This is a genomic window from Curtobacterium sp. MCBD17_026 (assembly GCF_003234895.2).
GTDB classification, from domain to species: domain Bacteria; phylum Actinomycetota; class Actinomycetes; order Actinomycetales; family Microbacteriaceae; genus Curtobacterium; species Curtobacterium flaccumfaciens.
In genome coordinates this window covers 113,121-339,209 of record NZ_CP126281.1, presented here as the reverse complement: position 1 = coordinate 339,209, position 226,089 = coordinate 113,121, and the positions used below count along the sequence as shown (strand labels likewise).

Sequence of the window (226,089 nt, the reverse complement as noted above, 5' to 3'; positions counted from 1 at the left end):
ACGCGTCCTGCACGATCTCCTCGACGTCGGACCGGTTGTCCACGAGTGCCCAGGCGTACCGGGTGAGCGTGGCGGCGTACCGATCGAACGCCCGTGCGAGCGCTCCGGTGTCCCCCTGTGCCATCGCACGGACGAGTCCTTCGTCCGTGTCGGTGCCGGTCGTCACGTCCACATCCCACCTCCTTCACCCAGAGGTGTCGGCAGGACGCGGGATCCTGACAGGACCGTTCCTGATCCGTGACCTCGGGCGTGTCAGGCGTCAGGACGCGATCGCCGCTGCGTCAGCCGTCAGTGGAAGTCGTCGCCGTCGCCCTCGCCCGGCGTCTTGTGCCCGCCGAGCATGTCGTTGTCGTCCTGCTCGCTCGACGAGGCGAGCTGCAGCATCGCGAGCACGACGACGACCACGATGAACGCGACGCCGAGGAAGATCACGGCCAGCTGCAGTTCCCGCGTCGAGAACAGCACGACGAGCCCGGTGAACACCGCGACGATCGCGGAGATCCCGAGGAGCTCGACCGGGCGCAGACGGTCACGACGGCTGGGGGTGGTCATGCGTGTGGTGCTCCGTCCGGGGCGACGGCCGGCGTGGCCGTGCCCCATTTGTGCGAGAGGCCGGCGATCACGTGGAAGACGGCCGTGATGGCGAGGTACGCGCCGAGCAGGCCGACGAGCACGATCGAGGCGTCGAGGGTGCCGGTGACCTGCTCCACGCCACCGAGCTGCTGGGAGTAGTCCGGCGGCGTGACGAGGAAGGCGACCGCGAGCAGCAGCGTCAGGCCGCCGATCGTGGTCCAGTCGCGAGCGAAGGGCGAGCGACGTCGGGCACGGAGCCCCTGCGACAGCTCGAGGGCCCCGGTCAGCACCGCGAACGCGACGATGACCGTGATGAAGGCCGGAAGCCCGAACCCGTTGCACGCGAACGCGGCGACCGCGGCGACCAGGGTGATGACGGACTGCAGCAGGGTCGTGCGACGCGAACGGCCGTCGAGGGGCAGTCGGGAGATCCCGGCGAACAGGAGCACGAGGCCCTCGACCAGGGCGAAGCCGCCGAACAGCACGAGACCGTAGCCCGCGGCGTGGTTGGTCGAGAAGGTGATGACCATCGCGACGACCGCTGCGGGGACCGCCCGGAGGATCGGGATCGGCCAGTACCGCGCGCGCTGGGTCGCGTCTTCCACGGTGGTGGCGTCGTCCACGGTGTCGGACACGAGACCTCTTTCGGGCATGCGGATCGTGGATCCGATCCTACCGCCGGTGGGGTGAACGCCCGACCGGCGGCGGCTCCACCCCCTGTGGACGTGCACACCCGTGCGCCGGGACGGCACCGCTGTCCGGTGCCGTCCCGGCGGTGTCAGGGCTGCTGCGGGTCGTCGGTCGGCGCGTCCCGGCGGGCACGACGTCGGGCGAGCCACCAGCACACGGATCCGACGGCGGCGGCCAGGGCGGCGAGCGCGGCGGCGAGGCCGACTCCTTCGGCACCGGTGTAGGCGAGGGCTCCGACGGGCGCGGTGGCCCCGTGGTCGGCCGCCGGAGCACCCGCACGCCCGTCGTCAGCACCCGCCGCGGGGCCGTTGCCGTCGCCGGAGCCGCCATCACCGGAGCCGTCCCCGTCGTCCGGTGCCGGACCGGTCGTCGGCGCAGGGCTCGGCGCCGGTCCCTCGTCGCCCGGGTCGACGACGATCGCCACACCGGTGGACGGGTCACCCCCGTCCGGGTCGGTCGGCGAGGTCGCGGTCGCCACGTTCACCACGTCGGATCCGTCCCCCCGGTACCCGGGGTCGAGCACGGCGCGGATCCGGAAGGCGCGGGTCTCCCCCACGTCGAGTGAGGTGTCGGATCGGCACGTCACGCGCTGCCCCTCGGCGGTGCACCCGTCGTCCGAACCGGCGAAGCCCATGGCCTCGGGCAGGTCGTCGACGGCCCCGACGTGCTCCGCGACCGCTGGGCCCCGGTTCCGTGCGGTCACCAGGTACTCGACCTCGTCAGCGGGTGCGACGGTCGACGGCGACACGGACTTGTCCGTCTCGACGTGCGCGACGGCCACCGGTGCCGTCGCGGTCGTGCTCGCCCGCGAGACGTTGTCCGTTTCGTTCGTGTCGGACAACGACGCAGGCGTGGCGATCGTCGCGACGCTCTCCAGGCTCCCCTCGGTGCCCGCGGCGACCCGCCCGTCGATCGTCACCACGGCCGAACCGTCGCGGGGCAGGGACAGGTCGGTCGCCACGTCACCGCTCCCCGTCGCGGTCGCGCAGGCGGAGCCCGCCGCCGCGGTGCACGTCCAGGTGACGTCCTCGATGCCGTCCGGCACGTCGACGCGCAACGGGCTCGGATCGGAGGCGTTCGGGCCGGGGTTCCGGGCCGTGACGTCGTAGCGGACGGGGTCGCCTGCCGCGACGGTCGCGGGCAGGTCGTGCTCGACCGACAGGTCCGCCGGCTTCCGGACCTGCAGCGCATCGACCTCGTGCTTGTCGACGTGGCTGCCGGTGGCCGCGGCGAACCCGAGGCGGAGCGTGCTCGGCAGCGGGGCCTGTCCGTCGCCGTGCAGCGGCACGGAGTCCAGCACCGTCCGCAGGGCTCCGCCGGCCTGGATCCGGACCGTCACGGCGAGGCCGCCGTCGGCCTCGGGCAGCAGGGTGACGCGGACCTTCCGCGGTGCGGCGCCGTCGGTCACCGTGCCGCCGGGGGCCGCGACGCCGGCGACGTACCGGTAGCCCTCGGTCCCGTCGCCCGAGCCGCGGACGACGACGTGGTCGGCCTGGGCACCGGGACCGGAGTCGTTGATGCGCGACGAGAAGTTGCCGTAGTGGTCGATCGCGACGGCGGCGAAGCCGCCGGGGACCCCCGGAAGGTCGCACGGGCGTCCACCGCCCTCGGTCACGGTGCTGCGGCAGGCGTACCCGAGGCCGGCGCCGTACGACCCGACACCCTGTGGTGCGGCCCCGTCGGCCAGGTACAGCAGCAGGCCGTCGGCCCCGGGGTCGTCCTTCGCGGTGTACATGGCGTAGGTGAACTCGATCTCGAGCCCGGTGTCGGAGGGGAACGTGTCGTTCGTCGACCAGGCCCCGGCCTGGTTCCGGACGTCGTCGGTGAGTCGCAGGCGGCCGTCGGACACCGCGGCGTCACCGTGCAGGGTGCCGCCTGACGCACTGGAGAACTCGTTGACGTAGGGGAAGTCGAGCGCAGCGGCGCTCGACCCGGACGGGAGCACGGCGGGCGCCGCGAGCACGCCGAGCGCGGTCAGCGCGGCGCCGACCGCAGCGAGGCGACGGACGACCCGCGACCGGAGTGGCCGTGGACCGGATGCTGGAGCAGTGGGATCTGTCATGCCCCGATGCTCGCGATCGGGAGGTCACCCCCGGGCGGCGGCGAAACGATCTGTGGAACGTCACCACGGGCCTCCGGGCTGTGGAGGAAGAACCTGTCCGCTCAGGCCAACCACACCGTCGTCTCGCCGGGCAGCACACCGGACGAGACCTCGTCGAGCGGGCAGGACGCGACGACGACGGTGCCGGCGGGCAACGGCAGCGGCTCCGTGCCGAAGTTCGTGAACGATCGCCAGCCGTCGTGCCGGGCGAACGCCACGACCTCGGAGCCGGACTCCAGCCACGTCAGCGCCTCCCCCTGCTGCAGCCGGCGTCGTGCGGCCAGCGCCCGGCGGTACAGCGACAGGGTCGACTCGGGATCGCCGTCCTCGGCCTCGACCGAGGACTCCCCGAAGTCCTGCGGCTGCGGCAGGTGCGGTGCGACGTCCCCGAAGCCGAACGACGGCCCGGAACGCGTCCACGGGATCGGCACCCGGCAACCGTCCCGGCCCTTCGCGGTGTGCCCGGTGCGGAGCCACTTCGGGTCCTGCAGCAGGTCGCGCGGGATCGCGGCGGCCTCGTGCAGGCCGAGTTCCTCGCCCTGGTAGACGTACGACGACCCCGGCAACGCCAGCATCAGCAGCGTCGCGGCACGTGCCCGGCGGAGCCCCCGTGCGCGGTCGAGCTCCGGCGTCGTGCCGTCCGTCATGAGCCAGGCATCGGTGTCGGTGCCGTCCGGCAGGCCGTACCGGGTGGGGTGCCGCACGACGTCGTGGTTCGACAGCACCCAGGTGCTCGAGGCGCCCGACTGCTCGGAGGCTGCCAGGTTCCGCTCGATGATCCGACGGAAGGCGTCCGGCTCGAAGGGGGACTCGAGCAGGTCGAAGTTGAAGGCCTGCCCGAGCTCCGTCGGCCGGGCGTACAGGACGCGGCGGGGCGCGGGGGCCCAGGCCTCGGCGACCGCGGCACGGGGCGGCTCGTACTCGTCGAGCACCCGGCGCCAGGTGGCGAAGATCTCGTGCACCTCGTCGCGGTCGTACAGCGGGTCGGAGCCGTCGAGCGGCAGGTCCTGCTCGTTCGAGGGCCGGTACGGGGTCGACAGGTCCTTCGCCAGACCGTGCGCGACGTCCACGCGGAACCCGTCGACACCGCGATCGGACCAGAAGCGCAGGGTGTCCTCGAAGTCGGCGCGGACCTCGGGGTTCGACCAGTCCAGGTCCGGCTGCTCGGGGGCGAACAGGTGCAGGTACCACTGCCCGTCCGGTACCCGGGTCCACGCGCTGCCGCCGAAGTTCGACACCCAGTCGCTCGGCGGCAGTTCCCCGGAGTCGCCGGACCCCTCGCGGAACACGTACCGCGCACGCTCGGCCGACCCGGGCGGGGACGCCAGTGCGGCCCGGAACCACTCGTGCTGGTCCGAGGTGTGGTTCGGCACGATGTCGACGATGACCTTCAGGTCGTGCTCGTGGGCGGCCCGGACCAGGGCGTCGAGGTCGTCGAGGGACCCGAGCTTCGGGTCGACGGCCCGGTAGTCGGCGACGTCGTAGCCCCCGTCGGCGAGCGGCGACGGGAAGAACGGGGAGAGCCACAGCGCGTCGACGCCGAGCGACGCCAGGTACGGCACCCGGCTCGTGATGCCCGCGACGTCACCGAGTCCGTCGCCGTCCGTGTCGGCGAAGCTGCGCGGGTAGACCTGGTAGACGACGGCGTCGCGCCACCAGGTCGGATCGGTGGTTCGAGGCGTGCTGGCCGGGGTCCGAAGCGAGGTCACGACGCCACCGTACCCAGCGTTGGGAATAGCGCGCCCGACGATCGCATTGGTTGTCGCTGACACCTTTCCGTCCAGCAACAGCATCCCGCAACAGAAGGAGCTCCATGACGAACGTCCTCGTCCTCGTCGGCAGCCTGCGCGCCGACTCCATCAACCGCAAGCTCGCCGAGGCCGCCGCGCACCACGCGCCGGAGGGCACCGAGCTGCACACCTTCGACGGCATCGTCGACCTGCCGTTCTACAACGAGGACATCGACGGCGACACCCCGCCCGCCGCTGCCGTCGCCTTCCGCGACGCCGTCGCCACCGCGGACGCCGTCCTGCTGATCACCCCCGAGTACAACGGCACCATCCCCGCCGTCCTGAAGAACGCGCTCGACTGGGGTTCGCGTCCGTTCGGCGCCTCGCCGCTGTCCGGCAAGCCCCTCGCCGTGATCGGCTCGGCGTTCGGCCAGTACGGCGGCGTCTGGGCGCACGACGACGCCCGCAAGGCCGCCGGCATCGCCGGCGCGAAGGTCCTGGAGGACGTCAAGGTCGCCATCCCGCAGTCGGTCGTCCGCTTCGCGGAGACCCACCCGCGTGAGGACGCCGAGGTCACGACGCTCGTGCAGGGCGCGCTCACCGCGCTCGCCGAGGCCGCAGCCGGCACGGACGAGCAGGCAGCCGCGTAACGCGACCGACCGTCGGACAGGAGGCCCGTGGCGACCCCGCCACGGGCCTCCTGTCCGTCCGGTGCGGACGGATCGGACGTTGCGGACGCACCGGTCGGGGCGGAACCCGGGAGTCCGCTAGACGACCGAGATACGAGACGGGTTACCCTGAACGCCATGTCGACGCAGGAGATCACCGAGGCGTCCGGGTACTGGTTCCCGGACGACGACGCGACCCAACGCGGGGTAGCGGTGCTCAACGCCCTGCGCCGGTACCGATCCGCCGAGACGGCCATGCGCCGCCGGACCCGTGACTCGATGGGCATGGGCGAGACCGACCTGCTCGCCGTGCGCTTCCTGCTGCAGGCGCAGCGCTCCGGCACCGCCGTGAGCCCGAAGGACCTCGCCGCGTACCTCAAGATCTCGTCGGCCTCGACGACCATCCTCATCGACCGCCTGGTCAAGTCGAACCACGTCCGCCGTGACCCGCACCCCACCGACCGCCGGGCCCTCGTCATCACGCCGACGACCGAGACAGACGACGAGGTCCGCGCCACGCTCGGCGTGATGCACCGCCGGATGATGTCGATCGCCGAGGGACTCCCCGCATCCGAGGCGCGGATCGTCGCCGGCTTCCTGGAGCAGATGCGCGAAGCCGTCGACCAGGTCGACCCCGCGCCGTCGCACTGAGCGGCGCCGCACCGGACGACGTCGGGGGACGCTGCCTCCGAGCGCACTGAGAGCGTGCACTGCGGCACCGCGTAGACCGGAAGGGTCACACCGACGCGAAAGGAGCCACAACCATGCACGCTTCGGACAAGATGGCCAAGAACCTCCAGGCGGTCCTCGTGGACCTCATCGACCTGCACCTGCAGGGCAAGCAGGCCCACTGGAACATCCTCGGCACCAACTTCCGCGACCTCCACCTGCAGCTCGACGAGATCGTCGACGCCGCTCGTGAGTTCGCCGACGACACCGCCGAGCGCATGCGCGCGCTGTACCTCGTGCCGGACGGCCGCTCGGCGACGGTCTCCGCGGGCAGCCACCTCGACGCGTTCCCCTCGGGCGAGATCACCACGCACGACGCCATCGACCAGGTCACGCTCCGGCTGTACCAGGCGACCGGCACCATGCGCGACGTCCACGACGAGGTCGACGAGGAAGACCCGACGACCGCGGACCTGCTCCACGGCTTCATCGAGCGCCTCGAGCAGCTCGCGTGGATGGTCTCCGCCGAGAACCGCGCGCCCAGCACCCCGCTGGCCTCCGCCACCACGCCCGCCGTCGCCGACGCGTCGGCGCACGCGTAGGGGCCCGGGTGGACCTCGGTATCCAGGGCAAGACCGCGCTCGTCTTCGGCGGCGACTCCGGCATCGGCTGGAACACGGCGCGCATCCTCCTGGCAGAGGGTGCGACCGTGGTCGTCACCGACATCGACCAGAGCCGTCTGGACACCAGTGCGGACCAGCTCGAGGCACCGCTCGGCAAGCTGCACGCCTTCGCCGCCGACGTCCGGAGCGCCGAGAGCCTCGCCGCCCTGCACGACCAGGTGCGCGAGGCCGTCGGCGAGATCGAGATCCTGGTGCAGTCCTCGGGCGTCACCGGTGCCCAGGGCATGTTCCACGAGATCGACGAGGCCGGCTGGGCGGAGACGATCGACATCGACCTGATGGGGCCGGTGCGGATCACCCGCGAGTTCATCGGCGACCTGCGCCAGGGCGGCTGGGGCCGCATCGTCTACCTGGTGTCCGAGGACGCCTCGCAGCCGTACGACGACGAACTCCCCTACTGCGCCGCCAAGGCCGGGGTGCTCTCGTTCGCGAAGGGCCTGTCGCGCTCCTACGCCTCCGAGGGCCTGCTGGTGAACACGGTCTCCCCCGCGTTCATCCACACGCCGATGACCGACGCGATGATGGACAAGCGGGCCAAGCAGCGCGGGACCTCGTTCGACGAGGCCATCGGCAGCTTCCTCGAAGAAGAGCGGCCGTACATGGAGCTCAAGCGCCGCGGCGAGCCGGAAGAGGTCGCGAACGTCGTGGCCTTCCTGTGCTCCGACCTGGCCAGCTTCGTGAACGGCGCCAACTACCGGGTCGACTCCGGCTCGGTCGCCACGATCTGATCGTGGCGCCACAGCACCGCCAGGAGGCGTCATGACCGACTTCCGCTACCTCATCGTCGGCGGCGGGATGGTCGCCGACGCCGCTGCCCGCGGCATCCGCGAGCTCGACACCGACGGGTCGATCGGGATCCTCAGCGAGGACGTCGACCGGCCCTACGCACGGCCCGCGCTGTCGAAGAAGCTCTGGACCGACCCGGACTTCAGCTGGGACGACAAGGTCGACCTGCACACCGAGGAGACCGGGGCGCAGTTCGTCCTGGGCACCACGGTGACCGCGATCGACCGTGCCGCGAAGACCGTCACGACGGCGGACGGCGCGACCCACGGCTACGAGCGGCTCCTGCTCGCGACCGGCGGGAAGCCCCGCGGGCTGCCGGGGCTGTCCCCGTCGGCACGCGTGCTCGACTACCGCAGCGCGTCGGACTACCGCCGGCTGCGCGAACTCGCGGACGCCGGGGCACACGTCGCCGTCGTCGGCGGCGGGTACATCGGCCAGGAGATCACGGCAGGCATCGTGCAGAACGGTGCCCGCGTCACACTGGTCGACCCGGACGAGGTCGTCGGCGGCCGGATGTTCCCCGAGGATCTGGCACGGGCGTTCCAGCAGCGCTTCGTCGACCACGGTGTGGAGCTCCGCACCGGCCGTCGGGTGTCCGAGGGCACCGAGACCGCGGACGGCGTTCGGCTGACGCTCGACGACGGCTCCGTGGTCGAGGCCGACGCGGTCGTCGCCGGACTCGGCATCGAACCCGCGACGCAGCTCGCCGCCGACGCCGGACTCACCGTCCGCGACGGCATCGTGGTGACCTCGACGCTGCTCACCGACGACGACTCCGTGTTCGCCGCCGGTGACGTCGCCGAGTACCCGGACCGGATCCTCGGCACCCGCCGGGTGGAGCACGTCGACAACGCGCAGCAGCAGGGTCGGCAGGCCGGCCGCAACCTGGCCGACGCCGACGAGACCTACGACCACACGCCGATGTTCTACTCCGACGTCTTCGACATGGGGTACGAGGCGGTGGGGCAGGTCAGCGCGGAGCTCCGCACGGTCGAGGACTGGCAGGACCCCACGGTGACCGGCGTCGTCTACTACCTTGACGACGACGACACGGTCCGGGGCGTGCTGCTCTGGAACGTCTGGGACAAGACCGACGAGGCCCGCAAGGTCCTCGCCGAGGCGAACGCGCTGACGCCCGACATGCTGCCGGGCCGCATCACGCCCTGACCGCTCGCCCGTCGCGGTGGTCGCGACGGCCTGGAGGCCCGGTGCCGGTCCGTCGGACCGGCACCGGGCCTCCAGGCGGTCACCCGCACGTCGCGACGCCCGCTGGTTCGATCGTGCTCGCTGCTTCGACGGTGCTCGCTACTTCGACGGTGCTCGCTACTTCGACTCGGGCGCGACCTCGTCGACGACCGCCCGGCGGTCCGCCGGGTCGACCGGCAGGTCGTCGCCGTCCGCCATCGCGACGGCGTGCGCGGACTTGGTCGCCTCGAGCGTCTCGTCGTCGTTCCGAGCCATCCCGAACAGCTCGATGAACCGCGACTTGACCAGCAACCAGGCGTCGCCCGGGCTGAGCCGGGCCAGGTCCGACGACGTCGAGTCGTCGTGCACCCGCTGCAGCGACGACACGCCCCGGTCGAGGATCCGGTGGTCGACGTGCGCCACCGCGAGCCGCGCGACCGCGTCGGCCTGTGCGTGCATGACCGAGTGTGCGCCGTCGACGACCTCGCGGAGGACCGCGTACGGGAACACCCGCGCCAGCCGACGGACCCAGTCCCGCGGCACCATCGCGTCGTGCTCACCGCGGACGATCAGGGTGCGGGCCTGCACGTGGGCGGCGCGCTCCTCGATCGGGAACGCGATCATCCGTGGCAGGACCTTCCGGAACCAGTGCCACCCGCACAGCGCGTACGCCGTGATGCCGTGCCAGCGGACCGCGGCGGGCTCGTGCAGCGTCGACCGCAGGAACCGGAAGGCCGACTGCCGCACCGTGCGTGCCGACGAGTCGACCACCGGGCTGATGAGCACGAGGTCGGAGATGCCCGGACGGCGGGCGGCGACCTCGGTGACGACCTGCGTGCCCATCGAGTGCCCGACCAGGACCGGGTCCTGGAGCCCGAGGTCGTCGATGACCCGTTCGACCGCGTCGGCGTAGCGCTCGATCGTGACCGTGCCCCGGAACCGCGGGACACCGGCGAAGCCCGGCAGGTCGAGCGCGTGCACCGGACCGTTCTCGTTGAGGTGCGGGGCGAGCCGCTCGTAGTAGGTCGACGCGATGCCCAGGCCCGCGACGAGCACGAAGGCCCGCGCGCCCGGCTCGCCGATCGAGCTCACCCGGACGTAGGTGCCGTCGACCGCGACCCGGTCGACCTGCACCGTGACGTCGGCGTCCTCGGCCTGGGCGAGCTCGCCGGCAGGGTCCGGCCGGGGTGCCTGGCGTTCGTCGTCCACGTGGGTCTCCTCCGGTCGGGCGGTCGCCCAGGATACCCGGCCGCCGTCCGCGCGGGCGGCGACGGCGTGCTCAGCCGCTGAAGGTGTTCGCGGGGAACCCGTGCACCGCCGTCGGCACCGCGAAGACCGCGCCGGAGGGCGGCGCCTGCTCCAGGTCCTGCTCGGTGAGGTTCTCGCGGGCCGTCCCGACGAAGAGCGTCGACATGTCCGGGCCGCCGAACGCCACCGACGTCGGGTTGGCGACGGGGAGCTCCACCGTCTCCAGGTGCGAGCCGTCGGACCCGTAGCGCTCGACGCGGGATCCGCCGTAGATCGCGCTCCAGAAGCAGCCCTCGTCGTCGCGGACCAGGCCGTCGTGCGCGTGACCGACGATGAACGGCTCGAGTTCGCCGAGCTCGCCGTCCGGGCCGTACGACCCGCGGAAGACCGTCGAGGCGCTGGTGTCGGTGACGTACATCGTGCGGCCGTCCTCCGACCACTCCATGCCGTTCGTCACGCCGAAGCCACCGCGGAGCACCCGGGTCGTGCCGTCCGCCTCGATCGAGTAGAGCGCCGCGTCGGGTTCGCCGGTCGTCACGTTCATGCTGCCGACCAGGAACCGGCCGAACGGGTCGCACTTGCCCTCGTTGAACCGGTTGCCCGAGGTGCTGTGGGTGACGCGGGCGATCTCGCGCTCGACGGCACCCTGCTCGTCCGTCACCACGACGGTGTCGCCGAGGGCCGCGACGAACCCGCCGGAGGCCCGGGGCTGGAAGCTCGCGAGCGGGGGCGGCAGCGGCACGCTCGACCGCATGGTGCCGTCGGCCTCAGCGGTGTTGAGGGTGCCGAGGGTGATGTCGGCCCACCGGAGCAACTGTGCGGACGGGTCCCAGACGATGCTCTCGGCGAGGACCGCTCGGGCGTCGGCGAAGACGGTCGCGGGGCCGGTCGTGACGTTGGTGCTCATCGACCCCGTCTACCGCGGGGGCGGTCCGTGCCCGCTCAGGCGTGGGGACGGCGGTGAGGCGGCGGCGGCGGCGGCGGCGGCGAGTTCACGGGCTCAGCGACACCTCACGCCCGCTTCGGCCCGTGAGGTGTCGCGGAGCGCGAAGGTCCGCGCAGGTCCGGTCGTCCGTACGTCCGCGGGTCAGAGGCGGGCGAACCGTGCGCGGAAGAAGCTGTAGACGCCGAAGGCCAGGAACCCGATGCCGATCGCGACGAGGACGAACACCCCGCCGGGCATGCTCTGCACGGCGTCGAACGCGGCGTCGAGCCCGGTGGCCTGGTCGGGGTCGCTCCGCAGCCCCGCGACGGCGATGAGCACGCCCACGATGACCACGGCGATCCCCTTGCCGACGTACCCGACGACGCCGAGCACGGTGACCACGCGGTCGAGCTGGCCCGACGGTCGTGTGATCTGCTTGCGGAACGACCGGCGGCAGCCGATCACCACGAGGCCGATGCCGACTGCGACCGCGATCGCCCCGGCGAGGAGCAGCACGAACACCCCGCCCGGCGTCGCCAGGGTCTTCGCCGCGGCACTCTGCGACGAGCTGCTCGAGCTCGACCCGGCACCGAGCGCGTACGAGGCGGCCGAGTAGGCGATCACGCCGTAGACCACGGCCTTCGCGACGTCCTTCAGCCGGGCGAGCCAGCCCCGGGTGGTGTCGGAACGGCCACCGACGATCGCCTCGACGATCAGGCGCACCGTGAGCGCGGCGGTGCCGACGGCGATCAGCCAGAGCAGGAACACGCCCCCGGGGACCGCGGCGATCTGCTGCAGCGCACCGGACTGGTCCGTCTCGCCGCCGGAGGACGCGTTGCCGATGCCGAGCAGGATCGCCAGGTACCCGATCAGCAGGTGGACGATGCCGCTGCCGACGAACCCGGCGCGTGCCGTGACCTCGAACCAGCGGCTGTCGGCCGCTCGCCGGACCTGTCGTCCGGTTTCCTTCGCTGCGTGCTCCGCCGTGTCGCTCATCACGCCCCAGCGTGCCCGACGCGTCCCGTCCTGTCCGGGGCGCGCCGGGCCCTGCGCTCCGCCATTTGGCGGACCGGGGCCCGTGGCGGCGCCGCCACGGGCCTCCGGTCCGTCGGTGGGTGCGTCTCAGTCGCCCTTCACGTTGACGACCTGCCGCAGGGTGTGCCGGATCGACACGAGGTCCTCGGCGTCCGCCATGACCTGGTCGATCGGCTTGTACGCCGCCGGGATCTCGTCGAGGAACGCGTCGGTGTCTCGGTACTCGATGCCGGCCATCGCCTCGCGCAGCTGCTCGTGGGTGAAGGTCCGCCGGGCCGCGCTCCGCGAGAACAGCCGGCCGGCACCGTGCGGGGACGACTCGAGCGAGGGCTTGTTGCCGCGTCCCTCGACCACGTACGACGCGGTGCCCATCGACCCGGGGATCAGGCCGGGCTGACCGGCCTTCGCCTGGATCGCACCCTTGCGCGAGACCCACACCGACTTGCCCCAGTGCGTCTCACGCTGCGTGAAGTTGTGGTGGCAGTTGATCCGCTCGCGCTCGTCGACGGGCGTGCCGACGGCCTCGGACAGCTGCCGGACGACGCGGTCCATCATCTCCTCGCGGTTGAGCAGCGCGAAGTGCTGTGCCCACCGGAGCTCGGCGATGTACCGGTCGAACTCCGGCGTGCCCTCGACCAGGTACGCCAGGTCGGGGTCCGCCAACTGGATCCACCACCGCTCCATGGCCTGCTTGGCGACCTTGATGTGCCGCTGCGCGATCTTGTTGCCGACGCCCCGCGACCCGGAGTGCAGGAAGAGCCAGACCCGGTCCTGCTCGTCGAGGGAGACCTCGATGAAGTGGTTGCCGGACCCGAGCGTGCCGAGCTGGTTCCGCCACCCGCCGTGCACGCCGTCGGGGTCGAACCCGGCGGTCTCGGCCATCGCCTCGAGCTCGGCGATCCGGGGTGCGGCGGTCGCCACGATCTTCCGGTTCGACGCACCGGCCGACAGCGGGATCGCGCGCTCGATCTGCTCGCGCAGCCCCTGCAGGTCGGCGGGCAGGTCGATGGCGGTGAACTGCGTGCGGACCGCGATCATGCCGCAGCCGATGTCCACGCCGACGGCCGCCGGCATGATCGCGCCGAGGGTCGGGATGACGGACCCGACGGTGGCCCCGAGGCCGAGGTGTGCGTCGGGCATGAGGGCCAGGTGCGGGAACACGAACGGCATGCGCGCGGTCGTGCGGGCCTGCTGCTCGGTGTTGTCCTCGAGCATCGAGGCCCAGCTGAGCAATCGGTCGTTGATCTTCTTCATGAGTCGTCTCGCTTTCGTGAGCGTCGAGGTGACGGTCCGAGACGGTCGTACGCCTGGCCTCCTGGTCGCCGCCGGACGTGGCGGACGGAAGGAAGCGGTGCTGACGAACGCCCCGGGCCGGGTGGGCACGCAGGCGTCGTGTGACGTCGCGTGCCTACGCGGGATAGCGGAGGGACCACTGCTGCTCGGGCAGCACGGCGGCCGCGGCGAGCTGGAGCTCGACGCGTTCCTCGTTGTGCTGCACGGCGCGCATGCGCGGTCCTTCCGGTGTGCCCGGGGCGGGCGGTCTGCCGATCGGCAGGAGCACGACGCTAGTTCGACACGCCCGGGATGCGCAAGTCGCGTGGGCGTGTCGGCCGTGCTCCGGGGGTGCTCCGGCGGTTCTCCGGCGGTTCTCCGGCGGTTCTCCGGCGGTTCTCCACAGGCTGGAGGCTCGGCGTGCGTTCTCCACGAGGGGTACGTCCGCCTGATGGTCGCCGCCGGGGCCGGGGCAGGCTGGTCGCATGACCGAGCGCACGCGAGACACCCCCGACGCGACGGAGAACGAGGAACGGACGAACGGGTACGTCCCGCTCCGTTCGTACGGCGCGATCGGCGACGGGCGGACGGTCGCCCTCATCGCGCTCGACGGGCGGATCGACTGGCTGCCGATCCCGTCGATGGACTCACCGCCGGTGTTCGCGAGCATCGTCGACGCGGAGCACGGCGGACACGTCGCCCTGCGGCCCGTGGACGACCAGGCGCAGGTGTCCCGCGCCTACCTGCCGGGGACGAACGTGCTCGTGACGACCTGGACGACCCCGTCCGGCACCGCCACCGTGACCGACGCCATGGTCACCGGGGTGGCCGGACGTCTGCCGTGGGCCGAGATCGCCCGCTGCGTGCAGGGGGTCGACGGTTCGGTCGAGATGGAGTGGGCGGTCGTGCCCGGCACGATCCTGAACACCGCGGAGCCGCGCCGACTCGACACCGTGAACGGCACGGTGATCGGCGTCGACGGCGTGACCATCGCGATCGTCGAGCAGGGCTTCGAACCGGTGCACGACGACGGCCCCCGGTTCTCGGGGCGGTTTTCGACGACCGAGGGCTCGAAGTCGATCCTGACCATCGTCGGCACGTACGACGAGCCGATCTTCCTGCCGGAGCCGGAGCGCACGCTCGAAGGGGTCGACCGCACGATCGAGAACTGGTCGACCTGGTCGAAGGAGTTCAGCTATGACGGACCGTGGTCGGACGCGGTCCAGCGCAGCGCCCTCGCCCTGAAGCTCCTGATCTTCGCCCCCACCGGCGCCATCGCTGCGGCCCCGACGACGAGCCTGCCCGAGGACCGCACCGGCGGGAAGAACTGGGACTACCGGTTCGCCTGGGTGCGCGACCTGGCGTACACGGTGCACGCGCTCACCCGCTTCGGCCTGCGCGAGGAGACGCACGCCGCCGTGTCGTGGGTGATGCGCACGATCGCCGAGCACGACGAGACGATGCCGATCTTCTACGGACTCGACGGGTCGAAGAGCGACACCGTCGAGGAGCGCGACGTCCCGGGCTGGAACGGCATCGGCCCGGTCACGATCGGCAACCGGGCCGGCGACCAGCTGCAGCTCGGTGTCTGGGGCGACGTGTTCGAGATCATGCGGCAGTACGTCCGAGCCGGCAACGTGCTCGACCGCAAGACGGCTTCGGTGCTGCAGGACCTCGCCGACGACGCGTGCCACCGCTGGGTGGAGCCCGACTCGGGCATGTGGGAGCTGCAGGAGGCGCAGCACTACACGACGAGCAAGATCGGCTGCTGGCAAGCGCTCGACGCGGCCGTCGAGCTGCACGACGCGGGGATGATCGACGGCCCGCGCGAGAAGTGGATCGAGAACCGCGAGCTCATCGAGGACTGGGTCGCCGAGAACGGGTGGAACGAGGAGCTCGGCCACTACGTCATGTACCCGGGCACCGACGCGCTCGACTGCTCGATCCTGCTGCACGCGATGTCGGCGTTCGACCGTGGACCGCGCATGGACTCCACGATCCGGGCCATCGAGGAGCAGCTGCAGCACGGGCCGCTGGTGTACCGGTACTCCGGCATCCAGGACGAGGAGTCCCCCTTCGTGGCGTGCTCGTTCTGGCTCGCCGCCGCGCTCGCGTGCGTCGGACGCATCGACGACGCGAAGCAGCTGATGGACGACATGGTCGCGCAGGCGAACGACGTCGGCCTGTTCAGCGAGATGCTCAGCGCCGTCGACGGGGACTTCATGGGCAACATCCCGCAGGGGCTGTCGCACTTGGCGCTCATCCAGGCCGCGATGACCATCGAAGAGCTCTCGGAGAAGTCCTGACCGGCCTGGACGGCCCGTCGGGAGCGCGGGGCATCATGGTCTGACGATGAACGACGTCGATGCACGGATGGACCGGCTCCGCAGGGCCGCCCGCTACCGCTACCAGCAGCTCGTCGACCAGGAGATCGAGCGGGGGTCGCTCGACCCCGACGAGGTGCGCTCGGAACGTGAGGAACGTCGGCTGCTGAAGGCCGCCGACGTCGCCGCGCACGCCCGGGCCCAGATCGAGGAGGCCGAGCGCCGCGGGGTCTTCGAGGGCAACCCGTACCACGGCAAGCCGCTGCCGGGCCTCGACGGGCAGCACGACCCGGACTGGTGGATCAAGTCGAAGATCGAGCGTGAGGACATCCGGGGCATCGCGCCGCCGGCCCTGGCGCTGCGGACCGAGGACGCCGAACTCGACGACGCCCTCGATACCCTGTCGCTCGAGACCGACGTGCGTGACGTCCTCGTGGACTTCAACGCGCGGGTGAAGGAGGCGCGGCGGCAGCTGCTCGGCGGGCCGCCGGTGGTGACGCCGATGCGCGACGTCGAGGCCGAGGTGCTCGCCTGGCGGGAACGCCGCGAGGTGCGCATGGCTTCGGCCGCGCGGGCTGCGGAGCAGGCGCGGCTCGAGGCGAAGCCGCGGCGGTGGTGGCGGCGCGGCTGAGCGGTGCCGAGCTGTGCCGAGGTGCGGTCCGGGGCGAGATTTCGCGCTGAGCGACAGTTCTCGCAAACGTGAGCGCGTGAGGTGTCGTCCAGCCCGTGAGGACGGCGGCTGCCGACCCGGTGTACGCGCACGACGGACGGGAGGCCCGGTGCCAGCTGGCACCGGGCCTCCCGTCCGTCCGTGCGCCCGTTCTTTCCCATCGCACGCGCGTTGGTTCGCAAGAACGGGCGTACCTGGTCGAAACAACCCACCAGGTACGCCCGGTTCCACCAGGTACGCCCGGTTCCACCAGGTACGCCCGGTTCCACCAGGTACGCCCGGTTACGCACGACGCACGACGCACGACACACGACGCACGACGGCCCGGACCGCGCTGCTGCGTGGTCCGGGCCGACTGTGGTGATGCGGGGTGTTACTTGATCTGGGCGGTGATGGTGGCGGTGCCGACGAGGAGGCCGCGCTTGACGGCGTCGGTGCCGAAGGTCTTGTTCAGCAGGCCGGCGGCGTCTTCGCTGACGTGGACGGTGGTGCCGGTCAGGATGGCGTTGTCGCCCTCGAGCTGGAGGGGCTTGAGCGAGCCGCCGTGCAGCTCGAACAGGAACGCGTCGGCCGCGGCGACCTTGCCGTTGACCAGGACGTCGCCGTAGAGCTTGGACGAGCCCGGGTTCACGACGAAGTTCTCCAGCGTGACGGTGGTGTCGCCGGCCTTCAGGGTCAGACCCGAGTCGTCGTGGTTCAGCAGGCCCTGCACGTAGGGGCGGTAGTTGCCGTCCGGGGACCAGTAGGTGACCGACCCGGCGGTGATCGGGAACGACACCGACCCGTCGGCGAGGGTCGCGTCGCCGGAGACGCCGGGGGTGAGCTTCAGGGCGGTGAGGGCGTCGGTGAAGCCGGAGTCGAGCTTCACGGCGGTGGAGCCGCCGAGGACCTCGGGGACCGAGGCGACGGGTGCGGGGATCTTCGACTCGGACGACGAGGACACCGTGTGCACGTTCGGGGTGGCGGCCTGTGCGGAGGAGATCCCGAACGCGGCACCGCCGAGGACGAGGGCACCGGTCGTGGCGAGGGTGATGGAGGTCTTGAGGCTCTTACGCATCGTGATCAGTCCTTTGCTCTGGAGGCGCTCCGGCCGGTGGCCGAACGTGCACGCTGTGCGCACGCTTGCTGTGAGCAAGCTGTAGACCGGTCAACTGTAACCGGAGAGCGCCCTGGGCTTTTGCCCTGTGCAAGTGATTCGGCACCCCCGCCCGAACGGTTTGGGACGAGTTTCCTGAGGTGCCGCAACCCGGTGTTTCGTACCGTGTACCCATGGCTCCAGCACACATCTCCACCACCGACCGGCTCCGGGCGGTCGACGCCTGGTGGCGCGCCGCCAACTACCTGACGGTCGGGCAGATCTACCTGCTGGACAACCCGATGCTCACCAGGCCGATCGAACCGGACGACGTCAAGCCGCGGCTGCTCGGCCACTGGGGCACCTCCCCCGCACTGAACCTCGTGTACGCGCACTGCAACGCGCTGATCACGGAGACCGGGCGCGAGTTCCTGTACATCTGCGGCCCGGGGCACGGCGGCCCGGCGATGAACGCGAACGCCTGGCTGGACGGCACGTGGAACGAGCTGTACCAGGACGTCGACCTGCAGCGGTTCTTCCGCCAGTTCTCGTTCCCCGGCGGCATCCCCTCGCACGCCGCCCCGGAGACCCCCGGCTCCATCAACGAGGGCGGTGAACTCGGCTATTCGCTGTCGCACGCCTACGGTGCGGCGCTCGACAACCCGGACCTCGTCGTCGCGTGCGTGGTCGGTGACGGTGAGGCCGAGACCGGTCCGCTCGCCGGGTCGTGGCAGGCGCACACGTTCCTCGATCCGGTCTCCGACGGCGCCGTGCTGCCGATCCTCAACCTCAACGGCTGGAAGATCGCGAACCCGACCGTCCTGGCCCGCATCCCCGACGAGGACCTCACCGCGTACTTCCGCGGGCTCGGCTACGACCCGATCGTGGTCGACTCCCGCCGCGTCGACGACGACCCGTACGCGGTGCACGCCCTGTTCGACGGTGCCCTGCGACGTGCCCTCGCCGGCATCGACGACATCCAGGCCGCCGCCCGCGCCCAGGCCGCCCGTGCCGCCGCGGGGCAGCCCGCCGGTGCCGCCGACCTGCGTCCGCGCTGGCCGATGATCGTCCTGCGCACCCCGAAGGGCTGGACCGGCCCGAAGGAGGTCGACGGCGAGCAGGTCGAGGGGACCTTCCGCGCGCACCAGGTGCCGCTGCCCGCGGTGCGCGAGGACGACGGCCACCGTGCCCAGCTCGAGGAGTGGATGCGCTCGTACCGCCCCGAGGAGCTCTTCGACGCGGACGGCCACCCGGTCGGCATCATGACCACGATCCGCCCGACCGGTGACGAGCGGATGAGCGCCACCCCGCACGGCAACGGCGGTCGGCTGCGGACCGCGCTCGACCGGCCGCCGCTCGAGCCGTACGCGGTCGAGGTCGGTTCCACGGCGTCCGCGACGGGCACGCTCGGCCCCTGGCTCGCCGCACTCATCGAGAAGAACGCCTCGACCTTCCGGCTCTTCGGCCCGGACGAGACGATCTCGAACAAGCTCGACGCCGTGTTCGACGTGACCTCGCGCGTCTGGCGGGCTCAGCGCGCCGCCGGCGACGAGCACCTCGCCGCACGCGGGCGGGTCACCGAGGTCCTGTCCGAGCACCTGCTCGAGGGAATGCTCGAGGGCTACGTGCTGTCCGGTCGGCACGGGATGCTCAACACCTACGAGGCGTTCGCCCACATCATCGACTCGATGGTCGGGCAGTACGCGAAGTGGCTGGAGTCCTCGACCGACATCGACTGGCGGGTGCCGGTGTCGAACCTGTCGCTCCTGCTCTCGTCGCACGTCTGGCGACAGGACCACAACGGGTTCTCCCACCAGGACCCCGGGTTCCTCGACGTCGTCGCGTCGAAGCAGCAGGACCTCGTCCGGATCAAGCTGCCGGCCGACGCCAACACGCTGCTCGCCGTCGCCGCGCACGCGATGGAGACCACGGACCGCATCGAGGTGATCGTCGCGGGCAAGCACCCGGAGCCGGTCTTCCTGTCCCTCGACGACGCGGTCGCGCACGCGAAGGCCGGACTCGGCGTGTGGGACTTCGCCGGCACCGAGCAGGCCGTCGGGAAGGTCGACGTCGTGCTCGCCTGCGCCGGTGACGTCCCCACGGTCGAGGCGATCGCCGCCACCGACATCATCCGGAAGCACGCTCCCGGCGTCGGGGTCCGCGTGCTCAACGTCGTCGACCTGCTGGCGCTCGGTGACCCGCGCAAGCACGAGCACCCGATCCCGGACGAGCAGTACGACGCGCTCTTCCTGCCCGGCACGCCCACGGTCTTCGCGTTCCACGGGTACCCGACCCTCGTGCACCAGCTGACGTACCGCCGGAACGGGCACGACGACCTGCACGTGCACGGGTTCCTCGAGCAGGGCACGACGACCTCGCCGTTCGACATGCTGATGCGCAACGAGATGGACCGCTTCGCCCTGGCCCACGACGCCCTGACGCGGGTGGATGCCGAGGCGCACGCCGACCTGCTCACGAAGCTGTCCGAAGCGCGTGACGCTGCGCGGACGTTCGCGTACACGAAGGGCGAGGACCACCCGTCGCTCGCGGGCTGGGAGTTCGCGGGCTGGCCCCAGGACGAGCCGGCCAGCGGCGGGACCGGCGGCGACCCGGGTGCGGGCGAGACCGAGGCGGCTGCGCCCGGCAACTGACGCGTTCCTCCACAGCTCAGGAGGCCCGGAGCACCCTCCACAGGACCGGTCACGCCCGCCACGTGGCCGGTTCCGTGCTGTCAGGGTTCCGGCATGGACATCGGCTGGACCAATGCGCTCGTGTCGGTCACGAGCGCATCCGTCGCGTTGGGTGCGCTCGTCGCCTCGGTGCTCGACGGGCGCGCAGGACGGCGAAATGCAGAGTTCTCGGTGCACCGCGATCTGTGGTGGCAGCGTTGGTCACGGGTCGCCGACCGGGCGACCTCGGACGACGAAGGAGAGCGCGCGGCTGCCGGTGTGATGTCCGCTGCGCTGGTGACCCGCAGTTGGACGACCGCCGACGACCGCTGGGTCGGCCAGGCACTCGACGACCTGACCGCAGCGACGAACGAAGGAGCGAACGATGATCTCGAAGCTGAGTGACAAGGACTTCAAGCGCTGGCTCGACGGACGCGAACTGACGACGCCCGCACTGCTGGCAGACCCGCACTACGGTCCCATGATGCGGGCGAAGGGCGCCGAGGAAGAACTCCGCCAGGCGCGGATCGAATGGCGCGAACGGCAGGAGCGCGCCCGGGCGCGGAAGCTCCGGTACGAGGCGTCCTTCCGCGAGAGCTGAACCGATGCCCTGCGAGCCTGCCACGCTGGGACCGTGACCGAACTCGTCATCCCGGCCCCGAGCCTCCCGACCGTGCCCACGACGACGGGCGCGCGTTTCCCCGTCCGCCGCGTGTTCTGCGTCGGCCGGAACTACGCGGCGCACGCTCGCGAGATGGGCCACGACCCGGACCGCGAGCCGCCGTTCTTCTTCACGAAGCCGGCCGACGCCGTCGTGGTCGACGGCGTCGACACCCCGTACCCGCCGCTGACGCAGCAACTGGAGCACGAGGTCGAGCTCGTCGTCGCGATCGGCACCGGCGGCACGGACATCGCCGTCACCGATGCCCTCGCACACGTCTGGGGCTACGCCGTCGGGATCGACCTCACCCGCCGCGACCTGCAGGCCGAGGCGAAGCGACTCGGGCGGCCGTGGGACACGGCGAAGGGCTTCGATGCCTCGGCCCCGATCGGAGCCATCACCCCGGCGGCGGAGGTCGACCCCACCACCGGCGCGATCGAGCTGACGGTGGACGGGGAACTCCGTCAGTCGGGCGACCTGGCCGACCAGATCTGGTCGGTCGCCGAGACGATCGCGGCCCTGTCACGGTCCGTGGCGCTCGCGCCCGGCGACCTCGTGATGACCGGCACTCCTGACGGTGTCGGCGTGCTCGAACGCGGCGCCGTGCTCGTCGGCACGATCGCCGGCGTCGGCGAGGTCCGGACCCGGATCGTCTGAAGCACGTGTCGGCGATGTGTCGACGGGCTGGGAGCGTTCGCAGGCAGCACGGGTAAGTCTTGGGCATCGTCGCGGGTGGGGCCCGCGGCGGACACGGGGCGGCGCATCGCGACGGGGCGACGCGGACACCCCGGGACTGCCGGAGGTACCACCGTGCTGGAACACGACCTGCTCGCCACGTCCTGGACGTGGGCGGGCGACGAGAGCGTTCGCGACCGGGTGCACGCCGTGGGCGCCGCCGGGTTCGCCGGCCTGTCGCTGTCCCTCGACGACCTGCACGAGGTCCGCGCGACGACGGGCTTCGCCGAACTGCGGCGCATGCTCGACGCCGCCGGCATCGTCTGGGTCCAGCTCGGACCGCTGGACCGTTGGTGGACGTGCACGAGCCGCACCCAGGACGAGGACGCCGACCGCGGTGTCGTGCTCGAGGCCGCGGCGACGCTGAGCGCCTGGCAGGTGGTGGCGCGCGCCGACACCTCGTTGCCCGGAGCCTCCCCCTCGACGATGGCCGACGACTGGTTCGCGCTCGCCGACCAGGCCGAGGCGGTCGGAGCGCAGCTCGTGCTCGAACCGGAACCGTGGTCGAACCTGCCCACGATCGAACGGGCCTCCCGTTTCGTCGCCGCTGCCGGACACCCGAACGGCGGCCTGCTCATCGACGCCATGCACGCGCTCCGCGGCGGTTCCACCCTCGCGTCGATCCGGCAGGGCGTGGCACCGGGGGTCCTCGCAGCCGTCGAGCTGAGCGACGGGCTGCTGCACACCCCGAGCGGGATGACCCTCGCCGAGGAGTCCCGGACGGCACGGTACCTGCCCGGTGCCGGAGCGTGGGATCTGCCCGGCTTCGTCCGGACCGTGCGCGAACTCGGGTTCGCCGAGCCGTGGGGCGTCGAGGTCCGGACGCCGGCGCACCGGGCGATGCCCGTCCGCGATGCGCTCCGGACGGCTGTCGCCGCCACCCGTGCGGTGCTCGACGCCGCCGATGCGTACGGCGCCCCGGCCGCTCCGGCGATGCCCTCGACGCCCGCGCCGACGTCCGCGGTGGACTTCGAGCCACCGCACACCGGCCGGCACGACCCGACGCACGGTGCCCGCCGTCGGGACGCCGACACAGGGACGCCCGCGTAGGTTGCTAGCATGACTGATCAGGCAGCACACGACGACGACCTGCTCCGCCGTTCCCAGGAGTCCATCGATGAGGCGAAGGCCGCCGCGGCCGAGGTGAGCGAACCGGAAGAGGACGAGCTCATCGAGGAGGACGCACCCGTCGCCGACCGCGCGGTGCCCGCCGACGGCCCTGCACCCGCGGCCTGACCCCGTACTGATCCGACAACAGGATCTCTCCGGACAGACGAGATCGCCGGGCGATTCTTCTTGCCGCTCGTGTGACGATCCGGCCACTCGGTCCGTCTCACCAGTGGACCCACCGGTGGCCTTGCGGCGAGCCCGGTGCGGGGCTTCGTGGCCGGTCTCCCTGAACCGGCTGGTCACGTGCCTCGGCGACGGTCCGTGCGCTTCCTGATCCAGCGTGCGGGCCGTCGGGTCTGTCGGACCCGTCGAGCGGTCGGGCGTTCAGGCCGCCCCGGTCAGTCGTCGTCCTCGTCGGCGAGGAAGTCCGCGTACCGGACCTCGGTCTCCGTGGTGCCGGTGCCCGGTTCGACGGACCGCTGCGACAGGTCGTCCCCCGTGATCGCGACGCGTTCTGCAGCCGTGTAGGGCGGCAGGTACTTGCTCGAGTTCATCCTCGGAGCCCCCTTCGTCCCGGCGAACGTAACAGCCGATGGCCGATCGTGGCCAGCGGTGCCGATACTGTCCCCCGCGCAGGCTCCGGACGGGGGACGGATGTTCGCCAGCGGCTGACCCCATGCGCACGCATGTGGCCTGAAGGCGAAGCGCGCGTCAGGTCTCCCGCACGACGTCGTCCGGGTCCTTGTCCACCCGCCACCCCCGCCAGGACGGCTGCCGGAGCCGTCCGTCGCCGGTCCACTCGGCGAACTCGACCTCGCCGACGCGCTTCGGCGTGACCCAGTGCGCATCCCGAGCGTCAGGTCGTGGGACGTCGACGAACGGCGGGGTCTTCCGTTCCAGCGGTGCGAGGACAGCGGCGATCTCGTCGAGGTCGCGGTCACGGAACCCGGTGCCGACCTTGCCGACGTACTCCAGCCCGTCGGGGCCGGGCACCCCGAGCAACAGCGACCCGATCCCGCCGGCGCGCCGCCCGCTGCCCGGCTTCCAGCCACCGACGACGACCTCCTGCGTGGCGTGGTGCTTGAGCTTCAGCCAGGCCTCGGACCGCCGGCCCTCGGCGTACTTCGACGACCGCTTCTTCGCGACGACGCCCTCGAGGCCCTGCTCGCGCGACGCAGCCAGCACCGCGTCGAGGTCGCCCTGCGCCGCCGGCGGCACGTCGATCGCACCGCCGGGTTCCACGACCGTCTCGAGTGCCTGCCGCCGGGCGTCGTAGCCGAGCCGCGTGAGCTCGTGCCCGTCCGCCTCGAGCACGTCGAACAGCAGGAACCGCACGGGCGTCGTCTCCTGCGCGCTCCGGACCTCGCGCGCCTTCGTCAGGCCCATGCGGTTCTGGAGCAGCTGGAACGAGGGTCGGCCACGATCGTCGACGGCCACGATCTCACCGTCGAACACGCCGTCCACGCCGGCCCGCTCGCCCAGTTCCTGCAGCTCGGGGTACTGGGCCGTCAGGTCGTTGTCGTTGCGGCTGCGCAGGGTCACCGACCCGTCGCGGACCGTCGCCAGCGCCCGCACCCCGTCCCACTTCATCTCGAAGGCCCAGTCCGTCGGGTCCAGCCGGGGCTCGCCCTTGGCCAGGGTCGCCTGCATCGTCCGACGTTCCGACGGCGGGGTCTCGGCGTCCGCGGCCCCGCTGATCCGTCGCTGCCCGGCGCGGTGTGCATCGCCGTGCCCGTCCGACGGCCGGTCCGCCCGTCGCGCCACCGCCGGCCCCGCAGAGCCGCCGGCGTCCGCCAGCCGTTCGGGTTGCTCCTTCGTGCGGTGGATGAGCCAGTTCTTCTCGTCCCCACCGCCACGGCCGCGGGTGTGCAACAGCGCGAGGCGGCGAGCGCCGCCCGCCCGGCCGTGCAGCGTGACGATGACCTCCTGCCCCTCGCGCCACTTCTCGAGCTCGTAGGTACCGTCGTCCCAGATGGTGACCGTGCCGCCGCCGTACTCGTCCTTCGGGATCGTGCCCTCGAACGACCCGTACTCGAGCGGGTGGTCCTCGGTCTGCACGGCCAGGTGGTTCTTGCCCGGGTCGGTGGGCTCGCCCTTCGGCAGGGCCCAGCTCACCAGCACCCCGTCGTGCTCGAGCCGGAAGTCGTAGTGGTCGCGGGTGGCGTGGTGCTCCTGGATGACGAAGGTCGGTGTGCCGTCCTTCCGCACGGTGGGTGCACCCTCGGGCACGGGCTCCGGAGTCTTCGAGGCGTCACGCTTCGCCCGGTAGGCGGCGAGGCGGTCCCGTGCGGGCTGCTCGGCGTCGTTCGCGCGCTCGGTCCGGTCGCTGTCCCAGTGACCGTGGTCGTCGCGCCCGACGGCCAGCGAGGCGGAGGCGACCGGGTGCAGGAAGTCCCCACGGGCCTCCAGGCGTTCGAGGACCTCGTCCAACGTGAGCTGCGCGAGCCCGCGTTCCTCGAGCTCCTTCCAGGTGCGGGGCGCTGCGACCGTCGGCCGCTCGCGGCCGCGCAGCGAGTACGGGGCGATGGTCGTCTTGTTGCCGTTGTTCTGCGACCAGTCGACGAAGACCTTGCCCTTCCGCTCGGCACGGCTCATCGACGACAGCACCAGGTCCGGCAGGTCCGTCTCGAGGGCCTTGGCCAGTTCGTGGGCGACGTCGGAGACCTGCGCCGTCGTCGCTTTACCGTCGAGGGCCGCGTACAGGTGGATGCCCTTGGAGCCGGAGGTCACCGGGTACGGGTCGAGTCCCATGCCGTGCAGGATCTCGCGCGCGGCCACGGCGACCTCGACGCACTCGGGCAGCCCCACACCCTCGCCCGGGTCGAGGTCGAGGACGAGCCGGTCCGGGTTCTGCTGCGCGCCGCGCGGGCCGAACCGCCACTGCGGGACGTGCAGTTCGAGCGCGGCCTGCTGCGCCATCCACACCAGAGTCGGCAGGTCGTCGACGATCGGGTACTCGTTGTCGTGCTCCGAGTGGTGGATGGTGTGGTGCCGCACCCAGTCGGGGGCCGAGTCGGGCAGGTTCTTCTCGAAGAAGACCTTGCCCTCGACACCGTTGGCCCAGCGCTTCCGGGTCACGGGGCGGTCCTTGACGTGCGGGATCATCCACGGCGCGACCCGCTCGTAGTACTCGATCACCCGACCCTTCGTGGTGCCGGTCTCGGGGTAGAGCACCTTGTCGGTGTTGGTGAGCGCGAGCCGCCGGTCCCCGACGAGGACGACGGTCTTGCGCGAGGCGGGACTCACAGCGCCACCCCGGTCGCTCCCGCCACCGTCAGGGTCGTGCCGGACGTGTACGACGACTCGGGCCCGGCCAGGTAGACGTAGGCGCTGCCGAGCTCGACGGGTTGGGCGGGACGGCCGAACGGGGTGTCCTGGCCGTACGCCGCGATCTCGTCGCCCGGGTAGCTGATCGGCTGCAGGGGCGTCCACACCGGCCCGGGCACCACCGTGTTGGCCCGGATGCCCTTGCTCGCGAGCTGCCGCGCGAGCCCGTTCGTGTAGGTGATGATCGCGGCCTTCGTCGCGGCGTAGTCGATCATGCGGTCCTGCGGCTGGTACGCGGACACCGAGCTGGTCGTGACGATCGAGCTCCCCGGCGCCATGTGCGGGACGGCAGCGCGGACGAGCCAGAACAGCGAGTACAGGTTGACCTTCATCGTGCGGTCGAAGTCCTCGGTGCTCTGCACGGTGATGTCCTCGTGCACCTGCTGGTGGCCCGCGACCAGCACGAGCGCGTCCAGGCCGCCGAGCTCGCTGACGGCGTCCTGCACCAGGACGTCGCAGAAGGCCTCGTCCGTCAGGTCGCCGGGCAGCAGCACCGCCTTGCGCCCGAGGTCACCGATGACGTCGCGGACCTGTTCGAGGTCCTCGCGTTCCTCGGGCAGGGCGTTCAGGGCGACGTCGGCGCCCTCCTTCGCCATCGCGATCGCCGCCGCACGTCCGATGCCGGAGTCCGCGCCGGTGACGAGCACCCGGTACCCGCGCATCCGCCCGGTGCCCAGGTAGCTCGTCTCGCCGTGGTCGGGGGCGGGGTCCATCGCACTCGCCAGCCCGGACCCCTGCTGGGTCTGCGCGGGGAACGGCGGACGGGGGAACTGGTCGCGCGGGTCCTGCTTGTCGAGCTGGCTCATGGGCCCATCGTGCTCGCGCCGGCCTCGCGGCGGTCCAGCGAACCGGACATCCGTGGAACGACCCCCCGGACGACGCACCTGTGGAGGAACCCCCGGCTCCGGGCACGCACGCGTGCGGGCGGGCATCATGTGCGCATGAGGTCGATCTGGAAGGGCTCCATCGCGTTCGGGCTCGTCAACGTGCCCGTCAAGGTCTACGCGGCCACCGAGACGCACGACGTGTCCCTGCACCAGGTCCACGACGAGGACAAGGGCCGCATCCGGTACAAGCGGGTGTGCGAGTTCGGCCACGAGGTCGAGTACGCCGACATCCAGCGCGCCTACGACGACGGCGACAAGACCGTGGTGCTCACGGCGGACGACTTCAAACAGCTCCCCGAGGAGCAGTCGCACGAGGTCGAGGTGCTCGAGTTCGTGCCCGTCGAGCAGGTCGACCCGATGATGTTCGAGAAGACCTACTACCTCGAGCCCGACTCGCGCTCGCCGAAGGCGTACGTGCTGTTGCGCGAGACCCTGGCGAAGACCGACCGCCTGGCGATCGTGCAGTTCACCCTGCGCCAGAAGACCCGGCTCGGGGTGCTCCGGGTGCACGACGAGGTCATCCTGCTGCAGGGGCTGCTCTGGGGCGACGAGGTCCGCGCGGCCGACTTCAAGACGCTCGACACGTCGGTGAAGGTCAGCGCCAACGAGCTGAAGATGTCGTCATCGCTCGTCGAGAGCATGTCCACCGACTTCGACCCCGATCGCTACACCGACTCCTACCAGGAGGAACTGCAGCAGCTGATCGACGCCAAGCTCGAGGCGGGCGACGACATCGACACCGAGAAGACCTTCGGCGCACAGGACGACGAGGACGACGACGACGAGGGCGGTGACGTGCTCGACCTGATGGCCGCCCTGCGTGCGTCCGTCGACAAGAAGCGGACGGGAGGCTCGGGGTCGCGTTCGTCGTCGACCTCACGGTCGTCGTCGGGTTCCGGCTCGGGCACGTCCGGCTCGGGCTCCTCCGGCTCCGGCAGGAAGGCGCCGGCGAAGAAGGCGCCGGCCAAGAAGGCCGCGGAGAGCACGGCCGAGAAGGCCCCCGCGAAGTCGGCGCCGAAGAAGGCCCCGGCCAAGAAGGCGCCGGCCAAGAAGCCCGCCGCCAAGAAGCAGGCGAGCTGACCGCTCCGGGGGTCGCCCCGTTCCTCGCCTCGGAGGACCCGTTCAGCCGGACGACGAACGCTCGTGCTCCTGGTCGACGTTCCGCTCGCTCCGGCGCAACCCGAACGGCAGGGCCGTCCACAGCGCCGCCGTCGCCACGAACACCGCGACCCCGCCGATCACACCGCCCGGACCACCGAGCACCACGTCGAAGACGAAGTAGACCGTTCCCGAGAAGAGCAGCGCACTCGCGATGAGTGCGGCGAGCAGGATGACGTTGCCGGCGCGGACCAGGTCGTGCTTCTGACGCTGCCGGAACACCAGCCGGTGCGTCGCCACGGCGGACAGCGCCACCACGGTGACGACGACCGCCAGGACGACCAGGACGAGGTAGACCGTCTCCTGCCGGTCGGACAGGTCCGTGAACCGCTGCTGGAACGGCAGCGTCAGCAGGAACCCGGCGAGGATCTGCGTCCCGGTCTGCACGATCCGGAGCTCCTGCTGGATGTCGGCCCAGTTCCGGTCCCACCGTTCCGTCGGCGTCTCGTGCCGGCCGCGTTCGGTCTCGCTCATACCGCGAACCTACCCAACGGGGCGTCGTCGACTGACGAGCTGCGACACGAGCCGGTAACACCGATCGGGGACACTGGTCGGATGACTCCACAAGAGCCTGGGAGCCTACAGTCGTCATCCGAGACCGCAGGCCCACCCGTCACCGTGTCCATCACCCGCCTGGTCGAACCGGACCGGATCCCCGAGGTCACCCGCTGGGTGCAGTCCGGGGTGAACCTGGCGAACCGCTACCCCGGCTTCCTCGGCTCCGGGTGGGTGCGTTCCCGGGCGCAGTCCCGCGAGTGGCACATGCTCTACCGGTTCGCCGACCACGACTCGCTGGCCACGTGGGAGAACTCCGACGACCGGCTGCGCTGGCTCGACCTGGGCCGTGACCTGGTGGTGGAGTCCCGCGTCGAGAAGCGCACCGGCATCGAGGGGTGGTTCGACGTCCCGCAGGACGCCCCGGCCTCGAGCGCTCCCCCACGGTGGAAGCAGTCCGTGAGCATCTGGCTCGGCTTCTTCCCGGTGAACCTCGCGTTCACGTACCTGATGGCCTGGCTCGTCCCCGCGTTCGCGCACGTCGCGATCCTGCCCCGGGTGCTCATCACGACCGTCGTGCTCACGCCGATCATGACGTTCTGGGTGCTGCCGTTCGTGACGAAGCTGATCCGTCCGTGGCTGCTCGCACCGCCGAGGCAGCGCGGCTAGATCGACGGGCCGCTACGGGGTCCCGAGGACCGACAGCTGGTCGAGCCGCTCGAGGATGACCCCCTCGCGCAGTGCCCACGGGCAGATCTCGAGGCCCGGCAGGTCGAAGATGTCCAGGCACGCCTCGGCGACGAGCGCCCCGGGCACCACCTGGTGTGCGCGGCTCGCCGAGACGCCCGGCAGCGCAGCGAGTTCGTCGACCGACATCGTGAGCAGCTCCGGCAGGCGCTGCCGCAGCACTGCGCCGTCGAGGGCACGGGGCACGAGCGGTCCGGCGGCGGACGGCGCGGCTCCGCAGATCCGGGCGATCGACCGGAACGTCTTCGAGGTCGCCACGGCCCGGTCCGGGCGGCCCGAGCGGAGCAGCCGTCCGGCGTCCCGGGCGATCTCGACGCGGATCTCGTGTCGGATGCGGCGGACGTCGTCCTCGGTCGGGGTGCCGGCGGCGAAGTAGGAGCGCGCCAGGCGTGCGGCGCCGATCGGCATCGACCACGCGACGTCCGGTGCCTCGTCGGCACCACCGGCGATCTCGAGCGAGCCACCGCCGATGTCGAAGACCGCCAGGCGCCCGGCGGACCAGCCGAACCAGCGGCGCACGGCCAGGAAGGTCAGTCGTGCCTCGTCCGAGCCGGACAGGACGGCCAGCTCGACCCCGGTGGACGACTCGACGTGGGCGAGCACGGCCTCGGAGTTGCCGGCGTCGCGCACCGCCGAGGTGGCGAACGCGAGCATGTCCTCGCAGCCGCGCTCCTCGGCGACGCGGACGGCGTCGGCGACGAACGTGGTCAGTGCGTCGATCCCCTGCTGGGTCACCGCGCCCGAGGCGTCCAGGTGCTCGGCCAGCCGCAGCGGCTGCTTGAACGAGGACGCCGGCAGCGGCGCGGCGCCGCCGTGGGCGTCCACCACGAGCAGGTGGCCGGTGTTGGACCCGATGTCGAGGACTCCGACGCGCATGGGCACAACGCTAGTGGGCCGCGCAGTCAACACACGGCCGGGAGGCAGGGGTCACGCCCGCAGGAACGCCTCCAGCTCGGCGGTGGTCGGGTACGAGGCCTGAGCGCCCGGCTTGGTCGCGGCGTACGCCCCGACCCCCACCGCGAACCGAGCGGCGTCGACGAGGGTGTCCCCCGCGGCCAGACGCAGCGCCACCGCACCCATGAAGGCGTCGCCGCAACCCGTGGTGTCCACCGGTTCGACCCGCACGGCGTCGATCGACACCGGCTCGGCATCCCTGTCGTGCACGACGCAGCCGGCACCGCCGCGGGTGACGATCGACCGTGCGACGCCGTGGTCTCCGAGCGCCGCGGCCTCGTGCTCGTTCACCAGCAGCACGTCGGTCAGCTCGAGGAGCTCGGCCGGCACGGCGCCGAACGGTGACAGGTTCGTGAGCACCGTGACCCCGGCGGCGTGCGCGGCACGGGCGGCGGCGAGGACGACGTCGATCGAGACCTCGAGGCAGAGCCCCAGCACCGCGGCGCCGGCGAAGACGTCGGCCGGCACGTCGTCCGGCGTCAGCGTGCCGTTCGCCCCGGCGGAGATCACGATGGTGTTCTCGCCTGCGGCGTCGACCGTGATGACGGCGGTGCCGGTCGCGACGCCCTCCCGGATCGCGACGTGCGTCGTGTCGACCCCCGCAGCCGCGACGGAGTCGCGGAGCAGCGCACCGTTCCCGTCGTCGCCGACCGCACCGATCATGCGCACCGTGCCCCCGAGCCTCCCGGCAGCCACCGCCTGGTTGGCGGACTTGCCGCCGGGCAGGATCGCGAGGTCGGAGCCCTGCAGGGTCTCACCGGGCTGGGGGAAGCGCTCGGTGCGGACCACCAGGTCCGCGTTGAGCGACCCGACGACGACGATGCTCTCGGTCAACGGACGGTCTCCTTCTGCGGGGCGACGGACGTGGTCTCGGCGCCTTCCGGACGGGGGATGAGGAACGAGATCGCGAGCGCGACGGTCGTGATCGCGGCCCCGAGCAGCATGCCACCGGAGTACCCGGCGGTGCCCGCGGAACCGCCGACGCCGAGTGCGATCTGCAGCGCGGGCAGGACGGCGAAGCTGACCCCGGCGCCGAGGTTGAAGGCACCGGCGTTCAGGCCGGGCAGGAACCCGGGGTTCGACTCCGGCGACAGCACGATGCCCAGGCCGTTCAGGATGATGTTCGCGATGCCGGCGTAGGTGATGCCGATCAGCACGGTCGCGGTGACCAGCACGGGCAGCGAGTGCACGCCGACGAGCGCCATCAGGACGGTCGAGACGATGCTGCCGATCAGGCCGACGCGCAGGACGGCGCGGTACCCGATGGTCGGGGCGAGTCGGCCGGCGAAGGGTCCGACGATCCAGCCGACCAGCGCGTACGGGGTGAGGAACACGAGCGACGCCAGGTCGGGCTCCATCCCGAAGCCCGCGTCACCGTTCTGCGCGAGCGAGGTGACCAGGCCGTTGACGACCGCGAAGACGCCCGTCATGGTGAGGAACGTCGTCGCCAGGAGTGCCCAGGTCGCACGGCGCTTCAGGAACCGGGTCTCGACCAGGGGTTCCCGCACCCGCGACTCGACGGCCCAGAACACGGCGAAGGCGACGAGCGCGACGACGACGCCACCGACCACGAGCACGGGGTTCGCGGCGCCGAGCTTGCCGGCCTCGTTGAACGCCGTGAGCAGCGCACCGACGCTCACCACGAGGGGGACGACACCGATCCAGTCCATCCGGGTACCGGCGGAGGGCTTCGACTCGACCCCCCAGACGGCGACCAGGAGCAGGGCGAGGACGGTGACGACGGCGATGACCCAGAAGATCCCGCGGAACCCGAAGTTCGTCGCGATCCACCCGCCGGCCAGGGCGTCGACGCCCGCGATGCCGCCGTTCACCGCGGTGAGCAGGCCGAGGGCGGCGCCGTAGCGCTTCGGGTCGCTGATCTCGTTGCGCAGGACGAGCAGGCAGATCGGGACGACCGGACCGGTGACGCCCTGGATGATGCGACCGGCGAACAGCATCGGCACGTTCACCGCGAGCGCGGCGACGATGCTGCCGACGAGCATCACGGCGAGCATGCCGATCAGCACGCGCTTGCGGCCCACGATGTCGGACAGCCGCGGCAGGAACAGCGAGAACAGCGCCGCGAGGGTGAAGTACAGGGTCTGCGACAGGCCGATGGTGGCGTCGTCGGTGTTGAGCTCCCGCGCCATCGTGACGAGGGCGGGGCTGAGCATGCTCGCGTTCAGCTGGAACGCGATGCACGCGGCGAGGAGCGCGGCGGTGAGGGCGCCGATCGACTTCTTCGTCGAGGTGGTGGTCATGGGGGTTCAGCGCTCCGGGGTCGTGGTGATGCCGGCTTCGACGGCGTCGGCGGCGGCACGTGGGGTCCAGCCGGTGTCGGCCGTCTCGCCGATGCGCTCGAGGGCGTCGACGACGAGGTCCCAGAACCGGCCGTGGTCGAGCTCCATCGCGGCGCTCGTGCGGCAGTCCTCGGGTGCGGGGGCGCGGAAGTCGGCGACGGTCATGCCCAGGGTCAGCGCGCCCTGCGTCTCGACGTGGATCGGGACCTTCACGGCGCGGACGATCGTGGGGTCGATGACGTACGCGACGGCGCAGGGGTCGTGGACCGGCGGGGCGTCGAAGCCCTGGGCGTCCTTGTAGGTCTGGCCGAAGAAGTCGAGCAGCTCGCCGACGAACGCGGCGGGGGCGGTGCCGACGCCGGCGATGCGCGCGGCGACCTCGGGGGTGGCGAGGGCCTGGTGCGTCAGGTCGAGGCCGACCATCACGACGTCCCAGCCGGCCTCGAACACGATGGCCGCGGCCTCGGGGTCGATGACGATGTTGAACTCGGCGACCGGGCTCCAGTTGCCGACGTGCACGCCGCCGCCCATGAGCACGACCTGCTTGACGCGCTCGACGATGCGGGGCTCCTTGCGGGCGGCGAGGGCGATGTTCGTCAGGCCGCCGGTCGGCACGAGGGTGACCGTGCCGGGCTCGTGGGCCATCACGGTGTCGATGATCAGGTCGACGGCGTGGCGCTCGTCGAGGTCGAACGACGGCTCGGGGAGCATCGGGCCGTCCAGGCCGCTCTCGCCGTGGATGTCCGGTGCGACCTCGATCTGGCGCAGCAGCGGGCGGGCGGCTCCGGCGGCGAACGGCACCCCGGTGATGCCGGCGATGCGGGCGACGGCCAGGGCGTTGCGGGTGACCTTCGGCAGGGTCTGGTTGCCGACGACGGTGGTCACGGCGAGCAGCTCGATGGCCGGGCTGCCGTGGGCGAGCAGGAGCGCCACGGCGTCGTCGTGGCCGGGGTCGCAGTCGAGGATGATCTTCGCGGCGGGCTGGGTCGCATCGGGCACGCTGGGCGCTCCACTTCTTCGGGGAATCGAGGTGAGTGCTCGACGTGGTGGGGATCCACGGGCCGGCAGAGCGCTGGCGTCGTGGCGCGTCAAGCGTTTGACATCGAAACACGTCAAACGCTTGACGTCAAGTTCGACCACCACGCTCGCTAGCATCGACGAGTGCCCTCCCCCGCCGCCCCGAGCCGTCGTGTGACCGCTGCGATGGTGGCCGAGCGTGCGGGCACGAGCATCGCCACGGTCTCCCTCGTCGTGAACGGCAAGGACCGCGGGCGGGTCTCCGCCCCCATCGCCGCGCGGGTCCGCGACGCCGTGGACGACCTCGGCTACGTCGTCGACCACGCCGCCAGTTCACTCGCGCGCGGCAGCGGCGACCTCGTCGTGTTCATCGCCCCCGACCTGTCGAACCCGTTCTTCGCCGAGGTCATCCGTGGCGTCCGCGACACCCTGGGCGACCGGTTCCAGCTCGTGCTCTCCGTCACCGAGCGGGGTGCACAGCCCGTCGCGGCCGACGTCCGGCGGTTCGAACGGCTCCGGCCGGCCGGCATCCTGGTCGACGCCCCGGCGGCCGACGAGCCGATGTCGGCGAGCGTCCCCGTGGTGCTGCTCGACGCCCCCGGTGGGCCCGAGGCAGTCAACTACGACCTCTCCACGGGCGTGCACGACCTCGTCGCCCACCTGCACGACCAGGGACACCGGCACGTGGGCTACCTCGACGGCACCTCACGGGCGGCGACGTTCGGCGTGCGCCGTGGACTGTTCGAGCAGGCCTGTGCGGACGCCGGCATCACGGTCTCCGAGGTCACCGCCCGCGCCGACCTGACCGTGGAGGCCGCGGCCTCGGCCACCGAGCACGTCATCGAGGCTTGGCAGGACGACGACGTCACCGCCGTCGTCGCGGCCGCGGACACCCTGGCCTACGGAGTCCTGCGGGTCGCCGGCGCGCTCGGCATCGCCGTGCCCGGCGCACTCGCGGTCGCGGGCTTCGACGACCTGCCGTCGTCGTCGGTCACCGCGCCGGCCCTGACGAGCGTGGCGCTGCCCGGTGCCGACCTCGGTCGCGCTGCGGCACTGCGACTCCTCGCGACGCTCGACGGCACGGCCGCCGAGCCCGCGGCCCTGCCGACGCGGCTCGTGCCGCGCGCGAGCACCGGCGCGTAGCGCCCCGTGCCGACGCGGCGTTTCGCGTCAGGCGACACTCCACGGGGTCCCGACGGCGAAAGGTGTCGCTGGGCCCGAAGTGACGGCGCGCGGTGGCCGCAACCAGACGACGGACGGGAGGCCCGGTGCCAGCTGGCACCGGGCCTCCCGTCCGTCGGTCGGTGGCGTCTACCGGTCGGAGTCCCGCCCCGGTGCGGAACCTTCCGGTGCCGCCGCGTGCTCCGCACGGGCCGCACGCTGCGCACGCTCGAGCTCGTCGGCCTCGTCGCCGCCGACGGCCTCGCCACGGGCGACCATGCCGGCCGTGTCGGACAGCGTGATCTGCGGCAGGAACAGTGCGAGCAGGAACGCCACCGCGATGAAGGGCAGCAGGTACCAGAACACCGGTGCCAGGGAGTCGGCGTAGGCGTTCACGATGCCGTTCTGCACCGCCTCGGGCAGCTTCGCAACCGTCGCGGGGTCGATGCTCCCCGCCGACGACGCCGCATCGGTCGCCGACCCGCCTGCACCGCGGAACACGTCGGTCAGCGACGTCGTGAGCCGCGCGGTGAAGAGCGCACCGAAGACGGCGGTCCCGAGCGAGGCACCGACCTCGCGGAAGTAGTTGTTCGTCGAGGTGGCGGTACCGACCTGCTCGGCGGGCACGGCGTTCTGCGCGACGAGGACGACCACCTGCATGATCAGGCCGAGCCCCGCACCGAAGACGAACAGGTACGCGCAGATCAGCCAGATCGGGGTGTCCGCCGCCAGCTGGGTCATCGCGAGCATCGCGATGGCCACCAGGACCGTGCCGACGATCGGGAACATCCGGTAGCGCCCGGTCTTGGTGATCAGGACACCCGAGGCGATCGAGGTGCCGATCAGGCCGGCCATCATCGGCAGCATCAGCAGGCCGGAGACCGCGGCCGAGGTGCCAGAGGCCATCTGCAGGAAGGTCGGGACGAAGCCGATCGCGGCGAACATGCCGATGCCGAGCACGAGGCCGATACCGGTCGCCAGCAGGAAGGTGCGGTTGCGGAAGAACGACAGCGGGAGCACCGGGTCCTGCGCACGGGACTCGACGAACACCAGGAGCGCTGCCGAGACGACGAGACCGGCGAACCAGGCCCAGGTCTCGGGGGCGTCCCAGCCGTGGTCCTTGCTGCCGCCGAACTCCGAGAAGAACACCAGGCACGTGGTCGCGGCGGACATGAACAGCACGCCGAGGACGTCGATGCGCTTCGTCGCCTTCTTGTTCGGCAGGGTCAGCGCGAACCACGCCACGAAGAACGCCGCGATGCCGACCGGGATGTTGATGTAGAACGCCCAGTTCCAGGTGAGGTGGTCCACGAAGAAGCCACCGAGCAGCGGGCCACCGATGGCGGACAGGCCGAAGATCGCACCGAGCGGGCCGAGGTACTTGCCGCGCTGCGAGGCCGGGACGATGTCCGCGATGATCGCCTGCGACAGGATCATCAGACCGCCGCCGCCGAGCCCCTGCATGGCGCGGAACACCACGAGCTGCGTGAAGTCCGTGGCGAACGCACACCCGGCCGACGCGATGGTGAACAGCGCGATCGCGATGAGGAACAGGTTGCGGCGGCCGAGGACGTCGCCGAACTTGCCGTAGACGGGCATCACGATGGTGGAGGCGAGCAGGTACCCGGTCGTCAGCCAGGCCTGGTGCGCGACGCCGCCGAGCTCGCCGACGATGGTCGGCATCGCGGTGGAGACGATGGTCTGGTCGAGGCTGGAGAGCAGCATCCCCGCGATCAGGGCGGAGAAGATGATCCAGATGCGACGCTGCGTCAGGAGCAGCGGGCCGTCGGAGCCTGGGCGGGCACGCTTGGTGGTGCCCGGCGCGGTGGCGCTCATGTGGTGTGTTCCCGTTCGGTCGTGGTGACCGCCCTGAGCAGGCGGAGGTTCTCGGTGAGCAGCGCGTCGAACGTCGGCCCCGTGGCCTCGTCGAAGGCGTCGTCGAAGTACTCGGTCGCGGTGGCCTTCATCAAGGCGGCCGCGGCCTCGGTGACCAGGCGCGGTCGGCGGTCGGCGGGGTCGTCCCACCCGAACCGTCGCCGCAGGGCCACGGTGATCCGGGCGAGCTGCACGTCGGTCGCCGACAGGAACCGTGCGACGAGTGCCGGCTCTCGCTCGAACACCCGGCGGACCAGGGCCTCGTCGGCGCGGGCGATGCCGACCCGGTGGAACTGGTCGATCGCCAGCGCGACGATCGACCCGAGGGGATCGAGCTCGCCGGGGACGACCCCGCCCGCGGCGTAGGCGTCGATCGCCTCGACGTCGGCGTTGAGCTCGATGCCGAGCACGGCGTCGTCCTTCGACCCGAAGTGGTTGAAGAACGTGCGGCGCGACACCCCGACGGTCTCGCAGAGCTGCTCGATGGTGAAGCCGTGCAGCCCGTGTTCGACCGTCGCCCGACGTGCCTCGACGATCATGCGTCGGCGCAGCGCGCGGGTGCGTTCGGTGGTGCTCACCGAGCAAGAATTGCACTCTCCTGCTGAAAGTGCAATACGGGATGGGGCCGGGCTACAGGGCCTTCTCGAAGCAGAACGACCACGGCATGGTCGCGACGTAGGGTTCGTAGACCGCGATCTGGTCCCACCCGGTCTTGCGGTAGAGCGCGACGGCGTCGGGCTGCTTGTCGCCGGTCTGCAGGATGAGCCGCGGGGCGCCGAGTTCGCGGCCGACGCGCTCGCACTCGTCGAGCAGCGCGGTGGCCGCACCCTTGCCGCGCGCCGAGGCGAGCACGATGAGCCGCTTCAGCTCGACCTCGTCACCCAGACGCCGGACGGCGATGTGCCCGACCGGCTCACCGGACTCGTCGACGGCCAGGATCGACGTGACGACGGTCGACGGGTCGACGCTCAGCGCACGGCCCCGCTCGGCGGTGACCGCCGGGTCCTCGCCGGCGTTCGCCGACCCGTAGCGCTCGTGCATCTCGTCGTCCATGCGGGCGCGGAGCACCACGCTGCGGGGGTCGTCCCAGGACACGCGTTCGATCGTGATCACGAACGTCGATCCTGGCACGGGCGACCGACGACGCGGAAACCGACGGCGCCCGTCAGGCGCGCTGGCCGAGGGCCGCGATCGGGCCCTCGCCGGCGCGGAACGCGGCGAGCACTGCGGCCGCGTCGTCGTACACCTCGGCCGCCCCGGCACCGCGGAGCTCGTCACCGCCGATGCCGCCGGTCATCACACCGACGCACCGGACCCCCACCTTGCCGGCGGACTCGACGTCCCACATGGCGTCCCCGACCATCACGGCGTCGTCGGCGGAGACCCCGGCCTTGCCGAGCGCGACCCGGATGATGCCGGGGTCCGGCTTCGCCTGCTCGACGTCCTCGGAGCTGGTCTCGGCGGTGACCCACTCACCCGCGTCGAGCAGTTCGCGCAGGCGGGCGAGTTCGTGCTCGGGCGCACTGGTCGCCAGGACCACGGCGTGCCCCGCTTCGGCGACGGCCTGCAGGAGCTCGCGCGCACCCGGCAGCAGCCGGAGCCGCGGCGTCTGCTCGGCGTAGTAGGCGGTGTGGAACTGCTTCGCGGTGTCGCGGGTCTCCTGGGACGCGTCCGGCAGCAGCGTCTCGAGCAGCTTCGCCGAGTCCATCCCGATCGCGCGGTGGATCCGCCAGGCGTCGACGGACTCCCCCGCCGCCAGGAACGCCCGCCACCACGCGTCGATGTGCGCGTAGTTCGAGTCGGCGAGGGTGCCGTCGATGTCGAAGAGGACTGCTGTCGTGGGTGCGTCGGCCATCCCACCATGCTGCTCGGGAGGCCCGGATCGGCTCCCAGGGGCGGCCCGCGTCCGTCAGACGGTGATCGTCTCCCCCGCCGGCAGGATCAGGACGGGTACCGGCCCGAGACCGTCCGGTCCGAGGAAGCGCGCGGCGGACTGCTGGCCGAGTTCGCTCAACATCGCCTCGTGGATCTGCACGGCCCGCTCCGGCGCCACGGCTCGCACGTAGTCGACGGCCTGGGCGGTGTTCGTCCACGGCCCGCTCGTCGGCAGGAGCAGGGTCGGCACCGGGACACCGGGCTCGAGGTACGCGTCGCCCGGGTGGAACACCGCGTCGTCCACCAGGTAGCCGACGTTCGCGGTGGACGGGATGTCGGGGTGGATGACCGCGTGCTGCTCGCCGAAGACCCGGACGGAGAACGGTCCGACGGTGATCGTGTCGCCGTCGCGCACCGCTGCGACCCGGCCGTGGTGTTCACCGAGCTGCTCGACGACGGTCTCCGGACCGCGGACGACGAGGTCCGGGTTCCCGGCGAGCCCCGCACGCAGGGCGTCGATGTCGAAGTGGTCGGGGTGGTCGTGCGTGACGAGGACGCCCGCGGCCCCGCGGACGAGGTCGACGGCCTCGGGCGTGAACACCCCGGGGTCGATGACGAGGGTGACGCCGTCCTGCTCGAGGACGACGGTGGCGTGGTTGTACTTCGTCAACTCCATGCGCACAACTGTACAGCGGTGTTGTACTTCTGCGGCTGCCGGGAAGGTGAAGGGTCGTTCAGTCGGCCCGGCGGGCGACCCGCTCGAACAGCTCGGGCAGGCGGCGCAGCAGCGCACGCTCCTCGGCGTCGGTCTCCTCGCGGATCGCGGCGGCCAGCCAGTCCGTGCGGGCGTCCGTGTCCCGCTGCAGTGCGGCCCGACCGGCGTCCGTGATCCGGATGACCGACGCTCGGCGGTCGGTGTCCGACGCCGTCCGGTCGACGTAGCCGAGCTCGGCCAGTTCGCCGACCGTGCGGGACTGCCCCTGGTGCTTCACCCCGCGGCGGCGCGCGAGTTCCGCGATCGTCATCGGGCCCTCGCGGTGCAGGAACCCGAGGGTGGTGGTGTGCGTGGCCGGCAGCGCGTCCGCCTCGCGTCGTGCGGCACGCACGACCCGGCCGATGGACTGTCGGAGCTCCGCAGCGAGCTCGTCGATCGGGTCCATGCCCGGAACGCTACCGCTTCACGGACGGGAGGCACGGTGCCAGCTGGCACCGTGCCTCCCGTCCGTCATCGGGTTCCGCTCAGCTGCTGCGGACGTCGTCCGCCGCACCCTGCGCGTTGTCCTTGACGTCGGACGCGGCCCCCTGCGCCTCGCCCTTGACCGTCTGCGCGGCTTCCTGCGCGGTGCCCGCGAGGTCCTGCGCGTGCCCCTTCGCCACGTCGCCGAGCTGCGAACCGGCGTCCTTCGCCTGCTCCTTGACCTCGTCGACGAGCGGTGCAGCCTTGTCCTTCAGCTCACCGGCGAGTTCTTCTTCCTTCTCGGTGGTCGGCAGGAGCGACGACACGAGCCAACCGGCGCCGAACGCGATGAGGCCGACGGCCAAGGGATTGCCCTTCGCCTTCTCGACGCCCTTCTGGGCGACGTCCTTCGCCTGGCCGGTCGCGCCCGAGGCGGAACCGGAGGCGCTCGAGCGGGCTGACTGGGCCGCGCCCATCACGGACTCGCGGACGTCCTGGAACCGGCCCTTCACCTTCTCGCTCTGGCGGTGGGCGATGGACGACGGGCTGACCTTGTCGGCGAGGGCGTCGACGTCGGAGCCGAGTTCGCCGCGGGTGCGCTCGATGTCGGCGCGGATCTCGTCTGGGGTGCTCATGGCTTCCTCCCGGTGTTGGGCTTGAGTGTCTCGGGGACTTCCTTGGCGGTCTCGACCGTCTGCGGGGCGCCCTTGATCTCCTTGATCTCCTTGCGCCCGCGGACGGCCAGGATCGCGGCGACGATCGCGTAGACGACGGCGATGATCAGGGCGGACCAGGCGTTGCCGATCAGGTAACCGAGGCCCCACCACGCGGCGATCGACAGGAACAGCAGGGCGAACACGGCGGTGAGTCCGGCGCCGCCGAACATCCCGCCCGCCTTGCCGGCCTTCTTCGCAGAGTCGGTCAGCTCGGCCTTCGCGAGGGCGACCTCCTGCCGGAACAGGCTGGAGAGGTCGCGCGACACGTCGGACAGCAGCTCACCGAGCGGTGTGGTCGCAGCGCGCTCCTCGGGAGTCGGTTCGCCCAGGGGTGTCGCGCCGGGGACGGACTGGCTCATACGCCACTCCCCGATCCGGTGGTGCCGTCGCCGGCCTCCTTCTCGTGCTTGACCTCGGTCGCGAGCGCCTTGGTCAGGCGGCCGGCCAGCAGGCCCGCGCCCGCGGCGATCGCGATGAAGGTGCCGGGGCGCTTCGCGGCGAAGGTCTTCACCTCGTCGAGCAGCGAGCCCGGGTCGCGGTTCTCGAGGAACCCGGCGGCCGAGGTCGCGCGGCCCGACAGGTCGCGGACGACCTTCGAGGCGACGCCCTGCTCGTCGTCGTTCTCGGCCATGCGCCCGAGCTGCTCGCCGAGGGAGCGGAGTCCGCCGGCAGCGCGCTGCTGCTGCTCGCCGGCCTGCTGCTTGAGGTTCTCGGACGCCTGGCCGTAGAGCTGCTTGGCGTGGTCGGTCGCCTCGGAGGCGACCTTCGACGCCTGCTCCTTGGCGGTGCCCGCGACGTTCGCGGCCTTCTCCTTGGCGTCGCCGGCGACGTCCTGCGCGGCGCCCTTCGCCGCGTCGGCCTTGCCGGAGCCGCTGCCCGAGTCACTGCCGGAGCCGCTGGCGCTGCCAGCGCCGCCGGCGGAAGCGGCGGACGGGACGGCGGGGAGCTGCTCGTCGGCCGGGACGGCGTCGAGGGGTGCGTCGAACGGCACCTCGGCGGCGCTGTCGCCGTACGGGTCGTAGGTCTGGGGCGCACCGGGGTCGGTGGGTCGCGCGGCGGGGGTGCCGCTGGCGTACGACGGCACCGTCACGCCGGGGGCGACCTCGTGCCCCTCGGAGGCTGCGGTGCGGTCGTGGATGGGCGTCCCGGAGTCGTTCCCGGGTGGGTTCGTGGTCATGGTCGGCCTTCCGGTTGTCGTCGTCCCCGGCGTGCACCGGGGGCGTTTCGCCATCGAACGTGCGCGCTGCCCTCTGGGTCAGGACCCAGGAATGCCGGGAAACGCGGTCCGGCAATCCGCACAGGCGACAGCCGGTTGGATCGACGGATGCCCCGTGTCTCGGTCGTGATCCCCGTGCGGGACGATGCCGTGCACCTGCGCCGGTGCCTCGCCGCCCTCGCGGCCCAGACCCGGCCGGCCGACGAGGTCGTCGTGGTCGACAACGGCAGCACCGACGACAGCGCGGCGATCGCCCGGGACGCCGGTGCGGTCGTGCTGACGGAGCCGGTGCGCGGGATCGCCCGGGCCTCGGCGCGCGGCTACGACCGGGCGACCGGCGACGTCGTCGTGCGGCTCGACGCCGACTCCGTCCCACCGCCGTCCTGGATCGCCGACGCCGTCCGCCTGCTCGCCGACCCCGAGGTCGTCGCGGTCACCGGTCCGGGCCGGCCACGGGGCGGTGGCCCCGTGGTGCGCCGACTGTGGGACGCCGTGTACATGGGCCCGTACTTCGTGCTGATGCGGGGTGCGCTCGGACACCCACCGTTGTTCGGGTCCGCCATGGCGATGCGCCGGTCGACCTGGGCCGCGGTCGGCGGGCGAGCGCACCGGGACGACGCCGAGGTGCACGACGACGTCGACCTGAGCATGCAGCTCGACCCGGCCTGGCGGGTGGTGGCCGACCCCGTGCTCACGGTGCAGGTGTCCGCGCGACCGTTGTCGAGCCTCCCGTCCGTCTGGGTGCGGACGCGACGCGCCTTCCACACGTTCCGCGTGAACGGCCGGCGGGCGAACCCGGTGCGGCGGTGGGCGCGACGGCTGCGGTCGCGGTCGCGGTCGCGGCGGTGGTGGCGCAGCCGCTGACGACGCCCTCGGTCAGCCGCTCACCGAGCGGGTCGGGACCGCACGTGCGCCCGCTCGCCCTGCGGCCCGTACAGGCACAGCACTTCGGTGACCGAGTCGGTCACGTTGCCCATCCAGTGCGGGGTGTGGGTGTCGAACTCGGCGACCTCACCGGGACCCAGGTCGAGGTCGTGCTCCCCCAGCACCAGCCGGAGCCGCCCGGACAGCACGTAGAGCCACTCGTAGCCCTCGTGCGTCTTGAGCGACGGGTCCCCGCCCGGGGTGTTCGGCGGGAACAGCTGCTTGAACGAGCGCACCCCGCCGGTCCGCTTGGTCAGCGGCACGACCACGCGGCCGCCGTGCACCTCGGGCTTCATGTGCACGCGCGGGTCGCCGGTCTGCGGTGCGCCGACCAGGTCGTCGAGGGGCACCTGGTACGCCCGGGCGAGGGGCAGCAGCAGTTCCAGCGTGGGCTTCCGCTGCCCGGACTCGAGCCGCGACAGGGTGCTCACCGAGATCCCCGTCTGCTCGGACAGTGCCGCGAGTGTGACGTCGCGGTGGGCGCGCAGCGCGCGCAGTCGGGGGCCGACCCCGTCGACGACGTCGGCCGTCGTGCGCGTGGCGGCCGCATCCCGGGTGCTGTGTCCCATGCCGGCCATGTTGCCACACCGGCAAAGTTCGTTGCTGTCCGCTCATGACCGGCCGCATGATCAGCGCATGCCTGAACACTTCGACGTCATCGTCATCGGCGGCTCGGCCGCCGGCCTCTCCGCCGCCCTCATCCTCGGCCGTTCGCGGCGCTCGGTGCTCGTCGTCGACTCCGGCGAGCCGCGCAACGCTCCGGCGGCCGGTGCGCACAACTACCTCGGCCACGAGGGTGTCGCGCCCGCCGAGCTGATCCGCATCGGTCGCGACGAGGTCGCCGCCTACGGCGTCCAGGTCACGGCCGGGAGGATCGTGGCCACGTCCGCCACGACCGGTGACGGCCACGACCCGGTCGGTTTCTCGGTCACGCTGGACTCCGGCTCGGTCGTCACGGCACGCAGACTGGTCGTCGCCTCCGGCGCCGTGGACGTCCTGCCCGAGGTCCCGGGCCTGGCCGAACAGTGGGGGCGCGGGGTCGTGCACTGCCCGTTCTGCCACGGGTGGGAGATCCGCGACCAGCGGATCGGGGTGCTCGTCACGACGCCGAACGCCGCACACCACGCGCTCATGTTCCGGGCGCTGAGTGATCGGGTCACCGCGTTCCTGACGGACCCGGCGCTGATGGACGACACCGCTCTGGCCGGTTTGGCCGCACGCGGCATCGCAGTCGTCGAGGGACCGGTCGCCGCCGTGGTCTCCGAGGGTGACCGGCTGACCGGGGTCCGGCTCCGCGACGGTTCCTTCGTCGAGCTCGATGCCCTGGCCACGGCGAGCCGGCCCGAGGCGCGGGTGGACTTCCTGTCCGGGCTCGGCCTCGCCGCCACCGACCAGTTCATGGGCGACCACCGCTTCGCGACCGCGCTGACCGTGGACGCCGCCGGGCAGACCGCGGTGCGCGGGGTCTACGCGGCCGGCAACGTGACGGCCCCGATGGCGACGGTCATCGCGTCGGCGGCTGCCGGCACCCAGACGGGCGCTGCGGTGCACGGCGACCTGGTGCAGGCCGACCTGGCCGCGGCGCTGGCCGGGGTCGGCGCTGTTTCGGGCACTGTTTCGGGCTGAGCGACAGTTCGCGGGGCCGGTCGGGCGTGCAGTGTCGGTGAGCGCGAAACTCGGCGTGGGTCAGTCGACGCGGTAGCCGGCCTGTGCAGCCAGCAGCGGCGCGAGCGTGTACAGCTGGTCGGCGCCGATCGTGGCCCCGCGGAACCCCTCGAGCCGCTCGACCCGATCGAGGTCCGCTCCACGCAGGTCCACGTGGTCGATGCGGGTGTTCGACCCCTCGGCGGCGCGGATGCTGCTGCCGTCGAACGACACCCGCAGCAGCTTCGCGTCGGCGATGTCGAGCTCGTCGATGACGCAGTCGCGGAACACCACGTCGGTGATCGTCGAGCCGCGCAGGTTCACGAACCCGAACTTCATGCCGACGAACTCGACGCCGTTCAACCCGGAGTCGTACAGTTCGGCCGAGCCGACCCGACCGCCGGAGACCCGGACCTCGCGCCACGCGCTGCTCGACGCCCGCAGGATCGGGGCGTCGAGCGAGTCGATGAGCGAGTCGCGGACCCGGAGCCCACGGAAGTCCGCGTCGTCGCCCCGGAACGTGTCGATGACGCACTCCTCGATCTCCAGGTCGGGAAGTCGCTCGCCGGCCAGATCGAGGACGTCGATGCGCTTGCCCTCGATGCGGTCCCCCGTCAGGACGTCACCGGGAGCTGGCGTCCAGTCCTCGAGGTTCGTCGGTTCGGTCAGGGTGATGCGCGGGGCGTCGGTGCCGGAGGAGCGTGCCATGCCCCCAGTCTGGCGGTGACCGCCGACCCCGGGGGTCACGACCGCGGTCGGGTGAGGACGCTGTCCAGCCGGTAGTCCTTCGCCGGACCGCGCGCTTCCCACCGCACCGTCCAGCGGTCTTCGTCGCCGTCGAAGGCACCCGTGTAGTCGTCCGGAGCGCAGGCGTGGGCGACGCTCGTGCCCCAGACCCAGTCGTGGAAGACCCGACCGTCGGAGAAGTGCACGGTCCAGCCACCGTCGGGACCGCGCCGGAGGAGGAGAGTCCGGGACACCGGGGTGGACCGGCCGTCGAAGGTCATCACGCCGGACTCGTCCCAGCGAACCTCGTCGTCGCCGACCAGAGTCAAGGTGGTGGTCCCGGTGACGGTCCCCGCGGCTCCGGCACGGTGGTCGTGCACGGTGCGGTCGAGGTCCCACACCCCGAGCAGGTCCGTCGGCAGCAGCACCCGCCCACTCTACGTCCGGGTCAGCGAACCCCGCGGGGTGGCGGGTTCACGTCGTCCTCGTGCTGGACACTCCTGGGGATCAGGGCCCGGAGCCCCACGACGGCGGCACCGCCGACCGACGCTGCGAGGATGCCGAGCGCGATGCCGCCGGTCGAACCCTGGCCGTAGTTGGACCACGGCAGACCGGCTGCCCACTGCACCGCCGGTCCGACCACCAGCAGGGTGCCCGTCGGCGCCACCACGACGACGAACTTCCGCGCGCTGCTCCACTGGGGTCGCAACAGGGTGATCGCTCCCGTCAACGCCGCGATCGACGCCGCCCCGTAGACCCAGGACGAGCCGGACAGGCGCCAACCGTCGAACGCGAGCCAGTCCTGGACACCCTGCACGGTTCGCTCCCACGCGTGCGCCCGCTCCGTGCGCCCGGAGACGATGGGCAGCGGCCACCCGATGACGGCGAGTACCCCGGTCACCGCAGAGACGACGCCCAGGACCCGCGGCCAGAAGCGCGGTCCGACAGCGGGCTCGACGTCGAAGTCGGGGATGCTCAACCGCGCAGGGCCTCGGCCCGCGCGGCTCTGCGCTCGTCGTCGGTGATGACACCGCGGGCGTGCAGCTCGTCGAGTTCGAGGAGCCGCTGCTCCGGCGAGGTCCGCCGGGCACCGTGGGGGCGCCGACTGCGGACCACCGCGATGCACACGGCGGCGATGACCGCGACGACGACGAGCGCCATCAGCAGGGTCCAGACGAGGTCGTAGACCGGCGGGATCAGGGGGTTGCGCACTTCTTCGGAGGCGATCATCGTCCGCGCAGGGCCTCGGCTCGGGCGCTGCGGTGCTCCTCGTCGGAGATCACGCCGCGCGCGTGCAGGTCGTCGAGTTCGGCGAGGCGCTGTTCGAGCGGCTTGTCCGGTGCGAACGTACGGCTCTGCATCGCCTGGTACGCGATGTCCTCCTGCATGGTGAGGGGGTTCTGACCACGGTCGGCCATCCGCTTGCCCCGGTAGAGCGTCAGGATGACGATCGTCAGGGTCGTGAGGATCGTCAGCGCCGCGACGACCCCGAACGCGATGCCGAACCAGCCGTCGAACAGGTCGGGCATCCCCGACTCCCCCGGCCCCTCGAGCTCACTGAACGCGGACCAATTGAGCACCATCGCACTCCCCCTTCTCACAACGACGAGCGAAGCGTAGCGCGAGACGGGGAACACGAGCGGGCGTTCCTTCCCAGAACGCCCGCGATGGAATGTGGAACCGGGCGTACCTGGTCAGAACTTCCGACCCGCTACGCCCGGAACCACCCGGTACGACCGAAAGCACCCGGTACACCCGGGACGACCAGGCAGCGCCCCCCGCCCCCGGCCAGCCCGAGCCCGCTCAACCGCGGAGCGGCCCCGACCCCGGAACGTTCGCACCGTCCGCGAACCCGGCCACGAGTGCACGCAACGCTTCTTCGGAGGTGTGTCGGGCCTCCCATCCGAGCACCGACCGGGCACGGTCGGTCCGCATGATCGGCACGCCGGCGGCGATGTCGATCCACCCGGCGTCCGTCGGCTGCAACCGCAGCCGCCACGTCACCGTCACGATCCCGCGCAGCAACCGCAGCGGGATCCGCACGGCACCGAGCATGCCGAAGGCCCGGGCCAGTCTCGGCGGGTTGAGCACGGGCGAGGCCGCGATGTTGAACGCCCCCGCTGCCCGTCGGTCGACCGCGCGCCAGTAGGCGTCGGCGACGTCGTCGGCGTGCACGGCCTGGAACACGAACGGGTACGGCAGCGGCAGCACGAGCCAGCGGATCCACCGCACGATCGACATGGGCACGAGGTGTCCGAGGAACAGCCCCCGGATCTCGGCGGCGGCGTCCCGCTGGAAGATCAGCCCCGGACGCAGCCGCGTGAGGGTCACGGAGGGGTGGTCGGCCTCGAACGCGTCCATCGCCGCTTCGTTGGCTGCCTTGTGGATCGAGTACGTCGCCGTCGGGATCCCGTCGGCGGGCCAGCTCTCGTCCACGGGGGTGTGCTTGCCGTCGACGTCCACCCCGCGGTACGCGCCGACCGAGGACGCCACGACGACCTGGGGCACCTCGGCGCGCGCGACGGCTGCCAGGACGTTCGCCGTCCCGGTCACGTTCGTGCGGTGCTGCGCCGGGATGTCGTGCGTCGGCTGGAGGGCCCACGCCAGGTGGACGACGGCATCGGCGCCCTGGAACACGGCCGTGAGCTGGTCCACGGCGTCCGCGGCACCGACGTCGACGGCGTGCCAGACGGCAGCGGCGTACGGCTCGGCGCGCAGGTCCGGCAGCCGCCGGGCGACGCCGACGATCCGGACGCCAGCGGCGTCACCGTCGCCGTCGGCGCGCACGGCTGCGAGCCGACGGAGCACCGCCGTCCCGACGTTGCCGGTCGCGCCGACGACGACGATCCGCATCAGGCCGCGGCCATCGCGGGGTCGAGCACGACCTTGACGCAGTCGTCCTGCTTCTTCTGGAAGACCTCGTACATGTGCGGGGCCTCCTCGAGCGAGACGCGGTGGGTGGTCAGGTCGAGCGTGCCGAGCGGGTCCGACGGGTCGGAGACGAGCGGCATGATGTCGTCGATCCAGCGCTTCACGTTGCACTGGCCCTCGCGGATGGTGATCTGCTTGTCGAACAGCGTCATCATCGGCATCGGGTCGGCCATGCCGCCGTAGACACCGCTCAGCGAGACGGTGCCACCGCGGCGGACCAGGTCGATCGCCGCGTGCACGGCGGCCAGCCGGTCGACGCCGGCGGTCTCGATCGCCTTCTGCGCGAGCTTGTCGGGCAGCAGGCCGGCGGCACGCTGTGCGAAGCCCGCCATCGGGTTGCCGTGGGCCTCCATGCCGACGGCGTCGACGACCCCGTCCGGGCCGCGGCCGTCGGTCAGGTCGACGAGTTCGGGCACGAGGTCCTTCGTCAGGTCGAACACCTCGGCGCCGTGCTTCGCCCCCAGGTCACGGCGGACCTGCTCGGGGTCGACGGCGAGCACGCGGTAGCCGAGGTGCTTGCCGATGCGGGCGGCGAACTGGCCGACCGGGCCGAGGCCGAGCACGGCGAGCGTGCCGCCCTCGGGGACCTGGGCGTACTGCACGGCCTGCCACGCGGTCGGCAGGATGTCGCTCAGGAACAGCCAGCGGTCGTCGGGGGTGCCGTCGTCCGGCACGACGATGGGGCCGTAGTCGGCGTGCGGCACACGCAGGTACTCGGCCTGGCCACCGGGGACCTGGCCGTACATCTTCGTGTAGCCGAACAGCGACGCACCGGTGCCGTACTCGGTGACCTGGGTGGTCTCGCACTGCGACTGCAGGCCGTGCTGGCACATCCAGCAGTGGCCGCAGGAGATGTTGAAGGGGATGACGACGCGGTCACCGACCTTCAGGTTCGTGACGCCGGACCCGACCTCTTCCACGATGCCCATGGGCTCGTGGCCGAGGACGTCGCCGCGGTCGATGTACGGGCCGAGCACGCGGTACAGGTGCAGGTCGGACCCGCAGATCGCCGTGGAGGTGATCCGCACGATCGCGTCGGTCGGCTCCTGGATGGTCGGGTCGGGGACGGTCTCGACGGACACCTTCTCGGTGCCCTGCCAGGTCAGTGCGCGCACGTCGCGTTCCTCTCGTGGTCGCTTCGAGCCGGCCTGGAGGCACGACTCGCGTTCCCCTCCTCGGTACGCGCCCGCCCCGTGGACGCTCCCAGCCCCGCGTCCCCCTCGCGCACGTCGGCGCGGGCGGGCGGCGGTGCGCTCGACGTCAGCCGAGGACGGCTGCGAGGACCCGCTCGTGCTCGTCGCGGTCACCAGGTCCGGCACTGCCCGCGAGCATGATGAGTGCCTTCCACAGCGCCCATCCCCGTGCGCGCGCCCACGTGTCGTCGTCCAGGTCGACCGACTGCCGGAACACCCGTCGCGCCGGGCCGTCCAGCATCGTCCACGCGAGCACGAGGTCGCACGCCGGGTCCCCCACGCCGCACGTGCCGAAGTCGATCACCGCGCACAGCCGCCCGGTGTCGTCGACCAGCAAGTTGCCCGGGGCGACGTCACCGTGGAACCAGACGGCCGGCGCGTCCCACCGGCTGGCGAGGGCCTCGGCCCAGACCGCTTCGCACGCGCCGCGGTCGACGACGGAGCGGCCGGCCCTGCCGCTGCCGAGCGTGTCGAGCGCCGCCCGCACCTCGGCGTCGTACACGGACGGGTGCTCCCCGCGGTGGAACGAGTGCGCACCGGCGGTGGGGCCGCCCGTCGCCGGGACGCTCCGGAGCTGCCGGAGCACGGCACCGACCTCGGCCGCGAAGCGCTCGTGGTCGAGGTCGTCGACCTGCACGGCCGGCACCCCGTCGAGCCACCGCCGCACCGACCACGGGAACGGGTACCCCTGGCCCGGTTCCCCGAGCGCCACGGGTTCCGGCACGGCGACGTCGAGCCGCCGGGCGAGGTACGGCAGGACGTCCTGCTCCTTCTCGACCGCGGGCACGTAGCCGGCCGCGCTCGGCAGTCGCACCGACAGGGCGTCTCCGAGCCGGTAGGTGCGGTTGTCCCAGCCCTGGTGGTCGACCTCGCGCACGGGCAGGTCGGCCCAGTCGGGGAACTGCTCCGCGACGAGTCGTTCGACGAGTCCGGCGTCGATCCGGGGCACCTCGGTGTGCATGCCCGCAGCATAGGCGTCGGACCCGACACGGCGGTGGGGCCGGTGCACGACGGCGGCCACCGGCGGGGCGGACCCGCACCGGGCCTCCCGGCCGTCGCCTCAGGCGGGTTCTGCCAAGGCGAGCAACGCGTCCCGCGCGACCGCGAGCGCCGTCAGCCCCGCAGCCGGTCGCGGTCCCCCGGCGGCAGGTGCTCGGTGGCCGTCCGGCGGGCGGCCGGGCTGAGGAACCGGCCGCTCTGCTCGAGGAACGCCACGAGCGCCGGCTCGGACGCTCGCTTCCCCGTCTCGCGCAGGACCAGCCCGAGTGCCGACTGCACCGTCTCGCTGCGCTCCCGCACCAGGCGCCCGGCGATCCCGAGTGGCAGCTCGGCGTCGCCCTGCTTCACGAATGCCAGGGTCGCCACGACCGCGATGCGGCGGACCATCGCGACGTCGGACTTCGCGAGCGCGAAAAGCGGGCCGGTCGAAGCGCCCACCAACGGGGCGCCGACGAGTTCCTCGGCGGCCAGGTCGACGAGCACCGGGTCCTCGAACCGCTCGGCCTTCGCCGCGGACAGGTACTCGTCGGTGAGCTCCGGATCCGGGTGCGCCCGCATCGCCTGCACGAGCAGCAGGACGGCGACGAGCTTCGCGCCGTCGTCCTCGCTCCAGAGCAGCGCCGAGCGCTCCCCCTCGTCGAGGTCGTGGAACTGTCGGGCGACCCGTCGGGCCGCGGCGACGTCGCCGGTGGTGCGGGCGAACGCCGCCAGCACGGCTTCCGCGTCGCGCCCTGCCGGCAGGCCCGTCACGCGACCTCCCCGTCGCTCGCGTCGTTCTGTGGTGCCCTCCGACGCCCGCGGCTGAGCACGATGACCGCGACGACCACCAGGAACGCCGCGAACAGCCAGGTGCCGGCCTGCGGGTCGACCAGGCGCGCCAGCACGGCACCACCCGGCGAGCAGACGGCGGCGGTGATGCCGACCGTCAGCCCGACCCGCAGGTCGGCCGCGCGACGCCGCAGGTTCGCGACCGTCCCGGACACCGACGTCGGCACCATCGTGAGGAGCGACGTGCCCTTCGCCAGCAGGTCGCCGGCGCCGAGCACGACCTCGAGCCCCGGCACGATGACGACCCCGCCACCGACGCCGACGAGCCCGGACAGCACCCCCGACAACAGCCCGAGCAACAGCAGGACGATCGCCTCGACGACCCCGAAGTGCACCTCGCCGCCGCGGGTCGGCACCGTGGTGAACAGCGAGACGAGCACGACTGCGATGAACCCGACGAAGATCCACGGCAGCACGCGGAGCGGCAGGGCACGGAGCAGCCGGGCACCGATCGGCGCCCCGATGACGCTGCCGACCGCCAGGGTCAGGGCCGCGAGCCAGTGCACCTCGCCCTGCACGGCGTAGGTGACCGCACCGACGACGGCCGCGGGGGCGATCGCCACGAGCGAGGTGGCCGAGGCCCGACGCTGGTCCATCTGTGCGAAGGCCATGAGCGCCGGCACCACGACGACCCCACCGCCGACGCCGAACAGCCCGGACAGGACCCCAGCCAGGACCCCGATCGCCACCAACACGAGCACCGTTCCGCCGCGTTTCCTCATCACCGCAAGGCTAGACGCGCTCGCCGCCGCTCCCTCGCACGATGCGGGGTCGCCCGCGCTCGGAGTCCAGGAACGGTCGGCTTCCCGAGGGCGATCCGACCATTCCTGCTCACGAAGCGAACGTCAGCTCGCGAAGCGCTGCCTGGCCTCGCGGATGGTCTCGGCGTACGGACGGACAGGGTGCTCCGGAGCGGCGTCAGGAGCAGTAGTCGGCCACCGGCTCGCTCGTGCCGGCCACGAAGACGGTCGCCACGCGGTCGCTCCCCTCGCCGAACTGGAAGACGATGTACCGCTCGCCGGACCGGACTGCCCAGAACGTGTCACGGGTACCACCCGCCGCGTCCGTCCGTGTCTGGACCAGGTCCGGGTAGGCGCCCCTGACCTCGGCGAGGGTGCTGCCCAGACCGACCCCCTCGAGCGTCTTCGGGCCGACCTGCTGTCCTGGTGCGGCATCTTGCCCCTGCTGGATGACGACCGTACCGACCGTGCCGCCGGCGACGACCTCGACGACGCGCTCGCCGCCGGGTCCGTCCCAGATCCGGGAGTTCGTGTTCGGGCAACCGAACGGGTAGATCACGGTCCCCGTGTCGTCGATCAGGGGCGGCGCAGGCGAGAACGCCGCCCGCAGTGCGGCGTCGTCGGACCCGGCGGGGCTGCCGAGCGTCGCCGGCCCGACGGCATCCGCAGAGATCGTCCACGTCGACCAGTCCGTCGCCGAGTACGGCGGGGCGGTCGGCGTGGGCGTGGGCGTGGGCGTCGGTTCACCGACGACCGGCGCCGACGACGGCGTGACGGTCTGGCTCGGCTGGCTGGTGGCGCTCGGCGTGGGCTCGGGCTCGGTGGACGACGTCGGGATGAGCCCGAGCGCGACGCCACCACCCGCCGTACCCACGGCGAGCAGGGCGATGACGGTGATGACGATGCCGGTGCGACGTCCACGGCGCTTCCGCGGTTCGGCCCGCTCGAGCACGTTCTGCTTCATCGAGACGAGCATGCGCTGCAGGTCGTCTCCGATCGGGGGCTCGGAGTTCATCGCTGCACCTCCTTCGTCGCTCGGGACCCACGCCGTGGCGTGGGTCCTTGCGGGCGGAGTCCGAGGTGCTGTGCGGCTTCCGACCACGTCCGCCCCTCGACGAGACAGAGCTCGACGAGTCGTCGGTCGGTCTCGGGCAGGGCGAGCAGGTCGTCCTCGACCCAGCGCAACGGCGAAGCGCCGCCGCTGTCGACGGCACCACTCGTCCGGGCGTGTGACCGGCAGACGGCCAGGAGCCACGGCAGTAGCAGACCGGTGGGCAGGTACAGGCCGTCGGCGTGCTGCCAGAGCGACAGGAACGACTCCTGCACGACGCGTTCGACGTCGGTCGGCGTCGCGGAGACCGCCCACGCGTAGCGCGTCAGCACCGGGGCGAACCGGTCGAACGCGGTCGCCAGTGCGGTACGGTCCCCGGCGACCATCTGGCGCACGAGGCGTGAGTCGTCGATCGTCACAACACTCCCTTCACTTCAGGAGTGTCGCGAGATCGGCGATCCTGACAGCCGAAGCGCCCGGTTCGGCCGCATCACCGGAAGTGCAGCACCGAGAGCGGGTCGATGAGCGAGCCGGCCTGGCGCACCTCGACGTGCACGTGGGGTCCGGTGGACTGCCCGGTGTTGCCGGACTTGCCCACCTCGTTGCCCTTCGACACGATCTGCCCCTTCTTCACTCCGATCTTGCTGAGGTGCGCGGTGAGGACGGTGGTGTTGCCGTACGTGACGACGACGTAGTTGCCGTAGGACGCGTGGTTCGCGACGGTGGTGGTGACCGTCCCGGTACCCGAGGCGTACACGGGCGTACCGATCCCCACGGACGAGTCGGTGCCCTGGTGGTAGCGCGGGACGTGTCCGACGCCACGATCGTCACCGTACCGGCCGGAGATCTTGGTGCTGGCGACCGGCCACAGCAGCCCGGTCACGGGCCGGGTCGACCACGCCCGGGTGTCGGACTTGCCGTAGAGCACGACGTTGCCGTCGACCTGCACGAGGAGCCGTCCGCCGCCGGCACGGCTCGTGGCGCTCGACCAGAGCCACTTGTTCGCGGCCGAGTAGACGGCGAAGTTGCCGTCGGCCTGCACCGAGGCGTAGGCCCCGACGTTCCCGGCGGTCTTCGTCGCCCAGACCTGCTTGCCGTTGACGACCTGCGCGAGCACGCCGTCGGCGCGCATGGTGAGGGTCCGGGCGTTCGTGGAGTCGGACCGCAGGACCGTCCCCGGCAGGATGAGGTTCCCCGCGGCGACGCTGTCCTGGTACGTGGGGAACTCGACGACGCTCTTGTTGGCGGTGTTGATCATGCGCATCGTGCCGTCCGGCCGGACCCCGAAGTTCCGGCCGACGTGCCCGGCGCCGCCCCACAGCGCGATCCGCACGTTGTTGTGCACGATGGCGAGCGTGCCGTTCGCCCGGATCTGCGCGAAGGCCCCGGACTTGCCGGACGTGTTCGACGCCCAGAGCACCTTGCGACCGATGCCGTACTCGACGAGGTTGCCGTCGCCCTGCATGACGAGCTGGAACTGCCCGTTGTTCGAGGTCACCGAGTCGCCCGGCCAGAGCGTCTTGCCCGCGGCGACGGTGCCCGTGTAGACGATCGGGGCGGCGGCGGCCGGGGTGGCGGTGCTCACGAGCCCCGTCGCGACGGCGGCGAGCGCGACGAGCGCTGCGACGACCCGAGCGCGGACTGGGCGGAGGCGAGCCGAAGACGACGAAGTGCGGCGCATGAGTTCCCTGAGCTGGGACCGCAGGGAGGCGGTCCGGGTGGCGGACGCGCCCCTGCGCGACCGTTCGGCGGCACGTCGGTTACGCGCCGCCGAACGATGGTCACCTTTTCCGGGGGGAGAAACAACCCCCTTGACGCGGTGGGGCAACCCCAGTTCCGGGGGTACGCGACGGGGCACGAGCAGGAGGGCGGCAGGCTGCGGCAGCTGTCATCCGGTGCCGGGACGCCCGGAGCGCGCAAGATGGTGTCATGCCGACGCTCAACCCCGCCTTCGTCCCGCCCGCAGCGCAGACCACCCGTCCGGACCTGCAGGGGACGTTCGGGATGGCGGCCTCGACGCACTGGATCGCGACGGCGACCGCCCAGTCGGTGCTCGAGCGCGGCGGCAACGCCTTCGACGCGGCCGTTGCCGGGGCCTTCGTCCTGCAGGTCGTGGAGCCCCACCTGAACGGCCCCGGCGGTGACCTGACAGCGGTCTTCGCGACGGCCGCGAACCCCGTGCCGACGGTGCTGGTCGGTCAGGGCCCCGCGCCCGAGGGCGCGACCCCGGAGCACTACCGCGCCGAGGGCCTCGACCTGGTCCCCGGCTCCGGCGCGCTGGCCGCCACCGTCCCCGGCGCGGTGGACGCGTGGCTGCTCCTGCTCCGAGACCACGGCACCTGGGAACTGGCCGACGTCCTCGCCCCCGCGGTCGGGTACGCCCGCGACGGCCACCCGGTCGCACCCGCGGTGATCCGGACGATCACCGCCGTGCGCGAGCTGTTCGAGCAGCACTGGCCCACCTCCGCCACCCAGTGGCTGCCGGGAGGCACGGTGCCGGTCCCGGGGGACCTGGTGCGCAACGAGGCACTCGCTGCGGTGCTCGACCGGCTGGTCGAGGCCGGTGCGGGTGCCGGCAGCCGGACCGGCCGCATCGATGCGGCCCGGTCCGAGTGGGCGGAGGGGTTCGTCGCCGAGGCGATCGACCGGTTCGTCCGCGAACCGCACCGGCACGCGTCGGGCACCGACCACGCCGGTGTCATCCGGGCGTCCGACCTGGCGGTGTTCCGGGCGTCGTACGAACCCGCGACGACCGCCGAGTTCCGCGGTTGCACGATCGCCAAGACCGGACCGTGGGGCCAGGGTCCGGCGCTGCTCCAGACCCTGCGGCTGCTCGAACCGCTCGACGACGCCCTGCTCGACCCGTCGACCGAGGTCGGTGCGCACACGATCGTCGAGGCGCAGAAGCTCGCCCTCGCCGACCGTGAGGCGTTCTACGGCGACGGCGAGGTCCCGATGGACGTCCTGCTCTCCGACCGATATGCCGACGAGCGCCGTGCGCTGATCGGCGAGCGGGCCTCGGCGGAGCTCCGACCCGGCACGATCGCCGGGGTCGAGCACGCGCTGCCGCCGGTCCGGACCTCGTACGACTCCGCCGGTTCGGTCGGGGTGGGCGAACCGACCGTGCAGGTCGCCCGCGACACCGAAGCCGACACCGAGGTCCCGCCGGCCGCTCCGCTCGAGGACCGCGGTGAGCCGTTCGTGACCGCCGACGGCGAGACCCGCGGCGACACGTGCCACATCGACGTCGTGGACCGCTGGGGCAACATCGTCAGTGCGACCCCGTCCGGCGGATGGCTGCAGTCGTCGCCGACGATCCCCGAGCTCGGGTTCTGCCTCGGCACCCGCCTGCAGATGACGTGGCTCGAACCGGGCACGGCCTCGACCCTGCGCCCCGGTGAGCGCCCCCGCACCACGCTGACCCCGACCCTGGTGCTCCGCGACGGTCAGTCGGTCGCCGCGCTCGGTTCCCCCGGTGGTGACCAGCAGGACCAGTGGCAGCTGCTGTTCCTGCTGCGCTGGATCGTGGGCGGGTACTCGCCGCAGCAGGCCATCGACGCACCCGCGCTGCACACCACGTCGTTCCCTGGGTCGTTCTGGCCGCGCACGTGGAAGCCCGCGGGCCTGGTCGTCGAGGACCGCCTGGGAGACGAGGTCATCGCGGCACTCGAGGCCCGCGGACACGTCGTGACCCGCGGCGGTGACTGGAGCCTGGGCCGGCTGTCGTGCGTCACCCGCGACCCGGACACCGGGATCCTCGGTGCCGCCGCGAACCCGCGGGGCGCGCAGGGTTACGCCGCGGGACGCTGACCGCGCGCGTTCCTTCCCAGAACGCCCGCGCTACAAAGTGGAATCGGGCGTACCTGGTCAGAACTCCCGACCAGGTACGCCCGATTCGACCAGGTGCTCCCGCGCCTCAGAGCGTCGGGACGACCACCGCGCGACCCGAGAGCTCCCCGGCCTCGAGCTTCCGGTACGCCTCCAGTGCGTCGGACAGCGCGTACCGCTCGACGTCGGGGACGATCTGCCCGGCGCGGTACATCGCGACGACCTCGTGCAGGTCCTCGATCGTGCCCCAGTAGGTGTTCGTGATGGTCGACTCGTACGGCGTCGCGAAGAAGTTCCACTCGGTGGTGCCACCGGCGATCCCGACGACGGTGAACCGCCCGCCGACCGCCATCGATGCCTGCGCGACCTTGATCGTGGGGGTGGCACCGACGAAGTCGAAGGCCGCGTCGACGCCGCGTCCGCCGGTGATCTCGCGGATGCGCTCGGCCTGGTCCGGGCCGCCGGGGACGGTGATCGCGCCGCGGGCGGCAGCGCGGTCCATCGCGTCCTGCTTCATGTCGGTCGCGATGACCGTGGCACCGGTGAGCGCCGTCAGGATCTGCACGGCGATCTGCCCGAGGCCACCGAGCCCGACGACGAGCGCGAAGCGACCGCCCCCGGCCAGGTTCGGCAGGGAGTTCTTGATCGCGTGGTACGGCGTGAGCGCGGCGTCGCTGAGCGGTGCGGCGGCGATCGGGTCGGCGTCACCGAGCGGCACGAGGTTCCGCGCCGGGACGCTGACGTACTCCGCCATGCCGCCGTCACGTCCGAGGCCGATGCCCATGTACGGGTTCGTCGCGGCGTTCTCGCAGTAGGTGTCCTGCCCCTTCGAGCAGTACGAGCAGTGCCCGCAGCCGACCGGCCCGTACACCAGGTAGGCATCACCCTCGGCGAAGCCGGTGACCCCGTCGCCGACGGCCTCGACCCAGCCGGAGTTCTCGTGGCCGAGCACGAACGCGGGGGCCTGGGCTCCCGGCTGCCCCTGCTGGAACTCGCGGTACACGGCGACGTCGGAGTGGCAGGCACCGGCGCCGGCGACCTTGAGCAGGACCTCACCCGGCCCGGGTGCGGGCTTCGGGACCTCGGTCAGGGACGGGAAGGTCTGGTACTGCTCGAACACGACGGCGCGCATGGGTTCTCCTTGGTGTGGACGACGGGTCGACGGGGATCCGTCGGGCGTCAGGAGGGGTGCGGCGTCGCGGCGGATCGAACGATCCGGTTCCGCTATCGTACACCTGTTGTTTTGCGCAACGCATGTCGCTCGGCTCGCGCGCGGCCGAACCCTGCGTCTTCCCCGTGAGCCCGTTGCGAGAACGATCGTTCTCCGATTGACTCGGGAACGGCGGTCCCGTTCGGGGCCGCTCCCCCACACGAAAGGAGCGGGCATGCCCACTCGCACCGCACGCACCGCCTGGAACGGCGGCCTCGAGGACGGTTCCGGCCAGGTCGAACTCTCGAGCTCGAAGGTCGGCACGTACGACGTCTCGTTCCCGAAGCGCACCGCCGAGGACGCCGGCGGCACCACGAGCCCCGAGGAGCTCATCGCCGCCGCCCACTCGGCCTGCTACGCCATGCAGTTCTCCGCGGTCCTCGGCGAGGCCGGCGGCACGGTCGAGGCCCTCGACGTCAAGGCCGACGTCTCGCTCGGTCCGGACCCGGCCGGCGGCTTCCGCCTCACCGGCATCGTCCTGACCGTCAGCGGCGAGGTCTCCGGCATCGACGAGGCGGCCTTCCTCAAGGCCGCCGAGGACGCCAAGGCGACCTGCCCCGTCAGCAAGGCGCTGACCGGGGTCGAGATCACGCTGCACGCGACCTTCGAGCAGTAGGCGCGGAACGCAGGAACCGTCACCACCTGACGGACTGGAGGCCCGTGGCTGGGTCGCCACGGGCCTCCAGTCCGTCGCCCACCTACGCTGGGTGCCGTGCCCCGATTCCTCGCCACCCCGACCCTCGTCGCCCTCTGGCTCGGCCTGCTGGCCGTCGTCGTCGGGATCGTGTTCGTGCTGACGGCTCCGCCGTCGTCGTCCGGCTGGTTCGCGTACGCGCCCCTGTCCGACTACGCGTTCGTCGCGGGCGTCCGCCCCTGGCAGCTGACCGCCGGACCGGTCCTCGTGCTGGTGGGCGCGGTCGTCGCGGCCTTCGCCCTCGGTCGTCTGAGCACGCGCCGCCGGAGCTGATCCGGACGCGTCCAGCGGACGCCCGGACTCGGCCGCCGTCGACTGGCACCATGGCGTGATGGCCGAGCAGCACCCCCCGGGCCCGCACAAGCCGGGCCGCCCGCCCCGGCCACGCCGCCGCAGTCTCGCGCAGCACGACCTGCGCGACGCACGAGCCCGCCTGCGCGGGACGATCTACGAGCACGTCGAGCCCGACGCAAAGGGGCGCGACCAGTACACGGCGACCCAGATCGTCGACTTCTGCCTCGACCTGGCCGAGGTCATGCTCGCCTCCGGTGCCGACACCCGTAGCGTCGAGACGGCCGTCGTCGCGGTCTCGACGAAGTGGAACCTCGCGCCGCTCGACCTCGACTTCTCCGGCAGCTCGGTGACGATCCAGTACGCCCCGGCCGACGTCCCGCCGCTCGTCAAGGTCCGCACCGTGCGGTCGGACGGCTCCGACCTCGACAAGCTCGCCCGCGCGAACCAGATCGTCGACGACCTGATCCACGACGACCGCGACATGACCTCGGCGGTGAACGCCCTGGTCGCCGTGCTGCGACTCCCACCGCGCTGGCCGATGTGGCTGTCCGACGTCGGCCTGTCGATCCTCGGCATCTCGATCGCCGTGCAGGCCGGAGGCGGCTGGCGGGCCGGCCTCGGGGCGTTCGTGCTGATGCTCGGGATCATCGTCTCCGGGCGCTGGCTCACTGACCGGGGCTACCCGCAGTTCTTCGTGTCCGGGGCGCAGGGCGCGGTGGCGTCGGCGATCGGCACGCTGGCCATCTGGGCCGGGGTGCTGAACGCGAACGGTGCGGCCACGATGGTCGCGGCGCTCGTGGTGCTCCTGCTGCCGCACCCGTCCCTGGTGACCTGGGCGCAGGACGCCATCTCGGGGTTCCGGGCGATGGCCGTGGCCCGGGCGTTCTACATCGGGCTGGTCATCGCGGCGATCGTGGTCGGGGTGCCGGCCGGGATCGCGATGACGCACTGGCTGCAGATCGAGGTCGACCCGTCCGGCATCGTGACGCAGACCCTGCCGCTCTGGGCGTCGCTGTCGCTGACCGTGGTGTCGGCGGGCGCGAACTGCTTCGTGCAGCAGGCGAGCGCCCGGGTGATCCCGGTCGCCGTGGTGTTCTCGGTCGCCGCCGGTGCCGCGCTGTGGGCGCTGCGGCAGGCCGGGCTGCCGCTCCTCGGGGCGACGTTCCTGGCGGCGGTGCTGCTCGGGGTGCTCTCGACCTACGCGGCCGTCCGGATGCGCACGGCCGTGGCGGCGATCGCGGTGCCGGCGTTCTGCGGGGCGCTGCTGCCCGGTGTCGCCGTCTCGAACGCCCTGCTGAACTTCATGTCCGGGTCGTCGAGCGCCGCGCTCGACTTCGTGGCGGCGGTGTCCGTGGCACTGGGGATCGGCGCGGGCCTGGTGCTCGGCGGACTCTTCGCGACACCGGGTGCCCGGCGAGCGCTCCGCCGGACGCGTCGGGTCGTCGTGCACTCGGTCCACAACGACACCACGGCGCTGCGCGTCATCCGTGACACCGGGTACGACCCCGGCGACGGCTCGGTGCCGCGCGGATCGCGCTCCGGCGGCGCTTCGTGAGCTGCGCTTGCGCTTCGTGAGCTGCGCTTGCGCTTCGTGAGCAGAAGAGGTCGGGTGCGATGGACGCACCCGACCTCTTCTGCTCACCGAGTGGGCGTGCCGCGCTCAGCCGGCGTCGGACACCGCGCTCGACACCGCGGTCGGGGCGTCGTACTCGCCGTCCGGGATCGCACGGAGCGCCTCGAGGACGTCGTCCGGGGCGCCCTCCTGCTCGGCCGTCGAGACCACGTCCTCCTTGGACGCCGGGTAGTCGATGCCGCTCAGGTACTTCTGGACCTGGATGGGGTTCGGTGCTGCCATGTCGGTTCCTTCCGTCAGGTTGCGACTCCCGGAGTACCCGCGGGGCGCTGCACGACGGCGCAAGGAACGCGCTCCGCGGACGAACCGCCGGTCAGATCTCCCAGCTGCCCGAGTCGTCGTCGTCCCACATCGCCAGACGGCGGGCGGCCTGCGGCTCGTACCGCTCCATCCAGCCACGCTCGAGCCGGGCGACCGCGCGGTCGAACGCCGCCACCAGGTCGAGCTCGGCGCGCAGCAGGGCCTGCAGCTGCAGCCCCTCGTACAGGGCGATGAGCTGCTCGGCGCCGCGGCGGGGGTCCATCGTGTGCGGGGCACGGCCGATCGCGACGTCGTGCTCCAGACCGCGCTTGATCTGCGCGAAGAAGAGCTGGTACCGCGACCGCAGGTATGTCGCCATCGGGTGCGCCGGGTTGCCCGCGACGGACAGCAGGGCGACGAGCAGGCGCATCAGGGCCGGGTCCTCGGCGTTCGAGGCGACGATGGCACGGAGCAGGTCCACGGTCGAGCCGTCGCCGACCTCGTGCGTGACCTCGTCCATCCGGGCGCCGTTCCAGCGGTCGAGCGCGGCGAGGACCAGGCCGTCCCACGACGGGAAGTGCTGCTCCAGCTCGGCGACGCTGATGCCCATCCGCTCGGCGACCTGCACGGGCCGGGCTTCGTGGAAGGGGACGTCCCGGAGCAGGTCGACGGTGGCACCCACGATCGTGATCCGCAGGTGCAGCGTGGCCGCCGCGGCCGCCGCGGCCTGCGTGTCGGCGCTGGTGTGTTCGAGCATCGTGCCCTCCGTCGTCCCCGGACGTCCTGTCCGTGTCACCCCGGGTTCGGGGCACCTCCATCCAAACGCAGAACGGGGGACACCAGAATCCCCGGTACGGGTGTCGGCACAAGGGGGGACAGACCACGGCGTCGAGCCGCTTCGCGGCCGTCCGTGCGACCATGCCGACATGACCCCGAACGACCCCACTGCCCAGGGACTCGCGACCATGGCCTCGACCGGCTTCGAGTTCGGCAGCGACCCCGATCAGGTGGCGCACGACGTCCGGGCCATGTGGGAACAGCTCGGACGTCCCGCCGGTGCGTTCGAGGCGGCGGCGCGAGCGATCGCCGTGCTGCCCCAGCGCCCCGAGGTGCCGATCGCCGACCAGGCCCGCCGTCGCGCCTTCGAGCAGGCGATCGGCATCAACCCCGTCGAGGTCGAGCTGGCCGCCGCGATGTCGGCACGCGAGCTCCTCGAGCGGATGGCTCGCTCCGTCAGCTGCTGACGCCACGGGCCGGATCCGGAGCGGACCCGGCGACGTGACCAGGAGCAGTCGACGCGACCACAAGCCGTGGACCGGAGCACACGGACGACGGGAGGCGCGGCACCCACCGGCACCGCGCCTCCCGTCAGGTCCCCGTCAGGAACAGGCGCCCTACGGCGTCGGCATCCCGCCGTCGACGTGCAGCGTCTCGCCCACGACGTACGACGATTCACCGCTCGCCAGGAACACGTAGGCCGGCGCGAGCTCGGCGGGCTGCCCCCAGCGACCCAGGTAGGTCTGCTCGCCAGCGCTCGGCAGCGCCTCCGGCGGCTGGCCACCGGCCGGCTGCAGCGGCGTCCAGATCGGGCCGGGGGCGACCGCGTTGACACGGATCCCCTTCGGCGCGAGCTGCGCCGCCAGGCCCTTCGCCATGTTGTTCACGGTCGCCTTCGTGGCCGCGTAGTGCACCAGGTGCGGCGACGGGGCGTACGCCTGGATCGACGTCGTGTTGATGATCGTGGAGCCGGGCTGCAGGTGCGGCACGGCGGCCTTCGTGATCCGGAACGTCGCGTAGGCGTTCGTCTTGAAGGTCTCGTCGAACTCCTCGTCGGAGATCTTCGTGATGTCGTCGACGTTCTGCTGCTTGCCGGCGTTGTTCACCAGGATGTCGAGGCCACCGAGCTGCTCGACCGCGTCGGCGACGAGCTGCTCGCAGACCTCGAGCGAGGTGATGTCACCCGGCAGCGTGACGGCCTTGCGCCCGGCGGCCTCGATGAGCCCGACGATGCGGTCGGCGTCCTCCTGCTCCTCGGGCAGGTACGAAATCGCGACGTCCGCGCCCTCGCGGGCGTAGGCGATGGCCACGGCGGCACCGATACCGGAGTCGCCACCGGTGACGAGCGCCTTGCGGCCGGTCAGACGACCCGAGCCGCGGTAGGTGTCCTCACCGTGGTCGGCGGGGACGTTCTGCGCCATCTCCGCGTCGGTGCCGGCACCCTCGAGGTACTGCTCGTCGGGCTTCTTGTCGGCGTACATCTTCGTGGGGTCCTGCATCACGTACTGGTCAGGCCCGGTCTGGTCGTTCTGCTGGTCCGTCATGCCGCCGACGGTACGCAGGGGGTCGCTGCGGGCCGTCCAGGAGGCTGTCCCCCGCCGCGCGGAGCGGCCTGCGCCCGCCGGCCGCACCGCTCCAGGGCCGGCAGGTGCGTGATGCTCGTTTGTCACGGTCCGGTGACGGGCAGGCTCCGATTCGGTAACACCTGTCGTTCTGTCCCGGTGGAGGCCCTACCGTCGAACGGTGACTCCTCGGACCCTGCTCGCGCTCGGCGCCGCCGTGCTGGCCTTCTCGGCCGGTGCGCTCGCGTTCGACGGCACGCCAGGGGTGGGCGCGGACGCAGCCGTGGCGGCGGAGACGTCCCACGATGCCGCACCGGTCCGGGTGTCGGACGCGAAGCTCCGACGGGTCGACTCGATCGAGCTCGACGCCGAGGCCCTCGTGCTCCGGAACGGCGGCAAGACGGTCGTGGAATCGTCGATGCGCGACTCCCGGCTCACCGTGTCCGTGCTCGACCGCTTGCTCGGCACGCCGTCGCGGACACAGACGGCCGAGGGCGACGGTGGCGCCTGCTTCCCCGCCGGCACGACCTACACCTGGGGTGGTGCCATCCGCGTGGCCGCCCTGCGCTCCGACGCGCGAGCGGGCAACGCCGTCGAGGTCCGGATCCTGCGTGACTCGGTGCGGAGCCGCTCGGGTGCCCGGATCGAGCTGACGGGCCCTGACGGCATCCAGGTGGGCGACGACCTGGACGAGCAGATCGCCGACGCGCCCCGGTCGCACCGGGTGTCCTACGGCTCCGACGACTCCCGCGCCTGGCAGCTCCTGCTGCAGGAGGGCTGGAACGAGGCTCCCGCGACGGACGACGATGCCCAGGACACCACAGACGTCGGCACGAACGGGGTGTCCGCTCTGACGAACGAGACGACGGTCACGGTGCTCGGTTCCCCGATGCCCGTCCACGCACGCCGGAGCTGCTGACGCGGGTCAGATGCGCAGGGTCGCCACCACCGGGAAGTGGTCGCTGGCGAACCAGGTCTCCGGTCCGTCGTGGTCGATCACGACGCGGTCCACGCCGCTGACACCGCGGGTGAGCACCCAGTCGATCCGTTCCCCGGAGTCGACCGGCGGCTGCCAGTCGTTGAACGTCGCGGTCCGGTCGGACGGATCCCCCGCGGTCAGCCAGGCATCGGCGAACCCGGCCTCCGAGAACACCCTCGACGCGGTACCGCTCCCCGCGGGCTCGTTGCAGTCGCCCGCGAAGACGACCGGACCGGTCTCCCCGGCGAGCCGTTCCGCGATCAGGGCGGCGCTCCGGCCCCGGACCTCGTCACCGTGGGGTCCGGGCTCGTGGTCGAGGTGGGTGGTGAGCAGGGTGAACGCGGGTCCCTCGGCGTCGAGGAACCGGGCGTGGTTCGCGATCCGCGGGTACAGGCTGCCCCAGGTGTTCGAGACCGGCTCGTCCGGGGTGTCCGACAGCCAGAACGATCCCTCGTCCGACGGGCGGAACCGGTCGCGGCGGTAGAAGACGGCCGCGTGTTCCCCGGCGTCGCCGCCCTCGCGCCCCTGCCCGAGGTCGGCGTGGTCCGGCAGCCCGGCGCGCAGGTCGTCCATCTGGTGCGCGAACGCCTCCTGCACGCAGAGCAGGTCGGGGTCGTGCCGGCGGATCACCTCGAGCACGATCGGCAGGCGGGCCGGCCAGTCGTGCGCGGGGTCCGGGTTCTTGATGTTGTAGGTCATCAGGACGATCGGGCGTGCGGCGCTGGTCACTCCACGAACCTACCGACGCCTCGCCTGGCCGGTTCCCATCAGTTGATGCAGGTGCCCTCGGTGCCGTAGTTGTGCACGTCGGTCGACTTCGGCGACGGTTCCTTCGCGGGCTGCTCCGCCGGCTTCGAGCCCGAGCCCGAGCCGCTGTCCGCCGGCGTCGAGGGCGCGGCGCTCGGCTCGGTCGCGACCGGCTTCGCGGTCTTGCCGTCGGTGCCGAGCACCAGCGTGACGCCGGTGACCGCGTTGGTCCGGACGGCGACGGCGCCCGGCACGACGGCCGCGACGGCCTTCGCCTGCGACTCCTGACCGGCCGGGTACTGCACCTGCGTGACCTTCGTGGTGGACGAGGACCCGGCCGGTGCGACTTGGAACCCGCGAGCCGTCAGGACCTGCCCCGCGGCGGTGGCCGCACCCTGCGCACCACTGCCGTTCAGCACGGTGACGGACGTGTTCGCCGGTTGCGCCGGACCGGCGGCGGTGTAGGCCTCGGGCTCACCGACCAGGCCCTGCACGAAGGCCGGCAGCCCGACGGTGTCCACCTCGACGATGGAGAGCGCCGATCCGTTGACGTAGATCGTCGGGGTCCCGAGGGTCGGGATGGTGGCCGACTGGATGTTCGCGGGCCGGAGGTTCCGCATCTGCGAGGCGAGGTCGATCAGGTTGGTGTCGGTCTGGATCGATCCCCCGACGGCCTTGAGGATGTTGCCCATCTTCACCGGGTTGAGCAGCGTGCCCGCCGAGGTGACCTTCCGTGCCTCCTGGGACAGGAAGTACTGCTGACGGATGTTGCGGTCCAGGTCGCCATTCGGCAGGCCGTGGCGCTGTCGCACGAAGGACAGCGCCTCCTTCGCGTCCAGCGAGGACTTGCCCGCTGGCAGGTTCACCCCGGAGAACGGGTCGTTGGTGGCCTGGTTGAGGCACACCTCCACCGGCCCGAGTTCCTTCACGACCTGGTAGAAGCCGAGCAGCGAGACCCGGACGTAGTGGTCGATCTGCAGCCCGCTCAGGTTCTCGATGGTCTTGATGAGCATCTTCGCACCGCCGGTGTCCCCACCGCCGTTGAGCGTGCCGTAGTAGAACGCGCTGTTGAGCTTGCCCTTGCCGACGTCCGGGATGTCGACGTACGAGTCGCGGGGGAACGAGATCATCGTCGCCTGGCTGCCGTCGGCGTTGATGTGCAGCACGATCATCGTGTCGGTGTTCGTCGCGCCGCCGTCGTCCTCGGTGCTGAGCTCGGCGAGCTGCTCCGGGGTCGCGTTGTCCGGTCGGTGGTCGTCGCCGACGAGCAGGATGTTCTGCGCCTTGCCGTCGACGTCGTTCTTCTCGTCCTTGTCGCCGGTGATCGCGTTGACGATCGTGACGCCGTCGGACAGCTGGTTGTACGCGTACGCCGCGTACCCGCCGCTCAGCAGGAGGGCCATGGTGAGCACCCCCGCCACCGCCGGGAACACGACGCCAGCGCGTCGCTTCTGGCGCCCGTGGCGCGGCGTCGCGGCACCGCGGCGTGCGGGCTCGGTCGTCTGCTCGGGTTCGTTGCTCACCGGGAAACCATAACCGGCGCGCGCACGACGGACATGGGATGCGCCTGGCAGGTCACCCCATGCCCGCTGTCGCGTCCCTCACCGGACGGCGAGGCCCTGCTTGTTCGTCTCACGGGCCCGCAGCACGGTGATCCCCGTGATCGCCGCAGCCGCCATGACGTAGAAGGCGGGCGCGAACGTGTTGCCCGTGGCACTGATGAGCCACGTGGCGAAGTACGGCGTGATGCCGCCGAAGAGCGCGACGCTGATGTTGTAGGCGATGCCCATCGACCCGTAACGGATCGCGGTCGGGAAGAGTTCGGCCATCGCCGCGCTGACGGCACCGTCGAACGCCGCCATGAACAGGCCGAGCAGCACCATCGCGCCCGCGGCCGCCCAGAAGTTGCCGGCGTCCATGAGCATCAGCGTCGGGTAGGTCAGCACCAGGAAGCCGGTGCAGCCGGCGAGCATGACGGGCTTCCGGCCGATCCGGTCCGACAGCAGACCGAAGAACGGCACGAGTCCCGCGATCACGAGGAAGCCGATCACGACGACCCCGTACGACACCAGCGGCGAGTACCCGAGGTCGGCCTGCAGGTACGACGGCATGAAGGTCTGCAGGATCCAGTGGCCGACCGCCTTGAGGACGACGAAGCCGATGCAGAACAGCAGGGCCTTCCACCCGGTGCGGAGCGAGCGACGCAACGGGTTCGCCGCGACCTCGCCCTTCGCCTTGAGTGCCCGGAACTCGGGGGTGTCCTCGAGCCGGCTGCGGAGGTACAGGCCGACCAGTCCGAGCGGGACCGCGATGAGGAACAGGACGCGCCACCCCCACGTCTCGAGCGCGTCGTCGCCCGCGAGCGCGGTGAACAGGAACACCAGCCCGCCACCGACGATGAAGGCCGCGAACCCGAAGACGTCGATGAAGCTCGTCACGAAGCCCCGTCGGTTCGAGGGCGCGAACTCGGCCAGGAGCGTCGTCGCGCCGGCACCTTCGCCACCGGCGGCGAAGCCCTGCACGAGCCGGACCAGCACGAGCAGGATCGGTGCGAGCAGGCCGACGCTCTGGTGGGTCGGCAGGATGCCCATCACGGCCGTCGCTCCGCTCGTGATGAGGATGACCGTCGCGAGCGTGGTCTTCCGGCCGACCCGGTCGCCGAGCGAGCCCCAGAACAGACCACCGAGCGGGCGCATCACGAAGCCGGCACCGAACACGGCGAACGCGGAGAGCAACGCCACCTGGGGGTCGCCCTGCTTGAAGAAGTACAGCGAGATGACCGTGGCCAGGGTGCCGTAGAGGCCGAAGTCGAACCACTCGACGAAGTGGCCGACGCCCGCGGCGACGATCACCTTCCGCATGCCCTGTCGGCGCGCGTCGTCGCCCAGTGCTGCCTGGGCGTCCGGGGGGCCGGCGGCGTCCGCGCTCGTGCGCGTTCGGATTCCGTCGCTCATGGGGTGACCTCACACTTCGTTGTCGAGAGTTCGTTGACGATAGCACTTGCCGGGCACACTTTGCCACACAGTGGGAAGGAAGCGCCAGTGAGTGATACCGTCACCGCCATGCAGTCCCGTGAACAGCACCACGACGTCGTGGTCGTCGGAGGCGGTCTCGCCGGCGTGTGCGCCGCGGTCGCCGCCGCACGCCTCGGCTCCAGCGTCGCCCTCGTCACCAACCGCCCCGTCCTCGGTGGGAACTCCTCGAGCGAGATCCGGGTGTGGGTGGTCGGGGCGACCGCGCACGGAACCCATCGGTTCGCCCGCGAGACCGGGATCATGGGTGAGCTCTTCCTCGAGAACCAGTACCGGAACCCGCAGGGCAACGCGATCTACTGGGACCAGGTCGTGCTCGACCTCGTGCGCGCCGAACCGAACGTGCACCTGCACCTCAACACCGACGTCCGGATCGTCACGACCGCCGACGACGACGGCGCCACCCGGATCACCTCCGTCACGGGGTGGACGATGGGGTCCGAGATCGAGACGACCTTCACCGCGCCGGTGTTCCTGGACTGCACGGGCGACGGCCTCGTCGGCGCACTCGCCGGGGCGTCGTTCCGGATCGGCCGCGAGGGACGCGCCGAACACGGTGAGGCGTGGGCGCCGGAACAGCCCGACGACGAACTGCTCGGCAGCTCGATCTTCTTCTCGACGCACGACACCGGCCGGCCCGAGAAGTTCGTGCCTCCGTCGATCGCCGTCGACCTGACGACGACACCGATCCTGGCCAACCGGGCCATCAAGACCGGGGACAACGGCTGCAACTACTGGTGGATCGAGTGGGGCGGTGCGCTCGACACCGTCGCCGAGAACGAGCGGATCCGCGATGAGCTCTGGGGCGTCGTCTACGGGATCTGGGACCACATCAAGAACTCCGGCGCCTTCGACGCCGAGACCCTCACGCTCGACTGGGTGGGTGCGATCCCCGGCAAACGGGAGTACCGCCGGTTCATCGGCGACCACACGCTCACCCAGCAGGACCTGCTGTCGCAGCGGACCTTCCCCGACGCGGTGGCGTTCGGCGGCTGGTCGATCGACCTGCACCCCGTCGAGGGCGTGTACGCCGAGACCGCCGGCGCGCAGCAGCGGTACACGGACGGCACCTACGACATCCCCTTCCGTTCCCTCTACTCCGCGGACGTCGCGAACCTGCTCTTCGCCGGCCGGAACATCTCCGCGTCACACGTGGCGTTCGGCTCCACGCGGGTGATGGCCACGTGCGCCACCCAGGGCCAGGCCGCCGGCACCGCCGCACACCTCGTCGCCCGGCACGGCACGACGCCCCGCACGCTCGGTGCCGACCACGTCGAGATGCTCCAGCAGACACTGCTCCGCGAGGACGCCCCGCTCATCGGGGTCCGGGCCGTCGACGGCGCCGACCAGGCCCGCCGGGCGACGATCACCGCGAGCAGTGAACTCACCTCGATCGACACCACCCCGTGGGCGACCGCCGACACCTTCGCACTCGATCGCGACGTCGCGATCGTCCTGCCGGCCGACCCGGCGCTCGGCTCCTTCGCGCTCCGGACCGTCGCCGACGACGACGGCACCGCGGCCGAGCTCACGATCGAGCTCTGGACGACCGGCAAGCCGCAGAACTACGCCCCGATCGAGCACGTCACCACCCACACCGCTGCGGTGGCTACCGGATCCGGGGAAGCGGTGGTGGACCTCGCGTTCCGACCCGGAGAGCCGTGCAACGCGGTCGTCGTCGTCCGTCGTGCCCCCGGCGTCCGCCTGGTCCTGACCGACGGGCACCCGTACGGGGTGCTGGCCCTCCGTGCCCGCACGGCCGACGACGAGCAGTTCGACGACCACATCCCCGAGGAGTCCGACCAGCCCGTGACCGACTGGGAAGCGCGCGCCCTGCGCGGACGGTCCTTCGCGTTCACCGCAGCCGGCGCATCGGACGCGTGGCGGGCCTCCAGGGTGGTCGACGGGTACCAGCGTCCCTTCGGCGGCCCGCACCTGTGGTCGTCCGAGGCCGGCGACGGCCGAGCCACCCTGACACTCGACTGGACGGAGCCGATCGACGTTCGCCAGGTGCGGATCGTGTGGAACGACGACGTCGACGCCGACCTCATCAACCTGCACCACCACCGCACCCACTGGGACGCCGTCCCGACGCTCGCCCGTGACTACCGCATCGAGGTGTCCGTCGACGGCTCGTGGCGGCACCTCGAGACCGTCACGGACAACCGGCACCGGCATCGCGTCCACGACCTCGCCCCGGTGCGGACCGACTCGCTCCGCGTCGTCGTGACCGCCACGAACGGGTCGCCGTTCGTCACGGCGAGCGCCGTGAAGGTCTACTGACCCACCTGCAGCACCCACAACGATCAAGGGAGATCGCCATGCGCCTGCGCGCACACACCATCGCGACGGTCGTCGCGCTGTCACTCGCCGCCGTCGGCACGTCCGGGCCGGGAGGCGCGGCTGCGGTCGCGGACACCGCCGCCAGCCCGTCAGCGGTCACCGCCGGCACCGCCACGATCCAGCCCAACCCGGGGAACCCCACCTCGCCCACCGCGACCGCGCACACCGTCTCGGCGAACGGGACGGCCGTGCCGGTCAGGGCCGAGTCGGTCAGCGGCACCTCGCACGACGTCGCGATGTTCGCCAAGGGGGCCGGTACGGCGACCGTCAGCGTCACCATGCCCGGCCTCGCCGCGTCGGCCACACCGGTCGTCACACCACGGACGCTGTCGATCGCGACGACCCGCTCCGGTTCCACGATCACGTTCACGATCCGCGACGCACACCCGCTCGTGATCGAGACGCCCGGCGTTCGCGCACTGTTCCTCTTCGTCACGCCGGCCGAGACGACCGTGCCGGCCGACGCTGACCCCTCGGTCCGGTACTTCGGCCCGGGCGAGCACGACGCCGGAGTCATCCGCCCGACGTCCGGGCAGACGATCTACCTGGCTCCCGGCGCGCTGGTGCACGGTCGCATCGACGGTGACGGCGTCACCGGCGTGCGGGTGCTCGGCCGTGGGATCCTCGACGCCGGCGACGACACCTCGCGCACCGCGAAGACGATGGCGATCCGGTTCCGCGACAGCTCCGACGTCACGGTCTCCGGCATCGGCGTCCGGAACGCACAGTGGTGGCAGACGCTGTACATCCGGTCGTCGGGCATCCACGTGTCGTGGACGAACCTGATGGGCACGCTCATCAACAACGACGGCATCGACACCGACGGCGTGCAGGACATGGCGGTCGAGCACAACTTCGTGATGAGCGGCGACGACGGCTTCGGCTGGCACGCCCTCGACGCCGCCACGAACGGCGAGCCCGAGACCCGCGGGCTGCACGCCCTCGACACCACCTTCTGGAACGTCACCGGCGGCAACCCCGTCCGGTTCGGCTCCTCGATGGAGACGTCGCTGTTCACCGACATCTCGATCACGCAGTCGTACGTGCTCCGCGCCGAGGAGGTCGCCCTGAAGTTCGACGTGCAGGACTGGGCGACGGTCTCCGACGTCACGGTCGACGGCTTCCACGTGGAGTCGCAGCCGGTCGGGAAGCGAGCGATCGTGCTGCAGGTCCTCAAGGGGCAGTACTCGAACGACACCGGCTACCGCGACGAACGCGGTCGGATCACGGGCATCACGATCCGCCACTTCACCGACGTCACGGCGGACTCCGTGACGCTGTCGGGCTGGGACGCCGCCCACGGGATCTCGGGCGTCGCGTTCCAGGACGTCGTGCTCGGCGGGGTGCCGCTGACAGCTGCGCAGGTGCGCTCGAACGCGTTCGTCAGCGGCGTCACGGTGTCCTGATCGCCGTCGCAGACCAGAATGAGGGGATGACGACCACCCCTCCGAACCAGAGCGTCGAGCGCGCCGCGGCGGTCCTCGGCGCGCTCGGTGCTGCTGACGGGCCGATGCGTGCCTCCGACATCGCGCGGGCGATCGGCCTCGGGACATCGACGACGGGTCGGCTCCTCGCGACGCTCGAGTCGCTCGAGTACGTGCGCCGCGATCCCGATTCGCAGGGGTACTCGGTCGGTCGCGCCGTGCTCGAACTCGCCAGCCAGGGGCTCAACCACAACCCGGTGCACCGGGAGAGCCGGGCCGCGGCGCAGGAACTCGCGCACCGGATCGGCCTCACCGCGAACGTCGGGGTGCGCGACGCCGCCTCGTGCATCTACCTCTGCCACTTCGAGGGGTCACTGGCCCCGAAGTCGCACACCATGATCGGCATGCGACAGCCGCTGCACGCGTCGGCACTCGGCAAGGCCCTCATGCTCGACCTGTCACAGGTGGACCGGGAGCGGCTCCTCGGTGCGGACCTGGCGCGGTACACCGACCACACCATCACGTCGCACGACGCCCTGACGGCCGACCTGGCCGTCTCGGCGAAGCGCGGCTGGACCGAGGAGAACCAGGAACTCGCGCTCGGCCGGTTCTGCATCGCAGCGCCGATCAGGAACGCCTCGGGGGACACCGCGGCCGCGCTCTCGATCTCCGGACGCCTCACGCAGCTCCGCGACCGTGACCTCGGGTCCCTGGCCGAGGACCTCATCGAGGTCGCCGACCGCATCAGCGTCGGTCTCGGGATGATCAGCGCCGTCGCGCACTGACGGCTCGCCTGGTCGCGTGGTGACGCGGTGACGGCCTGGAGGCGTGTGGCGGGGCGGCCACGCGCCTCCAGGCCGTCGCCTGGTCGCGTCCGGAACGCTAGTCGCGCGACGGGAGCAGGTGGATCGCCTCCATGGCGAGCTCGGCGGCGATGGGGTCCTTCGCGACGACGGCGTCCTTGAGCTTGGTCAGCTCGGGCAGGATCACCTCGGCCGGCAGGAGCTCGGCGAGCTCCGGCACGCGGAGCTTGAAGGAGAGCCCGTCCGTCGTCGAGTTGCAGAGCTGCACGAGCGACGGGTTGCCGCACGCGTCGGCCCACATCGAGTAGATGCCGGCGCCGTCGCGGGCGACCTGGTCCTGCTCGTCGGCGCCCACCCGCGCGTGCACGTCGTCGAGCATCTTCACGATCTTCTTGCGCTGCGCGTCGGTGAACCGGGGCACCGCGAGCCGCACGACGCCACCGTAGATCACGCCGAGGGTGCGGTACGCGTCGAGGAGTTCGTCCTTCGTCGGCGCCGCGACCCGGGTGTAGCGGTTCGGCGCCATCTCGATGAGTCCGGCCCGGGCGAGTTCGGCGAGGGCCTCGCGGATCGGCGTCCGGGAGACCCCGAGCCAGGCGATCAGGTCGTCGTCGTTGAGCCGTTCCCCGGGCTCGAGCGTGCCGTCCATGATGGCGTCGCGGATCTTGTCCTGCACCGTGTCACGGAGGAGCTTGCGCTCGGCAGCGGGCTGCGTCGAGGGAACTGGCATGGGTCCAGCGTGTCACATGTCAGGGTTCGTGCGCGAGAGGCGCGACGGCCACCAGGCCCGGTGCCCGAGGTCGTGGGCCAGCGCCGGCACGAGCAGCGAGCGGACCACGATCGTGTCGAGCAGGACGCCGAACGCGACGACGAACGCGATCTGCACGAGGAACAGGATCGGGATCACGCCGAGGGCGGCGAACGTGGCGGCGAGCACGACGCCCGCCGACGTGATCACCCCGCCGGTCACCCCGAGTCCGCGCAGGACACCCTCGCGTGGACCGTGCCGCAGTGCTTCCTCGCGCACTCGTGTCATGAGGAAGATGTTGTAGTCGACGCCGAGGGCCACCAGGAACACGAACGAGTACAGCGGCACGCTCGGGTCCGCGCCCGGGAAGTGGAACACGTGGTCGAAGACGAGCGCTCCGACACCGAGGGCCGCCGCGAAGGACACGATCACGCTGCCGATCAGGACGAGCGGCGCGACGACGCTGCGGAGCAGGAGCATCAGGATCAGCAGGATGACGACGAGCACCACGGGGATGATGAGCGTGCGGTCGCGGATCCCGGTGTCGTTCGTGTCGACCGCCGTCGCGGTGACGCCTCCGACGATCGCTCCGGGGTCGACCCGTTCGACGGCGGTGCGCAGGTCGCGGACGGTCTGCTCGGCGGCGTCCGAGTCGGCGGCGTCGGACAGCGTCGCCTCGAGCAGGACGTCACCGCGGGAGACGGTCGGCGTGCCGCTGCCGGCGGCGTCCCCGGTCACCGGGACGGTACCGGCGGGACTGTCCTTCGCTGCGGCGACCACACCGTCGACCCCGTCCACCGCGGTGATCGCGTCGACGAGCTGGTCGAGGTCGCGCTCCGCGCCGATGACCTGCGCGGGGCTGCCGGAACCGCCCGGGAAGTGGTCGGCCAGCACGTCCTGGCCGTCACGGGCCTCGGACGACCCGATGATCAGGTCGCTCTGCGGCACCCCGTCCGCCTTGAGTCCGAACAGGCCGGCGCCCATCGCGAGCAGGCCGACCGTGCAGACGATCCACACCACCCGGGACCGCCGAGCGACGAGCCGGCCGACGCGCGCCCAGATGCCGCGGGCGTCCGGACCGGTGAGCTCGGGGTGGGCGCTGCCGAACGCCGGACGCAGCGGCCAGAACGCCGCGCGGCGGAACGCGAGCAGCAGCGCGGGCAGGAGCGTCAGGGCAGCGAGCAGGCTGAACGCGATGCCGATGGCCGCGACGGGGCCGAGCGCCTTGTTCGAGTTGAGGTCGGAGAGCAGCAGGCAGAGCACCCCGACGATCACCGTGCCGCCCGAGGCCAGGATCGGCTCGAGGCTCCCCCGCAGGGCGGCCTTCGTCGCGTCCCAACCGGTGCGGTGGTCGCGCAGCGCCTCCCGGAAGCGCGAGGTGTACAGGAGCGCGTAATCCGTCGCCGCGCCGATCACCAGGATCGACAGGATGCCCTGCACCTGCCCGTTGACCGTCACGATGTCGGCCTCGGCGAGCCACCAGACCACGAGGATCGAGGCGCACAGGGCGAAGGTGGCGGTCCCGAGCACGAGGACGGGCAGCAGGGGTGATCGGTAGACGATGATCAGGATCACGAACACCGCGGCGAGCGCCACCCCGAGCAGCAGTCCGTCGATGCCGGCGAAGGCCTCGGTCAGGTCTGCGGTGAACCCTGCGGGACCGGTGACGTAGCCGCTCACACCGGACGGGAGCGCATCGTCGACGTCGGCCCGGATGGCCTCGACCGCGTCCCCGGTCTCGGCGTCCTGCGTGAGCGTGGCGACGATCTCGACCGCGTCGCCGTCCTCGCTCGGGATCACCGGGCTGACGGCCTCGACGTCGGCGCGGTCGGACAGCGTCGTGGCCAGTGCCTTCGCGTCGGCGAGGTCCGTCGACGTCAGGCCACCGTCACGCTCGAGGACGATGATCGCGGGAGCCCCCGACTCGTCGCGGAAATCCGAGGACCGTTCCTGCACCTTGGTGGCGTCGGCCGAGGCAGGCAGGAACGAGGTCTGGTCGTTGGTGGAGACCTCGGAGATCTTGCCGAAGAACGGACCGCCGACGGAGGCGATGCCGAGCCAGACCACGATGACGAGCGCGGGGAGGACGATGCGGAGGAAGCGGGACACGTCGGTGAGCGTACACCGATCATCAGCATGCTGATTACTTGACGGTCGAGCGCACCTGCCGACCGTAGAATCACGACATGCAGGACATGACCGAGCAGTGGCCCCTCGGACGCCTGCTGTCCGCGGCCGCACGGTCCGTCGAACGGGACTGGGACGAACGCCTCCGCGCCATCGGGCTCTCGCACGCCGCGGTCGTCGCGATCGACATCCTCATCCGGACCGGACCGACCGGCGCCGACACCATCGCCCGCACGGCCCGGGTCCAGCCGCAGACGATGTCCCGCACCCTCGAGCGGATGGAGCGGGACGGTCTCGTCGAGCGGACCCCGCACGCCGCCGACCGTCGACGCCGGGTGGTCAGCGTGACACCCGCCGGCCGGTCCGCGTGGGAGACCGCGCGGCACATCGAGCGCGAGGTCCTGCCGGAAGACCCGGCACTCCGGACGGCACTGGGCGAGCTGCTCGCCAAGCCACAGCCCGAGTGAAACACTGTTCGTGAAATACCACATGCGGTAAGATCCCGTGGTCGGTCCGTGCCGACCTGACCACAGGAGCCCCGCATGTCCGAACGCCGAGCCGCCCGGGCGGCCGCAGCACACACTCTCCGCGCACCCGGTCGCAGCACGCGGCGACGGCGACCGTTCCTGGTCGCACTGATCGCGACGCTCGGCTCGCTCGTCGGTGTCGCCCTGGTCATCGCCGTCGTGGCGAGCGTGTTCGTCGGCGGACTCGCGCGGAGCTTCGACGCCGGTCGCGACACCATCGCCGACCCGTTCCCGAGCGGTGCGCGGCCGAGCACGTCCGGCGGTGAGAACATCCTGCTCATCGGGTCGGACGCTCGCGCGCAGGGCGGCCCCGAGGGCGCGCGGCCCGAGCTCGGCGGCCGCTCCGACACCCTGATGCTGGCGCACGTCCCCGCCGACCGACAGCACGTGTACCTCATGTCGATCATGCGCGACTCCTGGGTCGAGGTCCCCGGACACGGACGCGCGAAGATCAACGCGGCCTACTCCTGGGGTGGGGTCGCCCTCACCACGGAGACCGTCGAACAGCTCCTGGACATCCGGATCGACCACGTGGCGGAGATCGACTTCGCCGGGTTCGAGGACATGACCGATGCCCTCGGCGGCGTCACGGTCGACTCCCCCCGGGCGTTCTCAGCACGCGGCCACGACTTCACGGCCGGGGCGAACCGGCTCGACGGCACCGCAGCACTCGCCTTCGTCCGGGAGCGCTACGCCTTCGTCGACGCGGACCACACCCGCGTCCGCAACCAGCAGGCGTTCATGCGCGGCGTCGTGAACGGGCTGCTGTCCCGCGGCACCGTCACGAACCCCGGTCGCATCCAGGACTTCGTCGCGGCGACGAGTGCGCACCTGTCGGTCGACGCCGGGTTCTCGTTCGCACGGATGGCGGAACTCGGGTGGTCGCTCCGAGCGGTCCGGGCAGACGACCTCGTGACCTTCACCGTGCCGACCGCGGGCTCAGGGACGGCACCGGACGGGCAGTCGATCGTGAACCTGAACGAGCTCGCCGTCGGCTCCCTGTCCCAGGCGCTCCGGTCCGACGACGTCGCCGGCTGGCTCGCCGACAACCCGCAGTAGCCCAGTACCGCGAGGCCGCACGCACGACGACGCCCCACGACTCGAGGTCGTGGGGCGTCGTCGTGTCCGGTCTGCGGAGAGATCAGGCGGGGAGCTGGAGCTCCTGGCCGGCGTAGATCAGGTTCGCGTCGTCGATGGTCGACGTGTTCGCGGCCCAGAGCTGCTTCCAACCGCCGTCGACCCCGAGCTTCGTCGCGATCGTGTCGAGCGTGTCGCCCGAGGCGATCGTGTACGTCTTGCCGCTCGTCTCGACCGGGGCCGGCTTGCTCGGCGTCGTCGCTGCCGGGGCGGGCGTCGACTCGGTCGTGCTCGGCTGCGGGGCGGCCTGCTCGGCAGGAGCCGGTGCCGGAGCGGCAGGCTGCGGGGCAGCCTGCTGTGCGGGCGCCGGAGCCGGTGCGGGGGCCGGAGCGGCCGCGGCGGGGGCTGCACCGCTGGTGCCGCTCAGCCCGAGCTGGGCGGAGCAGGCGGGCCATGCACCCCAGCCCTGCGAGGCGAGGACACGCTCGGCGACGGCGATCTGGGCCTCGCGGCTGGCGGAGGCGGGGTTGCCCGCGCCACCGTTCGCCTGCCAGGTACCGAGGTTGAACTGCAGGCCGCCGTAGTAGCCGTTGCCGGTGTTGATGGCCCAGTTGCCGCCGGACTCGCACTGCGCGAGCTGGTCCCAGGTCGAACCGGACGCTGCGTTCGCGGGGGCTGCCGCGAGGCCGACACCGGTCGCTGCGATGCCGGCGAACGCCAGGCCACCGACGATGGTGCGGGTACGGGAAAGCTTCTTCATGTGATTGCTCCACCGGGGTCACGAGCCGCATCTGCTGCGGAATCCACTGCCCACCCCGACCGATCGCGGTCAGTTGTGGGGTGCGCCACCGGGGGCAGTGGTCATCGGGCCGGCGGCACCTCGGTCGGCAACCATAGGAAACTCTTGACCGTTATCAAACCGAGACAAACGGTTCTACCCGTAGATGCTATGTACCCCTACCCCGAACCTGAACGGACACATCCCCATGGGCATGGTGATCGAGCCGTACCCGGGTACGTGTCCTTGGCAATTCCCTGGCAATGCCGATCGGCGCTCGGGATCAACCCCGTGTGAGCAGGGTCACGGCCTCGAGGTGACCGGTCTGCGGGAACATGTCGAGCACCCTGGCCCGACGCAGCCGGAACGACGGCATGCGTGCCAGGTCCTTCGCCAGGGTCACGGGGTTGCAGCTCGAGTACACGACGTGCTGCACGTCCGACTCCTCGAGCCAGGTCGACAGCCGCTCGCCGATCCCGCGACGCGGCGGGTTCACGACGACGAGCTCGGGCACCGCGTCCGGACGGGCCCGGAGTGCGTGCTCGGTCGCGTCGTCGGCGGCGAACCGGAGGCCCTCGAGGCCGGCCTCACGAGCGGACTGCCGCGCGGAGCGGATCGCCTCGGCACTCGTCTCGATGCCGGTCACCACGCGACCGGGGCGGGCTGCGTGCAGCGCGAACCCGCCGACGCCGCAGTACAGGTCCCACATCGACGCGGGATCGAGCTCGTCGATCCAGGCCGTCGCCTGCGCGTACAACTCGGTCGCGACGCCGGTGTTCGTCTGGAAGAAGCTCTGTGGCCGCAGGTGCATCGTGATCCCGCCGAGCCGCATCGGCAGCGTCTCCTGCTCGGTCAGCACGATCTCGCGGTCGCCTTCCGTGACGGCCTTGTGCTCGGGCAGCAGGTTGACGGTCACCACGACCGCGTTCGGCAGTGCGGCGCGCAGGGCGTCGAGGTGCTGCCGGAGCCGTGGCAGCTGTCCCTCGGAGCGCAGCACGAACCGGATCATCAGCTCGCCGTCGGGCGACTCGGTGACCAGGACGTACTTCAGCTCGCCCCGGCGCGCGGCGACGTCGTACGGGATCAGCCCCGCGGTCGAGACGAACTCGGCCAGCACGGGCAACGCGTGCCGGATGCCGGGCGTGCAGATCCCGCAGTGCCGCAGGTCCACGCCGCGCTGCCGGTGGTCGAGGATCCCGACGGTGGGGTGCTGGACGGATCCGCCCACGACCATCTTCGCCTTGTTCCGGTACCCCGACTCCGGGCTGGTGATCGCGGGCGACCAGGAGACCGCTCCGGGACCCCCGGCAGCTTCGACCGCGTCGTGCAGGAGCTCGCGCGTCCGGAGTTCCTTGTCGAGGACCTGGTCGGCGTAGGGCTGACCCATGAGCGTGCACGACCGGCACACCCCGCGGTCGAAGTAGTCGCACTGCATGGCCGAGTCAGGATACGGCAGCGTCCCGCGTCGTCGTGGCGATCCGGTACACCGACGTCGTCGCGGTCAGGAACAGCGTCGTGCCGTCGTCGCCGCCGAAGCACAGGTTCGACGTGACCTCCGGCACGGCGACCTCTCCGATCCGGGCTCCCTCGGGGTCGAACACGACGACGCCGCGGTGGGAGGACGACCAGACGTTGCCGTGCACGTCGACCCGGATGCCGTCCGGCGCTCCCTCTCCGGGCTCGAGCCGCGCGAACACCCGGCCGTTCTTCAGCAGGTCGCCACGGCGGTCGTAGGCACGGATCACCGGCTCGTCGCCCGACGAGCTCGCGATGTACAGCACCCGCTCGTCCGGGGCGAACGCCAGGCCGTTCGGCTCGTCCAGGTCGGTCGCCACGGGTCGCAGGTCCCCGCCCTCCGGTCCGCACCGGAACACCCAGTGGTCGCCGTACTCGCGCACGCCCGGGTGCCCCTCACGCGGCTGGGTGATGCCGTAGGCGGGGTCGGTGAACCAGACGCCGCCGTCCCGCGCGACCACGACGTCGTTCGGGGAGTTGAAGCGGCCCCCGTCCCACACGTCGACGATCGGCGTGACGACTCCGTCGCGGTCACGCTCGACCCGACGCAGGCCGTGCGAGCACTGCACGACACTGCCGTCCCGATCGAGCGTGCGGCCGTTGGTGAACTCGACACCGTCCGCGTACACCGAGGTCTCCCCCGAGTCGGCGTGCCACTGCAGGATCCGGTCACCAGGGATGTCGGACCACCGCAGCGTGCGCGTCGACGGGATCCAGCAGGGCCCCTCGGCCCAGGTGCTGCCGGTGGCGATGCGCTCGAGCGCATCGCGGTCCGGCACGAGGTCGTCGAGCAGCACGGGTTCTCCTTCGAACGGGGTGCCCACCCTACTTTCGTCAGGCCGCGGCCGCCGCCTCGCTGCGTCGTCGCAGGGCCTTCTCGATCGCGGAGATCGCGAGGCCGAGCAGGATCGACGCCACGACCGCGAGGGTCGTGACGAGGAAGGGCTGCTCGCGGCTCCAACGCCCGGTGGCCGAGGCGATGCCGACGCAGTACGCCGCCCAGACGACGTCGGCGAGCACGCAGCTGAGCAGGAACCGCCGGAGGTCGAGCCCGCTGTCCGCGCCGACCAGGTTCGTCGTCAACCGGCCCATCGGGATGAAGCGTCCGAGCACCGCGATGCGCCCGGGAGCTGCACGGTAGCGGCCGTCGATGGCGTCCCGGGCCGCGCGGACCTTCGGACGCGAGAACCACGACCTCGAGCCGAGGTCGACCGAACGCGCCAGGTGGTAGAGCCCGAGGTCGCCGAGGACCATGCCGATCGACGCCGCGACGACGAGGAAGAGGACCGGCAGGAGACCGCCGTCACCGCCCACCAGGAGCGTGCCGATCGCGACGACGAGTGCCTGACTGGGCAGGAAGACCGCGACACTGCCCACGGCGAGCACGAGGCCGACCACGAAGAACGCCCACGGGGTACCGACGAGCTGGACGACCAGGTCCTGTGCTGCGTCCACGACTCACCCTCCACGGGCGCCGGAGGGGCACACCGGGGTCCATCCTCGCAGGTCCGGGGCGCTCCACTCACGTGCGGTCGACGATCGCCCGCATCGTCGAGGCCGCTTCGTCCGGACGACCGTCGAGGACGGCATCGGCGAGAGCGAGGTGGAGGCCGACGTCGTGCCGGTCCGGGCGGACGCTCCCGCGTTCGCGCAGCACCTGGCCGACGACCTGGTGCAGTCGTCGGTACAGCGCGTTGCCGGACAGGTCGAGCACGAGCGCGTGGAACCGCACGTCCGCGATCACGAAGTCGAGGCGGTCGTCGCGGGTCGCGGCGGCGGCGAGTTCGTCGGCGGTGGTGCGGAGGGCCTCCCGTCGGTCCGCGAACTCGTCGAGCGCTGCCCGCCGGGCTGCTGCGGCAGCAGCGGCGGGTTCGACCGCCGCACGCAGCTCACGGAGCTCGGCCGCCACGCGGTCACCGTCCGGGCCCCGCAGCCGCCACCGCACCACGCGCGGATCCAGGACGTCCCACTCCCGCACGCCGAGGACGGTCACGCCGACCCGCTGCCGCGCGGTGAGCAGGCCGAGGGCGACGAGGACTCGGACGGCCTCGCGGACGATGCTGCGACTGGCACCCGTCCAGGCCACCAGGTCGTCGATGCTCCGGCGGCTGCCCACGGCGACGGCACCGGAGACGACGGCGGCACCGACCTCGTCGAGGACCCGTTCGAAGGTGCTCGTCACCGCTGCGAGACAGGCGACAGCACGAGCTCGTCGATGCGCACGTGCGCCGGCGCCCCGAGCACGAACGTGACCGTCCGCCCCACGTCCTCCGGCTGGAGCATGCGCTGCCGGGCGGCCGCATCGGGGGCCTCCGGCCGCTGGTCGAGGAAGTCCGTCGCCACGTCACCAGGACACAGGTGCGTGGCACGGACGCCGTGCTCGGCCTCCTGCTGGTTGAGCGTGCGGACGACCGAGGCGAGCGCGGACTTGCTCGCCGAGTACGCGACACCCGCTCCCGGCTGGAAGGACCACCCGGCGTACGACGACACCACGACGACCACGCCGCCGGCCACGCGGAGTGCCGGCAGCGAGGCGTCCACCAGCGTGACGACGGCGGTGAGGTTCGTGTCCACGATCGCGCGGAAGTCGGTGAGCGACTGGTCGTCCCACCGGCGCCGCGGGGCGTTGAGTCCGGCCGCCAGCACGAGCCCGTCGAGCCGGCCGTGCCGCTCGAGCACGGCGTCCCGCGCGGCGGTGACGGCTTCGGGGTCGCTCGCGTCGAGGGGCAGGACGTCCGCGGTTCCCCCGGCGTCACGGATGGTGCGTGCGACCTGCTCGAGCCGGTCGGCACGACGTCCGCTGAGCACCACGGTCCAGCCGTCCCGCGCCGCCGCCTCGGCGCTCGCGGCTCCCATGCCGCTGCCCCCACCCGTGACCCAGAGCACACGCTGATCCGTCATGCTCGAATAGTATGCCTATTGAAGGCACCGACGACGGGAGCAACGATGCACCTCGACCTGACCGACCGAGTGGTCGTCGTGACCGGCGCGGCGCGCGGGATCGGCCGCACACTCGCTGATCGCTTCGTCGGCGAGGGGTGCCGCGTCGTCGCGCTCGACCTGTCCTTCGAGCCGGACTTCCCGCTCGACCACGTCGTGTGCAACGTCGCCGACCCGCAGTCGGTGCACGACGCCGTGGACGAGGTCGTCCGGCTGCACGGCACGATCGACGTGCTGGTCAACAACGCCGGCATCAACGTCACGGGCACGGTCGCCGAACTGGAGTGGGACGCCTGGCGCCGCTGCATGGACGTCAACCTCGGCGGCACGTTCCTGATGAGCCAGGCCGTTGCTCCGGTGATGCAGGCGGCCGGGCGCGGTCGGATCATCAACGCCGCCTCGTTCGCGGCGATCGTGCCCAGCGTCGGGAGCGCGGCCTACGCGGCGTCGAAGGCCGCCGTCGTCTCGTTCACCCGGGTCCTGGCGTCGGAGCTCGGCCCGTGGGGGATCACCGTGAACGCCTACGCACCGGGCATGGTGCCGACGGCCATGAACGGCTTCGCGACGATGCCGACCGAGGCGCAGGACCGCCTGCTCGACACGCTGTCGCTCCGCCGGTGGGAGACGCCGGACGACGTCGCCGACCTGCTCGTCTTCGTGGCGAGCGACGCTTCCGGGTACATCACCGGCACCCTGCTCGACGTCTCCGGCGGCAAGCTCGCGACGCAGATCCCCGCCCGAGCGCACGGCCGTACCTGAGCGGACTGCTGTCCGGCCGCACAGGTTCTCCACATGGGTCGCTTCGTAAGCTGTGAGAGCCCAGTGAGCCGGACTGCAGCCCGACCCCGAGGAGGTGCCCGATGGTCCTCGTCCTCGTCGCGTTCGCGATCGTCGCCCTGATCGTCCCCGCCCTGACCCCCGTCCTCGGCCGCCGCGTCTTCTACGTCGCGGCCCTCGCCCCCGCCGCGGCGGCGGTGCTGACGATCGCCCAGACCGACGCCGCCCTGCACGGCAGCGTCGTCGAACGGCACCGGTGGGTCCCCCAGCTCGACCTCGACGTCTCGCTGCGGATGGACGCCCTGTCGTGGGTGCTCGCACTGGTCGTGTCGATCGTCGGCGCGTTGGTGCTGGTCTACTGCGCCTCGTACTTCGAGCGGGACGAACCCGGGCTCGGTCGGTTCGCCGGGGTCCTGACCGCCTTCGCCGGCTCGATGTACGGACTCGTGATCGCCGACGACGTCATCGTGCTGTTCGTCCTGTGGGAGGCCACGACGGTCTTCTCCTACCTGCTCATCGGGCACGACGCCGCGAAGCGTGCCAGTCGTGCCGCCGCCATGCAGGCCCTGGTCGTCACGACCGCCGGTGGTCTGGCGATGCTCGCGGGCCTCGTGATGCTCTCGGTCACGGCGGGCACGACCTCGCTGTCCGGCATCGTCGCCGACCCGCCGAGCGGCACCGTCGTCTCGGTGTCGGTGGTCCTCGTCCTGCTCGGGGCGCTCACGAAGTCGGCGATCGTGCCCTTCCACTTCTGGCTCCCCGCCGCGATGGCCGCCCCGACCCCGGTCAGCGCCTACCTGCACGCCGCGGCGATGGTGAAGGCCGGCATCTACCTGGTGGCCCGGCTCGCCCCCGCGTTCGCGCTGCTCGACGGCTGGCGCGAGACGATCACGCTGCTCGGCGTCGCCGGGATGCTCGTCGGCGGGTACCGGGCACTGCGGCAGACCGACCTCAAGCTCCTGCTCGCCTACGGCACCGTGGCCCAGCTCGGGTTCCTCGTGCTCGCCGCCGGCTGGGGTGCCCCCGCGGTCGCCCTCGGAGGGGTCGCACTCCTCGTGGCCCACGCCGCCTTCAAGTCGACGCTCTTCCTCGTGGTCGGCGCGATCGACCACGTCACCGGCACGCGTGACCTCGGCCGGCTCAGCGGACTCGGGCGCGCCCGCCCGTGGCTGGCGGTCGTCGCGGTGCTCGCGCTGGTGTCGATGGCGGGGATCCCGCCGACGATCGGGTTCGTCGCGAAGGAAGCCGTGCTGACCGGGTTCACCGAGTCCCTGCACGGCCCCGACGCCGGCTGGGCCTGGTTCGCCCTGATCGGCGTGACGGTCGGTTCGGTGCTGACCGTGGCCTACTCGCTGCGGTTCCTGTGGGGCGCCTTCGCCCGCAAGCCCGGTGTCGCGACCACCGAGCCGCACGCCCTGCACGGCCTCGCCGTCGTGCCCTCGGTGCTCGCGCTGGCCGGGCTCGCACTCGGCCTGCTCACCCCGGTGGTCGCGCACGGCATCGAGCCCGCGGCGACGACCGCAGCGCTCGGCGGCGAGGAGGTCCCGCACCTCGCGCTCTGGCACGGCCTCGAGCCCGCGCTCGGTCTGTCCGCGATCACCCTCGTGGGGGGCCTCGCACTGTTCGCCCTGCGGCGTCCGGTCGAGGCGCTCCAGCACCGGCTCGCCGGGTTCCCGAGTGCCGCGGGCACCTACCGGCACGGCATGCGACTGCTCGACCGCGGAGCGACCGGACTCACCGCGAGCCTGCAACGCGGCTCGCTCCCCTACTACCTGACGGTGATCCTGTCGGTCTTCGTCGCCGGGGCGCTCGCCAACCTGGTGCTCGGCGGGCCGTGGGAGTTCCACGTCCGGTTCGCCGACACGTGGGGCCAGATCCCGGTGATGATCGTGATGTCGATCGCCGGCATCGCGGTGCTCACGGCGAAGACCCGGTTCGCCGCCGCGGTCCTGGTCGGCGTCACCGGCTACGGCCTCTCGGTGCTGTTCGTCCTGCACGGCGCCGTCGACCTCGCCCTGACGCAGCTCGTGGTCGAGACGGTCACCCTGATCGCCTTCGTCCTGGTCCTCCGACGGCTGCCCCCGCGCATCGCCACGACCAACCCGTCGCGGTTCCGGGTCGTGCGGGCACTCTTCGCCGGTCTGGCGGGGCTGACCCTGGCGATCGTCGTCGTCGTGGCCGCCTCCGCCCGCACGGCACGCCCCCTCTGGCCCGACCTGCCCGCGCTGACGAGCTCGTTCGGGCACGGTCTGAACGTCGTGAACGTCGCCCTCGTCGACCTGCGCGGCTGGGACACCCTCGGTGAGCTCACCGTCGTGGTCGCCGCAGCCACCGGCGTCGCGAGCCTGATCTTCGTGAACTCGCGCGAGGACACCCTGCCCCGGCTGCGGGACCTGCCGGAGACCCTGACCGCGAACGGCGAGCGCACCGACGGTGAGCCACGCGCCTGGCTACCGACGAGCGCCGCGATCCCGACCGGCCGCTCGGCCCTGCTCGACGTGGTCGTCCGACTGCTGTTCCACGGCCTGATCGTGCTGTCGCTCTACCTGCTGTTCGCGGGCCACAACTCGGCAGGTGGCGGGTTCGCCGGAGGCCTGGTCGCCGGCATCGCCCTCGCGGCCCGCTACCTGGCCGGCGGTCCCGCCGAACTCGGCGCCGCGGCCCCGGTGCGCGCCGGTCGCCTGCTCGGCCTGGGTGTCGCGACGGCCGCCATCACGGCGATCGTGCCGCTGTTCTTCGGTCGCGAAGCCCTGTACTCCGAGTTCTTCGAGGCCACCGTCCCGATCCTCGGACACGTCGAGTTCGTCACCGCGACGTTCTTCGACATCGGCGTGTACCTGGTCGTCGTCGGCCTGGTGCTCGACGTCCTCCGCAGCCTCGGCGCCGAGGTCGACCGGCAGCGCCTCGAGGACGCCTCGACCCCGACCCGCGACACCACCGAGGAGTCCGTCAGCGACACCCTCGATGCCCCCACCCCGGAAGGGAGCGCCACATGACCGTCACCCTCGTCCTCGTGATCGCCATGGCGGTGCTGTTCTCGTGCGGCGTCTACCTGCTGCTCGAACGCTCCCTGACCCGGATGCTCCTCGGCTTCCTGCTGCTCGGCAACTCCCTCAACCTGTTGCTGCTGGTGATGTCCGGCGCCGCGGGCGACCCGCCGATCGGCACGAGCGCCGAGAACATCACCGACCCGCTCCCCCAGGCGTTCGCCCTGACCGCGATCGTGATCACCTTCGCCGTGAGCGCGTTCCTGCTGGCCCTGATCCACCGGTCGTGGCAGCTGTCCCGCGCCGACGAGGTCGAGGTCGACGAGGCCGACGCCGCCATCGGCCGTGACCGCGACGAGCCGGCCGACGAGGACCCGGAGACCACCACCGACGCAGAACAGGAGGCGACCCGATGACCTGGCTCGTCCCGCTCCTCGTCCTCGTCCCGCTGCTCGGTGCCGCGGTCGCGCTCGGACTCCTCCGCCACCAGAAGCTCCAGCGTGCGATCACCGTCGTGGTGCTCGTCGTGGCGCTGGCCGTGGCCGCCACGCTCATGGTCCTGGTCGACCGGCACGGCACGATCGTGGTGCAGGTCGGCGGCTGGGACGCCCCGTACGGCATCTCGCTCGTCGTCGACCGGCTGAGCGCACTGCTGCTCACCGTCAGCGCGAGCGTCCTGCTGCTCGTCCTGCTGTTCTCGATCGGGCAGGGCCTGGCCGCCGACGACGAGGACGCCCCGGTCACGATCTTCTACCCGACGTACCTGGTGCTGGCCGCCGGCGTGCTCGACTCGTTCATCGCGGGTGACCTGTTCAACCTGTACGTGGCGTTCGAGATGCTGCTGGTGGCGAGCTACGTGCTCATCACCCTGGGCGGCAGTGAGCAGCGCGTCCGGGCCGGCACGACGTACATCGTGACGAGCCTGATCGCATCGGCGATCTTCCTCGCCGCCATCGGTCTGGTCTACGGCGCCACCGGCACGGTGAACATCGCCCAGATCAGCGAGCGCGTCGCCGACCTGCCGGAGCACGTCCAGCTGCTCCTGCACACGATGCTGCTGATCGGGTTCGGCATCAAGGCGGCCGTGTTCCCGCTGGCGTTCTGGCTGCCGGACTCGTACCCGACGGCCCCGGCGCCGGTCACCGCGGTCTTCGCGGGCCTGCTGACCAAGGTCGGCATCTACGCGATCATCCGGCTCGAGACGGTGATCTTCCCGCGACCACAACTCAACGAGGTGCTGCTCGTCGTCGCCGCACTGACGATGGTCGTCGGGGTGCTCGGCGCGGTGTCGCAGACCGACGTGAAACGGCTGCTGTCCTTCACGCTGATCAGCCACATCGGCTTCATGGTGATGGGCGTCGGCCTCGGCACCGTCGCGGGTACGGCGGCCGCGGTGTTCTACACGGTGCACCACATCGTCGTGCAGACCACGCTGTTCCTGGTGTCCGGCCTGATGGAACGTGTCGGCGGGACGACCTCGACCCGGTCGCTCGGCGGACTGCTGAAGGCTGCACCACTGCTGGCCGCCCTGTACCTGATCCCCGCGTTCAACCTGGGCGGGATCCCGCCGTTCTCCGGCTTCATCGGCAAGCTCGGCCTGTTCCGCGCCGCCGCCGAGGACGGTTCCCCGATGGCGTACGTCACCATCGGCGCCGGCGTCGTCACCTCGCTGCTCACCCTGTACGCGCTCATGCGGGTCTGGGACGCCGCCTTCTGGCGGCCGAAGCCGGCGGCCGAGGCCGCCGCCCCGCACGCGACGAGCGCCGAACCGCACGCCCACCTGCGGTCGCCGGAACCGGCTCCGCTCACCGTCTCCGAGGACACGGGCGAGGCGTACCACCCGGGAGGCTCGGTTGCGGTCACCGACGCACCGCACGCGACCCGTGCCTCCAGTCCGACCACCGGCGCGACCGAGGCGATCGGCGAGGCTCCCGAGAAGGTGCGCCTGCCGCGCATGCTCGTCGGCGTGACCACCGTCGCGGTGCTCGGGTCCGTCGCCCTGACCGTCGTCGCCGGCCCGCTCTACGGCTACGCGACCCGCGCAGCGGAGTCGCTGGAGTCGCCCGACCGCTACGTGCAGGCCGTGCTCGGAGGTGAACGATGACCGACGTCCGCCGCATCTCCAACGCCAGGCGGATCGCGCTGGCGTGGCGCTACGACGTGCCCCTCGTCGCGGGACTCACCGTGCTCTGGGCGCTGCTCTGGGGGTCGTGGACCCCGCTGACGCTGCTGTGCGGCATCGTCGTGGCGCTCCTCGTCACCCAGGCGCTGCCGCTCCCGCCGGTCCCGCTGTCCGCACGGTTCTCGATCGTGCACGTGCTGCGGTTCCTGGTCGTGTGGTCCGGGCTCGTCGTCGTGGCGTCTTTCCGGGTCGCGTGGGTCGCGTTCCGTCCCCGCGGTGTGCGGCGCAGCTCGATCACGCTCGTGCAGCTGCACTCCACGTCCGAGATGACCTTCACGCTGGCCACCCTCGCGATCTCGCTCGTGCCCGGCTCGTACGTCGCCGACGTGGACCTGCGGCGCCGTCGCCTGCTGATCCACGTGCTCGACACCGAGCGCCTGGATCAGGTCGAGGACGAACGCCGCGTCGCACTCCGGATCGAGGCCATGGTCATCCGCGCACTGGGGTCGAAGCAGGACGTCTCCGAGCTGTCCGAGCCGCTGCCGGAGGTGACCCGGTGAGCCCCGCCGTCGTCGTGATGGGGATCGCGATCGTGCTCGTCCTCGCCCTGCTGGGTGCCACGCTGGCCCTGGCGGTCTACCGGATCGTGCGCGGGCCGACCATCCTCGACCGCATGATCGGGTCGGACATGGTGCTGACCACCGTGCTCGTGGTGATCGCCGCCGCGATGGTCATCCGCCAGGACCTGACCGGCATCCCCGTGCTCGTGGTGATCTCGGCGACGAGTGTGTTCGCCACGGTCGCCGTGGCCCGGGCCGTCACCCCCTCAGCGGACCCGTCCGACGAGGGACTGACCGTCACCACCCCCGAGCGTGCCGAGGAGGACCAGCCGTGATCGAGATCATCGAGTCGTTCGTCGACGACGCCGGCATCCGCGCCTGGATCGCCATCGGGCTGCTGCTCGTCGGGTCGCTGCTGTCGCTCGGCGCCGGGGTCGGCATCGTCCGGTTCCCGGACCCGCTCGTCCGTCTGCACGCGATGGCGAAGCCGCAGGTGCTCGGGCTCGCGCTCGCGCTGGCCGCCATCGTCGTCGCGGTGTGGACGTGGACGGCGTTCTGGGTCGTGCTGCCGATCATGGTGTTCCAGCTGTTCCTGGTGCCGGTGTCGACGCACATGATCGCCCGCGCCGGGCTGCGCGCCGACGACTACCGGCACGAGGACCTGCTCGTCGACGACACCGAGTCCTGAGCGTTCGCACGCCTCGTCCATTCCCGTGACGGACCGGAGGCCCGTGGCGGCGTCGCCACGGGCCTCCCGTCCGTCAGGCGCTCACGTTCGCGGTCAGGCGGTCGCGACCCGACGCGGGAGCAGCAGGTTGAGGACGGCGGCGACCACGACGATCGCGGCGGAGACCGCCGGCAGCAGCATCGCTGCGGCGGTGCCGTGGTGCTCGGCGACGTCACCGGTGATGGCGGAGGCGATCGACTGGCCGACGATGACGGCGGACCCGAGGATCGTCATGGTGGTGGCGGACCGGCCGACGGGTGACCGGTCCGAACCGAGGCTGTACTGGGCGACCAGGGTGGGTCCGATCCCGATGCCCATGACCGCGAGGACGACGCCCGCGGCGACGACGGAGTCGGCGCCGGCGAACGCGACCGCACCGGCGAGGAGCACGACGCCGAAGACGAGCCAGCGCCAGCCGAGGCCGAAGGCCCGGGGGAACGCCGCGGACCCGAGTGCCAACCCGGCGGAACCGATGCCCATCAGGCCGTAGAGCAGGCCGGCCTGCGAGGCCTCGCCGTGGGTCTCCATGAACGCCGTCAGCGAGGTGAGGGTCGAGCCGAAGAACAGGCCGATGCCGAGGATGCCGACGACCACGACGACGAGCCGCGGGCGCAGCAGCTGCCGTGCGGGTGCCTGGGTCGACTCCGCGTGCTGGCCGACCACGAGCTTGCCGGTCGGGTGCAGCGCGAACGCCGTGACGAACACGAACGTCAGGACCGAGGCGCCTGCGACGGCCACCCACGGGGCGATCGCGCTGGCGAGGATGCCGACCAGGAACGGGCCGATGATGAACACGGTCTCGTCGGCGGCGGACTCGTAGGCCATGGTGCCGCTGAGGGTCTTCTCGCGCCGCGCCGGGGCCATTCGCTGCCGGATGATCGCGACGAGCCGCGTGCGGGACATCGGGGCGACCTGCGGGGCCGAGGCGCCGATGCAGAACGCGACGGCGAGCACGGCGAGGTCGGGCGCGGTGCCGCTGACGACGAACGGGAAGAACCCGAGCAGCGCCGCGTTCACCAGGCCGACGGGGACGAGCACCGCCCGCTGGCCGAAGCGGTCCGCCGCGGCGCCGACCATCGGGCCGAAGATCGCGGATCCGATGCCGACGGCGGCGGAGTTGATGCCGCCGAGGGCGACGGAGTCACGGGCGGCGACGACGAGGGTCAGGACGCCGACCACCATCATCGCGAACGGGAGCCGGGCGATGAACGCCACGGGGAAGTACCAGCGCCCGGCGAGCGAGACGAGCGAGCGGTCCGGAGCGGGCGGGGCGTCGCTGGTGGGCAGGGTGTCGCCGGTGGGCGGGGTGTCGCCGGTTGGCGGAGTGTCGCCGGTTGGCGGAGTGTCGCCGGTGGGCAGGGTGTCGCCGGTGGAACGGGTCTGGAGCATTGGGGTGTGCCTTCTCGGCCCGCCCGGTTCGGTGGCGGCGGACCCATCGGGTGCCGCCGTTGTCCGCTAGGGAGCCGGCGGCCGGTAGATACACACTGCGTGTTGTCGAACGCTGTCGATGGTACCAATCGGCCGCCGCGCACCGGAGGAGTTCGCTCCGGGCGCCGTCCCGTCGGTCACGACACCCCGTCGGCCGTCCGCGGTGCGGTCGCAGACCGTCGCCTGCGGCGCCGCCAGCCGACACTTCATGACCGGTCGGCACGCGACCCACGACGCGTCGCGACCGGCCGACGGACGGGAGGCGCGTGACGGGGCGCCCCGTGCCTCCCGGCCGCCGCGCCGCGCCCAGGACCCCGCACCGGTCACGACACCCCGTCGGCCGTCCGCGGTGCGGTCGCAGACCGTCGCCTGCGGCGCCGCCAGCCGACACTTCATGACCGGTCGGCACGCGACCCACGACGCGTCGCGACCGGCCGACGGACGGGAGGCGCGTGACGGGGCGCCCCGTGCCTCCCGGCCGCCGCGCCGCGCCCAGGACCCCGCACCGGTCACGACACCCCGTCGGCCGTCCGCGGTGCGGTCGCAGACCGTCGCCTGCGGCGCCGCCAGCCGACACTTCGTGACCGGTCGGCACGCGACCCACGACGCGTCGCGACCGGCCAGCGCGGGCCGGCCAGCCGACACTTCGTGACCGGTCGGCACGCGACCCGCGACGTGTCGTGACCGGGCCGCCGCGCCCCGTGGCGCTCGGGTCAGGAGACCTCGCCCGCGCGGGCTCCCGCCCACAGGTCGACGTCCGTGATGCCGACGGAGTGCTCGTCGATGACACGGAGCTCCTCGTCGGTGAACGAGGTGTTCGACAGCGCGGCGACGTTGTCCTCGAGCTGCGACACCCGCGAGGCACCGATCACGAGTGAGGTCACCCGCTCGTCGCGGAGCGCCCAGGCGAGGGCGAGCTGCGCGAGGGACTGTCCGCGCGCGGCCGCGACGTCGTTCAGGGCACGGAGGTGCTCGACGACCTCGGGCGTGATGCTCGACGCGTCGAGGGACTTGCCCGCTGCCGCCCGGGAGTCCTCGGGCACACCGTTCAGGTACTTGCCGGTCAGGAGCCCCTGTGCCAGCGCGGTGAAGCCGATGACGCCGAAGCCGAGCTCGCCGGCGGCGTCGAGCAGCCCCTCGGTCTCGATCCAGCGGTTGAGCATCGAGTACGAGGGCTGGTGGATGAGGAGCGGCGTGCCGAGGTCGCGGAGGATCTCGGCTGCCTGACGGCTGCGCTCGGCGTCGTACGACGAGATCCCGACGTACAGCGCCTTGCCCTGCTGGACCGCGGTGTGCAGGGCGCCCATCGTCTCCTCGAGCGGGGTCGAGGCGTCGAGACGGTGCGAGTAGAAGACGTCGACGTAGTCCAGGCCCGTGCGCTGCAGCGACTGGTCGAGCGAGGCGAGCACGTACTTGCGCGAGCCACCGCCCTGCCCGTACGGCCCCGGCCACATGTCCCAGCCGGCCTTCGTCGAGATGACCATCTCGTCGCGGTAGGGCCGGAAGTCCTCACGTATCAGGCGGCCGAAGTTCACCTCGGCGGCTCCGTACGGCGGGCCGTAGTTGTTCGCGAGGTCGTGGTGGGTGATCCCGAGGTCGAACGCCCGGCGGCTGATGGCACGCTGGTTCTCGAAGGGCATGTCGTCCCCGAAGTTGTGCCAGTACCCCAGGGAGAGCAGCGGCAGGTCGAGGCCCGAGCGGCCGGTCCGGCGGTACGTCATCGAGTCGTAGCGGTCGTCACTGGCGATGTAGGTCATGGGACGAGCCTGGCACTCGATCGGGCCCCGGCCTCGCATGCTTCGCTTCGCGGACCCATGATGGGTGCACGAGACCACGAGGAGACGACGATGGCACGGACGACGAAGACCGAGACCACCTTCACCGACGAGGAGCGTGCGGCGATGCAGGAGCACGCCGCGGAGGTCAAGCGCGCCCGCGGCACGAGGGGCACCAAGGCCGAGAAGGCAGCGGCCGACGCGGCTGCGGTCGAGGCGAAGATCGCCGAGATGTCCCAGTCGGACCGGGGGCTGGCGGAGCGCATCCACCGCATCGCGCTCGAGGTCGCGCCCGAGCTCGCGCCGAAGCTCTGGTACGGCATGCCCGCCTACGCACGGGACGGCAAGGCGGTGTTCTTCTTCCAGGACGCCGCGAAGTTCAAGGCCCGCTACGCGACGCTCGGGTTCCAGGACTCGGCCGCGCTCGACGACGGCACGTTCTGGCCGACGTCGTGGGCGATCAGCCCCGAGTTCTCCGAGGCCGACGAGGCACGGGTGGCCGACCTGATCCGTCGCGCGGTCGGTTGACGGTGCTCGGGCTGGGCGCCGCTCCGGTCTTCGCCCTGCTGTTCCTGGTGCTGTACGTCCTGGGGCGGCGACGTGACCCGCGGATGCTCCGCAACGGGGTGTTCCTGACGGCGGCCGTGCTGTTCGGGCTCGCGACGGTCGTGGCCGTGCTGACCAGGGTGGTCCCCGGGTTCAGCCTGCTCGTCGCCGTGGTGCTGCTGCTCGTGCCGCTGGCCGTCGTGGTGCTCGGGGTCGCCCTGGTCGCGAACGGCCTGCAGATGCTCCGGGCCGAGGGGCGCAGCGTCGGCAACCTGCTGTCGCTCGCTGCCGGGGTGGCGGTGTTCGTGCTGCCGGCGGTCGCCATCGCCCTGCTCGTCTCGGGCAGCGGCGAGGGCTTCACGCTGTGGGACGGCACGAAGATCGCGATCGCCGTGCTGATGGTGTTCGTCTGCGGGTACTTCGCGCTGTCGCTGGTCGCGTTCGCCCTGTACTCCGTGGTCTACGGGCGGACGCGGCACGGCATCGTGCCCGACACGATCGTGGTCCTCGGCTCCGGGCTCGTGCACGGCGAGGTCCCGCCCCTGCTGCAGAGCCGGCTCGACCGGGCGCTCGGCGTCTACCGGGCCGAACGGGCGGCCGGACGCCGCCCGCTCCTCGTGCCGTCCGGCGGACAGGGCGACGACGAACCCCGCCCCGAGGGCACCGCGATGGCCGAGTACCTGGTGGCGCACGGTGCCGACCCGGACGACGTCGTCGCGGAAACCGCGTCGCGCAACACCCGTGAGAACCTCCGGTTCTCGCGGGACGTGCAGACGGCCGCCGGCCGGGACGGCCAGATGGTCGTGGTCACGAACAACTACCACGTGCTGCGGGCCGCGACCCTGGCCCGTCGCCTCGACCTGCCCGCCCAGGTCGTCGGTGCTCGCACGGCGGCCTACTACGTGCCGAGTGCGTTCCTGCGGGAGTTCGCCGCGGTGATCGTCGAGCACCGCTGGCTCAACGTGGTCGCCTGCACGCCGTTCGTGCTGTTCACCGGGTTCCTGCTCTGGGAGTCGTTCCAGCAGTAGGATCTCCACCACGGTCGAGATCCCGGCGCCGCGGCCGACCGACCTGCTGCCCATCGGCGAGATCGTCCGCCGCACGGGGGTCGCTGCCTCGGCCCTGCACTTCTACGAGCGCAAGGGCCTGATCCACCCGGAGCGCACCGACGGCGGCACGCGGATGTACCCGCGGCACGTCGAACGGCGGATCGCGATCATCCAGGTGGCCAAACGCCTCGGCATCCCGCTCAGCGAGGTCGCCGAGCAGTTCGAGGCGCTGCCCGCCGACCGCATGCCCTCGCTGCGCGACTGGAACCGGTTGAACGAACGGTGGCGCGCACGGCTGCGGGCCCGCCAGCTCGAGCTCGAGCGCCTGCAGCAGGAGATGACGCAGTGCATCGGCTGCGGGTGCGTCTCGCTCGGGGCCTGCTCGGTGGTGAACCCGGGCGATGCCCTGGGCGACGAGGGGCACGGAGCGCGTCGCCTGCTGCCGATCCAGGACGAGGCGGCCGACGATGCCGACACCGCTGCCGACGACGCAGCTGCTGCCGCCGACGCCGCCGCGGACGCCGTCGCCTAGCCCGCGCGGAGCCCGTCGTCGATCCGCTGCAGCAGCTCCAGCGCCTCGACCGCACCCCGTTCGTCGCCGCCGAGGGCCGTGCGGAGCTTGCCGGACCAGTGCCGGTGGAGCCGGTCGACGCTCTCCTGGGCCAGGGCGGTCGAGTGCAGCTGCACGGTCCGGGCGTCCGCCGGGTCCTGGCGCCGCTCGACCATGCCCTTCGACACGAGCGACCGGAGTGCGACGCTGAGGTTGCTGCGCTGCAGGGCGGTCGCCTCGGCGGTGGCACTGGGCGAGGTGCCGGGATTGCGGTTGATCCAGCGCATCACGAGCGCTTCGGTGCCGGTCAGCGGCACGATGTCGAGGGTCTCGGAGCCGTGTGGATCGATGTCACGCGCGATCCGGAGCAGGACGTCCGCGAACTCGGCGAGGACGTGGTCGGACACGGCGGAGTGCATGACCGTACTGTACCGATCTCCGGCGATGAGTTATGCTTTCATAACCATGACCACGGACACCGGAACCATCCGCGCGACGATCGCGACACCCACGACCAAGCAGCAGGGCATCACGACCGCGCTGCTCCTGGTGCTCGGCCTGCTCAGTGCCGTCGCCCCCTTCGCCACCGACCTGTACCTGCCGGCGTTCCCGCAGATGACCACCGAGCTCGGGGCGAGCGCGACCGCCGTCCAACTCACCCTCACCGCGTTCCTGGTGGGTGTGACCGCGGGCCAGCTCGTGTTCGGTCCGCTGTCCGACCGGTTCGGCCGCGTGCCGCCGCTCATCGCCGGTGCCGCGGTGTGCGTGCTCGCGAGCATCGCCGCGGTGCTCGCGCCGAACATCGGCGTGCTCATCGCGGCCCGCCTGCTGCAGGGCCTCGGCGGTGCGGCCGGCATGGTGATCAGCCGTGCGGTCATCTCCGACCTGGCGACCGGCAAGGCCGCCGCCCGCGCGTTCTCGCTCATGATGATCGTCGGCGGGGTCGCCCCGGTCGTCGCACCGCTGCTCGGCGGCCTGCTCACCGGCCCGATCGGCTGGCGCGGCCTGCTCTCGATCGTGCTCGGCCTGTCGGTCGTCATGCTCATCGCGGTCCTCGCCGTGATCCGCGAGACCCACCTGAAGGAACACCGCGACGCCCTGCGTGAGGAACGCCGTGGCTCGGGCTCGGCCCTGCGTGCCCTGCGCTCCCGGACGTTCCTCGGCTACACCGCGGTGTTCGGCTTCGCGTTCGCCGTGATGATGGCCTACATCTCCGCGTCGCCGTTCCTGTACCAGGACATGATCGGCTTCGGCACGGTCGGCTACGGCCTGGCCTTCGGATTGAACGCCCTGGCGCTCATGGGCGTCAGCATCCTGTCCGCCAAGCTCACCTCGACCCGTTCGGTCACGGGCGTGCTGTCGCTCGGCATCGTGCTGGTGCTCGCGTCCACCGTGGCGTTCGCGCTGCTCGTCGTCTCCGGGGCGCCGGTCATCTGGCTCGCCGTGCCGCTGTTCACCGCGGTGGGCTCGCTCGGTCTGGTGCTCGGCAACGCCACGGCGCTCGCCCTCGGCGCCGTGCCGTCGGCCGCCGGCAGCGCCTCGGCCGTGCTCGGTGCCCTGCAGTTCGGGCTCGCGGCGCTCGTGTCCCCGCTCGTCAGCATCGGCGGCTCGGACACCGCGGCGCCGCTGGCGATCGTGATGCTCGCCGCCGCCGTGGTGGCCGTCGTGGCGCTGCTCGCCGCGCGGGGCCGGACCAGCACGCTCCGCTGACCCGGAACGGCACCGCCCGGCGTCAGCCCCGCCCCGGCCGCAGGAACGGCACCCGCGGCATGAGCCAGTCGACCCACACCACCCGGACCCCCGGCGCCACGGCCAGTGCCCACAGGATCGAGGCGGCAGCGTCGGTCGGGTAGTGGACGGCGTCGATCGACACCGCGAAGAACACGACCACGATGGCCACGACCCCGAGCGTCAGCGCGAGCCGGTGCCACCGGGTCTCGCGGAGCAGCCAGATCAGGGCGATGACGAACGCCGTGATGTAGACGGTGTGCCCGCTCGGGTACCCGGGGTCGGGCTGCACGGGGAACGGGTGCGGCAGCACGGCGACGTCGGGCCGGGCGCGGTGCACGATCTCCTTCACGATCGCGGACGGCACCCACGTGATCGCGATGGTTCCGCCGAACGCCAGGGCGGGTCGCAGGTCTCGCGTGCGCCACCAGACCACGGCGACGACGACGACCGTGATCCCGATCGCCGGTGCCGGACTGATCACGTGGTAGACCGCCGTGCTGAACGCCCCGACGAACCCGGTGTGCAGCGCGTTGAGGGCCTTCGACAGCCCGAGGTCCACCGTGCCGAGGGTGAACCCGACGATGGTGATGACGACGACCGCGATGACGGCGATCGCCACCGAGACGAGCGGGTACGGCGAGCGCTCCAGGATCCCGTACTCGGCGGGCTCCCGTCGGCGGGGACGGAGGAGCGGCGCGTCGTCGGTCATCCGGTCATCGTCGCAGCCCAAGCCCGACACGCAGGGGCGAGCGGGCCTCACGATGATCCGAAAGCGTTCAGCACAGCGGTCGCGAGTAGACAGGGCACATGCCAACCGTTGCCGAGAACATCGTCGCCACCCTCCGGGCCAACGACATCCACCGGGTCTACGGTCTGCCCGGGGACTCCCTGAACGGCTTCACCGACGCCCTGCGCAAGGACGGCACGATCCGGTGGGAGCACGTCCGTCACGAGGAGGCGGCCGCGTTCGCCGCCTCTGCCGAGGCCGCCCTGACCGGTGACCTGACCGTCTGCGCCGGCAGCTGCGGGCCCGGCAACCTGCACCTGGTCAACGGCCTGTACGACGCGAACCGTTCGCGGGTGCCGGTGCTGGCGATCGCCGCGCACATCCCCACGGCGGAGATCGGCTCCGGCTACTTCCAGGAGACCCACCCGCAGGAGCTGTTCCGTGAGTGCTCCGTCTACGTCGAGTACGTCGCCGACCCGGTGCAGATGCCCCGCCTGCTCGAGATCGCGATGCGCGAGGCGATCGAGAAGCGCGGCGTCGCGGTCCTCGTGATCCCGGGCGACGTCCTGCTCGCCGAGGCGAAGGACGACCGCGCCACCCGCATCGAGCGGGCCACCCCGCGCATCGTGCCGAGCGAGGCCGAGCTGCAGCGCACCGCCGACCTGCTGAACGGTGCCGACCGGATCACGATCCTGGCCGGAGCCGGCGTCGCGGACGCCCACGACGAGGTCGTCGCCCTGGCCGAGCGACTGCAGGCCCCGATCGTGCACGCGCTGCGCGGCAAGGAGCACATCGAGTACGACAACCCCTACGACGTCGGCATGACGGGGCTGCTCGGCTTCGCCTCCGGCTACCGCGCGATGGAGGACGCCGACGTCGTGCTCATGCTCGGCACGGACTTCCCGTACCAGCAGTTCTTCCCGGCCGAGGCGAAGCACGTGCAGGTCGACATCCGTGGCTCGCAGCTCGGCCGGCGGCACCCCGTCGACATCGGGCTGGTCGGCACCGTCAAGGACACCGCCCTCGCGCTCCTCCCGCTGCTGACCGGCTCGCACCCGACGAAGCACCTGGAGGACTCGCTCGGGCGCTACCGGAAGACCCGCGAGAAGCTCGACGACCTGGCCGTGCCCGCCGGCAGGAAGAAGCCGCTGCACCCGCAGTACGTCACCCGGGTGCTGGACCGGCTCGCCGCCGAGGACGCCGTCTTCATCCCCGACGTCGGCTCCCCCGTCGTCTGGGCCTCGCGCTACCTCACCATGAACGGCAAGCGCCGACTGATCGGCTCGTTCGTGCACGGCACGATGGCGAACGCCGTCCCGCAGGCGATCGGTGCGCAGACGGCGTATCCGGACCGGCAGGTGATCGCTCTTGCCGGTGACGGCGGGCTGACGATGCTCCTCGGTGAGCTCATCACGATCGTGCAGAACAAGCTCCCGGTGAAGATCGTCGTGTTCGACAACTCGTCGCTCAACTTCGTCGAGCTCGAGATGAAGGCCGCCGGCTTCGTGAACTACGGCACCGAGCTGCAGAACCCGGACTTCGCCGCCGTCGCCGAGGCGATCGGCATCAAGGGGTTCCACGTCGACGTGTCCGACGACTTCGAGGACGCGATGGCCGCCGCGCTCGCGCACGACGGCCCCGCGCTCGTGTCGGTCCGCGCGAACCGCCAGGAACTGTCCATGCCCCCGGCGGTCACCCTGGAGCAGGCGAAGGGCTTCACGCTCTACGCCATCCGCACGGTGCTGTCGGGCCGCGGCGACGAGCTGCTGGACCTCGCGTCCACCAACGCGCGCCAGCTGCTGTAGACGCGACCGGACGACGGCCTGGAGGCCCGTGGCGGCGCCGCCACGGGCCTCCAGGCCGTCACGGCGTCACCACCCGAGCGGCTGGCCGTCCTCCAGGAACACACCGGTCGGGCCCTCCGGGCCTGCGTTCGCGGCGGCCGCGATCGTCGCGGCGCTGACCTCGACAGGGCGACCGTGCGGGTTCGGCATGCCACCGAACTCGGTGGCCGTGTAGCCGGGCTCGATCGCGACGAAGTGCACCTCGGGCACGACGCGGGCGTACTGCACCGTCAGCATCGAGACGGCCGCCTTGGACGCGCCGTAGACCACGGCCGGCACGGTGAACGCCGGCTTCGACGGGTCGTGGGTGGCGGTGAAGGATCCGAGCGCGCTCGACAGGTTCACCACGATCGGGTTCGCGGAGCGACGCAGGAGCGGCAGCGCGGCCTCGGTCGCGCGGATGGTGCCGACGGCGTTCGTGTCGAAGACGGCGAGTGCCTCGGGGCCGCTCTGTCCCCAGACGGCGATGCCGGCGTTGTTGACCAGGACGTCGAGGCCTCCGTTCGCGTCGACGTGGGCGAAGGCCGCGGCGACCGAGTCGTCGTCGCGGACGTCGAGCTGGACGGAGCGGGCGCCGACCTCGGTGGCGACGGCGGCGCCCTGGTCGGCGTCGCGGGCGCCGATCCAGACGGTGTGGCCCGCCTCGACGAGCTGGCGGGCGGTTTCCTTGCCGAGGCCGCGGGTGGCCCCGGTGATGAGTGTCGTTGTCATGGGTCCAGCGTCACGCTCGGCGCCGACCTCAGGGAGTCGCCCGGTTGTCGTAGGACCGTCAGGGCCAGGACTCGACCGCTCGACGCGCGCAGACTGGGGACATGGTGGACACGGACTTCGGGCACACCCTGCGGCGGCTGCGCGACCACGTCTCCCCCGACGCTGCCGGCATGGTCGTCGGGCCGCGTCGACGCGCAGCCGGGCTGCGGCGCGAGGAACTGGCGCAGCTCGCGGGGATCTCGGCCGACTACCTGACCCGGCTCGAGCAGGGGCGGGCAACCTCACCGTCCGCCCAGGTGGTCGAGGCGCTCGCGCGGGCGCTGCGGGTCGCCGATGCCGACCGCGAGCTGCTCTACCGGCTCGCCGGGCACGCGGTCCCCGGAGCTGATGTGGTTCCGTCGCGGATCCCACCGAGCGTGCAGCGACTGCTCGACCGACTGGCGGACACCCCCGTCGCGGTGCTCGACGCCGCGGGGAACCTGCTCGTCGCCAACGCCCCGTACGACGCGCTGATGGGGCCGATCGGGGCACTCCGCGGGAACGACCGGAACACGGCGTGGCGGCACCTGGTCGGATCCGGCAGCCGAGCCGTGCACACGCCCGAGGAGCAGGCGGCGTTCGAGGCGAACCTGGTGGCGGGGCTCCGGATGACCGCGGCCCGCTACCCGCTCGACCGCCAGCTGCAGCAGCTCGTGCGGGACCTGCGGGCGGCGAGTCCGCGGTTCGTCGAGCTGTGGGACTCGGGCGCGACCGCGCTCGGCGAGACCGCCCGCCGGAAGGTGATCGACCACCCGGACGTCGGGCTGATCACGCTCGACTGCGACACCCTGGTCGTCGGGCCGGAGGACCTGCGGATCCTGGCGTACACGGCCGTGCCCGGGTCGGTGGACGCGGAGCGGCTGGCGCTGGCGATCGTGGTGGGGACGCAGTCGTTGGTGGAGTGAGGCGAAGTCACTGTGGTTGTGCGGTGCGGGTCCGCAGTGACCCCGCCGGCTTCAGTCGGCGACAGCCGCGACGGCTTCGATCTCGACCAGTTGGTCGTCGTACCCGAGGACCGTGACCCCGAGCAGAGTGCTCGGCACGTCGTGAGTGCCGAAGGCATCGCGGACCACCTGCCAGGCGGTGACGAGATCAGCCTGCCGCGAGGACGCCACGAGCACCCGGGTGCTCACGACGTCCTCGATGGAGGCACCTGCCGCACGCAGCGCCTCCTGCATGGTCTCGATGCACCTGGCGGCCTGGCCCGCGTGGTCCCCGACCGCGACGGTCGACCCGTCCGGGGCGAGCGGGCAGGCCCCGGCGAGGAACACGAGCCGCGTCCCAGCCGGCACGGTGGACGCGTACGCGTACTGCGCCACGTCGCTCAGGACGTCGGACCGGATGAGACGGACAGCGCTGGCCATCGCCCCATCCTGCCCGCGATCGCTGAGCAGCCAGGCCGAGAGAGACCAGCACCTGGTGCTCTGCACGGCCCCGGTCGGTTCACCCGACGCGGATGCCCTGGCGCTCCTCGGGCTGCTCGGCGTCCTCGACGTCGAACACGACGACCCGGGCACTCGCCGCACCGATGAACTCGGCCACCGGCCGGTGCTCCGGGTGCGGCAAGTACTCGGCGAGCGCGGCACGATCGCGGAACCGGACGACGAGCATCCAGTGGAACCCGCCCTCCAGTCCCTCCGTGCTCACGCTCGTGCCGGACTGCACCGACTCGACCCCCTCGATCCGTGGCAGGTGCTCGCGCGACAGGGCCGATGCCTCGGACGACCGGTCCTCCCCGTCCCACTCGACCAGCACGGTGTGCGTCACTCCGGACACGTGGTCCCCTTCCTCGAACGCAAGAACGGCAGAACGTCAGAACGTCAGAACGCCAGATCAGAACGCCGGCGTGCCGCCCGCGATCGTGATCGTCGAACCGGACTGGTAGCTCGACTCCGGGCTGACCAGGTGCACGTAGGCGGCGCCGAGCTCGGCGGGCTGCCCGGGGCGGCCGAACGGCGAGCTCTCGCCGAAGTGCGACACCGTCTCGGCGTCGTCGGAACCCGGCTGCAACGGCGTCCACACCGGCCCCGGCGCGACGGAGTTCACACGGATGCCCTTCGGCGCGAGCTGCTGCGCGACGGCCTCGGTGAAGAGCTTGATCGCGCCCTTCGACACGGCGTAGTCGATCTTGTCCGGCGAGGGCGTCGACGCCTGGATCGAACCGGTCGTCACGATGGTCGACCCGGGCTCGAGGTGCGGCACCGCGGCCTTGGTCAGCCAGAACAGCGAGTAGATGTTGGTCTTGAAGGTGGAGTCGAACATCGACGTGTCGAGCGTCAGGATGTCCTCGTTGCTCTCCATGCGACCCGCCACCATGACCAGGGTGTCGAGGCCGCCGAACTCGTCGACGCCCTTCTGCACCAGATCCGTGCAGTAATGCTCGTCGGAGATGTCCCCGGGGAACAGCACGGCCCGACGGCCTTCTGACTCGAGCAGGTCGCGGACCTGTTCCGCGTCCTCCTGCTCGTCCGGCAGGTACGAGAGCACCAGGTCCGCTCCTTCGCTCGACAGCGCGATGGCGGCGGCACGGCCGATGCCGGAGTCGGCACCGGTGACGATGCCGCGGTACCCCTTCAGGCGTCCGAGCCCGACGTAGCTCTCCTCGCCGTGGTCGGGCTTCGGGTCCATCTTCCACGCGGCGCCCGGCAGCGACTGCTCCTGCTTCGGGTACGACGGTGCCGGGTAGAGGGTGTTCGGATCGCGCTTCTCGTACTGGCTCATGGCCCCACTGTCGTCGCAGCGCCCGCACGGGCGCTCAGCTGGTGGGTGACGGACGCTGAGCAGGCGACCGGGTCCTGGAAGACGGGTGGGGACGGACCGGAGGCGCGGTGCGGGCCCGCACCGCGCCTCCGGTCCGTCAGGTGGCTCAGACGCCGGCCGTGGTCCGGATCCAGGACGAGGCCTGCGACAGCAGAGCGTAGTTCGAGCCGGCCCTGGTGTTCGCACCCGGGTCGGCGCTGTCGCCGGTGGAGCAGACGGCGACGACCTTGCCGTTGACGAGCAGCGGGCCGCCCGAGTCGCCGTGGTTCGAGGCGCCGGTCACCCCGGTGAGGTGCTGGGCACGACCGTTAGAGGCGTCGGTGCTCGCGCCGGTGAGCGAGACGGTGGCCTGGTAGAGGCCGTCGGACTGTGTCGCGTTCGCGCGCAGGCCGTAGCCCTGGATGGTGCCGGTGCCGCTCGACTTGGCCGTCGCGGTGAGGTCGAGGGGTGCGTAGGTGGACAGCGAGTAGGCGGTCCGCAGGTGCACGAGCGCGATGTCACCCGCCGGCGAGGCGTTGACGCGGTCGACGGCGACGGCCGTGCCGCGGTTGACGGTGGAGTTGGAGTGGTAGACGTTCATCGCACCGATGCCGTCGATGCAGTGCCGGGCGGTGAGGATCCACGAGGCGTTGAGCTGCTCGCCGGTGCAGTTGCTGGCGTAGCCTGCGGGGATGCTCCCGCCCGAGGCTTCGAGCTGCACCGCCCATGAGGTGGTGGGGGCCTTCTCGCCGCCGACGACCTTCGTGCTGACGGGCAGCGCGGAGGCGGGCGACGCGGCGAAGACGCCGGCGGTGACGACGGCGACCGCGGCGAACGCGGCTGCGATGGACTTCTTCATGACGACTCCTCTGTCGGTGAAGCACCTGCCAGTTGCTCTGTGCAACTGATGCGTCATCCTGACCCCTGTCCAGGGGTCGCACCAGTCCGCACTTCGACGGACGCGCCTGCTTGCGGACTCGAGAGCCGTGATCCGGTACGCGAACTGGCTGAGCCGTGCGCCATCGGTCTGGTCGTAGCGTCGAAGCATGACGACCAGTGACGCGATCAACCTGCCGGATCGGTTGACTCCGGCCCTGGACACCGACCTCGAGGTGCTCGACGCCATGGACCGTGTCATCGCGGCGTGCGTGGAGGGGACCTCGGCGACGGAGGCGGGGATCGTGCTGGCCGACCGGTACGGCGTACTGCAGGTCATCGCCTCGACGAGCGAGCGCAGCAGCGAGGCCGAGGAAGCGCAGCTCGGCACGAACGAGGGCTCGTGTCTCGACTGCTACCGGACCGGGAAGACGATCGACGTGCCCGACGTGTCCACGCACGAGTCGGAGTGGCCGACGTTCGCGGCGACGATGCGCGAACGGGGGCTGCAGGGCACGTTCGCCGAGCCGATCCGTCTGCGGGACCGGACCATCGGCTCCCTGTGCGTCTTCGCCGACCACACCCGCGGGCACAACGACCAGGACGTCGTGCTGCTCCAGCTGCTCGCCGACGCGGCTTCGGCTGCCCTGGTCCGACAGCGCGACCGCGGGGTGTCGACCACGATCGAGGAACAGGTCGAGGACGCGCTCGAGGCCCGGGTGCTCCTCGAACAGGCCAAGGGCGCACTCGCGTACCGACGGGGCATCCGGATGGACGAGGCGTTCCAGATCCTGCGACGTGCTGCTGCCGGTGCGGGCCACGGGATCCGGGCCATGGCGGAGGACGTCGTGCACCGGGGTGCCGACCTCGGCAGCACCGGCTAGACCGGTTCCGTCCGGAGGACCAGCCCGTGGTGCTGCGTGGTGAGCGACACCGCGACCACCTCGCCGAACGCATCACCGTCGAGCTGCACACGCTCCGGGATGTCGACGGTCAGCCGCAGCGTCCGTGCCCGGGTGTACCGGAGCGCACGGGAGGTCGGCAGCACCCGGGCCAGGAGCCGCCCGAACCGGGTGCGCGCGAAGAACCGGTTGAGCGTCAGGGCGTACCCGACCTTGGTCCACCCGAACCACCCGGCCGGCCGGAACGCCACGGCGTCGAGGATCCCGTCGTCCGGGCGGGCAGCGGGGAGCAGCAGGATGCCCGCGGTCAGGGTGCCGCAGTTCCCGACGATGATCGTGTGCGCGCTCATGCTGCGGAGCGGGCCGTCGTCGATCCCGTAGTGCACCGGGATCTGCCGGTTGCCGATCACGGACCGGGCGATGGGATCCGAGTAGGCCACCCACCCCAACCGCTTCTTCACCCACGCGTTCGTGTCCGCGGCCATGCTCGCATCGAGCCCGATGCCGGTCATCACCAGGAACGCGTGCGACGTCGTGGTGCCCGACGGGTCGGTCAGGTCGGCCAGCCCGACGTCGATCGGGCGGTCCGTCCCGCCGAAGCCCGCACGGACGGAGCGCACCAGGTCGCCGAGGGGCAGCCCGAGGTTCCGTGCGAACAGGTTGCCGGTGCCGCTGGGGACGAGCGCGACCGGCGTCCCGGTGCCGCGGAGTTCCTCGGCGACGACCCGGAGCGTGCCGTCCCCGCCGGCGACGAGGACGACGCTCGGGCGGGCGTCGCGCGCGGCCCGTGCGGCAGCCCGTCCGTCGTCGTCGGCCCTCGTGACGAACCAGAGCGACTCGGCCCATCCGTGGGCGCGCTCCTCGGCGGCGAGCACCGCTCGGAGGCGCGCCTGGTCGATCTTGGTCGGGTTCACGACCACCGCTGCCCGCAGCTGGTGGGCGTCGTTCGGGAGGTTCGGCACGGGGCAGGGCGGGGCGGGGCTCAGTGGATCCGGAGTTCGGTCACCATGGGGCAGACGAAGGGGTCGCGGGCGGCGAGGCCGACGCGGTTGAGGTAGCGGACGACGATGCCGTAGGAGCGCAGCAGCGTCGTCTCGGTGTAGGGCACGTCGAGGGTGTCGCAGTGGTCACGGACGAGCAGGCGGGCCTGCTTCAGCGCCGGACGCGGCATCGACGGGAACAGGTGGTGCTCGACCTGGTAGTTCAGCCCGCCCATCAGGAACGACACCCACCAGCCGCCACGGATGTTGCGCGAGGTGCGCACCTGACGGGAGAAGAAGTCGACCTTCGCGTCGTGCGCGATGGTCGGCATGCCCTTGTGGTTCGGGGCGAACGAGGCACCCATCATCACGCCGAACACGGCCAGCTGCACCCCGAGGAACGCACACGCCATCCCGAACGGCAGGAACCAGAACACGACCGTCAGGTAGATGGCGAAACGCGCCACGAGCAGGATGCCCTCGAGGACCCGACCCCGGGTGTCGCTGCGGCCACCGGTGCCCCGGAGGACCGACATGACGGCAGCCCGGTGCAGGTTGATCCCCTCGAGCGTGAGCAACGGGAAGAACAACCAGCCCTGGTACTGCACGAACACCCGGAGCGGCCTGTTCGTCACGGCGGCGGCGTCCTCCGGCAGGAACCGGATCGCGTCCGGCGCGATGTCCGGGTCCTTGCCGACGGTGTTCGGGTTGCCGTGGTGGCGCGTGTGCTTGTTCATCCACCACGAGTAGCTGAGGCCCACCAGGAACGTGCCGAGCCAGCGGCCCGCGCGGTCGTTCCACTTCTGGGACTCGAACACCTGACGGTGCGCGGCCTCGTGCGACAGGAACGCGAACTGTGTGAACAGCACGCCCAGCGCACCGGCCACGATGAGCTGGAACCACGAGTCACCGAGGAACGCGAACACGACCCAGCACGCGGCCGTGGCCAGGACGAGCGCGGAGAACAGCGCCCAGTAGAAGCCCCGACGGCGCTCGAGCAGCCCGGCTTCCTTCACCTGCGCCAGCAGCGCGGAGTAGGACGAGGTGCCGCCGGTCCGCGGTCCGACCGGAGAGCCGGTCTTCCGGTAGCCGCTGGCGAGGGGTTTCGAGCTGGTCTCCCGCTGCGGGCTGGTACCGGCGTGCTGCGTCGTCATGGATTCCCTGGTCGTCATCGGAATGGCGGAACGTTCCGGCGGCCGGGGTCTGGGGCAGCTGCTCCAACGCTAGAGCCGCCGCGCTCCCGGGTGCAAGCCACAGGTCCGCGTGTCCGCTGCTCGGTTACGGTTGTCCCGCCTGCTCGACGGAAGGACCGCTCCACATGACCGAGGTACGCGAAGCACGACTGGTCGAGACGTTCGTGACCCTCACCGACAGCCTGGTGGCGGACTACGACGTGGTCGACGTCCTGCAGACGCTGGTCGACCGGGCAGTGGAGTTGTTCGACGCCGCCGCGGGCGCGATCCACCTGCTCGACCAGCAGGACGAGCTGCGCGTCGTCGCGTCGACGAGCGAGCGCAGCAGCTTCATCGGTCTGCTCCAGCTCAACGCCGGTGAGGGGCCCTGCATCACCGCCGTGACCACCGGCCGGCTGGTGACCTCGGAGAACGCCGACGACCTGCGGCAGCACTGGCCCCGGTTTGCCGAGGCATCGAGGGCTCGCGGCTACGCGGGCGTCCACGCCATCCCGCTCCGGCTGCGGGACACCACCGTCGGGTCGCTGAACCTGTTCCGCGAGACGGAGGGAGCGCTGAACGGTGCCGACGCCCGAGCCGCGCAGGCCCTCGCCGACGTCGCGACCATCAGCCTGTTGCAGCAACGGACCCTCGAGCACGCGACACTCACCGCGGAGCAGCTCCAGCGTGCGCTCGACAGCCGGGTCGCCATCGAACAGGCCAAGGGGTACCTCGCACGTGCGGCCGGGGTCGACGTCGAGGAGGCCTTCGGCATGATCCGTCGCTACGCCCGCACACACCAGCGCTCCCTGAGCCAGGTCGCCGCAGCCGTGGCACGCGACGACGTCCCGCTCGCCGACCTCATCGGGGCCGGAGTGTCCTGAGGGTTCCCTCGGGACGGTCCTCACCGGTGCGACGCGCGGGTGCCGGTCGGGTAGCGGCCCCGGCCCGGGATCGTGTGCCGGATGCCCCCGGCCGGGTCCGGCACGTCGCCGCCGTACCGTGGGATCACGTGCAGGTGGGCGTGGAACACCGTCTGCCCGGCTGCCGCGCCGTCGTTGAACCCGACGTTGTACCCGTCAGGTCGGTACCGGTCGTCGAGCACCAGCTTGAGTGCGCGGACGAGCCGCGTCATCGCGGCGACTTCGTCCGCGGTGGCGTCGAACCACGACACCACGTGGCGCTTCGGGACGACCAGGCTGTGCCCGGTCGAGACCGGGTTCGCGTCCAGCAACGCCACGACCAGGTCGTCCTCGACGAGCCGGGAGGCCCGTGGCACGTTGTCGAAGACGCATCCGGTGAGCGCGTCGTCACGGTCTCGGGCGTCGGGTTCGGGGATCAGCGCGTGCTCCAGAACGAGATGGTCCGGCTCTCGTCCCGCACGACCGCGGTGTGCGACGACGCCCGGTCGGCGACCGGGCGGTTGCCCTCGCCGCCGTACCAGTAGGAGACGTACCGGTTCTGGCTGGGTGACCATCCGACCACCTCGACCTTGTACCGGCCGGGGCTCAGGACCACGCCGAAGATGCCGCCGCGCCCCGGCGACCAGTAGACCAGGCGGGTGTCGAAGGTGCTGCCGATCGACTCGCCGTACACGTGCACCGTGGCCCCGGTGAAGTCGGTGTCGAGCTGCGGGTTCACGATGGCGGACAGGGTGACCCCGACGGTCGAGCTCGCGCCGACGTCGTCCAGCACGGTCTCGGCCCGGCCGCCCGCCTGGTTCGCGACGCGGACGTAGGAGCGCGGCGCGGTGGAGCCGGGGTCGCGGTGGAACCCCCACGACTGACCGCGCAGCGCCGGCCACGAGTCGAGGGACTCGTCGTGCGCGTTGACCTGCACGCTGTAGTCGTCGCTCGGCAGGCCGTGCACCCAGTAGTGCCCGTCTCGGGCGGTGACGGTGCGACGCACCGTTCCGGTGTTCCAGCCGCGCACGACGACGGCCGCGCCGGACAGGTCGGCGCCGTACGGGTTGTGTGCGGTCCCACCGATCGATGCGCCGCGACGCACGACCAGGACGACGGTCTCGTGCGCTCCGGGGCCGACCGTGATGCCGGTGCGCTCGGCGGGGAGCACGTCGTCGAAGCCGTACGAGCCCTTGCGCTCGCCGTGCAGGCTCCACGTGCCGGACGGGACGGCGTCGAACGTCAGCCGCCCGCGTGCGTCGCTCGAGGCAGAGGCCGTGGTCGCGCCCTCCGGGGTCCGCAGGTCGACCACCACCCCCGACATCGGCAGCGGGCGCTTCTCCGGGTGGGTGAGCATCACGGTGAGCGCGCCGTCGTCCGGTGCTGCCAGGGCCGCGGTCGTCGGTGCGAGGATCACCCCGACCAGCGTCAACACGGTCGTGATGCCGACCACCGTGCGTCGTCGAGTCGTCATGGCGTACCCCTGCTCCCCTTGCGAGGCCGCCCCTGACCCCGTTGCAGTGGAGCGTAGACGTGTCGAGGCGCCTGCGCACCGTCGCCGGATGTGCACTGCTCGCGGGGTGCTGGCAACGGCGAAGGACCCCGCGACCGGGGTCACGGGGTCCTTCGGGGTTCGTCAGATGCGGCCGACGGTGCGACGGCGACGCAGCAGGACCATGAGGGTTGCACCCGCGGCGAGCAGCGCGGCGGCGATGCTCAGCGGGACGGTCGGGTCCGAGCCGGTGAACGCGAGCTCACCGGTGGGCTGGTCGGTTCCGCCGCCACCACCGCCGGTGCCTGCGGTCGCGGGGCCGCTCGGGGTGTCGGTGGGCGCCACTGCGGGTGCCGTCGCGGTGGGCGTCGCGGTCGGCACCGGAGCCGGGGCGCGGACGGTGATCGTGACGACGCTGGTGTCGTCCGGGCTGGTGCCGTTCGACGCGGTGATCGTCACGGTCGAGGTGCCCGGGGTGGTCGGGGTGCCGGAGATGACGCCGGTGGTGCTGTCGATCGTCAGGCCGTCGGGCAGGCCCGTGGCTGTGAAGGTCGGGTTCGGGGTGCCGGTCGCGGTGACCGTGGACGAGTAGGGCACGTCCACGGTGCCGTCGGACGGGGTGCCCGAGGTGATGGTCGGCGACTCGGACGGGGTGCCCGGCGCGGGGCAGCCGTTCGATGCCGTGATCGTGTTCGTGTCGAGGGTGACCGCGCCGGTGCGGGCCAACAGTCGGCCCTGCACGGTCGCGCCGGTGGTGGCGGTCACGGACTGCTGCGCCAGGACGGTGCCCTGGAACCGGGCGCCGGTGCCGACGGTGGCGGAGCTGCCGACCTGCCAGAACACGTTGCACGAGCTGGCACCGCCGGTGATCACGATCTGGCTGGCGGACCCGATGGTCAGGGTCGACGCGGCCTGGAACACCCACACGGAGTCCGCGCTGCCGGCCAGGGTCAGCGCACCGTTGTTCGCCAGGGCGAGGGCGCCGCCGGAGTACACGCCGGGTGAGAGCGAGAGGCCGTTCAGCTCGGTCAGACCGGTCTGGGTCGGGGAGAGCGACGCGGCGACGTTGTACGCGGTGGTGGTGTCGCGCTGGGCCTGTGCGGCTGCGGCGTCGGTCTGGTGCGTGGTGCCGTTGACGACACCGTCGGGTGCGCCGCCGAAGCCGGTGATGGACGTGCCCGGCGACAAGCCGAGGTCGCCGTTGATCACGGAGGGGCCGGTGTTCGTGACCGCGCTCGCCCCGAGGACGCCGTAGGTCGAGGCCGTTCCGAGGTTGACGGGGCCGTCGATGACCGTGGCGGCCGATGCCCCACCACCGGTACCGAGGGTGATCAACACGGCGGCGGCGGCCGCCGACACGACCAGGAGGGAACTGCGTCTGAGATGGCGAGCGTGCATGGTCCGGCCTCTTCCTGCAAGGAGAGGCGGGGTGACGTCGGCGACGAGCGCGCATTCTCAGTGGCTCGAAGTATGGCCCTCCGCACAGCGATCACCTAGGAATGTCTGAACATTCGCTCAAAGCCTGGCAGTTGGCCTGGCTGTCTAGGCGATCCCGGCCTGTTGGCGCATGCTCACCACAGGTTGACCGGTCGCTCTCACCAGCGGACGGGTAGGGAGTTCGGGTCTCCCGTCAGCCGGTGTGGCACCGGTCCCGGGTAGGACCGGTCGCCCGCCCCCGGCCACACGGCGAAGGGCCCCGCGATGGAGATCGCGGGGCCCTTGCTGGTGCCTGGTGCTACTTGATGACGACCGTGATGGTCGGGCTGGTGCTCGTGGCGATCTCGGAGGTGCCGAGGAAAACGGCGTGCAGCTTGTGCGTGCCCTTCTTCAGCTTGAGCGCCGAGGTGTTCGTGCCGTGCGACACCTTGACGTCGGCGAGGCGCTTCGAGCCCTCGTAGATCCGCACGGTGCCGTCGACACGGAAGCCGGTGGCGCCGACCTGCACGCTCGCCTTCCCGCCGCTGTACTTCAGGACGGCACGGGACGGGGCCTTCGACACGGTCACCGTCGTCGCCTTGGCCGTCGTCGAGTCCGTGCCCGAGTAGGTCGTGTCGGCGTTCGCGAACGAGGCCGTCACCGAGTGCTTGCCGATGGCGAGGGCGCTCGGCAGCGTGGTGCTGGCCGTGCCGTTCTTCACCGGAGCTGTGCCGAGCACCGTCTTGCCGTCACGGAAGGTCACGGTGCCCTGCTGGGCACCGACCCCGCCGCCGATGGTCGCGGTGACCGTGACGGGCGTCTTGGTGCGGTACGTCTGCGTCGCAGCCGACACCGAGAGCGTGGTGGTCGTCGTCGGCAGCGTGGCGTGCAGGTTGAACTTGTCGACCGTCGAACCGATCGCGGCCGGGTCGGCGGTGGCCGTCGGCTGGAGCGTCACGCCGCAGCTGTCGACCTTGCCGTGCTGCACCGCCGAGTTGAGCGTGGTGCAGTCGCTGGCACGGATGTTCTCGACGGCGAGCTTGTCGTCGGTGACCGAGACCTTCACGAAGGTGCGGACGTGCTCCTGGTTCTCGACCGAGTTGGCGAAGTGACGCTGACCCGTCGGGTCGAGCGGGTCCGCGCCGTAGCCGCCCTGGGTGGCGTCCGGGGTGGTGAGGTCGTAGTACTTCGAGCCCGAGGCCGAGTTCGCCGTCATGTAGATGACGCCGCCGGGGCCGGAGAAGACGTCGGGAGCAGCGGGCTGCTCGTTGACGTTGGCCTTCTTGCCGTTCTTGATCGCGTAGCTGCGCGAGTAGGAGTGGTCGTGGCCCTGCAGGACGAGGTCGACGCCCATGTCCGAGAACGAACGCGTGAAGTCGAACCGGCGCTGCTGGTTGTCACGGTCGTTCGCGTGGTCGGCGGGCGAGTAGATCGAGTGGTGGTAGACCAGCGTGGTCCACTTCGCGTCGTCGCCGTGACGGGTGATGACGTCGCGCACGTAGTTCACGTGGGCAGCGTCCGAACCGGCCGCGTAGGCGTTCGAGTTGATGTCGATGAACAGGACGCCCTTGTACATGTACCAGTAGTCGCCACCCGAGTTCGCGGTCGTGTTGCCGCCCGGGTAGAAGTCCGGCACCTTCAGGGAGTTCGGCACCTGGTTGTGCTGCTCGTAGGCCTTGCCGCCCACGTCGTGGTTGCCGATGGTCGAGGCCCACGGGTAGCGCTTCAGCACGTCGCTGCTGTCGGCGAAGGCGCCCCACTCGTACTCGTTGTTGGCGTGCTCGACCTGGTCGCCACCGGAGACCAGGAGCTCGGCGTCCGGCTCGGTCGACGTGGCGTACTTCAGCGTGTCCGCCCAGCCCGCGCCGTCGTCGTCGGTGAAGCCCGACGATCCGATCTGCGGGTCGCCGAAGAACAGGAAGTCGAAGTCGCCGGAGAAGCTCTTCGTGGTGAAGGTGTACGACGCGGACCAGGCCGAACCGTCCGCCGCACCGACGTGGTACGTGTACGAGGTGTTCGGCTCGAGGGCCGAGATGGTCGCGTGGGCGTTGATGTAGCCCGACTCGGCGGCGATGCCGGGGATGCTCTTGGTGTTCGAGTCGGTCGCGCTCGTGTCGGCTGCAGTGTTCGCGGCCTTCGACGCGGCGATCGTCTGCTTGGCGTCGGTGAAGCCACCGTCCGTCATGGACGCGGTCTTCTGGATCTCGAGCGACTGCGCGACGTTGGTGGGGAAGTACCACGAGGCGATGCGCTGGCTCTCGGTCGCGCCGACGCCGAGCAGGATGTGGATCGGGCCACCGGTCGAGATGTTGGTGGTGGGGGTGTTCGTCGCAGCGGTGGCGGCGTTCGTCCCGACCATCGAGGCACCGGCGATGAGCGCCGCCCCGAGGACGGCTCCGCAGACGCGGAGGGTGGTGGTTCTGCGCCGGGTAGTGGCGCCGGACAGGAGACTCATGTGGGTCCGTTTCTCAGACGTGGGATGGTGCAGCACGGAAGACTCTGCATGCACTGCAAAACGTCTTGGTGAACGCTGAGTGACGGTTCGTCGCTGTTCAGGAACGAGCTCGACCTGTCGACGTTCCCTTGCGACCGTCAGCCCGCCGCCAGCCGTTCGACGAACCAGATCATCCCCATCACGAACACGCCGGCGGTCACGGCGCCCGTCACCCAGAGCGACGCCCGGTGTGCCTTCCGCCGCAGCAGTGAGAGCGGCGGGAACACGATGACGATGATCGCGAGCTGCACGGCCTCGATGCCGACGTTGAAGATCAGGAGCGAGACGAGCAGCTGCCACGAGAACGCCTCGTGGATGCCCAGCGCCCCGGCGAACCCGAGCCCGTGGATGAGCCCGAAGGCGAAGACGACGGCCAGGCGGGTCCACCCGGCACGATCGAGCGAGAAGTGTCCGTGCTCACCGACCACCAGCTCGTCGGCCCGCGATCGACGACGCCAGAGCCGCCACAGGTACCAGCCGGCGACCGCGGCGATCGACAGCGCGATGAGCGGTTCCACGACGATCGCGGGCGGGCTGACCACTCCGAGGGCGGCGAGGATGAACGTGATCGAGTGCGCGATCGTGAACGCGGACGCCGTGTAGACGACCTCGCGCAGTCGACGCGACCCGGCGATGAGCGCCACGAGGAACAGGATGTGGTCGATCCCGGTCAGCAGGTGCTCGGCGCCGAGGCGGAAGAACTCCCAGAAGCGCTCGCCCGCCGACTGCTCGGTCGAGAACGTGCGCTGGGAGGCGTCGAGGGTGGCCGAACCGGTCCGGTCGTCGACGTCGTAGGTGACGATCGTCTTGGTGTCGCGCACGAAGGTCTCGTCGTCGGGGAACAGCTCGGACGACACCACGTGCCCGGACTGCGTCTCCGAGGGTTCCGGGCAGGTGAAGTCCGCGGTCACGTGGGCGTACGGCACCTCGTCCTGCAGATCGACCGTGACGGTGTCGTCGAGCGTGCCCGTGCAGGCCTGCCCGCCGGCTCCGGTCACCGTGAAGCGGTCGAACACGTACTTCCCGATCGCGTCGGTGTGCGCCTCGGCAGCCGTCACCATCCCCGGGAAGTCCCCATCGTCCCAGGCCGTCTGCCCCTGCTCGTGCAGCGTGTCGTCGTGCTCGCTCGTGGCCACCGAGACGAGCATCAGGTCGTACTCGAGCCCGAGCTCCGCCTGCACGACCGTCGGCTCCGTGGACGTGACGTCGGCGTACACGACCGAGCTGAAGCCGTGCGCCGACGCCGGCGCCGCCCCCGCGAGCACACCGATCACGACCACCCCGAGCAGCACGAGCGCGGCGACGACCCGTGCGACGAGCGCGGACGCGGGAGACGAGTGGGCAGGGCGGGCGCGCAGGAGCGCGGCGGTGGTTCCGGAGGGCACGCGCAGACGATCCGGCCCGCAGACGACCGGCAGGTGAACAACCGGTGACCAGCGGCGGGACGGGTGTTGGACAGGTCCCCCGACCGGCCCGGGGCGGCCGTCGGGCGTGCTTGCATGGTGCCGTGACCCGCATCGCCACCCGGACGACCGTCCTGTTGACCGCCGTCGCCCTCGCCGGTGTCGGCGCCGTCCTGCTGGCCGGCTGCTCCGGGGCGTCGGACGGCACCACCGGCGGCGCCGGCCCGACGGCGACCGCGTCGGCGCACGCCTCGGCCGGGGTCCTGGGCGCCGGGTTCTCCGACCCCGACCAGCCGCCGGCGCCCGAGGCCACCATCCACCCGGAGCCCGGTTCGTGGTCCGGTGTGCACGCCCCCACCGGCTACGACGTCGTGCTGCTCTCCGACGCTGGTGACGCCGCCGACGCCCCGACCCGTACCCTGCTCGACGCCGTCGAGTCGTGGGCCGCGGACGAGGACGTCACCGTCACCCCGGTCTCGGCGAAGGACGCCGACGACCGCATCGCCGCGGTCCTGCGCGCCGTCGACGCCGAGCCCGACCTGGTCATCACCGTCGGCAACCACATGGTCGACCCGCTCGCGGCCGTCTCGCCGACCGCGCTCCACCAGCAGTTCCTGGTCGTCGGTGCCGAGATCGCCGAGCCGACGTCGAACGTCACGGCGGCGGACTGGACGGGCGGCGGGTTCCGCGGCGAAGGCCTCGGCCCGTCGAGCCACTACGACCCCGAGACCTTCACCGAGGACCGCGCGGCCCGTGGTCTGCGCGCCGGGCTCGCCGCCGTGCTCCACGACCTGCGCGGCATCGTCGTCTGGGTGCCCTGACCCTGGCGGTCCCCCGCTACGCGGTCTCCGGCTCCAGCACGCGCGCTCGCACCTGCGCCGCCGCGCCGAGTGCGACGGCGTCGGACCCGAGCGTCGACTGCGCGAGCCGGATCGTCGCCCCGCTGACCGGCGGTTCCGCGGCGATCGCCGCCGTGATGGCCGGTTCGAGCAGGTCCCATGACCGTGCGATCCCGCCGCCGATCAGGACGGTCGTGACGTCGAGGATCCCCGCGGTCAGCAGTGCGGCACGGGCCAGGCCCCACCCCGCGGTGGCGAAGACGGCGGCCGCGTCGGCATCTCCGCCGCGCGCGGCGACGGCGACGTCCCGTGCCGAGAGCATCCGCCCGGAGCGCTCGGCGTAGCGGTCGGCGATGCCGCGTGCGCCCGCGATGGTCTCCAGGTGCCCGGTCTGTCCGCAGGTGCACCGGGCGTCGCCGAAGCCGGGGACGTGGCCGATCTCACCGGCGGCGCCGCGCGGGCCGGCGAAGAGCCGTCCGTCGAGCACGAGCGCACCGCCGACGCCGGTACCGAGGGTCATGCCGAGCACGTCGGACTCCCCCACGACCGCGCCGGTGGCGATCTCGCCGAGCAGGAACGCGTTCACGTCGTTGTCGAGGGTCGCGGGGACGCCGAGGGCGTCCGTCACCGCCCGGGTCACGCCGTACCCGGCCCAGCCGGTGAACGAGTTGCCGGTGACCAGGACGGTTCCCGTGGTCCGGTCGACGACACCGGCCGCGCCCACCCCGACACCCGCCAAGGAGGCCCGGTGCGTCTCGAGCAGACCCGTCACGGCCCCGAGTGCGGCCGTCACGATCGCCGCCCCGCCCGCGTGCGCGGGCGTCGGCAGGTCGAGGCGGTCGATGACCTCGAGGTCGGGCGTGGTCAGGACGACCTTCGTGTTGGTGCCGCCGACGTCGACCCCGGCCAGGACCCGGGTCACGCGGTCACCGCCGCGAGCGAGGCGAGGCGCTCGGTCCGACGCTGCCGTTGCAGGACCGGGTCGGGCACCGGTACCGCTGCGAGCAACCGCCGGGTGTAGTCGGTGGTGGGGTGCAGCAGCGTCGTGCCGGTGGTGCCCTGCTCCTCGACGACACCCTGGCGCATCACCACGACGCGCTCGGCGAAGTGCTGCACGACGGCCAGGTCGTGTGACACGAACAGGCACGCGAACCCCAGGTCGTCCTGCAGTTCGCCGAGGACCTCGAGCACGGTCTCCTGCACGCTGACGTCGAGCGCCGAGGTCGGTTCGTCGGCGACGAGCAACCGCGGTTCGAGCACCAGCGCCCGGGCGAGCGAGACCCGCTGCCGCTGCCCGCCGGAGAGCTCACGCGGGGCACGGGACGCCAGGGTCCGTGGCAGCCGCACCGCGTCGAGCACCTCGTCGATGCGGCGACGGCGGTCGGCCGAGGACATCCCGCGACGGTGCACCGCGAGTGGTTCCGCGATGCACTCGGCCACGGACATCCGGGCGTCGAGGGACGCCACCGGGTCCTGCAGCACGACGCCGATGCCGGAGCGGAGGGCACGACGGTCACGGCCCTTCGCGGTCCGCAGGTCCTGCCCGAACAGCGACACCGTGCCGGACGTCGGCTTGATGAGCCCGAGCGCCACCCGGGCCGCGGTCGACTTGCCGGAGCCGGACTCGCCGACCAGGCCGACGGTCTCACCGGCGTGCACCGCGATGTCGATGCCCGCGAGCGCGTGGACGGCACGCGCCCCGCGCCCGAACGTCACCGAGACGTCCCGCAGGTCGACCACCGGGGCCGCACCGGGCCTCCCGGCCGTCTCGGTCCCCGTGTCGGTGACGGGAGCCGACGGACGATCGCCCGCCACGTCGAGCCGCGGCACCGCGGCGAGCAGCCGCTTGGTGTACTCGTGCTCGGGGCGGAGCAGGACGTCCTCGACCCCGCCGGTCTCGACGATCTCGCCCTGGAGCATGACCGCGACGCGGTCGGCGAAGTCCGCGACGACCCCCATGTTGTGCGTGACGAGCAGCACGCCGGTGCCGGTCTCGACGGCGAGCGCACGGAGCAGCTCGAGGATCTCGGCCTGCACGGTCACGTCGAGGGCCGTGGTCGGCTCGTCCGCGATGAGCAGCTTCGGCGCGTTCGCGATCGCCATCGCGATGACCACGCGCTGGCGCTGCCCACCCGACAGCTGGAAGGGGAACGACCGGGTGCGCGACTCGGGGTCGGGGATGCCGACGCGACGGAGCAGGTCGACGGCCTCGGCCGCGGCGGCGGACGCGGAGACGTCACGGTGGTTCCGGATCACCTCGGCGATCTGCGCACCGACGCGGGTGAGCGGGTCGAGGGCGGTCGCGGGCTCCTGGAAGACCATCGAGACGGTCGAGCCCCGCAGTGCCCGGAGCGCGGGTTCGGGTGCACCGACGACCTCGTGCCCGGCGACGACGGCACTGCCCGAGGCCGTCGCGTTGCCGGAGAGCAGCCCCATCGCGGCGAGTGCGACGGTGGACTTGCCGGAGCCGGACTCGCCGACCAGGGCGAGGGTCTCGCCGGGGGCGACCGACAGGGACACCCCCCGCACGGCGTCGACGGTGCCGGACTCGGTGCTGAAGGTGACGCCGAGGTCGGTCGTCTCGAGGATCGGTTCGGTCGTCATCAGCGGCCCCGTACGTCGAAGGCGTCCCGCAGTCCGTCGCCCACCGCGTTGAACGCGCAGACGACCAGGATCACGGCCAGACCCGGCGGCACGATGAGCCACCAGCGTCCGGAGTAGGCGGCGGTGAGACCCGCCGAGAGCATGCCGCCCCAGTCCGTCGCGGGCGGCTGCACGCCGAGCCCGAGGTACGAGACGTAGGCGACCAGCAGGATCGCGTCGGCGACCTGGAACGTCGCCGCGACGACGATCGTCGACACCGAGTTCGGCAGCAGGTGCTTGCCGATCGCGCGGGCGTGCGAACCGCCGATCGCGCGCAGCGTCAGGACGTAGTCGCGGTTCTTGAGCGTCAGGGTCTCGGCGCGGATCAGGCGGGACGGCACGAGCCACGACACCAGGCCGAGGATGACGATGAGGCCGCCGACCCCGGGGTTCGTGATCGCCGAGATGACGAGCAGGATGAACAGGGCCGGGATCGCGATGCCGGCGTCGACGACGCGCATCATCAGCGCGTCGACCCAGCCGCCGACGTACCCGGCGACGGAGCCCCACAGCGTGCCGACGACGGTGGCCAGGACCCCGGCGGCGATGCCCACCATCAGGGAGACCTTGCCGCCGTACATCAGGCGACCGAGGACGTCGTGGCCCACGGCGTCGGTGCCGAGCCAGTGCGCGGCGCTCGGGCCCTGGTTGGCCTGCTCGAGCAGCGTGTGGGTCTGGTCGGTCGGGTACACGAACGGGCCCACGAAGCAGAACAACACGATGACGACGATCAGGGCGAGGCCGATCACGGCGAGGGTGTTGCCCCGGAACCGGCGGGCGGCGAGCCGGAACCCGGTGACCGCGACGGTGACGGGGGCGCCCGGGGCTTCGGGGGCCATCTGGACGGCGGTCATGCGCGGCTCGCCTTCACTCGCGGGTCGATCAAGGACTGTGCGACGTCGGCGAGCAGGGTGCCGATGACGGTCGCGATGGAGATGACGAGCACGCAGCCGAGCAGCGTCGGGTAGTCGGAGGACTGTGCGGCGTTCCAGAACAGCAGCCCCATGCCGGGGTAGTTGAACAGCTGCTCGGTCACCAGGGCGCCGCCGAACAGCACCGGCAGGTAGTACCCGAGCATCGCGACGACCGGGGTCAGCGAGTTCCGGAACACGTGCCGCCGCAGGATCGTCGCGGTCGAGGCGCCGCCGGCACGGGCGGTGCGGACGTAGTCCTCCTGCAGGTTCTCGAGCGTCGAGGCGCGCATGTACCGACTGAACACCGCGATCATCGCGAGGGCTCCGGTCACCACGGGCAGCACGAGTCCGGCGGGGTCCTGGAACACCTCGGCCAGGGTGGTGCCGCTCGGCGCCTGGGACGGCAGCCACGGCAACTGCTGGCTGAAGACGATGATCAGGACGAGACCGAGGAAGAACGCCGGCGTCGAGTAGAAGACGAACGCCAGGGCGGTGGCCGCGTAGTCGACCGCACCGTTGCGGCGGGCCGCCTGCAGCATCCCGACCGGGATCGCGACGACGAGTCCGAGCACCGCGGAGATGCCGGTGAGCACGAGGGTCTTCGGCAGGCGCTCGGCGATGAGCTGCGAGACCGGCTCGTTGAGCGTGTACGAGGTGCCGAGGTCGCCGGTCAGCAGACGACCGAGGAACCGCAGGTACTGCACGGGCAGCGGCTGGTCGAGCCCCTGCGCCTGGTTGAACTGGGCGATCTGCGTCGGGGTCGCGGAGACGCCGAGCACGCCGCGGGCGGGGCCGCCGGGCAGTGCGTGCAGCAGGCAGAACACCACGACGGTGACGATGAGGATCACCGCGAGCGCCTGCAGGACGCGCCTGGTGAGGTAGAGAGCTGTGGTCATGCGGCTTCCGATGGTCGGATTGGAGACGTGCGAGGGACGGGAGGCGCGGTGCGCGTCGGACGCGCACCGCGCCTCCCGTCCGTGGTCACGGTCTTACTTGTTCCACTTCCACTGGGCCGGGTGGAAGTTGGCGAGCGAGTCCTGGTCGAAGCCGGACAGGCCCTTCTTGACGACCGAGATCTGGTAGTCGGGGCTCGGCAGCCAGATCACCGGAAGGTCCTTCGCGACCGCTGCGCTGTAGTCCTGCACGGCGGTGGCGTCGGTCGAGGTGGTGGTCGCGTCGATCAGGGAGTCGACCTGTTCGTTCGAGTAGCTGCCGAAGTTCGCCGAACCGCCGGTCTGGAAGAGCGACTCACCGGTCGGGTAGGCCGGGAAGTACCAGCTGCCCGCGGTGCCGAAGAACGACAGGTCCCAGTCGCAGCTGGCCTCGTCCGAGGTGCAGGTCGGGGTCTGCGACAGCACGCTCGACACCGGTGCGGTCTTGATGGTGAAGTCGATGCCGGTCTTCGCGAGCGAGGACTGGATCGCGCTCATCATGTTGTCGGTCACGGTCGAACCGGACTGCGACAGCACCTGCATCGAGAACTTCGTGCCCTGCTCGACGCCCTCGCCGCACTGGCTGGCGGACGTGCCCGGGTCGGTGCAGACCATCGTGCCGCCCTGCTCCTTCCAACCGTGGCTGGTCAGCAGGTCCTTGGCCTTCGAGGTGCTGAACGGGTACGGGTTCGACTTCTGCACGTCGGAGACGTAGTCGGACTCCTGCGCCTGCGGGATCGGACCGTACGTCGAGGTGGCGGTGCCGTTGAAGACGACCTTCGACAGCGACGTCTGGTCGATCGACATCTGGACGGCCTGACGGGCGTACAGCTGCTTGAAGACGGCGCCCATCGTCGGGTTGTTGAAGTTGTACGGCATGTACGTGATCGCCCAGCCGGTCCACGGCTCGACCTCGTAGCCCTTCCCGGTGAAGGACGACTTCTGGTCCATGTCGGTGGCGTTGATGTAGCCGTAGTCGACCTCGCCCGAACGGACGGCGTTCACCTCGGCGTCGGCGGTGGTGAAGGGCAGCAGGTTCACCGTGGTGATCGACGGCTTCTCACCACCGTCGTACTTCTCGTTCGCGGTCAGGGTGACCTTGCCGGCCGTGGTGAAGGTCTTGACGCCGTAGGGGCCGGAGATGGTCTTCCACAGGTCGTCGGTGGCGTAGTCGGAGATCTTGCCGGCGGCGGTGTTGAGGTACTTCCACACCTGCTTCGCGCCGGCGGTGGTCTCGTCGGCGTCGGTCACCTTCGCGGTCGCGCTGGTCTTGTCCCAGGCGTGCTGGGGCAGCGGGATGATGTGGCTCAGCTGGTTGGCGAGCATCCAGTCCGCGTTGTAGGCCTTGTCGAACGTGATGGTGAAGTGCGTGTCGTCGACGGCCTTGAACGACGTCCAGTTGTCCGGCGCCTTGCCCTTGGAGTACGAGCCCCACTGGTCCTTGTTCGCTTTGATCAGGTTGAACCAGAACCCGACGTCGCGGCTCGTGATCGCCTCGCCGTCCGACCAGTGCCGGTCGCCGAGCGTCATGGTGACGCTCTTGCCGTCGTCGGCGAACTGCGCGTCGGTGGCGACGGAGCCGGCCTTGTTCCACGCGATCTTGCCGGTGGACCCGTCGTACGCGACGAGCGGCTCGTACAGCGACTGGGCGATGGAGCCGTTGTTCGTGTTGAGGTGCGCGGCGGTGCCGATCGGCAGGATCCAGTTCGGCGTGAAGTTGGCGGGGAGCGCGTAGTCGATCTCGTCGGTCGATCCCTGCGAGGCGTTGCCGCCTCCGGAACAGCCGGCGAGCAGCGCGCTCACGGCGATCGCAGCTCCGGTGAGGAGCGCCCAGCGACGGGGCTTGGACATGCGGTGTCTCCTTGTGCGAGGGACTTCGGGGAGGTGGAGCACGGGTGCCGAGCGGCACGAGGACAGTCAAGGACCAAAGCGATTGGAAAAACAAACATCTCGATGTAAAAACTGCGTTACTGCGGAACGGACGAAAGGGTGGACCGCTCGATCCGCCCCGTAGGCTCGCGGCAGAACGGACCACCGACCGGTGTTCCGTTCCCGTTCCGCCCGGATTGGAGAAAGTCGTGGCCGATCTCAGCGCCCGCGTCTTGGAGCTCGTCGCCTCGGGGCAGGCCGCCAGCCGGACCGAGATCGCGAAGGTGCTCGGAGCCGCTCCCTCGACCGTCTCGCACGTCGTCGGCCAGCTCCTGGAGCACGGGATCCTCGCCGAGGAAGGCACCGACGTCTCGACCGGCGGTCGCCCCCGCAAGGTGCTCCGCATCGGCGGCGTCGACGAGTACGCGGTCGCCGCGGACGTCGGTGGCGGGCACGCGCGCATCGGCGTGGTCCTGCCAGGAGGCGCGCTCGAGTCGGTCGCGAACGTCCCGTTCGCGCTCTCCGACGGTCCGACCGCCGGGCTCCAGCGCCTGGCCGCGCTGCTCGAGCGGCTCGCCGACGACCGTGGTCGCGAGGGACTGCGGGGCGTCGGGCTCAGCCTGCCGGGGCCCGTCGACGTCGTCGCCGGCGTCGTGGACCTGCCCAGCCGGATGCCGGGGTGGAACGGGTTCCCCGTGGCCGCGTGGCTGAGCGACCGGTTCGGCCTGCCGGCGATCGTCGACAACGACGCGAACTGCATGGCGGCGGGTGAACAGACGGTGCAGGACCCGGCTCGACGCCAGACCATCACGATCAAGGCCGGGTCGGCGATCGGCGCGGGCATCGTCATCGACGGTCGGCTCTACCGCGGGTCGACGGGGGCCGCCGGGGACATCACCCACGTGCGGATCGACGCCGCCGGGGACACCCCCTGCTCGTGCGGCAACACCGGCTGCCTCGAGACGGTGGCGTCCGGGGCCGCCCTGGTCCGGATCCTGTCGAACGCCGGGGTCGACGTCGCCTCGACCGCCGACGTCGTCCGGCTCGCCTCGGACGCGCATCCCGAGGCCACCCGTGCCGTTCGGATGGCGGGCAGGTACCTGGGCGAGGTGCTCGCCGCCAACGTGAACTTCTTCAACCCGGACGCCGTGTACCTGGGCGGCATCCTGTCGACCCTCGACCCGTTCATCGCCGCCGTGCGGAGCCAGCTCTACGAGAGCTGCCACCCGCTGATGACCCAGCACCTGGCCATCGAGCCGGTGTCGCTCGGCGCCGATGCCGGGCTCGTCGGCGCCGGGCAGTTCGCCCTGCAGCGGGGCCTCGCCGCCTCGCTCGAGGAGCTCTCCGCACCCATCCCCCAGTCCACCACCAGGAACAGGAGCGTCCGTGTCTGAGACCGGCCCCGTCACCCCCGCCGTCCCCGTCGCCCCCGCTGGCGCCCGTCGTCCGGTCATCGCGATCGCCGGCCTGGCCATCGAGACGTCGACGTTCACACCGACCCGGACGCACGCCCCCGCGTTCCACCCGGACCGCGGGGACGAAGCCGTCGCCCGGTACCCGTTCCTGGCGACCATGGCGGACCGGGCGGACTTCCGCGGGGCGCTCATCGGGCACGCGCTGCCCGGCGGGATCGTCGACCGGGCATCGTACGAAACCCTGGCCGACGAGATCGCGGACCGGCTGCGTGCGCTGGGTCCGGTCGACGGGCTCTGGTACGACATCCACGGCGCGATGGTGGTCGAGGGACTCGACGACGCCGAGACGGACCTGCTCGGCCGCATCCGCCAGGTCGTCGGCCCCGACGTCATCGTGTCCGCGTCGATGGACCTGCACGGCAACGTCACGCGCGAGCTCGCCCACCGGGTCGACCTCGTCACCTGCTACCGGATGGCCCCGCACGAGGACACCCTCGAGACGAAGGAGCGTGCCGTCCGGAACCTGGTCGACGTGCTCACCGAACGACCCGTCGGTGCGCAACGCCCCGTGAAGGCCTGGATCCCGATCCCCGTCCTGCTGCCGGGCGAGCAGACCTCGACCCGTCTCGAGCCGGCGAAGTCCCTGTACGCGCAGGTCCCGCTCGTCGAGCAGACCGAGGGCGTGCTCGACGCCGCGATCTGGGTCGGGTACGCGTGGGCCGACCAGCCCCGCGACCAGGCCGTCACCGTCGTCACCGGGTGGGACGAGGCCGCCGTCGCCGCCGGTGCCGAGCGGCTCGCGGCGGCGTTCTGGGACGTCCGCGAGGACTTCGTGTTCGTCGCCCCCACCGGCACGTTCGACGAGTGCCTCGACGCAGCTCTCGCCCCGGGCGCCGCGAAGCCGTACTTCGTCTCGGACTCGGGCGACAACCCCACGGCCGGCGGCTCCGGGGACATGACCTGGGGCCTGACCCAGGTGCTCGCCCGCCCGGAGTTCCAGGACCCGTCGGGCCCGACCGTCATCTACGCGAGCGTGCCCGGACCGGCCGCCGTCGCCGCTGCGGTGGACGCCGGCGTCGGTGCGACGATCACCGTGACCGCCGGCGCCGAGGTCGACGACGTGCACGCGGGCCCGATCACGATGACCGGACGGGTGCACGCGATCAAGCACGGTGACCGCGACGCCGAGACGGAGGTCGTGCTGCAGGTCGGCAGCGTCTTCGCGATCCTGACCAAGCTGCGGAAGCCATACCACCACGAGCACGACTTCACCGACCTCGACCTGGCGCCGCGGCAGGCGGACGTCGTCATCGTGAAGATCGGGTACCTCGAACCGGAGCTGTTCGATATGTCCGCCGACTGGATGCTCGCGCTCACCCCGGGCGGTGTCGACCAGGACCTGCTGCGCCTCGGGCACCACAGGATCGAGCGCCCGATGTTCCCCTACGATCGAGTGTTCCCGACGGCACCGGACCTCCGCGCCCGCATCGTCCCCGCCTCCAACGAACCGCTCGGAGCCCCTGCATGAGCACCACCGCCGCCCTCGAGATCGCCGTCACCTCACCGGCGGGTGCGATCACCGCGCGGGACGGCGGCGCCGACCGCGTCGAACTCTGCGTCGGGCTCGAGCTCGGCGGGCTCACCCCGTCGCAGGCCCTGGTCGAGACGACCCACGAGACCGGGATCCCGGCGCACGCGCTGGTCCGCTGCCGCCCGGGCGGGTTCGTGCACTCCCCCGACGAGGTCGAGCTCATGGTGCGCGAGGTCCGCACGGTCCTGCGCTCCGGGGCCGCCGGCGTCGTGGTCGGTGCCCTGCGCCCCGACCGGACCCTGGACGAGGACGCCCTCCGCCGCTTCGTGGACGCCGCCCGCTCGGTCAGCGCCACCGCCGAGGTCACCCTGCACCGTGCGATCGACCACGCGACCGACCCCGTCGCCGCTGCCGGGTCGCTCGCGGTGCTCGGGTTCACCCGCGTCCTGACCTCGGGGGCCGCCCCCACCGCGGTCGCCGGCGCCGAGACGATCGCACGCATGGTCGAGGCCGCCGGGCCCGTGCAGGTGATGGCCGGCGCCGGGGTCACCCCCGCCGACGTCCGCGCGCTGCTCGCCACCGGTGCCGCCGCCGTGCACCTGTCGGCCAAGCGACCGGCCGCGGACAGCGCGCACGCCGGGGTGCCGATGGGCGCCGGGGACGACGGCTCCGCGCACTTCGTCACCGACGCCGAGGTCGTCGCGGCCGCGCGGCGCGCGCTCGACGCCTGAGTCGTCCCGGACCCGCACCGCGCTCCGGACCCGCACCGCGCTCCGGACCCGCACCGGGTCGGTGGTGCGGCGCGTGGCGGACGCGCACCGCGCCTCCAGGCCAATCCGTGACCACCCGGAGGGACCCGCTCCTACGGTCGACACCACCTGACCGAACGGAGAACCGTGTCCGCTCCCGTGACCGACAGCACCGAACCCGACACCCGTCGCGCCGAGGTCGCGCGGTTCCTCGAGGAGCGCCGCGAGCACCTGGTGCGGCAACTCAGCGAGTGGGTCCGCATCCCGTCCGTCGCATCGCAACCCGAACGGGCGATCGACGTCGACCGGTCCGCGCACTGGCTGGCCGGAGCGATGCGCGAGGTCGGCCTCGAGACCGAGATCCTGCAGGCCGGTCCCGCACCGGCCGTGTACGCCGAACTGCTCGTCGACCCGGCGCTGCCGACTGTGCTCGTCTACAGCCACCACGACGTGCGGCACGCGAAGCCCGAGGAGTGGCACGAGACCTCACCGTGGGAACCCGCGTTCCGCGACGGACGCCTGTACGGGCGAGGGGCGTCCGACGCGAAGGGACAGGTGCTCGCCCACCTGTGGGGGCTGCGCGCGCACCTCGCCACCCGACCCGACGGCACCCCGGCCGTGAACCTCAAGTTCCTCGTCGAAGGAGAAGAGGAGCTCGGCTCCAGCCACTTCGCCGACCTGCTCGACGCCGAGCAGGAGCGGCTGGCGTGCGACGTCGTCGTGTTCTCGGACACCCTGCAGTGGAAGGCCGGCAACCCCGCCGTCGTGACGTCGATGCGTGGCATGACGGGCGCGACCCTCACCGTCACCGGGCCCGCACGCGACGTCCACAGCGGCGCCGTGTCCGGCCCCGCGCCGAACCCGGTGCACGCGCTCGTCACCGTGCTCGCGGCCCTGCACGACGACCAGGGCCGCATCACGATCCCCGGGTTCCTGGACGACGTCGACGCGCTCACGGACGAACGCCGTGCCGAGCTGCAGGCACTCGACTTCGATCCCGACGTCTGGGTCGAGCGCACCGAGACCGGGGCGATCACCGGCGAGGCGGGGTACTCGGTCGAGGAGCGCCTCTGGGCACGACCCTCGATCGAGGTGCTGACCCTGCTGGCAGGCGACCCCACCGGGTTCCCACGAGCCGTGGTCCCGCGCGAGGCCACCGCCGAGATCAGCATCCGGACCGTGCCGGGGCAGCGCGTTCAGGCCGTCGCCGAGCAGCTGCGCCGGTTCGTCCGGGACACGATGCCCGACGGGGTGACCTACGAGCTGACGATCCCCGAGGAGACCGGGCAGGATCCGTACGTGACCCCGTCGGGCCCCGAGCTCGACGCGCTCGTGCGGGCGATGGAACTCGGGCACGGCACCGAGACCGCCGGGCGGATGGGGAACGCCGGGGGCGGTCCGGCGGAACTGCTCGGCCGGGTGTTCGACGCACCCGTCCTGTTCGTCGGGACGGGGTTGCCGGAGGACCACTGGCACTCGAGTGACGAGAGCATCGACCTGCGGACCCTGCTCGACGGCGCGGCGACGATCGCGCACCTGTGGAGCGAGCTCGGTACCGAGGGGAATGGATCGCAGCACTCCGCGGCTTGATGCCCCCATGACATCGTCAGCAGAGCGCCGCGGGTGGCTCAGCGTCACGTCCGTCGCACTCGGGTCGTTCGTGCTCGTCCTGTCCGAGTTCCTGCCCATCGGGCTGCTCCCCGCCATCGCCGACGACCTGGACGTCGGCATCGGCACCGCCGGCCTGATGGTCGTCGCCACCGGACTCGTCGGCGCCGTCGCGGCACCGGTCGTCACCGTCCTGACCTCGCGACTCGTCCGCCGGGTGGTGCTCGTGTCCCTGACCGTGCTGCTCGTGGTCGCCGACGGCCTCGCCGCGATCGCGCCGTCGTTCTGGGTGCTGCTGATCGCACGGATGCTGCTCGGTGTCGGCATCGGGGGCTTCTGGGCCATCGGCGCCGGGATCGCCGGGCGACTCGTCCGGCCGGAGCTGACGATCCGCGCGACCTCGCTCATCACGGCCGGCGTCTCCGTCGCGACCGTCGTGAGCCTGCCGCTCGGCGCCCTGGTGTCGTCGCTCGCCAGCTGGCGCCTCGGCTTCGTGATCGGCGGGGCGCTCGGTCTCGTCGCGCTCGTCCTGCAGCTGGCGATGCTGCCGAAGATCCCCGCGCAGCAGCGGGTGCGGTTCGCCACGCTCGGGTCGCTGCTCCGCGTGCCCCGCGCCCGGGTCGGACTCATCGCCGCGGCCTTCGTCTTCGCGGCCCAGTTCGCCGCGTACACCTACATCGCGCCGTACCTGCAGCAGCTCGTCGGCGTCGGCCCCGACACCGTGACGATCGCGCTGCTGGTGTTCGGCGTCGCGGGCATCGTCGGCAACTTCGCCGCGGGCTTCACGCTCGACCGCAGTGTCCTCGGCACCATCGGGGCGTCGAAGTTCGTGCTCGCGGCGGCCGTCGTGCTGCTGCCGCTGCTCGCCCACTCCGTCGTGGGGGTCTTCGTGCTGCTCGTCGTGTGGGGCCTGGTGTGGGGTGCGCTGCCGCTCGGGATGCAGACGTGGATGTCGACGGCGTCGCCGGCCGGGTCCGAGACCGGGCTCGCGCTGTTCGTCACGACGATCCAGCTCGCGATCGCCGCCGGTTCGGTGCTCGGTGGTGCCGCCGTGTCGTCGTTCGGTCTGGCTGCCGACTTCTGGCTGGCCGGCGGGGTCGCGATCGTCGGTGCCGTCGTGCTCGTCGCGATGGGGCTGCGGAAGTCGAGTGCCGTGCCGTCGGTCGAGCCGGTCGCGGCCGACCATGTTGCCGCCGAGCCGGTCGCGGCCGACCCGACGCCGACCGCTCCCGTGGCCGTCGCCTGCCCCTGACGCCGGTCGGGGACTGGTCGGGGGCGGTCGGGACCGGTCGCAAGACACCGGTGTTCGCGCGTTGAACACGTGCAGACCGCGGTTCAACGGGCGAACACCGGTGTTTTGCGGAATCGGTCAGGTCAGGGCGACGACGCGGTCGGCCGCGACGATCGCGGCGGGGTCGTGGGCCGCGTGCACGACCACGACCCCTGCCGCGGCCTCGTCGGCGAGCGCCGCCACCACGAGCGCCGCCGACTCGGCGTCGACCCCCGCGGTCGGTTCGTCCACCAGCAGCACCCCGGCCCGCTGTGCCAGCCCGAGCGCGACGAGCGCGCGCTGACGCTGCCCGCCCGACAGCTCCTCGATCGGCCGGTCTGCCAGGTCGAGGACCGCCATCCGCTCGAGCTGCGCGTCGACGATCACACGGTCGGTGCGTCCGAGCGGCCGCCACCACGCGCGGTGCCGCCACCGCCCCATCGTCACGGCCGCGCGGACGGTGAGCGGGAGCATGGTCGGCGGCACGGACTGGGTCACGTAGGCGACACCGTCGGACGGGAGGCCCGTCACCCTCCCGGCGGTCGGCCGCACGACGTCCGCGACCACGTCGAGCAGCGTCGACTTGCCCGAGCCGTTCGGTCCGGTGAGCGCGGTGACGACCCCGGCGGGGAACGTCACGTCGAGCGCGTCGAGGACGGTCCGGTCGCCGAGGACGGCCGTCACGCGGTCCAGATGGACGGCGGATCGGGGCTCGGTCGGCTCGGTCGGCTCGGTCGCAGGCACCTGAGCACGCTATCAGTATCGATACTCGTTTTCATGTAGCGTCTCGGACCGTGACCTGGCTGACCGATCCGTTCTCCGTCGACTTCATGGTGCGCGCCCTGGTCGGCGGTTCCCTGGCGGCGGTCCTCTGCGCCGTGGTCGGCACGTGGGTGCTGATCCGGGGCATGGCGTTCCTGGGCGAGGCACTCTCGCACGGCATGCTGCCCGGCGTCGCGATCGCCACCCTGACCGGGATCCCGCCGGTGCTCGGCGCCGCGGTCAGCGCGGGCGTGATGGTGCTCGGCATCGGGGCACTGCGACGTCGTGCCCGGCTGTCGTACGACACCTCGATCGGCCTGCTCTTCGTCGGGATGCTCGCGCTCGGCGTGATCATCGTGTCGTCCTCGCGGTCGTTCGCCACCGACGTCACCGCCATCCTGTTCGGCGACGTCCTCGCCGTGACCCGGGCCGACGTCGGCGGCCTCGCGATCGCCGCAGCCGTGGCCCTGGCCGTCGCCGTGGCGTTCCACCGACCCTTCACCGCGCTGGCGTTCGACACCCGCAAGGCCACGACGCTCGGACTGCACCCACGCCTGGCCGAGGTCGTGATCATCGGGCTCGTCACCCTGGCGGTCGTCGCCTCGTACCGGGCCGTCGGCACCCTGCTCGTCGTGGGCCTGCTGCTCGCGCCAGCCGCCGCCGCCCGCGCCTGGACCCGGCACGTGGCCTCGACGATGGTCCTCGGCGCCGGCATCGGTGCCGCCGCCGTGCTCGTCGGCCTGCTCGTCTCCTGGCACGCCGGCACGGCCGCCGGCGCGAGCATCGCCGCGGTCGCCGTCGGCGGCGTCGTGGTCTCGCGCGCCCTGGCCGCCGTCCTCCGGCGGCACATCCCGATCCCCACACCGGCGCGCGCGGCCGCGCCGGCAGCACCACGATCCGCCGCACCGTCTCGAGAGGGAGCATGAAGCACTCGACCACCAGCCGCGTCCCCGCGCGCCTCCTGTCCACCATCGGCCTCGCCACCGGCCTGGCCCTCACCGTCACAGCCTGTTCCACGGGCACCCCGTCGGCCGACAGCTCGACCGGCACCGCCCGTCCCCACGGCTACGTGGCGGGCGCGAGCGAGTCCCAGGAACCCCAGGTGCGCCTGCTGGCCGTGTCGGCGACCGGCGCGACCGCGCTGCACGACCTGCTCACCGAGGAGACCACCGAACTCGAGGACGTGGACGCACCGGAGCACTCGGCGACCGACGGCCGGTTCCTCGTGACGAGCGACGCCGACCGCACCACGATCGTCGACGGCGGGTCCTGGACGGTCGACCACGGCGACCACACGCACTACTACGCCGCGGAACCCCGCACCGTCGGCACGATCGACGGCGGCGGTCGGGTCGAGGTGCACTCGTCCGAGACCATGACGACGATCACCTGGCCGGACCGGGCCGAGGCCGTCGCGCTCGACCGCCAGGCACTGGGACAGGGCGAGGTCGACGAGACCGCACGGATCGACGCGAGCGTCCTGCTGCCGATGGGCGAGCAGCTCGTGGCGGCCGACGGCGACACGGTCCGCGTGCTCGACCCGGACGGCGACGCGACCGACGCCGCCGACACCGCGCAGACCTGCACCGACCCCGCCGGCGGGATCGTCACCCGCGCCGGTGCCGTCGTGGGCTGCGCCGACGGAGCGGTCGTGGTGGACGACGCCGGCGAGACCGCGTTCGTCGACCTGCCCGACGGCGCCGAGCGCCCGCCGGCCTTCGACGCACGCGCCGGCCGGCCCACCGTCGCCGGCCTGGCGGACACCACCGGGTTCTGGTTGCTCGACGTGCGACAGGGCTCCTGGCGCCTCGTGCCGACCGATCGGCCCCTGCGCACCGTGGTCGCGGTGGACGACGAGGACGAGCACGTGGTCGGGGTCGACGACTCCGGGCGGGTGGTCGTCGTGACCGCCTCGACGGGGAAGGTCGCCACGACCGAGCCGCTGTTCGAGGCCGGCCCCGACGACCCCGCACCGCTGCTGCAGCTCGACGCCCAGCGTGCCTACCTGGCCGACCCCGCGGACGGCACCGTGCACGAGATCGACTTCGCCGACGGCGCCCGGGTCGCCCGCACGATCGAGCTCCCCGTCGCGCCCGTCGCCTTCGCCGAGGTCGGGCTGTGACGGGCACCAGGGCCACCAGGGCCACCAGGGCCACCAGAGCCGCACGGCGCACCCTGACCGCGGGCCTCGTCGCCGCGGTCGTCGCCCTCGTCGCCACCGGGTGCACCACCGCAGGCTCCGACCGCCCCCTCGTCGCGGTGACCACGAACATCCTCGGTGACGTCGTCAGCGAAGTCGTCGGGGACCAGGCCGATGTCATGGTCCTCATGCCCCCGGGCGCCGACCCCCACTCGTTCGAGGTCTCCGCGCAGGAAGCCGCACGACTGCGGAGCGCCGACCTGGTGGTCGAGAACGGGCTCGGGCTCGAAGAAGGGGTCGCCCGCCACGTCGCGGCGGCGGCCGAGGACGGCGTGCCGGTCTCCACCGCCGGAGACGCGTTCGACCCGCTGGAGTGGACCACCGAGGACGACAGCGGGCCCGACCCGCACTTCTGGACCGACCCCGCCCGGATGGTCGACGTGGTCGAGGCCCTTGACCAGGACCTGCGCGACGCCGGGATCGAGCCGACCGGCACCGACGCCTACCTGGACGAGCTCCGCGACCTGGACGACACGATGACGACCGCGTTCCGTGCTGTGCCCGAGGAACGCCGGGCGCTCGTCACGAACCACCACGTGTTCGGCTACCTGGCCGACCACTACGGGTTCCGGGTCGTCGGGGCGGTGATCCCGAGTGGGACCACCCTGGCCTCCCCGAGCGCCGCCGACCTGCGCGACCTGGCCGCCGCGATCGACGGGGCGGGAGTCCGGACGATCTTCGCCGACGCCTCGCAGCCCGCGCGACTGGCCGAGGTGCTGGCGGAGGAGGTCGACCTGCACGTCGAGATCCGACCCCTGGCGACGGAGTCCCTCACCGAGGACGGCGACGCCGCCACCTACCTCGGGATGATGCGCTCGAACACCGAGGCCATCGTCGACGGCCTGTCGATTGGTAATTGAGAATGAGAATCAATACAGTGAGCGACATGACGAACACGAAGACGCTCCGGGTCGTGTGGCCCGCCGCCCTGCTCGGCGCCGCCGCCCTGGCCCTGACCGGGTGCGCGACGAACACCGCCGACGCCGGGTCCGAAGACACTGCGACCCCGAAGGCCGACGGGACCCGCATCACCCTGACCTACGACGGTGGCCTCCTCGTCCTCGACCAGGACCTGCAGGTCGTGGCCGACGACGCGATCGACGGCTTCACCCGGGTCAACCCGGCCGGTGACGGACGCCACGTGCTCGTCACGGTGCCCGAGGGCTTCCGGGTCCTCGACACGCAGGCCGAGCCGGCCCTGACCGACGCGGTGTTCCCCGCCGACACCGGCGGCCACGCGGTCGTCCACGGCGACACCACCGCACTGTTCGCCGACGGCACGGGGGACGTGACGACGTTCGACCACACCGAGCTCGACGGCGCCGAGCTGCCCGAGGTGGAGACGACGAAGTCCGAGGCGGCCCACCACGGCGTCGCGATCGAGCTCGAGGACGGCACGCTCCTGACGACCATCGGCACCGAGGAGAGCCGGTCCGGCGTGCGCGCCCTGGACGCCGACGGCGAGGAGATCGCCCGGTCCGAGGAGTGCCCCGACGTGCACGGCGAAGGTGCGGTCACGGGTGAGGTCGCGGTGTTCGGCTGCACCGACGGCGCCCTGGTCTACGACGACGGCGCGTTCGAGAAGATCGACGCCCCGACCGAGTACGGCCGCACCGGCAACCTGTTCACCACCGAGGACTCGTCCGTCGCGGTCGGCGACTACAACGACGACCCCGACAGCGAGGGCTACCTGCTCGACCAGATCGCCCTGATCGACGCGGCCTCGGGCGAGTACACCGTCGCCGACATGCCCGACGGCGTCGGCTTCACCTTCCGCGACCTGGCCCGCGGCCCCGGCGACGAGGCCGTCGTGCTCGGCTCCGACGGCGCGCTGCACACCTTCGACGAGACCACCGGCGAGCAGCTGGAGTCGTACCCGGTGATCGACGCGTGGGAGGGCCCGGCCGAGTGGCAGGACGCCCACCCGGCCCTGAAGGTCGAGGGCGACGTCGCCTACGTCACCGACACCGCCGAGCAGAAGGTCCACGCGGTCGACCTGACCACCGGCGAGGTCATCGCCTCGAGCGACGAACTGCCGGGCGTGCCCAACGAGATCGCGGTCGCGTAGGGCTGGAACCGACCCGAGACGCGACAGGAGGCCCGTGGCGATCCCGCCACGGGCCTCCTGTCCGCTTTCAGCGCGTGGACCGCGCGACGTCAGCCGCCGTGCGTCAGCCCTTGACCGGGATCGACTGCGCCTTGAGCGCCGCGATGGTCTTGGACTGGCCCGACTCGAGCGCCTCGGCCAACGTGCCCGAGCCGGACGCCGCCTGCCCGAAGCCGTCGGACACGTCCGAGTAGGTCTGCGTCATCGTCGGGCCCCAGGTGAAGGGCTGGATGTCCTTCGCCGCGGTGGTGAACTCCTCGTAGATCTTCTGGCCGCCGTAGAAGTCGAGCCCCTCGGTCAGGGCCGGCAGGTCGGCGCCGGTGGTCGAGGCCGGGTACAGGTTGGCCTCCTTGTTCAGTGCGGAGAGCGCCTCGGTCGAGGTGTTCAGCCAGACCAGGAACTTCGACGCCTCGGCCGGGTGCTCGCTACCCGCGAAGACGACGTTCGACGAACCGCCCCAGGCGGCCGACTTGGTCTCGCCGGACTCCCACTGCGGCATCGGCGCGACGGCCCACTTGCCCGAGGTCGACGGCGCACCGCTCGAGATGGTGTTCGCACCCCAGACCGCGGAGACCCAGGTCCAGTCCTTGCCGCTGTCGTAGGCGCTGTTCCACTGGTCGGTGAAGCTCGGCAGGGTGTTGACGAGCTTCTTGTCGATCAGGTCCTGCCAGTAGTCGGCGACCTTCTTCGACGCGTCGTCGTTCAGGTTGACCTTCCAGTCCTGGCCCGAGTTCTCGAACCACTGGCCACCGGCCTGCGAGACGAGCCCCGCGAACTGGTTGACGTCGCCCTTGGCGAAGTTGGTGATGTTGCCGCCGAGCGCCTTGATCTTGACGGCGTCCTCGGCGTACTCCTCCCACGTCTTCGGGGCGTCGAGACCGGCCTTCTCGAACAGGTCCTTGCGGTAGTACAGCGCCATCGGACCGGAGTCCTGCGGCACCGCGTAGACCGACTTCGACTCGCCGAAGGTCACCTGGTTCCACAGGCCGTCGGAGAAGTCCTTCTTCGCGTCGCTGATGCCGGCGCACGCGCCGATGTCCTCGAGGCCGCCCTGCACGCGGAACGCCGGCAGGGTGTCGTACTCGACCTGGCCGATGTCCGGCGCCTGCTTGGCCTTCAGCTGGTTGAAGAAGTTCTGGTAGGTGCCGCTGTTGCCGTTCGCGACGATCGAGACCTTGACCTGGATGTCCGGGTTGGCCTTGTTCCAGATCGCGACGACCTTGTCCATGTTCGGCACCCAGGTCGTGAAGTCGAGGGTGACCTTGCCGTCCGAGGGCTTGCAGCTGGCGGCCGCGGTGTCGGATCCGCCGCCGCTGCTGCTGCCGCCGGTGCTGCAGCCGGCGAGGGCCACGGTGGCGGCCACGGCGATCGCGGCGACGCTGAGGAACTTCGTTGTCTTCATGCTGTGTCCGTTCGGATGTGGTGTGGGGAGAACTGGTGCGGGAAGGGGTGCGGGTCGAGGGGCTACTTCAGGCCGCCGGAGCCGAGGCCGGAGCGCCAGAAGCGCTGCAGGCTCAGGAAGGCGATGAGCAGCGGGATGATCGAGACGAACGACCCGATGAGCACGAGGGTGCGCAGGTCCGGGTACTGGTTCACGCTCGAGTTCCACGTGTAGAGGCCGAGGGTGACGGGGAACAGCGACGAGTCGCGGAGCATCACGAGCGGCAGGAAGAAGTTGTTCCAGACGGCGACGAACTGGAACAGGAAGATCGTCACGAGCGCGGGCGACATGAGCCGCACCGCCACGGTGAAGAACGTCCGGACCTCGCCGGAGCCGTCGATGCGAGCGGCCTCGATGATCTCGTCCGGCACGCTCGACGCCGCGAACAACCGCGACAGGTAGACGCCGAACGGGCTGACGATGCTCGGCAGGAACACCGACCAGAACGTGTCGGTCAGGTCGACCTGGCTGAAGATGAGGAACAGCGGCAGGGCCAGGGCGGTCGCCGGCACGAGCACGCCGCCGAGGAACACGTTGAACAGCACCTCGCGGCCGCGGAACCGGTACTTGGCCAGGGCGTACCCGCACATCGCGGAGAGCACGGTGCCGAGCAGGCCGGCGACCCCGGCGTAGGCGATGCTGTTCAGCAGCCAGCGCAGGTAGATGCCGTCCTGCCGCGTGAACAGCTCGACGAGGTTGCCGGAGAAGTCCTGCACCGAGGTGGCGCTGAACCACAGCGAGAACGTCGAGTTGAAGTTCGCGGCGGTCTTGGTGGACGAGACCAGCAGCCAGAAGATCGGCAGCAGGAAGTAGAGGGTGAAGACCCCCATCACGATCATCGCGGCGCTGCGCGAGATGACGCTCTCACGGGGACCGCGCGCTCCGCGCTGGTTCGGACGGGAGGCCCGGTTCGGCTCGAGCGGTCGGCCGACGTCGCGGACGAGGTCACCTGGTGACGGGGCGTTGACGGTCATTCGGCGGCCTTCCGCTGGGTCAGTCGGAGGAACCCGATCGACAGGACGAACGTGGCGACGGCGAGGACGACCGAGAACGCCGCGGCGAGGTTGAAGTTCGGCACCGAGGACGTCGAGTAGACGAGCATGTTCGGCGTGAAGGTCGACGAGATGGTCGAGGTGAACTGGCGGAACACGGTCGGCTCGGTCAGCAGCTGCAGCGTGCCGATGACGGAGAACACCGCGGTGAGGACGATGGCCGGCACCACGAGCGGGATCTTGATCGACAGGGCGATCCGGAGCTGGGACGCACCGTCGAGCTTCGCCGCCTCGTACACCTCGGCGGGGATCGCGAGGAGCGACGAGTAGATGATGAGCATGTTGTAGCCGACGTAGACCCAGGTCACGACGTTGGCGACGGCCCACAGCACGGTGCTGCCGCCCAGCAGGTCGACCCGCGAGGTCACCGCGGAGAACGGCGACAGGTCGGGGGCGTAGAGGTAGCCCCACATGATCGCGGCGATGACGCCGGGCACCGCGTACGGCGCGAAGAACGCCAGGCGGAAGAACCGCTTGCCGCGCAGCAGCGGGGAGTCGAGCAGCAGGGCGAACAGGAGCGCGAGCCCGAGCATCACCGGCACCTGCACGGCACCGAACAGCAGCACGCGGAGCACGGAGCTCCAGAACTCGCCGTCCTGGAACACCAGGGCGTACTGGCTCAGACCGCCGAAGACCTGCGTCGGGGCGCCGAACGTGCCCTGCCGCTCGATCTTCTGCAGCGACTCCCACACGGCGTAGAGGATGGGGACCAGGTAGAACGCCGTGAACAGGACGGCGAACGGCAGGACGAAGATCGCGATCGCGCGGCGGTAGCGGAACCCGCCGCCCCGGCGTCGTCGGGTCGCGCTGGGCGACTGTGCGGTGGTGGTCATGAGCGGTTCCTGTCGGTGCGGATGATCTGGGTCCCGCCGGGGGCGATGGCGGTGGTCCCGGTGACGGGTCGGTCGGCGACGAGCTCGTGGCCGACCTCGTGGTGCTCGACGGTGCGGTCGGAGTGGTTCAGCAGGAAGACCCACTCGTGGGTGTCGTCCCGGCGACGGACGACCTCGAGTCCGGGGCGGACGGCGGGGTCGGCGCGCACCCCGGCCTCGTCGAGGACGCGGTGGACGAAGCCGCCCAGCGCACCGGCGTCGAGCACCGTGGACGTGTACCAGGCGGTCCCGGCGCCGTGCTCGTTGCGGGTGACGGCCGGGCGGCCGGCGAGCGAGCCCTCGGCGTAGTCGACGACGCTCGTCGCACCGCGCAGCTCGACCGGCTCCGACCAGACGCTGCCGGTCGTGCCGTCGGACAGCGCGATCGTGGCGTCGGCGGCGAGCGGGAGGAACTCGTCCACCCGCACGCCGAGCAGGTCGCGGAAGGCGCCCGGGTAGCCGCCGGTGCGGACCCGGTCGCGCTCGTCGACGATGCCGCTGAAGCAGCTGACGATCGCGTGCCCGCCGCCGGCGACGTGGTCGGCGATGACGGCCGCGTGCTCGTCGCGGACCAGGTACAGCTCGGGGACGACGACGAGCGCGTACCCGTCGAGCGGTGCCCCGGGGGCGACGACGTCGACGGTCACGCCGAGGTCCCAGAGCGCGGCGTGGAACGCGTGGACCTGCTCCAGGTAGCGGAGCGCGGTGCTGGGGTGGGCCTCGAGGTCGGCCGCCCACTGGTTCTCCCAGCTGAACACGAGCGCGACGTCGGCGACCACACGCGACCCACGCAGCTCACCGAGCCGCTCGACCAGGGCGCCGAGCGCGACCACGTCGTGCCAGGTGCGCGACTCGGTGCCGGCGTGCGGCAGCAGCGCGGAGTGGAACTTCTCGCTGCCCTGCACGGATGCGCGCCACTGGAAGAAGCAGACCCCGTCGGCCCCGCGGGCGATGTGCGCCGCGGTGTTCCGGAGCATCTCGCCCGGGGCCTTCGCGACGTTGTGCGGCTGCCAGTTGACGGCGCCGGTCGAGTGCTCCATGAGCAGCCAGGGGGCGCCGCCGGCCAGGCCACGGGTGGTGTCGGCGGCGAAGGCGAGCTCGACGTGCGGCCGGGGCAGGCGGTGGTCCAGGTAGTGGTCGTTCGCGATGACGTCCATGTCGTCGGCCCACGACCAGTAGTCGAGCGCCGTGATGTGCGCGGCCACCATGAAGTTCGTCGTGACGGGCTTGTCGCTCAGCTCGCGCAGGACGGTGGCCTCGGCGCGGTGGTGACCGAGGAGCTCGTCGGACGAGAACCGGTCGAAGTCGATGGTCTGCGCGGGGTTCGTGAACGACAGCGTCGCGCGGGGCGGCAGCACCTGCTCCCACGCGGAGTAGCGCTGGCTCCAGAACGAGGTGCCCCAGGCGGCGTTGAGTGCGTCGACCGTGCCGTACCGGGCCTGCAACCAGCCGCGGAAGGCCTGGGCGGAGACGTCGCAGTAGCAGTGCGCGTTGTGGCAGCCGAGCTCGTTCGACACGTGCCAGAGCCGCACGGCGGGGTGGTCGCCGTAGCGCTCGGCGGTCGCGCGGACCAGGGCGAGGGCGTGCTCGCGGTAGACCGGGGAACTCGGGCAGAACGCCTGGCGGCCACCGGGCCAGCGGGTGGTGCCGTCGGCGACGACGGGCAGGACCTCGGGGTACCGGGTGGTGAGCCACGGCGGCGTCGAGGCGGTGCCGGTGCCCAGGTCGACACCGATGCCCGCGCCGTGCAGCAGCTCGATGACGGTGTCGAGCGCGGCGAAGTCGTACTCGCCCTGCCGGGGCTCGACGTGCGACCAGCCGAAGACGTTGATCGCGACGAGGTTCACGCCGGCCGCACGCATGAGCCGGACGTCCTCGACCCACACCGCGGGGTCCCACTGCTCGGGGTTGTAGTCGCACCCGAACGCGAGGCCCGTCGAGCCGAGGCCGAGCGCGCCGGTGGCGGTCGTCGGCAGGGTGGTGGTCGTCACGGGGATCCTCGCTGATCGGGGCGACCCCGGCCGCCTCGGTCGCGTGCGACCCCTTCGACGGCGAAGGCCACCCAGTGTTCTGGGAGCGCTCCCAGTCCGCACCGGCCGATCGGGGCCGGAGATTTCTGGGAGCGCTCCCAGATCAAACACCAGCGGCTGCACCCTGTCAACTGCGAGGCGTTCCGAGGGCTCCTCGGCGCCGGATATGGTTGCCCCATGTCCGAGGTCCGATCCGCTCGTCAGCGCGCCACGATCCAGGACGTCGCCGACGAAGCGGGGATGTCGCGCGGCACCGTCTCACGGGTGCTGAACGACGAGCCGTACGTGTCGCCCAAGGCGCGCGAGGCCGTGCAGGACGCCGTCCGACGCGTCGGCTACGTGCGCAGCGCCGCAGCCCGCAGCCTGGTCACCCGGCGATCCGGGGCGATCGCGCTCATCGTCCACGAACCCTCGGTCGTGGTGCTCGACGACCCCAACATCGGCAACATCCTGATCGGCACGAACGCCGTGCTGTCCGACGCCGACCAGCAGCTCGTCACGATCATGGTCGACTCCGCCCGCGACAGCGAACGCGTGGTCGAGTACCTGCGCGGCGGGTTCGTCGACGGCGCCATCGTGCTGTCCGCCCGCGACGGCGACCCGATCACCGGCGCGATCGAGGAGATCGGCATGCCCGCCTGCTTCGTCGGGCACCCGTCCGACGCCGCGAACATCTCGTACATCGGCATCGACAACCGCGCCGCAGCCGAGCAGATCACCCGGCGCCTGATGGACACCGGTCGACGCCGGATCGGGATGCTCGCCTCGGGACTCGACCGCGACTCCGGCCAGGACCGTCTGGCGGGGTTCACCGCGGCACTCGGCGAGCGCTTCGACCCCGACCTCGTCGCCCGGAACCCCCTGTTCAGCTACACCGCCGGCGCCGAGGGCATGCGCGAGCTGCTCGAGCGAGCCCCGGACATCGACGGGGTGTTCGCCGCGTCCGACGCGGTCGCCGCCGGTGCCATGGACGTGCTGCAGCGCAACGGCAGGAGTGTCCCCGGCGACGTCGGCGTGGTCGGCTTCGACGACAGTGCCTGGGCGCTGCGGTGCGACCCGCAGCTGTCGACGGTGCGGCAGCCGGCGCGCCTGCTCGGCGAGCAGGCGGCGCACCAGGTCCTCGAGCAGATCGGCGGCACCGACGACGGTCCACGCGGTCTGCTGTTGCCGACGGAGGTCGTCTGGCGCGGGTCCGCGTAGCCGGCCACGGAACGCCACGGGAGGCCCGTGGCGGCGTCGCCACGGGCCTCCCGTCCGTCCATGGGTGCGTCCCGCACCCGGCTGGGTCAGCCCTGCGGGGGCGAGTAGAGCTGCAGGTCGTTGCCCTCGCTGTCCTTGAAGGGGATGATCTTGCCCCACGGGTGCTCGCTGATCTCGCCCTGGATGTCCGCGCCGCGCTCCTTGAGCGCGGCGACCTCGTCCTCGATGCTGCCGTCCGGCTGGAACGACACGACGGCGCCGCCGTCGCTCGCCTGGCTGGCGGACTCGCGCCCGTTCAGGCCGATCATCAGGCCGCCGGCGTCGATCTCGCTCCAGTCGTCGGACTGGTCCTTGACGGTGAGACCGAGCGTGTCGCGGTAGAACGCGACGGCGCGCTCCATGTCGCTGACCGGGACCCAGACTGCTGCGACTCCACTTGCCATGGTGTTTCCTCTCGTCGTGGTGTGCCGTGGACGGTAGGCAGCGCTCGTGCACGGAGGCACAGGGTCACTGTCCCCCGAACGCATCAGCGCACGACACTGCAAACCGACCGGGGAAGCGCTCCGAATGTCATGTGCGCCGCACGCTGCGGCGCGTACAGAAAAGAGGGCTGATCATGACCAGCAGCGCAGCAACCGCACGCACCGGCTCTGGCTCGACGTGGACCCAGCGGGGCGCGTTCGTCTTCGGTGTCGTCTTCCTGATCGTCGGCATCGCCGGGTTCATCCCCGGACTCACCATGGACATGGGCTCGATGTCCATGGCCGGCCACGGCTCCATGGCCCTGCTCCTGGGCACGTTCCAGGTGTCCGTCCTGCACAACATCGTGCACCTGCTCTTCGGCATCGTCGGGCTGCTCGCCGCCCGCCGCGCCGCCTCGGCACGCCTGTACCTGCTCGTCGGCGGCATCGTCTACCTGGTGCTCTTCGTCTACGGCCTGTTCACCGCCGGCATGGCAGACCCCGCCAACTTCGTGCCGCTCAACAGCGCCGACAACGTCCTGCACGCGTTCCTCGCGGTCGCGATGATCGTGCTCGGCTTCGTCCTGCCGCGGATCGGGACGCGCACCGCGCGCTGAACCACAGCACACGCCGGACGGGAGGCCCGTGGCGACACCGCCACGGGCCTCCCGTCCGTCGTCAGGGGCGTCCGTCGTCAGCGTCGACGACACCCGGGGTCGGGGTCGTGCCGGTGAAGGCGTCGCGCATCGCGCCGACACCGCGCTGCGGGTGGGCGCGGTCCAGGTACTTCGCCCGCGACTCCTTGCGCGGTTCCGGATCGGTGCGCATCGCCTGGTTCCGGTCCTGCTGCAGTGCGCTGTCCACCTCCCCCTCGCGGTTGAACGACCACATGAGCATCGGATCGCCGATCGGCAGGTCGTGTGCGGGCTGCGATCCCATCGGGGTGCTGTGCCAGGTGTGCCACGTCTTGCCGTACGAGTTCACCAGGTGCCCCATCAGCTCGGTCTCCACCGCGATCGGCAGGCCCGGAGCGACGAGTTCGCCGGAGAACACCTCGTGGTTGTGCGGGTGCCACGACGCCTGCTCGTCCTCGGGCAGGGAGTCGAACAGCCGCTCGGACACGATGTACTCGATGCCGATCAGGTTCGCGTCGGCGGTGTTGCCGTCGAAGAGCACGCACTGCAGCATCTCGGCGTTCACCACCTTGCAGAAGTGGTGCGCCTCCATCTGCACGTCGGGCTCGCCCTTCACGCAGTGGAAGCCGACCACGTAGACGTCGAAGCCCCGCAGCGGCGCCGAGGTCTGCAGCAGATCGGCACCGCGGTCGAGCAGGGCGAGCTCGAAGCCGCCGGCCGCTCCGGGCGGGGTGACACCGGTCTTCCGGTCGTGCACGGTGGGGTTCAGGGGCATGGGGGCGTCCTTCCGTCCGTTCGAGGTGGGCGCCATCCAACCCGGCAGCCCCTCGGAACGCTGTGCGGTTGCGGCGTACTGTCCGCTGCATGCCCGCACTCATCGACACGTTCACCCTGTCCAACGGTCTGCACATCCCGAAGATCGGCTTCGGCACCTGGCAGATCCCGTCCGGCTCCGACGCGTACGACGCGACGAAGACCGCCCTCGACCTCGGCTACCGCCACATCGACACCGCCCTGGCGTACGGCAACGAGGCGAGCGTCGGCGAGGCCGTCCGCGACAGCGGCATCCCCCGCGACGAACTCTTCATCACCACGAAGCTGCCGGCCGAGATCAAGACGGCCTCGGGCGCCCGCGACGCCTTCGAGGAGTCGAGCAACAACCTCGACCTCGGACACGTCGACCTGTACCTGATCCACGCGCCGTGGCCGTGGAGCGACATGGGCTCCGACCACCGCGACGGCAACGTCGAGGTCTGGAAGGTCTTCGAGGAGCTCTACGACGCCGGCCGCACCAAGAGCATCGGTGTCTCGAACTTCGCCGTCGCCGACCTCGAGGACCTGCTCGGCCGCACGGACGTCGTCCCGCACGCCAACCAGATCCGCTGGTTCATCGGCAACACCCAGGACGAGACGACCGCCTTCGACCGCGAGCACGACATCTTGACCGAGGGCTACTCCCCGCTCGCCACCGGCGGACTGCTCGAGAACGAGCAGATCGCCGAGATCGCCGCGAAGTACGACAAGACCGTCGCCCAGGTCGCGATCCGCTACCTGCTCGAGAAGGACGTCCTGCCCCTGCCGAAGTCCACGACCCCGGCGCGCATCGCCGAGAACGCCGACGTCGACTTCGTGCTCGCCGCCGAGGACGTGGCCGCGCTCGCCGCGCTCGAGGACACCGCGAGCTGACACCGGCCCACCCCGGACTGGAGGCGCGGTGCCCACTGGTACCGCGCCTCCGGTCGGCACATGCCGAATCACGGGCGAGCCTCACCCGTCGTGCGTTCGCACCGTTCCTGGCGAGCTGCTTCGTGCCGCCTGGTCGCTCCGCGTACCCGATCAGCTTCAGCCCATAACGGGTCCTGTCTCGCAACCAACGTCGAACACAACAATCGAGCGAGCGGCTTGCGACACACAGTTGCGAGATCGCATTGCTACGGAACCCCACCGGTCTGACGCGTTCGACCACAGCACGGACGAGACGCCTCGTAACCGTAGACTCACGAGATGCGACTCCATGCGCCTGCACCCTTCCCTGCACCGTTAGAGGGATCGGGGAGGTGCTCGTTCACGCAGAGAATGCGTAAGCGAATACGAATATGAGAACCACATCGGCGACAAGGATCGCCATTCCTGACCAATAAGCGGAAGCACCCGGCCCGCGATGCATCCTGACTCGCCCAAAGCCCTCAGCTCGTACAGTGTGCCTCGCGCTGAGCAGAATTAGGAACAGGCCAAACACAGCCACAACTACCAATGCTGCCCAGATCAACCAGAACAGGGTCACGTTCACGGCAATATCTCCCTAGAGCCTCGTGGGTAGGAAACGTGTCGCAGCAACTCCGAGTCCGCCTCCGACGAGACCCGATACTCCACCTTCCACCGCTCCCTCGAGCGCGCTCTGGCCGTAATTCGAACCACCTTCAACAGCTTCGGATGCAACACCCCCAGCCGCACCAAAGGCGACCCCCACCGCAACGCCCCCAAGAAGGCACCCGAGCCCGCCAGTAGACGCACAGATTACCGCGCCGGCAGCCACGCCGAGACCGTTCACCACACCACTAGCAGCGGCACCGGCGACAGACCTACCTGAGGGATCCGAGGAGTTGATCGGGTCCGCTCCTGCGAACGCGTATCGGTTGGCGTTGGAAGGGCTGAGGGGTGCGTCGAGGGTGTCGCGGTCGATCCATCCACCAGTGGTGCTGGATTGCCAGCGGTAGCCAAATTTGGTGAGCCCGGTGTCGGTGTTGCTGGAGCGGAGTCCGTTCTTGTACCGGTCGATGCCGCCGATGACTTCGCAACTAGCGAGGTCAAGGGAGAGTGCCCCTTTAATACGAGGCGCTCTCCCTTGAGAATACTTCAGCGATTAGCTCGGCTTGAGGAAAATCGTAATCAGAAGCACCGCAATTCCAATCAGAATCGCACCAATTGCCGGCGCAATGAGCACTCCAGGGGAGAATCGCTCAGGATGCGCATCCCTGTTAAGGCGTGAGGCGGACTGGAAGAATTGTGCTGCTTTGCTCGGGATTACAAGCAATACAATCCCAACGATGATTACTGCCGGACCGAGAAAAAACCCTGGTATCCACATACTTATCCAATGTCAAACTGTGTTTGGTACTGACGCCCTACCGAGATACCCCAGCCTGCGCCGACCTCGATCCCACCGGATCCGCTCCAGCCCGAGCCCAAACTAGAACCGGTCTCATGGCTTGCGTTGCCGACGATGCCCCCACCATACGCGGCGTCTGCACTGATGGAAGTGCTGTCGCTATTAGTGTTCCCGCCGGGGCCACCCTGAACACTGAAGGATGCCGATGCACGCGGGCCGAGTCCCCAACCATAGGTCACGCCGATGCCCTTGTCGTTGAAACTGACGCCAACGTTGCCGCAGATGAAAGCACAGACGTTGAACGAAGGCCCAACCCAGGCGCGACCGGAAGGATCGCTGCCGTTGATTGGATCGTCTGCTGCGTATGCGTAGCGGTTGGCATTGCTTGGGTCGAGGGGTGCATCGAGGGTATCGCGCTGCGTCCAACCACCTGTCGTCGCCGTCTGCCAGCGATAGCCGAACTTGGTGAGGCTGTTGTCCTCGCCGGCGCGGATGCCGCCCTTGAAGCCGAAAGGGTTCTGCTTCCACTGCTGAGTGGTCTCGCCGGACGTCACTACTTCTGTCCCGTACGGGTCGTAGCTGACGGTGTACGCCTTCTCCCCGGTGTCAGCGATCGCAGCAGCAGGGTTACCGATGCCGTCGAGAACCCACATCGACGTGGTGCCGTCCGTGGTCCGCAGGTTCAGCGGCTGCCCGGTTGTCGGGTCGGCGAGCACTGAGGCAACGCCGCTATCAACGACTTCGCGGGAGGTGAGGCCCTTGCCGTACGTGTACCGGTACTCGGCGCCGTCTTCGGTTCGCTGCGACAGGAGGCGCGTCATGTCCGCGCCGGCGTATGTGTAGGTGGTCTTCTTCCCGTCCTTCGTTGACGACGTCATCTGCTGGGCGCCGTTGTACGTAAACGTGGCACCCGGTGCGGTGGTCATGTTGCCGGTGCCGTCGTAGGAGTACCCATCGTTGGTGATCTGCCCGACCGCGTTGAACTTCAACGCCTGCGACGTGCTGCGGTCCCCGGTCACGGTCTCGGTGAGCCGGTTTCCCGCTGAGTCGTACGTGTACGTCCAGGTGCTGTTCGTGTCGCCGCCGGCCTGGGTCGCCTTCTGCAGACGGGTCGTGTTCGAAGTGGTGCCGTCTGAGGCTTTGGTGGTGTAGTCGTATTCGGTGGTCTGCTCGCTGATGTTGTCCTTCAGCCACTGCAGCCGATCGCGGTCGTTCTTCCCATCCGTCGCCGTGCACGCCGAACCGACGCCGACACCCTCGAGGTAGCAGTACGTGGTGTCGACAATGACCTTCGGAGCGGAACTGTCGGCTGACGCCTGGACACGGGTGACCTTGCTGGACTTGTCGTAGGTCAACTTCTGGTGCACCGCCCACACCTCGGGGTCCTTCGCCGGGTCCGCGTTCGGCGTCGCGTTGAGCCAGGTATCCGTGCGGCGGCCGTGGTCATCGGTCTTGTACAGCTGCTTCGCCGTGCCGGAGTTCGTCGGGTACGTCGTCGCGTTGAGCACCTCGGATGCGTCGTACTCGTGCGTCACGGTGCCCTGTTCATCGGTGACCTTGACAGTGTTCCCGGCGAGGTCGTAGCCGTAGGACACGGTGCCGCCGCCCGCGGTGTTCACCGTGGAGGTGAGCCGGTTCCGCTGGTCGTACGTGTTCGTGACCGTCCCCGTCGCGGAGGATTCGGTGAGACGGTTCCCGTTGCCGTCGTACGTGTTCGTCACCGTCGCGGTGCCGTCGTCGAACTCCGTCGTCAGGAGCCGGTCGTCGTTGTCGTACGTGTACGTGGTGACGCCACCGCCACCGTCGGTGTGGTTCTTCACCCGGCCAAAGTCGTCGTAGGCGTACTTCTGCGCCCCGAGGCTGGTGCCGGTGGGCGGGGTGATCGAGCCGAGCTGGTTGTTCGTGTCGTACGCGTACACCGTCGGGTTGCCGCTGTTGCCTGGGGCGGTCGCGGTCTTCACCGCACCCCACGCGTACTTGTCGCCGTCGTCCTTCTTGTTGTACGTCACCTCGGCCATGGCCGCGGGATCACTACCGGACTGCGAGGACGTCTGGTTGCCGACACCGTCGTAGCCGATGCTGGTCGACGTCTTCGAGCTCGAGGTCACCTTCGACGGCAGGTACGCCGTCGCCGCGCCTGATGCGTAGTCCGTTGTCGATGTCGATCCGGAGCTGGACTGGGACTGCGTCAGCGATTGGCCGTCGTTCTTGTCATACTTGTTCGTCGTCGTGCCGGTACCGGCAGCTCCGTCAGCGCCGACCTGCGACGTCGCGACCCCGTTGTTCGCCGGGTTGTACGTCTTGGAACGCTCACGCTTTGCCGGGTCAACGGCCTTTGTTACGAGGTCGTTGCCATCGAGCGTGTACGTCGTGTGCTTCGCGGCAGCGACCGTCGCCGACTGATCCGACCGCGGGTCAGCGACCTGCGTCGTCGTGTCATCCGCGTAGGAGAACCGGGTGACCGCGGTACCCGGCGAGCCAGCAGTGGTGTTGCGCTGCTGGACCTGCGTGACCCGGTCGGACGAGTCGTACGTGAACGTCGTCACCCCGCCCGTCGGCGCCGTGATCGAGGCCAGGTCGCCGTTCGTGTACGCGAAGGTCGTCTTCGCACCCGTCGCGTCCGTGTACGTGGTGATGTCACCGGTGCTGTTCTTCGCCCACGACACGGACCGGCTGCTCGAGCCGCTGGTCTGCGAGAAGGTCTGCACGCCGTTGGCGTAGGACGAGTTCGCCGTCCGCGCACCGGTCGTGCCCGCGGTGGAGACGAGCGAGGTGAGCGCGTACCCGTCGGAGGTGTTGAAGCTGACCTGGTTCTGGTTCCGATCCACGATCGAGGTCGGCTGCCCGGCGAGGTTGAAGTGCGTGGTCGAGTTCGACGTCCACCCCTTCAACGTGTACTCGTGGGTGGTGCTGTTGTCGACCTTCGTGAGGGTCTGCTGCAGCCCCGCCGGCGTGGTGTACGTGCCGACAGTCGTGCCCGGGGTGAACTGCCACGCCGTGCCAACGGCGTCGGTGTAGACCACACCGTCACCGTTGGACGTGAGGTTCCCGGCGCCGGCGAGGGCGTACTGCCACCGGTTGGCGTTCATCGTGGTGCTGTCCGCGACGTTCTTCGCCCGCGAGTTGTACGCAGCCCCGATCGTGCTGTTCTGCGTCACACCCGGCAGCGACATCGCCGACGTCGTCACAAGCAGGTTGCCGGTACCGACATCGACGCTGGCGTTGGTCTGGTCCGTGATCGGGAACGGCAGCGTGGTCGCCGACGTCCGCTGCCCGGTCTGGTTCGTGTCCGCCGGCCCCGTCGGGAGGGCGTTGTAGTAGCCCTGCAGGTCGATGATGTAGTCCGCCGTGTCCGGACCGTTGGAATACAGCTGGATGTTGCCGTCTGCGCCGAGCGGCACGATCGCGGTGTTCGAGCGGATCGTGTTCTTCGGGAACACGATCGAGTACATCGAACTCGGCCGGCTCACCCCCGTCGGCCACAGCGTCGCAGTACCCTCATTGGCGCCCGGGTGGATCGCGGTCAGCGTCACCGCGACTGCGGACACGCCGGTGCCGTTCTCCGGGACGCTCTTCACGCCTGCGATCTTGATGGTGCGGGTCTCCTTCGCCGCGTAGGACCCAGCAGTGGTGCTCTTCGATTCGTAGAGACGGTCCGCTGCGGGCGTGAACACGCCACCCGGGTTGCTCTTGGTGAAGTACCCCTGCAGCGCGATGACCATGTCGATCGTGCCGTCCCGGTTGTAGACACTCATCTTGCCGTCCGCGCTCAACGGCACCTGCATCGACATCGACGACGTCACCGCCGCCGGGTAGTTCATCGCCGTCGACCCCACCGTGCCGCCCGTTGCGTACGGGGTGATGTACCCGTTGGTTTGATTGCGGCTCAGGACGAGGAAGTTCACTGCGACCGCGGACGCGCCCGCCGGGACACCATTTCGGCCGGTGACCTGGATCTGAACCGTCTTGCCCGGCCCGATCTGCGCCTGCGGGACCTGCGACCCCGACACCGAACTCGCCAGCGAGGAACCGTTTCCGGCGACGAACCCACCGGCCGCGACACCACTGTCGGTCGACGTGTAGTAGCCCTGCACGTCCAAGACCAGGTCCACGGACGTTTCCGTCGTGACCGTCACCTTGCCACCCGCGCCGATCGCGAGGGTCGACGAGTTCGTCGACGTGTCCAGGCCGCCACCGCCGTACACCATCATCAGCGACGCACCAGGCGTATCAGCGTCCGCACGGCCGAACAGCTGGCCCTGACTCGCCGGGTGCACCACCGTCGCAGCGAGCACCACCGCGGAAGCATCAGCGGGGATACCGAACTTGCCAGTGACCTGCACCGTACGGCTCTTGTTCGCCGCCATCGGCGTCGAGTACCCACCCGTGCCATCACGCGTGTCCAACACGCGGCCGGTGGTCGTGACGAACTGACCACCATCCCCCGTCACCACCGCCTGCGCTGGTGCAGGCGGGCTCACCACCGCCAACAGCGACCCGAACAGGGCCACCAACGTGATGACCGCGAGCAACACCCAACGAGAACGAACAGACGACAGCGACGATGCGAACACGCGCAGAACCCCTCAACAGGCCGCAACCAGCGATGACGCCCCCATGGCGTCGCCGAGCAACCAGAAAGTCACGCTACGGAACTACTCCCCCACCCGCACCCCCACATGAGGGGGTCGAATCAAGCTGCACCGACCCGATATAGCAGGCACCGATGCGGCTCGGGCCCGGTCAGTAGATAGATGCGCATAGCCTTCCAACCCAGTCCGGCAGCCGATCGACTTCCGGGGTGCGATCACGCCACGCGCGACGGCACCAGCATTCGGGAGCCGCACCGGTTACCTCAGCTTGCGCAGGCGTCTGCTGCGACACCACCACCAGCAAGGGCCAAAGGGGTCGATAGTTGCAGCGTGGAACCAATAGGGAGCTGGCACCGAGGTCCCGCTCGTAGGGTCGAGTCGTACCGACCGCACACCCGGGTGGGTCCGTGCCCCACAGCGGACCTGACGACGGGAACAGATCGTCCCTGTTGCCGGTTGCACCACACGGTGTCGCAGCCAGTGACACGAGAGCCCAGGAGGCCACCATGACCACCACCGAGACCGCCATCCTCGCCGGCGGCTGCTTCTGGGGAGCGCAGCAGCTCCTCCGTCGTCGTCCCGGCATCGTCAGCACCCGCGTCGGCTACTCCGGCGGCGACGTGCCGAACGCGACGTACCGCAACCACGGCGACCACGCCGAGTCGGTCGAGATCGTCTTCGACCCGTCCCAGATCTCGTACCGGGACCTGCTGGAGTTCTTCTTCCAGATCCACGACCCGTCGACGAAGGACCGCCAGGGCAACGACATCGGTCGCAGCTACCGTTCGGCGATCTTCACCACGACCGACGAGCAGAAGCAGGTCGCGCTCGACACCATCGCGGACGTCGACGCGTCGGGCATCTGGCCCGGCAAGGTCGTCACCGAGGTCACCGCGGCCGGCCCGTTCTGGGAGGCCGAGGACGAGCACCAGGACTACCTCGAGAAGAACCCGCACGGCTACACCTGCCACTTCGTGCGTCCGGGCTGGAAGCTCCCGCGCCGCGACGAGGCGACCGCGGCCGTCTGACCTGACGACAATTGAGAGGCACGGAGCCAGCTGGCTCCGTGCCTCTTCCTCTTGTCGTGTCCGCCGAACGCGAGCCACGAAAGCGGCGTGGTCCCCCAGTTCTGGGTGGTCGCCGAACCACATCGCTGCGGGTTCGCGCAAGGTTCCGAGCTGACTCGATCTCTGCGGTGCAACCGTGTCCGGACCGGTTGTAACGTTTGCTCGCCTTTGCTGATCCTCAGAACTTCCGGAGAACCCGACATGCCCGAGACCACCCCCACCGAGCAGCCTCCTGCCTACGTCCCCGCGGCTCCCGAGCCGCGTCCGGCACGAGCCCGCCTCGGCACCGCAGCGGTCGTCCTCGGGATCCTCGGCATCCTCTTCGCGGTGATCCCGCCGACGAACGGGTTCGGCATCTTCCTCGGCGTCGTCGCAGTGGTGCTCGGCATCATTGGCATCCGTCGCAAGGGGCGCCGCGCCGTCGCGGGGACCGTTGTCGGCGCAGTCGCAGTGATCCTCGGCGCCATGCTCGCGGGCGTGTACAGCGGCTCCTCCGACGACTCTGCCACTGACGCTGCTGCTGCCACCGAGGTCGCCGCTGCCAGCCCGGCCGCTGCGAGCGAGGAGTCGAAGAAGGTGGAGAAGCCGAAGACCCCCGAGAAGGCGACCGCCGACAAGCCCGCCGAGGCATCCGGCACCGTCGGACAGCTCCAGGCAGCTGCGGCTGCGAAGAGCTACCTCGACTCCGGCATGGGCTTCTCCGCCGCCAGCCTGCTCCAGCAGCTGACCTCGAGCGCGGGCAACGGGTTCGCTCAGGCGGACGCGCAGTGGGCCATCGACCACTCCGGTGCCGACTGGAACGCACAGGCACGCGCCGCAGCCAAGGGGTACCTCGACTCCGGCATGGGCTTCTCCGAGGCCAGCCTGAACGGTCAGCTGACGTCGAGCGCCGGCAACCAGTTCACCCCCGAGCAGGCGCAGTACGCCGTCGCGAAGGCCGGGGCCGACTGGAACGCACAGGCAGTCACCGCCGCGGAGGGCTACATGTCCTCGGGCATGGGCTTCTCGCGCGCGAGCCTCATCGCACAGCTCACGTCATCCGCAGGGAACCAGTTCACGCAGCCGCAGGCCGAGTACGCGGCGACGCAGGTCGGGCTGAACTGACCTGACGACCGCCGCGGATCAGCGTGATCCGCCGAGCAGTTCCAACCAGTCCCCGGGAAGGCGATCCGCCGGCCCGGGGACTGCCTGCGTCACGGGGTGGCTGGTGGGTGCTGCGAGCTCGAGCCCCTCGGAGCGGGTGTCGTCGCGGTAGTCCCACGCCCAGGTCTCGCCGGGCTCGTAGCTCTGGATGACCGCGTGCCCGGTCTCCTCCCAGTGCCGCGTCGCGTGCGTGTTGAGGGAGTCGTCGCAGCAGCCGACGTGGCCGCACGCCGCGCAGCGGCGCAGGTGCACCCACCACGAGCCGGTCGCGTCGCACTCGACGCACCCGTCTCCGCTCGGTGCGATCTCGGGGTGGATCATCTCGGCCTGGTCCGTCATGGCACCATCATGGCCTGAGACAGGGCACATGCGGTCGGGAGGCACGGGGCGGGCCCGCACCGCGCCTCCAGGCCGTCGTCGGGTCGCGTCCAGGGCGAGGCATGGGGCGGTCGTGCGGGTGGCCGGGCCAGGATGGCCTGGGGCCGACAGCCGATCGGCTCGCAGAGGGAGGACACCGTGGACACAGCGCCGTACTCGCAGCCGTTGCGGGAGTACATCGAACAGCTGCGGACCGAGGGGTACAGCGTCGCGGACGGCCAGACGGCCGACCCGGAGCTGATCGACCCGCACGGCAACCCGGTGCTCACCTGGCAGGACGACTACCCGTACTCGGAGCGCCTGCCGCGGGACGAGTACGAGTACCAGAAGTACCTGCTGCAGATCGAGCTGCTGAAGTGCCAGTACTGGCTCGAGGACACCGGCCAGAAGGTCGTCGTGCTCTTCGAGGGGCGTGACGCCGCGGGCAAGGGCGGCACGATCAAGCGGTTCACGGAGCACCTCAACCCCCGGACCTCGCGGGTCGTGGCACTGAGCAAGCCGACCGAGCGCGAGCGTGGTGAGTGGTACTTCCAGCGGTACGTGCAGCACCTGCCGGCCGCCGGAGAGATGGTCCTGTTCGACCGCTCCTGGTACAACCGTGCCGGCGTCGAACGGGTGATGGGCTTCTGCAGCGACGACGAGTACGAGTCGTTCATGACCCAGGTGCCGCAGTTCGAGCGGATGCTCGTCGACTCCGGCATCCACCTGACGAAGTTCTGGTTCTCGGTGACCCGGCGCGAGCAGCGGACACGGTTCGCGATGCGGCAGCTCGACCCGGTGCGGCGGTGGAAGCTGTCCGACATCGACCTGCTGTCGCTCGACCGGTGGGAGGACTACACCGAGGCGAAGACGGCGATGTTCACCCGGACGAGCAAGCGCTACGCGCCGTGGACGATCGTGCGGTCGAACGACAAGAAGCGCGCGCGGCTCAATGCGATGCGGTACTTCCTGACGCAGTTCGACTACCCGGACAAGGACACCGACGTCATCGGCAAGCCGGACCCGCTCATCGTCCGCCGCGGCAAGCGGGACGTCGACGTCGAGTGATCCCCCACTGGTGATCCCCCGCCGCTGATCTGCCCGCCGACTCGGAACGTTTACACGCCGAGGCCTGCCGTCACGCACTCGAAACAGACGGGCAACGGCGACGACACAGGGCCGCAAGACACTTGTCGCACTACCTGTCACCCGACAGGTACTCCGCGAAAGGTCTGCAGTCATGCGTTCTCCGCAAGCACCGCTCCACGCACCGCGCGCCACGTCCGACGTCGACACCCAGGGGCTCGCCCGCCTGGGCTACGAGCAGGAACTCCACCGCGGGGTCGGCTCGTTCTCCTCCTTCGCGGCGGGCTTCTCCTTCGTCTCGATCCTCACCACGGTCTTCCAGCTGTTCGGACTCGGCTTCGGGCTCGGCGGTGCCGCGTTCTTCTGGGCGTGGCCGCTCGTCTTCGGTGGCCAGCTGCTCGTCGCGCTGAACTTCGCGCAGCTCGCGGCCCGCTGGCCGATCTCCGGCGCGATCTTCCAGTGGTCGAGCCGCCTGGCCGGAGCCCGGTTCGGGTGGTTCACCGGCTGGACGATGATCATCGGCCAGATCCTCACCGTCGCGGTGGCGGCCATCGCCGTGCAGGCCGTGCTCCCCGCGATCTGGGACGGGTTCCAGGTCGTCGGCGGTCCGGGAGCGGACCCGTCCGTCGCGTCGCCGACCGGTGCCGCGAACGCGGTGGTCCTCGGTCTGGTGATGCTCGCCGTGACGACGATCGTGAACATCACGAGCGTCCGGCTGATGGCCCGCGTGACGAGCTTCGGCGTGCTCATCGAGATCGTCGGCGTGGTCGTGCTCATCGGCGCGCTGTTCCTGCTGCCGCACCGCAGCGCGTCCGTGGTGTTCACGACCGCCGGGTCGACGAGCACCGAGCCGTACGTGTGGGCGTTCCTGGCGTCCTCGCTGATGGCCGCGTACGTGATGGTCGGCTTCGACTCGGCCGGTGAGCTCGCCGAGGAGACCCACAACCCGCGCCGGACCACCCCGAAGACGATCGTCCGGGCACTCACGGTCTCCGGTCTCGGCGGCGGGCTGCTCATCATCGGCGCCCTCGTCGCGGCCCCGAGCCTGACCGACGGCAAGCTCGCCACGCAGGGTCTCGCCTGGGTGATCACGTCGACCCTGGGCGACGTCTTCGGCCGGCTCCTGCTCTGCACCGTCGCCGTCGCGGTCTTCGCCTGCACCCTCGCCGTGCAGACCGCCGGCGCCCGGATGGTCTACTCGATGGCGCGCGAGAAGGCGCTGCCCTTCCACCGCACCCTCGCCCGGGTCTCGCCCCGAACCGGCACCCCGATCGCCGCGTCGATCGTCGTCGGGGTCGGCGCCGGGCTGGCCCTCGCCGTCAACATCGGGCAGTCCGCGATCTTCACCGCCCTGTCGAGCCTGTGCATCGCGATGCTCTACCTGGCCTACCTCGGGGTCACCGGGCCGCTGCTGGTCCAGCGGATCAAGCTCCGGCGCACGGGGCTGCCGACCGGGGTGGACGAGGACGGCAAGCCGCTGTTCACCCTCGGTCGCTGGGGCATCCCGCTCAACGCGCTGGCCGTGGCGTTCCAGATCGGCATGGCGATCAACCTCATCTGGCCCCGGCCGGAGATCTACGACCTGACCGGCACCTCGTGGTGGCTGCAGTACAGCGCCCTGCTCTTCATCGGCGGCGTGCTGCTCGTCGGCTGGGCGTGGTCGAGCTGGCGTCACCGGACGCACGGGCCGATCACCCTGGCCGAGGTCCCCACCACCGCGGCGGTCCCCGTCCCCGCAGCCGTGACTGCGGCGAGCCCGACCGCCGCCTCCGTCGAAGCCTGATCCGGAAGGAACCCCATGCGCGACCTCCACCAGACCGACAGCGTGCTCGCCTCCCGATCCGATGCACGCGCCCAGGCCGGCTCGCAGTCCGAGTACATGCCGTACCTGCCGGCGTCGTCGTCACCGTTCGCCCCCGAGGGCGTCGACCCCGCGCAGCTCGTCTGGGCCGAGACGGTGGCGCCGGGCGGCTACACGCACAAGGTGCTGGCTCGTGGGTCACGGCTGCGGTTCGACGACCCGACGGGTCAGGCCTGCGCCAACGTCCTGGTGTTCAACGCGCTCGAACCGTGGGAGCGGCTCAACGTCGCCGACACCCAGAAGATCCCGTGGCAGGCGTACCTGGGCCAGGGTTCGCCCCTGCTGAGCGGGGACGGCCGGGCACTCGCGACCGTGCTCGAGGACACCTCGGGGCACCACGACGCGTTCTGCGGCACCTCGACCGACGCCTGGAACGAGCGGAAGTACGGCGACGCGGCACCCGAGGGGCGCACCCCGAGCGGTCGGTCGCTGTTCGCGAAGGCCGCCGCCAAGCACGGGCTCACCAAGCGGGATCTGCCGCCGAGCATCTCGTTCTTCCAGGGCGTGCGGATCGACCCCGAGGGGGCGATGACCTTCACCGGTTCGGCCGGCGCGGGCACCCACGTCACGCTCGTCGCCGAGCTGCCGCTGCTCGTGCTGGTCGCGAACGTCGCGCACCCGATCGACCCGCGCCCGGACTACCTGGTCGGACCACTGCGGGTGCACGCCTGGCGCGGGGCCCCGACGACCGCGGCCGACGAGCGGTTCACCGCGACGCCGGAGCTCACCCGCGCCTACCTGAACTCGATCGACCACGCGGAAGCCCGAGGCCTGTGATGACCGACACGACGACCCACACCCCCGCCTCGACCGTCCCGGTCGGAGCCGTCCACGACCCGGACGTCGCCCTCGACTGGAGCGAGTCCCTGGTGCCGGGCACCGTGGTCCGCGACGACCGGGTCGCCCCGCTCGCGCCGTGGTCCGCCGTGGTCCGCGCCGGCGAGGTCCTCACCATCGTCGACGTCGGCGGCAACCAGAGCGCCGACTGCCTGCTCTACGACGCCCACGACCCCGACGAGCGGTACAGCGTGCCGGACACCCTCGCCGCACAGGGCAACGCGTACGTCCGGACCGGCACCGTGCTGATGTCGAACGAGGGCCGCCCGCTGATGACCGTCGTCGCGAACGAGATCGACCGGCAGGACACCATCGGCGGCGCGTGCTCGAAGGAGTCGAACACCCTGCGGTACGGGCACCACACCCGGTACCAGCACGGCTGCCGCGAGAACTTCCTGGCCGAGGCCGGCCGCCACGGACTCGGCGCCCGCGACATCGTGTCGAACCTCAACTGGTTCATGAACGTGCCGGTCGAGGCCGACGGCGCCCTGGGGATCGTCGACGGCATGAGCGCCCCCGGCAAGCGGGTCGCGATCCGGGCCGAGCGGGACGTGCTCGTCGTCGTCTCGAACTGCCCGCAGATGAACAACCCCTGCAACGACTTCTCCTGCACACCGCTGCGCATGATCGTGGTCCAGCCGTGACCGCCGCGCCCGAACCCACCGGGACCGCCACCGTGAACCAGACCCCCACCCTTCGCACCGACACCGTCCTCGTCGCGAACCGCGGTGAGATCGCCCGCCGCATCATCCGGTCCGCGAAGGCGCTCGGCATGCGCACCGTCGCCGTCTACTCCGACGCCGACCGCGCGGCACCCCACGTGCGTGAGGCCGACACCGCGATCCGCCTCGGACCCGCACCCGCCCGCGACTCGTACCTGCGCATCGACGCCGTGGTGCAGGCCGCGAAGGACACCGGCGCCGGACTCGTGCACCCCGGCTACGGGTTCCTGTCCGAGAACACCGACTTCGCCCGGGCCTGCGAGGACGCCGGCATCCGGTTCGTCGGGCCGACCGCCGACCAGATCGTCCGGTTCGGCGCGAAGCACACCGCCCGCGAGCTGGCCGCCGCCGCCGGGGTCCCGATGCTCGCCGGCACCGGGCTGCTCGTCAATGTCGACGACGCCGTGACCGAGGCCGAGCGCATCGGGCTGCCCGTCATGCTCAAGGCCACCGGGGGTGGCGGCGGGATCGGCATGCAGGCCTGCTCGACCCTCGACGAGGTCCGCGAGGCGTACACGAGCGTCGTCCGCCTGGCGACCGCGAACTTCGGGTCGGCCGGCATCTTCCTCGAGCGGCTGGTCCGGCCGGCCCGGCACGTCGAGGTCCAGCTCTTCGGTGACGGCGAGGGCCGCGTCGCGGTGATCGGCGACCGCGACTGCTCCCTGCAGCGCCGCAACCAGAAGGTCATCGAGGAGGCCCCGGCACCGGCGCTCCCCGAGCACGTCCGCGCCGAGCTGCACGCATCGGCCCGCCGCCTGGCCGAGAGCGTCGGGTACCGCAGCGCCGGCACCGTCGAGTTCGTCTACGACCCGGTGCGCGAAGAGGCGTCGTTCCTCGAGGTGAACACCCGCCTGCAGGTCGAGCACCCGGTCACCGAGGAAGTGTTCGGCGTCGACCTCGTCGAGCTCATGCTCCGCCTGGCCCGCGACGGTGCCGCCGGCATCGACCCCGACGTGTTCGACCGCACCTGGACCCCGAACGGCCACGCCGTCGAGGCCCGTGTCTACGCCGAGGACCCGGCGAAGGGCTCGCTGCCCTCCAGCGGCCTCGTCACCCAGGCCGTGTTCCCGAGCGCGACCACGGCATCCGGCGAGCGCACCGGCATCCGCGTCGACGGCTGGGTCGAGACCGGCTCCGAGGTGTCCGCGTTCTACGACCCGATGCTCGCCAAGGTGATCGCCACCGGGGAGACCCGCGACGACGCCCTCGACCTGCTGCGCGACGGACTCGCGACCACCCGCATCGACGGCATCGTCACGAACGCCGGGCTCCTCCGCGCGCTGACCGACGACCTCGAGCTCCGCACCGCCACGCACTCCACCTCGACGCTCGACGCGACCGAGGACCCGGACCCGCGCATCGACGTCGTCGCGCCCGGCACCATGACGATGATCCAGGACCTGCCCGGCCGGGTCGGGTACTGGCAGGTGGGTGTCCCGCCGAGCGGCCCGTTCGACGCGGCCTCCTTCGCCGAGGCGAACCGCGCCGTGGGCAACCCGGACGGTGCCCCCGCGCTCGAGGTCACCGCCACCGGCCCGACACTCCGGTTCTCGGCCGCCGCGGTGGTCGCGCTCACGGGTGCACCGGCACCGGTCACCCTCGACGGCGAACCCGTGGCGCTGTGGGAGCCCGTCGAGGTCGGCGCCGGCCAGACCCTGGCGATCGGCACGGCCCCCGGTCCGGGCCTCCGCACCTACCTGGCGGTCCGGGGCGGCTTCGACGTGCCGACCTACCTCGGCTCGACCGCGACCTTCACGCTCGGTGGCTTCGGCGGCCACGCCGGGCGGGCCCTGCTCGCCGGCGACGTCCTGCGCCCGGGCTCCCCGGACTCGGACGCCCCGCACCCGGCGTTCCCGGCCGGAACACGTCTGGGCCTGGTGGGCGGCCCGACCCCGGCCGACCGCCGCACCGCGGTTACCGACGCGTGGGAGATCGCCGTCACCGAGGGGCCGCACGCGGCGCCGGACTTCTTCACCCGCGCCGACCTCGACGTCTTCTACGCCACCGACTACGCCGTGCACCACAACTCGGCGCGCACCGGCATCCGGCTCATCGGCCCGCGGCCGGAGTGGGCGCGGACCGACGGCGGCGAGGCCGGTCTGCACCCGTCGAACATCCACGACACCCCGTACGCCGTCGGTGCGATCGACTTCACCGGGGACACCCCGATCATCCTCGGACCGGACGGGCCGTCGCTCGGCGGCTTCGTCTGCCCCGCCGTGGTCGCCAGCGGCGACCTCTGGAAGCTGGGCCAGCTCCGACCGGGTGACACGGTCCGGTTCGTCCCCGTCCGCGAAGCCGACGCCGCCGCGCTCGACGCACACCGGGCCTCCAGGACGGTGCCGCGCACCGGAGGCGACGGCGACGACGGTGTGATCGCCCACCTGGACGCGACCGACGTGCGGCCGAGCGTCGCGTACCGACGCGACGGCGACGACAACGTGCTCGTCGAGTACGGCGACATGACCCTCGACATCGCACTGCGGATGCGCGTGCACGCGCTCATGACGAAGCTGCAGGAGCACACGCCGAAGGGGATCCTCGACATCACTCCGGGCATCCGCTCGCTGCAGGTGCACACCGACGCGTCCGTGCTCAAGGCGCGCGACGTGGCGGGGCTGCTCCGCAAGCTCGAGGACGAGATCCCGCCGACCGACCAGCTCGTCGTGCCGTCGCGCACCGTCAAGCTGCCGCTGTCGTGGGACGACCCGGCCACCCGGCTGGCGATCGAGCGGTACATGAACGGCGTGCGGAACGACGCCCCGTGGACCCCGTGGAACATCGAGTTCATCCGTCGCATCAACGGGCTCGAGAGCGTCGACGACGTCTTCCGCACCGTGTTCGACGCGAGCTACCTGGTGCTCGGCCTCGGCGACGTGTACCTCGGCGCACCGGTCGCGACCCCGCTCGACCCCCGGCACCGCCTGGTCACGACGAAGTACAACCCCGCCCGCACCTGGACCGCCGAGAACTCCGTCGGCATCGGCGGCGCGTACCTGTGCATCTACGGCATGGAGGGGCCCGGCGGCTACCAGTTCGTCGGCCGCACCGTGCAGATCTGGAACCGGTTCCGCCGGGGCGGGCTGTTCCAGGAGAACCCGTGGGCGCTGCGGTTCTTCGACCGGATCGAGTGGTACCCGGTCGGTGCCGACGAGCTGCTCGAGCTGCGCGCCGAGACCGACGCCGGGCGGGGCTCGTTCGAGACCGTCGAGGGTGAGTTCTCGATCGCGTCGTACAACCGGTTCCTGTCCGACAACGCCGGGTCCATCGCGGACTTCCGGGCGCAGCAGGCGCAGGCGTTCGGCGAGGAGAAGGAGCGGTGGCGGGCATCGGGCGAGTTCGACGTCCGTGACGAACCGGCCGCCGTGGTGGCCGACGCCGTGACCGTGCCCGAGGGGTCGACCGCCGTGTACGCCCCCTTCACCTCGACCGTGTGGCAGGTGGACGTCCGACCGGGAGACCGCGTGGACGAGGGGCAGAAGCTGCTGGCCGTGGAGGCGATGAAGATGGAGTCGATGGTGCACGCACCGGTGCCGGGCCACGTGCTCGAGGTGTACATCAAGCCGGGCGACCAGGTCGCGCCGGGCCAGGTCCTCGCCGCGATCGGAGCGGCAGCGTGAGCGGGATCAGCGCGGCGAGTGCCGGCGGGACCGCCGCCACCGCGGCCGCCACCGCCGCCGCGGCCCGCGTCCGCGACGCCTTCGCCCGCATCGACGCCGTCGACCGGCCCGAGGTCTGGATCACCCTGCGCGACCGCGCCGACGTGCTGGCCGAGGCCGAGGCCGTCGACCCGACGCTGCCCCTGGCCGGCCTGCTCTTCGCCGTGAAGGACAACATCGACGTCGCCGGCCTGCCCACCACCGCAGCCGCCCGCTCCTACGCCCACGACCCCGCCGCCGACGCCACCGCCGTCGCCCGGCTCCGCGCCGCCGGCGCCGTCGTCGTCGGCAAGACGAACCTCGACCAGCTCGCCACCGGCCTGGTCGGCACCCGCTCGCCCTTCGGCGCGGTCCGGAACGCCTGGGACCCGACGCGGATCTCCGGCGGCTCGTCGAGCGGTTCCGCCACGGCGGTCGCCCTGGGCATCGTCGACTTCGCGCTCGGCACCGACACCGCCGGGTCCGGCCGGGTGCCCGCCGCGCTCGGCAACCTGGTCGGGGTCAAGCCGACGAAGGGGCTCGTGCCGAACACCGGCGTCGTCCCCGCCTGCCGCTCGCAGGACTGCGTCACGGTGTTCGCCCGGTCGCTCGACCTCGCGCGCACGGCGGCCGAGCTGATGGCCGGTCCGGACGGCGTCGACCCGCTCGTGCGGCCCGACCGCGCCCTCGCCGACCTGCCCGCCGTCCCGCGCATCGCGGTGCCGCTGCCGTCACAGCTCGAGGGGCTCGCACCCGGCTGGGCCGAGGCGTTCGCCGCGGCCGTCGACCGGTTCCGCGCGCTCGGACACCAGGTGGTCGAGGTCGACATCGCACCCCTGCTCGACGCCGCGTCGCTGCTCTACGACGGCGCCTTCGTCGCCGAACGGTACGCGGCCGTCGGCGCCCACATCGAGGCCCACCGCGACGAGATCGGTGCCGACCTCGACCCGTCGGTCGCCGCGATCGTGCTCGGTGGTGCAGGACCGACCGCCGCGGAGCTCTTCGCAGACCAGGAACGGCTCGACGCGTTCGGGGCAGCCGGTCGCGCCGCACTCGAGGGCACCACGGCACTGCTCACCCCGACGACGACGTGGCACCCGACGCTCGAGCAGGTCGCGGCCGACCCGATCGGCGCGAACAGCCGGATGGGCCGCTACACGAACTTCGCGAACCTGCTCGACATGGCCTCGCTCGCCGTGCCCGCCGGGTTCGTCGACGGCCTGCCGTTCGGCGTCATGCTCACCGGTCCGGCGTTCAGCGACCGGCGCCTGGCGGCGTTGGCGGCCGCGTTCGCCGCCCCGACCGTCGACCTGCTGGTCGTCGGGGCGCACCTGCGCGACGGGCCGCTGAACGGGCAGCTGGTCGCGTCCGGCGGATCGTTCGTCCGGGAGGCCCGCACCGCGTCCGACTACCGGCTGTACGCACTCGACACGGTGCCGCCCAAGCCCGGGTTGGTCCGCGTGGGTCCGGTCGCGTCCGGCGCCGCTGCACCGGGGTCGGGCTCCGGTTCGGGCTCGGGCTCGGGCTCGGGCTCGGGGTCGGGCATCGTCGGGGAGGTCTGGCGCCTGCCCGCCGCCGGCTTCGGCACCTTCGTCGCGGCCCTGCCGGCACCGATGGCGATCGGCACCGTGGCGCTCGACGACGGTACCGAGGTCACCGGGTTCCTGGTCGAGCCGTTCGCCGTCCAGGGGGCCGAGGACATCACCCACCACGGCGGCTGGCGCGCGTACCGGGAGCAGTCGTGACGGACACCGGCTGTCAGGATGGGGGCATGTCCCCCGACGACCGGCCCGTGCGCCCCGGCCGACCGCGGGTCGTGCCGAACGCCGACTCAGCGCTGAGCCCGCGCGACCAGATCCTCGACGCCGCCGCCGCGCTGTTCGTCGAGAACGGCATCAGCGCGACCTCGACCCGGGCGATCGCCGAACGGGTCGGGATCCGGCAGGCCTCGCTGTACTACCACTTCGCCGGCAAGGACGACCTGCTCGTCGAGCTGCTCACGACCTCGGTGCGCCCGAGCCTCGAGCTGGTCCGCGGCCTCGAGCAACTCGTGCCGGAGTCGGCCTCGGCAGCCGGTGCCCTCGCCGCGCTGGTCGTCGCCGACGTGGACACCCTCGCCCGCACCCCGCACAACATCGGCACGCTGTACCTGCTGCCCGAGGTGCAGGGCGAGCGCTACGACGGGTTCCGGGCCGAGCGCGTCGAACTGCAGGAGGCCTACGGGCGCCTCGGCTCGCGCGCTGCCACCCCGGACGTCGCCGCCGGCGTCTCCCCGTCGCGCCTCGGTGCCGTGCTCATCCAGATCACCGAGACCGTCATCCAGCTCCGCCGGTCCGGCCCCGTGCAGGACGCCGACCGCGACGCCCTCGTCGCGACCTGCCTGCGCGCCTGCGGCCTCGACACCGCCGCCGTGGAGGGGGCCCGGCGCGACGCCGAGTCCCTGCTGGCCGCCGTCGCGGTCTGACCCCGTCCCTTTCTCCCGCAGCTCCTTCTCCCCCGGCTCCTTCCCCCAGCGAGGAACACCATGACCACGATCACCCCCGCCGCACACCGTCCGCTCGCCGACGCGCTGCTCCCCCGCACCGCCGTCGTCAGCACCGCCCTGGTCCTCGGCGGCGCGCTGCTGACCGCCGGTGCCGCGCAGGTGTCCGTGCCGATCTGGCCCGTCCCGATCACCGGGCAGACCCTGGCCGTGCTGCTCGTCGGCAGTGCCCTCGGTGCCCGTCGCGGTGCCCTGTCGATGCTCGTCTACGCGCTGCTCGGCGTCGTCGGGCTGCCGGTCTTCGCGGACGGTTCGGCCGGGGTCGGCGTGCTCGTCGGCCCCTCCGGCGGGTACATCGTCGGCTTCGTCGCCGCCGCGGCCCTGGTCGGCTGGGTCGCCGAGCGCTTCGGCGACCGCCCGCTGCGGAACGCGCTGCTGTCCTTCGCCCTCGGCACCGTCGTCACCTTCGTCGCCGGGATGGCCTGGCTCGCGGTGGCACTCGGCCTCGACCTGCAGCAGACCCTGCAGTACGGGCTGTACCCGTTCGTCCTCGGTGGTGTGGTGAAGACCCTGATCGGCGCCGGCGTGATCTCCCTCGGGTGGACCGCAGCCCTGCGCTCGGCCACCCGCCGGTGAGCGCTCCGTCAGGACTCCGGCGCCGGCCGTAGGGGTTCCGTCAGGAGGCCTTCCGCGCCGTTCGAGCGCGCGAGAGCGTGTGGTCGTGACACTGACTGCGATCATGCCGACGCTCCGCGCGTCGCTCCCCGATCCGATGGACCCGTTCCTCTGGCCGGCCCACACCACAGCGACCACCGACGACCTGCTGGTCTCGGCGATCTCGATGGTCCGGCTCGCCGACCTCACCGGCACCCCGACCGTGCACACCGCCGAGCAGTCCCCGCCCCGGTACCGCCCGCGCGGCTGGACACCCCGCGACGTGAGCGTCGCCGTCGCGGCGGTCACCCGTGTGCGGCGACCGCTCACCGGGGTGGTGCTCCTGGAACTGGACGCGGTCCTGCCGACCTGCGCCGTGCTCGACCAGGTGCGCCTGATCGGACGCCGGAGCACCGCTCCCCTCTCCCCGATGTACGTCGTCACCCGCTGTGACGGTCAGGCCGACGGTCCGTTCCACCGCCTCCCGGCTCCGTTGCCCGCCGACGTCCGCGAAGGCGACCTGGTCTGCTTCCCGTGCCTGGCGACCGTCCGGCACCGCGACGTCGTCGAACCGGTCCGGGCGGAACTCGCGCCGGTGGATCGATGACCGTCGCGCTGCCGGTCCGCACCCGGCTGCTCGACGGCGCCCACCTGTGGGGCCGGTACACGGTCCGGCCCGTCGGCCGAACACTGTGGAGCTCGCGGACCCTCGTCGTGTTCCCGCCCGGCACGACCACCGGCGAGCGCCTGCTGCTGCGCGCCTGGCACGTCTGGCCGGCCGTCGGGGCGGTCGTCGCCCTCGCTGCCCTGGTGCTCGCCGTCTCGGTCCCCGCCGTCGGCACGACCACCGCGCTGCTCCTCTACGGCGGCGGCTTCGCGGTCCTCGCCCGCGCCACCCGCGCGCTGCGGCCACGGGTGCGGTCCGTCACCGTGACGACGTTCCTGGGCGACGGCCGCCGCGAGGTCCACGGCGACGAACGCCTGCTCACCGGCTCCCTGGACGCGCTGTCGATCCTGGAACAGGCGCTCCGGGCCGACCGCATCCGCCCCGTCGACTTCGAACTCATCTGGGGCGACGTGTGGAACGCCCTTCCCGCGCCGGCCCCGGACCACCGCGCACAGCGGTCATCCTGAAGCCGGTTCCCGCGCCGCGCGTTTGTATGGGTTCGGGAAGGAGTACGCGATGAAGCACATCCACTACGACGCCACCACGATCCTGGTCGGAGACGACGTCGCCGACGCCGTGATCGAGTACGCCGCGGCTCTCGCCGGGGGCGACCGGGCCGACACCGTCGACGTGCCCGCCGTCGCCGACGACGGGACGATGACCACCACGAAGATCCTCATCGGGCCCTCGAGCGAGATCGTCATCGAGGACGCGGAAGAGGACGAACTCGAGATGGACAACGGGGAGTTCGTCGGGCGGCTGCGCGCCGCCGCGAAGACCTTCGGGCACAGCGAGCCGATCCACGCGAACACGCGGACGGACCTGGCGGACGCGGCGGAGGCTGCCGAGGAGTCCTGACGCCTGGGCGTCGCGCTTCAGCGTCGAAACGGAGAGGGTCTCCTGTACTGTGGTGATTCCGGAGAGCTCCTCCGTTTCCCGACGCCACAGCCTGGAGGCCCGCCATGCCCGAGCAGACCGCTCCCGCCGGGCGCGCCCCGCGCGCTGACGCGCTGCGGAACCGGGACCACATCCTGCAGGTCGCGGAGCGCGCCTTCGCCGAGCACGGCGTGACCGGCTCGCTCGACGCGATCGCCAAGCAGGCCGGCGTCGGCGCCGGCACCCTCTACCGGCACTTCCCCACGCGCGAGGCCCTGATCGCCGAGCTCCTCGCCGCCCGCGACGAGCACCTGGTGGCGCGTCGTGAAGCACTGCGCGACGGCTCCGTGGACACCGGCGACGCCCTGCACGGCTGGCTCGACGCGGTCACCGAGTGGGCGGGCACGTTCGACGGGCTGCCCGAACCGCTCCGTGCCGCCGCGTCGTCCGACTCGTCGCCGCTCGCCCTGACGTGCCAGGGGTTCATCACCACCACGGACGAGTTCCTCCGCGCCGCACAGCGTTCCGGTCGTGCGCGTGCCGACGTCCGCGCGCGGGACCTGTTCCTCGCTGCCCTGGCCAGCAGCTGGGTCCAGGGCGCCGCGATGGCCGACGACTCGTCGTCCGCCGCGCTCTCCGCCCTGTCGCGGCGCGGTTGGGAAGCCCCGCCTCTTCCTTGACATTCACCTTCCGGAAAGGGCACCACATGAACCGCATCGGCATCATCGGCAGCGGAGCCATCGGCACCGCGATCGCACGCCTGGCCGTCGCCGCCGACCTCGACGTCCTCATCGCGAACTCGCGCGGCCCCGAGTCGCTGCAGGACCTCGTCGTCGAGCTCGGCCCGCGGGCCCAGGCCGGCACCGTGCGACAGGCCGTCGAGTTCGGCGACGTGCCCGTCCTCGCCATCCCGCTCACCGCCTACCTGGCGCTCGCCCCCGACCTCGACGCCTTCGCCGGGCGGACCGTGCTGTCGACGGGCAACTACTACCCCGGTCGCGAGGGCCGGATCGAACAGCTCGACAGCCTCGCGACGACCACGGCGGAGTACGAGCAGACGCTCCTGCCCGGCACACAGATCGTCAAGGCGTTCAACAACATCGTCGCCCACCACATCCCGAACCTCGCCGGCTCCACGCCCCGCACGGCGCTGCCGATCGCGGGCGACGACGAGCAGGCCAAGGCCGTGGTCGCCGAGCTCGTGCAGCTGCTCGGGTTCGACACCGTGGACGCCGGGACCCTGGCCGACTCGTGGCGCTTCGAGCCGGAGTCCGGGGCGTACACGGGGATCTACGCGGCGAGTGCCGAGGGGTTCGCGGCGGACTACCTGGCGGATCAGGGAGCACCGTTGCCCGCGGAGCGGCTGCGGGACATACTGGCGGTGTCGCACCGGGCGGATGTGACGAACCGGCAGTTCTGACGATGCGGGCCCACCTTCGGATCCCTCCGGAACAGCCAGGCCGAACACTGGCCCCTCTTCTGGGGACGCCCGATCGCCCCCCGCGCCGGCGGCTGTCTTCTAGCGTGAGATGGAAGACCGCGGCGCTCCCGTTCCCCGCGAGCATCCGTCGCGGCGGGGTGGAAGAAGGCATCGGTGGGACTGTTCAACTGGCTGTTCGGACGTCGGGCGCGCCCGGCCAAGCACCCGGTAGCGCCAGCGTCTGCAGAGACGACAGTGAGCTACGGTGCGCCCGCGTTCGCAGTCGTCGACGTGGAGACGACCGGGCTGTCACCACAGCGGGACCGCGTCCTCGAGGTTGCGATCGTGCGGCTCGACGCAACAGGTGCAGTCGTTGACGAATGGGTGACCCGAATCGACCCTGAAGGACCGGTCGGGGCAATCCACATCCACGGCATCAGGCAGGCCGACGTCGTCGGGCGACCGCGTTTCGCTGACGTCGCGGGCACGATCGTCGCACGTCTCTCGGGACTCGCCGTCGTCGCGCACAACGCCAAGTTCGACCTGGCATTCCTTCGGAACGAGTTGAAGAGCGCCGGGTGGGACGTCCCGTGGATCGCCGCGTACTGCACGCTCGATGCCAGCTACGCGTACCTGCCGGACATGGACCGGCGCCGACTCGCCGACTGCTGCTGGGCGGTGGGCGTCCGGCTTGACGACGCGCACTCTGCGCTCGGCGATGCGCGAGCCGCCGCGGGGCTGCTCGGTGCCTACGTCGGGCTGAACGGTGGTCCGGATCCTGTGCTGACCGAAGCGCAGGACCTCGCCAGGAGCACGAGGTGGCCGTCAGGTCCGTCGCGGTCGCCGTCGCGGTCTGCTTCAGCGTCCGTCGCGGGCCCGCGCGCCGGCAGGATGCCCGCCAGCGGACGTCCTGCACGAATCACCTCGCCCCGCCCCACCGCTCCCCCGTTGCTCGAACAGCTCACCGCGATGTCCCTCCTCGAAGTACTCGAGGAAGGGGCACCCGTTGGGTCGACGGCGTACCTCGAGATGCTCTTCGACGCCCTCGAGGACGGCGACATCTCCGACGCTGAGTCAGTGGCCCTGCAGGAGCTGTGCGCCGAGTACGAGCTGTCCCCAGCAGACACCAGCGCGGCGCATGAAGCGTTCCTCCTGGCGCTGGCGCACCGGGCGGTCGACGACGGACGTGTCTCTCACGACGAGCGCCGTGAGCTGAGGACCATCGCCTCGCTGCTGGGCGTCGCGGAAACGAAGGTGAAGCGAGTCCTCGACCGCGCTGATGCCGCTCGTCATGCCCGGTTGAGCGCAGGCTTGGGCGCGCTGCCCGCCCCGTGGCCACACGGGGAACCGCTCCGCGTCGGGGACAAGGTCGTCTTCACCGGATGCGACGAACGGCAACGTGCGCGACTCGAGCAGCGATCCGAGGAGCTCGGCGTTCGGGTCGTCGGTGCAGTGTCTCGGCTGACGGCCATGCTGGTCACGGACGGGTCCTTCTCCGGCGGGAAGTTCGCCAAGGCGACAGAACTCGACACGCGTCGCGTGCACCCGGACACGTTCGAGGTGTTGTTGCGGCACCTCCAGCCCGCAGTGTCCAGCTCGGCGACGGCCACCGCGAAGGCCTCGCCCAGCCCGGTCTCGACATCCGACCCGCTGAACGCAGCGTCTCCGTCGGCCGTCCGAGCGTGGGCAGTCTCGGCCGGGCTCGAAGTGGGCGTCCGAGGTCGACTCCCGAAGCACGTGTTCGACGCCTACGCGGCAGCCCACTGAAGGGGTTCACTCATCCAGGGCAACTCGAACACCTGGGCGTTCCGGGCGGATGCCTCGGCCGGACGGAGGGAGCGCAACGCTGCTCCCGCACGGTAGAACTGGCGAGATCGCGTCGTTGATCCTCGGGGAACGAGAAGAGCCCCCGGTCCAAGCCGGGGGCTCTTCATCGTGTTGCTGGCGGTACCGGTGGGATTTGAACCCACGGTGGAGTTGCCCCCACACATGTTTTCGAGACATGATCCTTCGGCCGCTCGGACACGGTACCGGGAAAGAGTTTACACGATCCGGGAGGCCCGTGATGACACCGCGGGTCGGCTCTCCCTCCACAGGCCGTCACCTGCAGGGCTCTCCCCACACCCACAGGTCCTCCTCGTCTCCGGCAAGACCGGCGGGCGTACCGTCCACGGCATGAGAACCCGCTCGCTCATCGCACTCCTCACCTCCGTCGTCGGCAGCCTCGGCGTCGTCGGTGCCGCAGCCGTCGGTGCCCGCGCCGGCGTGAAGGGCCAACGGGCAGCGGCGCAACGGGTCGTCGACATGCTCCCGATCCACGCCGACTGGTGGCGCGAACGACAGCAACACGAGGGGCAGCTGCTCTACGTGGCGATCGGTGACTCGGCAGCGCAAGGCGTCGGTGCGACCGCACCCGGGCGTGGCTACGTGGGGCTGCTCGCGCGGCGCATCCGGCACCGTTCCCACATGTCGGTCCGGGTGGTGAACCTCAGCGTGTCCGGTTCGACCACGTGGGGCGCGAAGCGTGATCAGCTGCCGAAGCTCCGGCACTACGCGCCCGACATCTGCACGGTGTCGATCGGGGCGAACGACATCGCCGACTTCGACCCGGACAAGTTCGAGCGGAACATCCGGGCGATCTACGGTGCGGTCCCCTCGCACGCCGTGGTGGCCGAACTGCCGTGCATGTTCGTGCCGGACCGGGAGCGCAAGGTGGCGGTGGCGAACGAGATCGTGCACCGGGTGGCCGACGAGTTCGGGCTGACGGTGGCGCCGCTGCACACCATCACCAAGCGGGTCGGGCTCCGCCGTACCTTCTTCAACAGCTACGGCGACCTGTTCCACCCGAACGACCGCGGCTACGAGATCTGGGCGAGCGCGTTCGAGCCCGCGGTCGACGCCCGGGTCGACACGGTGGCGGCGATCCGGCACTACCTGTCCGTGCGCGAGGCCGAGAACCTCGGTCGCGAAGCCGGGGCGGTGGCGAACGCCCGCGCCGAGCAGGACACCGACGGTGCCGAGGCACTCGACCACGCCTCCCGCCAGGGTCCGGGGCCGGTCGAGCGCCTGCGCCACCGGATGACCGGGTCGATCGCGCTGCCCGACGAACGAGACCAGACGGACGAGTCGGGCGACCACGCCGGTGATGTCGGCCGTACGGCCTAGCCTCGACGACATGGCGCGCCCGCAGTCCCTCTACCGTTGCACCGAGTGCGGCTGGACCAGCATCAAGTGGGTCGGCCGGTGCGGTGAGTGCCAGACCTGGGGCACCGTCGAAGACAGCTCGGCGGCGTCGGCGAGCACCCGGGGTACGTCAGCGGTCGCCGTCACCGGCGCCCGGGCCGCGCGACCGATCACCGAAGCCCGCGGCACTTCCGTGCAGCGCTGGCAGACCGGCATCGGCGAGTTCGACCGTGTCCTCGGCGGCGGCGTAGTGCCAGGCGCGGCGGTCCTGCTGAGCGGCGAGCCCGGCGTCGGCAAGTCGACCCTGCTGCTCGAGGTCGCTTCGCGAGCCGCAGCCTCGGGCAAGCGCGTCCTCTACGTCAGCGCGGAAGAGTCCGTCGACCAGGTCCGACTCCGTGCCGAACGCACCGGGGCGATGCACGACGACCTGTACCTGGCGAGCGAGGTCGACCTCGGCGTCATCATCGGCCAGATCGACCAGGTCCAGCCAGACCTGCTCATCGCCGACTCCGTGCAGACCATCTCGTCGAGCTCGATCGACGGTATCGCGGGTGGCACGTCCCAGGTGCGCGAGGTCGCCTCGACCCTGATCCGCATCGCGAAGGACCGCGCCCTGCCCGTCCTCATCGTCGGTCACGTCACGAAGGACGGCACGATCGCCGGCCCGCGGCTCCTGGAGCACCTGGTCGACGTCGTCTGCCACTTCGAGGGCGATCGGCAGACCGCCCTGCGCTTCGTCCGGGCGCTCAAGAACCGGTTCGGCCCCACCGACGAGGTCGGGTGCTTCGACATGGGCGGCGACGGCATCCACGAGGTCCCGGACCCGAGCGGCCTCTTCATGTCGAAGAACGCCACCCCGGTGTCCGGTACCTGCGTCACCGTCGCACTCGAGGGGCGTCGCGCGCTGCCGGTCGAGGTGCAGGCCCTCATCGTCCCGAGCTCGGCGCCGCAGCCCCGCCGGGTCGTGAACGGCGTCGATGCGTCGCGTGTCGCGATGCTGCTCGCGGTCCTCGAACGCCGTGCCGGCCTCAAGCTGTCCGACGCCGACGTCTACGTCTCCACGGTGGGCGGCATGAAGCTCACCGAGCCCGGTGCCGACCTGGCGATCGCGCTGGCCCTCGCGAGCGCTGCACGTGACCGCCCGTACCCGCACACGCTCGCGGCCGTCGGTGAGATCAGCCTCGCCGGCGAGATCCGTCCGGCCACGGGCACGAAGCAGCGCGTGAACGAGGCCACCCGCCTCGGGTTCACGACGGTGCTCGGCTCGGACTCCGGGCACCTGCGCGAAGCCCTGCGTGTGGCGTTCTCGATGACGCAGTCCCCGCGCGAACGCGAGCTCGACCGAGCGTTCTGAGGCGCTACGCGCGCAAAGCGGCCAGCAGGTCCGCCGGCGCGGCCTGCATGGTGTGCGGGCCGGCGATGTCGAACAAGACGCCCTCGAGCATGTCGAGGTGGGCGGCCAGGAACTCCTCGAGCCGCGGCCCGTCGTAGACCATGACCTGCCGGATCTTCTCGTCCGGCACCATCGCCGTGTAGGCGTCCGCCGACGAGAACAGCAGCAGGATGCGCTTGTCCGACCCCTCACGGCCGAACACCCGTACCTGCATGTCCTTCTTGCCGGTGACGAGTCGGGGGACGATCACGATGTCGTGGCGGAGCGCGAACGCCACCGCAGCGACGTCCTGCTTCGCGAGGGCTTCCTCGAGTTGTTCGCTCCGGAAGCGCTGTTCCTTGTCTGCCATCAGCTCAATTCCACCAGATTTTCGTCGTTCCGTGACGCACGGGTAGCCAGTCGGCCCAGAGCACGCTAGCCTGATGGGACCGCTTCGGCGGCGCTCAACGTCCGGGCGAGGTGGTTTGCCCCTCAACCCGGGCCCCAGGGTCACTGGCCGACAGGCCTGACCCCGAACCCGTCCCGCCGGCACCTGCCCGCGTGGCGCATCACCCCCGTCGACGTACGTCGGGGTCTCCGTCGGTGCATCTGCACCTTGGCGGAAGCAAGAAAGCTAAGGAAACGCCATCATGGCATCTACCGGTACCGTCAAGTGGTTCAACAACGAAAAGGGCTTCGGCTTCATCGCCCCGGACGACGGCAGCGCTGACGTCTTCGCGCACTTCTCTGCGATTGCTGGCAACGGCTACAAGTCGCTCGAGGAGAACCAGAAGGTGGAGTTCGACATCACCGAGGGCCGCAAGGGCCCGCAGGCGGAGAACATCACCGTCCTCGGCTGATCACATCAGCTTGAACCGGCCCCGTCGTCTTCGGACGACGGGGCCTGTTGCTGTTCCCGGCACCCCTGCCAGGCACAGCGCAGCCGGAGCGGATCAGAACCGAGAACCCGGTTACTGCAGGATGAACTGCACCGAGGTCTTCGACTCGAGGTTCCCGACGGCGACCTGCAGGTGGTAGCTCGCTCCCCCGGCGGTGACCGCCGGCCGTGACGAGTCGCACGTCGACGTGGACGAGCGGGTCCGATCCCAGGCGATCGCCGGGGTCGTGAGCGTCTGACCGGATTTGATCGTGACGTCCTGGTTCGTGCCGCCGGTCTGGCAGTCCTTCGACGACCAGTACTGTTCCTGGCCGGAGCTGATGGTCAGCACCTGCTGCGCCGATCCGAGGTCCAGGTGGCAGGAGTTCGTGCCGGAGTTCTTGATCGACATCGCGATCTTCGGGTCCTCGGTGGGGCCGTAGGCCGACTTGTCGAGCACCGGGGTCAGGACGATCTGGTCCTTCGTGCAGGTCGAGCCGTCGGCAGCAGCGGGCTTCGACGCAGAAGCCGAGGCGGAAGCCGACGGCTTCGGCGCAGCGGACCGCGAGGACCCAGGACCGGCCGCAGACCCGTCCGACGACGCACCGGCATCAGCAGATGCCGACGGGCTCGGCGCCGCCGACGTGGCCCCGCTCCCCCGCCCGACGACGATGAGCACCACGACCAGGACGACGACCAGCAGCGCCCCGAGCACGAGCGCCCGGCGGCGCCAGTAGACGACCGGCTTCTCGGGCCCGACGGGGTGACGCAACGACGACATGCGCACAGGGTAGACAACGGCGAGGGCCGCACACGGCCACCCCGCCGGTCGGCACGAGAAAGCGTCAGAGGTTCTTCAGCATGCGGGTGTTGCCGAGGGTGTTCGGCTTGACCCGGGCGAGGTCGAGGAACTCCGCGACCCCTTCGTCCGACGAGCGGACCAGTTCGGCGTAGACATCCGGCGGGACGACGCTCTCGCCGATCTCCAGGTACCCGTGCTTCGCGAAGAAGTCGACCTCGAAGGTCAGGCAGAAGATCCGGGCGACCCCGAGTTCACGAGCGTCGTGCTCGAGCGCTTCGAGCATCCGGTGCCCGACGCGCTTGTGGATCCACTGCTCGTCCAGGGCGAGCGTGCGCACCTCGGCGATGTCGTCCCAGAAGACGGCGAGCGCGCCGCACCCGATGGGGGTGCCGTCGGGCCCTTCGGCGATCCGGAACTGCTGGATCGAGCCGTACAGGGCGACGTTCTCCTTGCCGAGCAGGATGCGCCGGTCGACGTAGGGGGCGATGAGCCGCTGGATGTGCGGGACGTCCGAGGCGAGCGCCGGACGCACGAGGATCCCGTGGTCGTCGCGCTCGTGGAACGCGTGCTTCCCGTGCTCTGTCATCCGCCCCACACTACTGCGCGACGCCGGACGCGCACGCCGTCCGCGACGACGCCCGGACGGTACCGCAGGGGGACAGCGCTGCTGAGTGCCGCCCAGGTCGATCGGCCTACCGTCCGGTGCATGCCTCAGATCATCGAAACCGTCGACGTCAACGTCCCCGTCCGCCCGGCCTACGACCAGTGGACCCGTTTCGAGGAGTTCCCGCACTTCCTCGACGAGGTCGAGAAGATCGTCCAGGTGGACGACAAGACCACCGACTGGACCGTCAAGGTCGCCGGCCAGGAGCGCCAGTTCCGCGCCCTCATCACGGAGCAGCACCCCGACGAGCGTGTCGCCTGGACCGTGAAGGACGGCGAGACCGAGCACGCCGGTGTGGTCACCTTCCACAAGCTCTCCGACACCGAGACGCGCGTGACCGTGCAGATCGACTGGGAGCCCTCCGGCATCCTCGAGAAGCTCGGCTCCGCCGTGGGCGTCGGCGGCCACGCCGTCAAGAAGGACCTGCAGAACTACAAGGAGCGCGTCGAGAACGCGCCGACCCAGCCGGGCTGGCGCGGCGACGTGCAGGCGTAGTCCGCACCACACGACGGACGGGAGGCGCGGTGCCAGTCGGCACCGCGCCTCCCGTTCGTTCGTCCCCCGTTCGGCATCCCCCCATCGAAATGCCGACCTGACGAGCGAGCGCGAGCCTGGCAGAGTGGTGACACCGGCCGACGCGCTGGGTCAGTTTTATCATGTCTGAGACAGATGTGAGAGTGGGGACACGTGATCGAGTACAACGACGACGACGCGCACCGTCGGGAACTGTCGCGCAAACTGCAGCTCCTGATGGACGTCGTCGAGGCCAACTCCGGCCACCGGCCCCCGTACAAGGAGATCGCCGCCGAGATCGAGGCGCAGGGCGCGTCGATGAGCCGCCCGCGCTGGGGCTACATGCTCGGCGGCAACGGTCCGGCCGTCCGTGACCAGCGACTCCTGGCGGCCCTGGCGACCTACTTCGGCGTCCCGGCCGAGTACCTGACCGACGCGGCCGGCAACACGGACGTGCCGGAGCGGGTGCAGGCGCAGCTGGAGCTCGTGCTCGAACTCCGCAAGCGCGAGGTCGTGGCGTTCGCCACCCGGCGTCTGGGCGAGTTCGCCTCGGCGGACGAGATCCGCGAGTTCACCGACCACCTGCGTCGCCTGGACGAGTCGGGCGGCACATCGTGAGCGGGTACCGCGACCGGTTCGGCGCCCTGCGTCGGCAGACCGAGGCCCGTCGCCGCGTGCAGCGCCTCGGACTCCCCCGCCGCCTGTCCCTGCCGGAGCTGACCGCGCGGGCCGAGGCGGCACTCGGCAAGCCGATCCACGTGCGCACCACCGAGCTGCCGGGCGACCTGTCCGCGCGGCTCATCCAGCGCATCGACCACGCCCTGCTCGAGACCCGCCCCGGCCTGTCCGAGCGCTCCAGGGTGGCCTGCGTGCTGCACGAGCTCGCCCACGTGTTCATGGACGACACCGGCTGCGACCACCAGGCGTACACGGGGCTGCTCACCGGCCGGACGGCGTTCACCCGCTCGCTCGACACCCCGCACGAGCAGGCCGTCGAACTCGTCGCCGATCAGCTCGCGCTGCGGATCGGCCTGCTCGACCCCGAGGGCCAGCCCGGGATCTTCCGGTGACGCGGTGACGCTGCACGTCTGGGGGTCGATCCCGGTCTGGCTGATCCTGGCGGCGCTGGTCGTCCGGCTGATCCTGGTGCGCACCCAGTCGGCCAGCGTCACCTGGCTGATGGTCTGCTGCAGCTGCGTCGCCGTCGGGCTCACGATCAACCAGCCCGACGTCACGACGTTCCTCGCCGGTGTGACGCACGTGCCGAACATCGCCGACCTGATCGGCCGCTGCCTGATGGTGTGCGGCATGTTCGCCCTCGCGCAGTCGGTCGAGGCCGCCGCACGCTCGGCCAAGCTCCTGCGCGCCAGCCGCATCATCGGCTGCGTGCTCGTGCTCATCGCCCTCGTCGTGCTGTTCGGCCTGATCGACGCACCGACCCCGACGGCGCAGTTCATGGTGGTCTACGGCGACCAGGTGCCGACCGCGCTGTACTCGGCGGTCGAGATGACCTACATCGCCATCGTGATCGCCCGGTCGGCCGTCGCCGTGCTGCGCGGGTTCCGGAGCGACGACGGACTCGGCCGCCTGTACTGGCTCTTCGTCGTCGGTGCCGCCGGCCTCGTGCTGCTCGCCGGCATCGCGATCGCCCTCGACGCCGTGCACGTCGCCGGCGCCGACGAAGCGGTCGGGGTCCTGTCGAAGCTCTACACCCCGGTGTTCCTCGGCTCGATGGTCCTGCTCGCAATCGGCGCGGCCGGCGGCGTGCTGCCCGACGCCGCACGGGAGTTCCGCGACTGGCGGGCCGCCCGACGCCGGTTCCGGGCGCTCGAACCGGAACTCCGGCGGCTCGAGACGGCATCGGGCAACACCGGGCTCTACTTCACGATCGTGTGGCAGCGTCGCCAGTGGCGGAGTCGGCAGCACCGGCTCTCCGTCGAGATCGAAGACCGCGCGCGCGAGGCCGGGCAGGACGTTCCGGCCGCTGCGACGCTCACCACGGCACGACTCAGGGAGATCACATGACCGGCGCACGCATCACGGCACTCGGCACCGCGGCGGGGGCGGTCGGCACGCTCGGACTCGGCGCCTTCGTCGCACGGCGGCTGCTGTTCCCGACGCCGTACGCGGCGACCGCCACGGTCCGCAGCGCCACGGACACCGAGGTCGAGCTGACCGCCACCCGCGACACCCGCCTGCCGGGCACCTACGACCTGCAGCGAGACGACACCCGGGTGCAGGTCGGCCCGATCGTCGCCGCGACCGGGGCCGGCAGCGACGGCGACACCGTCCGCCGCGGCGTCACCGGCACCGTGGCGACCGGTGACTGGGGCTGGGACGCCCTGCGGTACGACGGACCGGACGACGTGCCCGGCACCGAGCCCGAGGCCGCCACGACCCACGTGGTCCACGTGCACGGGCAGTCCCTCGGGCCGCGCCAGGTCCTGCGCGGTGTCGGGGTCTGGCGGTCGCTCGGCGCCTCGTCCGAGGTCGTCGACACCACCGACCTGCCGCTCCGCTCCCTCGACGCCGGGGCAGCGGACCGCATCGTCGCCGCCGCCCGCGCCGCCCGTGCCCGCGGTGCCCAGCGCGTCGTGCTGCAGGGCTGGTCCGCCGGTGCGCTCGCCTGCTCCGTCGCCGCCGCACGTGTCGACGTCGACGGACTCGTGGTGGTCTCGCCCCTGCTCGACGTCGCCTCGGCACTCCGCGGGGCCGTCCGCGGGGCGCGCCTACCCGCGTTCGTCGGCACGGTCGCCGCACGCATCGCGACCACGAACGTGCTGTCGCGGCTCGCCGGTGCCCCGACGCCCGTGACGACGACCACCTGGCAGGACTCGTCGACACCGACGCTGCTGATCCACTCCGAGGCCGACGCGCTGGTCGCGGCCGACGACGTCGCCGCCGTCGCCGCACGGCAGGGCGCCACCACGGTGACGTTCCGCACGGCACCGCACACGCTCGAGTGGAACGAGGACCCGGAGCGCTGGGAGCGCGCAGTCCGCGACTTCGCCGGACATCTGGCCGACGCCTCCTGACGCGGCTCCACCCCGGACGTGCAACGGCCCCGGTCTGCGAACAGACCGGGGCCGGCTGCGTCTCGATCCGTTGGGGGGAACCGATCGAGCGCGACGCGCGAGGAGTTGGGGGGAACGTCTCGCGCGTGACCATCACAGTACCCCCGGACGGGGGTCCGTGCCCGCAAGGACGCGCAGATCGGTGATGCGGGATCTGAACGCGACCCGCGAGCGGACAGGAGGCCCGGTGCCAGCTGGCACCGAGCCTCCTGTCCGTGGAGTGTCAGGTCCTAGGACTCGATCTCGCCCTGGGGCGTGTCGGTCGCGGCCTCGACCGCGGCTGCACCGGCGAGGACCTCTTCACGGCCCGGCTGACGCCCGGTCTCGAAGTGGAACGCACCGTCGACGAAGTCGACCTTCACGTGGTCACCGGCGTTGAGCTCACCCTGCAGGATGTGCTCGGACAGCTGGTCCTCGACCTCGTGCTGCATCGCGCGACGCAGGGGCCGAGCACCGAGGGACGGGTCGAACCCGACCTTGATGAGCTGCTCCTTGGCCGGCAGCGTGAGCTCGACGGTCATGTCGCGGTCGAGCAGGCGGTCGGCCAGACGCTTCACGAACAGGTCCACGATCTGCAGCAGCTCGGGCTGCGACAGCTGCGGGAACACGATCGTGTCGTCGACACGGTTCAGGAACTCGGGCTTGAAGTGCTTCTTGAGCTCCTCGTTGACCTTGCCGCGCATGCGGTCGTAGCCGACGGCCGAGTCACCCTCGACCTGGAAGCCCACCGGGCCACCGGCGATGCCCTGCGAACCGAGGTTCGTGGTCATGATGATGACGGTGTTCTTGAAGTCGACCACGCGGCCCTGACCATCGGTCAGACGGCCTTCCTCGAGCACCTGCAGCAGCGAGTTGAAGATGTCCGGGTGGGCCTTCTCGATCTCGTCGAACAGGACCACGGAGAACGGCTTGCGGCGCACCTTCTCGGTGAGCTGGCCGCCCTCCTCGAACCCGACGAACCCGGGAGGGGCACCGAACAGGCGGGACACGGTGTGCTTCTCACCGAACTCCGACATGTCGAGGGAGATCAGCGCACCCTCGTCGTCGAACAGGAACTCGGCGAGGGCCTTGGCGAGCTCGGTCTTCCCGACGCCCGTGGGGCCGGCGAAGATGAACGAGCCGGAGGGACGGTTCGGGTCCTTCAGGCCGGCACGGGTACGACGGATGGTCTTGGACAGGGCCGAGATGGCCTCTTCCTGACCGATGACGCGCTCGTGCAGTGCCTTCTCCATGAAGACGAGACGCGAGGTCTCCTCTTCGGTGAGCTTGAACACCGGGATGCCCGTGGCCTGGGCCAGGACCTCGGCGATGATGCCCTCGTCGACGGTGCCGGACGCGGCGACGTCACCCGCACGCCACTGCTTCTCGAGGCGGAGACGCTCGCCGAGGAGCTTCTTCTCCTCGTCGCGCAGGCTCGCGGCCTTCTCGAAGTCCTGCTCCTCGATGGCGGCTTCCTTCGACCCGCGGACCGTCGAGATCTTCTCGTCGAACTCGCGGAGCTCCGGCGGCGCCGACAGGATCGACAGACGCAGGCGAGCGCCGGCCTCGTCGATCAGGTCGATGGCCTTGTCCGGCAGGAAGCGGTCCTGCACGTAACGGTCCGCCAGGTTCGCCGCGGCGACGATCGCACCGTCGGTGATGGACACCTTGTGGAACGCCTCGTACTTGTCGCGCAGGCCCTTGAGGATGTTGATCGCGTGGGGCAGCGACGGCTCGTTGACCTGCACCGGCTGGAAGCGACGCTCGAGTGCGGCGTCCTTCTCGAAGTGCTTGCGGTACTCGTCGAGCGTGGTGGCACCGATGGTCTGGAGCTCACCGCGGGCGAGGAGCGGCTTGAGGATCGAGGCCGCGTCGATCGCGCCCTCGGCTGCACCGGCACCGACGAGCGTGTGGATCTCGTCGATGAAGACGATGATGTCGCCGCGGGTGCGGATCTCCTTCGTGACCTTCTTCAGGCGCTCCTCGAAGTCACCGCGGTAGCGGGACCCGGCGATGAGCGACCCGAGGTCGAGCGAGTAGAGCTGCTTGTCCTTCAGCGTCTCGGGCACGTCGCCCTTGACGATCGCCTGGGCGAGGCCCTCGACGACGGCGGTCTTGCCGACGCCGGGCTCACCGATCAGGACGGGGTTGTTCTTGGAGCGGCGGGAGAGGATCTGCATGACCCGCTCCATCTCCTTCTCGCGCCCGATGACGGGGTCGAGCTTGCCGTCGCGCGCGGCCTGGGTGAGGTTCCGGCCGAACTGGTCGAGGACCTGCGAACCCTGCTGCGCGTTCTGCTGCTGCTCGCCGCCGACGGCGACCGCTTCCTTGCCCTGGTAGCCGGACAGGAGCTGGATGACCTGCTGGCGCACCCGGTTCAGGTCGGCGCCGAGCTTCACGAGGACCTGGGCTGCGACACCCTCGCCCTCGCGGATCAGGCCGAGCAGGATGTGCTCCGTGCCGATGTAGTTGTGGCCGAGCTGCAGCGCCTCGCGCAGGGACAGCTCGAGCACCTTCTTGGCGCGCGGCGTGAACGGGATGTGCCCGGTCGGCTGCTGCTGGCCCTGCCCGATGATGTCCTGGACCTGCTCGCGCACGGCATCGAGCGAGATGCCCAGCGACTCCAGCGCCTTGGCGGCGACGCCCTCGCCCTCGTGGATGAGGCCGAGGAGGATGTGCTCGGTGCCGATGTAGTTGTGGTTGAGCATCTTCGCTTCTTCTTGAGCGAGGACGACAACACGACGGGCCCGGTCGGTGAATCTCTCGAACATGTGCTCTCCCTTGGCCCCTGATGAGCGGAGCCGACGCTGTGCCGGTCTCGTGTGAGTCCGGCCAAGTACTTCGAGAGTAACCAGCGCTCCCCCCGGGGGCTGCCCCTGTTCGCCGTGGGCGTGACCAGGGTGCGTCTTGTGCGCAGTGAGCGAACGACGAGACGGACTGGAGGCCCGTGGCGATCCCGCCACGGGCCTCCAGTCCGCTTGCCGGTCGCGCTGGGTCAGGCGCGCCGCACCGCGCGACGCAGGTCACGTCGGAAACGGCGCGCGTCGACGCCGAGGGCGTCGAGGACGTCGTGCGCCGATCCGGCGAGCGGATCGTCGACCGAGTCGAGCACGGCGAGGACGACGTGCGGCGGTCGGATGCGCTCCGAACGCCCGGCGGTCGTCGCGGCGCGGGCGAGCACGCGCATCGCAGCGGGCGTGCACGCGACGCGGTCGTGTTCTCCGGGGCAGGTGGTGTGGGCGCCGACGAAGGCGCGGATGCCGGAGCGGACGGCGTCGGGGGTGATCCGGTGAGCGTCGAGGACGGGCCGAAAACGGGGCATGCCGGCGCAGAGCGTGACGGCGGCCAACAGCAGGTGTTCGGCGTCGACGAAGCCGAAGCCGGACTCGTGGGATTCGAGGTCGGCGAGCAGCACGATCTCGCGGCCGTGCCGGACGGAAGGGAGGGCGACGGAGAGCTGAGCGGTCTGCATGTATTCAGAATATCTCATGCCTCTGCGGACGACCCGCCCGCATCGGAGGTCCGCTCGGTACGATCCGGTCATGGAGCAGCCCGTCGTCGGCCTCGTCGTCCACCCGACCAAGAACGTGCAGGAGTCCGTGACGACCCTGCAGCGCTGGAACGCGTCCGGCCAGGGCGAGCTGCTCGCCCGCCGCGCGGACGCCCAGCGCATCGGCGGCGGGGTCGACGTGGTCGACGACGACGACTTCACCGACCGCGTCGACCTGGTCGTGGCCCTCGGCGGCGACGGCACCATGCTCGGCGCGATGCGGCTCGTGGCGAAGCGCCCGGTGCCCGTCCTCGGGGTGAACTACGGCAACGTCGGGTTCCTGGTCGAGATCGAGCCGCCCGAGCTCGAGAGCGCGCTCGAACGACTGTCCGCCGGCGAGTACCAGCTCGAGCCGCACCACGCGCTCGAGGCCAGGTTGTCCTGGGGCGGTGCCCGCACCGACTACCTGGCGTTCAACGACCTGACCATCGTGCGGCGGCCCGGCGCCGGGCAGGTCTCGGCCGACCTCAGCGTCGGGGGCCTCGGGTACGGGTACTACCGGGCCGACGCCATCGTCGCCTCAACCCCCGCCGGCTCGACCGCGTACAACTACGCCGCCGGTGGGCCCGTGCTCTCCCCCGCACTGTCCGGCTCCGTGGTGACGCCGGTCGCGCCGATGGCCGGGATCGACCGATCCGTGGTGCTCGCCGCGCGGGAGCGCTACCGGTTCGACATCGCCGAGGGCACCAGGAGCGCAGCGCTCGAGGTCGACGGGCTCGTGGTCGGCGAGGTGGCCACCGGGGCGCAGATCGACATGCGGCTCCGCAAGGACGCCGGCAGTGTGGTGCGCCTCGACGCCGAGCGGCACGGGCGTACCGGGCGGGTGAAGCTCAGCCTGCTCGACCTGCCGGTGCGGCCAGACCAGTTGGTCGAGCTCATCCCGAGCGACCTGCGGCAGAAGCTCCGGCGCGAGATCGACGACTGACGCCGCGTCGGTGCTGGCCCTGGCCCTGGCCCTGGGACCGGCCCGGGCCCCGGGGACGTGAATGGCCCGCTCGAGCAGTGCTCGAGCGGGCCGTCCCATCACCCCACCGGATCGTCTTCCCACAGAACGACCCGGTTTCCCCGCGCCGGCACGGGTGAACGTACCGGCCGAAGTCCGCTGACCTAGTTGGTCAGGTACAGCTGCATGTCCTGCGAGACCGCCTTGGCGAACAGACGCAGCTTGGCGCGCGACTCCACGCGGCTGACGGCCTGGCGCGTCGTGTGCACGATCTTCGAGATCTCGTCGAGGGTCATCGGCTTGTCGTCGTCCAGGCCGTAGCGCATGCGGATGACGTTCGCCTCGTCGCTGGGCAGCTCGGCGACGATGGAGCGGATGTCGCGGTGCAGCAGCGTCGTCTCGGTGAGCTCGTTCGGGCTCGCGGCGTCCTCGTCCTCGATGAAGTCACCGAGTTCGCTGTCGTCGGAGTCGCCGACCACGGTGTGGATCGAGACCGGCTCGTGCGAGCGGCCCTTGAGGTCGACGAGCTCCTCGACGCTCATGCTCAGCTCGGCGGCGACTTCCTCCGGCATCGGCGCACGGCCGAGGTCGACGGTCAGGTCACGCTCGGTGCGCGAGATCTTGTTGATGAGCTCGACCGTGTGCACCGGGATGCGGATCGTGCGTGCCTTGTCGGCGAGACCACGCGAGATGGCCTGGCGGATCCACCAGGTGGCGTAGGTCGAGAACTTGTAGCCCTGCGTGAAGTCGAACTTCTCGACCGCACGGACCAGGCCGAGGTTGCCTTCCTGGATGACGTCCATGAAGGGCAGGCCGCGCTGCGAGTACCGCTTGGCGATGCTCACGACGAGGCGGAGGTTCGAGGTGATCATGCGCTCCTTGGCGCGCTCACCGTCACGGACGAGCCAGCGGAGTTCACGCTGCAGGGTCTTCGCGAGACCCTTCTCGGTGGCGAGCTTCTCTTCAGCGAAGAGCCCGACCTCGATGCGGCGTGCGATCTGCGCTTCTTCCTCGGCGGTGAGGAGCGAGAGACGGCCGATGTGACGGAGGTAGTCGCCGACCTGGTCGACCGAGGCGCCGCGGACACCGGCGAGCTGCTCGTCGGCCTCGACCTCGGTGTCGAGGGAGGTGGTGGCGGACTCGGCGGTCGCGGTCTTCGATGCCGATGCCTTCTTGGTGGCGGTGCGGCGGGTGGTGCTGGGTGCAGCCGTTGCGATCGTCATGGTGTTTCTCCCTGCGTTCGACGGTGATGGCTTCGTGGGGCGTTGCCGGGGGGTGCTGATGAGTAAAGCGGCCCGGAGGTGTACCCCACAAATCGTTCGGAGCGATTCTCAGGGTTCTCCGTGCTTCGTCATCGAAAGCGTCCCCCGCGGGGTACAGCCCACCGACGGTCTGGTCCCCCATTCGGCCCTGGATCAAGCGGCTAACGCCGTGTTTCCGGCGTTGCAGGCGTGTTTCACCAGCGTTTCCGATCGTGTACCCCAGGCGACTGCGTACTCCGGACATGCAAAAGGGGTACGTCCGACCGGATCAGTGCGATCTGGTCGTCGTACCCCGAATACCGAATGGGTGGGGGTCACCAGGAGGGTTCGAGCCACCCGTCCCGGCGCTTGGAGACCTCGAGGTCGGCGTCTCGGTCGAACTCGTCGTACTCGCTCTCGATGTCACCGACGAGGCTGCGGCCCGTGAAGGGATGTGCGGTGGTTGCCATGCGGACGATGCTCACCCCGGCACGCGTCGGCGAGGTGAACGGTGCGTGACGGTCCGTCGGCGCTCAGACGTCGAGGTCGTCGACGTCGCCCTCGTCGTCGAGGGGTCCGCCGTCGGCTTCGCGGTCGGTTCCGTCGGCGCCGTCGGGCAGGCCGGCCGTGCCCGCCACCGGGTGCCCGAAGGCGTCCTCCACGTCGAGGTCCTCGAGGTCCTCGAGGTCCTCGACGGGTTCCGGGAAGGTCGGCATGCGCGACAGCGTCACACCGCGCGGTGAACGCCGGGTGAAGTCAGCGAAAGGACGTGCGCGCCGTGCAGCGCGCGGGGAGCAAGGTGCTGCGGCTGTGGCTGTGGCTACTCGGCCGACGTCGGCGCGGGGCGACCGTGCTCACGCTCGAAGCGGGCGCGCTCCTCGGCCTCGACCTTGGCGTACGCGGCACGCTCGGTCCGGTCGGCACGCATGATCGCGCGCATCACGAACCAGAAGATCAGGCCGACGACGATGGTCGGCGTCAGGGCGAAGACGATCCCGCTTACGACTCCTTCAGGCACCCGAGCATCGTACCCCGGTGGACCGGGAGTTATTTGACCAGCGGGAACAGGATCGTCTCGCGGATGCCCAGGCCCGTGATGGCCATGAGCAGGCGGTCGATCCCCATGCCCATGCCGCCCGACGGGGGCATCGCGTGCTCCAGGGCCCGCAGGAAGTCCTCGTCGACGCGCATCGCCTCGAGGTCACCGCCGGCCGCGAGCTTCGCCTGCTCGACGAACCGCTCCCGCTGCACGACCGGGTCGACGAGCTCGGAGTACGCCGTGCCGAGCTCGAAGCCGCGGACGTACAGGTCCCACTTCTCGACGACGCCGGGACGCGTGCGGTGCTGCCGGGTGAGCGGCGAGGTGTCGACCGGGAAGTTCATCACGAAGGTCGGGCGGTCGAGCGAGTCGATGACGAAGTGCTCCCAGAGCTCCTCGACGTACTTGCCGTGCGTGGCGTGGGCGACCTCGACGCCCTCGGCCTCGGCGAGCGCCTGCAGCTCGGACAGCGGGGTCTCCGGGGTGATCTCGCGCCCCGCGGCCTCGGACAGCGAGCCGTACATGTCGATGCGGGGCCACTCGCCACCCAGGTCGTAGGTGCTGCCGTCGGGCAGGGTGACCTCGAGCGCACCACCGGTGACCGCGCGGGTGGCGTTCTGCACGAGCTCCTGCGTCAGGTCGGCCATCTGCTCGTAGTTGCCGTACGCCTGGTACGCCTCGACCATCGCGAACTCGGGCGAGTGCGACGAGTCGGCGCCCTCGTTGCGGAAGTTGCGGTTGATCTCGAACACCCGGTCGATGCCACCGACGACGGCACGCTTCAGGAACAGCTCGGGTGCGATGCGCAGGAACAGCTCGGTGTCGAAGGCGTTCGAGTGCGTCACGAACGGTCGGGCCGAGGCGCCGCCGTGCTGGGTCTGCAGCATCGGGGTCTCGACCTCGAGGTACTCGTGCGCGGTGAAGGTCTGGCGGAGCGAGGCCATCACGGCAGCGCGGGCACGCACGGTGGCGCGGGCCTCGTCGCGGACGATGAGGTCGAGGTAGCGCTGGCGGACCCGCGTCTCCTCGTTGAGCTCGTTGTGCAGGTTCGGCAGCGGCAGGATCGCCTTCGCCGCGATCGCCCAGTCGTCGACCATGATGGACAGCTCGCCGCGGCGCGAGGAGATCACCCGCCCGTGCACGAACACGTGGTCGCCCAGGTCGACGAACTCCTTCCAGCGGGCGAGGGACTCGTCTCCCACCTCGGCCAGGGAGACCATCGCCTGGATGCGCGAGCCGTCGCCCGACTGCAGGGACGCGAAGCAGAGCTTGCCGGTGTTGCGCGAGAACACCACACGACCAGCGATGCCCACGACGTCCTGGGTCTCCTCGCCGGTCTCCAGGTGCGCGTACTGCTCGCGCACGGCCGGGATCGTCGTGGTGATGGGGAGCTCGGCGGGGTACGCCTCGATGCCCGACTCCAGCAGCTTCGCCCGCTTGTCGAGCCGGACCTGTCGCTGCTCGCTGGTCTCCTGCTCGGCCAGTGCGGCGGCGGCGGCGATCGCGGTGTCGGGGGTGACGGTCTCGTCGGTCATGCGGGTGCGGCTCCGATGGTCGTGGGGGTCGGGGGAAATGCTACCCGCGCCGCGGTCCCGCCCCCGAACCGTGGCCGCCCGGCCCACAGTTCCCGCCCCCTCGGCTGAATTGAGCGGTGGGTCCCGACCACCCCGGGCTGCAGAGCTACGGGCTGCAGAGCTACGGGCTGCCGGGCTGCCGGAGCCGAGACCGCGGTCACAACACCCCGCCCGCTCCATGCCCGCCGGTCACAATCCGCCGCCCGAAGCGCCCCCGACCGACACTTCACGACCACTCGGGCGAACTGAGCGGGGAGTCTTGACCAGCCGGAGTTGCCGAGCCCGCCGGAACAGGAGCCGACACCGCGGTCACAACTCCCCGCCCGCACCACCCCCACCGGTCACAATCTGTCGGCTTGAGCACGCGCAGCCGACAGATCGTGACCATTCGGCGGAACTGAGCGGGGAGTCGTGACCTCTCGAGCGCCCGGCCCGACCTCCTCCCCGCGCCGCGGCCCGCCCCCGAACCGCTAGAGCGTCGACTGCCCGTCGGCGGCGGTGAGCGCGTTGTCGACGGCGGAGCGGACGAGCGCACCGAGGACACGACCCGGGTGTTCGACGCCGATGCCGGACAGGGTGCCGGCGGACTGGTCCACGATCGCGGTCGAGAAGCTCACGGCGGCCCGCACCGCATCGGCGTAGGCGGGCCGGTCGCCTTCGGCCACGACGAACGGTTCGGCGCCCATCTCGACCACGAGCGCCTGCGCGATCGGCAGGACGGGCGCCGGTGCGGTCACCGCGCAGTACGCGTCGCGCAGCCGGGACAGGTCGACGCTCGTGCCTGTGAAGGCCATCGCGGGGTGGATCGCCAACGGGATCGCACCGGCAGCCATCGCCGGGGCGAGGATCCCGACGCCGTGGTCCGGGCTGGTGTGCACGACGAGCTGCCCCGGCTGCCAGATCCCGGCGTCCGCCAGCCCCTGCACGAGCGAGGCGAGCTGGTCGTCCGGCACCGCGAGCAGCACGAGTTCGCTCCGCTCGACCAGGTCCGGCGTCGCGAGCACCGGGGCGCCCGGCAGCATGGCCTCGGCGCGGTCACGGCTCTCGTCGGACACGGCGGTCACCCCGACGACGGCGTGCTCCGCGTTCGCCAGGGCCGCTCCGAGGACGGGTCCGACCCGTCCGGCGCCGACGATGCCGACCCCGAGACGCCCGGCCCTCATCGTGCGGCTCCGGTCGGGGGGACGTCGGCCCAGCCGGCAGGGACGGCACCGGACCGGTGGTCCGCCGTCGGTCCGGCAGGGGCTCCGGACCCGGGCACGGTGTCGGCCGCAGCGTGCGTGGCCGTCGCGGGACGGGCCTCCCGTTCGCGCCAGCGGTGGGTCGTGTCGACCGCTGCGGCCTGGACGGCACGCTGCGTCGTCTCCGACCACAGGCGCTGCGCGTCACCCGCGTCGAGCGCGCCGACGCGGGCCGAGACCGGACCGGCCACGGTGTGGACGTGGACGGCTGCGAGCCGCAGGGCACGCTCGAGCGGACCCTGCTCGACCTTGACGCTCTGCACCCGGGGCAGCGGCACGATGACGAGCGAGCGCCACACGGCACCGAGCCGCAGCAGCACCGCACCCTGCACGAACCGGTAGCCGTTGCGCCGGAACGCGAACGGACGGAGCCAGGCGCCACGTCGTGGGGAGTGCACGAACCCGCCGCGGTCGCCCGAGGTGGTGAGGCTGTCGTCGACGACGTCCACGGCTTCGGCCGCACCCTCGCGCAGCGCTTCCTGCGAGGCTTCCGGGCCGGCGACGACGGTGCCGACGAGCCCCGGCAGGATGATGTCGAGGACCTCGCGGACGTCCGCCGTGGTGCCGACGGGCAGCACGATCGAGGACACCTGCTGGTTGTTCGACGCCCCGTTGCCGGCGCTCGTCGCACGGTTGATGCGGATGTCCCACCAGCCGAACGGACGCCACAGCAGCGGCTGGGCGACGCTGACGGCGTGGATGCGGCCGGGCGGCAGCGTCTCGTTCGACGTCGAGACCAGCCCGAAGCCGATCCGGATGCCGTCGCGGGTCTCGGCGATCGTGTACTGCAACGAGCGGGAGAACTTGCGGACGTAGTAGCCACCGGCACCGAGCACGGCGGGGAACAGCCCGAACAGCAGGCCGTACTCGCCGGTGACGGCGACGCTGACGATCATCGCGGTGATGACGAGCACGAGGAACAGCGTCGTGCCGGACAGCAGCATCGACGCGATGAGGCGACCGGGGCGCACCTTGACGATGCGGGTGGCGTGCACGGCTGCCGGGTCGAGCTCGGGCGAGAACATCTCGTCGACGCGGTCCTGCAGTGCTCCGTGCGACTGCCGCGACGGACCACCGTGGCCGTCGTCGTCCTTCGCGCCGGACGCCAGCACCAGGATCCGCTGCCGCAGGTCGTCGGCGGCACGGGCCCCGAGGTAGGCGAGCTGCACGTTGGCGTCGTTGCCGGCCTGCGCGATCTCGAGCTTGGCGGTGCCGAACACCCGGGGCACGAGTGGCCGCTGGATGTTGATGCCCTGGATCCGGTCGAGCCGGGCCTTGCGGTGGTTCCGGAACAGCACGCCCGAGCGCACCTCGACGATCTCGCCGGTGACGCGGAACTCGTGCATGCGCCAGGACAGGTAGAACAGCCCGATCAGCACCACGAGCAGCACCACGATGCCGAGCAGGACCCAGCCGACGACGCCGTGCTCGTACACGTACCGGACCGGGTCACCGTCCTCCTGCTGCTCGCCCGGGATGAAGAACTCGACGAGCCGGTCACGCAGGCTGTTCAGCACGTAACCGAGGATGACGATGAGGAAGATCCCGCCCTTGAGCAGCGGGGTGAGCGGGTGCAGGCGGTGCCACTCGCCGTCGGTCAGGGGTGCCGCGGCGGCCGCGTTGCCCCGGGTGGGCGGCGCGGGCGGAGCGGGTGGCGGGGTGCCCGGTCGGAAGGTCACGGACGACCCCTACAGTCCGGCGCGACGGGACTCGGCGAGCTCGACGAGGCGGTCGCGCAGCTCGTCGGCGTCCGCTGCCGGGACACCCGGGATCCGGACGTTCGTGGCGGCGGCGGCGGTGACGAACTTCAGCTCGCTCATGCCGAGCGCCCGGTCGAGCGGCCCGCGGGCGACGTCGACGAGCTGCATCCGGCCGTACGGGACCGCCGTGAACCGCTGCCACATGAGCCCGCGGCGCACGACCAGGTCGTCGTCGCGGAGCGCGTAGCCGATGGCCCGGACCCGTCGGGGTGTGAGCGCAGCGGTGATCGCCGTGACGACCGCGACCACGATGCCGATGGTGAGCCACACGGTGCCGGCTCCGGAACCGAAGCCGTCGGTGACGATCCCGATGAGCACGCAGCCCGCGGTGAGCACGACACCGATCACGAGCGTGGCGATGAGTTCGGTCCACACGAGCTTCGCGGACACCCGCTGCCAGGCGATCCCACCGAGGCCGAGGCCGGGCTCGTCGAGTCGTTCACGCGGCATCGCGGGCCTCCTGGGGTTGCTCGGTCAGTTCACCGTCGTCGAACCGTTGCGGGGATCGTCACGGTCGTCGTCGTCACCCGGGGGTGCGATGCACATCCGCTCCGCCACGAGTGCGCAGACCGTCAGGACGATCCCGCCCCCGACGGCGATCACGTTCGGCAGGGTCGAGCCTAGCGAAGGCGTCGCGGAACGGGTGAGCAGGTACAGCACGAGGCCGAGGGCGAACCCGCCCAGCAGCGTGCCGCAGATGCTGGACGCCTTCGCGAGCACGACGACCCGCGTCGCGTAGAGCGGGTCGACCGGCCGCTGGCGTCCGGCGCCGTCGCGCGCGTGTCGGCGCACCGGGCGCGCCATGAGCACGACGGCGACACCGATGAACGCGAGCGTGATGCCGAGCGGGACCGAGAACAGGAACGTCGGCAGCTGGCGCGACGCCAGGACGGCGTCGAGCGCGAAACCGGCGACCACCGTCACGATGGCGATGCTGAGCAGCGTGGAGGCGCGGGTGGGCTTCATGCGCTGGTCGCGCTCCCCGCCGGCCGGGAGGCCCGTGCCGACTCCGCGAACAGGCGCGGCTCGTCGACGCGCTCGGTGTCGTCCCCCACGGCGGCGAGCAGGTCGGCCACCGGTCCGACACCGGGCAGGACGGCCTCGGGGTCGGCGTCGAGCCACGGGGCGAGCACGAACGCACGCTCCGCTGCCCGGGGGTGCGGCACGACCAGGGTGTCCGTGGCGATCCGCAGGTCGTCCACCGCGACGACGTCGAGGTCGAGGGTGCGGTCGCCCCACCGGACCTCGCGCGTGCGGCCGTGGGCGTCCTCGATGCCGTGCAGGGCGTCGAGGAAGGCCTGTGGCTCGAGGTCGGTGTCGACGACCACGACGGCGTTCCGGTAGCGGGGCTTCGACGTGTCGAGGCCCTCGAGGGTCACGGCGACCGACTCGACCTCGCGGCTCGAGGCCACCGGCTCGACCCCGGGCAGGGCGGCGATCGCGGTGGCGGCGGCGCGGAGCGTGCTCCCCCGGTCGCCGAGGTTCGCTCCGAGGGCGACGACGACCCGGTGGGTCATTCTTCTTCCTCGTCCGGCACCGTGGCGCCGCGGGTGCGTCGGATGGTGATCGAGACGTCGGTGAACGGCACGGTGATCGGGGCCTGCGGCTTGTGCACCGTGACCTCGGTCGCCAGCGCGGCACGGTGGGTAAGCACGGCCGCGGCGATGCGCTCGGCCAGCGTCTCGATCAGGTCGACCGGGTCGCGTTCGATCTCGGCGACGACCTGCTCGGCGAGGACGCCGTAGTGCACGGTGGCGTCGAGGTCGTCGCTGCCCGAGGCGGCACGGGCGTCGAGCTCCACGGCGACGTCGACGACGAAGTCCTGGCCGTCCTCGCGCTCGTGGTCGAAGACGCCGTGGTGTCCGCGGGCGCGGACCCCGGTGAGTCGGATGGTGTCGTTCACGATCGAGCTGCCCTCCAGGCGTCCCAGACGTCGAGCACGGCACGGGTCGGTGCCGGGTCGTGCACGCGCACACCCCACGCGCCGCGTTCGGCGGCGAGCAGGCTGATGGCGGCGGTGGCGAGGTCGCGCTCCCTGGGCGGAGCGCCCTCGGGGCTCCCGACACCGTCGAGGAACCGCTTGCGTGAGGCGGCGACGAGCACCGGCAGGCCCATCGAGGCGAAGCGCTCGTAGCCGGCCAGGATCTGCCAGTTCTGCACCCCGTGCTTGGCGAAGCCGAGGCCCGGGTCGATGACGACCTGCTCCTGCCGGACGCCGAGCACGATGAGTTCGGCGACCCGGAGCTCGACCTCGCGCCGGACCTCTTCGACCGCGTGGGTGTACTCGGCGTTGCGGTACATCCGGTCGCTGTGGCCGCGCCAGTGCATGACGACGAAGCCGACGCCCGTCGACGCCACGACCCGGGCCATGTCCGGATCGGCGAGGCCGCCGGAGACGTCGTTGACGATGGCGGCGCCGAGGTCGACCGCGCGCTCGGCCGTCGCGGCGTTCATGGTGTCGACGCTGACCGGGATCCCCTCGGCCACGAGCTGCTGCACGACCGGCAGCACACGTTCCTGCTCGACCGGCACGGGCACGCGCTCGGAACCGGGCCGGGTGGACTCACCACCGACGTCGATGACGTCCGCACCGGCGGCGACGAGGTCACGTGCGTGCTGCACGGCGGCGTCGTAGGCCTGGTGCAGCCCACCGTCGCTGAACGAGTCGGGGGTGACGTTGAGGATGCCGAGCACCCGGGTGCGCTCCTCGGCCGGACCACCACGGTCACGGCGACGGCCGGTCACGACCTCCGGCACCGGCTGGGGTGCACGGAGGTCGATCGCGACCGTCGCCGGTTCGGCGGCGGCGGCGCGGGCACGACTCACCTCGGCGAGTCGACGCTCTCGTCGCGTCGGCAGCTCGGTCATGCCGGCCTACGCGGGGGCGATACCCGGGTTGCCGAACGGGCGACGACGGGTCTTCGAGGTCGACTCGGAGTCCGACGGGTCCGCTGCGGTCGAGGCGGCCTTGCCGGGCACGTCGATCGCGGGAAGGTTGCTGACCGGGCGCTTGTCGCTGGAGAGCCACTGCGGGCGCTCCGGCAGCTTGCGGACGTCCTTGAAGATCTCCACGAGTTCCGGGGCGTCGAGCGTCTCCTTCTCGAGGAGCTCGCCGGCCAGGCGGTCGAGGATGTCGCGGTTGTCGTTGAGCACCTGGTAGGCCTCGTCGTGCGCGGCCTCGAGCAGGGCTCGGGTCTCGGCGTCGACCGTCTGGGCGATGGTCTCCGAGTAGTCGCGACCGGTGCCACCGCTCATGTCACGGCCGACGAACGGCTCGCTCGAGCCGGACCCGAGCTTGACGGAACCGACGGCCTGGCTCATGCCGTACTCGGTGACCATCTTGCGGGCGGTGCCGGTGGCCTTCTCGATGTCGTTCGAGGCGCCCGTGGTCGGGTCGTGGAACACGATCTCCTCCGCGACGCGACCACCCATGGCGTAGGTGAGCTGGTCGAGGAGCTCGTTGCGGGTGACCGAGTACTTGTCCTCGAGCGGGAGCACCATCGTGTAGCCGAGGGCACGGCCGCGGGGCAGGATCGTGATCTTCGTGACCGGGTCGGTGTGCCGCATCGCCGCTGCCGCCAGGGCGTGGCCGCCCTCGTGGTACGCGGTGATCAGGCGTTCCTGGTCGGACATGATCCGGGTCCGGCGCTGCGGGCCGGCCATCACGCGGTCGACGGCCTCGTCGAGGGCACGGTTGTCGATGAGCTGCGCGTTCGAGCGGGCGGTCAGCAGGGCCGCCTCGTTCAGGACGTTCGCCAGGTCGGCACCGGTGAAGCCCGGGGTCTTGCGGGCGAGCAGCTCGAGGTCGACGCTCGCGGCGAGCGGCTTGCCCTTCGCGTGCACCTCGAGGATCTGCTTGCGGCCGGCGAGACCCGGGGCATCGACGCCGATCTGGCGGTCGAAACGGCCGGGGCGCAGGAGCGCGGGGTCGAGCACGTCGGGACGGTTCGTCGCGGCGATGAGGATGACGTTCGTCTTGCCGTCGAAGCCGTCCATCTCGACGAGGAGCTGGTTCAGCGTCTGCTCGCGCTCGTCGTTGCCACCGCCGATGCCGGCACCACGGTGACGACCGACGGCGTCGATCTCGTCGATGAAGACGATGGCCGGCGAGTTCGCCTTGGCCTGCTCGAAGAGGTCACGGACACGGCTCGCACCGACACCGACGAACATCTCGACGAAGTCCGAACCGGAGATCGAGTAGAACGGCACGCCGGCTTCACCCGCGACGGCGCGGGCGAGCAGGGTCTTGCCGGTTCCGGGAGGGCCGTAGAGCAGCACGCCCTTCGGGATCTTCGCCCCGACGGCCTGGAACTTCGCGGGCTCCTTGAGGAACTCCTTGATCTCGTGCAGTTCCTCGATCGCCTCGTCGGCACCCGCGACGTCGGCGAACGACACCTGCGGGTTCTCCTTGTTGTTGATCTTGGCCTTCGACTTGCCGAACTGCATGACCTTCGAGCCGCCGCCCTGGGCGCTCGAGAGCAGGAACCAGAACAGGGCACCGATGATCAGGAACGGCAGCAGGATGCCGAGCAGCGACAGGAACCAGTTGCCCTGGGCGACGCGGTCGTTGTAGCCGTCGGGCAGGTTGGCGTCGTTGACCGCCTGCACCACTTCTTCGCCGCGGGGTGTGGAGTAGTAGAACTGCTCCTGCTTGTCGCCGTCCTTCAGGACGAGGTCGACCCGCTGCTCGGTGGAGTTGATGGTCGCGGACGAGACCTTGTCATCGGAGAGCTGCTCGAGACCCTTCTGGGTGTCGATCTCTTGCGTGCTGCCCTGGCTGATGACGCTCCAGCCGATGAAGATGCCCGCCAGCGCGATCAGCACGTAGAGGTACGGGCCGCGGAAGATGCGCTTGAAGTTCATGTGATCCGGGCGCGAGTGCCCGACACCTTTCTCTGCCGAAGTTGCGTGCAGGTCAGCATACGGCCGCGATTCTGTGGCGAGAATGGGTGTCCTCTGCGGGCGAACTCACCCCCGGGCCAGAGTCGGCCGAGTGCGACCCGAGCGCGGCGGGCCGCCCGTCAGGAGTAGACGTGCGGAGCGAGGACGCCGACGCCGCGCAGGTTGCGGTAGCGCTCGTCGTAGTCCAGGCCGTAGCCGACCACGAAGGCGTCGGGGATGTCGAAGCCGACGTACTTCACGTCGACCTCGACCTTGGCGGCCTCGGGCTTGCGCAGCAGGGCGACGATCTCGACGCTCGCGGCACCACGGGACTGCAGGTTCTGCTTGAGCCACGACAGGGTCAGACCGGAGTCGATGATGTCCTCGACGATCAGGACGTCGCGTCCGTGCAGGTCGGTGTCCAGGTCCTTGAGGATCCGCACCACACCGGACGACTTCGTGCCGGAGCCGTACGACGACACCGCCATCCAGTCCATCCGCGCCTGCATCTTGAGGTGGCGCGAGAAGTCCGCCATCACCATGACGGCACCCTTGAGCACCCCGACGAGCAGCGGGTCGCGGCCCGCGTAGTCGGTGTCGACGACCGCCGCGAGCTCGGCGAGCTTCTCGTCGATCTGCTCGGGGGTGAAGAGCACTTCGGACAGGTCTGCCTGGACGTCGGAGAGTTCCACCACGCCAGCCTAACCGGCGCTGAACTCGATGCGGTCGCCGGTCCGCGTGGCACGGACGCCCGGCAGGTCGATCGGGCCCTGTCCGCTCCAGTCCGTGACCAGCCGGCAGACCTCGAGCGTCTGCAGGCGCGACAGCGTCACCCCGAACTCGCTCTCCACCGCCAGGCGTACGAGTCGCTGCCGGAGGGCCGGCGGGTTCGCCCCGAGTGCCCGCACCGACAGCGAGATGCCCGCCTCGGAGTGCTCGGCGATGTCCTCGGCGATCTCCTCGGCGAAGTGGTCGAGGGCGGCGGAGTCCTCGCGCAGCTGGTCGGCCGTGCGGGCCAGGGCCTCGGGCACCCCGGCACCGAGCTCACGTTCGAGCACCGGGAGCAGGGTGTTCCGCACGCGCACCCGTGCGTACGCGGGGTCGTCGTTCTGCGGGTCGTGCCACGGCGCCAGCCCCGCTGCGGCGCACGCCTGCCGGGTCGTGTGGCGCCGGACCGACAGGAGCGGCCGGCCGTACGCCGGGCCGCCGTCGCGTCGGGCGAGCGGCTGCATGCCGGACAGGCTGTCCGGCCCGCTGCCGCGCAGCAGGCCGAGCAGCACCGTCTCGGCCTGGTCGTCCAGGGTGTGGCCCAGCAGCACGAGGGGTGACCCGGTGGCGGCCGCGACCTCGGCGATCGACGCGTGGCGGGCCTCCCGGGCGGCGCCTTCCGGACCACCGTCGGAGCCGACCGTGACCCTGCGGACCGTCACCGGGTCGAGTCCCAGCTCGGATGCCTGCCGGGAGGCGCGGCTCGCGACCGCCTCGGAACCCGCCTGGAGCGCGTGGTCGACGACCACTGCCCCGGCCCGGAGACCCTGCTTGCCCGCTTCGAACGCGGTGGCCGCCGCCAGGGCGAGGGAGTCCGGTCCACCGCTCAGTGCGACGAGGACCAGGTCGCCTGCGGCGACCACACCGTCGTCGACGGCTGCGGCGAGCAGGTCTCGGACCGCCAGGCGGGTCTCGGCGACGGCGGGGTCGAGCCGGGGACGCGGAGAGTTCACCCGGTAACGTTAGCCGCGCTTTCGCAACACACGACAGTCCCCGAAGCAGACACAGGAGCGCAACATGGCCGCGTACGACGTCGTCGTCGAGATCCCCAAGGGCAGCCGCAACAAGTACGAGGTGGACCACGAGACCGGTCGCGTCTACCTCGACCGCGTGCTGTTCACCTCGTTCGTCTACCCCACCGACTACGGGTTCTTCGAGAAGACCCTGGCCGACGACGGTGACCCCGTGGACGCGCTGCTGCTGCTCGAGTTCCCGACGTTCCCCGGCGTCGGCGTCAAGGTCCGCCCCGTCGGCGTCTTCAAGATGAGCGACGAGGCCGGCAACGACGAGAAGGTCCTCGTCGTCCCCGCCAAGGACCCGCGCTGGGCACACATCCAGGACATCTCGGACGTGCCGGAGCAGACGAAGGCCGAGATCGCGCACTTCTTCGAGCGCTACAAGGACCTCGAGCCGAACAAGTGGGTCAAGGCCGAGGGCTGGGGCGACGCCGCCGAGGCCGAGCGCATCGTGCAGGCCGGTCAGGCCGCGTACGTGCCCGGCTCGCACTGACGATCCCCTGACGACGAACGGCGCCCGCTCTCCATCCGGAGGGCGGGCGCCGTTCTGTGGTGTGCGGGGCGCACGGGGCGCGCGGGGCGCGCGGGGCGGGGCGGGGCGCACCTGGTGGGGGCATACCTGGTGGAAACGGGCGCACCTGGTGCTTTGATCCGTGCAGGTACGCCCGATCTCGCTTGCTACCGCAGCCGCTCTGGGAAAGAACGGGCACCGAGAGCGGGCTACAGGGAACCGCTCGGGCGGGCGACGTACGGCATGAGCTGGTTCGGCAGCCAGATCGCGCGCTCGACGACGCCGACGCCGGGGCGCGCGGCCTCGACCATCGTGCCGTAGCTCGTCACGATCGAGTCGTGGTACGCCCCCGACGCCGTGCCGTTCGACGAGTAGAACAGGATGTCGCCGGGCTGGCGCTGGGACAGCGGGACGAGGCGGCCGATCGACTTGAAGTAGTTGTACTGCCAGACGACGTTGTGGCCGCCGGTCGCGATGCCCTGCGAGCTGTAGGCCATCATCACGAGGCCGGAGCAGTCCCAGGTGTTCGGGCCGGCGCCGCCGAGGACGTACGCCTTGCCGAGCTGACCGCGGGCGTAGGAGATCGCGCCGGCGGCCTTCGAGGGGCTGCTCGGGGCCGGTGCGGGGGCAGGGGCTGGCGCGGGAGCAGGTGCCGGGGCGGGTGCCGGCTTGCTCGGCGTGCTGGGGGTGCTCGGCTTGCTCGGGGTGCTCGGCTTCGCGGGGGTGCCGGGGTTCGACGGGGTGCTCGGCTTGGACGGCGTGCTCGGGACGGCCGGGGTGGAGGTCCCGCCGCCGGTGCTGCCGGTGCCGCCGGTGCTGCCGGTGTTGCCGGTGTTGCCCCCGCTCGTGCCCCCGCCGGTGGCGTTCCCGGTGCCGGCGTCGCCCGTCTGCTTGGCGATGGCGGCCGCGGCGGCCTTCGCCTGCTGCGCGCTCCAGTACGCGGTCTCGGTCGCGACGCTCGTGCCCTTCAGGTACGCGAGCTGGCGCAGCACCTCGGCCTGCTGGTCCTGTTCCTTCTGCACCCGGGCCTGGGCGCCTGCGGCCACGTCGTTGGCCGTCGCGAAGGTGGTCTTCGTCGCCTCGGTCGCCTTGCTCAGGGCCTTCTCGGCAGCGGACTGCTGGGCCGCCAGGGACTCGACGGTCTTCTGGTCGGCGCGTGCCTCGGCCAGGACGGTCGCGGAGCGCTCGGACAGGTGCGACATCGTGCCGACGCGGTAGAGCAGGTCCTTCGAGTCCGACGAGTCCATGAGCATCGTCGTCGACAGGTCACCGCCGCCCGTGCGGGACAGCTCGACCACGAGCCCGGCGACCTGGCCGGCCGAGTCGTCCGCCCGGTCCTTCGCACGCTTCGACTGCGCGGACAGGTCGGCGAGGGTGTCCTCGGCCTCCTGCTGCTGCGACGCCGCCAGGGCGTACGCCTGCCCGGCCTGCTGCTCGGCGACACCGGCCTGGTCGGCGGCGTCCTGCAGCGTGCCGAGCCGGTCGCTCAGCTCATCGACCGTCTGCTGGGCATCGGCCGCGTTGGACTTGGCGGCCTTGACGTCGTCCCAGGACGGACCCGACGGCGCGGCCTGGGCCGGTCCGGCGATGACGACCGACAGGCCGATACCGAGCACGGCGATGGTCGCGATCCCGCAGGAGAACGAGCGAGCGGAGGTGGTCATGACGTGGAACGACTCGTTCTGGCGGCGCTGATGCTCATACCGAGATCCCCCGCGCTGCCATGAAGGGGACCGGGTCGACGGCAGCGCCGTTGATCCGGGTCTCGAAGTGGAGGTGGCACCCGGTCGACCAGCCGGTCGAGCCGATCTTGGCGATCTGCTGCCCCGCGGTGACGTGCTGGCCGGCGGTGACCATGATCCCGCCGTCGACGACGTGGCCGTAGGCGGTGGAGATGCCCCCGCCGTTGTCGAGGATGACCTCGTTGCCGTACCCGCCACCGTTGCCGGCGAAGGTGACGGTGCCGTCGTGTGCCGCGTAGATCGGGGCGTAGCAGGCCGGGGCCAGGTCGACGCCGGCATGCAGGGCGCTGACGTGCGTGTAGGGGTCGACGCGGTAGCCGTAGGGACTGGTCTGGTACCCGCCGGCGGGTCGGACCCACCCGGACGCGTTCGCGGTGCCGCCGCCCGTGCCGCCCTGGCTGGTCGCCGCCGCCTTGGCTGCTGCCTTCGCGGCGGCTGCGGCGAGCCGGGCCTGGCGTGCCTTCTCGGCGGCGACGCCCTTGCGGTAGTCGGCCTCGACGCCGCGCTGCTTCGAGGTGAGGGCGGTCAGCTGCGCCTCGAGCCGGGACTCGTTGTCGTTCTGGGCGTCCACCGCGGTCTGTGCGGCGTCGGCGGCACCCTGGGCCTGCTGCATCTTCGACTGTGCTGCGTCGGCGAGGTCCCCGAGGGCCTGCTTGGCGCGGTCGGCCTTGTCGGCGAGGCCCTGGGCCACACCGCGGTCCTGCGAGGCCTGCGCGTAGATGCCCTCGGATTGCTCGCTGAGCTTCGACATCGCGCCGAGTTCGTAGAGCAGGTCGCCGGAATCGGACGGGTGCGTGAGGATGTCGGTCGTCACGTCGTTGGCGCTGGCCCGACCGAGCTGCGCGGCGAGCTGACCGGCCTGCGCTTCGGACCGCGCGGCGGTCTGTTCGGCCTCGTCGGCCTGGGACTGCAGCGACTTCTGCTTGAGCGTCGCCTCGTCGTACTTGCCCTGCGCGGCCTGGTACGCCTCGCCCGCGGCCTGCGCGGCCTTCTGCTTGGCAGCCGCCTCGCTCTTCAGCGACGAGATGAGCGACTTGATCTCGCTGACCTTGGCCTGCTGGGCGCTGGTCGACGACCTCGCCTGCTCCACCTCGTCCCAGCTGGGGTAGCTCGCAGCGCTGGCGGACGACGTCGGGGCGAGGGCCGCGAGCGTACCGGCCGTGAGCGCGACGGCGACCGCGGCGGCGATCAGGCGGCTGCGGGTGCGGAGGGAAAAGGGAGTGGAGGTCGACATGTATCTCGATTTCGTAACAGCGCGGCAAGGCTCACGCACGTAACACTGTTAACAAGTGCAACAGTAACAACACGGGTCGCAGGCTCGACAGCCCCTCGGACGAGGGGTGCGGCCGCCGACGATGCTCGCACCGACAGCATCGGAGACCCGTGCGCTGACGGCGCGACACGCCGGGGATGCACGGTTGGCGGGGTCGGATTTGTGAAACCCGGGGGGCATCCGTATGCTTGTCCATCGGTAGCGCGATGCACTGCTTGCGGCCCTATCGTTTAGTGGCCTAGGACACCGCCCTTTCACGGCGGCAGCACGGGTTCGAATCCCGTTGGGGTCACTCCTTGAGTGAGCGAGCAAGTAGTACTGAACAACACCACAGCAAGACACAACACGCAGTACCCACAACACAACATGGCCCTGTAGCGCAGCTGGTTAGCGTGCCGCCCTGTCACGGCGGAGGTCGCGGGTTCAAGTCCCGTCAGGGTCGCCACGGCTGGATAGCTCAGTTGGTAGAGCGTTCGACTGAAAATCGAAAGGTCCACGGATCGATGCCGTGTCCAGCCACCGGTGAAGGCCCCCTGCTTCGGCAGGGGGCCTTTTCCGTTGTCTGAGCGGTGTGGCGTTGATCGCCGTGCACAACCAAAGTCACCCGAAACCACGCAGCAGCGCAGCTCCGGGTGACTTTCGTTGTGCGGCTCGCGTTTGCGCCGGGTCGACGACGGCCTGGAGGCACGGGTCGCCTCCGCACGTCGGCTTCTTCGGCTAGGCCTCGCGGGTCTTCGGGCTGCTGTCGTTCGTCTTCGCGGGGTCGCGCTCGACCACGGCGCCCAGGGCATCGTCGATCCGCGACATGAGCTCCGCCGGGATCGTGACGCCGGCAGCGCCCGCGTTGTCGTGCACCTGCTCCGGACGCGAGGCCCCGATGATCGCCGAGGCGACGTTCTCGTTCTGCAGGACCCAGGCGACCGCGAGCTGCGCCATCGACAGGTTGAGCTCGTCGGCGACCGGCTGCAGCTCCTGCACCGAGGACAGCACCTCGTCGCGCATGAACCGCTTGATCATGTCCGCGCCACCCTTGTCGTCGGTCGCGCGGGAACCCTCGGGCAGCGGCTGGCCCGGCTTGTACTTGCCGGTGAGCACACCCTGGGCAATCGGGGACCAGACGATCTGCGAGATGCCGAGTTCCTTCGAGGTGGGGACGACCTCGTCCTCGATGACCCGCCAGAGCGCCGAGTACTGCGGCTGGTTCGAGATGAGCTGGAAGCCGAGGTCCTTCGCGAGCGCAGCACCCGCACGCAGCTGGTCCGCGGTCCACTCGCTGACGCCGACGTACAGGACCTTGCCCTGGCGCACGATGTCCGCGAAGGCCTGCATCGTCTCTTCGAGCGGGGTCTCGTGGTCGTAGCGGTGCGCCTGGTACAGGTCGACGTAGTCCGTCTGCAGCCGCTGCAGCGAGCCGTCGATCGACTCGAGGATGTGCTTGCGGGACAGCCCGGTGTCGTTGTGGCCCTTCGGACCCGTCGGTCCGAAGACCTTCGTGGCGATCTCGAGGGACTGGCGCCGCTCCCCCTTGAGCGCTTCGCCGAGGACCGTCTCCGCGCCGGTGTTGGCGTAGACGTCGGCGGTGTCGAACGTCGAGATGCCGACCTCGAGGGCGGCCTTGACGCAGGCGATCGCCGCGTCGTTCTCGACCTGGGAGGCGTGGGTGAGCCAATTGCCGTAGGTGATCTCGGAGACCTTGAGGCCCGAGTTGCCGAGGTAGCGGTACTCCATGTGCGTGTCACTCCTGTCGTGGGGCGCGTCGGTGCGACCCGAACCGTGACGGTAGTCGCGCCGCCCCCAGGAGCACTCGGCCAGCAAGCGGACTCCTGTACGCTGAAGTGTCAGATGCGAAAGCCCAAGACGAAACCCCGGCGATGTGGCCTGCGGAACGCTGCAGACCTGCAGCTCCGCGCTTGGGCAACTGCTCGTCGCCCGGGCTCATCCTGGCTCGACGTCGTTCCCCTCGACGCACAAGGCAAGAACGATCTGGTCGTCGCGCGAAGGCGTGCCACGCGAGGGGGGAAACGAGCAGAGGTGCACGGGCGAGTCGTCGCCGAACTGAGCTTCGGGTTCTGGCGGTACCTGTTCGGGTCTCGCTACCCGACGGCCTTGTGGCACCAGCACTCCACCGCGCGTTCCCACACGGCCCAGCGGATGCGCTGACTCGGCGGTCCCACGACTACGCGATCGAACTGCTCGGATGGATGCACCCCGGCGCCGCGGCTTGGGCACAGGACGTGACGATGCTCGGCACGGTGCTCGATGCCCGACCCAGCATCTGAGGGGCAGGATCGAAAGGGTTGCGGCACAGAGCGGTGTCGCCGGAAGCGAGGGAGCATCCATGACCGGAGCGAGCGTGTTGTTCATCGGCGGGAGCGGCGTCATCAGCGCCGCCTGCGTCCGGGAAGCCGTCGAGCAGGGGTTCGACGTGACCGTGCTCAACCGGGGGACCACCGGGGGCAGGCCGATCCCGGAGGGTGTGACGCGCCTCCAGGCCGACGTGTCGGACCGCAGCGCACTGGCGGACGCACTCGGCGACCAGCGCTTCGACGTGGTCGTGAACTGGATCGCCTTCACGCCGGACCAGGTGCAGGCCGACGTCGACTTCTTCGCGGGGCGGACGCGGCAGTACGTGTTCATCAGCTCGGCCTCGGCGTACCAGACGCCGGCGACGCACCTGCCGATCACGGAGTCGACACCGCTGAAGAACCCGTACTGGCAGTACTCACGCGACAAGATCGCGTGCGAGGAACTGCTGATGGAGGCGTACAGGGAGCAGGACTTCCCGGTGACGATCGTGCGGCCGTCGCACACCTACGACGAGACGAAGCTGCCGCTGACCGGCGGGTGGACCGCTGTCGCTCGGATGCGCGCCGGCAAGCCGATCATCATCACCGGCGACGGCACCTCGCTGTGGACCCTGACCCACAGCCGTGACTTCGCGGTCGGGTTCACCGGACTGCTCGACCGGGCCGAGGCGATCGGTGAGCCCTTCACGATCACGAGCGACGAGGCGCCGACCTGGAACGCCATCGCGCACGAGATCGCGGCGGCGGCCGGAGTCGAGGACCTGCGGATCGTGCACGTGCCGGCGGATGCCATCGCCGCCGCGGACGCGGAGTGGGGCGCGGCGCTGCTCGGCGACAAGGCGAACAGCTCGGTGTTCGACAACAGCAAGGTCCGGTCGCTCGTGCCGTGGTACCGGCCGCGCACGACCTACCGGCAGGGTGTGCGCGAGGTCATCGCCTGGTACGAGGCGCACCCCGAGGAGCAGGTCGTCGACGAGCGGCTCGATGCCCTGATGGACGAGCTGGCGGCCCGCTGGGCGGTGTGAGCCGCGGCGGCGCTCGCGAGACACCGGTGTTCGCGCTCCGCACCGCGGGATGCGGGGGTTCAACGCGCGAACACCGGTGTCTTGCGGATCGGATCAGGCGCGCGCCGTCAGGACGTCAGCCAGGGTTCCGATCGCGAAGCGCACCTCGTCGTCGGTGACGACCAGGGGCGGCGCGAAGCGGATCGTCGACCCGTGGGTGTCCTTCACCAGGAGCCCGCGGTCGGCGAGGTCCTTCGCGATCGCCTTGCCGGTGCCGAGCGCGGGGTCGATGTCGATCCCCGCCCAGAGTCCGGCGACCCGGTGCGAGACGACACCCTTGCCGAGCAGGTCGTCGAGCAGGCCGCGCAACAGCGGTTCGCCGTCGAGTGCCCGCTGCTGGAACGTGCCCTCCCCGAGCATCGCCACGACCTCGGCGCCGACGGCTGCGGCGAGCGGGTTGCCGCCGAAGGTCGACCCGTGCTCGCCGGGACGCAGGACGCCCAGGACATCGCGCGAGCCCACCACCGCGGACACCGGCACGATGCCCCCGCCGAGGGCCTTGCCGAGCGTGATGAGGTCGGGACGCACCCCGACGCGCTGCACCGCGAGCGTGTGCCCCGTGCGACCGAGGCCGGACTGGATCTCGTCGGCGATGAACAGCGCACCGAACTCGTCGCAGACTGCGCGGACGTCAGGAAGGTAGGACTCCGGCGGGATGACCACGCCACCCTCGCCCTGGATCGGTTCGAGCAGCACGGCGACGACGGTCTCGTCCATCGCCTCGCGCAGAGCCGCAGCGTCGCCGTACGGCACCGTGCGGAACCCCGGTGTGTACGGCCCGAAGTCATCATGGGCCGAGGGGTCGTCGGAGAACGAGATGATCGTCGTCGTGCGGCCGTGGAAGTTGCCGGACGCCACGATGATCGTCGCCCGCTCGGCCGGCACGCCCTTGACGCGGTAGCCCCAGGCGCGGGACACCTTGATCGCGGACTCGACGGCCTCGGCACCGGTGTTCATCGGCAGGACCATCTCGGTCTCCGTCAACGCCGCCAGTGCTGCCGCGAACGGCCCGAGCTGGTCGTTGACGAATGCCCGGCTGGTCAGCGTCACGCGGTCGAGCTGCGCCCGTGCGGCGTCGAGCAGCCGCGGGTTGCCGTGGCCGAAGTTCACCGCCGAGTACGCGGCGAGGCCGTCCAGGTACTGCTTGCCGTCGACGTCGGTGACGGTCGCTCCGGCACCCGACGCGATGACGACGGGCAGCGGGCTGTAGTTGTGCGCGAGGGCGCGGTCCTCGACGGCGAGCGCCGCCGCGGTGTTGACCCCGAGCGACGCTGCCGCCGACATCAGCTGACCCCGAGCGAACGCGCGACCGAGGTGCCGGTGCCGACCGGGTGCAGGTCGAGGGTGCAGCACTTCACGCCGCCACCGCCGAGCAGCAGCTCGGAGAGGTCGACGCCGATCGGGTTGTAGCCCTTCTCCTTCAGCTGCGACGCGAACGTGGTCGCCCGGGCGGCGATCACGACGTTGTACCCGTCGGAGTACGAGTTCAGGCCGAGGATCGCGGCGTCTTCTTCGGTCGCGATGATCGCGTCCGGGAAGCGCTCGCGCAGGATCGCCAGCGACGGCTCGTCGAAGGCACTCTCCAGGTAGGCGATGTTGCTCGTCCCGTCGACGGAGGGCTCGGGGTCGAGCACGGCGATGGCGGTGTCGAGGTGGTAGAAGCTCGGGTTGATGAGCTTGAGCGTGACGACCTCGCGGCCGTAGATCTTCGCGAGCTCGTCGTGCGAGGTGCTGTCCGACCGGAACCCGGTGCCGGCGAAGATGGTGTCCCCGATGAGCAGGAAGTCACCCTCGCCCTCGTTGGTCTGCTCCGGCTCGGCGACGGTCAGGCCCGCCTGGCGGAACCAGTCCATGTAGGCGGGGCCCTCGGGCTGGCGCTCCGGGTACTGGAACTTCGCGCCGTACGCGATGCCGTCGAGGACGAAGCCGCCGTTGGCCGCGTAGACCATGTCCGGCAGGCCGTCGATGGGGTCGATGTACGAGATATCGAAGCCGAGCTGCTCGTAGACCGCGACGAGCGACTCCCACTGCTCGACGGCCTTCGACGTGTCGGTCGGCTCCTCCGGGTGCATCCACGGGTTGATCCGGTAGCTCACGGTGTAGAAGTCCGGCTTGCACATCAGGATCGTGCGCTTGGTGGCGACACGGGCCGGGGTGGCGACGGACTCGGGGGCGGGTGCGGTGTTCGACATCAGTCCTCCTGGAAGGGACCGGGGCCCGAGCCTGCCAGGAACCGAAACGGAACGAGGGGAAGAGCTCCGGTGAGATGCAGGCTCACTCACCGCAGCGGACCAGGTCGACGCCACTCCGAAGTCTGGCATGAACCGTCCGACGAGTGCAGTCCCCCGCCTGCGGGACCGTGGCACCCGTTCGGGTGACGCACGTTTCGTGCGCGAGACCCACCGGGCTCGCAACAAGTCCGCGTACGATAGGGACAAATGGATACGCTCGACCACCGCATCCTGGATCAGCTCCGGGACAACGCCCGCGCCGGCTACGGCGACATCGGGTCGGTGGTCGGACTCTCGGCCTCGGCCGTCAAGCGCCGCGTCGACCGGCTGGTCGGTGACGGCGTCATCCAGGGCTTCACGATCAAGGTCGACCCCGCCGTCGAGGACCGCGGCACCGAGGCCTGGGTCGAGCTCTACTGCCGCGGCACCGTCTCGCCCGACGAGCTGCGTGCCCTGCTCGACACCGTCCCCGAGGTCATCGACGCCGGCACGGTCACCGGCAGCGCCGACGCCGTCGTGCACATGCGCTCGAAGGACCTGTCCGCGCTCGAAGAGGCGCTCGACAAGGTCCGCCTCGCACCCCAGGTCGACCACACCCGCTCCGCGATCGTGCTCTCCAAGCTCGTCAGTCGAGAGACCGCGTAACGTCCCACTCATGGGACGGAAGACGGTCTGGAGGCGCGGCTCGGCACCCACGGGATCGCGCCCGGGCCGGCAGCTGGTCACCGCTGCGAGCGTCGCCTACGTCGCGAACTGCCTGTGGGGCACCGCGGTCGCCGTGCGGCTGATCCGCACGAAGAAGCTCCGTGTCGTGCACCACGGGCTGTTCGTCGTGACCGCCACCCTGACCGGCGTCGCCGCGACCACCCCCGTGTGGACGCGCGACCGCACCGCACTGTTCCTGCTGCCGGCACTCGTGCCCCTGGCGGTCGCTCCACGCACGAACCCGCGCTCCGGAGCACACTGGAGGGTCGCGGTCGCCGCCGCACCGTCCTACCTGGGGGCCGTGCTCGCACGCAGGCGATCAGAGAGGTGAGCAGTGGAGCTGTTCGAGGCCATCCGACGACGACGCACGACGAACGGGCCGTTCCTGCCCGACCCGGTGTCGGACGAGCACCAGCGGCTGCTCATGGAGCTCGCCGGCCGGGCACCGTCGCAGCTCAACAGCCAGCCGTGGCGCTTCGTGCTGATCGAGGAACGCCGGACGATCGACCGCGTCGCCGAGATCAGCGGCAGCTCGATGACCCGCACGATGGCCGAGGGCACGTTCTTCGAGCGGTACAAGCCGTACTTCCGGTTCTCGAAGGCCGAGATGGACGAGCGACGCGACGGCATGCTGTTCGACAAGCTCCCCGGGCCGCTGCGGCCGTTCACGAAGCAGGTGTTCACGAAGCGCGGGCAGCTGCTCATGAACACGCTCCGGGTGCCGCAGACCCTGGGTGAGGAGAACCGGAAGCTCGTCGCCGGGTCGCCGCTGCTGCTCGGCGTGATGCTCGACCGCCACGAGTACCGGAAGGAGGAGCTGTCCGGCTTCTACTCGGTGTTCAGCATGGGCGCGGCGATGGAGAACATCTGGCTCGCGACGACCGAGCTCGGCCTGGGGATCCAGTTCGTGTCCTTCCCGATGGAGACCCCCGGCGCGTGGGAGGAGATCGAGGGACTGCTCCGCGTCCCCGAGTCGCTCGAGCTGATGGCCGTCTACCGGATCGGGTACCTGCCCCCGGAACGACGACGGCCGGCCATCGACTGGACGTCGAGCGAGCGGAAGCGTCCCTCGCAGTACGTGTTCCGCGGCACCTGCGACACCCCGCAGCAGGGGTGGGACGACGCACCCGTCGCAGCCCACATCGAACCGGAGGCGACCACATCGTGACCGACACCCGACCCGCCCAGAGCGCTCCGAGCCTCCAGGCCGTCGCCCCCGCCCTGCCGGGCCGCCCCTGGATCTCGCAGGACTGGCTCGACGTCGTCTTCGTGCACTGGCGCGTCGACGTGTCGGCGGTGGCCCCGTTGCTGCCGGCCGGCACCCGGCCCGACACGATGGCACTCGACGGCACCGACGACGGGGTGACCACCTGGGTGGGCCTCATCGCGTTCCGGTTCGAGGACACCCGGTTCCCGCCGTTCTCGACCGGGAGCATCGGCGACTTCGTCGAGCTGAACGTCCGCGTCTACACGGTCGACGAGCAGGGGCGGCGCGGGGTCGTGTTCCTGTCGCTCGACGCCGGCAAGCTCCTGCCGACCATCGGCGCACGCGTCGCGACCGGCCTGCCGTACCGGTGGGCGATCGCGGAGTCGCGCAGCGGTGACGGCCGCGTGGGGTACGCGATGCGTCGGCACGGCACCCACCTGCGGTCGATGCTCGACGTGCGCGTGGGCGAGGTACTCGACGAGCCGGGGCCGCTCGAGACGTTCCTGACGGCGCGGTGGGGCATGCACGTGCACCGGGCGGGGCGGACGCGGTTCTGGCCGAACGAGCACGAGTCGTGGCCGTTGCACCGGGCCTCGGTGGTGTCGCTGCGGGACGACCTGGTCGGGGCCGCCGGGTTGCCCTTCGGGCTGACCGAGCTCGAGCCGGACTCGGTGCTCTACTCGCCGGGGGTCACGACGCGGTTCGGTCGGGGGCGCTGAGGGCGGGACTCCGGCTGGTCTCGCGGGCCCGGGCCGCTGCCCGGAACTGGTGGACGGCCAGCAGCGCCGAGAACAGTGCCGTGACGCCACCGGCGATCCAGGCGGCCCGCAGGGACTCCGGCACGCTCTCCACCGTGAGTCCGGTGACGGCGAGTGCCGCGCACGCGACGGCGACGACCGCTGCAGCCCACGCGGCCACGATGTGGTCGAGCCGGGGTACCGCGCGTGCGGTCGTGTACAGCATCACCGCAGCGCCCACCCCGACCAAGATGCCGATCCGGGACCCGACCAGGGTGGTCGTCAGGGCGACGACGGTGGCGGCCGATGCGCCGACGAGCACACGCGTGACGTGGCACCGCCACGAGGCGTCGCGGTTCTGCTCGTCGTACGCGTGCCGACCCGTCACGAACAGGGCAACGGCACCGACGGTCGTCACCACCGCGGCGGACACCCCGACGACGAGCGCCAACGCACCACCGAAGGCGATGCCGAGGGCGACGTGCGCGGCGGCGAGGAGCAGGGCGAGGACCGGGTACAGCCAGACCTCGAGCGGCCGGGTCGGTGTGTTGAGCTCCCAACCGGGCGGCGCCTCCTCTGCGGCGTCGTCGGTATCGGGGTCTCGGGTCTCCACCTGGCCATGATGTCCGATCGGTGCGTGCGTCGTTCGGAACGGCAACTTCGGGGGACAGCGGCTGAGTGGTGCACGGTCGGCCGCAGGTACAAGGGAGCCATGACTCGAGTGGCAGTGGTGACCGGTGGATCCGCAGGACTGGGACGGGCGACGGTCCGGGAGCTCGCCGCACGGGGGTGGGACGTGGCCGTCCTGGCCCGCGGGCAGGAGGGCGTCGACGCGGCGGTCGCCGAGGTCGAGGCCGCCGGGCGACGCGGGCTGGCCCTGGTCGCCGACGTCTCCGACCGCGACGCCGTCGAGGCCGCGGCCGACCGGGTCGAGCGGGAGCTCGGACCGATCGACCTGTGGGTGAACGGCGTGATGGTCGGAGTGTTCGGGAAGTTCCTCGACACCGCACCGGAGGACTTCGAGCGGGCGCTGCACGTGACCTACCTCGGCTTCGTGAACGGCACCCGGTCGGCGCTGTCGCGGATGGTCCCCCGCGGTCGTGGGCACGTGATCCAGGTCGGTTCGGCGCTCGGGTTCCGCGGGATCCCCCTGCAGGCCGCGTACTGCGGTGCGAAGCACGCGATCGTCGGGTTCACCGAGTCCGTCGTCTCCGAACTGCGCGAACAGGGCAGCAAGGTCAAGGTGTCCCGCGTGGACATGCCGGCGCTCAACACGATCCAGTTCCAGTGGGTGAAGTCGAAGCTGCCGCACCACCCGCAGCCGGTCGCCCCGATCTACCAGCCCGAGGTCGGTGCCCGGGCCATCGCCGCCGTGGCCGAGCGGCCGCGGAGCCGCACCTGGGTGGGCGAGTCCACCGTCTACACGATCCTCGGCAACCGGATCAGCGGGCGCTTCGCCGACTGGTACGCCGCCAAGACCCTGGTGGACGGGCAGCAGGCACCCGACAAGGACGGCCTCGAGATGCGGGACAACCTGTACGAGCCGGTGCCGGGCGACCACGGTGCGCACGGGGTCTTCGACGAGTCAGCGCACGCGTGGTCGCCGCAGACCTGGTGGGTGGAGCACCGCCGGGTCGGCAACGGCATCATCGGGGCCGTGCTCGGTGCCGCCGGGGCCGCTGCACTCGTCGCGGGACGCCGACGATGAGCCGCCGGTCGTCTGCCGTGAACGGGGCAGCCGTCGTCGAGTTGGCCCGCGCCGGCCTCGGCCTGTGGCACCTGAGCCGTGCGGCCCGAGGGTACGACCAGGCGGTGCTGCACGGCGTGCTCGGGGTCCGGCAGGTCGCACAGGCCACCCTCGTCGCGCGGGCCGGGTCCGGCAACGCGCACACCCTGAGCGCGGTCGTGGACGCCCTGCACGGTGCGACGATGGTGCCGTTGGCCGTCGCCGATCCCCGTCGACGCCGGTTCGCGCTCGGCCAGCTCTGGATCGCAGCGCTGCTCGCGGTCGCCGAGGCAGCGGTCGTCGGTCGCGGCGGTCGCGGCCGTCGTCGCTGACTCCTGTCGGGGGTGCTCGGTAGCGTCCCCGGCATGAGCACGATCTACTCCGTCGCGTCCTCGCTGGACGGCTTCGTCGCTGCGACCGACGACGACCTCGACTGGCTGCTGCAGTTCGGTTTCGAGCCGTTCCAGGAGCACCACGATCGGTTCTTCGCCGGTGTCGGGGCGATCGCGATGGGGTCGACGACGTACGAGTGGCTGCTCGAGCACGACGACACGTGGGCGTACCCGGACCTGGCGACGTGGGTGTTCACGACCCGAGACCTGCCGGTGCCCGACGGCGTCGATGTGCGCTTCGTCTCCGGCGAGGTCGGTGACCACCAGGCCGATCTCGAGCGCGAGGCCGACGGGCGCGACGTCTGGGTCGTCGGCGGCGGACTGCTCGCGGCGCAGTACCAGCAGGCGGGCATCCTCGACGAGCTGCGGGTCACCGTGATGCCGGTCGCGCTCGGCGGCGGAGCACCCCTGCTGCCGGTCGCCGCACCGACCCGGGTGTTCGAGCTCGTCGGCACCACGCAGTTCGACGGCGGGGCGGTCGAACTCCACTACCGTTCCGCAGCAACCGCGGCGTAGCGTCCGGAGCATGAGCGACAACGAGCAGACCGAGCCCGTCATGGACGGTGCCACCGATGCGACGAACCACGAGAAGCTGCAGGGCCTGATCGAGCAGGTCGACCACGACCACGCGGGTGAAGGTGCCGGCGTGATGGCAGACCACCTGCGGGACCGCATGGACGAGACCGGCGTCGAGGACGAAGACGCGGGTGACGCCGAGGACTGATCCTCGGGTCACTTCGTGAGCAGAAGAGGTCGGGTCCCGTTCGGGTACCCGACCTCTTCTGCTCACGAAGCGGAACGCACGAAGCGGAAGTGCCTAGACGCGCAGCTCGGAGAAGTCGCTGTCGACGTCGCCGAACCGGTGCGCGGTGATCGACACCGACTGCTCGCGCAGGTACGGCAGCATCTCGATCACGCCGGCCTCGACCACGGGGCCGCCGTGGATCGCGACGTCGATGCTCGCACCCAGGGCTTCTTCGAGGGCGAGGGGGTCACCACCGAGCAACCGGATCCGGGCACCGGGACCACCGAACGCCGTGTGGGCCGGCCGGTCCTGCCCCTGGGACAACACGGCCTCGAGCGCGTCGACGGGCTGGTCGTCCTGGCCGCTGGACCAGTCAGCTTGGAACACGGCCCCCGACGACGCGCGGGCGTGGAACTCCTGGTCGGACTCGACCAGGTGGTCGACGACGTCGAGCGGGGACCGGTTCGATGCGAGCAGCTGCGTGAGCGGGCCGGGCAGCGGCCGAGCCGTGCTGAGCAGGATGTGCGCACGTGCCGAGGTCGCGGCGACGAGCGTCCGGACGAGGTCCACGGTCGAGGCGTCCTCGGCCTGGCGCACGATGACGGACTGGGGCCGGTGGCGCAGCACGTTCCGCTGCACCACGAGCCCGGACAGGTCCCGCGAACGGAAGAGCGTCTCTCGTGCGCGCACGTCGCTCAGGGCCCCGGCGCGGACACGGTCGAACTCCTCGAACGACAGCCCGCTGCGTGCGGCCTCGATCACCGCGGTGACGCGCGGGGGCAGGCCGTGCAGCTGGATGCTCTTGTGCACCGTGCGGGACGTGGGCAGCCACCGGCCGAGCGTCGCGACGTACATGGGGCCGCCGGCCTTGGTGCCGGTACCGACCGAGGAACCCTTCCAGCCGCCGAACGGCTGGCGCCCCACGACGGCACCGGTGATGCCGCGGTTGACCGACAGGTTGCCGGCGCGGACCCGGGCCAGCCACTCGGACACCTCGTCGACGTCGAGCGAGTGGATGCCCGCCGTCAGCCCGAAGTCGGTGCCGTTCTGGATGGCGATCGCCTGGTCGAGGGTCTCGGCGCGCATGATGCCGAGCACCGGGCCGGAGTACTCGGTCTGGTGGAAGTCACTGCCGGGGCGGACGCCGTCTCGGATACCCGGCGACCAGAGCCGGCCGGAGTCGTCGACCGCCTCGGGCTGCACGAGCCAGGACTCCCCCGGCCCGAGCTCGGTCAGACCCTGGCGGAGCTTGCCCTGCGGTTCGGCGATGAGCGGGCCGACCTGCGCCGTGGGGTCGTCGGGCCACGCGACCCGGAGCGTGCGGGTGGCGTCGACGAGCTGCCGTTGGAAGCGCTCGCTCTCACCCACCGACCCGACCAGGATCACGAGGGACGCCGCCGAGCACTGCTGTCCGGCGTGCCCGAAGGCGGACTGCACGATGTCCTGCACCGCCAGGTCGAGGTCGGCGCTCGGCGTGACGACGATGGCGTTCTTGCCGCTCGTCTCGGCGGTGAGCGGCAGCCCGGCTCGCCACCAGCGGAACGAGCGGGCGGTGTCGGACGAGCCGGTCAGGATGATGCGGTCGACCGTGGGGTGGCCGATGAGGTCGCGGCCGAGTTCGTCCTCGGCCAGGTCGACGAGCTGCAGCAGCGAGTGCGGCACCCCGGCGTCCCAGAGCACGTCGGCGAGCACGGCACCGGAGCGCTTCGCCTCGGGCGCGGGCTTGAGCACGACACCGCTGCCCGCGGCGAGCGCCGCCAGCACGCCACCGGCGGGGATCGCGACGGGGGAGCTCCACGGAGGTACCACGACGGTCAGCCGCGGCGGCACGTACTGCGCGCCCTCGATGTCCCCGAGGCGGCGGGCGCTCTCGGCGTAGTAGTGGGCGGCGTCGACGGCCTCGGTCACCTCGGTGTCGGCCTCGGCGAAGGTCTTGCCGGTCTCGGCGGCCATCACCTCGATCAGGTCGGCTCGGCGGGTCTCGAGTTCGTGCCCGATGAGGTCGAGGAGCTCGGCACGGTCGGACGGGTCCTGCCGCCCCCAGTTCACGCCGGCCTGGGCGGTCCGCGCCATGATCCGCTCGAGCTTGGACCGGTCGGCGACCTTCGCGCCGCGGATGGTCTGCGCGCCGAGCTGCGAGCGCGGCACCCGGCGCAGGACGTCGAGCGCCCAGGACCGGTTCGCGGCGACGGACGGGTCGGTGTCGGGGGCGTTGCGGAACGCGTCGCGCAGGACCGGTTCGCCGAGGGCACGGTGGCGGTCCTGCGTGCGGTGGCTGGCGGGGACGGGCTCGTCGAGTGCGGCGACGGACGCCAGGAACCGGCCGTGCTCCCGCTCGAACACGCTGGCGTCGTGATCGATGTCGGCTGCGGCGGCGATGAAGTTCTCGGGGCTCGCGCTCTCCTGCAGGCGACGGGCGAGGTACGCGATGGCCGAGTCGAACTCGTCCGGTTGCACCACGGGCGTGTAGAGCAGGATCTGCCCGACGTCGGCCCGGACGGCCTGGGCGTGGGCGGACGCCATGCCGAGCAGCATCTCGACGTCGACGGCGTCGGTGACCCCGCGGCGCTGCGCGAGCACCCACGCGGTGGCGAGGTCGAACAGGTTGTGCCCGGCGACCCCGATCCGCACGGCGTCGGTGCGCTCGGGCGTCAGTGCGGTGTCGAGCATCCGGAGGTAGGCGGTGTCGGTCTCGCGCTTGCTGCCCCAGGTGGCGAGGGGCCACCCGTGCAGGATCGCGTCGACGTGCTCCATGGCGAGGTTCGCGCCCTTGACGAGCCGCACCGTGATCGGGGCACCGCCGCGCGCCCGGCGTTCCTGCGCCCACTCGGTCAGCGTCTCGAGCGCTCCCGCGGCGTCGGGCAGGTAGGCCTGCAGCACGATGCCGGCCTGCAGGTCGGCGAACTCGTCGCGGTCGAGCAGCGCCCGGAACACGGCGAGGGTGACGTCGAGGTCGCTGTACTCCTCGATGTCGAGGTTGATGAACTTGGCCGGGCGTCCGGAAGCCGTCGGCGCCGCGGCCAGGCGGTAGAGCGGGACGAGCCGGTCGACGACGCGCTCGACCGTCTGGTCGAAGGCCCACGGCGACGTCTGCGGCACGACGGAGCTCACCTTGATCGACACGTGGTCGACGTCGTCGCGGGCGAGCAGGTCCATCGTGCCCTGCAGGCGTCGGTCGCTCTCGGCGCTGCCGAGGACGGCTTCGCCGAGCAGGTTCACGTTCAGTCGCGTACCCGGACCGCGGACCCTGGCGAGGGCCGGGCCGAGCTTGCTCGTGCTCGCGTCGATGACCAGGTGCCCGGTCATCCGGCGCAGGATCCGGCGCGCGGTCGGGATCACGGCCCACGGCGCCATGGTGGCGAACCCACCGCCGAGCGTCACCGCCCCGCGCAGGTACCAGGCGAGGAAGTCGGGGACGTCACGGCTCAGCTGCTCGAGGTTCCGTGCCGCCACCCGGGGGTCCTCGGGGCGGATGACCTTGTCCACGAAACCCCGGGTGAAGTCGAGGCCCTGCTCGTCGCGCAGGACCTCGGCCAGACGGGCCGCACCAGGGTCGGGCTTCACCCCGGCGGACGCCGCCAGCCACCGGCGCACGAGCGCGACGGCGTCATCGGTGGTGTCCTGGAGGCGAGCACTCGGCATCCCCCGATCGTATGCCGCACGTCCGACGCGACCTCGGAGCACGCCGTGCGTCGACCAGGAGTCATCCGAGCGGATGAAAGGGGTCGCTGCGCGGTCCGACCGTCCGCCCGGTGGATACGCTGGTCGGCATGTCGACGGAGGGCAACGGTGGCCACGACTGGGCCACCTGGGACGCGTACCACGACGTCTGGCGACGACTCGACCGGGCGCTCGACCAGGCCGTCCAGGCGGGCGCCGGCATCTCCGTCCCCGAGTTCGAGATCCTGATCGGCCTGCACCGCGACCCCGACCACCGTCTGCGCGTCCGGGACATCGCCGCGGGCATCGGCTGGGAGAAGTCGCGCGTCAGTCACCAGGTGACGCGGATGGTCTCCCGCGGCCTGGTCGAGCGGGCGGACTGCCCGAGCGACGCCCGCGGCAGCTGGGTGGTGATGACCGCGGACGGCCGTCGCGCGGTGCTCGCCGGCATCCGCGCGCACACCGGTGCGCTCGAGGACCTGTTCTGGAGGCCCGTGGGGGCCGACGCCGAGACGCTGCGGTCCGTCAGTGCGCGCGTCCAGGACGCCATCGGCCCCGACGACGCACCGGACGAGGCCGACGTCGGCTAGAGCGTGACGACGGCGAGCGCGCCGCGCTCACCGCGCAGCCGGACCTGCACGCTCTTGATCTCGTCCCGCGGGATGTCCGTCGATGCCGACAGCCCTCGTGCGTCCGCGCCGGCGGCCGTCCACGACCCCACCGTCTGGGTCGTGCCGTCGGTCCGGACGACGACGAGGTCGTAGAGGATCGACCCGTCCGGCGACCACTCCTTGCCGCCGTACGAGCACCCCCAGTCGAAGCGGGTGCCCCACTGCTCGCCGCTGATGGCGAGCTGGACGTCGAGTCCTTGCACGCCGGTCATGTCGTAGCGGTCGGCGGTGGCAGCTGCCGTCGGAGCGGCACCGGCCTGCACCGTGGTGCGCTCCCCCGCGGCGCCGACCGCGAGCCCGCCCAGGACGGCGGCCACCACCGCGAGTCCGGCGGTGGTGGCGACCCAGACCCGGCGACGGCGGCGACGGTGTCGGACGCGGTGCGCGACGGAGGCGAGGTCGCTCTCGGATCGGGTGTCGGGCCTCCCGTGGGGTTCTGCGATCTCGATCGCCTGGTCGGCCGGCAGCTTTCCGAGCAGACCCGGCAGACCGACCAGCTCGGCGACGGCGGCCGCACAGCGGTCGCACGTCTCGAGGTGCCGTTCGTACTCCAGCCGTTCACTGGACGGGAGCGACCCCAGGACGTAGGCGGCATCCCACTCCACGTACTCGTCGTGGGCTGCCTTGTCGTCGCTCATCGGGTCACTCCTCGTTCCTGCAGTGCGAGCCGGAGGGCTCGCAGCCCGTAGTGCAACCGCGACTTGGCGGTGCCCTCCGGGATGTCGTGTCGTCGTGCGATCTCCGGCACCGTGTGCCCGAGCCAGTACGCGTCCACCACCACGCGGCGGTGGTCCGGGGTCAGCGACGCGAGTGCGTCGGCGACCACGATCCGGTCCAGCACGGCGTCCGTGCTGTCCGACTCGATCCGTTCGACCTGGTGCTCGGTGCCGTGCTCGCGGCGGTTGCGCGCCGACCGTGCGTCGTCGACCACCAGGTTGCGCGCCACCGTGAAGAGCCACGCCCGCGCGCTGTCGGGTGCCCGTTCGAGCACGGCCGGACGCTGCCAGGCGCGGACCATCGTCTCCTGCACGACGTCCTCGACGCTCGAGCCGTCCCGCGTGAGGTGCCGGACGTACCGCGTGAGCGCGTCACCGTGCTCGCGGTACAGCGTCGCGAGCAGCTCGTCCGCGGAACGACTCGTCACGGTCACTTCCCGAGGTCGAGGGAGAACTCGACGGAGCCCTTCCCGTCCACGGTGACGAAGCCGAGCGACGGGGCCTTCACGCCGTAGTCGGCGAAGGTGATCGGCACGGTGCCGGCGACCTGGACGGTGCCACCATCGCCGACCGCGACCTGCGCGTCGGCCGTGACCGGCTTCTCGACGCCGTGCAGGTCCATCGTGCCGGTCAGGGTGACGTCCTGCGTGGAGCCGTCGAGCGCCTTCGTGACGTCGACGGGCTTCGTGAGCTCGAACGTCGCCGTGGGGTACTCGTCGGTCTGCAGCGCGGTGGAGCGGAAGTACTCGTCGCGGGCGGCTTCGGGGGTGCTGATCTTGCCGACCTGGACGGTGACGGTCGCCTGGGTGAGGGAACCGCCGTCGATGACGGCGGTGCCCTTGACGTCCTTCGTGCGACCGACCACGTCCACATCATTCCCCTGCAGGACCTCGTGCACCCGGTACCCGGCGTACGAGCTGCTCTTGCTGGTCCAGGTGCCGTCGGCGTCCTTCGCATCGAGGGTGCCGGACGAGGACGCCGACAGCGAGGGTGCTGCGGCGGCCTGGCCGTTGACGGTGTTCGCGTAGATGACCGGGCCGGCGATGACGGCTGCTGCCGCCACGACGACGACGCCGGCGGAGATCCCGATGATGACCTTGGTTCGTTTGCGGAGTGCCATACCCTCAACGACGAGGCAGCCGGGCGGATCGTTCAAACGGGTGTCAGTCGGACGTGCGGGCGCGGTCCTGGTCTGCTCGGTCCTGGTCGGCCCGGTCGTCGTCGATCGCTGCGTCGTCCGCCGCTGTGTCGTCCGCGGTCACGGCGTCGGCGGCGGCGGGGGTCTCCCCGCGCATCCGGACGAGGCTCGCCAGCGTCGACACGGCCATCGCGGCGACGATCACCAGCAGGGACACCCACGTGTTGATCTCCGGCGCCCACTCGATGTGGTGGCCGCCGTTCAGGAACGGCAGCTCGTTGTCGTGCAGCGCGTGCAGCACGAGCTTCACGCCGATGAAGGCCAGGATCACGGCGATGCCGTACTTCAGGTAGACCAGACGCTCGAGCAGTCCGCCCAGCAGGAAGTAGAGCTGGCGCAGGCCCATCAGCGCGAAGACGTTCGCGGTGAACACGATGAAGGGGCTCTCGGTGATGCCGAAGATCGCCGGGATCGAGTCGAGCGCGAACAGCAGGTCGGTGGTGCCGATCGCGATGAGCACGATGAGCAGCGGCGTGAAGTGCCGGACACCGTCGTGGTGGGTGCGGAACTTCATGCCGTCGTACGTGTCGGTGAGACGGACCCGGCGGCGCAGCAGCCGGACGATGAAGGTGTCCTTCTGCTCGTCCTCGTCCTCGCCGCGGAGCTGCTGGATCGCCGTCCAGATCAGCCAGGCGCCGAAGATGTAGAAGATCCACGAGAAGTTCTCGATGAGCTGCGCACCGACCAGGATGAAGATCCCGCGGAGCACGAGCGCGATGATGATGCCGAGCAGCAGCACCTCTTGTTGGATCTTCTTCGGCACCGAGAAGCGCGCCATGATGATGACGAACACGAACAGGTTGTCGATGCTCAGGCTGTACTCGGTCAGCCAGCCCGCCAGGAACTGCCCGGCGGAGTCGCCACCGGCGAAGACCAGCATGAGCACCGCGAAGATCAGCGCCAGCCCGACGTAGATGCCCACCCAGACGCCGGATTCGCGCAGCGTCGGCACGTGCGGGCGACGCGCGACGATGAGCAGGTCGGCGAGCAGGATCGCGACCAGGGCGATCATCGAGCCGACTTCGAACACGACGGGGAGCTCGGGCATGCGGAGCCTTCCTTGCTGGTGGTGGGGCGGGTGGCTTCGTGAGCGACCCGCACCAGTCTCCGGCATGATCCGGGCGGTGGCGAACCCCGGGGCTGCGTGCGGCGGACAGAGTCGTACTGTCAGCGCTCTGAGGTCACCGCGTCCGCGACGGCCCGGGCCACCTCGCTGGCGGGGACCTCGGTCGCGTCGATGACCTCGGCCTCGGCGTGCAGCCAGCCGCGCGCCGCCTCGGCGTAGGCGTCGACGTACGCGAACCGGAACGTCGACGGCCCCACGATCGGGTCGTTCTGGATCCGGTCGCGGAGCGTCGGCCCGTCGACGTGCAGCACGAAGTGCCGGACCGGGATCCCGTGGGAGGCGAGCCCCGCCGCGATCTCACGCCAGTAGGCCTCGACCAGGACAGTCATCGGCATGATGAGCGGCCCGCCCACGTAGTCGTGCACCCGGCGAGCGGTCTCGACCACGAGCGGCCGCCACGGGTCCCAGTGCTGGAAGTTGTCGCTGGCCGGCAGCCCCGGCGTGACGTCCATCAGCACCTCGCCGACCTTCTCGGCGTCGAGGATCCGCGAGCCGGGCAACAGCGGCTGGAGCAGTCGGCTCGTCGTCGTCTTCCCCGCCCCGTGGGTCCCGTTCAACCAGACGATCACACGACGAACCTAGTGGTGTCGCCGCCCGGCTCCCCGGAGGTGGTCATCGGCGCGTGCCAAGGTCGACCCGTGCAGAACTCCACGACAGTCGTCATCGCCGGATGCGGCGACCTCGGGACCGAAGCCGGCCTGCGCTTCGCCGACCAGGGCCACCACGTGATCGGACTCCGCCGCCGCGCCGAGTTGATCCCCGCGCCGATCACCGGCCGGAGCGTCGACCTGCGACACGAGGTCCCCGAGATCCCCGCCGACACGAGCGTCGTCGTCGTGGCCTTCGCCGCGGGCAGCCGCGACGTCGACGAGTACCGCGCCACCTACGTCGACGGCCTGCGCAACGTGCTCGACGGCATCGACGCCTCGGACGCCGACCCCCGGGTGCTCGTCGTGTCCTCGACCGCCGTGTACGACGTCTCGGACGGCAGCGAGGTCACCGAGGAGACCCCGGCGCGCGGTGCGACCCCGACCGCCGAGGTCCTGGTCGAAGCCGAGGTACTGCTGCGCGAGCGCGCTCCCGGCGCCGTGCTGGTCCGGCTGTCGGGCGTCTACGGTCCGGGCCGCGAGCGGCTCATCGACCAGGTCCGATCCGGTGCCGCACGGCTGGCGCCGGGGACCTCACCGCACACGAACCGCATCCACCGCGACGACGCCGCCGCGGCGCTCGTGCACCTGGCGGCCCTGCCCGACCCGGCGCCGCTCTACCTGGGCACCGACGACGAGCCGAGCCGGCTGGACGACGTGCTGCGGTTCCTGGCCGACGAACTCCACGTCGCCGAGCCGTCCACGGGCGACGGTGACGCGCGGCAGGCCGGCGGCGACAAGCGCCTGTCGAACGCGTTGCTCCGGTCGACGGGATGGGTGCCGCAGTACCCGACGTTCCGCGAGGGCTACCGCGCCGTGCTGGCGGGTGCGGGCACCCGCCACCCGTGACGCGCACGGGAGCCGCCACCTGACGGACGGGAGGCCCGTGGCGCACGCGACCGCGGGCCTCCCGTCCGTCAGGCGGTCCGGTCCACCGCGCGACGCTCGCGTCCGCCCCGGTGCGGCAGGAACGTCTCGTCCCGCAGGGACTGCTCGATCTGTTCCAGGGACTTGCCCTTCGTCTCCGGCACCCGCAGGAACACCAGGACCCACCCGAGCACGTTGAGCGCGGCGTAGACGAGCATCGTGCCGCCCAGGCTGATCCAGCCGGTCAGGGTCAGCGCGGTCGAGGTCACCAGCAGGTTGGCGCCCCAGAGGACCATCGCGTGCAGGCTCGTCGCGGCGGCCCGGATCCGCAGCGGGTACATCTCGGAACCGACGAGCCACCCGACGACCTGGATGCCACCGGCCTGGAAGAACATGAACGCCAGGATCAGCACGAGCGTGAGCACCGGTGAGGGCTTGCCGTCCTGCACGTAGAAGAGCACACCGAACAGGCCGATGCTCACCGCGGCACCCGGCAGCATCACGAGGGTCAGCCGTCGACGCCCGATCCGGTCCACCAACCGCGACCCGACGAACGTCATCACGAGGTAGACGACCCCCACACCGACGTTCGCCCACAGGGAGTAGACGTGCGGGAACCCGGCATCGGTGAGGATCGTCGGCGTGTAGTAGATCATCATCTCGAGGCCGGTCAGCTGCGTGAACGCGGCGACGATGAGCCCCGCGATCAGGGCCGGCCGGACCCACGGCTTGCGCAGCTGGGCCCACTGCCCGGAACCGGCGCTCGGTTCCGCATCGTCGAGCTTGCGGATGTCGTCGAGCTCGTCCTCGGCGGCATCGTGGTCCGGGCGCAGCCAGCGCAGCACCCGTCGAGCCGGACCGATGCGATCCTGCGACACGAACCAGCGCGGGCTCTCGGGCAGGCGGAGCATCCCGAGCAGCAGCACGATGGCGGGGGCGGCGGCGACCCCGATCATGAAGCGCCAGGACACGACGCCGTTCAGGGCCACCCCGACGATGGCGGCGGACAGGATGCCGACGCCGATCGCGCAGTTGAACACCGTGACCAGGCTGCCGCGGCGCGGGCCCGGGGCGATCTCGGCGATGTATGTGGGGATCGTCTGGGTCGAACCACCCACCGCCAGACCGAGGAACAGCCGGCTGAGGATCAGGAACACCGGACTCGGCGACACCGCGGCGAAGAGCACACCCAGGCCGAAGACCCCCGCGATGAGCAGGATGGTCCGCCGGCGACCGATCTTCGCCGAGATCGGACCGGTGGCGAGTGCGCCGAGGATCGCGCCGACCAGGATCGACGCCGTGATGAACTCCTTGACGGCGGACCCGATCGAGAACTCCTTGCCGATCTCGATGAGCGTGCCGGAGATGACGCCGGTGTCATAGCCGTAGAGCAGCCCGCCGAGGGCCGCGACGAACGCGACCCGGGTGACGTGCCGCTTCGTGACGCGAGCCGTCTCGGCCGACCCCGTGTCCTCGGGGATCTCCGGGGGGACGCCGGGGACCTTGTCGTGCTCGTCCTCGTCGGTGGTGGTCGTCATCGCGTCCTCTCCGGGTCCTGTCCGAGTCCTGTCCGTGCCGGGAGTGCCCGGGCCGGGCGTCACGGTAGGCGGACCAGCACGAACGGACGTTGAGGAAGCGTCGCTCGCGCTCAGTGCCCCCGATGGTCCTGGATCGTGATCCGCGGCCCGAACGACGGCTTCCGGAACCCGGAGCCCCCGATCAACCGCACGACACGCTCCCGGTGCCCGCGCCAGGGTTCGAGCAGCTCGAGCATCCCGTCGTCGTCGACCGGCGCACCCGTGAGCGCCCACCCGACGAGCGCCGGCACGTGGAAGTCCCCCACGCTCGGCGAGTCCGGGTCGCCGTGGGAGCGCTGCGCCGTCTCGGCGGCGGTCCACCGACCGACCCCGGGGATCGACTGCAGCTTCGTGGACACGACCTCGCCACCGCGCCCGTGCGCCAGGGTCCGTTCGAGTGCGGGCGCGACCTTCACTGCGCGCATCACGGTGGCCGAGCGCCCCGGTTCGATGCCTGCGCGGTGCCACTCCCAGCTCGGGATCCGTGCCCACGTCGGAGCGTCCGGCGGCACCATCATGCCCGCGGGTGCCGGACCGGGCGCCGGTGTGCCGTGCCGACGGAGCAGGTACCGCCACGCGCCCCACGCCTGCCGCGAGGTCACCTTCTGCTCCATGATCGCCGGCACGAGCATCGCGACCACGGTGTTCGTGCGGAGCAGCCGGAGCCCGGGCTGCCGGTGTCGTGCCGCGGCCAGGAACTCGTTGCCGGAGACGTCGAACGACGACCAGTCGTCGCCGCGTCCGAGCAGATCGGGGGCGTGCTCGACCGCCCACGGGGCTCCGCTGCCCCACGCCGACACCGCGATGGTGTCGCCGGTCCGCCGGATCGCCACGGAAGCGGGACCGGAGGGTGTGCGCAGCGCGAGCCACACGACGCCGCCGACCACCTGGAAGGCCGGGTCGCCGGAGCCGCGCTGCAGGGGCCGCAGGGTCGACGCGACGTCCACCGCGCCTCCAGGCCGGTACACCGTGTCGACGCGAGACGCGTCGCCGGACGTACCAGCGGCGTCGACGGCGGCGGAAGCGAGCAGGGACACACGGGGATGGTAATGCGGAACCACCGTCAGTCATGATGGGCACTGATCCCCACCACCCGACGACGGAGTTCACCATGCGCATCGGCATCCTCACCTCCGGAGGCGACTGCCCCGGCCTGAACGCGGTCATCCGCGCGATCGTCCTGAAGGGCATCGCCATCTACGGACACGACTTCGTCGGCTTCCGCGACGGGTGGCGCGGCGTGGTCGACGGCGACATCGTCCCGCTCGGCCGCAAGGACATCCAGGGCATCGCGAAGCAGGGCGGCACGATCCTCGGCACCAGCCGCACGAACCCGTTCGAGGGCCCCAACGGCGGGGTCGAGAACATCTCCGCGACCCTGCAGCGGCACGGAATCGACGCGATCGTCGCGATCGGCGGCGAGGGCACCCTGGCCGCTGCGAAGCGCCTGACCGACGCCGGCCTGAAGATCGTGGGCGTGCCGAAGACGGTCGACAACGACCTGGGCGCGACCGACTACACCTTCGGCTTCGACACCGCCGTCGCCATCGCCACCGAGGCGATGGACCGCCTGCGCACCACCGGTGAGTCGCACTCGCGCTGCATGGTGGCCGAGGTGATGGGCCGGCACGTGGGCTGGATCGCGCTGCACTCCGGCATGGCCGCGGGCGCGCACGCGATCCTGATCCCCGAGCAGAAGACGAGCATGGAACAGATCGCGAAGTGGGTGCGGGCCGCCTACGACCGCGGGCGCGCACCGCTCGTGGTGGTGGCCGAGGGCTTCGTCCCCGACCACGAGGACACGGCGCACACCGAGCGGGGGCTCGACGCCTTCGGGCGCCCGCGGCTGGGCGGCATCGGCGAGCGCCTCGCGCCGCTCATCGAGGAGATGACGGGCATCGAGACGCGTGCCACGACCCTGGGGCACATCCAGCGCGGTGGCACGCCGACCGCGTACGACCGGGTGCTGTCGACCCGGCTCGGGCTGGCGGCGATCGACTCGGTCGTCGAGGAGCGCTGGGGCCGGATGGTGGCGCTGCGGGGCACCGAGATCGAGCACGTCTCGTTCGAGGAGGCGCTCGGCGAGCTCAAGACGGTGCCGCAGGCGCGGTTCGACGAGGCCGCCATCATGTTCGGCTGAGTGGGGCGGGGCGGGGCTGGGGCGGGTCGGGGGCTCGACGCCTTCGGGCGCCCGCGGCTGGGCTGTTTCGGGCGTACCGGGTCGAATCGGGCGTACCTGGTCGGTTGGTCCGCCCCGGTACGCCCGAATCCACCAGGCATCGCACGCGTTCTGGGAAAGAACGGACAGGCCGCCGGGCGCCGCCGACACTGCGCTGGGTCGAATCGGGCGTACCTGGTCGAATCGGGCGTACCCGGTCGTTTGTTCTGCCCCGGTACGCCCGAATCCACCAGGCATCGCGCGCGTTCTGGGAAAGAACGGGCAGCCCGCCGGGAGCCGCCGATACTGCGCCGGGTCGAATCGGGCGTACCTGGTCGAATCGGGCGTACCTGGTCGAATCGGGCGTACCTGGTCGAATCGGGCGTACCGGGTCGAATCGGGCGTACCGGGTCGAATCGGGCGTACCTGGTCGGTTGCTCCGCCCCGGTACGCCCGAATCCACCAGGCATCGCACGCGTTCTGGGAAAGAACGGGCAGGCCGCCGGGAGGCCCGGGGTAGCGTCCGGCGCATGACCCGCGCCGTTCTCGTGTCCAGTGCAGCCCCGCCCACCGTCACCGACGTCGACCTGCCGGATCCGGCCGAGGGCGAGGCCCTCGTGGACGTCACGTACTCGAGCGTCAACTATAAGGACGGCCTGGCCCTCGCGCGGAACCCCGGCGTCGCCCGGCTCGACCCACTCGTGCCGGGGATCGACGTGGTCGGCACGGTGTCGGGGCTCGGACCGGGCGTGCACGAAGTCGCGATCGGTGACCGGGTGGTGCTGAACGGCGCCGGCCTGGGTGAGACCCGGCACGGGGGCTGGGCGACGCAGGCCGTGGTGCCGTCCGGGTCGCTCGTCGTGCTGCCCGAGGCGATCGACGACTCGTTCGCGGCGGCCATCGGCACCGCTGGGTTCACGGCGATGCTCAGTGTGCTGGCGCTCGAGCGCTTCGTCGCGTCGGATGACGGGCCGGTGCTGGTGACCGGGGCGTCCGGCGGGGTCGGCACCGTGGCGATCGCACTGCTCGCAGCCCGCGGGTACCGGGTGACGGCGTCGACCGGTCGCGCGGCCAACACGGACTCGCTCCGCCGACTCGGGGCGACCGAGGTGGTCGACCGCGGCACCCTGTCCGAGCCGGGCAGGCCGATGCAGCGCGCCACCTGGGCCGGAGCGGTGGACAGCGTCGGCGGGGCCACGCTGGCGAACGTCCTGGCCTCGATCCGGTGGGGCGGTGCGGTGACCGCGTGCGGGCTGGCGCAGGACTCAGCGCTGCCGACGACCGTGCTGCCGTTCATCCTGCGGTCGGTCTCGCTGCTCGGGATCAACTCCGTCGATGCCCCGCTCGAGCTTCGACGTCGAGCGTGGGACCGGCTCGCGACCGACCTCGACGCGGCGCTCCTGGCCGACGTCACCCGCACGGTCACGCCCGAGCAGGCCATCGCGGTGGGAGCCGAGGTCGTCGCAGGCCGGGTGCACGGCCGGACGGTCGTCGCCGTGGCGGGCTGACCCGGAAAGCTTCTCCAGCGGTTGATTTAGCAAACGTTTGCATATTGGCACGCTAGGATTTCGAGTGTCGATTTCGTCCTCGAGGAGATGACATGCCGGTCCCCAAGTCCACCGTGGAGAGTTCTCCCCGGAAGCTCCTGCGCGACGTCGTCTACGACAAGATGCTCGCGGCCCTGCGCGACGGCACACTGCAGCACGGCGAGCGCCTGAACGACGACGAGCTGGTCCAGTGGCTGGGTGTGAGTCGCACCCCGATCCGCGAGGCGATCGCGAAGCTCGTCGACATCGGCCTGGTCGAGATGGAGGCGAACCGGTACACCCGCGTCGCCACCCCGACGTTCGAGGACTGGGTCATCGCGACCCGCGCGACCGCCGGGTTCTTCGAGCTCAGCCTGCGCTGGGGCGTCCCCGAGTACAGCGACGAGGACGTCGAAGCCCTCACCGACCTGCTCGACAAGGCCGACCGCATGCGCAAGGTGCGGGACTACGGCTTCAGCGGTGCCCTCACCGAGATCATCGAGTTCGCCGTCGAGCACTCCGGCAACCCCCTGGTGCAGAACGCGGCCGTCGGCGCCATGGAGCGGGTCCGCTTCACGCTCAACCCCACGCCGGCGTTCGAGCAGTACGGGTCCGAGGCGTTCTTCTCGATCCTGCGTGAAGCGCTCACCGAGCGCGACGGCGAAGGCGCTGCCGAGGCCGGACGAGCCCTCACCCGCAACTTCGAACAGCACATCGAGGCGGTCCGCGCCGACCGCGGCTGACCCATGATCGTCGGCGAGTGGGGTGACGCCGACCCCTGGGCGGCCGTGCACGACGACGCCTACGCGTCCCTGCTCGCCCACGTCCGGACCGGCCCCCGCGGACCGGTGTCGGTCGACCTCGACGTACTGAGCTGGGAGTGGGGTTCTTCGCTCGGTGACGTCCGATCGGCGGCGGCCCGGCTCGAGGACCTCGGCATCCTGGTCCACCAGCCGAACGGTAAGTGGCAGTACGAGGAGCTCTCGGACGCCGACCTGTCCGACGCCCTGGACTTCTGGGTCTCGCTCCTCGGTCCGGCACTCCGCGCCACGATCCCGGCGCTCACCCCCGGACTGCGCGCCGAGCTCGATCGCCGGGTCGCGCGAGCCCGCACCACCGCGGCCCTCCGGTTGCCGGAGTACCCGACGGCGTTCTCCGCCGCCTGCCAGTTCTGGTTCGAGCACTCCCCGAACACCCTGGTGCGCAGCCTGGGTCTGCGTGCGTTCGAGCGGATGCGGTGGGCACGCGTCCCCACCCAGCTCTGGTCGGTCCACGACGTGCACGCCTGGTTCGTGACCACCGGCCGCGCCGTGGACACCGGCGACCCGGGCATCGCGACCACCGCGGCAGAGGTCATCGACGGGCTGTTCGAGGTCCACCGGCGGAACGTCGGGGTCCCGCGGACGAGCCGCCCGGCGGACGACACCACCGAACACCGCGTCGGCCCGGTCGACCGCGCCCTGCTCCGACACGTCCGCTCCGGCGCGTTGGCGGTCGGGTCCAGGCACACGCTCGAGGACCTCGTGACACGGACCGGTGCTCCACCCGAGCAGGTCCTCGACGGGATGCGCTGGCTGCACGACCTCGGGCTCGTCGAGGACGACGGCGGCCGGTACCGCGTCGTGGAACCGTCGCTCGCGACCTGGCGCGACACGATGGAACTGCTCACCGGCGTCTTCACGCACGGTGCCGTCCACGTCCTGCCCGGCCTGCAGGGACCCGCGCTCGAGGAGTTCCGCGCGCTCGTCGAACGGGCGCGGGCGGACGGCCAGGTGCGCGACCACCGGTACACGGAGAGCGCGTTCGCCGTCACGCGGTTCCTGTCGGAGCAGTCCGGGAACCGGTGGACCCGTCAGGCTCTGCGCCTCGCGATGGCCCGGCTCGCCTACGCGCTGCCCGAGGCCCCGGCGTTCCGGCAGTGGGACGCTGAAGCGCTCTGGCTGGCGCTCGACACGGCGGCCGGCAGCGGAGACGCCGGTGCCGCCTGGGCAGCGGCCCGCCGGTTCGTCGACGTCGCACGGGCGCACGTGGACGACGTCACGGCGCGGTGGGGCACGATGGGGTCATGACCGACGCGCACGACGACGTCCTGATCCACGCCACCGGGGTCCGCGTCACGCGCTCCGGCCGCGACCTGCTGCACGACGTCGACCTGACCGTCCGGCGCGGGGAGCACTGGGCGCTGCTCGGACCGAACGGTGCCGGGAAGTCCACGCTGCTCGCCGTCCTCGGCGCGACCGGACACCCCACCGCCGGCACGGTCGAGGTCCTCGGCCGCCGCCTCGGACGCGTCGACGTCCGCGAACTCCGGGAGCACATCGGCCACGTCGATCCTCGGCACCGGATGCTCTCGCCGCTCACGGTGCTCGAGACGGTGCTCACCGGGCTGACCGGCACGACGGACCTCATGATGCGGTGGGAGCCCTCGGCCGAGCAGGTCGCGCTGGCCGAGCAGCACATCGCCGACGTCGGACTCACCGCACGACGGGACGCCCGCTGGCCGGTGCTGTCGCAGGGTGAGCGGGGACGCGCCCTCATCGCCCGTGCCCTGATGTCCGAACCCCAGCTGCTGCTGCTCGACGAGCCGGCGACCGGCCTCGACGTCGCCGCACGGGAGCACCTGCTCGAGACCGTCGACGCGCTGCGGCACCGGCACCCCGAGCTGGGCAGCGTCATGGTGACCCACCACCTGGAGGACCTGCCGGCCTCGACGTCGCACGCGATGCTGCTCCGCGACGGCGCCGTCGTGGCCCAGGGCACCTCGGACGAGGTCATCACGTCGTCGGCGGTGTCGCACGCGTTCGACTTCCCGCTCGCGATCCTGCGGTCGGAAGGGCGCTGGGCCGCGCGCCGATCCGCCTGACGCGTGCTTGAATGGCCGTTCAGTGTCCGCGGCCCGTGTCGGGGAGGGACCCGGCACCGCACCACGGTGTCACGCCGCGGACCGTCACCAGGGGGAACCATGACGAACACGCCGCCGCCCTACCCGGGGTCCGAGCCGCAGCCGAACGACGGGCAGCCCAACGCCGGCCAGCCGAACGGCCAGCAGTACCCGCAGCAGCCCGCAGGCCAGCAGTACCCGCAGCAGCCGCCCGCCGGCCAGCCGTACCAGGCCCCGGCCGGCCAGCCGTACCAGGCCCCGGCCGGAGCCGCTCCCTACGCACCCCCGCCCAAGTCGTCGTCCCGCGGCAAGCGCGTCCTGATCTCGGTGCTCGGCGTCGTCGTGGCCGTGGTGGTGGCGTTCCTCGTCCGCCAGGGCCTCAACGCGGCCTTCAGCGACTCCACCGAAGAGAAGGTCTCGAAGGCCGTCGAGCAGATCCGCGAGCAGAGCGACCTGCCCAAGCAGGTCGACTCCGTCACGACGTGGACCGGGATCGAGGCCGAGGGCGCCGCGATCCACTACGACTACACGGTGTCGGCGGACGTCGACCCGGCCTCGATCAACGAGGGGGTCATCCGCGACGCCGTCGGGCCGAGCCTCTGCTCGACCAGCGAGACGAAGAAGCTCCTCGACGAGGACGTCGACATGCGGTACACCTACGCGTTCGAGGGCTCGTCGAAGACCGTGGACACGACCTTCACCAAGGCCGACTGCTCCTGAGCCCCGACGCCCGTCAGGCGGTCGCGGCAGCAGCAGCCTTCGCGGCCGCGGGCAGGGCATCGAGGATCCGCCCGACCGCTCGGTCGTCGTGGGCGGCCGTCACGAACCAGGCCTCGAACACGCTCGGCGGCAGGGTCACCCCGGCGTCGAGCATCGCGTGGAAGAACGGCGCGTAGCGGAACACGTCCTGCGCCCGCACGTCGTCGTA

General features: G+C 71.2%; 222 protein-coding genes and 4 tRNA genes (2 of these 226 running past the window's edge). 103 read left to right on the top strand and 123 right to left on the bottom strand.

Annotated elements, in window-relative coordinates:
• From DEI85_RS01655 to DEI85_RS01635, 5 genes are all read right to left on the bottom strand, one after another.
• Positions 1–166, bottom strand: partial view of an RNA polymerase sigma factor gene (locus DEI85_RS01655; protein ID WP_111123572.1) — the 5' portion only. Its footprint begins 374 nt before the window's first position; 166 of the gene's 540 nt are visible here — the first part of the coding sequence; it begins with the start codon at positions 164–166; its stop codon lies beyond the left edge, outside the window.
• A gap of 122 nt (positions 167–288) precedes the next feature.
• On the bottom strand, positions 289–552 hold the full coding sequence (locus DEI85_RS01650) for a hypothetical protein (protein ID WP_027464979.1): 264 nt from the start codon (positions 550–552) through the stop codon (positions 289–291).
• Entirely contained in the window at positions 549–1,208 is a 660-nt protein-coding gene (locus DEI85_RS01645) for a DUF308 domain-containing protein (protein ID WP_258376343.1), read from the bottom strand. Before DEI85_RS01645 ends, DEI85_RS01650 begins: the two co-directional genes overlap by 4 nt.
• 143 nt (positions 1,209–1,351) lie before the next feature.
• Positions 1,352–3,325, bottom strand: coding sequence for a lectin-like domain-containing protein (locus DEI85_RS01640; RefSeq protein WP_146248996.1), 1,974 nt, complete (start codon positions 3,323–3,325; stop codon positions 1,352–1,354).
• A 101-nt stretch (positions 3,326–3,426) separates the two neighbouring features.
• The gene (locus tag DEI85_RS01635) at positions 3,427–5,073 is read right to left on the bottom strand and encodes a glycoside hydrolase family 13 protein (protein WP_110858651.1); all 1,647 of its coding nucleotides are present in this window, start codon (positions 5,071–5,073) and stop codon (positions 3,427–3,429) included.
• Between the two features lie 104 nt (positions 5,074–5,177).
• Between DEI85_RS01635 and DEI85_RS01630 the strand changes: the two genes are divergently transcribed.
• The 5 genes from DEI85_RS01630 (at position 5,178) to DEI85_RS01610 (ending at position 9,067) form a co-directional block, all read left to right on the top strand.
• On the top strand, positions 5,178–5,744 hold the full coding sequence (locus DEI85_RS01630; RefSeq protein ID WP_111123559.1) for an NADPH-dependent FMN reductase: 567 nt from the start codon (positions 5,178–5,180) through the stop codon (positions 5,742–5,744).
• 156 nt (positions 5,745–5,900) lie between these two features.
• Positions 5,901–6,413, top strand: a complete 513-nt coding sequence (locus tag DEI85_RS01625; RefSeq protein WP_027464983.1) for a MarR family winged helix-turn-helix transcriptional regulator — start codon at positions 5,901–5,903, stop codon at positions 6,411–6,413.
• 113 nt (positions 6,414–6,526) lie between these two features.
• Complete coding sequence (locus DEI85_RS01620) at positions 6,527–7,033, top strand: Dps family protein (protein ID WP_017886495.1); 507 nt, start codon at positions 6,527–6,529, stop codon at positions 7,031–7,033.
• A gap of 8 nt (positions 7,034–7,041) precedes the next feature.
• The gene (locus DEI85_RS01615) at positions 7,042–7,842 is read left to right on the top strand and encodes an SDR family NAD(P)-dependent oxidoreductase (RefSeq protein WP_111123560.1); all 801 of its coding nucleotides are present in this window, start codon (positions 7,042–7,044) and stop codon (positions 7,840–7,842) included.
• 31 nt (positions 7,843–7,873) lie between these two features.
• Positions 7,874–9,067 carry an NAD(P)/FAD-dependent oxidoreductase gene (locus DEI85_RS01610; protein WP_111123561.1) on the top strand — a complete coding sequence of 398 codons (1,194 nt, stop codon included), beginning with the start codon at positions 7,874–7,876 and terminating at the stop codon, positions 9,065–9,067.
• Between the two features lie 156 nt (positions 9,068–9,223).
• Here the strand turns inward: DEI85_RS01610 and DEI85_RS01605 are convergent, their stop codons facing one another.
• The 4 genes from DEI85_RS01605 to DEI85_RS01590 all read right to left on the bottom strand — a co-directional run bounded on the left by DEI85_RS01605 (position 9,224) and on the right by DEI85_RS01590 (position 13,547).
• Positions 9,224–10,294: an alpha/beta fold hydrolase gene (locus DEI85_RS01605; protein WP_111123562.1), complete on the bottom strand. Its 1,071-nt coding sequence runs from the start codon at positions 10,292–10,294 to the stop codon at positions 9,224–9,226.
• 70 nt (positions 10,295–10,364) lie between these two features.
• The gene (locus tag DEI85_RS01600) at positions 10,365–11,240 is read right to left on the bottom strand and encodes an SMP-30/gluconolactonase/LRE family protein (RefSeq protein WP_111123563.1); all 876 of its coding nucleotides are present in this window, start codon (positions 11,238–11,240) and stop codon (positions 10,365–10,367) included.
• A gap of 180 nt (positions 11,241–11,420) precedes the next feature.
• Positions 11,421–12,254, bottom strand: a complete 834-nt coding sequence (locus DEI85_RS01595) for a DUF1206 domain-containing protein (protein WP_111123564.1) — start codon at positions 12,252–12,254, stop codon at positions 11,421–11,423.
• Positions 12,255–12,380: 126 nt separating this feature from the next.
• Entirely contained in the window at positions 12,381–13,547 is a 1,167-nt protein-coding gene (locus DEI85_RS01590; protein WP_110858645.1) for an RtcB family protein, read from the bottom strand.
• Between the two features lie 503 nt (positions 13,548–14,050).
• Between DEI85_RS01590 and DEI85_RS01585 the strand changes: the two genes are divergently transcribed.
• Entirely contained in the window at positions 14,051–15,871 is a 1,821-nt protein-coding gene (locus tag DEI85_RS01585) for a glycoside hydrolase family 15 protein (protein ID WP_111090140.1), read from the top strand.
• A 46-nt stretch (positions 15,872–15,917) separates the two neighbouring features.
• On the top strand, positions 15,918–16,520 hold the full coding sequence (locus tag DEI85_RS01580) for a DnaJ family domain-containing protein (RefSeq protein WP_111123565.1): 603 nt from the start codon (positions 15,918–15,920) through the stop codon (positions 16,518–16,520).
• Between the two features lie 412 nt (positions 16,521–16,932).
• Here DEI85_RS01580 and DEI85_RS01575 read toward each other — a convergent pair whose 3' ends face one another.
• Positions 16,933–17,616, bottom strand: a complete 684-nt coding sequence (locus DEI85_RS01575) for a hypothetical protein (protein WP_284183453.1) — start codon at positions 17,614–17,616, stop codon at positions 16,933–16,935.
• A 212-nt stretch (positions 17,617–17,828) separates the two neighbouring features.
• Between DEI85_RS01575 and DEI85_RS01570 the strand changes: the two genes are divergently transcribed.
• The 6 genes from DEI85_RS01570 to DEI85_RS01545 all read left to right on the top strand — a co-directional run bounded on the left by DEI85_RS01570 (position 17,829) and on the right by DEI85_RS01545 (position 22,935).
• On the top strand, positions 17,829–20,285 hold the full coding sequence (locus DEI85_RS01570; protein ID WP_110858641.1) for a phosphoketolase family protein: 2,457 nt from the start codon (positions 17,829–17,831) through the stop codon (positions 20,283–20,285).
• A 93-nt stretch (positions 20,286–20,378) separates the two neighbouring features.
• Positions 20,379–20,708 carry a hypothetical protein gene (locus DEI85_RS01565; protein ID WP_111123773.1) on the top strand — a complete coding sequence of 110 codons (330 nt, stop codon included), beginning with the start codon at positions 20,379–20,381 and terminating at the stop codon, positions 20,706–20,708.
• The gene (locus tag DEI85_RS01560) at positions 20,689–20,904 is read left to right on the top strand and encodes a hypothetical protein (protein ID WP_111123774.1); all 216 of its coding nucleotides are present in this window, start codon (positions 20,689–20,691) and stop codon (positions 20,902–20,904) included. The genes DEI85_RS01565 and DEI85_RS01560 overlap by 20 nt, the downstream gene beginning before the upstream one ends.
• Before the next feature lie 33 nt (positions 20,905–20,937).
• Positions 20,938–21,621 carry a fumarylacetoacetate hydrolase family protein gene (locus DEI85_RS01555; RefSeq protein WP_110858638.1) on the top strand — a complete coding sequence of 228 codons (684 nt, stop codon included), beginning with the start codon at positions 20,938–20,940 and terminating at the stop codon, positions 21,619–21,621.
• A 153-nt stretch (positions 21,622–21,774) separates the two neighbouring features.
• Positions 21,775–22,749: a sugar phosphate isomerase/epimerase family protein gene (locus tag DEI85_RS01550; RefSeq protein WP_181419935.1), complete on the top strand. Its 975-nt coding sequence runs from the start codon at positions 21,775–21,777 to the stop codon at positions 22,747–22,749.
• Positions 22,750–22,758: 9 nt separating this feature from the next.
• Positions 22,759–22,935, top strand: a complete 177-nt coding sequence (locus DEI85_RS01545; protein ID WP_181419934.1) for a hypothetical protein — start codon at positions 22,759–22,761, stop codon at positions 22,933–22,935.
• A gap of 272 nt (positions 22,936–23,207) precedes the next feature.
• Here the strand turns inward: DEI85_RS01545 and DEI85_RS01540 are convergent, their stop codons facing one another.
• The 3 genes from DEI85_RS01540 to DEI85_RS01530 all read right to left on the bottom strand — a co-directional run bounded on the left by DEI85_RS01540 (position 23,208) and on the right by DEI85_RS01530 (position 26,942).
• Positions 23,208–23,363, bottom strand: coding sequence for a hypothetical protein (locus tag DEI85_RS01540; protein ID WP_155896954.1), 156 nt, complete (start codon positions 23,361–23,363; stop codon positions 23,208–23,210).
• Between the two features lie 157 nt (positions 23,364–23,520).
• Positions 23,521–26,055 carry an ATP-dependent DNA ligase gene (locus DEI85_RS01535; protein WP_111123775.1) on the bottom strand — a complete coding sequence of 845 codons (2,535 nt, stop codon included), beginning with the start codon at positions 26,053–26,055 and terminating at the stop codon, positions 23,521–23,523.
• Positions 26,052–26,942, bottom strand: a complete 891-nt coding sequence (locus DEI85_RS01530) for an SDR family oxidoreductase (RefSeq protein ID WP_071245906.1) — start codon at positions 26,940–26,942, stop codon at positions 26,052–26,054. The genes DEI85_RS01535 and DEI85_RS01530 overlap by 4 nt, the downstream gene beginning before the upstream one ends.
• A 135-nt stretch (positions 26,943–27,077) precedes the next feature.
• Here DEI85_RS01530 and ku point away from each other — a divergent pair, with 135 nt between their 5' ends.
• The gene (ku, locus tag DEI85_RS01525) at positions 27,078–28,103 is read left to right on the top strand and encodes a non-homologous end joining protein Ku (protein WP_110858635.1); all 1,026 of its coding nucleotides are present in this window, start codon (positions 27,078–27,080) and stop codon (positions 28,101–28,103) included.
• 42 nt (positions 28,104–28,145) lie between these two features.
• Here ku and DEI85_RS01520 read toward each other — a convergent pair whose 3' ends face one another.
• Entirely contained in the window at positions 28,146–28,655 is a 510-nt protein-coding gene (locus DEI85_RS01520; RefSeq protein WP_111090134.1) for a DUF6328 family protein, read from the bottom strand.
• An 81-nt stretch (positions 28,656–28,736) separates the two neighbouring features.
• On the opposite strand from DEI85_RS01520, the gene DEI85_RS01515 reads away from it, so the two are divergent.
• Entirely contained in the window at positions 28,737–29,345 is a 609-nt protein-coding gene (locus DEI85_RS01515) for an antibiotic biosynthesis monooxygenase (RefSeq protein WP_111123776.1), read from the top strand.
• A gap of 12 nt (positions 29,346–29,357) precedes the next feature.
• On the opposite strand, the gene DEI85_RS01510 is transcribed toward DEI85_RS01515, so the two are convergent.
• Genes DEI85_RS01510 through uriH form a run of 4 tightly spaced genes read right to left on the bottom strand, consistent with a single transcriptional unit; the run spans position 29,358 to position 33,676 of the window.
• A complete protein-coding gene (locus tag DEI85_RS01510) occupies positions 29,358–30,299 on the bottom strand; it encodes a Ppx/GppA family phosphatase (protein ID WP_110858632.1) in 942 nt (313 codons plus the stop codon).
• Positions 30,300–30,350: 51 nt separating this feature from the next.
• A complete protein-coding gene (locus tag DEI85_RS01505) occupies positions 30,351–31,211 on the bottom strand; it encodes a ribokinase (protein WP_111123777.1) in 861 nt (286 codons plus the stop codon).
• Positions 31,208–32,638 (bottom strand): uridine transporter UriT, encoded by a 1,431-nt coding sequence (gene uriT, locus DEI85_RS01500; RefSeq protein ID WP_111123778.1) that lies wholly within the window; start codon positions 32,636–32,638, stop codon positions 31,208–31,210. The genes DEI85_RS01505 and uriT overlap by 4 nt, the downstream gene beginning before the upstream one ends.
• 6 nt (positions 32,639–32,644) lie before the next feature.
• Positions 32,645–33,676: a uridine-preferring nucleoside hydrolase UriH gene (gene uriH, locus DEI85_RS01495; RefSeq protein ID WP_111090130.1), complete on the bottom strand. Its 1,032-nt coding sequence runs from the start codon at positions 33,674–33,676 to the stop codon at positions 32,645–32,647.
• A gap of 162 nt (positions 33,677–33,838) precedes the next feature.
• On the opposite strand from uriH, the gene DEI85_RS01490 reads away from it, so the two are divergent.
• The gene (locus DEI85_RS01490) at positions 33,839–34,837 is read left to right on the top strand and encodes a LacI family DNA-binding transcriptional regulator (RefSeq protein ID WP_258369759.1); all 999 of its coding nucleotides are present in this window, start codon (positions 33,839–33,841) and stop codon (positions 34,835–34,837) included.
• A 168-nt stretch (positions 34,838–35,005) separates the two neighbouring features.
• Here DEI85_RS01490 and DEI85_RS01485 read toward each other — a convergent pair whose 3' ends face one another.
• From DEI85_RS01485 to DEI85_RS01445, 9 genes are all read right to left on the bottom strand, one after another.
• A complete protein-coding gene (locus DEI85_RS01485) occupies positions 35,006–36,691 on the bottom strand; it encodes an MDR family MFS transporter (RefSeq protein WP_111123779.1) in 1,686 nt (561 codons plus the stop codon).
• Positions 36,688–37,308 carry a TetR/AcrR family transcriptional regulator gene (locus DEI85_RS01480; protein ID WP_258369758.1) on the bottom strand — a complete coding sequence of 207 codons (621 nt, stop codon included), beginning with the start codon at positions 37,306–37,308 and terminating at the stop codon, positions 36,688–36,690. Before DEI85_RS01480 ends, DEI85_RS01485 begins: the two co-directional genes overlap by 4 nt.
• Before the next feature lie 52 nt (positions 37,309–37,360).
• Positions 37,361–37,843, bottom strand: coding sequence for a GNAT family N-acetyltransferase (locus DEI85_RS01475; protein ID WP_110858627.1), 483 nt, complete (start codon positions 37,841–37,843; stop codon positions 37,361–37,363).
• Between the two features lie 52 nt (positions 37,844–37,895).
• Complete coding sequence (locus DEI85_RS01470) at positions 37,896–38,585, bottom strand: HAD family hydrolase (RefSeq protein WP_110858626.1); 690 nt, start codon at positions 38,583–38,585, stop codon at positions 37,896–37,898.
• Positions 38,586–38,639: 54 nt separating this feature from the next.
• Positions 38,640–39,281, bottom strand: coding sequence for an MBL fold metallo-hydrolase (locus tag DEI85_RS01465; RefSeq protein ID WP_110858625.1), 642 nt, complete (start codon positions 39,279–39,281; stop codon positions 38,640–38,642).
• Between the two features lie 58 nt (positions 39,282–39,339).
• A complete protein-coding gene (locus DEI85_RS01460) occupies positions 39,340–39,765 on the bottom strand; it encodes a MarR family winged helix-turn-helix transcriptional regulator (RefSeq protein ID WP_110858624.1) in 426 nt (141 codons plus the stop codon).
• Positions 39,766–39,844: 79 nt separating this feature from the next.
• Entirely contained in the window at positions 39,845–40,417 is a 573-nt protein-coding gene (locus DEI85_RS01455; protein WP_110858623.1) for a DUF3618 domain-containing protein, read from the bottom strand.
• The gene (locus DEI85_RS01450; protein WP_051597109.1) at positions 40,414–40,857 is read right to left on the bottom strand and encodes a phage holin family protein; all 444 of its coding nucleotides are present in this window, start codon (positions 40,855–40,857) and stop codon (positions 40,414–40,416) included. The genes DEI85_RS01455 and DEI85_RS01450 overlap by 4 nt, the downstream gene beginning before the upstream one ends.
• A complete protein-coding gene (locus tag DEI85_RS01445) occupies positions 40,854–41,675 on the bottom strand; it encodes a hypothetical protein (protein ID WP_110858621.1) in 822 nt (273 codons plus the stop codon). Before DEI85_RS01445 ends, DEI85_RS01450 begins: the two co-directional genes overlap by 4 nt.
• A 147-nt stretch (positions 41,676–41,822) precedes the next feature.
• Here DEI85_RS01445 and DEI85_RS01440 point away from each other — a divergent pair, with 147 nt between their 5' ends.
• Entirely contained in the window at positions 41,823–42,578 is a 756-nt protein-coding gene (locus tag DEI85_RS01440) for a glycosyltransferase family 2 protein (RefSeq protein WP_111123780.1), read from the top strand.
• Positions 42,579–42,598: 20 nt separating this feature from the next.
• On the opposite strand, the gene DEI85_RS01435 is transcribed toward DEI85_RS01440, so the two are convergent.
• Positions 42,599–43,216 (bottom strand): helix-turn-helix domain-containing protein, encoded by a 618-nt coding sequence (locus DEI85_RS01435; RefSeq protein WP_111123781.1) that lies wholly within the window; start codon positions 43,214–43,216, stop codon positions 42,599–42,601.
• A 58-nt stretch (positions 43,217–43,274) separates the two neighbouring features.
• Between DEI85_RS01435 and DEI85_RS01430 the strand changes: the two genes are divergently transcribed.
• Positions 43,275–44,264, top strand: coding sequence for an NAD(P)/FAD-dependent oxidoreductase (locus tag DEI85_RS01430; RefSeq protein ID WP_111123782.1), 990 nt, complete (start codon positions 43,275–43,277; stop codon positions 44,262–44,264).
• Positions 44,265–44,324: 60 nt separating this feature from the next.
• Here the strand turns inward: DEI85_RS01430 and DEI85_RS01425 are convergent, their stop codons facing one another.
• The 13 genes from DEI85_RS01425 to DEI85_RS01365 form a co-directional block, all read right to left on the bottom strand.
• Positions 44,325–44,990 carry a pentapeptide repeat-containing protein gene (locus tag DEI85_RS01425; RefSeq protein ID WP_111123783.1) on the bottom strand — a complete coding sequence of 222 codons (666 nt, stop codon included), beginning with the start codon at positions 44,988–44,990 and terminating at the stop codon, positions 44,325–44,327.
• 35 nt (positions 44,991–45,025) lie between these two features.
• Positions 45,026–45,436: a DUF6314 family protein gene (locus DEI85_RS01420; protein WP_111123784.1), complete on the bottom strand. Its 411-nt coding sequence runs from the start codon at positions 45,434–45,436 to the stop codon at positions 45,026–45,028.
• A gap of 20 nt (positions 45,437–45,456) precedes the next feature.
• A complete protein-coding gene (locus DEI85_RS01415) occupies positions 45,457–45,987 on the bottom strand; it encodes a hypothetical protein (RefSeq protein WP_110858615.1) in 531 nt (176 codons plus the stop codon).
• Positions 45,984–46,220 (bottom strand): hypothetical protein, encoded by a 237-nt coding sequence (locus DEI85_RS01410; RefSeq protein WP_146244765.1) that lies wholly within the window; start codon positions 46,218–46,220, stop codon positions 45,984–45,986. Before DEI85_RS01410 ends, DEI85_RS01415 begins: the two co-directional genes overlap by 4 nt.
• A gap of 14 nt (positions 46,221–46,234) precedes the next feature.
• Positions 46,235–46,591, bottom strand: coding sequence for an SHOCT domain-containing protein (locus DEI85_RS01405; protein WP_111123786.1), 357 nt, complete (start codon positions 46,589–46,591; stop codon positions 46,235–46,237).
• A 220-nt stretch (positions 46,592–46,811) separates the two neighbouring features.
• The gene (locus tag DEI85_RS01400; protein ID WP_111090122.1) at positions 46,812–47,861 is read right to left on the bottom strand and encodes an NAD-dependent epimerase/dehydratase family protein; all 1,050 of its coding nucleotides are present in this window, start codon (positions 47,859–47,861) and stop codon (positions 46,812–46,814) included.
• Complete coding sequence (locus DEI85_RS01395) at positions 47,861–49,054, bottom strand: zinc-dependent alcohol dehydrogenase (protein ID WP_110858611.1); 1,194 nt, start codon at positions 49,052–49,054, stop codon at positions 47,861–47,863. The genes DEI85_RS01400 and DEI85_RS01395 overlap by 1 nt, the downstream gene beginning before the upstream one ends.
• Before the next feature lie 145 nt (positions 49,055–49,199).
• Positions 49,200–50,093 carry an aminoglycoside phosphotransferase family protein gene (locus tag DEI85_RS01390; RefSeq protein ID WP_110858610.1) on the bottom strand — a complete coding sequence of 298 codons (894 nt, stop codon included), beginning with the start codon at positions 50,091–50,093 and terminating at the stop codon, positions 49,200–49,202.
• A 152-nt stretch (positions 50,094–50,245) separates the two neighbouring features.
• A complete protein-coding gene (locus DEI85_RS01385) occupies positions 50,246–50,881 on the bottom strand; it encodes a DNA alkylation repair protein (RefSeq protein ID WP_181436393.1) in 636 nt (211 codons plus the stop codon).
• Complete coding sequence (locus DEI85_RS01380; RefSeq protein WP_111123787.1) at positions 50,878–51,681, bottom strand: sulfite exporter TauE/SafE family protein; 804 nt, start codon at positions 51,679–51,681, stop codon at positions 50,878–50,880. The genes DEI85_RS01385 and DEI85_RS01380 overlap by 4 nt, the downstream gene beginning before the upstream one ends.
• Positions 51,682–51,877: 196 nt before the next feature.
• On the bottom strand, positions 51,878–52,714 hold the full coding sequence (locus DEI85_RS01375) for a hypothetical protein (protein WP_111123788.1): 837 nt from the start codon (positions 52,712–52,714) through the stop codon (positions 51,878–51,880).
• A complete protein-coding gene (locus DEI85_RS01370) occupies positions 52,711–53,169 on the bottom strand; it encodes an RNA polymerase sigma factor (RefSeq protein WP_110858607.1) in 459 nt (152 codons plus the stop codon). Before DEI85_RS01370 ends, DEI85_RS01375 begins: the two co-directional genes overlap by 4 nt.
• A gap of 71 nt (positions 53,170–53,240) precedes the next feature.
• Positions 53,241–54,431, bottom strand: a complete 1,191-nt coding sequence (locus DEI85_RS01365; RefSeq protein ID WP_110858606.1) for a peptidoglycan DD-metalloendopeptidase family protein — start codon at positions 54,429–54,431, stop codon at positions 53,241–53,243.
• 248 nt (positions 54,432–54,679) lie between these two features.
• Between DEI85_RS01365 and DEI85_RS01360 the strand changes: the two genes are divergently transcribed.
• Positions 54,680–56,560, top strand: coding sequence for a gamma-glutamyltransferase family protein (locus DEI85_RS01360; protein WP_111123789.1), 1,881 nt, complete (start codon positions 54,680–54,682; stop codon positions 56,558–56,560).
• 106 nt (positions 56,561–56,666) lie between these two features.
• Here DEI85_RS01360 and DEI85_RS01355 read toward each other — a convergent pair whose 3' ends face one another.
• Positions 56,667–57,710 carry an NAD(P)-dependent alcohol dehydrogenase gene (locus tag DEI85_RS01355; protein ID WP_071245854.1) on the bottom strand — a complete coding sequence of 348 codons (1,044 nt, stop codon included), beginning with the start codon at positions 57,708–57,710 and terminating at the stop codon, positions 56,667–56,669.
• 253 nt (positions 57,711–57,963) lie between these two features.
• Here DEI85_RS01355 and DEI85_RS01350 point away from each other — a divergent pair, with 253 nt between their 5' ends.
• The 3 genes from DEI85_RS01350 to DEI85_RS01340 all read left to right on the top strand — a co-directional run bounded on the left by DEI85_RS01350 (position 57,964) and on the right by DEI85_RS01340 (position 60,331).
• Complete coding sequence (locus DEI85_RS01350; protein WP_027467170.1) at positions 57,964–58,404, top strand: OsmC family peroxiredoxin; 441 nt, start codon at positions 57,964–57,966, stop codon at positions 58,402–58,404.
• Positions 58,405–58,500: 96 nt separating this feature from the next.
• Positions 58,501–58,755: a hypothetical protein gene (locus tag DEI85_RS01345; protein WP_111123790.1), complete on the top strand. Its 255-nt coding sequence runs from the start codon at positions 58,501–58,503 to the stop codon at positions 58,753–58,755.
• Between the two features lie 58 nt (positions 58,756–58,813).
• Positions 58,814–60,331 carry a threonine/serine exporter family protein gene (locus tag DEI85_RS01340; RefSeq protein WP_111123791.1) on the top strand — a complete coding sequence of 506 codons (1,518 nt, stop codon included), beginning with the start codon at positions 58,814–58,816 and terminating at the stop codon, positions 60,329–60,331.
• Positions 60,332–60,436: 105 nt separating this feature from the next.
• Here DEI85_RS01340 and DEI85_RS01335 read toward each other — a convergent pair whose 3' ends face one another.
• Positions 60,437–60,631: a DUF2795 domain-containing protein gene (locus DEI85_RS01335; protein WP_111123792.1), complete on the bottom strand. Its 195-nt coding sequence runs from the start codon at positions 60,629–60,631 to the stop codon at positions 60,437–60,439.
• Between the two features lie 91 nt (positions 60,632–60,722).
• Positions 60,723–61,406 (bottom strand): TetR/AcrR family transcriptional regulator, encoded by a 684-nt coding sequence (locus DEI85_RS01330; protein ID WP_027467173.1) that lies wholly within the window; start codon positions 61,404–61,406, stop codon positions 60,723–60,725.
• A 169-nt stretch (positions 61,407–61,575) separates the two neighbouring features.
• Between DEI85_RS01330 and DEI85_RS01325 the strand changes: the two genes are divergently transcribed.
• Complete coding sequence (locus tag DEI85_RS01325) at positions 61,576–61,893, top strand: hypothetical protein (RefSeq protein ID WP_111123793.1); 318 nt, start codon at positions 61,576–61,578, stop codon at positions 61,891–61,893.
• A 150-nt stretch (positions 61,894–62,043) separates the two neighbouring features.
• On the opposite strand, the gene DEI85_RS01320 is transcribed toward DEI85_RS01325, so the two are convergent.
• On the bottom strand, positions 62,044–62,970 hold the full coding sequence (locus DEI85_RS01320; RefSeq protein ID WP_111123794.1) for an SDR family oxidoreductase: 927 nt from the start codon (positions 62,968–62,970) through the stop codon (positions 62,044–62,046).
• Positions 62,971–63,169: 199 nt separating this feature from the next.
• Here DEI85_RS01320 and DEI85_RS01315 point away from each other — a divergent pair, with 199 nt between their 5' ends.
• Positions 63,170–63,907, top strand: a complete 738-nt coding sequence (locus tag DEI85_RS01315) for a hypothetical protein (protein ID WP_111123795.1) — start codon at positions 63,170–63,172, stop codon at positions 63,905–63,907.
• Between the two features lie 6 nt (positions 63,908–63,913).
• Here the strand turns inward: DEI85_RS01315 and DEI85_RS01310 are convergent, their stop codons facing one another.
• The 3 genes from DEI85_RS01310 to DEI85_RS01300 all read right to left on the bottom strand — a co-directional run bounded on the left by DEI85_RS01310 (position 63,914) and on the right by DEI85_RS01300 (position 67,668).
• On the bottom strand, positions 63,914–64,696 hold the full coding sequence (locus DEI85_RS01310) for an endonuclease/exonuclease/phosphatase family protein (protein ID WP_111123796.1): 783 nt from the start codon (positions 64,694–64,696) through the stop codon (positions 63,914–63,916).
• A gap of 38 nt (positions 64,697–64,734) precedes the next feature.
• On the bottom strand, positions 64,735–66,237 hold the full coding sequence (locus DEI85_RS01305; protein ID WP_110858599.1) for an LCP family protein: 1,503 nt from the start codon (positions 66,235–66,237) through the stop codon (positions 64,735–64,737).
• 78 nt (positions 66,238–66,315) lie between these two features.
• The gene (locus DEI85_RS01300) at positions 66,316–67,668 is read right to left on the bottom strand and encodes an MFS transporter (protein WP_111123797.1); all 1,353 of its coding nucleotides are present in this window, start codon (positions 67,666–67,668) and stop codon (positions 66,316–66,318) included.
• 87 nt (positions 67,669–67,755) lie between these two features.
• Here DEI85_RS01300 and DEI85_RS01295 point away from each other — a divergent pair, with 87 nt between their 5' ends.
• Genes DEI85_RS01295 through DEI85_RS01285 form a run of 3 tightly spaced genes read left to right on the top strand, consistent with a single transcriptional unit; the run spans position 67,756 to position 72,298 of the window.
• Entirely contained in the window at positions 67,756–70,029 is a 2,274-nt protein-coding gene (locus tag DEI85_RS01295; RefSeq protein ID WP_349815119.1) for an FAD-dependent oxidoreductase, read from the top strand.
• 38 nt (positions 70,030–70,067) lie between these two features.
• Positions 70,068–71,495 carry a glycoside hydrolase family protein gene (locus DEI85_RS01290; protein WP_111123799.1) on the top strand — a complete coding sequence of 476 codons (1,428 nt, stop codon included), beginning with the start codon at positions 70,068–70,070 and terminating at the stop codon, positions 71,493–71,495.
• Between the two features lie 26 nt (positions 71,496–71,521).
• Positions 71,522–72,298: an IclR family transcriptional regulator gene (locus tag DEI85_RS01285; RefSeq protein WP_027467181.1), complete on the top strand. Its 777-nt coding sequence runs from the start codon at positions 71,522–71,524 to the stop codon at positions 72,296–72,298.
• A gap of 97 nt (positions 72,299–72,395) precedes the next feature.
• On the opposite strand, the gene DEI85_RS01280 is transcribed toward DEI85_RS01285, so the two are convergent.
• Positions 72,396–73,046: a GntR family transcriptional regulator gene (locus DEI85_RS01280; protein ID WP_110858595.1), complete on the bottom strand. Its 651-nt coding sequence runs from the start codon at positions 73,044–73,046 to the stop codon at positions 72,396–72,398.
• Between the two features lie 12 nt (positions 73,047–73,058).
• Positions 73,059–75,173, bottom strand: coding sequence for an MMPL family transporter (locus DEI85_RS01275; protein ID WP_111123800.1), 2,115 nt, complete (start codon positions 75,171–75,173; stop codon positions 73,059–73,061).
• Between the two features lie 77 nt (positions 75,174–75,250).
• On the opposite strand from DEI85_RS01275, the gene DEI85_RS01270 reads away from it, so the two are divergent.
• A complete protein-coding gene (locus tag DEI85_RS01270; protein WP_111123801.1) occupies positions 75,251–75,658 on the top strand; it encodes a MarR family winged helix-turn-helix transcriptional regulator in 408 nt (135 codons plus the stop codon).
• A gap of 75 nt (positions 75,659–75,733) precedes the next feature.
• Positions 75,734–76,777 (top strand): LCP family protein, encoded by a 1,044-nt coding sequence (locus tag DEI85_RS01265; protein ID WP_111123802.1) that lies wholly within the window; start codon positions 75,734–75,736, stop codon positions 76,775–76,777.
• A gap of 82 nt (positions 76,778–76,859) precedes the next feature.
• On the opposite strand, the gene DEI85_RS01260 is transcribed toward DEI85_RS01265, so the two are convergent.
• The 6 genes from DEI85_RS01260 to DEI85_RS01235 all read right to left on the bottom strand — a co-directional run bounded on the left by DEI85_RS01260 (position 76,860) and on the right by DEI85_RS01235 (position 81,989).
• Positions 76,860–77,555, bottom strand: a complete 696-nt coding sequence (locus DEI85_RS01260; protein ID WP_111123803.1) for a LysM peptidoglycan-binding domain-containing protein — start codon at positions 77,553–77,555, stop codon at positions 76,860–76,862.
• A gap of 301 nt (positions 77,556–77,856) precedes the next feature.
• A complete protein-coding gene (gene rlmC / locus DEI85_RS01255) occupies positions 77,857–79,008 on the bottom strand; it encodes a 23S rRNA (uracil(747)-C(5))-methyltransferase RlmC (protein WP_110858590.1) in 1,152 nt (383 codons plus the stop codon).
• Between the two features lie 7 nt (positions 79,009–79,015).
• Positions 79,016–79,912: an SMP-30/gluconolactonase/LRE family protein gene (locus DEI85_RS01250; protein ID WP_111123804.1), complete on the bottom strand. Its 897-nt coding sequence runs from the start codon at positions 79,910–79,912 to the stop codon at positions 79,016–79,018.
• 10 nt (positions 79,913–79,922) lie between these two features.
• Positions 79,923–80,543, bottom strand: coding sequence for a DedA family protein (locus tag DEI85_RS01245; protein WP_110858588.1), 621 nt, complete (start codon positions 80,541–80,543; stop codon positions 79,923–79,925).
• 67 nt (positions 80,544–80,610) lie between these two features.
• Complete coding sequence (locus DEI85_RS01240; protein ID WP_111123805.1) at positions 80,611–81,270, bottom strand: FadR/GntR family transcriptional regulator; 660 nt, start codon at positions 81,268–81,270, stop codon at positions 80,611–80,613.
• A complete protein-coding gene (locus DEI85_RS01235; RefSeq protein ID WP_181436394.1) occupies positions 81,267–81,989 on the bottom strand; it encodes an SDR family oxidoreductase in 723 nt (240 codons plus the stop codon). Before DEI85_RS01235 ends, DEI85_RS01240 begins: the two co-directional genes overlap by 4 nt.
• A 45-nt stretch (positions 81,990–82,034) precedes the next feature.
• Here DEI85_RS01235 and DEI85_RS01230 point away from each other — a divergent pair, with 45 nt between their 5' ends.
• The 7 genes from DEI85_RS01230 (at position 82,035) to mnhG (ending at position 89,162) form a co-directional block, all read left to right on the top strand.
• On the top strand, positions 82,035–82,787 hold the full coding sequence (locus tag DEI85_RS01230) for an SDR family NAD(P)-dependent oxidoreductase (protein ID WP_111123807.1): 753 nt from the start codon (positions 82,035–82,037) through the stop codon (positions 82,785–82,787).
• 101 nt (positions 82,788–82,888) lie between these two features.
• On the top strand, positions 82,889–85,801 hold the full coding sequence (locus DEI85_RS01225) for a Na+/H+ antiporter subunit A (protein ID WP_111123808.1): 2,913 nt from the start codon (positions 82,889–82,891) through the stop codon (positions 85,799–85,801).
• A complete protein-coding gene (locus tag DEI85_RS01220; RefSeq protein ID WP_110858583.1) occupies positions 85,798–86,208 on the top strand; it encodes a Na(+)/H(+) antiporter subunit C in 411 nt (136 codons plus the stop codon). The genes DEI85_RS01225 and DEI85_RS01220 overlap by 4 nt, the downstream gene beginning before the upstream one ends.
• On the top strand, positions 86,205–87,896 hold the full coding sequence (locus DEI85_RS01215; protein ID WP_111123809.1) for a Na+/H+ antiporter subunit D: 1,692 nt from the start codon (positions 86,205–86,207) through the stop codon (positions 87,894–87,896). The genes DEI85_RS01220 and DEI85_RS01215 overlap by 4 nt, the downstream gene beginning before the upstream one ends.
• Positions 87,893–88,474, top strand: coding sequence for a Na+/H+ antiporter subunit E (locus DEI85_RS01210; protein WP_110858581.1), 582 nt, complete (start codon positions 87,893–87,895; stop codon positions 88,472–88,474). Before DEI85_RS01215 ends, DEI85_RS01210 begins: the two co-directional genes overlap by 4 nt.
• Positions 88,471–88,809 (top strand): MrpF/PhaF family protein, encoded by a 339-nt coding sequence (locus DEI85_RS01205; protein WP_110894112.1) that lies wholly within the window; start codon positions 88,471–88,473, stop codon positions 88,807–88,809. The genes DEI85_RS01210 and DEI85_RS01205 overlap by 4 nt, the downstream gene beginning before the upstream one ends.
• Entirely contained in the window at positions 88,806–89,162 is a 357-nt protein-coding gene (gene mnhG / locus DEI85_RS01200) for a monovalent cation/H(+) antiporter subunit G (protein ID WP_071245814.1), read from the top strand. The genes DEI85_RS01205 and mnhG overlap by 4 nt, the downstream gene beginning before the upstream one ends.
• Before the next feature lie 93 nt (positions 89,163–89,255).
• Here the strand turns inward: mnhG and DEI85_RS01195 are convergent, their stop codons facing one another.
• Positions 89,256–90,590 carry an MFS transporter gene (locus DEI85_RS01195; RefSeq protein ID WP_258376361.1) on the bottom strand — a complete coding sequence of 445 codons (1,335 nt, stop codon included), beginning with the start codon at positions 90,588–90,590 and terminating at the stop codon, positions 89,256–89,258.
• 752 nt (positions 90,591–91,342) lie between these two features.
• Complete coding sequence (mgrA, locus tag DEI85_RS01190; protein WP_111123811.1) at positions 91,343–92,386, bottom strand: L-glyceraldehyde 3-phosphate reductase; 1,044 nt, start codon at positions 92,384–92,386, stop codon at positions 91,343–91,345.
• A gap of 90 nt (positions 92,387–92,476) precedes the next feature.
• Here mgrA and DEI85_RS01185 point away from each other — a divergent pair, with 90 nt between their 5' ends.
• From DEI85_RS01185 to soxR, 3 genes are read left to right on the top strand one after another with little or no spacing between them, the layout of a single operon-like run.
• A complete protein-coding gene (locus DEI85_RS01185) occupies positions 92,477–92,932 on the top strand; it encodes an iron chaperone (RefSeq protein ID WP_220032909.1) in 456 nt (151 codons plus the stop codon).
• A gap of 2 nt (positions 92,933–92,934) precedes the next feature.
• On the top strand, positions 92,935–93,978 hold the full coding sequence (locus DEI85_RS01180; protein WP_258376362.1) for a YdcF family protein: 1,044 nt from the start codon (positions 92,935–92,937) through the stop codon (positions 93,976–93,978).
• A gap of 1 nt (position 93,979) precedes the next feature.
• The gene (gene soxR / locus DEI85_RS01175; protein ID WP_349815128.1) at positions 93,980–94,531 is read left to right on the top strand and encodes a redox-sensitive transcriptional activator SoxR; all 552 of its coding nucleotides are present in this window, start codon (positions 93,980–93,982) and stop codon (positions 94,529–94,531) included.
• Here the strand turns inward: soxR and DEI85_RS01170 are convergent.
• Positions 94,528–94,968 (bottom strand): MarR family winged helix-turn-helix transcriptional regulator, encoded by a 441-nt coding sequence (locus DEI85_RS01170; RefSeq protein ID WP_258369754.1) that lies wholly within the window; start codon positions 94,966–94,968, stop codon positions 94,528–94,530. The genes soxR and DEI85_RS01170 overlap by 4 nt on opposite strands.
• A 46-nt stretch (positions 94,969–95,014) precedes the next feature.
• Between DEI85_RS01170 and DEI85_RS01165 the strand changes: the two genes are divergently transcribed.
• Positions 95,015–96,259 (top strand): multidrug effflux MFS transporter, encoded by a 1,245-nt coding sequence (locus tag DEI85_RS01165; RefSeq protein WP_111123814.1) that lies wholly within the window; start codon positions 95,015–95,017, stop codon positions 96,257–96,259.
• A gap of 22 nt (positions 96,260–96,281) precedes the next feature.
• Here the strand turns inward: DEI85_RS01165 and DEI85_RS01160 are convergent, their stop codons facing one another.
• Positions 96,282–96,989 carry a phosphatase PAP2 family protein gene (locus tag DEI85_RS01160; RefSeq protein WP_111123815.1) on the bottom strand — a complete coding sequence of 236 codons (708 nt, stop codon included), beginning with the start codon at positions 96,987–96,989 and terminating at the stop codon, positions 96,282–96,284.
• Between the two features lie 98 nt (positions 96,990–97,087).
• Here DEI85_RS01160 and poxB point away from each other — a divergent pair, with 98 nt between their 5' ends.
• Positions 97,088–98,812, top strand: coding sequence for a ubiquinone-dependent pyruvate dehydrogenase (gene poxB, locus DEI85_RS01155; protein ID WP_110858573.1), 1,725 nt, complete (start codon positions 97,088–97,090; stop codon positions 98,810–98,812).
• A 66-nt stretch (positions 98,813–98,878) separates the two neighbouring features.
• On the opposite strand, the gene DEI85_RS01150 is transcribed toward poxB, so the two are convergent.
• On the bottom strand, positions 98,879–99,562 hold the full coding sequence (locus DEI85_RS01150; protein ID WP_110858572.1) for an SDR family NAD(P)-dependent oxidoreductase: 684 nt from the start codon (positions 99,560–99,562) through the stop codon (positions 98,879–98,881).
• A 101-nt stretch (positions 99,563–99,663) separates the two neighbouring features.
• Between DEI85_RS01150 and DEI85_RS01145 the strand changes: the two genes are divergently transcribed.
• Positions 99,664–100,506 (top strand): helix-turn-helix transcriptional regulator, encoded by an 843-nt coding sequence (locus DEI85_RS01145; protein WP_111123816.1) that lies wholly within the window; start codon positions 99,664–99,666, stop codon positions 100,504–100,506.
• Positions 100,507–100,557: 51 nt separating this feature from the next.
• Here the strand turns inward: DEI85_RS01145 and DEI85_RS01140 are convergent, their stop codons facing one another.
• The 4 genes from DEI85_RS01140 to DEI85_RS01125 all read right to left on the bottom strand — a co-directional run bounded on the left by DEI85_RS01140 (position 100,558) and on the right by DEI85_RS01125 (position 103,199).
• A complete protein-coding gene (locus DEI85_RS01140; protein ID WP_110858570.1) occupies positions 100,558–100,965 on the bottom strand; it encodes a RidA family protein in 408 nt (135 codons plus the stop codon).
• 79 nt (positions 100,966–101,044) lie between these two features.
• Complete coding sequence (locus DEI85_RS01135) at positions 101,045–101,377, bottom strand: Dabb family protein (protein ID WP_111123817.1); 333 nt, start codon at positions 101,375–101,377, stop codon at positions 101,045–101,047.
• Positions 101,378–101,434: 57 nt separating this feature from the next.
• Entirely contained in the window at positions 101,435–102,322 is an 888-nt protein-coding gene (locus tag DEI85_RS01130; RefSeq protein ID WP_111123818.1) for an SDR family oxidoreductase, read from the bottom strand.
• A 145-nt stretch (positions 102,323–102,467) separates the two neighbouring features.
• Complete coding sequence (locus DEI85_RS01125) at positions 102,468–103,199, bottom strand: S1 family peptidase (protein WP_111123819.1); 732 nt, start codon at positions 103,197–103,199, stop codon at positions 102,468–102,470.
• Between the two features lie 187 nt (positions 103,200–103,386).
• On the opposite strand from DEI85_RS01125, the gene DEI85_RS01120 reads away from it, so the two are divergent.
• Positions 103,387–104,100 carry a GAF and ANTAR domain-containing protein gene (locus DEI85_RS01120; protein WP_111123820.1) on the top strand — a complete coding sequence of 238 codons (714 nt, stop codon included), beginning with the start codon at positions 103,387–103,389 and terminating at the stop codon, positions 104,098–104,100.
• Here DEI85_RS01120 and DEI85_RS01115 read toward each other — a convergent pair.
• Both DEI85_RS01115 and DEI85_RS01110 read right to left on the bottom strand, forming a co-directional pair.
• Positions 104,097–105,080 carry a diacylglycerol/lipid kinase family protein gene (locus tag DEI85_RS01115; protein ID WP_111123821.1) on the bottom strand — a complete coding sequence of 328 codons (984 nt, stop codon included), beginning with the start codon at positions 105,078–105,080 and terminating at the stop codon, positions 104,097–104,099. The two genes, DEI85_RS01120 and DEI85_RS01115, sit on opposite strands and share 4 nt — an antisense overlap.
• A gap of 20 nt (positions 105,081–105,100) precedes the next feature.
• Positions 105,101–106,252 (bottom strand): fatty acid desaturase family protein, encoded by a 1,152-nt coding sequence (locus DEI85_RS01110; RefSeq protein WP_111123822.1) that lies wholly within the window; start codon positions 106,250–106,252, stop codon positions 105,101–105,103.
• A gap of 164 nt (positions 106,253–106,416) precedes the next feature.
• On the opposite strand from DEI85_RS01110, the gene DEI85_RS01105 reads away from it, so the two are divergent.
• On the top strand, positions 106,417–107,154 hold the full coding sequence (locus tag DEI85_RS01105; protein ID WP_110858563.1) for a GAF and ANTAR domain-containing protein: 738 nt from the start codon (positions 106,417–106,419) through the stop codon (positions 107,152–107,154).
• A gap of 20 nt (positions 107,155–107,174) precedes the next feature.
• Here DEI85_RS01105 and DEI85_RS01100 read toward each other — a convergent pair whose 3' ends face one another.
• The 5 genes from DEI85_RS01100 to DEI85_RS01080 form a co-directional block, all read right to left on the bottom strand.
• A complete protein-coding gene (locus DEI85_RS01100) occupies positions 107,175–107,549 on the bottom strand; it encodes an HIT family protein (protein WP_220032908.1) in 375 nt (124 codons plus the stop codon).
• 59 nt (positions 107,550–107,608) lie between these two features.
• Entirely contained in the window at positions 107,609–108,646 is a 1,038-nt protein-coding gene (locus DEI85_RS01095; protein WP_111123823.1) for a carboxypeptidase-like regulatory domain-containing protein, read from the bottom strand.
• Positions 108,647–108,808: 162 nt separating this feature from the next.
• Positions 108,809–110,062, bottom strand: coding sequence for an ice-binding family protein (locus DEI85_RS01090; protein WP_111123824.1), 1,254 nt, complete (start codon positions 110,060–110,062; stop codon positions 108,809–108,811).
• 337 nt (positions 110,063–110,399) lie between these two features.
• Entirely contained in the window at positions 110,400–112,535 is a 2,136-nt protein-coding gene (locus DEI85_RS01085) for an Ig-like domain repeat protein (RefSeq protein WP_111090111.1), read from the bottom strand.
• A gap of 137 nt (positions 112,536–112,672) precedes the next feature.
• The gene (locus DEI85_RS01080) at positions 112,673–113,959 is read right to left on the bottom strand and encodes a HupE/UreJ family protein (RefSeq protein ID WP_110858559.1); all 1,287 of its coding nucleotides are present in this window, start codon (positions 113,957–113,959) and stop codon (positions 112,673–112,675) included.
• A 122-nt stretch (positions 113,960–114,081) separates the two neighbouring features.
• Here DEI85_RS01080 and DEI85_RS01075 point away from each other — a divergent pair, with 122 nt between their 5' ends.
• Positions 114,082–114,798, top strand: a complete 717-nt coding sequence (locus tag DEI85_RS01075; RefSeq protein WP_110858558.1) for a type 1 periplasmic-binding domain-containing protein — start codon at positions 114,082–114,084, stop codon at positions 114,796–114,798.
• A gap of 16 nt (positions 114,799–114,814) precedes the next feature.
• Here the strand turns inward: DEI85_RS01075 and DEI85_RS01070 are convergent, their stop codons facing one another.
• From DEI85_RS01070 to DEI85_RS01050, 5 genes are all read right to left on the bottom strand, one after another.
• Entirely contained in the window at positions 114,815–115,738 is a 924-nt protein-coding gene (locus tag DEI85_RS01070; RefSeq protein ID WP_027467215.1) for an ROK family protein, read from the bottom strand.
• On the bottom strand, positions 115,735–117,420 hold the full coding sequence (locus DEI85_RS01065; RefSeq protein WP_111123825.1) for a dipeptide ABC transporter ATP-binding protein: 1,686 nt from the start codon (positions 117,418–117,420) through the stop codon (positions 115,735–115,737). Before DEI85_RS01065 ends, DEI85_RS01070 begins: the two co-directional genes overlap by 4 nt.
• Positions 117,420–118,313 (bottom strand): ABC transporter permease, encoded by an 894-nt coding sequence (locus tag DEI85_RS01060; protein WP_111123826.1) that lies wholly within the window; start codon positions 118,311–118,313, stop codon positions 117,420–117,422. Before DEI85_RS01060 ends, DEI85_RS01065 begins: the two co-directional genes overlap by 1 nt.
• Positions 118,310–119,269, bottom strand: coding sequence for an ABC transporter permease (locus DEI85_RS01055; RefSeq protein ID WP_027467218.1), 960 nt, complete (start codon positions 119,267–119,269; stop codon positions 118,310–118,312). Before DEI85_RS01055 ends, DEI85_RS01060 begins: the two co-directional genes overlap by 4 nt.
• A 93-nt stretch (positions 119,270–119,362) precedes the next feature.
• Entirely contained in the window at positions 119,363–121,156 is a 1,794-nt protein-coding gene (locus DEI85_RS01050) for a peptide ABC transporter substrate-binding protein (RefSeq protein ID WP_110858555.1), read from the bottom strand.
• Between the two features lie 227 nt (positions 121,157–121,383).
• Between DEI85_RS01050 and DEI85_RS01045 the strand changes: the two genes are divergently transcribed.
• From DEI85_RS01045 to DEI85_RS01025, 5 genes are all read left to right on the top strand, one after another.
• Entirely contained in the window at positions 121,384–122,568 is a 1,185-nt protein-coding gene (locus DEI85_RS01045) for an ROK family protein (RefSeq protein WP_027467220.1), read from the top strand.
• Positions 122,561–124,117: a M81 family metallopeptidase gene (locus tag DEI85_RS01040; protein WP_284183449.1), complete on the top strand. Its 1,557-nt coding sequence runs from the start codon at positions 122,561–122,563 to the stop codon at positions 124,115–124,117. Before DEI85_RS01045 ends, DEI85_RS01040 begins: the two co-directional genes overlap by 8 nt.
• The gene (locus DEI85_RS01035; protein ID WP_111124099.1) at positions 124,114–124,851 is read left to right on the top strand and encodes a copper homeostasis protein CutC; all 738 of its coding nucleotides are present in this window, start codon (positions 124,114–124,116) and stop codon (positions 124,849–124,851) included. The genes DEI85_RS01040 and DEI85_RS01035 overlap by 4 nt, the downstream gene beginning before the upstream one ends.
• 177 nt (positions 124,852–125,028) lie before the next feature.
• Complete coding sequence (locus tag DEI85_RS01030; RefSeq protein ID WP_111124098.1) at positions 125,029–126,459, top strand: M20/M25/M40 family metallo-hydrolase; 1,431 nt, start codon at positions 125,029–125,031, stop codon at positions 126,457–126,459.
• Between the two features lie 7 nt (positions 126,460–126,466).
• Positions 126,467–127,729 (top strand): MFS transporter, encoded by a 1,263-nt coding sequence (locus DEI85_RS01025; protein WP_111124097.1) that lies wholly within the window; start codon positions 126,467–126,469, stop codon positions 127,727–127,729.
• Positions 127,730–127,846: 117 nt separating this feature from the next.
• On the opposite strand, the gene DEI85_RS01020 is transcribed toward DEI85_RS01025, so the two are convergent.
• Positions 127,847–128,491, bottom strand: a complete 645-nt coding sequence (locus DEI85_RS01020) for an ATP-binding cassette domain-containing protein (protein WP_258376389.1) — start codon at positions 128,489–128,491, stop codon at positions 127,847–127,849.
• A 50-nt stretch (positions 128,492–128,541) separates the two neighbouring features.
• Between DEI85_RS01020 and aztB the strand changes: the two genes are divergently transcribed.
• Genes aztB through DEI85_RS01000 form a run of 4 tightly spaced genes read left to right on the top strand, consistent with a single transcriptional unit; the run spans position 128,542 to position 132,777 of the window.
• Positions 128,542–129,435, top strand: a complete 894-nt coding sequence (gene aztB / locus DEI85_RS01015; protein ID WP_111124096.1) for a zinc ABC transporter permease AztB — start codon at positions 128,542–128,544, stop codon at positions 129,433–129,435.
• A complete protein-coding gene (locus tag DEI85_RS01010; protein ID WP_111124095.1) occupies positions 129,432–130,631 on the top strand; it encodes a YncE family protein in 1,200 nt (399 codons plus the stop codon). Before aztB ends, DEI85_RS01010 begins: the two co-directional genes overlap by 4 nt.
• Entirely contained in the window at positions 130,628–131,569 is a 942-nt protein-coding gene (locus tag DEI85_RS01005) for a metal ABC transporter solute-binding protein, Zn/Mn family (RefSeq protein ID WP_502868682.1), read from the top strand. The genes DEI85_RS01010 and DEI85_RS01005 overlap by 4 nt, the downstream gene beginning before the upstream one ends.
• Positions 131,570–131,595: 26 nt before the next feature.
• A complete protein-coding gene (locus DEI85_RS01000) occupies positions 131,596–132,777 on the top strand; it encodes a hypothetical protein (protein ID WP_110858919.1) in 1,182 nt (393 codons plus the stop codon).
• A gap of 103 nt (positions 132,778–132,880) precedes the next feature.
• On the opposite strand, the gene DEI85_RS00995 is transcribed toward DEI85_RS01000, so the two are convergent.
• The 4 genes from DEI85_RS00995 to DEI85_RS00980 form a co-directional block, all read right to left on the bottom strand.
• Positions 132,881–134,218: an ABC transporter substrate-binding protein gene (locus tag DEI85_RS00995; protein WP_111124094.1), complete on the bottom strand. Its 1,338-nt coding sequence runs from the start codon at positions 134,216–134,218 to the stop codon at positions 132,881–132,883.
• A 62-nt stretch (positions 134,219–134,280) separates the two neighbouring features.
• Entirely contained in the window at positions 134,281–135,231 is a 951-nt protein-coding gene (locus tag DEI85_RS00990) for a carbohydrate ABC transporter permease (RefSeq protein ID WP_258376388.1), read from the bottom strand.
• Entirely contained in the window at positions 135,228–136,142 is a 915-nt protein-coding gene (locus DEI85_RS00985; protein WP_111124093.1) for a carbohydrate ABC transporter permease, read from the bottom strand. The genes DEI85_RS00990 and DEI85_RS00985 overlap by 4 nt, the downstream gene beginning before the upstream one ends.
• Positions 136,139–138,172: a beta-galactosidase gene (locus tag DEI85_RS00980; RefSeq protein ID WP_111124092.1), complete on the bottom strand. Its 2,034-nt coding sequence runs from the start codon at positions 138,170–138,172 to the stop codon at positions 136,139–136,141. The genes DEI85_RS00985 and DEI85_RS00980 overlap by 4 nt, the downstream gene beginning before the upstream one ends.
• 216 nt (positions 138,173–138,388) lie before the next feature.
• Here DEI85_RS00980 and DEI85_RS00975 point away from each other — a divergent pair, with 216 nt between their 5' ends.
• Positions 138,389–139,411 carry a LacI family DNA-binding transcriptional regulator gene (locus DEI85_RS00975; protein ID WP_111124091.1) on the top strand — a complete coding sequence of 341 codons (1,023 nt, stop codon included), beginning with the start codon at positions 138,389–138,391 and terminating at the stop codon, positions 139,409–139,411.
• Between the two features lie 86 nt (positions 139,412–139,497).
• On the opposite strand, the gene DEI85_RS00970 is transcribed toward DEI85_RS00975, so the two are convergent.
• Positions 139,498–139,854, bottom strand: a complete 357-nt coding sequence (locus DEI85_RS00970; protein ID WP_027467232.1) for a VOC family protein — start codon at positions 139,852–139,854, stop codon at positions 139,498–139,500.
• Positions 139,855–140,027: 173 nt separating this feature from the next.
• On the opposite strand from DEI85_RS00970, the gene DEI85_RS00965 reads away from it, so the two are divergent.
• Positions 140,028–140,489, top strand: a complete 462-nt coding sequence (locus tag DEI85_RS00965) for a DUF4383 domain-containing protein (RefSeq protein WP_111090105.1) — start codon at positions 140,028–140,030, stop codon at positions 140,487–140,489.
• 61 nt (positions 140,490–140,550) lie between these two features.
• Here the strand turns inward: DEI85_RS00965 and DEI85_RS00960 are convergent, their stop codons facing one another.
• Positions 140,551–141,282, bottom strand: coding sequence for an OBAP family protein (locus DEI85_RS00960; RefSeq protein WP_110858544.1), 732 nt, complete (start codon positions 141,280–141,282; stop codon positions 140,551–140,553).
• Positions 141,283–141,371: 89 nt separating this feature from the next.
• On the opposite strand from DEI85_RS00960, the gene DEI85_RS00955 reads away from it, so the two are divergent.
• Positions 141,372–142,193, top strand: a complete 822-nt coding sequence (locus DEI85_RS00955) for an aldo/keto reductase (protein ID WP_111090104.1) — start codon at positions 141,372–141,374, stop codon at positions 142,191–142,193.
• A 616-nt stretch (positions 142,194–142,809) separates the two neighbouring features.
• Here DEI85_RS00955 and DEI85_RS17590 read toward each other — a convergent pair.
• Both DEI85_RS17590 and DEI85_RS00950 read right to left on the bottom strand, forming a co-directional pair.
• Entirely contained in the window at positions 142,810–143,286 is a 477-nt protein-coding gene (locus DEI85_RS17590; protein ID WP_349815127.1) for an RHS repeat-associated core domain-containing protein, read from the bottom strand.
• Positions 143,287–143,597: 311 nt separating this feature from the next.
• The gene (locus tag DEI85_RS00950; protein WP_146249017.1) at positions 143,598–148,022 is read right to left on the bottom strand and encodes an RHS repeat domain-containing protein; all 4,425 of its coding nucleotides are present in this window, start codon (positions 148,020–148,022) and stop codon (positions 143,598–143,600) included.
• A 692-nt stretch (positions 148,023–148,714) separates the two neighbouring features.
• Between DEI85_RS00950 and msrA the strand changes: the two genes are divergently transcribed.
• The gene (gene msrA / locus DEI85_RS00945; protein ID WP_111090102.1) at positions 148,715–149,236 is read left to right on the top strand and encodes a peptide-methionine (S)-S-oxide reductase MsrA; all 522 of its coding nucleotides are present in this window, start codon (positions 148,715–148,717) and stop codon (positions 149,234–149,236) included.
• A gap of 240 nt (positions 149,237–149,476) precedes the next feature.
• Positions 149,477–150,379: an Ltp family lipoprotein gene (locus DEI85_RS00940; RefSeq protein WP_111124090.1), complete on the top strand. Its 903-nt coding sequence runs from the start codon at positions 149,477–149,479 to the stop codon at positions 150,377–150,379.
• An 18-nt stretch (positions 150,380–150,397) separates the two neighbouring features.
• On the opposite strand, the gene DEI85_RS00935 is transcribed toward DEI85_RS00940, so the two are convergent.
• Entirely contained in the window at positions 150,398–150,757 is a 360-nt protein-coding gene (locus DEI85_RS00935; RefSeq protein WP_071404761.1) for a UBP-type zinc finger domain-containing protein, read from the bottom strand.
• A 177-nt stretch (positions 150,758–150,934) separates the two neighbouring features.
• Here DEI85_RS00935 and ppk2 point away from each other — a divergent pair, with 177 nt between their 5' ends.
• The 14 genes from ppk2 (at position 150,935) to DEI85_RS00865 (ending at position 166,785) form a co-directional block, all read left to right on the top strand.
• A complete protein-coding gene (gene ppk2, locus DEI85_RS00930) occupies positions 150,935–151,843 on the top strand; it encodes a polyphosphate kinase 2 (RefSeq protein WP_258369751.1) in 909 nt (302 codons plus the stop codon).
• A 172-nt stretch (positions 151,844–152,015) separates the two neighbouring features.
• Complete coding sequence (locus tag DEI85_RS00925) at positions 152,016–153,644, top strand: APC family permease (RefSeq protein ID WP_111124089.1); 1,629 nt, start codon at positions 152,016–152,018, stop codon at positions 153,642–153,644.
• Between the two features lie 15 nt (positions 153,645–153,659).
• Positions 153,660–154,499 carry an urea amidolyase associated protein UAAP1 gene (locus tag DEI85_RS00920; protein WP_110858538.1) on the top strand — a complete coding sequence of 280 codons (840 nt, stop codon included), beginning with the start codon at positions 153,660–153,662 and terminating at the stop codon, positions 154,497–154,499.
• Entirely contained in the window at positions 154,499–155,203 is a 705-nt protein-coding gene (locus DEI85_RS00915; RefSeq protein ID WP_110858537.1) for an urea amidolyase associated protein UAAP2, read from the top strand. The genes DEI85_RS00920 and DEI85_RS00915 overlap by 1 nt, the downstream gene beginning before the upstream one ends.
• Positions 155,200–158,901 (top strand): urea carboxylase, encoded by a 3,702-nt coding sequence (gene uca, locus DEI85_RS00910; RefSeq protein ID WP_258376387.1) that lies wholly within the window; start codon positions 155,200–155,202, stop codon positions 158,899–158,901. The genes DEI85_RS00915 and uca overlap by 4 nt, the downstream gene beginning before the upstream one ends.
• Positions 158,898–160,664, top strand: a complete 1,767-nt coding sequence (locus tag DEI85_RS00905) for an allophanate hydrolase (protein WP_258376386.1) — start codon at positions 158,898–158,900, stop codon at positions 160,662–160,664. Before uca ends, DEI85_RS00905 begins: the two co-directional genes overlap by 4 nt.
• A 26-nt stretch (positions 160,665–160,690) precedes the next feature.
• Positions 160,691–161,383, top strand: coding sequence for a TetR/AcrR family transcriptional regulator (locus DEI85_RS00900; protein WP_111124088.1), 693 nt, complete (start codon positions 160,691–160,693; stop codon positions 161,381–161,383).
• Between the two features lie 60 nt (positions 161,384–161,443).
• The gene (locus tag DEI85_RS00895; protein WP_071245214.1) at positions 161,444–162,037 is read left to right on the top strand and encodes a biotin transporter BioY; all 594 of its coding nucleotides are present in this window, start codon (positions 161,444–161,446) and stop codon (positions 162,035–162,037) included.
• A gap of 85 nt (positions 162,038–162,122) precedes the next feature.
• A complete protein-coding gene (locus tag DEI85_RS00890) occupies positions 162,123–162,662 on the top strand; it encodes a hypothetical protein (protein ID WP_146238458.1) in 540 nt (179 codons plus the stop codon).
• On the top strand, positions 162,659–163,189 hold the full coding sequence (locus DEI85_RS00885; RefSeq protein ID WP_110858534.1) for a DUF6611 family protein: 531 nt from the start codon (positions 162,659–162,661) through the stop codon (positions 163,187–163,189). The genes DEI85_RS00890 and DEI85_RS00885 overlap by 4 nt, the downstream gene beginning before the upstream one ends.
• Before the next feature lie 49 nt (positions 163,190–163,238).
• Complete coding sequence (locus tag DEI85_RS00880) at positions 163,239–163,580, top strand: hypothetical protein (protein WP_051597132.1); 342 nt, start codon at positions 163,239–163,241, stop codon at positions 163,578–163,580.
• A gap of 104 nt (positions 163,581–163,684) precedes the next feature.
• On the top strand, positions 163,685–164,278 hold the full coding sequence (locus tag DEI85_RS00875) for a TetR/AcrR family transcriptional regulator (protein WP_111124087.1): 594 nt from the start codon (positions 163,685–163,687) through the stop codon (positions 164,276–164,278).
• 26 nt (positions 164,279–164,304) lie between these two features.
• Positions 164,305–165,018, top strand: coding sequence for an NADPH-dependent F420 reductase (locus DEI85_RS00870; protein ID WP_111124086.1), 714 nt, complete (start codon positions 164,305–164,307; stop codon positions 165,016–165,018).
• A gap of 174 nt (positions 165,019–165,192) precedes the next feature.
• Positions 165,193–166,785, top strand: coding sequence for an exonuclease domain-containing protein (locus DEI85_RS00865; RefSeq protein ID WP_111124085.1), 1,593 nt, complete (start codon positions 165,193–165,195; stop codon positions 166,783–166,785).
• Between the two features lie 175 nt (positions 166,786–166,960).
• Here the strand turns inward: DEI85_RS00865 and DEI85_RS00860 are convergent.
• Positions 166,961–167,050, bottom strand: a tRNA-Ser gene (locus DEI85_RS00860).
• A gap of 143 nt (positions 167,051–167,193) precedes the next feature.
• On the opposite strand from DEI85_RS00860, the gene DEI85_RS00855 reads away from it, so the two are divergent.
• Both DEI85_RS00855 and radA read left to right on the top strand, forming a co-directional pair.
• Complete coding sequence (locus DEI85_RS00855; RefSeq protein WP_111090746.1) at positions 167,194–168,183, top strand: SGNH/GDSL hydrolase family protein; 990 nt, start codon at positions 167,194–167,196, stop codon at positions 168,181–168,183.
• A 10-nt stretch (positions 168,184–168,193) separates the two neighbouring features.
• The gene (radA, locus tag DEI85_RS00850; protein ID WP_027467076.1) at positions 168,194–169,555 is read left to right on the top strand and encodes a DNA repair protein RadA; all 1,362 of its coding nucleotides are present in this window, start codon (positions 168,194–168,196) and stop codon (positions 169,553–169,555) included.
• 4 nt (positions 169,556–169,559) lie between these two features.
• Here the strand turns inward: radA and DEI85_RS00845 are convergent, their stop codons facing one another.
• Positions 169,560–169,943, bottom strand: a complete 384-nt coding sequence (locus tag DEI85_RS00845; RefSeq protein WP_111124084.1) for an SseB family protein — start codon at positions 169,941–169,943, stop codon at positions 169,560–169,562.
• Between the two features lie 280 nt (positions 169,944–170,223).
• On the opposite strand from DEI85_RS00845, the gene cspE reads away from it, so the two are divergent.
• Complete coding sequence (gene cspE, locus DEI85_RS00840) at positions 170,224–170,433, top strand: transcription antiterminator/RNA stability regulator CspE (RefSeq protein WP_017887662.1); 210 nt, start codon at positions 170,224–170,226, stop codon at positions 170,431–170,433.
• A 111-nt stretch (positions 170,434–170,544) separates the two neighbouring features.
• Here cspE and DEI85_RS00835 read toward each other — a convergent pair whose 3' ends face one another.
• The gene (locus tag DEI85_RS00835; RefSeq protein ID WP_110858524.1) at positions 170,545–171,231 is read right to left on the bottom strand and encodes a hypothetical protein; all 687 of its coding nucleotides are present in this window, start codon (positions 171,229–171,231) and stop codon (positions 170,545–170,547) included.
• Positions 171,232–171,295: 64 nt separating this feature from the next.
• Entirely contained in the window at positions 171,296–171,838 is a 543-nt protein-coding gene (locus DEI85_RS00830) for an amino-acid N-acetyltransferase (RefSeq protein ID WP_181419931.1), read from the bottom strand.
• 120 nt (positions 171,839–171,958) lie between these two features.
• Here DEI85_RS00830 and DEI85_RS00825 point away from each other — a divergent pair, with 120 nt between their 5' ends.
• From DEI85_RS00825 to DEI85_RS00805, 5 genes are all read left to right on the top strand, one after another.
• Positions 171,959–172,411 carry an SRPBCC family protein gene (locus DEI85_RS00825; protein WP_110858523.1) on the top strand — a complete coding sequence of 151 codons (453 nt, stop codon included), beginning with the start codon at positions 171,959–171,961 and terminating at the stop codon, positions 172,409–172,411.
• 192 nt (positions 172,412–172,603) lie between these two features.
• Positions 172,604–173,047, top strand: a complete 444-nt coding sequence (locus DEI85_RS00820; protein ID WP_110858522.1) for a hypothetical protein — start codon at positions 172,604–172,606, stop codon at positions 173,045–173,047.
• Positions 173,044–173,499 carry a hypothetical protein gene (locus DEI85_RS00815; RefSeq protein ID WP_110858521.1) on the top strand — a complete coding sequence of 152 codons (456 nt, stop codon included), beginning with the start codon at positions 173,044–173,046 and terminating at the stop codon, positions 173,497–173,499. Before DEI85_RS00820 ends, DEI85_RS00815 begins: the two co-directional genes overlap by 4 nt.
• Positions 173,500–173,503: 4 nt before the next feature.
• The gene (locus DEI85_RS00810; RefSeq protein ID WP_111124083.1) at positions 173,504–174,454 is read left to right on the top strand and encodes a hypothetical protein; all 951 of its coding nucleotides are present in this window, start codon (positions 173,504–173,506) and stop codon (positions 174,452–174,454) included.
• The gene (locus DEI85_RS00805) at positions 174,451–175,464 is read left to right on the top strand and encodes an alpha/beta fold hydrolase (protein ID WP_111124082.1); all 1,014 of its coding nucleotides are present in this window, start codon (positions 174,451–174,453) and stop codon (positions 175,462–175,464) included. Before DEI85_RS00810 ends, DEI85_RS00805 begins: the two co-directional genes overlap by 4 nt.
• 269 nt (positions 175,465–175,733) lie before the next feature.
• Here DEI85_RS00805 and DEI85_RS00800 read toward each other — a convergent pair whose 3' ends face one another.
• Positions 175,734–178,253, bottom strand: a complete 2,520-nt coding sequence (locus DEI85_RS00800; protein WP_027467068.1) for an ATP-dependent Clp protease ATP-binding subunit — start codon at positions 178,251–178,253, stop codon at positions 175,734–175,736.
• 224 nt (positions 178,254–178,477) lie between these two features.
• Positions 178,478–178,954 (bottom strand): Clp protease N-terminal domain-containing protein, encoded by a 477-nt coding sequence (locus DEI85_RS00795; protein ID WP_181419930.1) that lies wholly within the window; start codon positions 178,952–178,954, stop codon positions 178,478–178,480.
• Positions 178,955–179,024: 70 nt separating this feature from the next.
• Here DEI85_RS00795 and DEI85_RS00790 point away from each other — a divergent pair, with 70 nt between their 5' ends.
• Complete coding sequence (locus tag DEI85_RS00790) at positions 179,025–179,957, top strand: NAD(+)/NADH kinase (RefSeq protein WP_110858517.1); 933 nt, start codon at positions 179,025–179,027, stop codon at positions 179,955–179,957.
• 182 nt (positions 179,958–180,139) lie between these two features.
• Here DEI85_RS00790 and DEI85_RS00785 read toward each other — a convergent pair whose 3' ends face one another.
• The 15 genes from DEI85_RS00785 to tilS all read right to left on the bottom strand — a co-directional run bounded on the left by DEI85_RS00785 (position 180,140) and on the right by tilS (position 193,432).
• Positions 180,140–181,198, bottom strand: coding sequence for a sigma-70 family RNA polymerase sigma factor (locus DEI85_RS00785; protein ID WP_111090750.1), 1,059 nt, complete (start codon positions 181,196–181,198; stop codon positions 180,140–180,142).
• Between the two features lie 353 nt (positions 181,199–181,551).
• Positions 181,552–181,686 carry a hypothetical protein gene (locus DEI85_RS00780; protein ID WP_258320880.1) on the bottom strand — a complete coding sequence of 45 codons (135 nt, stop codon included), beginning with the start codon at positions 181,684–181,686 and terminating at the stop codon, positions 181,552–181,554.
• 63 nt (positions 181,687–181,749) lie between these two features.
• Positions 181,750–181,932 carry a hypothetical protein gene (locus DEI85_RS00775; RefSeq protein ID WP_181430123.1) on the bottom strand — a complete coding sequence of 61 codons (183 nt, stop codon included), beginning with the start codon at positions 181,930–181,932 and terminating at the stop codon, positions 181,750–181,752.
• Positions 181,933–182,036: 104 nt separating this feature from the next.
• Positions 182,037–182,234 (bottom strand): hypothetical protein, encoded by a 198-nt coding sequence (locus tag DEI85_RS00770; RefSeq protein ID WP_111090752.1) that lies wholly within the window; start codon positions 182,232–182,234, stop codon positions 182,037–182,039.
• A 29-nt stretch (positions 182,235–182,263) separates the two neighbouring features.
• Positions 182,264–183,790, bottom strand: a complete 1,527-nt coding sequence (gene lysS, locus DEI85_RS00765; RefSeq protein ID WP_110858514.1) for a lysine--tRNA ligase — start codon at positions 183,788–183,790, stop codon at positions 182,264–182,266.
• Between the two features lie 509 nt (positions 183,791–184,299).
• Positions 184,300–184,992 (bottom strand): Rossmann-like and DUF2520 domain-containing protein, encoded by a 693-nt coding sequence (locus DEI85_RS00760; RefSeq protein WP_035809347.1) that lies wholly within the window; start codon positions 184,990–184,992, stop codon positions 184,300–184,302.
• Positions 184,989–186,749: a PH domain-containing protein gene (locus tag DEI85_RS00755; RefSeq protein ID WP_111124393.1), complete on the bottom strand. Its 1,761-nt coding sequence runs from the start codon at positions 186,747–186,749 to the stop codon at positions 184,989–184,991. Before DEI85_RS00755 ends, DEI85_RS00760 begins: the two co-directional genes overlap by 4 nt.
• A gap of 9 nt (positions 186,750–186,758) precedes the next feature.
• Positions 186,759–187,280: a PH domain-containing protein gene (locus tag DEI85_RS00750; RefSeq protein WP_111090755.1), complete on the bottom strand. Its 522-nt coding sequence runs from the start codon at positions 187,278–187,280 to the stop codon at positions 186,759–186,761.
• A gap of 24 nt (positions 187,281–187,304) precedes the next feature.
• On the bottom strand, positions 187,305–187,796 hold the full coding sequence (locus tag DEI85_RS00745; protein WP_111124392.1) for a DUF3180 domain-containing protein: 492 nt from the start codon (positions 187,794–187,796) through the stop codon (positions 187,305–187,307).
• The gene (gene folK, locus DEI85_RS00740; protein ID WP_111124391.1) at positions 187,793–188,347 is read right to left on the bottom strand and encodes a 2-amino-4-hydroxy-6-hydroxymethyldihydropteridine diphosphokinase; all 555 of its coding nucleotides are present in this window, start codon (positions 188,345–188,347) and stop codon (positions 187,793–187,795) included. Before folK ends, DEI85_RS00745 begins: the two co-directional genes overlap by 4 nt.
• Positions 188,344–188,733, bottom strand: coding sequence for a dihydroneopterin aldolase (gene folB / locus DEI85_RS00735; protein ID WP_027467059.1), 390 nt, complete (start codon positions 188,731–188,733; stop codon positions 188,344–188,346). The genes folK and folB overlap by 4 nt, the downstream gene beginning before the upstream one ends.
• On the bottom strand, positions 188,730–189,698 hold the full coding sequence (gene folP, locus DEI85_RS00730) for a dihydropteroate synthase (protein WP_181436454.1): 969 nt from the start codon (positions 189,696–189,698) through the stop codon (positions 188,730–188,732). Before folP ends, folB begins: the two co-directional genes overlap by 4 nt.
• Positions 189,699–189,704: 6 nt before the next feature.
• On the bottom strand, positions 189,705–191,693 hold the full coding sequence (gene ftsH, locus DEI85_RS00725; protein ID WP_027467057.1) for an ATP-dependent zinc metalloprotease FtsH: 1,989 nt from the start codon (positions 191,691–191,693) through the stop codon (positions 189,705–189,707).
• 158 nt (positions 191,694–191,851) lie between these two features.
• Entirely contained in the window at positions 191,852–192,403 is a 552-nt protein-coding gene (gene hpt, locus DEI85_RS00720; protein ID WP_110858508.1) for a hypoxanthine phosphoribosyltransferase, read from the bottom strand.
• A gap of 9 nt (positions 192,404–192,412) precedes the next feature.
• Positions 192,413–193,432 (bottom strand): tRNA lysidine(34) synthetase TilS, encoded by a 1,020-nt coding sequence (tilS, locus tag DEI85_RS00715; RefSeq protein ID WP_110858507.1) that lies wholly within the window; start codon positions 193,430–193,432, stop codon positions 192,413–192,415.
• A 64-nt stretch (positions 193,433–193,496) separates the two neighbouring features.
• Between tilS and DEI85_RS00710 the strand changes: the two genes are divergently transcribed.
• On the top strand, positions 193,497–193,988 hold the full coding sequence (locus DEI85_RS00710; protein ID WP_027467055.1) for an inorganic diphosphatase: 492 nt from the start codon (positions 193,497–193,499) through the stop codon (positions 193,986–193,988).
• Between the two features lie 227 nt (positions 193,989–194,215).
• Here the strand turns inward: DEI85_RS00710 and DEI85_RS00705 are convergent, their stop codons facing one another.
• Both DEI85_RS00705 and DEI85_RS00700 read right to left on the bottom strand, forming a co-directional pair.
• The gene (locus DEI85_RS00705; protein ID WP_111124390.1) at positions 194,216–195,670 is read right to left on the bottom strand and encodes a C40 family peptidase; all 1,455 of its coding nucleotides are present in this window, start codon (positions 195,668–195,670) and stop codon (positions 194,216–194,218) included.
• Positions 195,671–195,704: 34 nt separating this feature from the next.
• Positions 195,705–196,982 (bottom strand): M23 family metallopeptidase, encoded by a 1,278-nt coding sequence (locus DEI85_RS00700; RefSeq protein ID WP_111124389.1) that lies wholly within the window; start codon positions 196,980–196,982, stop codon positions 195,705–195,707.
• A gap of 258 nt (positions 196,983–197,240) precedes the next feature.
• Here DEI85_RS00700 and DEI85_RS00695 point away from each other — a divergent pair.
• The 3 genes from DEI85_RS00695 (at position 197,241) to DEI85_RS00685 (ending at position 197,540) form a co-directional block, all read left to right on the top strand.
• Positions 197,241–197,313: transfer RNA gene (locus DEI85_RS00695), tRNA-Glu, on the top strand.
• Positions 197,314–197,389: 76 nt separating this feature from the next.
• Positions 197,390–197,466: transfer RNA gene (locus tag DEI85_RS00690), tRNA-Asp, on the top strand.
• 1 nt (position 197,467) lies between these two features.
• Positions 197,468–197,540 (top strand) — tRNA-Phe (locus DEI85_RS00685).
• A 198-nt stretch (positions 197,541–197,738) separates the two neighbouring features.
• On the opposite strand, the gene DEI85_RS00680 is transcribed toward DEI85_RS00685, so the two are convergent.
• Complete coding sequence (locus DEI85_RS00680) at positions 197,739–198,749, bottom strand: aldo/keto reductase family protein (protein ID WP_071404504.1); 1,011 nt, start codon at positions 198,747–198,749, stop codon at positions 197,739–197,741.
• 610 nt (positions 198,750–199,359) lie between these two features.
• Between DEI85_RS00680 and DEI85_RS00675 the strand changes: the two genes are divergently transcribed.
• Positions 199,360–200,352: an NAD-dependent epimerase/dehydratase family protein gene (locus DEI85_RS00675; protein WP_110862874.1), complete on the top strand. Its 993-nt coding sequence runs from the start codon at positions 199,360–199,362 to the stop codon at positions 200,350–200,352.
• Positions 200,353–200,445: 93 nt separating this feature from the next.
• On the opposite strand, the gene rocD is transcribed toward DEI85_RS00675, so the two are convergent.
• Positions 200,446–201,675, bottom strand: a complete 1,230-nt coding sequence (rocD, locus tag DEI85_RS00670) for an ornithine--oxo-acid transaminase (RefSeq protein WP_111124388.1) — start codon at positions 201,673–201,675, stop codon at positions 200,446–200,448.
• Complete coding sequence (gene ddaH, locus DEI85_RS00665) at positions 201,675–202,583, bottom strand: dimethylargininase (RefSeq protein ID WP_110862872.1); 909 nt, start codon at positions 202,581–202,583, stop codon at positions 201,675–201,677. Before ddaH ends, rocD begins: the two co-directional genes overlap by 1 nt.
• A 246-nt stretch (positions 202,584–202,829) precedes the next feature.
• Between ddaH and DEI85_RS00660 the strand changes: the two genes are divergently transcribed.
• Genes DEI85_RS00660 through DEI85_RS00645 form a run of 4 tightly spaced genes read left to right on the top strand, consistent with a single transcriptional unit; the run spans position 202,830 to position 205,253 of the window.
• Positions 202,830–203,267 carry an Lrp/AsnC family transcriptional regulator gene (locus DEI85_RS00660; protein ID WP_017887694.1) on the top strand — a complete coding sequence of 146 codons (438 nt, stop codon included), beginning with the start codon at positions 202,830–202,832 and terminating at the stop codon, positions 203,265–203,267.
• A gap of 10 nt (positions 203,268–203,277) precedes the next feature.
• Positions 203,278–203,658: a hypothetical protein gene (locus DEI85_RS00655; RefSeq protein WP_111124387.1), complete on the top strand. Its 381-nt coding sequence runs from the start codon at positions 203,278–203,280 to the stop codon at positions 203,656–203,658.
• A 3-nt stretch (positions 203,659–203,661) separates the two neighbouring features.
• On the top strand, positions 203,662–204,495 hold the full coding sequence (locus DEI85_RS00650; protein WP_110862870.1) for a nitroreductase family protein: 834 nt from the start codon (positions 203,662–203,664) through the stop codon (positions 204,493–204,495).
• Positions 204,492–205,253 carry a YqjF family protein gene (locus tag DEI85_RS00645; protein WP_220038960.1) on the top strand — a complete coding sequence of 254 codons (762 nt, stop codon included), beginning with the start codon at positions 204,492–204,494 and terminating at the stop codon, positions 205,251–205,253. Before DEI85_RS00650 ends, DEI85_RS00645 begins: the two co-directional genes overlap by 4 nt.
• Here the strand turns inward: DEI85_RS00645 and DEI85_RS00640 are convergent.
• Complete coding sequence (locus DEI85_RS00640; RefSeq protein ID WP_111124386.1) at positions 205,225–205,884, bottom strand: hypothetical protein; 660 nt, start codon at positions 205,882–205,884, stop codon at positions 205,225–205,227. The two genes, DEI85_RS00645 and DEI85_RS00640, sit on opposite strands and share 29 nt — an antisense overlap.
• Before the next feature lie 99 nt (positions 205,885–205,983).
• Here DEI85_RS00640 and DEI85_RS00635 point away from each other — a divergent pair, with 99 nt between their 5' ends.
• The 4 genes from DEI85_RS00635 to DEI85_RS00620 are packed head-to-tail and all read left to right on the top strand — an operon-like array spanning position 205,984 to position 208,113.
• Positions 205,984–206,979 carry an SDR family oxidoreductase gene (locus tag DEI85_RS00635; protein WP_027467045.1) on the top strand — a complete coding sequence of 332 codons (996 nt, stop codon included), beginning with the start codon at positions 205,984–205,986 and terminating at the stop codon, positions 206,977–206,979.
• A gap of 17 nt (positions 206,980–206,996) precedes the next feature.
• Entirely contained in the window at positions 206,997–207,329 is a 333-nt protein-coding gene (locus DEI85_RS00630; RefSeq protein WP_111124385.1) for a hypothetical protein, read from the top strand.
• A 33-nt stretch (positions 207,330–207,362) separates the two neighbouring features.
• On the top strand, positions 207,363–207,905 hold the full coding sequence (locus tag DEI85_RS00625) for a dihydrofolate reductase family protein (RefSeq protein WP_111124384.1): 543 nt from the start codon (positions 207,363–207,365) through the stop codon (positions 207,903–207,905).
• Positions 207,906–207,915: 10 nt separating this feature from the next.
• The gene (locus DEI85_RS00620; protein WP_110862867.1) at positions 207,916–208,113 is read left to right on the top strand and encodes a hypothetical protein; all 198 of its coding nucleotides are present in this window, start codon (positions 207,916–207,918) and stop codon (positions 208,111–208,113) included.
• Positions 208,114–208,206: 93 nt separating this feature from the next.
• On the opposite strand, the gene DEI85_RS00615 is transcribed toward DEI85_RS00620, so the two are convergent.
• Complete coding sequence (locus DEI85_RS00615) at positions 208,207–211,776, bottom strand: proline dehydrogenase family protein (RefSeq protein WP_111124383.1); 3,570 nt, start codon at positions 211,774–211,776, stop codon at positions 208,207–208,209.
• A 128-nt stretch (positions 211,777–211,904) separates the two neighbouring features.
• Between DEI85_RS00615 and DEI85_RS00610 the strand changes: the two genes are divergently transcribed.
• Positions 211,905–212,384 (top strand): MarR family winged helix-turn-helix transcriptional regulator, encoded by a 480-nt coding sequence (locus DEI85_RS00610; protein WP_146249053.1) that lies wholly within the window; start codon positions 211,905–211,907, stop codon positions 212,382–212,384.
• On the opposite strand, the gene DEI85_RS00605 is transcribed toward DEI85_RS00610, so the two are convergent.
• From DEI85_RS00605 to DEI85_RS00585, 5 genes are all read right to left on the bottom strand, one after another.
• Positions 212,381–213,103: an anti-sigma factor family protein gene (locus DEI85_RS00605; RefSeq protein ID WP_111124381.1), complete on the bottom strand. Its 723-nt coding sequence runs from the start codon at positions 213,101–213,103 to the stop codon at positions 212,381–212,383. The two genes, DEI85_RS00610 and DEI85_RS00605, sit on opposite strands and share 4 nt — an antisense overlap.
• Positions 213,100–213,615 (bottom strand): sigma-70 family RNA polymerase sigma factor, encoded by a 516-nt coding sequence (locus DEI85_RS00600; RefSeq protein WP_110862864.1) that lies wholly within the window; start codon positions 213,613–213,615, stop codon positions 213,100–213,102. The genes DEI85_RS00605 and DEI85_RS00600 overlap by 4 nt, the downstream gene beginning before the upstream one ends.
• Entirely contained in the window at positions 213,612–214,301 is a 690-nt protein-coding gene (locus DEI85_RS00595; RefSeq protein WP_111124380.1) for a YceI family protein, read from the bottom strand. Before DEI85_RS00595 ends, DEI85_RS00600 begins: the two co-directional genes overlap by 4 nt.
• A 43-nt stretch (positions 214,302–214,344) precedes the next feature.
• A complete protein-coding gene (locus tag DEI85_RS00590) occupies positions 214,345–215,427 on the bottom strand; it encodes a TerC family protein (RefSeq protein WP_111124379.1) in 1,083 nt (360 codons plus the stop codon).
• A 119-nt stretch (positions 215,428–215,546) separates the two neighbouring features.
• Positions 215,547–216,074: a DEAD/DEAH box helicase family protein gene (locus DEI85_RS00585; protein WP_111124378.1), complete on the bottom strand. Its 528-nt coding sequence runs from the start codon at positions 216,072–216,074 to the stop codon at positions 215,547–215,549.
• A 69-nt stretch (positions 216,075–216,143) separates the two neighbouring features.
• Here DEI85_RS00585 and DEI85_RS00580 point away from each other — a divergent pair, with 69 nt between their 5' ends.
• Complete coding sequence (locus DEI85_RS00580; RefSeq protein WP_110862860.1) at positions 216,144–217,001, top strand: NAD-dependent epimerase/dehydratase family protein; 858 nt, start codon at positions 216,144–216,146, stop codon at positions 216,999–217,001.
• Between the two features lie 68 nt (positions 217,002–217,069).
• Here DEI85_RS00580 and DEI85_RS00575 read toward each other — a convergent pair whose 3' ends face one another.
• Positions 217,070–218,557 carry a sugar porter family MFS transporter gene (locus DEI85_RS00575; RefSeq protein ID WP_111124377.1) on the bottom strand — a complete coding sequence of 496 codons (1,488 nt, stop codon included), beginning with the start codon at positions 218,555–218,557 and terminating at the stop codon, positions 217,070–217,072.
• A gap of 110 nt (positions 218,558–218,667) precedes the next feature.
• The gene (locus DEI85_RS00570; protein WP_181436453.1) at positions 218,668–219,633 is read right to left on the bottom strand and encodes a DNA-3-methyladenine glycosylase family protein; all 966 of its coding nucleotides are present in this window, start codon (positions 219,631–219,633) and stop codon (positions 218,668–218,670) included.
• Between the two features lie 74 nt (positions 219,634–219,707).
• On the opposite strand from DEI85_RS00570, the gene DEI85_RS00565 reads away from it, so the two are divergent.
• From DEI85_RS00565 to DEI85_RS00540, 6 genes are all read left to right on the top strand, one after another.
• The gene (locus DEI85_RS00565; protein WP_027467034.1) at positions 219,708–220,736 is read left to right on the top strand and encodes a 6-phosphofructokinase; all 1,029 of its coding nucleotides are present in this window, start codon (positions 219,708–219,710) and stop codon (positions 220,734–220,736) included.
• 548 nt (positions 220,737–221,284) lie between these two features.
• Positions 221,285–222,262, top strand: a complete 978-nt coding sequence (locus DEI85_RS00560; protein WP_111123720.1) for an acrylyl-CoA reductase family protein — start codon at positions 221,285–221,287, stop codon at positions 222,260–222,262.
• A gap of 92 nt (positions 222,263–222,354) precedes the next feature.
• Positions 222,355–223,023, top strand: a complete 669-nt coding sequence (locus tag DEI85_RS00555) for a GntR family transcriptional regulator (RefSeq protein ID WP_051597052.1) — start codon at positions 222,355–222,357, stop codon at positions 223,021–223,023.
• Between the two features lie 3 nt (positions 223,024–223,026).
• On the top strand, positions 223,027–224,349 hold the full coding sequence (locus tag DEI85_RS00550; RefSeq protein ID WP_111123721.1) for a GntR family transcriptional regulator: 1,323 nt from the start codon (positions 223,027–223,029) through the stop codon (positions 224,347–224,349).
• Positions 224,346–225,143, top strand: a complete 798-nt coding sequence (locus DEI85_RS00545) for an ABC transporter ATP-binding protein (protein WP_111123722.1) — start codon at positions 224,346–224,348, stop codon at positions 225,141–225,143. Before DEI85_RS00550 ends, DEI85_RS00545 begins: the two co-directional genes overlap by 4 nt.
• Positions 225,144–225,242: 99 nt before the next feature.
• Positions 225,243–225,881 (top strand): hypothetical protein, encoded by a 639-nt coding sequence (locus DEI85_RS00540; protein ID WP_181436391.1) that lies wholly within the window; start codon positions 225,243–225,245, stop codon positions 225,879–225,881.
• A 13-nt stretch (positions 225,882–225,894) separates the two neighbouring features.
• Here DEI85_RS00540 and hemL read toward each other — a convergent pair whose 3' ends face one another.
• On the bottom strand, positions 225,895–226,089 hold the 3' end of the coding sequence (hemL, locus tag DEI85_RS00535; protein WP_111123724.1) for a glutamate-1-semialdehyde 2,1-aminomutase. The gene runs 1,137 nt beyond the window's last position; only the last 195 of its 1,332 coding nucleotides appear in the window; the start codon falls outside the window, past its right edge; the stop codon is at positions 225,895–225,897.

Excerpts from the sequence above, each read along its gene's own strand:
- DEI85_RS01650 (WP_027464979.1), bottom strand. The coding sequence starts at position 552 with ATGACCACCCCCAGCCGTCGTGACCGTCTGCGCCCGGTCGAGCTCCTC.
- DEI85_RS01640 (WP_146248996.1), bottom strand. The coding sequence starts at position 3,325 with ATGACAGATCCCACTGCTCCAGCATCCGGTCCACGGCCACTCCGGTCG.
- DEI85_RS01630 (WP_111123559.1), top strand. The coding sequence starts at position 5,178 with ATGACGAACGTCCTCGTCCTCGTCGGCAGCCTGCGCGCCGACTCCATC.
- DEI85_RS01625 (WP_027464983.1), top strand. The coding sequence starts at position 5,901 with ATGTCGACGCAGGAGATCACCGAGGCGTCCGGGTACTGGTTCCCGGAC.
- DEI85_RS01620 (WP_017886495.1), top strand. The coding sequence starts at position 6,527 with ATGCACGCTTCGGACAAGATGGCCAAGAACCTCCAGGCGGTCCTCGTG.
- DEI85_RS01610 (WP_111123561.1), top strand. The coding sequence starts at position 7,874 with ATGACCGACTTCCGCTACCTCATCGTCGGCGGCGGGATGGTCGCCGAC.
- DEI85_RS01600 (WP_111123563.1), bottom strand. The coding sequence starts at position 11,240 with ATGAGCACCAACGTCACGACCGGCCCCGCGACCGTCTTCGCCGACGCC.
- DEI85_RS01595 (WP_111123564.1), bottom strand. The coding sequence starts at position 12,254 with ATGAGCGACACGGCGGAGCACGCAGCGAAGGAAACCGGACGACAGGTC.
- DEI85_RS01590 (WP_110858645.1), bottom strand. The coding sequence starts at position 13,547 with ATGAAGAAGATCAACGACCGATTGCTCAGCTGGGCCTCGATGCTCGAG.
- DEI85_RS01585 (WP_111090140.1), top strand. The coding sequence starts at position 14,051 with ATGACCGAGCGCACGCGAGACACCCCCGACGCGACGGAGAACGAGGAA.
- DEI85_RS01580 (WP_111123565.1), top strand. The coding sequence starts at position 15,918 with ATGAACGACGTCGATGCACGGATGGACCGGCTCCGCAGGGCCGCCCGC.
- DEI85_RS01575 (WP_284183453.1), bottom strand. The coding sequence starts at position 17,616 with ATGCGTAAGAGCCTCAAGACCTCCATCACCCTCGCCACGACCGGTGCC.
- DEI85_RS01570 (WP_110858641.1), top strand. The coding sequence starts at position 17,829 with ATGGCTCCAGCACACATCTCCACCACCGACCGGCTCCGGGCGGTCGAC.
- DEI85_RS01565 (WP_111123773.1), top strand. The coding sequence starts at position 20,379 with ATGGACATCGGCTGGACCAATGCGCTCGTGTCGGTCACGAGCGCATCC.
- DEI85_RS01560 (WP_111123774.1), top strand. The coding sequence starts at position 20,689 with ATGATCTCGAAGCTGAGTGACAAGGACTTCAAGCGCTGGCTCGACGGA.
- DEI85_RS01545 (WP_181419934.1), top strand. The coding sequence starts at position 22,759 with ATGACTGATCAGGCAGCACACGACGACGACCTGCTCCGCCGTTCCCAG.
- DEI85_RS01540 (WP_155896954.1), bottom strand. The coding sequence starts at position 23,363 with ATGAACTCGAGCAAGTACCTGCCGCCCTACACGGCTGCAGAACGCGTC.
- DEI85_RS01530 (WP_071245906.1), bottom strand. The coding sequence starts at position 26,942 with ATGAGCCAGCTCGACAAGCAGGACCCGCGCGACCAGTTCCCCCGTCCG.
- ku (WP_110858635.1), top strand. The coding sequence starts at position 27,078 with ATGAGGTCGATCTGGAAGGGCTCCATCGCGTTCGGGCTCGTCAACGTG.
- DEI85_RS01520 (WP_111090134.1), bottom strand. The coding sequence starts at position 28,655 with ATGAGCGAGACCGAACGCGGCCGGCACGAGACGCCGACGGAACGGTGG.
- DEI85_RS01515 (WP_111123776.1), top strand. The coding sequence starts at position 28,737 with ATGACTCCACAAGAGCCTGGGAGCCTACAGTCGTCATCCGAGACCGCA.
- DEI85_RS01510 (WP_110858632.1), bottom strand. The coding sequence starts at position 30,299 with ATGCGCGTCGGAGTCCTCGACATCGGGTCCAACACCGGCCACCTGCTC.
- uriT (WP_111123778.1), bottom strand. The coding sequence starts at position 32,638 with ATGACCACCACCTCGACGAAGAAGTCGATCGGCGCCCTCACCGCCGCG.
- DEI85_RS01485 (WP_111123779.1), bottom strand. The coding sequence starts at position 36,691 with ATGAGCGCCACCGCGCCGGGCACCACCAAGCGTGCCCGCCCAGGCTCC.
- DEI85_RS01470 (WP_110858626.1), bottom strand. The coding sequence starts at position 38,585 with ATGGCCGACGCACCCACGACAGCAGTCCTCTTCGACATCGACGGCACC.
- DEI85_RS01465 (WP_110858625.1), bottom strand. The coding sequence starts at position 39,281 with ATGGAGTTGACGAAGTACAACCACGCCACCGTCGTCCTCGAGCAGGAC.
- DEI85_RS01460 (WP_110858624.1), bottom strand. The coding sequence starts at position 39,765 with ATGGACCCGATCGACGAGCTCGCTGCGGAGCTCCGACAGTCCATCGGC.
- DEI85_RS01455 (WP_110858623.1), bottom strand. The coding sequence starts at position 40,417 with ATGAGCACCCCAGACGAGATCCGCGCCGACATCGAGCGCACCCGCGGC.
- DEI85_RS01450 (WP_051597109.1), bottom strand. The coding sequence starts at position 40,857 with ATGAGCCAGTCCGTCCCCGGCGCGACACCCCTGGGCGAACCGACTCCC.
- DEI85_RS01445 (WP_110858621.1), bottom strand. The coding sequence starts at position 41,675 with ATGACCACGAACCCACCCGGGAACGACTCCGGGACGCCCATCCACGAC.
- DEI85_RS01440 (WP_111123780.1), top strand. The coding sequence starts at position 41,823 with ATGCCCCGTGTCTCGGTCGTGATCCCCGTGCGGGACGATGCCGTGCAC.
- DEI85_RS01435 (WP_111123781.1), bottom strand. The coding sequence starts at position 43,216 with ATGGCCGGCATGGGACACAGCACCCGGGATGCGGCCGCCACGCGCACG.
- DEI85_RS01430 (WP_111123782.1), top strand. The coding sequence starts at position 43,275 with ATGCCTGAACACTTCGACGTCATCGTCATCGGCGGCTCGGCCGCCGGC.
- DEI85_RS01425 (WP_111123783.1), bottom strand. The coding sequence starts at position 44,990 with ATGGCACGCTCCTCCGGCACCGACGCCCCGCGCATCACCCTGACCGAA.
- DEI85_RS01405 (WP_111123786.1), bottom strand. The coding sequence starts at position 46,591 with ATGGTGCTCAATTGGTCCGCGTTCAGTGAGCTCGAGGGGCCGGGGGAG.
- DEI85_RS01400 (WP_111090122.1), bottom strand. The coding sequence starts at position 47,861 with ATGCGGATCGTCGTCGTCGGCGCGACCGGCAACGTCGGGACGGCGGTG.
- DEI85_RS01390 (WP_110858610.1), bottom strand. The coding sequence starts at position 50,093 with ATGCACACCGAGGTGCCCCGGATCGACGCCGGACTCGTCGAACGACTC.
- DEI85_RS01380 (WP_111123787.1), bottom strand. The coding sequence starts at position 51,681 with ATGAGGAAACGCGGCGGAACGGTGCTCGTGTTGGTGGCGATCGGGGTC.
- DEI85_RS01375 (WP_111123788.1), bottom strand. The coding sequence starts at position 52,714 with ATGAACTCCGAGCCCCCGATCGGAGACGACCTGCAGCGCATGCTCGTC.
- DEI85_RS01365 (WP_110858606.1), bottom strand. The coding sequence starts at position 54,431 with ATGCGCCGCACTTCGTCGTCTTCGGCTCGCCTCCGCCCAGTCCGCGCT.
- DEI85_RS01360 (WP_111123789.1), top strand. The coding sequence starts at position 54,680 with ATGCCGACGCTCAACCCCGCCTTCGTCCCGCCCGCAGCGCAGACCACC.
- DEI85_RS01355 (WP_071245854.1), bottom strand. The coding sequence starts at position 57,710 with ATGCGCGCCGTCGTGTTCGAGCAGTACCAGACCTTCCCGTCCCTGACC.
- DEI85_RS01350 (WP_027467170.1), top strand. The coding sequence starts at position 57,964 with ATGCCCACTCGCACCGCACGCACCGCCTGGAACGGCGGCCTCGAGGAC.
- DEI85_RS01340 (WP_111123791.1), top strand. The coding sequence starts at position 58,814 with ATGGCCGAGCAGCACCCCCCGGGCCCGCACAAGCCGGGCCGCCCGCCC.
- DEI85_RS01335 (WP_111123792.1), bottom strand. The coding sequence starts at position 60,631 with ATGGCAGCACCGAACCCCATCCAGGTCCAGAAGTACCTGAGCGGCATC.
- DEI85_RS01330 (WP_027467173.1), bottom strand. The coding sequence starts at position 61,406 with ATGCTCGAACACACCAGCGCCGACACGCAGGCCGCGGCGGCCGCGGCG.
- DEI85_RS01325 (WP_111123793.1), top strand. The coding sequence starts at position 61,576 with ATGACCCCGAACGACCCCACTGCCCAGGGACTCGCGACCATGGCCTCG.
- DEI85_RS01320 (WP_111123794.1), bottom strand. The coding sequence starts at position 62,970 with ATGACGGACCAGCAGAACGACCAGACCGGGCCTGACCAGTACGTGATG.
- DEI85_RS01300 (WP_111123797.1), bottom strand. The coding sequence starts at position 67,668 with ATGAGCGACGGAATCCGAACGCGCACGAGCGCGGACGCCGCCGGCCCC.
- DEI85_RS01290 (WP_111123799.1), top strand. The coding sequence starts at position 70,068 with ATGCGCCTGCGCGCACACACCATCGCGACGGTCGTCGCGCTGTCACTC.
- DEI85_RS01285 (WP_027467181.1), top strand. The coding sequence starts at position 71,522 with ATGACGACCACCCCTCCGAACCAGAGCGTCGAGCGCGCCGCGGCGGTC.
- DEI85_RS01280 (WP_110858595.1), bottom strand. The coding sequence starts at position 73,046 with ATGCCAGTTCCCTCGACGCAGCCCGCTGCCGAGCGCAAGCTCCTCCGT.
- DEI85_RS01270 (WP_111123801.1), top strand. The coding sequence starts at position 75,251 with ATGCAGGACATGACCGAGCAGTGGCCCCTCGGACGCCTGCTGTCCGCG.
- DEI85_RS01265 (WP_111123802.1), top strand. The coding sequence starts at position 75,734 with ATGTCCGAACGCCGAGCCGCCCGGGCGGCCGCAGCACACACTCTCCGC.
- DEI85_RS01260 (WP_111123803.1), bottom strand. The coding sequence starts at position 77,555 with ATGAAGAAGCTTTCCCGTACCCGCACCATCGTCGGTGGCCTGGCGTTC.
- rlmC (WP_110858590.1), bottom strand. The coding sequence starts at position 79,008 with ATGCAGTGCGACTACTTCGACCGCGGGGTGTGCCGGTCGTGCACGCTC.
- DEI85_RS01235 (WP_181436394.1), bottom strand. The coding sequence starts at position 81,989 with ATGACGGATCAGCGTGTGCTCTGGGTCACGGGTGGGGGCAGCGGCATG.
- DEI85_RS01230 (WP_111123807.1), top strand. The coding sequence starts at position 82,035 with ATGCACCTCGACCTGACCGACCGAGTGGTCGTCGTGACCGGCGCGGCG.
- DEI85_RS01225 (WP_111123808.1), top strand. The coding sequence starts at position 82,889 with ATGGTCCTCGTCCTCGTCGCGTTCGCGATCGTCGCCCTGATCGTCCCC.
- DEI85_RS01220 (WP_110858583.1), top strand. The coding sequence starts at position 85,798 with ATGACCGTCACCCTCGTCCTCGTGATCGCCATGGCGGTGCTGTTCTCG.
- DEI85_RS01215 (WP_111123809.1), top strand. The coding sequence starts at position 86,205 with ATGACCTGGCTCGTCCCGCTCCTCGTCCTCGTCCCGCTGCTCGGTGCC.
- DEI85_RS01210 (WP_110858581.1), top strand. The coding sequence starts at position 87,893 with ATGACCGACGTCCGCCGCATCTCCAACGCCAGGCGGATCGCGCTGGCG.
- DEI85_RS01195 (WP_258376361.1), bottom strand. The coding sequence starts at position 90,590 with ATGCTCCAGACCCGTTCCACCGGCGACACCCTGCCCACCGGCGACACT.
- mgrA (WP_111123811.1), bottom strand. The coding sequence starts at position 92,386 with ATGACCTACATCGCCAGTGACGACCGCTACGACTCGATGACGTACCGC.
- DEI85_RS01185 (WP_220032909.1), top strand. The coding sequence starts at position 92,477 with ATGGCACGGACGACGAAGACCGAGACCACCTTCACCGACGAGGAGCGT.
- DEI85_RS01170 (WP_258369754.1), bottom strand. The coding sequence starts at position 94,968 with ATGCACTCCGCCGTGTCCGACCACGTCCTCGCCGAGTTCGCGGACGTC.
- DEI85_RS01165 (WP_111123814.1), top strand. The coding sequence starts at position 95,015 with ATGACCACGGACACCGGAACCATCCGCGCGACGATCGCGACACCCACG.
- DEI85_RS01160 (WP_111123815.1), bottom strand. The coding sequence starts at position 96,989 with ATGACCGACGACGCGCCGCTCCTCCGTCCCCGCCGACGGGAGCCCGCC.
- poxB (WP_110858573.1), top strand. The coding sequence starts at position 97,088 with ATGCCAACCGTTGCCGAGAACATCGTCGCCACCCTCCGGGCCAACGAC.
- DEI85_RS01150 (WP_110858572.1), bottom strand. The coding sequence starts at position 99,562 with ATGACAACGACACTCATCACCGGGGCCACCCGCGGCCTCGGCAAGGAA.
- DEI85_RS01145 (WP_111123816.1), top strand. The coding sequence starts at position 99,664 with ATGGTGGACACGGACTTCGGGCACACCCTGCGGCGGCTGCGCGACCAC.
- DEI85_RS01140 (WP_110858570.1), bottom strand. The coding sequence starts at position 100,965 with ATGGCCAGCGCTGTCCGTCTCATCCGGTCCGACGTCCTGAGCGACGTG.
- DEI85_RS01130 (WP_111123818.1), bottom strand. The coding sequence starts at position 102,322 with ATGAGCCAGTACGAGAAGCGCGATCCGAACACCCTCTACCCGGCACCG.
- DEI85_RS01125 (WP_111123819.1), bottom strand. The coding sequence starts at position 103,199 with ATGAAGAAGTCCATCGCAGCCGCGTTCGCCGCGGTCGCCGTCGTCACC.
- DEI85_RS01120 (WP_111123820.1), top strand. The coding sequence starts at position 103,387 with ATGACGACCAGTGACGCGATCAACCTGCCGGATCGGTTGACTCCGGCC.
- DEI85_RS01110 (WP_111123822.1), bottom strand. The coding sequence starts at position 106,252 with ATGACGACGCAGCACGCCGGTACCAGCCCGCAGCGGGAGACCAGCTCG.
- DEI85_RS01105 (WP_110858563.1), top strand. The coding sequence starts at position 106,417 with ATGACCGAGGTACGCGAAGCACGACTGGTCGAGACGTTCGTGACCCTC.
- DEI85_RS01095 (WP_111123823.1), bottom strand. The coding sequence starts at position 108,646 with ATGACGACTCGACGACGCACGGTGGTCGGCATCACGACCGTGTTGACG.
- DEI85_RS01090 (WP_111123824.1), bottom strand. The coding sequence starts at position 110,062 with ATGCACGCTCGCCATCTCAGACGCAGTTCCCTCCTGGTCGTGTCGGCG.
- DEI85_RS01085 (WP_111090111.1), bottom strand. The coding sequence starts at position 112,535 with ATGAGTCTCCTGTCCGGCGCCACTACCCGGCGCAGAACCACCACCCTC.
- DEI85_RS01065 (WP_111123825.1), bottom strand. The coding sequence starts at position 117,420 with ATGACGACCGAACCGATCCTCGAGACGACCGACCTCGGCGTCACCTTC.
- DEI85_RS01060 (WP_111123826.1), bottom strand. The coding sequence starts at position 118,313 with ATGACCGCCGTCCAGATGGCCCCCGAAGCCCCGGGCGCCCCCGTCACC.
- DEI85_RS01055 (WP_027467218.1), bottom strand. The coding sequence starts at position 119,269 with ATGACCACAGCTCTCTACCTCACCAGGCGCGTCCTGCAGGCGCTCGCG.
- DEI85_RS01050 (WP_110858555.1), bottom strand. The coding sequence starts at position 121,156 with ATGTCCAAGCCCCGTCGCTGGGCGCTCCTCACCGGAGCTGCGATCGCC.
- DEI85_RS01035 (WP_111124099.1), top strand. The coding sequence starts at position 124,114 with ATGAGCACCACCGCCGCCCTCGAGATCGCCGTCACCTCACCGGCGGGT.
- DEI85_RS01025 (WP_111124097.1), top strand. The coding sequence starts at position 126,467 with ATGACATCGTCAGCAGAGCGCCGCGGGTGGCTCAGCGTCACGTCCGTC.
- DEI85_RS01010 (WP_111124095.1), top strand. The coding sequence starts at position 129,432 with ATGAAGCACTCGACCACCAGCCGCGTCCCCGCGCGCCTCCTGTCCACC.
- DEI85_RS01000 (WP_110858919.1), top strand. The coding sequence starts at position 131,596 with ATGACGAACACGAAGACGCTCCGGGTCGTGTGGCCCGCCGCCCTGCTC.
- DEI85_RS00995 (WP_111124094.1), bottom strand. The coding sequence starts at position 134,218 with ATGAAGACAACGAAGTTCCTCAGCGTCGCCGCGATCGCCGTGGCCGCC.
- DEI85_RS00990 (WP_258376388.1), bottom strand. The coding sequence starts at position 135,231 with ATGACCGTCAACGCCCCGTCACCAGGTGACCTCGTCCGCGACGTCGGC.
- DEI85_RS00985 (WP_111124093.1), bottom strand. The coding sequence starts at position 136,142 with ATGACCACCACCGCACAGTCGCCCAGCGCGACCCGACGACGCCGGGGC.
- DEI85_RS00975 (WP_111124091.1), top strand. The coding sequence starts at position 138,389 with ATGTCCGAGGTCCGATCCGCTCGTCAGCGCGCCACGATCCAGGACGTC.
- DEI85_RS00970 (WP_027467232.1), bottom strand. The coding sequence starts at position 139,854 with ATGGCAAGTGGAGTCGCAGCAGTCTGGGTCCCGGTCAGCGACATGGAG.
- DEI85_RS00965 (WP_111090105.1), top strand. The coding sequence starts at position 140,028 with ATGACCAGCAGCGCAGCAACCGCACGCACCGGCTCTGGCTCGACGTGG.
- DEI85_RS00960 (WP_110858544.1), bottom strand. The coding sequence starts at position 141,282 with ATGCCCCTGAACCCCACCGTGCACGACCGGAAGACCGGTGTCACCCCG.
- DEI85_RS00955 (WP_111090104.1), top strand. The coding sequence starts at position 141,372 with ATGCCCGCACTCATCGACACGTTCACCCTGTCCAACGGTCTGCACATC.
- msrA (WP_111090102.1), top strand. The coding sequence starts at position 148,715 with ATGACCACCACCGAGACCGCCATCCTCGCCGGCGGCTGCTTCTGGGGA.
- DEI85_RS00940 (WP_111124090.1), top strand. The coding sequence starts at position 149,477 with ATGCCCGAGACCACCCCCACCGAGCAGCCTCCTGCCTACGTCCCCGCG.
- DEI85_RS00935 (WP_071404761.1), bottom strand. The coding sequence starts at position 150,757 with ATGACGGACCAGGCCGAGATGATCCACCCCGAGATCGCACCGAGCGGA.
- DEI85_RS00925 (WP_111124089.1), top strand. The coding sequence starts at position 152,016 with ATGCGTTCTCCGCAAGCACCGCTCCACGCACCGCGCGCCACGTCCGAC.
- DEI85_RS00920 (WP_110858538.1), top strand. The coding sequence starts at position 153,660 with ATGCGCGACCTCCACCAGACCGACAGCGTGCTCGCCTCCCGATCCGAT.
- DEI85_RS00915 (WP_110858537.1), top strand. The coding sequence starts at position 154,499 with ATGACCGACACGACGACCCACACCCCCGCCTCGACCGTCCCGGTCGGA.
- DEI85_RS00900 (WP_111124088.1), top strand. The coding sequence starts at position 160,691 with ATGTCCCCCGACGACCGGCCCGTGCGCCCCGGCCGACCGCGGGTCGTG.
- DEI85_RS00895 (WP_071245214.1), top strand. The coding sequence starts at position 161,444 with ATGACCACGATCACCCCCGCCGCACACCGTCCGCTCGCCGACGCGCTG.
- DEI85_RS00885 (WP_110858534.1), top strand. The coding sequence starts at position 162,659 with ATGACCGTCGCGCTGCCGGTCCGCACCCGGCTGCTCGACGGCGCCCAC.
- DEI85_RS00880 (WP_051597132.1), top strand. The coding sequence starts at position 163,239 with ATGAAGCACATCCACTACGACGCCACCACGATCCTGGTCGGAGACGAC.
- DEI85_RS00875 (WP_111124087.1), top strand. The coding sequence starts at position 163,685 with ATGCCCGAGCAGACCGCTCCCGCCGGGCGCGCCCCGCGCGCTGACGCG.
- DEI85_RS00870 (WP_111124086.1), top strand. The coding sequence starts at position 164,305 with ATGAACCGCATCGGCATCATCGGCAGCGGAGCCATCGGCACCGCGATC.
- DEI85_RS00855 (WP_111090746.1), top strand. The coding sequence starts at position 167,194 with ATGAGAACCCGCTCGCTCATCGCACTCCTCACCTCCGTCGTCGGCAGC.
- radA (WP_027467076.1), top strand. The coding sequence starts at position 168,194 with ATGGCGCGCCCGCAGTCCCTCTACCGTTGCACCGAGTGCGGCTGGACC.
- DEI85_RS00845 (WP_111124084.1), bottom strand. The coding sequence starts at position 169,943 with ATGGCAGACAAGGAACAGCGCTTCCGGAGCGAACAACTCGAGGAAGCC.
- cspE (WP_017887662.1), top strand. The coding sequence starts at position 170,224 with ATGGCATCTACCGGTACCGTCAAGTGGTTCAACAACGAAAAGGGCTTC.
- DEI85_RS00835 (WP_110858524.1), bottom strand. The coding sequence starts at position 171,231 with ATGTCGTCGTTGCGTCACCCCGTCGGGCCCGAGAAGCCGGTCGTCTAC.
- DEI85_RS00830 (WP_181419931.1), bottom strand. The coding sequence starts at position 171,838 with ATGACAGAGCACGGGAAGCACGCGTTCCACGAGCGCGACGACCACGGG.
- DEI85_RS00825 (WP_110858523.1), top strand. The coding sequence starts at position 171,959 with ATGCCTCAGATCATCGAAACCGTCGACGTCAACGTCCCCGTCCGCCCG.
- DEI85_RS00805 (WP_111124082.1), top strand. The coding sequence starts at position 174,451 with ATGACCGGCGCACGCATCACGGCACTCGGCACCGCGGCGGGGGCGGTC.
- DEI85_RS00800 (WP_027467068.1), bottom strand. The coding sequence starts at position 178,253 with ATGTTCGAGAGATTCACCGACCGGGCCCGTCGTGTTGTCGTCCTCGCT.
- DEI85_RS00795 (WP_181419930.1), bottom strand. The coding sequence starts at position 178,954 with ATGCAGACCGCTCAGCTCTCCGTCGCCCTCCCTTCCGTCCGGCACGGC.
- DEI85_RS00790 (WP_110858517.1), top strand. The coding sequence starts at position 179,025 with ATGGAGCAGCCCGTCGTCGGCCTCGTCGTCCACCCGACCAAGAACGTG.
- DEI85_RS00785 (WP_111090750.1), bottom strand. The coding sequence starts at position 181,198 with ATGACGATCGCAACGGCTGCACCCAGCACCACCCGCCGCACCGCCACC.
- DEI85_RS00780 (WP_258320880.1), bottom strand. The coding sequence starts at position 181,686 with ATGGCAACCACCGCACATCCCTTCACGGGCCGCAGCCTCGTCGGTGAC.
- DEI85_RS00775 (WP_181430123.1), bottom strand. The coding sequence starts at position 181,932 with ATGCCGACCTTCCCGGAACCCGTCGAGGACCTCGAGGACCTCGAGGAC.
- lysS (WP_110858514.1), bottom strand. The coding sequence starts at position 183,790 with ATGACCGACGAGACCGTCACCCCCGACACCGCGATCGCCGCCGCCGCC.
- DEI85_RS00760 (WP_035809347.1), bottom strand. The coding sequence starts at position 184,992 with ATGAGGGCCGGGCGTCTCGGGGTCGGCATCGTCGGCGCCGGACGGGTC.
- DEI85_RS00750 (WP_111090755.1), bottom strand. The coding sequence starts at position 187,280 with ATGCCGCGTGAACGACTCGACGAGCCCGGCCTCGGCCTCGGTGGGATC.
- DEI85_RS00745 (WP_111124392.1), bottom strand. The coding sequence starts at position 187,796 with ATGAAGCCCACCCGCGCCTCCACGCTGCTCAGCATCGCCATCGTGACG.
- folK (WP_111124391.1), bottom strand. The coding sequence starts at position 188,347 with ATGACCCACCGGGTCGTCGTCGCCCTCGGAGCGAACCTCGGCGACCGG.
- folP (WP_181436454.1), bottom strand. The coding sequence starts at position 189,698 with ATGACCGAGCTGCCGACGCGACGAGAGCGTCGACTCGCCGAGGTGAGT.
- ftsH (WP_027467057.1), bottom strand. The coding sequence starts at position 191,693 with ATGAACTTCAAGCGCATCTTCCGCGGCCCGTACCTCTACGTGCTGATC.
- DEI85_RS00710 (WP_027467055.1), top strand. The coding sequence starts at position 193,497 with ATGGCCGCGTACGACGTCGTCGTCGAGATCCCCAAGGGCAGCCGCAAC.
- DEI85_RS00705 (WP_111124390.1), bottom strand. The coding sequence starts at position 195,670 with ATGACCACCTCCGCTCGCTCGTTCTCCTGCGGGATCGCGACCATCGCC.
- DEI85_RS00700 (WP_111124389.1), bottom strand. The coding sequence starts at position 196,982 with ATGTCGACCTCCACTCCCTTTTCCCTCCGCACCCGCAGCCGCCTGATC.
- DEI85_RS00680 (WP_071404504.1), bottom strand. The coding sequence starts at position 198,749 with ATGGAGTACCGCTACCTCGGCAACTCGGGCCTCAAGGTCTCCGAGATC.
- DEI85_RS00675 (WP_110862874.1), top strand. The coding sequence starts at position 199,360 with ATGACCGGAGCGAGCGTGTTGTTCATCGGCGGGAGCGGCGTCATCAGC.
- rocD (WP_111124388.1), bottom strand. The coding sequence starts at position 201,675 with ATGTCGGCGGCAGCGTCGCTCGGGGTCAACACCGCGGCGGCGCTCGCC.
- ddaH (WP_110862872.1), bottom strand. The coding sequence starts at position 202,583 with ATGTCGAACACCGCACCCGCCCCCGAGTCCGTCGCCACCCCGGCCCGT.
- DEI85_RS00660 (WP_017887694.1), top strand. The coding sequence starts at position 202,830 with ATGGATACGCTCGACCACCGCATCCTGGATCAGCTCCGGGACAACGCC.
- DEI85_RS00655 (WP_111124387.1), top strand. The coding sequence starts at position 203,278 with ATGGGACGGAAGACGGTCTGGAGGCGCGGCTCGGCACCCACGGGATCG.
- DEI85_RS00635 (WP_027467045.1), top strand. The coding sequence starts at position 205,984 with ATGACTCGAGTGGCAGTGGTGACCGGTGGATCCGCAGGACTGGGACGG.
- DEI85_RS00625 (WP_111124384.1), top strand. The coding sequence starts at position 207,363 with ATGAGCACGATCTACTCCGTCGCGTCCTCGCTGGACGGCTTCGTCGCT.
- DEI85_RS00620 (WP_110862867.1), top strand. The coding sequence starts at position 207,916 with ATGAGCGACAACGAGCAGACCGAGCCCGTCATGGACGGTGCCACCGAT.
- DEI85_RS00615 (WP_111124383.1), bottom strand. The coding sequence starts at position 211,776 with ATGCCGAGTGCTCGCCTCCAGGACACCACCGATGACGCCGTCGCGCTC.
- DEI85_RS00610 (WP_146249053.1), top strand. The coding sequence starts at position 211,905 with ATGTCGACGGAGGGCAACGGTGGCCACGACTGGGCCACCTGGGACGCG.
- DEI85_RS00605 (WP_111124381.1), bottom strand. The coding sequence starts at position 213,103 with ATGAGCGACGACAAGGCAGCCCACGACGAGTACGTGGAGTGGGATGCC.
- DEI85_RS00595 (WP_111124380.1), bottom strand. The coding sequence starts at position 214,301 with ATGGCACTCCGCAAACGAACCAAGGTCATCATCGGGATCTCCGCCGGC.
- DEI85_RS00590 (WP_111124379.1), bottom strand. The coding sequence starts at position 215,427 with ATGCCCGAGCTCCCCGTCGTGTTCGAAGTCGGCTCGATGATCGCCCTG.
- DEI85_RS00575 (WP_111124377.1), bottom strand. The coding sequence starts at position 218,557 with ATGACGACCACCACCGACGAGGACGAGCACGACAAGGTCCCCGGCGTC.
- DEI85_RS00565 (WP_027467034.1), top strand. The coding sequence starts at position 219,708 with ATGCGCATCGGCATCCTCACCTCCGGAGGCGACTGCCCCGGCCTGAAC.
- DEI85_RS00560 (WP_111123720.1), top strand. The coding sequence starts at position 221,285 with ATGACCCGCGCCGTTCTCGTGTCCAGTGCAGCCCCGCCCACCGTCACC.
- DEI85_RS00555 (WP_051597052.1), top strand. The coding sequence starts at position 222,355 with ATGCCGGTCCCCAAGTCCACCGTGGAGAGTTCTCCCCGGAAGCTCCTG.
- DEI85_RS00550 (WP_111123721.1), top strand. The coding sequence starts at position 223,027 with ATGATCGTCGGCGAGTGGGGTGACGCCGACCCCTGGGCGGCCGTGCAC.
- DEI85_RS00545 (WP_111123722.1), top strand. The coding sequence starts at position 224,346 with ATGACCGACGCGCACGACGACGTCCTGATCCACGCCACCGGGGTCCGC.
- DEI85_RS00540 (WP_181436391.1), top strand. The coding sequence starts at position 225,243 with ATGACGAACACGCCGCCGCCCTACCCGGGGTCCGAGCCGCAGCCGAAC.